This window comes from Streptomyces sp. Y1 (genome assembly GCF_041053115.1).
Lineage (GTDB): Bacteria > Actinomycetota > Actinomycetes > Streptomycetales > Streptomycetaceae > Kitasatospora > Kitasatospora rubellomurina.
Map to the genome: position 1 here is coordinate 3698448 of NZ_CP163445.1, position 228806 is coordinate 3927253.

General features: G+C 73.0%; 199 protein-coding genes, 4 tRNA genes, 2 pseudogenes and 1 riboswitch (1 of these 206 only partly in view). Of the genes and pseudogenes, 96 read left to right on the plus strand and 109 right to left on the minus strand.

What is annotated here, in order from left to right; translation table 11 throughout:
- From AB2U05_RS15600 to AB2U05_RS15645, 10 genes are all read right to left on the minus strand, one after another.
- Positions 1-8361, minus strand: the 5' portion of a protein-coding gene (locus tag AB2U05_RS15600) for an amino acid adenylation domain-containing protein (RefSeq protein ID WP_369183496.1). It extends 3258 nt beyond the left edge of the window; 8361 of the gene's 11619 nt are visible here — the first part of the coding sequence; it begins with the start codon at positions 8359-8361; its stop codon lies beyond the left edge, outside the window.
- A gap of 48 nt (positions 8362-8409) precedes the next feature.
- Positions 8410-9432: an HAD family hydrolase gene (locus AB2U05_RS15605; RefSeq protein ID WP_045702643.1), complete on the minus strand. Its 1023-nt coding sequence runs from the start codon at positions 9430-9432 to the stop codon at positions 8410-8412.
- Positions 9429-10622 (minus strand): acyl-CoA dehydrogenase family protein, encoded by a 1194-nt coding sequence (locus tag AB2U05_RS15610; RefSeq protein ID WP_369183497.1) that lies wholly within the window; start codon positions 10620-10622, stop codon positions 9429-9431. The genes AB2U05_RS15605 and AB2U05_RS15610 overlap by 4 nt, the downstream gene beginning before the upstream one ends.
- Entirely contained in the window at positions 10619-10873 is a 255-nt protein-coding gene (locus tag AB2U05_RS15615; RefSeq protein ID WP_045702639.1) for a phosphopantetheine-binding protein, read from the minus strand. The genes AB2U05_RS15610 and AB2U05_RS15615 overlap by 4 nt, the downstream gene beginning before the upstream one ends.
- A 40-nt stretch (positions 10874-10913) precedes the next feature.
- Positions 10914-11765, minus strand: a complete 852-nt coding sequence (locus AB2U05_RS15620; RefSeq protein WP_045702637.1) for a 3-hydroxyacyl-CoA dehydrogenase family protein — start codon at positions 11763-11765, stop codon at positions 10914-10916.
- Positions 11766-11785: 20 nt separating this feature from the next.
- Positions 11786-13900 carry an FkbM family methyltransferase gene (locus tag AB2U05_RS15625; RefSeq protein ID WP_369183498.1) on the minus strand — a complete coding sequence of 705 codons (2115 nt, stop codon included), beginning with the start codon at positions 13898-13900 and terminating at the stop codon, positions 11786-11788.
- Positions 13901-14151: 251 nt separating this feature from the next.
- On the minus strand, positions 14152-14277 hold the full coding sequence (locus AB2U05_RS15630; protein WP_267884074.1) for a hypothetical protein: 126 nt from the start codon (positions 14275-14277) through the stop codon (positions 14152-14154).
- Positions 14274-14963 (minus strand): hypothetical protein, encoded by a 690-nt coding sequence (locus AB2U05_RS15635; protein ID WP_157882239.1) that lies wholly within the window; start codon positions 14961-14963, stop codon positions 14274-14276. Before AB2U05_RS15635 ends, AB2U05_RS15630 begins: the two co-directional genes overlap by 4 nt.
- Entirely contained in the window at positions 14936-15865 is a 930-nt protein-coding gene (locus AB2U05_RS15640) for a hypothetical protein (protein WP_045702636.1), read from the minus strand. The genes AB2U05_RS15635 and AB2U05_RS15640 overlap by 28 nt, the downstream gene beginning before the upstream one ends.
- A 147-nt stretch (positions 15866-16012) precedes the next feature.
- Positions 16013-16366, minus strand: a complete 354-nt coding sequence (locus tag AB2U05_RS15645) for a hypothetical protein (RefSeq protein ID WP_369183499.1) — start codon at positions 16364-16366, stop codon at positions 16013-16015.
- Positions 16367-16556: 190 nt separating this feature from the next.
- Here AB2U05_RS15645 and AB2U05_RS15650 point away from each other — a divergent pair, with 190 nt between their 5' ends.
- The 3 genes from AB2U05_RS15650 to AB2U05_RS15660 all read left to right on the plus strand — a co-directional run bounded on the left by AB2U05_RS15650 (position 16557) and on the right by AB2U05_RS15660 (position 18297).
- Entirely contained in the window at positions 16557-17408 is an 852-nt protein-coding gene (locus tag AB2U05_RS15650; RefSeq protein ID WP_045702634.1) for a helix-turn-helix transcriptional regulator, read from the plus strand.
- A gap of 13 nt (positions 17409-17421) precedes the next feature.
- Entirely contained in the window at positions 17422-17619 is a 198-nt protein-coding gene (locus AB2U05_RS15655; RefSeq protein ID WP_045702632.1) for a DUF397 domain-containing protein, read from the plus strand.
- 108 nt (positions 17620-17727) lie between these two features.
- Positions 17728-18297: an HD domain-containing protein gene (locus AB2U05_RS15660; protein ID WP_045702630.1), complete on the plus strand. Its 570-nt coding sequence runs from the start codon at positions 17728-17730 to the stop codon at positions 18295-18297.
- Here the strand turns inward: AB2U05_RS15660 and AB2U05_RS15665 are convergent.
- Both AB2U05_RS15665 and AB2U05_RS15670 read right to left on the minus strand, forming a co-directional pair.
- The gene (locus AB2U05_RS15665; RefSeq protein WP_369183500.1) at positions 18279-18746 is read right to left on the minus strand and encodes an NUDIX hydrolase; all 468 of its coding nucleotides are present in this window, start codon (positions 18744-18746) and stop codon (positions 18279-18281) included. The two genes, AB2U05_RS15660 and AB2U05_RS15665, sit on opposite strands and share 19 nt — an antisense overlap.
- Positions 18733-19506: an XRE family transcriptional regulator gene (locus AB2U05_RS15670; RefSeq protein WP_369183501.1), complete on the minus strand. Its 774-nt coding sequence runs from the start codon at positions 19504-19506 to the stop codon at positions 18733-18735. The genes AB2U05_RS15665 and AB2U05_RS15670 overlap by 14 nt, the downstream gene beginning before the upstream one ends.
- A gap of 96 nt (positions 19507-19602) precedes the next feature.
- Here AB2U05_RS15670 and AB2U05_RS15675 point away from each other — a divergent pair, with 96 nt between their 5' ends.
- The 5 genes from AB2U05_RS15675 to AB2U05_RS15695 all read left to right on the plus strand — a co-directional run bounded on the left by AB2U05_RS15675 (position 19603) and on the right by AB2U05_RS15695 (position 24146).
- Positions 19603-20298 (plus strand): HAD family hydrolase, encoded by a 696-nt coding sequence (locus tag AB2U05_RS15675; protein ID WP_369183502.1) that lies wholly within the window; start codon positions 19603-19605, stop codon positions 20296-20298.
- Positions 20299-20379: 81 nt separating this feature from the next.
- A complete protein-coding gene (locus AB2U05_RS15680; RefSeq protein ID WP_369183503.1) occupies positions 20380-21282 on the plus strand; it encodes a phosphotransferase in 903 nt (300 codons plus the stop codon).
- Positions 21239-22312, plus strand: a complete 1074-nt coding sequence (locus AB2U05_RS15685; RefSeq protein ID WP_369183504.1) for a hypothetical protein — start codon at positions 21239-21241, stop codon at positions 22310-22312. The genes AB2U05_RS15680 and AB2U05_RS15685 overlap by 44 nt, the downstream gene beginning before the upstream one ends.
- Before the next feature lie 13 nt (positions 22313-22325).
- Entirely contained in the window at positions 22326-23000 is a 675-nt protein-coding gene (locus AB2U05_RS15690; protein WP_369183505.1) for a histidine phosphatase family protein, read from the plus strand.
- Between the two features lie 9 nt (positions 23001-23009).
- The gene (locus tag AB2U05_RS15695; RefSeq protein WP_369183506.1) at positions 23010-24146 is read left to right on the plus strand and encodes a hypothetical protein; all 1137 of its coding nucleotides are present in this window, start codon (positions 23010-23012) and stop codon (positions 24144-24146) included.
- 189 nt (positions 24147-24335) lie between these two features.
- Here the strand turns inward: AB2U05_RS15695 and AB2U05_RS15700 are convergent, their stop codons facing one another.
- The 3 genes from AB2U05_RS15700 to AB2U05_RS15710 form a co-directional block, all read right to left on the minus strand.
- A complete protein-coding gene (locus AB2U05_RS15700) occupies positions 24336-25073 on the minus strand; it encodes a ricin-type beta-trefoil lectin domain protein (RefSeq protein WP_369183507.1) in 738 nt (245 codons plus the stop codon).
- 390 nt (positions 25074-25463) lie between these two features.
- Complete coding sequence (locus AB2U05_RS15705; protein WP_369183508.1) at positions 25464-26807, minus strand: DHA2 family efflux MFS transporter permease subunit; 1344 nt, start codon at positions 26805-26807, stop codon at positions 25464-25466.
- A 5-nt stretch (positions 26808-26812) separates the two neighbouring features.
- Positions 26813-27418 (minus strand): NADPH-dependent FMN reductase, encoded by a 606-nt coding sequence (locus AB2U05_RS15710; RefSeq protein WP_369183509.1) that lies wholly within the window; start codon positions 27416-27418, stop codon positions 26813-26815.
- A 111-nt stretch (positions 27419-27529) separates the two neighbouring features.
- Here AB2U05_RS15710 and AB2U05_RS15715 point away from each other — a divergent pair, with 111 nt between their 5' ends.
- Entirely contained in the window at positions 27530-28219 is a 690-nt protein-coding gene (locus AB2U05_RS15715) for a TetR/AcrR family transcriptional regulator C-terminal domain-containing protein (protein ID WP_045710508.1), read from the plus strand.
- A gap of 57 nt (positions 28220-28276) precedes the next feature.
- Here AB2U05_RS15715 and AB2U05_RS15720 read toward each other — a convergent pair whose 3' ends face one another.
- Positions 28277-31405, minus strand: coding sequence for a BTAD domain-containing putative transcriptional regulator (locus tag AB2U05_RS15720; protein WP_369183510.1), 3129 nt, complete (start codon positions 31403-31405; stop codon positions 28277-28279).
- A gap of 537 nt (positions 31406-31942) precedes the next feature.
- Between AB2U05_RS15720 and AB2U05_RS15725 the strand changes: the two genes are divergently transcribed.
- From AB2U05_RS15725 to AB2U05_RS15765, 9 genes are all read left to right on the plus strand, one after another.
- Positions 31943-33253 carry a hypothetical protein gene (locus tag AB2U05_RS15725; protein ID WP_052707747.1) on the plus strand — a complete coding sequence of 437 codons (1311 nt, stop codon included), beginning with the start codon at positions 31943-31945 and terminating at the stop codon, positions 33251-33253.
- Between the two features lie 61 nt (positions 33254-33314).
- Positions 33315-34166 (plus strand): hypothetical protein, encoded by an 852-nt coding sequence (locus AB2U05_RS15730; protein ID WP_045704402.1) that lies wholly within the window; start codon positions 33315-33317, stop codon positions 34164-34166.
- A gap of 56 nt (positions 34167-34222) precedes the next feature.
- Positions 34223-34507: a phosphopantetheine-binding protein gene (locus tag AB2U05_RS15735; protein ID WP_045704404.1), complete on the plus strand. Its 285-nt coding sequence runs from the start codon at positions 34223-34225 to the stop codon at positions 34505-34507.
- The gene (locus tag AB2U05_RS15740; protein ID WP_369183511.1) at positions 34504-38877 is read left to right on the plus strand and encodes an amino acid adenylation domain-containing protein; all 4374 of its coding nucleotides are present in this window, start codon (positions 34504-34506) and stop codon (positions 38875-38877) included. Before AB2U05_RS15735 ends, AB2U05_RS15740 begins: the two co-directional genes overlap by 4 nt.
- A gap of 5 nt (positions 38878-38882) precedes the next feature.
- Positions 38883-40145 (plus strand): hypothetical protein, encoded by a 1263-nt coding sequence (locus tag AB2U05_RS15745; protein ID WP_369183512.1) that lies wholly within the window; start codon positions 38883-38885, stop codon positions 40143-40145.
- Positions 40146-40172: 27 nt separating this feature from the next.
- Positions 40173-41243 carry a methyltransferase gene (locus tag AB2U05_RS15750; protein WP_045704410.1) on the plus strand — a complete coding sequence of 357 codons (1071 nt, stop codon included), beginning with the start codon at positions 40173-40175 and terminating at the stop codon, positions 41241-41243.
- Complete coding sequence (locus AB2U05_RS15755) at positions 41243-42559, plus strand: MFS transporter (RefSeq protein WP_369183513.1); 1317 nt, start codon at positions 41243-41245, stop codon at positions 42557-42559. Before AB2U05_RS15750 ends, AB2U05_RS15755 begins: the two co-directional genes overlap by 1 nt.
- A gap of 22 nt (positions 42560-42581) precedes the next feature.
- Complete coding sequence (locus AB2U05_RS15760; RefSeq protein WP_369183514.1) at positions 42582-43307, plus strand: GNAT family N-acetyltransferase; 726 nt, start codon at positions 42582-42584, stop codon at positions 43305-43307.
- A 35-nt stretch (positions 43308-43342) separates the two neighbouring features.
- A complete protein-coding gene (locus AB2U05_RS15765) occupies positions 43343-44608 on the plus strand; it encodes a hypothetical protein (RefSeq protein WP_369183515.1) in 1266 nt (421 codons plus the stop codon).
- 51 nt (positions 44609-44659) lie between these two features.
- Here AB2U05_RS15765 and AB2U05_RS15770 read toward each other — a convergent pair whose 3' ends face one another.
- A complete protein-coding gene (locus AB2U05_RS15770) occupies positions 44660-45652 on the minus strand; it encodes a response regulator transcription factor (RefSeq protein WP_052706645.1) in 993 nt (330 codons plus the stop codon).
- A 181-nt stretch (positions 45653-45833) separates the two neighbouring features.
- Here AB2U05_RS15770 and AB2U05_RS15775 point away from each other — a divergent pair, with 181 nt between their 5' ends.
- Genes AB2U05_RS15775 through AB2U05_RS15810 form a run of 8 tightly spaced genes read left to right on the plus strand, consistent with a single transcriptional unit; the run spans position 45834 to position 54466 of the window.
- Complete coding sequence (locus AB2U05_RS15775) at positions 45834-46229, plus strand: cupin domain-containing protein (protein WP_369183516.1); 396 nt, start codon at positions 45834-45836, stop codon at positions 46227-46229.
- Positions 46226-47263, plus strand: coding sequence for a histidinol-phosphate transaminase (locus tag AB2U05_RS15780; RefSeq protein WP_369183517.1), 1038 nt, complete (start codon positions 46226-46228; stop codon positions 47261-47263). Before AB2U05_RS15775 ends, AB2U05_RS15780 begins: the two co-directional genes overlap by 4 nt.
- A gap of 52 nt (positions 47264-47315) precedes the next feature.
- A complete protein-coding gene (locus tag AB2U05_RS15785; RefSeq protein ID WP_244178788.1) occupies positions 47316-47999 on the plus strand; it encodes a GNAT family N-acetyltransferase in 684 nt (227 codons plus the stop codon).
- 60 nt (positions 48000-48059) lie between these two features.
- Positions 48060-49466: a KamA family radical SAM protein gene (locus tag AB2U05_RS15790; RefSeq protein WP_045696950.1), complete on the plus strand. Its 1407-nt coding sequence runs from the start codon at positions 48060-48062 to the stop codon at positions 49464-49466.
- Positions 49463-50533 carry an L-erythro-3,5-diaminohexanoate dehydrogenase gene (locus AB2U05_RS15795; RefSeq protein ID WP_369183518.1) on the plus strand — a complete coding sequence of 357 codons (1071 nt, stop codon included), beginning with the start codon at positions 49463-49465 and terminating at the stop codon, positions 50531-50533. The genes AB2U05_RS15790 and AB2U05_RS15795 overlap by 4 nt, the downstream gene beginning before the upstream one ends.
- Complete coding sequence (locus AB2U05_RS15800; protein ID WP_369183519.1) at positions 50533-52104, plus strand: lysine 5,6-aminomutase subunit alpha; 1572 nt, start codon at positions 50533-50535, stop codon at positions 52102-52104. Before AB2U05_RS15795 ends, AB2U05_RS15800 begins: the two co-directional genes overlap by 1 nt.
- Positions 52101-52892: an OAM dimerization domain-containing protein gene (locus AB2U05_RS15805; RefSeq protein WP_369183520.1), complete on the plus strand. Its 792-nt coding sequence runs from the start codon at positions 52101-52103 to the stop codon at positions 52890-52892. The genes AB2U05_RS15800 and AB2U05_RS15805 overlap by 4 nt, the downstream gene beginning before the upstream one ends.
- Positions 52889-54466 carry an amino acid adenylation domain-containing protein gene (locus tag AB2U05_RS15810; RefSeq protein WP_369183521.1) on the plus strand — a complete coding sequence of 526 codons (1578 nt, stop codon included), beginning with the start codon at positions 52889-52891 and terminating at the stop codon, positions 54464-54466. Before AB2U05_RS15805 ends, AB2U05_RS15810 begins: the two co-directional genes overlap by 4 nt.
- Before the next feature lie 395 nt (positions 54467-54861).
- On the opposite strand, the gene AB2U05_RS15815 is transcribed toward AB2U05_RS15810, so the two are convergent.
- On the minus strand, positions 54862-55215 hold the full coding sequence (locus AB2U05_RS15815; protein WP_369183522.1) for an isochorismatase family protein: 354 nt from the start codon (positions 55213-55215) through the stop codon (positions 54862-54864).
- 147 nt (positions 55216-55362) lie between these two features.
- Between AB2U05_RS15815 and AB2U05_RS15820 the strand changes: the two genes are divergently transcribed.
- Positions 55363-55779: a hypothetical protein gene (locus AB2U05_RS15820; RefSeq protein WP_369183523.1), complete on the plus strand. Its 417-nt coding sequence runs from the start codon at positions 55363-55365 to the stop codon at positions 55777-55779.
- Here the strand turns inward: AB2U05_RS15820 and AB2U05_RS15825 are convergent.
- Both AB2U05_RS15825 and AB2U05_RS15830 read right to left on the minus strand, forming a co-directional pair.
- Positions 55703-56515, minus strand: coding sequence for a pyrroline-5-carboxylate reductase family protein (locus AB2U05_RS15825; RefSeq protein WP_369183524.1), 813 nt, complete (start codon positions 56513-56515; stop codon positions 55703-55705). The two genes, AB2U05_RS15820 and AB2U05_RS15825, sit on opposite strands and share 77 nt — an antisense overlap.
- 51 nt (positions 56516-56566) lie before the next feature.
- Positions 56567-56722, minus strand: coding sequence for a hypothetical protein (locus AB2U05_RS15830; RefSeq protein ID WP_157882114.1), 156 nt, complete (start codon positions 56720-56722; stop codon positions 56567-56569).
- A 158-nt stretch (positions 56723-56880) separates the two neighbouring features.
- Here AB2U05_RS15830 and AB2U05_RS15835 point away from each other — a divergent pair, with 158 nt between their 5' ends.
- Entirely contained in the window at positions 56881-57729 is an 849-nt protein-coding gene (locus AB2U05_RS15835; RefSeq protein ID WP_045697059.1) for an HAD family hydrolase, read from the plus strand.
- Between the two features lie 38 nt (positions 57730-57767).
- Here AB2U05_RS15835 and AB2U05_RS15840 read toward each other — a convergent pair whose 3' ends face one another.
- The 9 genes from AB2U05_RS15840 to AB2U05_RS15880 form a co-directional block, all read right to left on the minus strand.
- Positions 57768-58061: a hypothetical protein gene (locus tag AB2U05_RS15840; RefSeq protein ID WP_369183525.1), complete on the minus strand. Its 294-nt coding sequence runs from the start codon at positions 58059-58061 to the stop codon at positions 57768-57770.
- 283 nt (positions 58062-58344) lie between these two features.
- Entirely contained in the window at positions 58345-60168 is a 1824-nt protein-coding gene (locus AB2U05_RS15845) for a GAF domain-containing protein (RefSeq protein WP_369183526.1), read from the minus strand.
- 41 nt (positions 60169-60209) lie between these two features.
- Entirely contained in the window at positions 60210-63707 is a 3498-nt protein-coding gene (gene cydD, locus AB2U05_RS15850) for a thiol reductant ABC exporter subunit CydD (protein WP_369183527.1), read from the minus strand.
- Position 63708: 1 nt separating this feature from the next.
- Positions 63709-64710, minus strand: a complete 1002-nt coding sequence (cydB, locus tag AB2U05_RS15855) for a cytochrome d ubiquinol oxidase subunit II (protein ID WP_369183528.1) — start codon at positions 64708-64710, stop codon at positions 63709-63711.
- Positions 64711-64734: 24 nt separating this feature from the next.
- Positions 64735-66279 (minus strand): cytochrome ubiquinol oxidase subunit I, encoded by a 1545-nt coding sequence (locus AB2U05_RS15860; protein ID WP_045696962.1) that lies wholly within the window; start codon positions 66277-66279, stop codon positions 64735-64737.
- A gap of 323 nt (positions 66280-66602) precedes the next feature.
- Positions 66603-67214 (minus strand): Uma2 family endonuclease, encoded by a 612-nt coding sequence (locus AB2U05_RS15865; protein WP_045696963.1) that lies wholly within the window; start codon positions 67212-67214, stop codon positions 66603-66605.
- A 137-nt stretch (positions 67215-67351) separates the two neighbouring features.
- Entirely contained in the window at positions 67352-68929 is a 1578-nt protein-coding gene (locus AB2U05_RS15870) for a sensor histidine kinase (protein ID WP_369183529.1), read from the minus strand.
- An 11-nt stretch (positions 68930-68940) separates the two neighbouring features.
- Positions 68941-69741: a response regulator transcription factor gene (locus tag AB2U05_RS15875; RefSeq protein ID WP_244178791.1), complete on the minus strand. Its 801-nt coding sequence runs from the start codon at positions 69739-69741 to the stop codon at positions 68941-68943.
- 232 nt (positions 69742-69973) lie between these two features.
- Positions 69974-70447, minus strand: a complete 474-nt coding sequence (locus AB2U05_RS15880) for a carboxymuconolactone decarboxylase family protein (RefSeq protein WP_045696969.1) — start codon at positions 70445-70447, stop codon at positions 69974-69976.
- A gap of 176 nt (positions 70448-70623) precedes the next feature.
- Here AB2U05_RS15880 and AB2U05_RS15885 point away from each other — a divergent pair, with 176 nt between their 5' ends.
- Together AB2U05_RS15885 and AB2U05_RS15890 are read left to right on the plus strand one after the other, a co-directional pair.
- Positions 70624-71496, plus strand: coding sequence for a phosphotransferase family protein (locus AB2U05_RS15885; RefSeq protein WP_369183530.1), 873 nt, complete (start codon positions 70624-70626; stop codon positions 71494-71496).
- A gap of 78 nt (positions 71497-71574) precedes the next feature.
- Positions 71575-72237, plus strand: coding sequence for a DUF6304 family protein (locus tag AB2U05_RS15890; RefSeq protein WP_369183531.1), 663 nt, complete (start codon positions 71575-71577; stop codon positions 72235-72237).
- Between the two features lie 15 nt (positions 72238-72252).
- Here AB2U05_RS15890 and AB2U05_RS15895 read toward each other — a convergent pair whose 3' ends face one another.
- The 4 genes from AB2U05_RS15895 to AB2U05_RS15910 form a co-directional block, all read right to left on the minus strand.
- Positions 72253-72615, minus strand: coding sequence for a hypothetical protein (locus tag AB2U05_RS15895; protein ID WP_369183532.1), 363 nt, complete (start codon positions 72613-72615; stop codon positions 72253-72255).
- A 108-nt stretch (positions 72616-72723) separates the two neighbouring features.
- Positions 72724-73494 (minus strand): MerR family transcriptional regulator, encoded by a 771-nt coding sequence (locus AB2U05_RS15900; protein WP_045708917.1) that lies wholly within the window; start codon positions 73492-73494, stop codon positions 72724-72726.
- A gap of 22 nt (positions 73495-73516) precedes the next feature.
- On the minus strand, positions 73517-74350 hold the full coding sequence (locus tag AB2U05_RS15905) for an alpha/beta fold hydrolase (protein ID WP_369183533.1): 834 nt from the start codon (positions 74348-74350) through the stop codon (positions 73517-73519).
- A 59-nt stretch (positions 74351-74409) separates the two neighbouring features.
- Positions 74410-74532: a hypothetical protein gene (locus AB2U05_RS15910; protein WP_369183534.1), complete on the minus strand. Its 123-nt coding sequence runs from the start codon at positions 74530-74532 to the stop codon at positions 74410-74412.
- A gap of 257 nt (positions 74533-74789) precedes the next feature.
- Between AB2U05_RS15910 and AB2U05_RS15915 the strand changes: the two genes are divergently transcribed.
- Complete coding sequence (locus tag AB2U05_RS15915; RefSeq protein WP_369183535.1) at positions 74790-75455, plus strand: DUF4097 family beta strand repeat-containing protein; 666 nt, start codon at positions 74790-74792, stop codon at positions 75453-75455.
- Between the two features lie 40 nt (positions 75456-75495).
- The gene (locus AB2U05_RS15920) at positions 75496-76566 is read left to right on the plus strand and encodes a serine hydrolase (RefSeq protein WP_045708919.1); all 1071 of its coding nucleotides are present in this window, start codon (positions 75496-75498) and stop codon (positions 76564-76566) included.
- 39 nt (positions 76567-76605) lie between these two features.
- Here AB2U05_RS15920 and AB2U05_RS15925 read toward each other — a convergent pair whose 3' ends face one another.
- A complete protein-coding gene (locus tag AB2U05_RS15925; RefSeq protein WP_369183536.1) occupies positions 76606-77115 on the minus strand; it encodes an N-acetyltransferase family protein in 510 nt (169 codons plus the stop codon).
- Between the two features lie 104 nt (positions 77116-77219).
- Between AB2U05_RS15925 and AB2U05_RS15930 the strand changes: the two genes are divergently transcribed.
- Positions 77220-77702, plus strand: a complete 483-nt coding sequence (locus tag AB2U05_RS15930; RefSeq protein WP_369183537.1) for a hypothetical protein — start codon at positions 77220-77222, stop codon at positions 77700-77702.
- A gap of 5 nt (positions 77703-77707) precedes the next feature.
- On the opposite strand, the gene AB2U05_RS15935 is transcribed toward AB2U05_RS15930, so the two are convergent.
- From AB2U05_RS15935 to AB2U05_RS15975, 9 genes are all read right to left on the minus strand, one after another.
- The gene (locus AB2U05_RS15935; RefSeq protein WP_369183538.1) at positions 77708-78832 is read right to left on the minus strand and encodes a methyltransferase domain-containing protein; all 1125 of its coding nucleotides are present in this window, start codon (positions 78830-78832) and stop codon (positions 77708-77710) included.
- Complete coding sequence (gene tgmB / locus AB2U05_RS15940; RefSeq protein ID WP_369183539.1) at positions 78829-79803, minus strand: ATP-grasp ribosomal peptide maturase; 975 nt, start codon at positions 79801-79803, stop codon at positions 78829-78831. Before tgmB ends, AB2U05_RS15935 begins: the two co-directional genes overlap by 4 nt.
- Position 79804: 1 nt before the next feature.
- Positions 79805-80143 carry a hypothetical protein gene (locus AB2U05_RS15945; RefSeq protein WP_369183540.1) on the minus strand — a complete coding sequence of 113 codons (339 nt, stop codon included), beginning with the start codon at positions 80141-80143 and terminating at the stop codon, positions 79805-79807.
- Positions 80144-80305: 162 nt separating this feature from the next.
- A complete protein-coding gene (locus tag AB2U05_RS15950) occupies positions 80306-80911 on the minus strand; it encodes a DUF5753 domain-containing protein (protein WP_045708923.1) in 606 nt (201 codons plus the stop codon).
- A 39-nt stretch (positions 80912-80950) separates the two neighbouring features.
- Positions 80951-81766, minus strand: a complete 816-nt coding sequence (locus AB2U05_RS15955) for a helix-turn-helix transcriptional regulator (protein WP_045708924.1) — start codon at positions 81764-81766, stop codon at positions 80951-80953.
- Positions 81763-82290 carry a DUF6879 family protein gene (locus AB2U05_RS15960; RefSeq protein ID WP_045708925.1) on the minus strand — a complete coding sequence of 176 codons (528 nt, stop codon included), beginning with the start codon at positions 82288-82290 and terminating at the stop codon, positions 81763-81765. The genes AB2U05_RS15955 and AB2U05_RS15960 overlap by 4 nt, the downstream gene beginning before the upstream one ends.
- Entirely contained in the window at positions 82274-82465 is a 192-nt protein-coding gene (locus tag AB2U05_RS15965; RefSeq protein WP_369183541.1) for a hypothetical protein, read from the minus strand. The genes AB2U05_RS15960 and AB2U05_RS15965 overlap by 17 nt, the downstream gene beginning before the upstream one ends.
- A 162-nt stretch (positions 82466-82627) precedes the next feature.
- Positions 82628-82828 carry a DUF397 domain-containing protein gene (locus tag AB2U05_RS15970; RefSeq protein ID WP_045708927.1) on the minus strand — a complete coding sequence of 67 codons (201 nt, stop codon included), beginning with the start codon at positions 82826-82828 and terminating at the stop codon, positions 82628-82630.
- 9 nt (positions 82829-82837) lie between these two features.
- Positions 82838-83680: a helix-turn-helix domain-containing protein gene (locus AB2U05_RS15975; RefSeq protein WP_369183542.1), complete on the minus strand. Its 843-nt coding sequence runs from the start codon at positions 83678-83680 to the stop codon at positions 82838-82840.
- 268 nt (positions 83681-83948) lie between these two features.
- On the opposite strand from AB2U05_RS15975, the gene AB2U05_RS15980 reads away from it, so the two are divergent.
- The 3 genes from AB2U05_RS15980 to AB2U05_RS15990 are packed head-to-tail and all read left to right on the plus strand — an operon-like array spanning position 83949 to position 84687.
- Positions 83949-84311 (plus strand): ATP-binding protein, encoded by a 363-nt coding sequence (locus AB2U05_RS15980; protein WP_369183543.1) that lies wholly within the window; start codon positions 83949-83951, stop codon positions 84309-84311.
- Positions 84308-84565 carry a hypothetical protein gene (locus AB2U05_RS15985; RefSeq protein ID WP_045708930.1) on the plus strand — a complete coding sequence of 86 codons (258 nt, stop codon included), beginning with the start codon at positions 84308-84310 and terminating at the stop codon, positions 84563-84565. Before AB2U05_RS15980 ends, AB2U05_RS15985 begins: the two co-directional genes overlap by 4 nt.
- Positions 84562-84687: a hypothetical protein gene (locus tag AB2U05_RS15990; protein ID WP_369183544.1), complete on the plus strand. Its 126-nt coding sequence runs from the start codon at positions 84562-84564 to the stop codon at positions 84685-84687. The genes AB2U05_RS15985 and AB2U05_RS15990 overlap by 4 nt, the downstream gene beginning before the upstream one ends.
- Positions 84688-84750: 63 nt before the next feature.
- Here AB2U05_RS15990 and AB2U05_RS15995 read toward each other — a convergent pair whose 3' ends face one another.
- The 5 genes from AB2U05_RS15995 to hisC form a co-directional block, all read right to left on the minus strand.
- Complete coding sequence (locus tag AB2U05_RS15995; RefSeq protein ID WP_369183545.1) at positions 84751-85368, minus strand: DUF5666 domain-containing protein; 618 nt, start codon at positions 85366-85368, stop codon at positions 84751-84753.
- 31 nt (positions 85369-85399) lie between these two features.
- A complete protein-coding gene (locus AB2U05_RS16000) occupies positions 85400-86617 on the minus strand; it encodes an ABC transporter permease (protein ID WP_369183546.1) in 1218 nt (405 codons plus the stop codon).
- On the minus strand, positions 86614-87417 hold the full coding sequence (locus tag AB2U05_RS16005; protein WP_045696977.1) for an ABC transporter ATP-binding protein: 804 nt from the start codon (positions 87415-87417) through the stop codon (positions 86614-86616). The genes AB2U05_RS16000 and AB2U05_RS16005 overlap by 4 nt, the downstream gene beginning before the upstream one ends.
- A 2-nt stretch (positions 87418-87419) precedes the next feature.
- Positions 87420-88814 (minus strand): efflux RND transporter periplasmic adaptor subunit, encoded by a 1395-nt coding sequence (locus AB2U05_RS16010; protein WP_369183547.1) that lies wholly within the window; start codon positions 88812-88814, stop codon positions 87420-87422.
- Positions 88815-89107: 293 nt separating this feature from the next.
- The gene (gene hisC / locus AB2U05_RS16015; RefSeq protein ID WP_045708933.1) at positions 89108-90193 is read right to left on the minus strand and encodes a histidinol-phosphate transaminase; all 1086 of its coding nucleotides are present in this window, start codon (positions 90191-90193) and stop codon (positions 89108-89110) included.
- 348 nt (positions 90194-90541) lie between these two features.
- Here hisC and AB2U05_RS16020 point away from each other — a divergent pair, with 348 nt between their 5' ends.
- The 4 genes from AB2U05_RS16020 to AB2U05_RS16035 all read left to right on the plus strand — a co-directional run bounded on the left by AB2U05_RS16020 (position 90542) and on the right by AB2U05_RS16035 (position 95744).
- Positions 90542-91699: a LacI family DNA-binding transcriptional regulator gene (locus AB2U05_RS16020; RefSeq protein WP_078859964.1), complete on the plus strand. Its 1158-nt coding sequence runs from the start codon at positions 90542-90544 to the stop codon at positions 91697-91699.
- Positions 91700-91812: 113 nt separating this feature from the next.
- Entirely contained in the window at positions 91813-93198 is a 1386-nt protein-coding gene (locus AB2U05_RS16025; RefSeq protein ID WP_369183548.1) for a metallophosphoesterase, read from the plus strand.
- A 223-nt stretch (positions 93199-93421) separates the two neighbouring features.
- The gene (locus tag AB2U05_RS16030) at positions 93422-94282 is read left to right on the plus strand and encodes a hypothetical protein (RefSeq protein WP_369183549.1); all 861 of its coding nucleotides are present in this window, start codon (positions 93422-93424) and stop codon (positions 94280-94282) included.
- A 103-nt stretch (positions 94283-94385) separates the two neighbouring features.
- Positions 94386-95744, plus strand: a complete 1359-nt coding sequence (locus AB2U05_RS16035) for a hypothetical protein (protein WP_369183550.1) — start codon at positions 94386-94388, stop codon at positions 95742-95744.
- 8 nt (positions 95745-95752) lie between these two features.
- Here AB2U05_RS16035 and AB2U05_RS16040 read toward each other — a convergent pair whose 3' ends face one another.
- Positions 95753-96652: a LysR family transcriptional regulator gene (locus tag AB2U05_RS16040; RefSeq protein WP_045696987.1), complete on the minus strand. Its 900-nt coding sequence runs from the start codon at positions 96650-96652 to the stop codon at positions 95753-95755.
- Between the two features lie 129 nt (positions 96653-96781).
- Between AB2U05_RS16040 and AB2U05_RS16045 the strand changes: the two genes are divergently transcribed.
- Positions 96782-97171 carry a VOC family protein gene (locus AB2U05_RS16045; RefSeq protein ID WP_045697076.1) on the plus strand — a complete coding sequence of 130 codons (390 nt, stop codon included), beginning with the start codon at positions 96782-96784 and terminating at the stop codon, positions 97169-97171.
- A gap of 32 nt (positions 97172-97203) precedes the next feature.
- Here the strand turns inward: AB2U05_RS16045 and AB2U05_RS16050 are convergent, their stop codons facing one another.
- Positions 97204-98172: an aldo/keto reductase gene (locus tag AB2U05_RS16050; RefSeq protein ID WP_369183551.1), complete on the minus strand. Its 969-nt coding sequence runs from the start codon at positions 98170-98172 to the stop codon at positions 97204-97206.
- Between the two features lie 11 nt (positions 98173-98183).
- A complete protein-coding gene (locus AB2U05_RS16055; RefSeq protein WP_369183552.1) occupies positions 98184-98789 on the minus strand; it encodes an NADPH-dependent FMN reductase in 606 nt (201 codons plus the stop codon).
- A gap of 102 nt (positions 98790-98891) precedes the next feature.
- Between AB2U05_RS16055 and AB2U05_RS16060 the strand changes: the two genes are divergently transcribed.
- The gene (locus AB2U05_RS16060) at positions 98892-99728 is read left to right on the plus strand and encodes a helix-turn-helix domain-containing protein (RefSeq protein WP_045696993.1); all 837 of its coding nucleotides are present in this window, start codon (positions 98892-98894) and stop codon (positions 99726-99728) included.
- A 173-nt stretch (positions 99729-99901) separates the two neighbouring features.
- Here AB2U05_RS16060 and thiC read toward each other — a convergent pair whose 3' ends face one another.
- From thiC to AB2U05_RS16080, 4 genes are all read right to left on the minus strand, one after another.
- Positions 99902-101731, minus strand: a complete 1830-nt coding sequence (thiC, locus tag AB2U05_RS16065) for a phosphomethylpyrimidine synthase ThiC (RefSeq protein ID WP_369183553.1) — start codon at positions 101729-101731, stop codon at positions 99902-99904.
- Positions 101726-101861, minus strand: a riboswitch (TPP riboswitch). Its footprint overlaps the gene before it by 6 nt.
- 137 nt (positions 101862-101998) lie before the next feature.
- Positions 101999-102199 carry a DUF5326 family protein gene (locus AB2U05_RS16070; RefSeq protein ID WP_045697000.1) on the minus strand — a complete coding sequence of 67 codons (201 nt, stop codon included), beginning with the start codon at positions 102197-102199 and terminating at the stop codon, positions 101999-102001.
- Positions 102200-102378: 179 nt separating this feature from the next.
- Positions 102379-103047 (minus strand): thiaminase II, encoded by a 669-nt coding sequence (gene tenA / locus AB2U05_RS16075; protein ID WP_369183554.1) that lies wholly within the window; start codon positions 103045-103047, stop codon positions 102379-102381.
- A gap of 40 nt (positions 103048-103087) precedes the next feature.
- Complete coding sequence (locus AB2U05_RS16080) at positions 103088-103405, minus strand: cupin domain-containing protein (RefSeq protein ID WP_045697004.1); 318 nt, start codon at positions 103403-103405, stop codon at positions 103088-103090.
- A 115-nt stretch (positions 103406-103520) separates the two neighbouring features.
- On the opposite strand from AB2U05_RS16080, the gene AB2U05_RS16085 reads away from it, so the two are divergent.
- Positions 103521-103901, plus strand: coding sequence for a phage holin family protein (locus tag AB2U05_RS16085; RefSeq protein WP_045697006.1), 381 nt, complete (start codon positions 103521-103523; stop codon positions 103899-103901).
- Between the two features lie 80 nt (positions 103902-103981).
- Here the strand turns inward: AB2U05_RS16085 and AB2U05_RS16090 are convergent, their stop codons facing one another.
- On the minus strand, positions 103982-104413 hold the full coding sequence (locus tag AB2U05_RS16090; protein WP_369183555.1) for an SsgA family sporulation/cell division regulator: 432 nt from the start codon (positions 104411-104413) through the stop codon (positions 103982-103984).
- Between the two features lie 144 nt (positions 104414-104557).
- Between AB2U05_RS16090 and AB2U05_RS16095 the strand changes: the two genes are divergently transcribed.
- Positions 104558-105127: an NUDIX domain-containing protein gene (locus AB2U05_RS16095; RefSeq protein WP_045697010.1), complete on the plus strand. Its 570-nt coding sequence runs from the start codon at positions 104558-104560 to the stop codon at positions 105125-105127.
- Between the two features lie 94 nt (positions 105128-105221).
- Here AB2U05_RS16095 and AB2U05_RS16100 read toward each other — a convergent pair whose 3' ends face one another.
- The 4 genes from AB2U05_RS16100 to pdhA (AB2U05_RS16115) all read right to left on the minus strand — a co-directional run bounded on the left by AB2U05_RS16100 (position 105222) and on the right by pdhA (AB2U05_RS16115) (position 110627).
- The gene (locus tag AB2U05_RS16100; protein ID WP_369183556.1) at positions 105222-106856 is read right to left on the minus strand and encodes a globin domain-containing protein; all 1635 of its coding nucleotides are present in this window, start codon (positions 106854-106856) and stop codon (positions 105222-105224) included.
- A 290-nt stretch (positions 106857-107146) separates the two neighbouring features.
- A complete protein-coding gene (locus AB2U05_RS16105; protein ID WP_369183557.1) occupies positions 107147-108487 on the minus strand; it encodes a dihydrolipoamide acetyltransferase family protein in 1341 nt (446 codons plus the stop codon).
- A 5-nt stretch (positions 108488-108492) separates the two neighbouring features.
- Positions 108493-109488, minus strand: coding sequence for an alpha-ketoacid dehydrogenase subunit beta (locus AB2U05_RS16110; RefSeq protein WP_045697012.1), 996 nt, complete (start codon positions 109486-109488; stop codon positions 108493-108495).
- Positions 109488-110627 (minus strand): pyruvate dehydrogenase (acetyl-transferring) E1 component subunit alpha, encoded by a 1140-nt coding sequence (gene pdhA, locus AB2U05_RS16115; protein WP_045697084.1) that lies wholly within the window; start codon positions 110625-110627, stop codon positions 109488-109490. Before pdhA (AB2U05_RS16115) ends, AB2U05_RS16110 begins: the two co-directional genes overlap by 1 nt.
- 163 nt (positions 110628-110790) lie before the next feature.
- Between pdhA (AB2U05_RS16115) and AB2U05_RS16120 the strand changes: the two genes are divergently transcribed.
- Entirely contained in the window at positions 110791-111237 is a 447-nt protein-coding gene (locus AB2U05_RS16120; RefSeq protein WP_078859968.1) for an Lrp/AsnC family transcriptional regulator, read from the plus strand.
- A gap of 9 nt (positions 111238-111246) precedes the next feature.
- On the opposite strand, the gene AB2U05_RS16125 is transcribed toward AB2U05_RS16120, so the two are convergent.
- Positions 111247-111831: a TetR/AcrR family transcriptional regulator gene (locus AB2U05_RS16125; protein ID WP_045697015.1), complete on the minus strand. Its 585-nt coding sequence runs from the start codon at positions 111829-111831 to the stop codon at positions 111247-111249.
- Positions 111832-111947: 116 nt separating this feature from the next.
- Here AB2U05_RS16125 and AB2U05_RS16130 point away from each other — a divergent pair, with 116 nt between their 5' ends.
- The 3 genes from AB2U05_RS16130 (at position 111948) to AB2U05_RS16140 (ending at position 116745) form a co-directional block, all read left to right on the plus strand.
- The gene (locus AB2U05_RS16130; protein WP_244178793.1) at positions 111948-113216 is read left to right on the plus strand and encodes a glycosyltransferase family 39 protein; all 1269 of its coding nucleotides are present in this window, start codon (positions 111948-111950) and stop codon (positions 113214-113216) included.
- A gap of 182 nt (positions 113217-113398) precedes the next feature.
- Positions 113399-115099 carry a phenylacetic acid degradation protein PaaN gene (gene paaN, locus AB2U05_RS16135; RefSeq protein ID WP_045697017.1) on the plus strand — a complete coding sequence of 567 codons (1701 nt, stop codon included), beginning with the start codon at positions 113399-113401 and terminating at the stop codon, positions 115097-115099.
- A gap of 149 nt (positions 115100-115248) precedes the next feature.
- A complete protein-coding gene (locus AB2U05_RS16140) occupies positions 115249-116745 on the plus strand; it encodes an FAD-dependent monooxygenase (RefSeq protein WP_369183558.1) in 1497 nt (498 codons plus the stop codon).
- 116 nt (positions 116746-116861) lie between these two features.
- Here the strand turns inward: AB2U05_RS16140 and AB2U05_RS16145 are convergent, their stop codons facing one another.
- Positions 116862-117428 (minus strand): CGNR zinc finger domain-containing protein, encoded by a 567-nt coding sequence (locus AB2U05_RS16145; protein WP_369183559.1) that lies wholly within the window; start codon positions 117426-117428, stop codon positions 116862-116864.
- Positions 117429-117686: 258 nt separating this feature from the next.
- Between AB2U05_RS16145 and AB2U05_RS16150 the strand changes: the two genes are divergently transcribed.
- The 5 genes from AB2U05_RS16150 to AB2U05_RS16170 all read left to right on the plus strand — a co-directional run bounded on the left by AB2U05_RS16150 (position 117687) and on the right by AB2U05_RS16170 (position 124403).
- Positions 117687-119840, plus strand: a complete 2154-nt coding sequence (locus AB2U05_RS16150; protein ID WP_045697023.1) for a protease pro-enzyme activation domain-containing protein — start codon at positions 117687-117689, stop codon at positions 119838-119840.
- Positions 119841-120137: 297 nt separating this feature from the next.
- A complete protein-coding gene (locus tag AB2U05_RS16155) occupies positions 120138-121199 on the plus strand; it encodes an XRE family transcriptional regulator (RefSeq protein ID WP_369183560.1) in 1062 nt (353 codons plus the stop codon).
- A gap of 183 nt (positions 121200-121382) precedes the next feature.
- Positions 121383-121856, plus strand: a complete 474-nt coding sequence (locus tag AB2U05_RS16160; protein ID WP_045697026.1) for a VOC family protein — start codon at positions 121383-121385, stop codon at positions 121854-121856.
- 69 nt (positions 121857-121925) lie between these two features.
- Positions 121926-122837 (plus strand): pyridoxamine 5'-phosphate oxidase family protein, encoded by a 912-nt coding sequence (locus AB2U05_RS16165; RefSeq protein WP_369183561.1) that lies wholly within the window; start codon positions 121926-121928, stop codon positions 122835-122837.
- A gap of 216 nt (positions 122838-123053) precedes the next feature.
- Positions 123054-124403 carry a peptidoglycan-binding protein gene (locus tag AB2U05_RS16170; RefSeq protein ID WP_369183562.1) on the plus strand — a complete coding sequence of 450 codons (1350 nt, stop codon included), beginning with the start codon at positions 123054-123056 and terminating at the stop codon, positions 124401-124403.
- A gap of 32 nt (positions 124404-124435) precedes the next feature.
- Here the strand turns inward: AB2U05_RS16170 and AB2U05_RS16175 are convergent, their stop codons facing one another.
- The 5 genes from AB2U05_RS16175 to AB2U05_RS16195 form a co-directional block, all read right to left on the minus strand.
- Entirely contained in the window at positions 124436-125209 is a 774-nt protein-coding gene (locus AB2U05_RS16175) for an RNA methyltransferase (protein ID WP_045697032.1), read from the minus strand.
- An 82-nt stretch (positions 125210-125291) separates the two neighbouring features.
- Entirely contained in the window at positions 125292-127403 is a 2112-nt protein-coding gene (locus AB2U05_RS16180) for an FUSC family protein (protein WP_369183563.1), read from the minus strand.
- 9 nt (positions 127404-127412) lie between these two features.
- Entirely contained in the window at positions 127413-128576 is a 1164-nt protein-coding gene (locus AB2U05_RS16185; RefSeq protein WP_369185959.1) for an HTTM domain-containing protein, read from the minus strand.
- Between the two features lie 119 nt (positions 128577-128695).
- A complete protein-coding gene (locus AB2U05_RS16190) occupies positions 128696-129400 on the minus strand; it encodes a DUF5819 family protein (protein WP_369183564.1) in 705 nt (234 codons plus the stop codon).
- A 19-nt stretch (positions 129401-129419) separates the two neighbouring features.
- Positions 129420-130631, minus strand: a complete 1212-nt coding sequence (locus AB2U05_RS16195; RefSeq protein WP_063773508.1) for a rhodanese-like domain-containing protein — start codon at positions 130629-130631, stop codon at positions 129420-129422.
- Positions 130632-130910: 279 nt separating this feature from the next.
- Between AB2U05_RS16195 and AB2U05_RS16200 the strand changes: the two genes are divergently transcribed.
- Complete coding sequence (locus tag AB2U05_RS16200) at positions 130911-133673, plus strand: SpoIIE family protein phosphatase (protein WP_369183565.1); 2763 nt, start codon at positions 130911-130913, stop codon at positions 133671-133673.
- Positions 133674-133728: 55 nt separating this feature from the next.
- Here AB2U05_RS16200 and AB2U05_RS16205 read toward each other — a convergent pair whose 3' ends face one another.
- Together AB2U05_RS16205 and AB2U05_RS16210 are read right to left on the minus strand one after the other, a co-directional pair.
- Positions 133729-134433, minus strand: coding sequence for a hypothetical protein (locus tag AB2U05_RS16205; RefSeq protein WP_157882116.1), 705 nt, complete (start codon positions 134431-134433; stop codon positions 133729-133731).
- 302 nt (positions 134434-134735) lie between these two features.
- Entirely contained in the window at positions 134736-136451 is a 1716-nt protein-coding gene (locus tag AB2U05_RS16210) for a phosphatidylglycerol lysyltransferase domain-containing protein (protein WP_341846008.1), read from the minus strand.
- A gap of 446 nt (positions 136452-136897) precedes the next feature.
- Between AB2U05_RS16210 and AB2U05_RS16215 the strand changes: the two genes are divergently transcribed.
- Together AB2U05_RS16215 and AB2U05_RS16220 are read left to right on the plus strand one after the other, a co-directional pair.
- Complete coding sequence (locus AB2U05_RS16215; protein WP_244178796.1) at positions 136898-137548, plus strand: response regulator transcription factor; 651 nt, start codon at positions 136898-136900, stop codon at positions 137546-137548.
- A gap of 7 nt (positions 137549-137555) precedes the next feature.
- Positions 137556-138704: a sensor histidine kinase gene (locus AB2U05_RS16220; RefSeq protein WP_045697037.1), complete on the plus strand. Its 1149-nt coding sequence runs from the start codon at positions 137556-137558 to the stop codon at positions 138702-138704.
- Between the two features lie 76 nt (positions 138705-138780).
- On the opposite strand, the gene AB2U05_RS16225 is transcribed toward AB2U05_RS16220, so the two are convergent.
- Positions 138781-138864, minus strand: a tRNA-Leu gene (locus tag AB2U05_RS16225).
- 406 nt (positions 138865-139270) lie between these two features.
- Here AB2U05_RS16225 and AB2U05_RS16230 point away from each other — a divergent pair.
- The 6 genes from AB2U05_RS16230 (at position 139271) to pknB (ending at position 147786) form a co-directional block, all read left to right on the plus strand.
- Entirely contained in the window at positions 139271-140143 is an 873-nt protein-coding gene (locus AB2U05_RS16230) for an FhaA domain-containing protein (RefSeq protein WP_369183566.1), read from the plus strand.
- Positions 140144-140189: 46 nt separating this feature from the next.
- Positions 140190-140732, plus strand: coding sequence for an FHA domain-containing protein (locus tag AB2U05_RS16235; protein ID WP_369183567.1), 543 nt, complete (start codon positions 140190-140192; stop codon positions 140730-140732).
- Between the two features lie 53 nt (positions 140733-140785).
- Positions 140786-142444, plus strand: coding sequence for a PP2C family serine/threonine-protein phosphatase (locus AB2U05_RS16240; RefSeq protein WP_369183568.1), 1659 nt, complete (start codon positions 140786-140788; stop codon positions 142442-142444).
- 148 nt (positions 142445-142592) lie between these two features.
- Positions 142593-143969 (plus strand): FtsW/RodA/SpoVE family cell cycle protein, encoded by a 1377-nt coding sequence (locus tag AB2U05_RS16245; protein WP_045698708.1) that lies wholly within the window; start codon positions 142593-142595, stop codon positions 143967-143969.
- A complete protein-coding gene (locus AB2U05_RS16250; protein WP_045698607.1) occupies positions 143966-145417 on the plus strand; it encodes a penicillin-binding protein 2 in 1452 nt (483 codons plus the stop codon). Before AB2U05_RS16245 ends, AB2U05_RS16250 begins: the two co-directional genes overlap by 4 nt.
- Positions 145418-145677: 260 nt before the next feature.
- Positions 145678-147786 (plus strand): Stk1 family PASTA domain-containing Ser/Thr kinase, encoded by a 2109-nt coding sequence (gene pknB, locus AB2U05_RS16255; RefSeq protein ID WP_045698609.1) that lies wholly within the window; start codon positions 145678-145680, stop codon positions 147784-147786.
- A gap of 106 nt (positions 147787-147892) precedes the next feature.
- Here pknB and AB2U05_RS16260 read toward each other — a convergent pair whose 3' ends face one another.
- The 5 genes from AB2U05_RS16260 to AB2U05_RS16280 form a co-directional block, all read right to left on the minus strand.
- Positions 147893-148699 (minus strand): class E sortase, encoded by an 807-nt coding sequence (locus AB2U05_RS16260; RefSeq protein WP_369183569.1) that lies wholly within the window; start codon positions 148697-148699, stop codon positions 147893-147895.
- Between the two features lie 36 nt (positions 148700-148735).
- On the minus strand, positions 148736-149851 hold the full coding sequence (locus tag AB2U05_RS16265) for a class E sortase (RefSeq protein ID WP_369183570.1): 1116 nt from the start codon (positions 149849-149851) through the stop codon (positions 148736-148738).
- 5 nt (positions 149852-149856) lie between these two features.
- Complete coding sequence (locus AB2U05_RS16270) at positions 149857-150522, minus strand: aminodeoxychorismate/anthranilate synthase component II (RefSeq protein ID WP_045698611.1); 666 nt, start codon at positions 150520-150522, stop codon at positions 149857-149859.
- Positions 150523-150577: 55 nt separating this feature from the next.
- Complete coding sequence (locus AB2U05_RS16275) at positions 150578-150757, minus strand: hypothetical protein (RefSeq protein ID WP_045698613.1); 180 nt, start codon at positions 150755-150757, stop codon at positions 150578-150580.
- Positions 150758-150826: 69 nt separating this feature from the next.
- Complete coding sequence (locus AB2U05_RS16280) at positions 150827-151591, minus strand: DUF881 domain-containing protein (protein WP_244178853.1); 765 nt, start codon at positions 151589-151591, stop codon at positions 150827-150829.
- Positions 151592-151760: 169 nt separating this feature from the next.
- Between AB2U05_RS16280 and crgA the strand changes: the two genes are divergently transcribed.
- Entirely contained in the window at positions 151761-152012 is a 252-nt protein-coding gene (crgA, locus tag AB2U05_RS16285) for a cell division protein CrgA (protein ID WP_045698615.1), read from the plus strand.
- 334 nt (positions 152013-152346) lie between these two features.
- Here crgA and AB2U05_RS16290 read toward each other — a convergent pair whose 3' ends face one another.
- Positions 152347-153234: a rhomboid family intramembrane serine protease gene (locus AB2U05_RS16290; RefSeq protein WP_045698617.1), complete on the minus strand. Its 888-nt coding sequence runs from the start codon at positions 153232-153234 to the stop codon at positions 152347-152349.
- Between the two features lie 175 nt (positions 153235-153409).
- Between AB2U05_RS16290 and AB2U05_RS16295 the strand changes: the two genes are divergently transcribed.
- Positions 153410-154129 (plus strand): DUF5324 family protein, encoded by a 720-nt coding sequence (locus tag AB2U05_RS16295; protein WP_045710580.1) that lies wholly within the window; start codon positions 153410-153412, stop codon positions 154127-154129.
- Positions 154130-154210: 81 nt separating this feature from the next.
- Here the strand turns inward: AB2U05_RS16295 and AB2U05_RS16300 are convergent.
- From AB2U05_RS16300 to dnaA, 13 genes are all read right to left on the minus strand, one after another.
- Positions 154211-154283, minus strand: a tRNA-Ala gene (locus AB2U05_RS16300).
- Positions 154284-154451: 168 nt separating this feature from the next.
- Positions 154452-154580, minus strand: a complete 129-nt coding sequence (locus AB2U05_RS16305) for a DLW-39 family protein (RefSeq protein WP_014137031.1) — start codon at positions 154578-154580, stop codon at positions 154452-154454.
- Between the two features lie 298 nt (positions 154581-154878).
- A tRNA-Ile gene (locus AB2U05_RS16310) sits at positions 154879-154952 on the minus strand.
- Between the two features lie 104 nt (positions 154953-155056).
- Positions 155057-155133 (minus strand) — tRNA-Ile (locus AB2U05_RS16315).
- A gap of 16 nt (positions 155134-155149) precedes the next feature.
- Positions 155150-156535 (minus strand): class I SAM-dependent methyltransferase, encoded by a 1386-nt coding sequence (locus AB2U05_RS16320; protein ID WP_369183571.1) that lies wholly within the window; start codon positions 156533-156535, stop codon positions 155150-155152.
- A gap of 262 nt (positions 156536-156797) precedes the next feature.
- Entirely contained in the window at positions 156798-157529 is a 732-nt protein-coding gene (locus tag AB2U05_RS16325) for a DUF3566 domain-containing protein (RefSeq protein WP_045698745.1), read from the minus strand.
- A gap of 145 nt (positions 157530-157674) precedes the next feature.
- Complete coding sequence (gene gyrA / locus AB2U05_RS16330; RefSeq protein ID WP_045698747.1) at positions 157675-160212, minus strand: DNA gyrase subunit A; 2538 nt, start codon at positions 160210-160212, stop codon at positions 157675-157677.
- 133 nt (positions 160213-160345) lie between these two features.
- Positions 160346-162367: a DNA topoisomerase (ATP-hydrolyzing) subunit B gene (gyrB, locus tag AB2U05_RS16335; protein WP_045698749.1), complete on the minus strand. Its 2022-nt coding sequence runs from the start codon at positions 162365-162367 to the stop codon at positions 160346-160348.
- Between the two features lie 256 nt (positions 162368-162623).
- On the minus strand, positions 162624-163160 hold the full coding sequence (locus AB2U05_RS16340; RefSeq protein WP_369183572.1) for a DUF721 domain-containing protein: 537 nt from the start codon (positions 163158-163160) through the stop codon (positions 162624-162626).
- A gap of 149 nt (positions 163161-163309) precedes the next feature.
- A complete protein-coding gene (gene recF / locus AB2U05_RS16345; protein ID WP_369183573.1) occupies positions 163310-164446 on the minus strand; it encodes a DNA replication/repair protein RecF in 1137 nt (378 codons plus the stop codon).
- Between the two features lie 57 nt (positions 164447-164503).
- On the minus strand, positions 164504-165379 hold the full coding sequence (gene gnd / locus AB2U05_RS16350; protein ID WP_045698681.1) for a phosphogluconate dehydrogenase (NAD(+)-dependent, decarboxylating): 876 nt from the start codon (positions 165377-165379) through the stop codon (positions 164504-164506).
- Positions 165380-165567: 188 nt separating this feature from the next.
- Entirely contained in the window at positions 165568-166698 is a 1131-nt protein-coding gene (gene dnaN, locus AB2U05_RS16355) for a DNA polymerase III subunit beta (protein WP_045698683.1), read from the minus strand.
- A 947-nt stretch (positions 166699-167645) separates the two neighbouring features.
- Complete coding sequence (gene dnaA, locus AB2U05_RS16360) at positions 167646-169466, minus strand: chromosomal replication initiator protein DnaA (RefSeq protein ID WP_045698685.1); 1821 nt, start codon at positions 169464-169466, stop codon at positions 167646-167648.
- A 355-nt stretch (positions 169467-169821) separates the two neighbouring features.
- On the opposite strand from dnaA, the gene rpmH reads away from it, so the two are divergent.
- From rpmH to AB2U05_RS16405, 9 genes are all read left to right on the plus strand, one after another.
- Positions 169822-169959 carry a 50S ribosomal protein L34 gene (rpmH, locus tag AB2U05_RS16365; protein WP_030059672.1) on the plus strand — a complete coding sequence of 46 codons (138 nt, stop codon included), beginning with the start codon at positions 169822-169824 and terminating at the stop codon, positions 169957-169959.
- A gap of 19 nt (positions 169960-169978) precedes the next feature.
- Positions 169979-170407, plus strand: coding sequence for a ribonuclease P protein component (rnpA, locus tag AB2U05_RS16370; protein ID WP_045698687.1), 429 nt, complete (start codon positions 169979-169981; stop codon positions 170405-170407).
- On the plus strand, positions 170404-170724 hold the full coding sequence (gene yidD, locus AB2U05_RS16375) for a membrane protein insertion efficiency factor YidD (protein ID WP_045698688.1): 321 nt from the start codon (positions 170404-170406) through the stop codon (positions 170722-170724). Before rnpA ends, yidD begins: the two co-directional genes overlap by 4 nt.
- A complete protein-coding gene (gene yidC, locus AB2U05_RS16380; protein ID WP_369183574.1) occupies positions 170721-171866 on the plus strand; it encodes a membrane protein insertase YidC in 1146 nt (381 codons plus the stop codon). The genes yidD and yidC overlap by 4 nt, the downstream gene beginning before the upstream one ends.
- Positions 171867-171948: 82 nt before the next feature.
- Positions 171949-172479 (plus strand): R3H domain-containing nucleic acid-binding protein, encoded by a 531-nt coding sequence (locus AB2U05_RS16385; protein WP_045698693.1) that lies wholly within the window; start codon positions 171949-171951, stop codon positions 172477-172479.
- Between the two features lie 181 nt (positions 172480-172660).
- Positions 172661-173500, plus strand: coding sequence for a 16S rRNA (guanine(527)-N(7))-methyltransferase RsmG (gene rsmG, locus AB2U05_RS16390; RefSeq protein WP_369183575.1), 840 nt, complete (start codon positions 172661-172663; stop codon positions 173498-173500).
- A gap of 263 nt (positions 173501-173763) precedes the next feature.
- Positions 173764-174744: a ParA family protein gene (locus AB2U05_RS16395; protein ID WP_107073016.1), complete on the plus strand. Its 981-nt coding sequence runs from the start codon at positions 173764-173766 to the stop codon at positions 174742-174744.
- Positions 174741-175829: a ParB/RepB/Spo0J family partition protein gene (locus AB2U05_RS16400; RefSeq protein WP_045698695.1), complete on the plus strand. Its 1089-nt coding sequence runs from the start codon at positions 174741-174743 to the stop codon at positions 175827-175829. The genes AB2U05_RS16395 and AB2U05_RS16400 overlap by 4 nt, the downstream gene beginning before the upstream one ends.
- Positions 175830-175962: 133 nt before the next feature.
- The gene (locus tag AB2U05_RS16405; protein WP_045698698.1) at positions 175963-176580 is read left to right on the plus strand and encodes a GNAT family N-acetyltransferase; all 618 of its coding nucleotides are present in this window, start codon (positions 175963-175965) and stop codon (positions 176578-176580) included.
- A 112-nt stretch (positions 176581-176692) separates the two neighbouring features.
- Here AB2U05_RS16405 and trxA read toward each other — a convergent pair whose 3' ends face one another.
- The 7 genes from trxA to AB2U05_RS16440 form a co-directional block, all read right to left on the minus strand.
- Positions 176693-177019 (minus strand): thioredoxin, encoded by a 327-nt coding sequence (gene trxA, locus AB2U05_RS16410; protein WP_045698700.1) that lies wholly within the window; start codon positions 177017-177019, stop codon positions 176693-176695.
- A 147-nt stretch (positions 177020-177166) separates the two neighbouring features.
- Positions 177167-178132: a thioredoxin-disulfide reductase gene (trxB, locus tag AB2U05_RS16415; RefSeq protein ID WP_045698702.1), complete on the minus strand. Its 966-nt coding sequence runs from the start codon at positions 178130-178132 to the stop codon at positions 177167-177169.
- A gap of 190 nt (positions 178133-178322) precedes the next feature.
- Complete coding sequence (locus tag AB2U05_RS16420) at positions 178323-179291, minus strand: zf-HC2 domain-containing protein (RefSeq protein ID WP_369183576.1); 969 nt, start codon at positions 179289-179291, stop codon at positions 178323-178325.
- A complete protein-coding gene (gene sigM, locus AB2U05_RS16425) occupies positions 179288-180007 on the minus strand; it encodes an RNA polymerase sigma factor SigM (protein ID WP_369183577.1) in 720 nt (239 codons plus the stop codon). Before sigM ends, AB2U05_RS16420 begins: the two co-directional genes overlap by 4 nt.
- Positions 180008-180047: 40 nt before the next feature.
- Complete coding sequence (locus AB2U05_RS16430; protein WP_369183578.1) at positions 180048-182054, minus strand: protein kinase family protein; 2007 nt, start codon at positions 182052-182054, stop codon at positions 180048-180050.
- A gap of 295 nt (positions 182055-182349) precedes the next feature.
- The gene (murJ, locus tag AB2U05_RS16435; RefSeq protein WP_369183579.1) at positions 182350-184893 is read right to left on the minus strand and encodes a murein biosynthesis integral membrane protein MurJ; all 2544 of its coding nucleotides are present in this window, start codon (positions 184891-184893) and stop codon (positions 182350-182352) included.
- A 57-nt stretch (positions 184894-184950) separates the two neighbouring features.
- Positions 184951-187443, minus strand: a complete 2493-nt coding sequence (locus tag AB2U05_RS16440; RefSeq protein ID WP_052706377.1) for a DUF6049 family protein — start codon at positions 187441-187443, stop codon at positions 184951-184953.
- Between the two features lie 344 nt (positions 187444-187787).
- Here AB2U05_RS16440 and AB2U05_RS16445 point away from each other — a divergent pair, with 344 nt between their 5' ends.
- Entirely contained in the window at positions 187788-189215 is a 1428-nt protein-coding gene (locus AB2U05_RS16445) for a CCA tRNA nucleotidyltransferase (RefSeq protein WP_045704944.1), read from the plus strand.
- Between the two features lie 89 nt (positions 189216-189304).
- Here AB2U05_RS16445 and AB2U05_RS16450 read toward each other — a convergent pair whose 3' ends face one another.
- The 5 genes from AB2U05_RS16450 to AB2U05_RS16470 all read right to left on the minus strand — a co-directional run bounded on the left by AB2U05_RS16450 (position 189305) and on the right by AB2U05_RS16470 (position 194540).
- Complete coding sequence (locus tag AB2U05_RS16450) at positions 189305-190354, minus strand: hypothetical protein (RefSeq protein WP_157882282.1); 1050 nt, start codon at positions 190352-190354, stop codon at positions 189305-189307.
- A gap of 34 nt (positions 190355-190388) precedes the next feature.
- Positions 190389-191030, minus strand: coding sequence for a hypothetical protein (locus AB2U05_RS16455; RefSeq protein WP_369183580.1), 642 nt, complete (start codon positions 191028-191030; stop codon positions 190389-190391).
- Between the two features lie 134 nt (positions 191031-191164).
- Positions 191165-192505, minus strand: coding sequence for an MFS transporter (locus AB2U05_RS16460; protein ID WP_244179082.1), 1341 nt, complete (start codon positions 192503-192505; stop codon positions 191165-191167).
- A gap of 136 nt (positions 192506-192641) precedes the next feature.
- Complete coding sequence (locus tag AB2U05_RS16465; RefSeq protein WP_045692711.1) at positions 192642-193724, minus strand: inositol-3-phosphate synthase; 1083 nt, start codon at positions 193722-193724, stop codon at positions 192642-192644.
- Between the two features lie 129 nt (positions 193725-193853).
- Positions 193854-194540, minus strand: coding sequence for a PadR family transcriptional regulator (locus AB2U05_RS16470; RefSeq protein WP_045692710.1), 687 nt, complete (start codon positions 194538-194540; stop codon positions 193854-193856).
- A gap of 355 nt (positions 194541-194895) precedes the next feature.
- Here AB2U05_RS16470 and AB2U05_RS16475 point away from each other — a divergent pair, with 355 nt between their 5' ends.
- A complete protein-coding gene (locus AB2U05_RS16475; protein WP_045692709.1) occupies positions 194896-197502 on the plus strand; it encodes a transglycosylase domain-containing protein in 2607 nt (868 codons plus the stop codon).
- 157 nt (positions 197503-197659) lie between these two features.
- Positions 197660-199243, plus strand: coding sequence for a glycosyltransferase family 87 protein (locus AB2U05_RS16480; RefSeq protein ID WP_045709337.1), 1584 nt, complete (start codon positions 197660-197662; stop codon positions 199241-199243).
- Positions 199244-199254: 11 nt separating this feature from the next.
- On the opposite strand, the gene AB2U05_RS16485 is transcribed toward AB2U05_RS16480, so the two are convergent.
- The 3 genes from AB2U05_RS16485 to AB2U05_RS16495 form a co-directional block, all read right to left on the minus strand.
- Entirely contained in the window at positions 199255-200289 is a 1035-nt protein-coding gene (locus AB2U05_RS16485) for an alanine racemase (RefSeq protein ID WP_369183581.1), read from the minus strand.
- 43 nt (positions 200290-200332) lie between these two features.
- The gene (locus AB2U05_RS16490) at positions 200333-201451 is read right to left on the minus strand and encodes a peptidoglycan bridge formation glycyltransferase FemA/FemB family protein (protein WP_045692706.1); all 1119 of its coding nucleotides are present in this window, start codon (positions 201449-201451) and stop codon (positions 200333-200335) included.
- 216 nt (positions 201452-201667) lie between these two features.
- Positions 201668-201967 carry a membrane protein gene (locus AB2U05_RS16495; protein ID WP_045692705.1) on the minus strand — a complete coding sequence of 100 codons (300 nt, stop codon included), beginning with the start codon at positions 201965-201967 and terminating at the stop codon, positions 201668-201670.
- 318 nt (positions 201968-202285) lie between these two features.
- On the opposite strand from AB2U05_RS16495, the gene rpsF reads away from it, so the two are divergent.
- The 4 genes from rpsF (at position 202286) to rplI (ending at position 204045) form a co-directional block, all read left to right on the plus strand.
- A complete protein-coding gene (rpsF, locus tag AB2U05_RS16500; RefSeq protein ID WP_030278276.1) occupies positions 202286-202576 on the plus strand; it encodes a 30S ribosomal protein S6 in 291 nt (96 codons plus the stop codon).
- Between the two features lie 97 nt (positions 202577-202673).
- Positions 202674-203267 carry a single-stranded DNA-binding protein gene (locus AB2U05_RS16505; protein WP_045692704.1) on the plus strand — a complete coding sequence of 198 codons (594 nt, stop codon included), beginning with the start codon at positions 202674-202676 and terminating at the stop codon, positions 203265-203267.
- A 77-nt stretch (positions 203268-203344) separates the two neighbouring features.
- Positions 203345-203581, plus strand: a complete 237-nt coding sequence (rpsR, locus tag AB2U05_RS16510) for a 30S ribosomal protein S18 (protein WP_030059640.1) — start codon at positions 203345-203347, stop codon at positions 203579-203581.
- 17 nt (positions 203582-203598) lie between these two features.
- Positions 203599-204045: a 50S ribosomal protein L9 gene (gene rplI / locus AB2U05_RS16515; RefSeq protein WP_045692703.1), complete on the plus strand. Its 447-nt coding sequence runs from the start codon at positions 203599-203601 to the stop codon at positions 204043-204045.
- Between the two features lie 97 nt (positions 204046-204142).
- On the opposite strand, the gene AB2U05_RS16520 is transcribed toward rplI, so the two are convergent.
- Positions 204143-205501: an MATE family efflux transporter gene (locus AB2U05_RS16520; protein WP_369183582.1), complete on the minus strand. Its 1359-nt coding sequence runs from the start codon at positions 205499-205501 to the stop codon at positions 204143-204145.
- A gap of 554 nt (positions 205502-206055) precedes the next feature.
- Between AB2U05_RS16520 and dnaB the strand changes: the two genes are divergently transcribed.
- Entirely contained in the window at positions 206056-207513 is a 1458-nt protein-coding gene (gene dnaB, locus AB2U05_RS16525; RefSeq protein WP_045692747.1) for a replicative DNA helicase, read from the plus strand.
- 21 nt (positions 207514-207534) lie between these two features.
- Here the strand turns inward: dnaB and manA are convergent, their stop codons facing one another.
- On the minus strand, positions 207535-208725 hold the full coding sequence (manA, locus tag AB2U05_RS16530; RefSeq protein WP_369183583.1) for a mannose-6-phosphate isomerase, class I: 1191 nt from the start codon (positions 208723-208725) through the stop codon (positions 207535-207537).
- Positions 208726-209086: 361 nt separating this feature from the next.
- On the opposite strand from manA, the gene AB2U05_RS16535 reads away from it, so the two are divergent.
- From AB2U05_RS16535 to AB2U05_RS16585, 11 genes and pseudogenes are all read left to right on the plus strand, one after another.
- Positions 209087-209854 carry a polyprenol monophosphomannose synthase gene (locus AB2U05_RS16535; RefSeq protein WP_045692700.1) on the plus strand — a complete coding sequence of 256 codons (768 nt, stop codon included), beginning with the start codon at positions 209087-209089 and terminating at the stop codon, positions 209852-209854.
- A gap of 233 nt (positions 209855-210087) precedes the next feature.
- Positions 210088-211065, plus strand: a complete 978-nt coding sequence (locus AB2U05_RS16540; RefSeq protein WP_052707139.1) for an MBL fold metallo-hydrolase — start codon at positions 210088-210090, stop codon at positions 211063-211065.
- A gap of 20 nt (positions 211066-211085) precedes the next feature.
- Positions 211086-211661: pseudogene (locus AB2U05_RS16545) on the plus strand (molybdenum cofactor guanylyltransferase); the annotation flags it as partial.
- A 139-nt stretch (positions 211662-211800) separates the two neighbouring features.
- Positions 211801-212082, plus strand: a pseudogene (locus AB2U05_RS16550) (DUF6457 domain-containing protein); the annotation flags it as partial.
- 20 nt (positions 212083-212102) lie between these two features.
- The gene (locus AB2U05_RS16555; protein ID WP_369185960.1) at positions 212103-213287 is read left to right on the plus strand and encodes a molybdopterin molybdotransferase MoeA; all 1185 of its coding nucleotides are present in this window, start codon (positions 212103-212105) and stop codon (positions 213285-213287) included.
- Positions 213288-213309: 22 nt separating this feature from the next.
- Entirely contained in the window at positions 213310-214368 is a 1059-nt protein-coding gene (locus AB2U05_RS16560; protein WP_369183584.1) for a TrkA family potassium uptake protein, read from the plus strand.
- Between the two features lie 36 nt (positions 214369-214404).
- Positions 214405-215385, plus strand: coding sequence for an NAD(P)H-quinone oxidoreductase (locus AB2U05_RS16565; protein ID WP_045692699.1), 981 nt, complete (start codon positions 214405-214407; stop codon positions 215383-215385).
- A 170-nt stretch (positions 215386-215555) separates the two neighbouring features.
- Positions 215556-216275 (plus strand): hypothetical protein, encoded by a 720-nt coding sequence (locus AB2U05_RS16570; RefSeq protein ID WP_369183585.1) that lies wholly within the window; start codon positions 215556-215558, stop codon positions 216273-216275.
- Between the two features lie 198 nt (positions 216276-216473).
- The gene (locus tag AB2U05_RS16575) at positions 216474-217085 is read left to right on the plus strand and encodes a bacterial proteasome activator family protein (RefSeq protein WP_208615401.1); all 612 of its coding nucleotides are present in this window, start codon (positions 216474-216476) and stop codon (positions 217083-217085) included.
- Positions 217086-217320: 235 nt separating this feature from the next.
- Positions 217321-218718 (plus strand): protein kinase, encoded by a 1398-nt coding sequence (locus tag AB2U05_RS16580; RefSeq protein WP_063773451.1) that lies wholly within the window; start codon positions 217321-217323, stop codon positions 218716-218718.
- Positions 218719-218830: 112 nt separating this feature from the next.
- A complete protein-coding gene (locus AB2U05_RS16585; RefSeq protein WP_369183586.1) occupies positions 218831-220489 on the plus strand; it encodes a protein kinase in 1659 nt (552 codons plus the stop codon).
- Between the two features lie 4 nt (positions 220490-220493).
- Here AB2U05_RS16585 and AB2U05_RS16590 read toward each other — a convergent pair whose 3' ends face one another.
- Together AB2U05_RS16590 and AB2U05_RS16595 are read right to left on the minus strand one after the other, a co-directional pair.
- Positions 220494-221612, minus strand: a complete 1119-nt coding sequence (locus AB2U05_RS16590; RefSeq protein WP_369183587.1) for a phosphotransferase — start codon at positions 221610-221612, stop codon at positions 220494-220496.
- A 65-nt stretch (positions 221613-221677) separates the two neighbouring features.
- Positions 221678-222337 (minus strand): response regulator, encoded by a 660-nt coding sequence (locus AB2U05_RS16595; protein ID WP_369183588.1) that lies wholly within the window; start codon positions 222335-222337, stop codon positions 221678-221680.
- Positions 222338-222758: 421 nt separating this feature from the next.
- Between AB2U05_RS16595 and pdhA (AB2U05_RS16600) the strand changes: the two genes are divergently transcribed.
- The 3 genes from pdhA (AB2U05_RS16600) to AB2U05_RS16610 are packed head-to-tail and all read left to right on the plus strand — an operon-like array spanning position 222759 to position 226348.
- Positions 222759-223919 (plus strand): pyruvate dehydrogenase (acetyl-transferring) E1 component subunit alpha, encoded by a 1161-nt coding sequence (gene pdhA, locus AB2U05_RS16600; protein WP_369183589.1) that lies wholly within the window; start codon positions 222759-222761, stop codon positions 223917-223919.
- Positions 223916-224893 (plus strand): alpha-ketoacid dehydrogenase subunit beta, encoded by a 978-nt coding sequence (locus AB2U05_RS16605; RefSeq protein WP_107072851.1) that lies wholly within the window; start codon positions 223916-223918, stop codon positions 224891-224893. Before pdhA (AB2U05_RS16600) ends, AB2U05_RS16605 begins: the two co-directional genes overlap by 4 nt.
- A gap of 15 nt (positions 224894-224908) precedes the next feature.
- Entirely contained in the window at positions 224909-226348 is a 1440-nt protein-coding gene (locus tag AB2U05_RS16610; RefSeq protein WP_369183590.1) for a dihydrolipoamide acetyltransferase family protein, read from the plus strand.
- Between the two features lie 81 nt (positions 226349-226429).
- On the opposite strand, the gene AB2U05_RS16615 is transcribed toward AB2U05_RS16610, so the two are convergent.
- The gene (locus tag AB2U05_RS16615; protein ID WP_369183591.1) at positions 226430-227329 is read right to left on the minus strand and encodes a hypothetical protein; all 900 of its coding nucleotides are present in this window, start codon (positions 227327-227329) and stop codon (positions 226430-226432) included.
- Between the two features lie 278 nt (positions 227330-227607).
- Here AB2U05_RS16615 and AB2U05_RS16620 point away from each other — a divergent pair, with 278 nt between their 5' ends.
- Positions 227608-228756 (plus strand): benzoate/H(+) symporter BenE family transporter, encoded by a 1149-nt coding sequence (locus tag AB2U05_RS16620; protein ID WP_369183592.1) that lies wholly within the window; start codon positions 227608-227610, stop codon positions 228754-228756.
- Positions 228757-228806 lie beyond the last annotated feature (50 nt).

Consider the following 228806-nt stretch of genomic DNA (forward strand, 5'->3'; position numbering starts at 1 on the left):
GACGGCGGTCGAGCCGGCGGTGTTGACGGCGGCCAGCGAGATCCGGCCGTCGTGGCGGGCGAGGTGGCCGAGCACCTCGTCGACGGGCAGTTCGACGACGGCCATCTCGCCGCGCCCGGCGCAGCCGAGCAGGGCCCGGCTGCGCAGGGCGACGACCCGGGCGCCCTCGTCGAGGGTGAGCGCCCCGGCGACGACGGCGGCGGCCACCTCGCCCTGGCTGTGGCCGACCACGGCGGCGGGCTCCAGGCCGCGTTCGCGCCAGGCGGCGGCCAGGCCGACGTACATGGCGTACATCGCGGGCTGGACGACGTCGAGGCGGTCCAGCGGCAGGGTGGCGGCCGCGCCGGTGCCGGCCAGCAGCTCGGCGACCGTCCAGTCCAGGTACGGGGCGAAGGCGCGGTCGCAGGCCTCGACGACGGCCCGGAACGCCGGGCTGCGGTCGAGCAGTTCGCGGCCCATGGCGGGCCACTGGCTGCCCTGGCCGGGGAAGACGAACACGGCCTTGCCGGGCCGGCCGGCCTCGCCCTGGCTGAGCAGCCGGTGCGGGCGGCCTTCGGCGAGCGCGGTGAGGGCGTCGACGAGCTCGGCGTGGTCGCCGGCCAGGACGGAGGCGCGGGCCGCGAAGTGGGTGCGGCGGGTGGCGGCGGGCCCGGCCACGGCGGCCGGGGTGAGCTCCGGGCGCTCGGCCAGGTGCTCGGCCCAGCGGCGGGCCTGGGCGCGCAGCGCGGTCTCGTCGCGGGCGGACAGCACGACCGGGCGCACCCCCTCGGCGGGGGCGGCCTCGGCGGGCCCGGCGGGGCCCTGCTCCAGCACCAGGTGGGCGTTGGTGCCGCCGATGCCGAAGGAGGAGACCCCGGCCCGGCGCGGGCCGGCCTCGCCGGACCACTCGCGCAGTTCGGTGGTGACCGCGAACAGGCTGTCGTCCAGGCCGAGTTCGGGGTTGGGCCGGGTGTAGTGCAGGCTCGGCACGAGTTCGCCGTGGTGCAGCATCAGCACGGCCTTGATCAGGCCGGCGATGCCCGCGGTGGCGTCGGCGTGGCCGATGTTGCTCTTGACCGAGCCGAGCGCGCAGGGCTCGGTGCGCTCGGCGGCGCCGAAGACCTGCTGGAGCGCCTGGACCTCGATCGGGTCGCCGAGCGCGGTGGCGGTGCCGTGCGCCTCGACGTAGCCGATGGTGTCCGGGGTGACGCCGGCGGCGGCCTGCGCCTCGGCGATCACCCGGGCCTGGCCGGCCACGCTGGGGGCGGTGAAGCCGACCTTGTCGGCGCCGTCGTTGTTGACGGCGCTGCCGCGGATCACGGCGTACACGGTGTCCCCGGCGGCGACGGCGTCGGAGAGCCGGCGCAGCACCAGCATGCCGACGCCGTTGCCGGGGACGGTGCCGCCGCCCTCGGCGTCGAAGGCGCGGCAGGCGCCGTCCGGGGAGGCGACCAGGCCCGGCTGGTAGAGGTAGCCGGACTTGAGCGGGAAGGTCAGCGAGGCGGCGCCGACCAGGGCGGCGTCGGACTCGCCGCGCAGCAGGCTCTCGCGGGCGAGGTGGGCGGCGACCAGGCCGGTGGAGCAGGCGGTCTGCACGGTGAGCGCCGGGCCGCGCAGGTCCAGCTTGTGGGCGACCCGGGTGGCCAGGTAGTCGTTCTTGCCGCCGATCATCGCCCGGTAGAAGGCGGACATGTCCTCGGCGTCGGCGCCCTGGTAGCCGCCGAAGCCGGAGCCGCCGAAGACGGCGATCCGGCCGTCGAAGCCGCGCGGCGTCAGGCCGGCGTGCTCCAGCGCCTCCCAGGCGCACTCCAGGAAGAGCCGGTGCTGCGGGTCCATCGCCTCGGCCTCGGCCGGGGAGCAGTCGAAGAACGCGGCGTCGAACAGGTCGGCGCCGTCCACGTACCCCTTGGCGCGGACGTAGTCGGGGCGGGCCAGCAGCTGCTCGGGCACGCCGGCCTCGCGCAGCTCCTGCTCGGTGAAGTGGCTGATCGACTCGACGCCGGCGCGCAGGTTGGCCCAGAACGCGGCCAGGTCGGGCGCGCCGGGCAGCCGGCAGGACAGGCCGACGACGGCGACGGCGTCCTCGTCGGTGCGCACCGCGGTGCGCACCTCGGGGGCGGTCGCGGTGGTCTCGCCGGTCAGGTGGGCGGCGAGCCGGCGGACCGTCGGGTGGTGGAACACGGCGGACAGCGGGAACTCCCGGCCGAGCGCCGCGCACAGCTCGCGGTGCGCCCCCAGGGCGGTCATCGAGGTGCCGCCGAGGTCGAAGAAGCCGCGGTCGGGGTCGACCTCGGCGACGTTCAGCGCCCGGGCCCAGGCGGCGGCGACCAGCGCCTGCACGTCCTGGCCCGCGTCGGCGACCGGGGTGACGACGGCCGAGGGGGCCGGCAGCCGCAGCAGGGCGTTGCGGTCCACCTTGCCGTTGGGCGTGTGCGGCAGCTCGGACACGCGGACCAGCCGGCCGGGCACCGCGTGGGCGGGCAGCCGCTCGGCGAGGTGGGCGGCGAGCTGCGGCTCGGCCTGCTCGGCGCCCTCGGCGGGCACCCAGTAGAGGGTGAGCCGGGGGTCGTTCTCGGTGTCCTCGCGCACCACGGCGCTGCACTCGACGACGGCCGGGTGCTCGCCGGCCACGGTGTCGACCTCGCCGAGCTCGATCCGGTGGCCGCGCAGCTTGACCTGCGCGTCGATCCGGCCGCAGAACTCCAGGCTGCCGTCCGCCCGGTAGCGCACCAGGTCGCCGGTGCGGTACATCCTGGCCCCGGGCTCGGTGGCGTACGGGTCGGCGGTGAAGCGCTCGGCGGTCAGCTCGGGGCGGGCGTGGTAGCCGCGGGCGACGCCGTGGCCGCCGATCCACAGCTCGCCGCGGGTGCCGCGCGGGACGCGCCGGCCGGAGCGGTCGAGCACGTGGAAGCGGGTGTTGAGCACGGGCGTGCCGAGCGAGACCTCGCCGCGCTCCAGCGCCGCGGCGTCGAGCGTCCAGGTGGCGGACCAGACGGTGGTCTCGGTCGGGCCGTACATGTTGACGACCTCGCCCGGACAGAGCGCGGCCAGCTTGCGGGCCAGGCCGCGGTCCAGCGCCTCGCCGCCGACCAGCATCCGGCGCAGCCCGCCGATCAGGGCGCGGCCCTCGGCGTCGGCGAGCAGCATCCGGGCGTAGGACGGGGTGCACTGCAGGTGGGTGGGACCGAGGCCGCGGTGGGCGGCCCAGTCGGCGGTGCGGCCGGCGGCGACCACGACGCGGTAGCCCCGGGTGAGGGTCCACAGCAGTTCGAGGGTGGAGATGTCGAAGGAGAGGCTGGTGACGGCGAGCCAGGTGTCGCCGGGGCCGCCGCCGATCCGCTCGTCCATCGCGCGGCAGAAGTTGGCGAACTGGGCGTGCTCGATCTGCACGCCCTTGGGGCGGCCGGTCGAGCCGGAGGTGTAGATCAGGTAGGCGAGGTCCCCGGCGGCCGGGCCCTCGAACTCCCCGTCCCCGTCCGTGGATTCCATGCCCAGGACGGTGAGCCCCTCGCTCCAGCGCTCGACGGGCGTGTCGGAGAGGACGACGGTCAGGCCGCTGTCCTCGACCATGTGGTCCAGGTGGGCGGCCGGGTAGTTCGGGTCCAGCGAGAGGTACGCCCCGCCGGCCGTCCAGACCGCCAGTACGGCGACCACCAGATCGGTGCCGCGCGGCAGGTGGATGCCGACCGGCAGGCCGGGGCCGACCCCGGCGGCGCGCAGCCGGACGGCCAGCGCGCGGGCGCGGCGCAGCAGTTCGGCGTAGCTCAGCTCGGCGCCGCCGGCCAGGACGGCGACGGCGTCGGGGGTGCGCTCGGCCTGGCGCAGGATCAGCTCGTACGCGGTCGGCCGGGCCGGACCGGCCGGCTCGACGGTGCCGCTGAGCTCCTCCAGCCAGGCCGCCTCGGCCGCACCGAGCGCGTCGAGCTCGGCGAGCCCGGCCTCCGGGCGGCGGGCGAACTCGGCGAGCAGCTGCCCGTACGCGGCCGCCAGCCGTTCGGCGCCGGCCCGGTCGAGCACGTGCGGCAGGTACTCCAGCTCGGCGCGCAGCCCGTCCCCGTGGGGGGCGAGGGTGAGGCCCAGCTCGAACTTGGCGGCGCCGCGCACGTTCCCGGCCGGGCTGCCGGTGGTCGGCAGCCGCCAGGCGTCCGCACCCTCGCCCACGGTGGGCAGTTCGGCGCTGCCGTAGTTGAACACGGCGCGGAACAGCGGGTTCTCGTCGCCGGTGCGCTGGCCACCGGTGCGCTGGCCGCCGGCGGCCTGGACCAGCCGGGTCAGCGGGACGCCCTGGTGCTCGGCGACGGCGTTGACCTTCTCGCCCATGCCGGTCAGCAGGCCGCTGACGGTGGGCTCGCCGGTGAGGTCGCAGCGCAGCGGCAGGGTGTTCACCAGGAAGCCCACCACGCCCTCGGTGCCTGGCAGTTGGCGGTTGGCCCAGACCGTGCCGAGGGTGAGGTCGGACTGGTCGCAGGTGCGGGCGAGCAGCGCCGCGAAGGCGGTGACCAGCACGGTGTACGGGGTCACCGAGCTGCGGGCGGCCAGTGCCTCGACCTCGGCGCGCAGCTCGGCGGGCAGGGTGAAGTAGTGGGTGTCGCCGCCCGGCTGCTGGTCGTCGGCGTTCTCGGGGCCGGGCGGGAACTCCAGGCGGGGCGCACCGGCGAGTTCGGCGGCGAAGTGGCGCAGCCCCTCGTCGAAGCGGCCCTCCAGGGCGGCGGCGGCCTCCCAGGCGGCGAAGTCGCCGAGGTGGTGCTCGACGGGGGCGGCGGGCAGGTCGGTGCCGTCCGCGAACGCCCGGTAGGCGTCGTGCAGTTCGTGCAGCAGCACGGTCAGCGACCAGCCGTCGACCACCGCGTGGTGCACGGTGAGGCAGATCAGCTGCTCGCCGCCGGGCAGGGTGAGCACCCGGCAGCGGGCGAGCGAGGGGCCGTCGAGGTCGAACGGGGTGAGCTCCTCGGCGCGGGCGACGGCCTCGGCGTCCTCCGCGTCCTCCCAGCGCACCGGGATGGAATCCACCTCGGAGACGGCCTGGACGAGTTCGCCGTCGCGCATCCGCAGGGCGGTGCGCAGCGCCTCGTGCCGGCCGGTGAGGTGGGCGAGCGCCCGCTCGAAGGCCGTCCGGTCCAGCGGGTTGGCGACGCGCAGCTTGAGCGCCACGTGGTACTGGGCGGTGCCGGGGGTGAGCTGCTCCAGGAACCAGAGCCGGCGCTGGCCCTCGGTGGCCGGGTGCTCGTCGCGCCGCTCGGCGCGCGTCAGCCGGGCGCCGGCCGCGACGGCGGGCAGCTCGCCGAGCGCGTGCTCCAGCAGGTAGCCGGTGACGGCGCGGGCGTTCGGGTGGTGCAGGGTCAGGTTGGCGGGCAGCGCGGCACCGGTGAGCTCGGTCAGCCGGTTGCGCAGCCGCAGCGCCATCAGCGAGTCCATGCCGAGGTCGCGGAAGCGGCGCTCGGCGTCCACCGGCTCGTCGGTGCCGAGCAGGGCGGCCACCTCGCGGCGGACGGCCTCCTCCAGCGGCCGGGCCCGGTCCTCGGCGGGCAGCCCGGCCAGCCGGGCGCGCAGCCCGTCCGGCTGCGTGGACGGCTGGGTGGACGGCTGGGTGGACGGTTCCACGGCGGGCCGGGCGGGCGCGGAGCCGCGCAGGGCGGCGGCCGGGGCCTGGGCCTCCACCCAGTAGCGGCGGCGCTGGAAGGCGTAGGTGGGCAGCTCGACGGCCCGGCCGGCCGGGCGGTGGCCGAGCACGGCGGCCCAGTCGACGGGGTGGCCGTGGCTGTGCAGCGCGGCGAGCTGCTGGAGCAGCTGGTCGGTGCCGCCGCGGCCGCGCTGCAGGGTGCCGACGACCACGCCGTCGTTCGCGGCGGTGGCGCCGGTCAGCGGGATGCCGAGCACCGGGTGCGGGCTGACCTCGACGAACACGCCGAAGCCGTCCGCGGTCAGGGCGCGCAGCGCGAGGTCGAGGCGGACGGTGTCGCGCAGGTTGCGGCACCAGTAGGCCGCGTCCAGGCTCTCGCCGGGCAGCACGGTGCCGGTGACGGTCGAGTAGAACGGCACCGCGGCGGGGCGCGGGCGCAGCCCGGCCAGCTGCTCGGCGAGGCCGGGCAGGATCGGGTCCATGTGGCGGCTGTGGCCGGCCGCGTCGGAGGGGATGCGCCGGCAGTACACGTCGCCGTCCGCCATCGCGGCGAGCAGCGCCTCGATCGCCTCGGCGTCGCCGGAGACGACGGTGGAGGTCTCGGTGTTGATCACGGCGATGGACAGCGCGCCGCCGTACGGCTCGATCAGCGCGGCGGCCTGCTCGGCGGGCAGCTCGACCAGGGCCATGCCGCCCTTGCCGCTGCACTCGCGCAGCAGCGCCCGGCTGCGCAGCGCGACCAGCCTGGCGCCGTCCTGGAGCGAGAGCGCACCGGCCACGACGGCGGCGGGCACCTCGCCCTGGCTGCTGCCGACCACGGCGGCGGGCCGCACGCCGAGCGCGCGCCAGGTCTCGGCGAGGCCGATCATGACGGCGAACAGGGCGGGCTGCAGGACGTCGATCCGCTCGAAGTCGGGCAGGTCGGCGCCCTCGCCGGCCAGCAGCGCGCGCACCGACCAGCCGGTGTGCGGGCGCAGCGCGGCGTCGCACTCCTCGACGGCGGCGCGGAACACGGCGGACTCGTCGAGCAGGGTGCGGCCCATCTCGCGCCACTGGCTGCCCTGGCCGGGGAAGACGAAGACGGCCCGGCCGCGCGCGGCGGCCCGGCCCTGGACGAGCTCGCGCGGGGCGGCGCCCTCGGCGAGGGCGCGCAGTCCCAGGGCCGCCTCGGCGGCGGAGCCGGCGGTGACGGCGGCGCGGTGTTCCAGGTGGGTGCGGTGCAGGGCGGCGGTGCGGGCCAGGTCGAGCAGCGGGGTGGCGGGGTGCTCGGTGAGCCAGTCGGCCCAGCGGGCGGCCTGGGCGCGCAGCGCCTGCGGGGTCTGCGCGGACAGCAGCACGGGGTAGCCGGCGGCCGGGACGGCGTCGGCGCCCTCGGCCGGGGCCTCGTCGAGCGGGGCCTCTTCGAGGACCAGGTGGGCGTTGGTGCCGCTGATGCCGAAGGAGGAGACGCCGGCCCGGCGCGGGCGCTCGCCGCGCGGCCAGTCGGCGGCCTCGCCGAGCAGCTCGATGCCGCTGCCCTCCCAGGCGATGTGCGGGCTGGGCTGCTCGACGTGCAGGGTCTTCGGCAGCCGCTCGTGCTGCAGCGCGAGCACCATCTTGATCACGCCGACCACGCCGGCCGCGGCCTGCGAGTGGCCGATGTTGGACTTGCCGGAGCCCAGGCGCAGCGGCCGCGCGGCGTCCCGGCCGGGGCCGAAGACCTCGGCGAGCGCGCCGGCCTCGATCGGGTCGCCGAGCCGGGTGCCGGTGCCGTGCGCCTCGATCGCGTCGACGTCGGCGGGGGTGAGCCGGGCGGCGGCCAGCGCCTCGCGGATCACCCGCTGCTGGGCCGGGCCGTTGGGGGCGGTCAGGCCCTGGCTGCGGCCGTCCTGGTTGGTGGCGGAGCCGCGGATGACGGCGAGGATGCGGTCGCCGTCGCGGCGGGCGGCGGAGAGGGTCTTGAGCAGCACCATGCCGGCGCCCTCGGCCCAGCCGCCGCCGTCCGCGCCGGCGCCGAAGCTCTTGCTGCGCCCGTCCGGGGACATCGCGCGCAGCCGGCTGGACTCGACGAACAGCACCGGGGTGTTCATCACGGTGACGCCGCCGGCCAGGGCCTGGTCGCACTCGCCGCTGCGCAGCGCGGCGCAGGCCAGGTGGACGGCGACCAGCGAGGACGAGCAGGCGGTGTCGACGGTGACGGCCGGGCCCTGCAGGCCCAGCGTGTAGGAGACGCGCCCGGAGATGACGCTGCTGGAGATGCCGGTGCCCTGGTAGCCGTCCAGCGCCTCCAGCCCGGCCCGGGTGGTGGCGTAGTCGGAGCGCATCGCGCCGAGGTAGACGCCGGTGCGGCTGGTGCCGAGCGGGCCGGGGCGCTGCCCGGCCCGCTCCAGCGCCTCCCAGGCGGTCTCCAGGACGAGCCGCTGCTGCGGCTCCATGGCGAGTGCCTCGCGGGGCGAGACGCCGAACAGCTCGGCGTCGAACTCCTCGATGCCGTCGAGGAATCCGCCCTGGTCGGCGTAGCTCTTGCCGGCCGCCTCCGGGTCGGGGTCGTACAGGTCGAGGTCCGCCCAGCGCTCGGGCAGCGGGCCGATCAGGTCCTGCCCGGCGGCCAGCGCCTCCCAGTACCGCTCGGGGGTGGCGATGCCGCCGGGGAGCCGGCAGGCCATCGAGACGATCGCGATCGGCTCGGACCGGCTGTGCTCCAACTCCTGGTTGCGCTGCTGAAGTTGCAGGACGGCCGCCATGGCGCGGCGGAGCCGGTCCTCGTTCGCGTTCTCGTTCATCTCTGAGCCATCCGTCTCGTGTCCCCTGTGCCCCTCGCGGGCGGCGCGTCAGCCCTTGACCAGGACGGTCATGTACGGCGGGTCGTCCTGGACCCGCGAGTAGTCGTTCTCCAGCACGGAAACCCCGTCGCGCTGCTCCAGCTCGCGGAACCCGGAGAACTTGTAGGTGATGTACATCGTCCGGTTGCGGTCGGTCGGGACGAACTCGGCCCGCAGCCGCACGCCGGCCGAATGCGCCTGCCGGATCAGGTGGTTGAGCAGGACGGCGCCGACGCCGCGGGCCATCACCCGGCAGGACATCAGCAGCAGCTTGACCGTCCACGCCTCGGCGCCGCGCTCGACGAGGGCGAGGCCGATGGTGCCGTAGCCGCCGTAGACGTCCTCCAGCTCGGCGACCAGCAGGTCGTGGTCGGGCGAGCTGCGGAAGGCGTCCAACTCCTCGTAGGAGTAGGTGTATCCGGTGGCGTTGAGCTGGTTGGTGCGGACGGTCAGCTCCTCGGCCCGCTGGAGGTCGTCCTCCTGGGCGGGCGCGATGGTGAACCGCATGGCGAGCTTGGCCAGGAACTCCTCGGAGGTGCCCCGGTGGCCCTGCTCGGCCTGCTTGCGCTGCTCGTCCGCCTGGTACAGGTGGCGCCGGGCGCGCGAGTCGGCGGTGACGAACCGCGGGTTCATCCGGGGCAGTTCGGGGATCGAAGCGGCCTCGGCGGCGTCGATGCAGAGCACCTGGGGGTGCGCGAAGGCGACCTCGTCCCGCTCGAAGGGCTGGTCGTCGACGAAGGCCAGGGTGTCGATGCCGATGTTCAGCCGGCGGGCGATCTCGGCGACCGCCTCGGACTTGCTGCCCCAGCCGATCTGCGGGTGCAGGAAGTACTCGGCGACGCCGAGCTCGACCAGCTTGGCCCAGGCGGCGTCGTGGTCGTTGCGGCTGGCGACCGAGTGCAGGATGCCGCGCTCGTCGAGGGTGCGGATCACGTCCAGCACGGCCGGGCGGACGGTGACCTCGCCGTCCTCCAACAGGATCCCGTCCCACAGGGTGTGGTCGAGGTCCCACACCACGCACTTCACCGTCATCGGTCTCTCCTCACTGCGTCGGCCGTCGCCGCGTCCGCGTGCGGGCGGCGGGCCCGGGCGGACTCCTGGAACGCGTACTCGGCCAGGCCGGTCTGGTGGAGCTGGGTGCTGCCCTCGATGACCTCCATGACCTTGGCGTCGCCGAGCAGGCGCTGCGCCGGGTAGTCGGGGCCGCAGCCGTTGGCGCCGTGGATCTGCACGGTGTCCGAGGCGGCCCGGACGGCGGCGGTGGAGGCGAAGTACTTGGCCGTCGAGGCGGCGGCCAGGGCGCCGGGGTCGCGGGCGTCGCGCAGCCGGCCGGCCTCCAGGCAGAGCAGCCGGGCGGCCTGCCGGTCGGCGTACATCGTGCTGACCATCCGGCGGACCAGCTGGTGCTCCTTGATCGGCGCGCCGAAGGCCTCGCGGCGCCCGGCGTAGTCGACGGAGGCGGCCAGGCAGGCGTCGAGGATGCCGACGCTGCCCCAGGCGACGGTGTAGCGGCCGAGGTCCAGGGCCGCGCCGGCCACGTGCGAGACCCCGAGGCCGGGGCGGCCGAGCAGGTTCTCGCCGGGGACGGCGCAGCCGTCGAACCACACGTCGGCGGTCATCGAGGCGCGGATGCCGATCAGGTCGGTGATCAGCGCGGTGCGCAGGCCCGGGGTGCCGCGCTCCACGAGGACGGCGGTCGGGCCCTCGGCGGAGCGGCCGACCACCAGGAGGAGGTCGGCCGTCTCGCCGTAGGTGATCCACTTCTTGTGGCCGTCCAGCCGCCAGCCCTCGCCCTCGCGGGTGAGGGCGGTGGCGACGGCGGCCATGTCGCTGCCGGCGCCGGGTTCGGAGACGGCCAGCGCGGCGGTGAGCTCGCCGGTGGCGAGCCGGGGCAGCCAGCGCTCGCGCTGCTCCCGGCTGCCCCAGCGCCCGATCGCGTGCGCGACCATGGTGTGCACGGTCAGCAGGCTGCGGATCGAGGAGCAGGCGCGGCCCAGTTCGCCGGCCAGCAGGCCGAGTTGGACGGCGTCGCGGCCGAGGCCGCCGTACTCGGCGGGGATGGCGAGGCCCATCCAGCCGGTGTCGGCGAGCGCCTTGACGACGGCCGGCTCGGTGCGCTGGGCGCGGTGGGCCGGGTCGGCGTGCGGGGCGATCTCGGCGTCGGCGAAGGCCCGGAACTCCTCCAGGGCGCTTCGCTGGTCGTCGGTCAGCAGGCCGTTCACGACGCGGCGGTGGCGGCCAGCTTGCGGCCGACGAACGCCTCCAGGGCGCCGATCGAGCGGAAGTTGTCGAGCTCCAGGTCCTCGTTCTCGACGACCACGTCGAACTCGTGCTCGACGAAGGTGACCAGCTGCATCGCGAACATCGAGCTGACGAAGCCCAGCGCGAAGAGGTCGTCGTCGTCCTTGAGGTCCGTCACCGGGAAGAAGCCGGAGAGGTAGTGGGCGATCCGGGCCTTGGCGTCGGTGGCCATGGTTGCGGGTCCTGTCCTGTCGTGTGGCGGGGAGGGTTTGTCAGTGGTAGCTGTGGAAGCCCTGGCCGCTCTTGCGGCCGAGCAGGCCCGCGGCGACCATCTTCTTGAGCAGGGGGGCGGGCCGGTACTTGTCGTCGTTGAAGCTCTCGTAGAGCACCTCGACGGACTTGAGGATGGTGTCCAGGCCGATCAGGTCGGCGGTGGCCAGCGGGCCCATCTTGTGGTCGAAGCAGGTGCGGAAGATCCGGTCGATGTCCTCCGCGTTCGCGACGCCGTCCTGCACCAGGAAGACCGCCTCGTTGATGGTGAGCATCAGGACGCGGTTGGAGACGAAGCCGGGGACGTCCTCGACGACGATGCGCTCCTTGCCCATCCCGGCCAGGAAGCGGGTCGCGGTGTCGATGGTCTCCGGCGTGGTGTGGTAGCCGCGGATCACCTCGACCATCGGCTTCATCGGCACCGGGTTCATGAAGTGCATGCCGACGACCCGCTCGGGCCGGCCGGTGACCGAGCCGACCCGGGTGATCGAGATCGCCGAGGTGTTCACCGCGAAGACCACCTCGGGGCGGCAGATCGCGTCGATCCGGCGGTAGACCTCCTCCTTGACCGCCCAGTCCTCGGTGGTGTTCTCGACCACGAAGTCGGCGTCGGCCAGGCGCTGGTAGTCGAGGGTGAACTCGATCCGGCCCAGCACCTCCGCCGGGTCGACCCTGCTGCCCGGGTTGAGCAGCCGGAACGACCGCAGGCTGGTGCGCAGTTCGGCCCGGGCGCGGTCCAGCACCGCCTCGGAGACGTCCACCAGGACGACCCGGTGGCCGGTCTGCGCGAGGTTCTGCGCGACCCCGACGCCCATGACACCGGCGCCCACGACGCCGACGGTCGCGAATTCCATCTCTGCTTCCATGTCTGCTCCTAGCGGCTCTCGCCACGCGTGGCGTAGATGTTGAAGATGTCGGTGCCGCGGTACAGCTCGTCCTGCTCGGCGAGCACGGTGAAGCCGTGGCCGGTCAGCAGCTCGGTCAGCCGGGCCACGCGGCCGTCGCCGTCGTGCGCCTCCAGCACCATCTGCCGGATCTTCGGCCAGTCCTCGTCGGCGATGCCGGCGATGACCTGGTGCTCGCTCTTCTGCACGTCGATCTTGATCAGGTCGATCCGCTCGATGCCCTGCTCGCGGATCACCGCGCTCAGCGGGCGCAGCGTCGCCGTGAACGGGATCGCCTCGAAGCGGACGTCCATCAGCTCCTCGGCGTACGCGCCGAGCTGGTCGATCTCGTCGGCGGCGCCGGCCTCGCGCTGGTTGGCGATGATCGTGCGCAGGTTGTGCTTCTCCTCGGCCTCGTCCGGGTGGAACGAGGACATGCCGGAGCTGCGCGGGTAGAAGGTGAACTCGGCGGTGCCCTCGGCGTCCGAGGCGCCCGCGTTGATCAGCGTGGCGTTCACGCCGTGGTCGGCGACGTTGCGGCTGAGCAGCTCGAACATCGGCGGCGCCGGCTCGAAGGTGTAGACCTTGACGTCCTTGGCCTCGTAGTGCGCGAACAGCGTGAACAGGCCGATGTTGCCGCCGACGTCGACCACCGTGGCGCCGTCGGTGATGGTGATGCCGTGCTTGGCGTAGGTGCGGTGGTCGAAGATGTCCTCGTAGAAGTGCCTGGTCTCGGCCTCGTTCTGGTGCGTGACCCAGAGGCCGTTCGGCAGCTGGAAGCGCGGGCGCTCGGCGCTGCCGGTCTCCGAGGACGCGGCGTCGACGGCGAGTTCGGTGCCGCTGCGGCGGGCGTCGATGACGGCGGCGAGCTTGGCGACGGTCGGCGTCTCGTACACCTGGCGGAGCGTCAGCTCGACGTCGAAGGCGCGCGAGACGCGCAGCAGCAGGCGGGTGGCGAGCAGCGAGTTGCCGCCGGTCTCGAAGAAGCTGACGTCGACCGGGATCTCGTCGACCGGCAGCAGCTTGGCCCAGATCTCGGTCAGCGTGCGCTCGGTGCCGGACAGTCCGGCGTCGGGGGCTTCGGTCCTCTCCTCGCCGGCCAGCTTCGCCTGCGCCCGGCGCAGCACCTCGGCGTCGTCCCGGCGCTCCAGCGGGTGCCGCATCGAGGCGACCACACCGGCCGAACCGCCCCGGACGGCGGCGGCCAGGCTGCTCAGGGTCTGGCCGGGGCCGGCCTCCAGCAGCTGCCGCCCGTCGCCCAGCTCGCGCAGGCCGTCCGCGAACCGCACCGGGCTGACCAGGTGCTCGGCCCAGTAGCCCGGGTCGGTGGCCTGCGCGTCGGTGATCCAGGTGCCGGTCACGTTGGAGACGTACGGGATCGTCGGCGCGTTCAGCGTGAGCCCGGCGGCCAGCGCGGTGACCTGCTCGACCAGCGGGCGCATCATCGCGGAGTGGAAGGCGTGCGTGGAACGCACCGGACGGGTGACCACGCCCTCGGCGCGCAGCCGGTCGTGCAGCTGCTGGACGTCCTCGGCGGGGCCGGCGACCACGCAGAACTCGGGGCCGTTGACGGCCGACAGCGACAGCCGCTCGCCGAGCAGGCCCGCCAGCTCCTCCTCCGGCAGCATCACGGCGAGCATCCGGCCGGCCGGCGAGGCCTCGATCAGCTTGGCGCGGCGGGCGACCAGGGTGAGCGAGTCCTCCAGCGACAGCACGCCGGCCAGGCAGGCGGCCACGTACTCGCCGAGGCTGTAGCCGATCATCGCCTCGGGCTCGACGCCCCAGGACGCCCACAGCTTGGCCAGCGCGTACTCGACGGCGAACAGCGCGGGCTGGGCCACCTCGGTGCGGTTCAGCCGCTGCTCCTGCGCGCTCTCCTCGCGCTCGTCGCGGCCGAGCATCCGGCGCAGGTCGAGGCCCTCGGCGGGCTTCTGCTCGGCCGGCTCCGCACTGAAGAGGACGGTGAGCAGATCGAGCCCGAGCTCGGGCTCCAGCAGCTCGACACAGCGGTCCAGCTCGGCCCGGAACACCGGGAACTCGCGGTAGAGGTCCCGGCCCATGTCGAGGTAATGGTCACCGAGGCCGGGAAACATGAAGACGGTCATGCCACTCCTTGCACAAGGAAGCGAAAGGTGCGATCCGCGGAGGGGGGATCACTCGGCTCGAAAAGAAGTTCCGGAGCCCCGGTTGGGCACACTTCACCAACCCTGGGAGAAGCTTCTTGGCTGGGCCGGAATTTGTCAAGACCGGTTTTCGGGAGTTTTTGAAGGGGGGGTTGATAAAGAGAAAAACGCCTCCGGCCGACCATCTCCTGATTTCTCTGGAGACAGTCGGCAGAAGGCGTTTCTTAAGGTGTTCAGCCGAGGGTGTCGAGGACGTCCTGCGGGTGGTAGTGCACCCGGCCGCAGACCTTGTAGCGGCGCCAGGAGTGCTTGTTGGCGAGCCAGTAGACGGTGCCGCTGGGCACCTTCCAGAGCGTCACGATGTCACCGACGCGGAAGCCCTCCTCGGCCGGCGCAGACTGCTCCATTGTTCCGTGGCCCATGTGTGCTCCTTGGTGTGAGTGCAGCGGATCTGCGAGCCGGTCCGGGAGTCCTGCGGGCGCAGGACGGCCTCCAGCTCGCCCGGGCAGCCGTCCTCCGGGCAGCGCGAGACGGTGATCCGGCGGGTCGGCACGGCGGTTTCCAGCCGCTGCAGCCGGGCGAACGCCCGGAACAGCTCGGCGGTGAATTCACCGACCGCCTCGTGCCGGTCGATCCAGTTCTGGTGACGCAGCAGGAATTCCGCCATCGCGGGCACCGTACGGGCCGGTGCGGAAACCTCGCGCTCGTCGACGATCAATTGCGACCAGGCGGCCAGGAATCCCCGGACGTCGGCCCGGGCGTCGACCGCGGCGCCGTTCAGCGGAATTCCGATGTTGCGGCCGCCGGAAACCCTTTCGACCTGCTTCGCCTGGGCGTTCAGCAGCCGGTCGCTCTCCCGGTACAGCCGCGGGAGGCGGCCGAGCTGGTGGTGCACCCGGTTGCGGCAGGGGCGGCACAGCAGGGTCCCGGCGTCGGCCGGGCGCGGCTGCGGCTCACCGCCCTCGGGGTCGCGCCCGCAGCCGGCGGCGACGCAGCGGCGGATCGTGCCGGCGGTGGTCAGTTCATCCCGGGTGTCGGTGCGCACAGCTGTCCTCCCTTCGAGCCGAGCAGTCCGTGCCGGACGACGCCGAGGCCCCGCACCAGCGCGATCTCGTACAGCCGGCTGGCGAGCGCGACCTCCAGGCCGGGCACGCCGCGCAGGTCCACCAGGACGCTCTCACCGGCGAACTCCCAACCCGCGCGCGGCCGGCACAGTTGCTCGCCGAGCGCCATCGGCTCGGGCGCGACCCGGTAGCCGGCCCGGACCGGCACGGCAGTCCGCTCCCTGGCCGCCGACAGATCGTCGACCAGGATCCGGCCGACCGCGCGGGTCAACGACTCGGCCGGCTGCTCGCCGGTGGCGTTGATCAGCACCGCTCCGCGGGCCAGCATCCCCAGCTCCACCTTCCGGTAGGTGGCCTCCGGCAACCCGGGGGCGAGCACCACCAGATCGGTACCGAGCAGCGCCCGTTCGAGTTCGACGGGCCGGGACAGCATCAGCCCCCGGTCGGCGGCGTGCGCGGTCAGCTTCGGCGTCGGCCAGCCCTGCTCGCCGTGCGACGGCCAGAGCGCGACCTCGCCGAGGTTCACCACGTGGTTGACCAGCGCGGTCAGCAACCCGGCGACCGGGGCTCCGGTGCCGATCACCGCCGCGGTGGCCACCCGGGCCGCCAGCAACTCCCTGGCGGCCAGGGCGGCCATCGCGGCCACCGCCAGCGAGCGCAGCACGGCACGCGGCAGCAGGCAGACCCCACCCACCCGCTCGTCGTGCAGCATCACCCGCTCCGGATGCTCGGTCGCCGCCAGCCGGCTCCCCCGCCGTGCGTCCGGCTGGTCGGCTCCGAGCGCGCTGCGCCGCAGCGCGTCGGCGGCCAGCGCCACCAGGTCGGCGTCGCCGAAGGCGACGAGACAGTCCCGCTCGTCGATCTCCACCGTCGCGTACCCCATCGGACCTGCCCCCTGTCGCCGTGCCTGTTCCCCCGCAGGACACACCATTCCGGGAGCAGCTATCCGGGCCCTATCAGGCCCCCGAAGGAGCCACGGATAGCGATCCGATGGCGCGACGACAGCACAGGGCGGTAGCGACGGCCGACGTCAGGCCGCTTCGCCCCGGTCCAACGCGGCGCCACCCGGCTCCGCGAGCCAGACCACCCGCGCACTGACCCCCGGCCACCGCCCGAAGTGCCGGAGGACGCGCTCGGCCGACGCGAGGGTCATCCGCGTCCACCCGTCGACCCCGATCACGTGCGCGCGCCCGTTCTCGTCGGCGAGCCCCCAGGCCACCACCCACCCATCGGCGTCCTCACGCCCCTCGCCACACACCTGGACGACGGCGAACAGCCGGGGCGCACTGTCGAGCACGAGCCCGCACAGCTCCTGCTCGAACGGCGGGGCGACCGGCATCCGAGCCGTGTTCGGACGAGGGTTTTGCGACGGCGCAGCAGTCATGGAAATCTCCTACGTGAACGGGAGTTGGACGCCGCGCTGCCGCCACCACGGGCAGCGATCGTCCCTGACGCAGAATCAAAAGTAGCCAGTCGGTAGTATGTAGTCCACCGCCTCTGAGGAATTCGTATCATCACCCACTCCCAAGGGTGACGGTCGACTACGTCGGCGGTCGAGAGCGAGGAGTCAGCGGATGCCGCCCAGCAAGACCCCGCCGAGCATCCGGCAGCGGCGACTCGGCGCCGAGCTGCGCCGGTTGCGCGAGCAGGCAGGGCTGTCGGTCACGCGAGCCGGGGAGCTGCACGGCACCCCGCAGTCCCGGATCAGCAACATCGAATCCGGCGGATACCCGGTGAGCGCGGACCGGGTGCGGACCTTGGCCCGTCTCTACGGCTGCGTGGATGACACCTTGATCGACGCGCTGACCCGCATGACGGGCGGCCGCACCCGTGGCTGGTGGGAGGAGTACCGCGAGATCCTCCCGGCCGGAGCCCTCGACCTGGCCGAACTCGAGCACCACGCGCAATCGATGCGGATCGCTTCAGCCATTCACGTCCCGGGACTCCTCCAGACCCCGGAACACGCTCGCGCACTCTTCCGAGATGTCGTCCCACCCCTCTCGCCGCCGGAAGTGGAACATCTCGTCTCCCACCGCATCAAGCGACAGGGAGTGCTCTACGGCGAACAACCGATCCCGCTGTCCGCCGTCGTCCACGAGGCCGCCTTGCGCATGGGCTTCGGCGGTCCGAAGGTCGCCCGGGAGCAGTTGGAACACCTGGTGACCATGAGCGAGCAACCTCACATCGACCTGAGGGTGATCCCGTTCGGCACCGGCAGCTACCCCAGTTCCGGGGCCGGGATCGTGTACTTCAACGCCGAGGTTGCACGATTGGACAGTGTCCAGGTTGATGGAGACAGGTCCGAGTTCATCGACACCGAGCCGCAGTTGATCAAATATCGAGCTGTGATGGATCGGTTGGCGACAAGTGCGCTCGAGCCTGATGCATCCCGCGACCTCATCCGCCGTATCGCCCAGAGCGCCTAAGAGAGGACCGACCATGGCCGTTCACGACTGGCAGAAGTCCTCATTCAGCGGCGACGCCGCCAACTGCATATACGTCTCAGCACTCACCGACTGCACCCTCAGGATCCGCGAGAGCGATGACCCCGACGTCATCCTCACCACCACGCCCGCCTCACTCCGCGCCCTCCTACGCGGCATCCAGGCAGGCGAATTCGACCATCTGGCCCAGTAGTTCACGCCCTCAACGCTTCGGGCCCGCCGCGAAGGTTCGCGGCGGGCCCGGGGCAGCCGATCTGGCTGCTGCGCGCGTACAGGTACTCAGCACGGGAACCATGAGCCCATGAGCGAAGAGCCGACCTCATGGGCACGAACGCTGGCGATGAACCAGCTTGCCGAGTCGCTGCCACGACGCTGGTCACACACTCAGGGCGTGGCAGAGCGAGCGGTCCGCCTCGAACGAGTTCTCGGCCATCAGACCCGACTCCTCACCTGTGCCGCTCTGCTCCACGATGTCGGCTACGCACCGGGAGTGGCGACAACAGGGTTCCACCCACTCGATGGTGCGCGGTTCCTCCGTGACGTCCATGGGGCCGATGACCAGCTCACGCGGTTGGTGGCGAACCACTCGTTCGCGCTGCTCGAAGCCGAGGAGCGCGGTCTCCGAGAAGTGCTGGAGGTCGAGTTCCCGCTGCTGGAGGACCAGCGATTGGTCGACTCTCTGGTGTGGTGCGACATGACGACGACACCCGCCGGTAGCCCGACCACCGCCGAGGCACGCGTTGCGGAGATCCTCAGCCGTTACGGGGCGGAGAGCGTGGTGGGGCGGTTCATCGGTCGGGCGTCGCCGGGGATCTTCGCGGCGGTTGAACGGGTGGAGGCGTCGCTGGCGGCTCAGTCGAGGCGGGGGTAGGTGCCGGCGAGGTAGTCGCCGATCTGCTGGCGCATGCTGGGGTGGATGTCGTACTGGCCGAGGTCGGCGGGCTGAACGAAGCGGACGCCATCGGCCTCGTCGTTGATCGTGGGCTCGCCGCCGACCGGGCGGCCGATGTAGGTGTTCTCGTACTGCTGGCGGATCTCGCCATCGGTGTAGGCGACGATGTGGTTCGGGTTGGTGTAGACGCCGAGGAAGCCGGTGATCTCGGCCTGGATGCCGGTCTCCTCCAGGCACTCGCGCACCGCGCACTCGGCGGCGGTCTCGCCGATGTCCTGGGCGCCGCCGGGCAACGCCCACTGTCCCGTGTCCCGGCGGCGCTGCAACAGGATGGCACCGGAGTCGTCGACGACGAGCAAATTGCTTGCAGGGATGAGGGTGTTGGCCTTGGGGGCGTTGGGGTCGTTGTAGTACTCAGTCCTGCCCATCTGCGGCGGTCCCCTCCTGGCCGGGCATCCAGGGCCGCGCGTGGGCCCAGACTGCTTCGAAGCTCTGAGCGTAGTTGTCGAACCAGCCGGTGGTGTCCACTCGCTTGAGGTGGAGCAGGGGGTTGGCACTGGCCGGCTGGCCGAAGATGTGCGGGTTGACCAGGAGGTTGTCGTCATAGCGGAAGAGGGAGTTGTACAGGGTGGTGTCGTGAAGCCTCACCTCGCAGCCCTCTTCTGGGAGTAGACAGCGGTAGTAGGTGAGGGAGGCTCGGATCTTGGCCGCGAGGGTGTCGCCGATGCCCTCCTCGCGGCCTCTGGTCGCGGCCGCACGCCCGCTCGGATCTCCGAAGCACAGCCGCACTCGAACGCCACGGCCGGCCCGTTCGGCCAACATCTTGGCGACGTGCGGATTGGATTGGGCGAAGAACGTCCCGGAGAAGACGAGCACGTCGATCCGCTGCCGGGCCTCCTGCAGCAGGGTCAGCCAGGTCTCGCGAGGCACGCTGGCCCGGTTCTGGTGGGTACCGATGAGCTCGGTGCCCAACCCTCCGGTCCCCCGTGCTGCACGGGGCTGCGGGTCCGGCCAGAGGAAGCTCTCCTCCACCCGCAGGAGCCGGGCGGCACGGAAGCGGTGCCTCGGGTGGGGCAAGCGTCCGCCGAGCCAGCGACCAACGGTCTTGGGGTCCACTTCGCAGGCTTCGGCGAGCGCCTTTGGCTCCACGCCTCGCTGAGCGAGTACGGAGTGAAGTCGCTCGTTCACGGAGGCCATACAAGCCGAGCGGGGCCGGGCCGCGCAAGGACGTTGTGGGACGTATCGCCCGAGCTGACAAACCAACACGGTGCTTACGCTGGCGGCATGCAGCTCATCGTCCTGTGGGACATCGACCACACCCTCATCGAGAACGCCGGGGTGAGCAAGGAGATCTACGCTGCCGCATTCGCCTCGTTGACCGGTACCCCACCAACCGTTCGAGCATCAACAGAAGGCCGTACGGACCGCTTGATCATGCGCGACATGTTCCGCAGACACGATCTCCCGGAACCCGACTGGCCGATCACCGAAGCCGCCCTCGCCCGGGCCGGCCAGGAACACTTCGGCGAACTACGTCGACGCGGATCGGCACTTCCGGGCGTGCGCGACGCCCTCAAGGCCACTTCCTCCCAGGCCGGTTGGGTCTCATCGGTACTGACCGGCAACATCGCGGCGAATGCCCGCGTGAAGCTGTCGGCTTTCGATCTCGATCCGCTGCTGGATCTCGGCGTCGGCGCTTATGGCGCCGACGCCGAGCAGCGTGCCGACCTGGTAGCCGCCGCACGCCGGCGTGTTCACCGCCGCCGCGGACTGCCCAGCGGCACACCGGTCGTCCTGATCGGCGACACGCCACGGGACGTCGAGGCAGCCCTCACCACCGGCTGCGGGATCATCGCGGTGGCTTCCGGCATCCACGACCGGGCCGAGCTGGAGGCAGCGGGTGCTCCCGTGGTCCTCCCGGACCTGTCGGACACGGCGGACCTCCTTGCTCTGCTGGAAAGCGTCCCAGGACGTCCCTGAGCCGTCCACGTACGCGGTGACGCGGTCCTCGAATGCTGCGACACGATCCTCTCAAACTCGGCGCCACGGAAGGACGGATGGATGAGCGACTGGGAGTTCGTGAAGGACAGAACCGCCACCCAAGGCGCGGTGTGGCGGTCGGCCGATGGCCTGCTCTACAAGCGGACCGGTGGCGAGGACCTGCGGGCAGAGACCGAGTTTCAGCAGCTGGCCGCCAGCCTCGGCTATCCCGTCCCGGAGATCGTCGACAGCGGGCCCGAGGACGAAGGCTACTTCGCCATCGAGCGAGCCATCGGCAAGACCTCGCTCCACGAGGAAGCCCTGGCCGACGCGAAGCGGGACGGTCAGGTCAGCTACCAGGTCATCAGTACGGCAGCTGCCGTTGCGTCGAAGCTCCTGCAGGCCCAGGCGAGGCACCCCCTCCCCGCCATGCCGTGGTTCGAGAGGGCCGCCTTCTCGGCCGAGGTCTTCGAGGAGAACCCGGACTTCGACACCCCGCGCGTCCACGAGGCGGTCAAGCACGCCCTCGACCGGTTGGCCCAACTACCGGTGGTGCACGGGCACCTGGACTACGGCCTGCCCAACGTCCTGCGGGCCGGGGTCATCGACTGGCAGCACCACGGACCGGCCCCGCTCGGCTACGACGTCTACCCCGCACTCGACATCGTGGCCTTCAAGGGCGGCGGCAAGGGCTACACGATCAGCCCGGAACAGCGCGCCGCCTACACCGCCACGCTCGACGGGACCACCGCGTCCCTGATCGGGAAGCGGGTGAGCGAGCACCTGGGCGACTTCCTGCTCGTCAAGTGCTTCTTCTTCCTCGCCCTCATGCGGCCCACCGACCCCACGCGGCAGGACAAGCACATCAAGTGGCAGTACCGCCGCACCCTGTTCACGATGGGACTTGATCAGTATGAGTCGGGCAACACGATCGACACCGGTGCCTTCCCCACTCTGGAACGGTTCACCGCTGAACACCGGTAGGCCGGTCCCCACCGTCCGCGACCGCGACTACCTGATGGACCACCACGGAGTCGTCTTCAAGGTCATCGGCGACAGCCACCCCGGCAGCCACTATCTCGGCTACGTCAAGTACCACCCCGACGAGAAGGGCGACCGGCGGCTGTTCGGCCGGACCTACCGGCAGAACAGCGTCGTGTCGAAGTCGTTCGGCATCCTGGCCGGCAGGCCGGAGTGCTACGTCTACTCCGATGCCCTCGGCTGCGTCATCACCGGCATCCCGCGTGAGGACGTGGCCGTCCACTACTCCTGCCGACAGGCGCTCGCCGCCATCCACGAGGAGCCCGACGCGGTCGCCGACAACCCTGCGGGCAAGGACCTCCTGGTGATCACCGAGTGGATCACCGCGCACGACGCCCAGGGCCCGATCGGCGTCACCGGCTCCTTCCTCGTCGGCTGCTTCAACGAGCGCTCGGACATCGACCTCGTCTGCTACGGGCCGGAGGGCTACGAGGCCGCCCAGGAGCTGTTCCAGCAGACCGACATGATCCGGCCGTACGACGGAGACGACCTCACCCGGCTGTACATCCGCAGGGCCAAGTACATGGAAGGCAGTTCCTTCGACGCCCTCATCAAGCAGGAGCGCCGCAAGCTCCAGGGGCTGACCGCAGGGGCCGGCGCGCACATCAACTGCGAACCCATCCGCTCCGACCGCGACAGGACCTTCGCCCGCATCTGTTCCAAGGAGATCGGCGAAATCTCCCTCCTCGCGAAGATCACCGACCACTCCGAGGGTCTCACCACCCCGGCCGTGTACGGGATCAAGGTCAGGACCATCCTCAGCTCGACCATCGACGAGGCCGACTCCTTCGCCCGCCGGATCACCCACATGCGCTCGTACCTCGGCGCCTACACCGGTGCGTTCCGATCCGGCGACACCGTGCACCTGTCCGGCAAGCTCGTCCACACCCAGGACGGCGACCACAGCGGCTTCGGCATCGAACTCACCCCCTGGACCGTCAGCGGCTCCTACGTCGCCAACCTCGCCGGATAGGAGCCGCCGAACCATGACCCTGCTCGTCATCCGGCACGCCGAGTCCGTCGAGAACGCCGACAAGTACAGCGGCTTCTACCAGGACCCCCGCCCCTACAGCGGACCCGCCGCGCACACCATCTCCCGCACCATCGTCGGCCTGACCCCCCGCGGCTTCCGGCAGGCGCAGTGGCTGGCCGGCGTTCTGCCGGAGCTCGCCGGCCCCGAACCACACGTCTACACCTCGACCTACCGCAGGGCGATCGACACCGCCGCGATTGCCCTGCCCGACCTCCCCAACGGGTGGCCCCAGCAGACCGCGCTCCTGGACGAGCAGCACTACGGCGACGCCACCTACATGACCAAGCGCGAGCTGTTCGACAGCTACCCCGAGCTCGCCGAGGACCGCCGCCTGCGCAAGCACATCTGGACCGCGCCGGGCGGCGGCGAGTCGCTCGCCGAGGGCGTACTCAAGCGGGCCTCCGAGTTCGCCGCCCTCGCCCAGGCCGAACTGCAGGAGTCCCGCGCCGTCGTCGCCTTCACTCACCAGACCGCCGCAGTGGCGCTCCGATCCCTGCTCGAAGCCTGCACCCTGCCAGAGATCCTCGCCGAGGAGCGGAAGGGCAAGATGCCCAACGCCGCGATCCTCCACTACGAACTGCGAGACGGCCGGTTCACCCGGACGGGAACCACCACCCCGCCGATCTAGGAGGAGCCCGTGCGACACCTGTTCCTCAACGGGCCCGTCCAGAACGGACCCTTCACCTTCGCCACCCGCCCCGGCAAGGCCGTGGGCATCCGCCTCGCCGCCGCCCTCAACGCCATCCTGGGCTTACCGCCCGCACCCCACCTGTGGAACACCGTCACCCTCGCCGGAGACCTCCGCCACCGCCAGGCCGAGGACCCGATGATCCCCCGCCAGCGGTTCGAGGCCGACCTGATCGCCGACAAGTACACGTCCGGACAGCCCCCGGTGGGCGGCATACTGACCGACACCGACGCGGAGGTCTCCAACCTCGCGCTGGAGATGATCGAGAACAACCTCCGCGCCGGCACCCTCGCCATCAGCCGCGAGACCGTCCCCACCTGCCAGGCCTGCGGTCACATGACCGGCAGCGGCGGCCACCCCTGCAACGCCTGTGGCAGCACCGACACCGAAGACCGCACCGGCCTCCACCTCGTCACCGAACTCGCGAAGGACCGCCCCGTCCTTGACCGCTCCGACATCCACGCAAGCCACCGCCAGCAGCCCAAGCATCTCCAGCACACCGCCGCCAACGTCGCCCAGCGCCTGATCCTCTCCCGAACCCGCGACCACGGCATCGACCTCTCGCCGCTCGGCCTCAACGGGCTCGTCCTCGACCCACGGGTCGGCATCCACGCCACCGTCCTCGCCGCAGCCCGGCTGCACAAAGCGGACACGGCCGTCATGACCATCACCGAGAACGCGGCCAACCACATCGCCGCCCACGGCCAGCACTTCCGCCAACACGACGGCATCCGGCTTCAGTACACCCTGCACGGCCACCTCCCGTACGACCACGCGGCAAGCCTGCAACCGCTGTACGAGGCCTACCGAGCCGCCCAGGAGATCAAAGATGGCTTCGACGAGTGGTTCCTCCCGCTCCTCTCCCTGAGGGCCAAGACCGGCACCCGGCTGGACCAACTTCCCGCATTCTTCAAGCACTACATGCGGGCACACCTGGCTCAACCCGCTGAGGCCGACGAATCCCTCCTCGACGCCGTACGACATTCGATCTCTGTCGGCGGCACCGAATGGATCACGGACAAGCAGGCGCTGGCCAACGTGATGGCCACTCACAGAAGAGTGTCGGCCGTCACTGCAGAAATCTGAGATGCCGCCCCGACTCTTCCGGGCGCCCGCTCGAGTCGAGCGGGCGCCCGGAACCCGCTTCCTGTTCGTCCGGCCGTTGGCAGGACCGGGTGGGGGGGTGGGGGGTGGGGGGCTGGCCTCAGCCCCGAGCGCATCGCGGCAGGCCTGGCCGTCCTGGCCCGTGGCGCGCTCGGGTGGGCCGGTGCGGGATCACGCGGGGACGTGCCAGAGCTGGTTGGCCGTGTTGTTGAAGTCCCAGATCTGCGCGAGCGCGCCGTTGGCGGTGTCGAAGCCCCGGACGTCCAGGGCGCGGCCGGACTTCACGTTGATGATCGCGCCGTCGGCCCGGACCTGCCACTGCTGGCTGGCCGCGCCGTTGCACTCCCAGATCTGCACCGGCGTGCCGTTGTCGGTCCGCCCGCCGTCGGTGTCCAGGCACAGGCCGACTGCGCGGATGGTCCCGTCCGAGGCGATCCGCCACGACTGGTTGACGTTGCCGAGGCAGTCCCACATCTGGACGGGCGTGCCGTTGACGCTGGTACCCATGCGCACGTCCAGGCACTTGTTCATGAAGCCGGTGATCTGGCCGGTCGGCCCGCCCGCCGGCGCGGGGCCGAACTGGATGTACACCGAATTCACCTGGTCCGCGCCGCAGCTGGCCCAGGTGGTGGTGTTGCCGGTGACCCACCCGCCGGTGGTGCCCGCTATGACGTACGGACCGCCCGGGCCGCCCGTGTTGTAGTTCAGACAGGTGATCACCATGTGCCAGGTCTGCATCGGGTCGATGCCCGAACAGGTGCCGTTGAAGTACCCCTGGGGATTGCCCTGCACGTAACACGGTCCGGCGGCCTGCGCGGCGGCGGCCGGCGCGGCCTCGGCGGCGGGCGCCGTGAGCGCGGCGGCTGCCGCGAGCAGCGCGGTGGCGAGCAGGGAGGCGGTACGACGCATCGCGAAGGTCCTTCCGGAGACGGCGAGCCGACCGGCCCGCACGCGAAGAAATTGTGACGATCATGGGCCAGTTGTGCAGGCTGCGCGGATTCTTCAGGCACCGCGCGTCCATGGTCAACAAGGCAGGGGGAGATCACGCCACCGGTACGTCCACGGATGGATGGCGTACGACGCGGGGCGGGGACGGCCGGGGCAGGCCGGGCGGGCCGCCGATCCGGCCGGAAATGGTCGAAGTTGATCAGTAGCGGACAACAGACGACAAGGTCGGCGCCCGAGCAGACCAATTCGGCCATCCAGCCCCGCAGTTCACGCCTTCAACGCTTCGGGCCCGCCGCGAAGGTTCGCGGCGGGCCCGAAGAACTGGCGCCTGGGAGGGCATCCGGCCCCGGCTCACCCGCGCCGGGCCAGGAGGCCGGCCGGGAGGAGGGCCAGGGCGAGGACGGCGGCCGCGACCGCGTAGGCGGTGCGGAAGCCGGACGGGTCGGTGCCGGCTGTGCTCAGGACGACGGAGATCAGGGCGGTGCCGATCGAGGCCCAGAGTTGGGAGTTGATGCTCAGCGCGGTGCTGGCGGCGGCGATCCGGGCCTTGGGCAGGTGCCGGCCGGCGGTGGTCATGGTCGGCATCAGCACCATCCCGGAGCCGACGCCCATCACCATCGCCGCGCCGACCACCCGCCAGGCCGGGACGCCGGTTTCGCCCACCTGCAGGGCGGTGAGCGCCATGCCGAGCGCTCCGAGCGCCACGCCGGGCGGGATCAGCCGCCGCGGGCCGATGGCGTCGATGCGCCGCGAGGCGATCTGCATCGACACCCCGACCGCCAGCCCGACCGGTGCGCCGAGCAGGCCCGCCGCCATCGCGCCCTGGCCGCGCACCTGCTGCCAGTAGACCGGCGCGAGGAGCATCGAGCCGAAGTAGCCGCAGGTGAACAGCGCGAGCGTGGCGATCGATGCCGCGAAGGTCCGGTCGCGCAACAGCCGCAGGTCCAGCAGCGGCTGACGGACGGCCAGGGACCGTCGCGTCCAGCCGGCGATCAGCAGCACGCCACCGGCGACGGGCAGCCACGCGGTGCGCTCACCGGCGAGCCCGAAGAGCAGCAGCGCCAACCCGGGCGAGAGCATCAGCAGGCCCGGCAGGTCCAGCTTGGGCGCCTCGGCGGCCTCCGAGCCCGGCGCGTCCGGCCGCAGGAGCCGCCACGCCAACGCCAGGGCCAGCAGCCCCACCGGCAGATTGATCAGGAACATCCAGCGCCAGGAGACGGTGTCGAGCAGCCAGCCGCCGAGCACCGGGCCCGCCACCGGCCCGACCAGGACGGGCAGGCCGAGCAGTGCCATCGCCCGCCCCATTCCGGCCCGGTCGGCGGCGCGCATCACCATCGCCATGCCAACCGGCATCAGCAGGCCCCCGCCGAGGCCCTGCAGGGCGCGGAAGGCGATCAGGCTGCCGACGTCCCAGGCGCAGGCGGCCAGCAGCGAGCCGAGCGTGAAGAGGGCGAGCGCGAGCAGGTAGGTGCGCTTGGCGCCGATCCGCGCCATCGCCCAGGCGGCGGTCGGGATGACGGCCGCCAGCGCCAGGGTGTAGGCGGTGGTGGCCCACTGGATGGTGGCGATCGGGGCGTGGAAGACCTCGGTGAGCCGCCGCAGCGCGACGTTGACGATCGTCATGTCGAGCACCGAGAGCAGCGACCCGGTGACCACCACGGCCACCGTCCGCCCCACCGTGGACTGCGGCGCCACGGCGCTCACACCCCGTACGGGCGCTCGGCCCGGGCGCTGCGCAGGGTCCGCGCCCACCAGTCGAGCTGGCCGAGCATGCCCTTGGCGGCGCCCTCGCTGACGGCCCGGTCCAGCGGCGCGCCATCGGCGCCGAGGCCGGACCAGGGGCCGTGCAGGCTGACCGAGTCGCGCATGGTGACACCGTGCAACTCGGCGAAGACCAGCCGGAGTTGTTCGACGGCGCGCAGGCCGCCGCCGAGCCCGCCGTAGGAGACGAAGCCGACCGGCTTGGCCTGCCACTCCTCGCGGTGCCAGTCGATCAGGTTCTTCAGCGCGGCCGGGAAGCTGTGGTTGTACTCGGGGGTGACGACGACGAAGGCGTCGGCCGCGGCCAGTCGCGGGCTGACCTCGGCCAGCGCGGCCTTCGCCCGCTCGGAGGGCGCGCTGCCCCAGCCGGGCATCGCGAGCGGCAGGTCGACCTCGGCGAGGTCGACGACCTCGAACTCCATGCCTTCGCCCAGGCCTTCGGCGACGCCGAGGAACCAGTCCGCGACCTTCGGGCCGATCCGCCCCTCGCGGATGCTGCTCACGATCACGGCAACGCGCAGCTTCTCACTGATGGCAACAGACATGACTGGTCCCCTCCTCGGACGATCGGCCGGTGGATCGGCCGCTCCTCCGGTAAAGTACAACGAGCGTTGTAAGAATTGCAACGCCCGTTGTAATTTTCGAGAGGGGTCCGAGTGAGCAGCAGCAGCAACGAGGCCTGGCTGGAGCAGTCCCGCCGCGAGGTCCCGCCGCGGAAGCTGGCCAAACAGATCGCGATCGCGAGCGCCTCCTGCGGCGTCTTCGGCCGCGAGGGCTACACCCGCGCCTCGGTCGACGCGCTGGCCGCGGCGGCCGGCGTCTCCACCCGGACGCTCTACAACCACTTCCCGGGCGGCAAGGCCGAGTTGTTCCGCACGGTGGTGGCCTGGACCTCGGGCGAGGTCCGGGACGCCCAGATCGCCCGGATGAACGGCCTGTTGGACCCGGAGCGCCCGCCCCGGCCGGCGGACCTGGAGCGCGACCTGGTCGCCCTGGCGCGCGGCTTCGTGGCGCTGATGGCCGAGCACCCGGACCACTTCGCGCTGGTCCGCCACATCCACGCCGAGGCCGACCACGTGCCGGAGGAGGTGCTGCGGACCTGGAAGGAGGCCGGTCCGGGCCCGGTGGGCCGCGCCCTCGCCGAGGCGATGACCGCCCTGGCGGAGGCCGGGCTGCTCGACCTGCACGGGGACGCGGCGCTGGCGGGCGCCCACTTCATGGCGCTGACCTCGCACTCGATCGTGCAGCTCACCCACTACGGGGTGCTGAAGCTGCCGGCCGAGGAGACCGAGCGGCAGATCACCGGCGGTGTGGCGGCCTTCCTGCGGGCGTACCGGGCCGCCTGACGGCCGCAACCCCGACAAAGGCGCCCGCTCCGGCCGAGCGGGCGCCCGGAGAAGGCGTCAGGCGAGTTCGCCGCGGAGCATGATCCGGCGGCCGAAGAGCTCGTCCTTGAGGCGGTCCGCCTCGGGGGCCGCGACGTCGGCCAGCAGGGCCTGGGTGGCGGCGAGTTCGGCGAGGGCGGCGTCGGCGTCGCCCCCGGCGCCGTGGACGTCGGCGAGGACGAAGCGGGTCTTGCCCTGCCACAGCGCCGAGCCCAGGTCGTCGAAGATCGCGGCGGCGGCCTCCAGGTGGGTGCGGGCGGCGGGGAGCGAGCCGGCGCCGAGGGCGATGGAGCCGAGCGAGTACAGCGACTGCGCCTCGACGGTGCGTTCGCCGACCTGGCGGGCCAGGGTGACGGCCTGTAGGAAGACGGCCTCGGCCTGCCCGGTGCGGCCCTCGCCCCAGTGGACGAGGCCGAGCCCGTAGAGGGCGTGCGACTCGCCGATCCGGTCGTTGGACTTCCTGACCAGGCGGAGCACCCAGTTGAAGGCCTGGTTGGCCAGCTCCAGGGTGTCGCTCTTCAGGTACAGCTCGCCGAGCCGGTAGATCACCTGGGCCTCGACGCGCAGGCAGCCGGTCTCCCGGCAGATCGCCAGCGCCGAGTTGAGCATCTCGCGGGCGGTGTCGTACTCGCCGGCGTCCATCCGGACCTTGGCGACGCTGCACAGCACGTGCGCCTCGCCGATCTTGTCGCCGAGCTCGCGCAGGTCGGCGAGGACGGTGGTGTACTTGTCCATCATCGCCTCGTGGTCGCCGCGCAGCCGGTCGACGAAGGCCATGTTGCGCAGCACCAGCGCCCAGCCGTGCCGTTCGCCCTCCTCGGCGAAGTCGTCGAGGGCGGGCAGGAAGCAGGCGTCGGCCTCGGCGAGGCGCTTCTGGAACATGTGCAGGGTGCCGAGCGAGTAGCGCATGGCGGCGCGGCCGCGCCGGTTGCCGGTGGCCTCGGCGAGCCGCAGGGCGGCCTCCGAGGTCTCCCGCCAGTCGTCGAAGTAGCCCTTGGTCTCGAACAGGGTGACGGAGGTGAGGGCGAGGTCCCAGCAGAGTTCGTCGAGGCCGAGGTCGGCGGCCTGGTTGACGGCGGCGACCAGGGCCCGGCGCTCGGTCTCCCACCAGGCCATCGGGTTCTTCAGCAGGTCGGCGAGCTCGTCCTCGGGCAGCCGCCAGCGTTCGCCGGTGCCGTGCAGCACGGTGTAGTCGCCGCCGTACTCGCGCCGGTGGCACTCCTCGGCGAGGGACATCCAGGCGGCGAGCACCCGGCGCAGCGCGGCGTCGGCGTGCTCGGCCGGGTCGGCCTCGGCGAGGCGTTCGCGGGCGTAGATCTTGATCAGGTCGTGGAAGCGGTAGCGCGGCGCGTCCTCGCCGGGGAAGGTGAGGACGTCGAGCAGCTGGGCGTCGACGAGTTCCTCGACGATGTCCTCGGCGTCGGGCAGGTCGACGTCGAGCAGGGCGGCGGCCGTCCAGCCGGCGAAGTCGCTGGCGCGGGGCAGCGCGAAGAGCCGGAACAGCCGCTGGGCGTCGGGGCCGAGGGCACCGTAGGCGAGCGCGATGTTGGAGCGCAACTCCAGCCCGCCGTGGGCGAGTTCGTCGAGCCGGCCGGCCTCGGAGCGGAGCCGCTGGACGAGCCGGTTGATCCGCCAGTGCGGGCGGCAGGCGAGCCGGGCGCCGGCGATCCGCAGGGCCAGCGGCAGGCCGGCGCAGAAGTTGGCGAGTTCGACGGCCGCGGGCAGTTCCTTGGCGACCCGCTCGTGGCCGGCGATCCGGGACAGCAGCTCGACGGACAGGTCCTCGGTGAACAGGTCGAGGTTGACCCGGTGGATGCCGGGCAGGCCGCTGAGGCGGGAGCGGCTGGTGACGATGACGGCGCAGCTGGCGCTGCCGGGCAGCAGGTCGCGCAGCAGCCGTTCGTCCGGGACGTCGTCGAGCACGACGAGCACCCGCTGGCCGGCGAGCCGGCTGCGGTAGAGGGCCTTGCGCTCCTCCAGGTCGTCGGGCACCGAGTGGCTGGCCACGCCGAGGGCGCGCAGGAAGCGGCCGAGCACGTGCCCGGAGCCGTCCCCGCCGGAGCCGTGGAGGTCGGCGTAGAGCTGTCCGTCCGGAAATGCGGCGTGCAATTCGTGGGCCACACGAACGGCCAGGCTGGACTTTCCGATCCCCCCCTTGCCGGTGATGCCGACGACGCGCACCGGACAGCTGCCGGAGTTCTCCTGGACCGGCGCCTGGAGATAGTCCCGGATTTCCTCGACGTGTTCCTGACGGCCCGTGAAATCGGCGGTGTCGGTGGGCAATTGGTGCGGAGGCGGAACCGCGGCCTCCACCGGCGGAACCTCCGGTTCGTCGCCGTCGGAAACGGGCTCGGCGGAGCGCTGGGCGGGCACCGAGGGGACGACGGCGGCGGTGGGCGCCTCCAGCCGCGGGTCGCCGTTGAGAATGGCCATTTCCAGTTCCTGGAGCTCGCGGCCGGGCTCGATGCCCAGCTCGCTGACCAGGACGGCGCGCATCCGGCGGAAGACGTCCAGGGCGTCGGCCTGCCGGCCGGCCCGGTACAGCGCGAGCATCAGCGAGCCGTACAGCCGCTCGCGCAGCGGCTCCTGGGCGATCAGTTCGAACAGCGGGCCGATGATCTTGTCGTGTCGGCCCAGCTCCAGCTCCAGCCGGTAGGCCTCCTCGGTGACGGCCAGCCGCTGCTCGTTCAGCACGGTGGCGGCGCGTTGTGCCAGGTCACTGGGGATGCCCATGAGGGCGGGGCCGCGCCACAGGCCGAGCGCCTCGGCGAAGCCCTCGGCGGCCTGGGCGGTGCGGCCGTGGTCGGCGTGCACCCGGGCGGTCTCGCCGAGCCGGGCGAAGCGGTCGATGTCCAGCTCGCCGGCGGCGGTGGCCAGCAGGTAGCCGGAGGGGCGGGTGACGATGAGGTCGGCCCGGCCGGCGTCGGCGAGCACCCGGCGCAGGGCGGAGATGCAGATCTGGATCTGCGACCGGGCGGTGGCCGGCGGCAGCTCCCCCCAGACCGCGTCGACGAGCTGGTCATTCGGGGTGACCCGGTTCGCATTCAGCGCCAGCATCGCGAGGACCACCTGCTGACGCGGCCCCCCGATCGACACCTGCTGGCCGCCGTCGACGATCTCCAGCGGCCCGAGCAGCCGAATTTCCATGCATTTCCCCCGTCACATCGAAAGTTGCGCCCAGCAGCCCCGATGGACATTATCCGCATGGCTCCGTCACGCCTCGATCATGCGTTCCACATTTGTGATCTGCCTCACAACCGGAGGGTAGGAGTCCGCTTCTCCCGGGCACCCTGCGCAGTCGAACCGGCGGAAAACGGCCGTGGTGACGGTGCGTGAACACCCCAGGCAGAACCACCCCCGGACGGGCTCCGCGCACGGCGCACTTGCTGCCGTGCAGTTTGCTGCCATCGGGCGCCGATGGATTCGGCCCGCCCCGACCAGCAGAGTTCCTGGCATCAGCCGATCGGCACCCGCCCCGGCCCGATCAGCCCCCGCCCCCGGCCCGGCCGCACCGCGCCGAGGCCCGGATCGGCACCCACTCCCGCGACCGCCGGTATGTCGGCCGTGCCCCGAACATGCCCCGAACCAGAGAGCCGAGTTGCCCATGCGCATCGCCCCGCGACCGATCGCGTTCGCGACCCCCCGCCCGACCGCCACCGTGGTGTCCGGCGACACCGGCTGGGAGTGAGCGGCGCCCACCGGGAGGCCGCCACGCCCACCGCGCCGGCCGCAGCCGCCGCCGCGGCCGCCCTCGGCGAGGAGCTCGCCGACTGGTGCCGCACCGGCACCGAGCGGACCTTCCCGTACACCGCCCTGCTCGCCCACCTGCGCTCCGTGGGCAAGCACTTCCTCGCACCCGACCTGCTCGACCGGCTCGCCGCCTGCCGCACCCGCCACCGGGCCGACCTGCTCGCCGCCGGCCCCGAGGAGGCCCCCGGCAGCTTCCTCGGCCGCTTCCTCGACGTCGTCCTGGACAAGTACGACGACCACTACGACTACCCCAGCTACACCGCGCTGGAGCTGCTGCGCCGCCCGCCCAGCGGCGACTGGCGCAAGCTCCGCTACCGGCGCGACCGACTCGTCCTGCTGCTGCTCGCCGACCTGGTCGACTTCGAGCAGCGGGCCCTGGACGGCCACCCCGAGCACCCGGTCGAGATGCTGCCGGACGCCCGGGTGCTGGACAAGCGCCGGCGCCTCGCCGTCCGGGTCATGGAGCCGGCCGCACTGCGGGTGCTCGCCCCGGGCACCGTCGACCCGGGTACGGTCGCCGCCACCCCCGGCCGCACCGCGCCCACCCTGCTCGCCGACGCCGTCCGGGACACCCTGAGCGACGAGGAGCGGCTGACCCTGGCCGCCAGCGTCCAGCCGGTGTACGTGCTGCACGACGAGTACCTGTTCCTGCGGGTGCTGCAGTCCTTCGAGGCCACCTTCACCTTCATGTCCGGCGCGCTGGCCTGCGCCGTACGCCAGCTGCACGGCGAGGAGCCCGGCGAGGCGGCCCCGGCGGTCGCCGCCGTCGCGGACGTGCTGAAGGAGTCGCTGCCGCTGTTCTCGCTGCTGGCCACGATGCAGCCGGAGTCGTTCCGGATCTTCCGCCAGTTCACCGACGGCGCCAGCGCCATCCAGTCCGAGGGCTACAAGACCTTCGAGTCGTTCTGCTCGACCCCGCTGCGGGCCCGGCTCGACTCCGCCGCCTTCACCTCGGTGCCCCGGGTGCGCGCGGCCGTGCTGGAGGGCCGCGAGACCGTCCAGGGCACCTGGCACGACGTCGCCGACAGCGGCTGGCTCAAGGAGGCCGACGCCACCGCGGTGCGCGCCGCCGCGACCCAGCTGGAGTCCGTCCACCAGCGCTGGAAGCAGACCCACTACCGGCTGGCCGTCCGCATGATCGGCGAACGCACCGGCACCGGCGCCACCGAGGGCGTGCCCTACCTGGAGGCGGTCATCGCCAACCGGCTGTTCCCCTCGCTGGTCCGCGAGACCACCGCCGCCTGACGGCCGCCGTCACCCGACGCCCGCAGCACGGCACCCCACCCCGACCCGGAGACACCCACCGATGAGCAAGCGATCCGCCACCGGACGGCCCGGCGCCGCCCGGCAGTCCATGAACCCGGAGGAGGACGAGCGGCTGCTCGTCTACGAGTACGACCGGGGGAGCAACTACGAGGAGGACACCCGGCTCACCACCGCGCTCTCCGCGCTGCTGCCCGAGAACGAGCTCGTCCACCCGGACCAGCGGCTGTTCCAGACCGTGCACCTGATCACCGAGTTCGCCTGGTGCGAGATGCACTTCGAGATGCGCCGGGCGATCGACCTGATGCGGGCCGGCGACCAGCTGATGGCCGCCCAGGTGCTGGAGCGGGCGGCCGACGTCGGCGACATCCCGCTGACCGTGCTCACCGTGCTCGTCGAGCACCTGCCGCAGCGCAGCCTGCTGGCGATGCGCGCGACCTTCCCGGAGAACACCACCGGGCTGGACTCCCCGGGCGCCCGCAACCTGCGTCGCGCCGCCGTGCCGCTGTGGCAGGAGTTCATGGACGCGCTGCACCGCGCCGGCCTGACCACCGAGGACCTGATCGAGGCCCAGGGCCGGCTCGCCGCGCCCGCCGAGGAGGACCGCGCGGCGGCCGAACTCGCCCTCGTCCGCAAGGCGATGCTCCGGCTGGACGGCGCCGTCGTGTACTGGAAGCAGCGCCACCTGCGGATGGTCTGGAGCCAGCTCGGCGGCCACCCCGAGTCCCGGCACGGCATCGACGAGGCCGAGTGCCCCGGCATGCCGACCAGCCTGCGCGGCCAGTCGATCAGCGCCCTGCGCGCCATGTCCGAGCGGACGCTCTTCCCCGCGCTGTGGGACTCCGTGGACGCCACCTACCGCAAGACCGTGCCGGTCGGGGGGACGTCCTGGTGAACCCCTGGCGACCGCTCCCCGACCACCTCCTCCGTGCGGAAGGAACCCGCCCCGCCATGACCGCCACCCCTGAAGCCACCCCGCTCCTCGGCACCGTCCGCGACGCCTGGGCCTCCGTGCTCGGCCACCAGGACTTCGGCGACGACGAGAACTTCAACCGCGTCGGCGGCCACTCCGGCGCCGCGCTGCGGATCAGCAAGATCCTGCGCACCGCGCTGGGCCGGCCCGTCCCGATCAAGCTGCTGTTCGCGCACCCGACCGTCCGCGGCCAGGCCGAGGCGCTGGCCGCCTCCGACACCGACACCGCGACCGCCGCCGTCCCGGTCGGGGCCCGGGCATGACCGCGTCCGTCGCCCAGCTGGAGATCTGGCTCGCCGACCAGGTCGAGCCGGACTCCGGCCGCTACAACATCCCGCTGGCCCTGGAGTTCGACGGCCCGGTCGACCCGGCCGCGCTGCGCGGCGCCCTCGCCGACCTGCTGCTGCGCCACCCGGCGCTGGCCAGCCGGTTCGAGGCGCAGGGCGGCGAGCTGCGGGTGCTGCCCGAGCCGGGCGCCGTCGTCCCGCTCGGCGTCGTCGCCCAGCCCGGCCCGTACGAGCGCGAGGCGGCGCTACGGGAGGGCGCCGCCTCCGCCGCCCGCCCGCTCGACCCGGGGACGGCGCCGCTGCTGCGCGCCGACCTGTTCGCCCACCCGGACGGCGCCCTGCTGGTGCTGACCGTCCACCACATCGTCGCGGACGGCGACTCGATGGGCGTGCTCACCCAGGACCTGCTGACCGGCTACCGGGCGCACCTGGAGGGCACCGCGGTCCACCCGGCCCCCGCCCTGGCCACCCCGCCCGCCGCCGGCGAGGGCTGCCCGCACTGGGACGCCCTGGTCGGCGACGACCCGGTGGTGCTCGCCCCGCTGCCCGACCTGGTCCGCCCGGACGGCGGCGCCGCCGGCGAGCCCGGCTGGACCGAGCGCCGGCTGCCCGCCGAGCGGCTGGCCGCCGTCCGCGAGGTCGCCGTCCGCACCGGCACCTCCAGCGCGACCGTGCTGCTCACCGCCTGGACGCTGCTGCTGCACGCGTGGTCCGGCGAGTCCGAGGGCGTGCTCGGCATGCCCTTCGCCGGGCGCGACGGGGCCGGCGCCGAGCACGCGGTCGGCCTGTTCACCCGCGTCCTGCCGGTGCGCAGCGACTACCTGCCCGAGCGCGGCTTCGACGCCCAGGCGGCCCTGCTGGGCGGGCAGTTGCTCGACTCGATGGAGGCGCTGGCCGACCACGGCGCCCCGGCCGGCGGGCCCGGCTACGCCACCGTCTTCCTGCACCACCCGGCCGGGCGCCGCGCGTGGCGGCTGCCCTCCGTGACCGTCCGCCAGTTCGACCTGGAGGGCGGCGCCGCCAAGTACGACCTCGGCCTCGCCGCGGTCGAGCTGGACGAGGGCGCGGGCGAGGAGCTGCTGCTGCGCATCGACCACGACTGCGCGCTGTACACCCCGGCCACCGCCGACCTGATGCTGGACCAGCTGGACCGGCTGCTGGCCGCCGTCTGCCGCGCCGACGCGCCCTGCCTGGACCTGCTGGCCGGCCTCGCCGTCAGCACCGGCCGCACCGGCGCCACCGACCGGGCCGACGACGCCGCCACCACCGTGCCCGGGCTGGTCCTCGCCCAGGCCGAGCGGGCCCCCGACGCGACCGCCGTGATCCACCGCGACCGGTCCGTCAGCTACCGCGAACTCACCTCCGACGCCGCCCGGTTGGCGCACTGGCTGCGCACCCAGGGGGTGCGCACCGACGACCTGGTCGCCCTGCTGCTGCGCCCCGGCATCCCGACCGTCACCGCGATGCTCGCCGTCGCCCTGGCCGGCGCCGCCTACCTGCCGCTGGACCCGGCCTACCCGGACGCCCAGCTCGCCCTGGTGCTCGACGACGCCCGCCCCGCGCTGGTGCTGACCGAGCCCGGCGAGCAGGACCGGGTGCGCGCCACCGGCCGGCCGGTGCACGCCGTGCCGGACGCCGTCCGCGCGGCCCGCTGCCTGCCCGCCGTCCCGCCGGTCACCTCGGCCGGACCGGACACCCTGTTCAACGTGCTGTACACCTCCGGCTCGACCGGCCGGCCGAAGGGCGTGCTGCTGCACCACGGCGGCGTGCTGCGGATGATGCACCGCCCCGACTTCGTGCCGCTCGGCCCGGACGACACCGTCTCGCACCTGTCGCCGCTCAACTTCGACGGCGCCACCTACGAGATCTGGGGCGCGCTCACGCACGGCGCCCGACTGGCCGTCCTGGACAAGGAGCTGGTCCTCGCCCCCACCGAACTGCGCGCGGCCGTACGGGAGTTCTCCGTCACCACGCTGCTGGTCACCACCCCGCTGCTGAACCGGATCATCGAGGACGCGCCGGACCTGCTGCAGTCGCTGCGCCGGGTGTACTTCGGCGGCGAGCTGATCTCCGTCCCGCACATCCGCAAGGCGCTGCGCTGGTGCCGCCCCGGCACCCTGCTGCACAGCTACGGGCCGACCGAGAACTCCTTCACCTCCTCCTGGCACCCGATCACCGAGGTGCCCGAGGGCGCCCGCACCCTGCCGATCGGCGGCCCGGTGCCGCACACCCGGCTGCACGTGGTGCTGGAGGGCACCCTGACGCCCGCCCCGCCGTACGTGCCCGGCGAGCTGCTGCTCGGCGGCGCCGGCGTGGCCCGCGGCTACCTGGGCGACCCGCTGCGCACCGCCGAGCGCTTCGTCCCCGACCCCTTCCACAGTGACGGCGGCCGGCTCTACCGCACCGGCGACCGGGTCCGGTGGGCCGCGGACGGCCAGTTGGAGTTCATCGGCCGGGCCGACAACCAGGTGAAGATCCGCAGCCAGCGGGTCGAGCTCGGCGAGGTCGAGGCCGCGCTGCGCGCCCAGCCCGAGGTGCGGGCCGGGTTCGTCACCGCCCGGATCAACGGGCGCGGCGAGAAGGAGATCGTCGGCTACGCGGTGCTCGAACGCCCCACCACCGTCGAGGAGTTGCTCGGCCGGCTCGCCGCCGTGCTGCCCCGCTTCGCCGTCCCCTCGCACCTGCTGCTGCTGGACGAGCTGCCGCTCACCCCGAACGGCAAGATCGACCGCCGCCGGCTGCCCGCCCCCGGCGCCGCCCCGGCCGCCCCGGCGCCCGCCGCCGTGCCGGCCCTCGGCGAGCGGCGGCAGCCGGACGACGACGCGCTGACCGCCGTCACCCGGGTCTGGCAGGAGCTGCTGGACGGCCGCCCGTTCGGCCCGGACAGCAACTTCTTCGACGTCGGCGGGCACTCGCTGATCCTGGTCAAGCTGCGCGACGGCCTGTACCGGGCCACCGGCGTCAAGCCCGGCGTCGCCGACCTGCTGCGGCACACCACGCCGCGCGCCCAGGCCCGGCTGCTCGGCGGCGGCGAGGCCGCCGCCGCACCGCGGCCGGCCGCGAGGCCCCGTCGGCGCACCGACGACGACGCGATCGCCGTCATCGGCATGGGCGCCCGCTTCGCCGGCGCCCCCGACCTCGCCGCCTACTGGGACAACCTGCGGGCCGGCCGGGACTGCTTCAGCCAGGGCCCCGGCCCGGTCGTCACCGAACTCCCGGACGGCACCCGCAAGGTGGCCCGCTGGGGCATGATGGCGGACGGCCTCGGCTTCGACGCCGAACTGCTCGGCTTCGCCCCCGAGGACGTCAAGCACGGCGACCCGCAGCAGGGCGTCCTGCACGAGGTGCTGTGGTCGGCCGTCGAGGACGCCTCGCTGCGGCTGAGCGACATCGCGCACGGCACCAGCCTGTACGTCGGCTGCCCGCGGTTCGTCCAGAACGACGGCGAGGCCCGGGTCGACGACGTGGTCAACTCCGACCCGACCTTCGTCGCCTCCCGCTTCGCCTACCTGCACGACCTGTGGGGCGAGGCCCTGCTGCTCGACACCGCCTGCTCCACGGGCCTGTACGCCGTCCACCTGGCCGCCCGCTCGCTGCTGCGCGGCGAGAGCGACTACGCGCTGGCCGGGGCCGTCTCGCTGGCCGAGTCGGACGGCGGCTACACCTACCGCCCCGGCTTCCTGTACGCCGAGGACGGCTTCTGCCGGCCCTTCGACCAGCGGGCCACCGGCACCGTGGGCGGCTTCGGCGCCGGCGCGGTGCTGCTGCGCCGGCTCGCCGACGCCGAACGCGACGGCGACCCGGTGTACGCGGTGATCCCCGGCAGCGCCGTCAACAACGACGGCGTCGCCCGGGTCGGCTACTCGGCGCCCGGCGTCGAGGGCCAGGCCCGGGTGATCCGGGACGCCCTCGCCGCGGCCGGGCTGACCGGCGAGGACGTCGGCTACCTGGAGGCGCACGGCACCGGCACCCGGCTCGGCGACGCCATCGAGGCCACCGCCCTCGGCGAGGCCCTGGGCACCGGCGGCCCGCAGGTCGCGATCGGCTCCGTCAAGGCCTCGATCGGGCACTGCAACACCGCCGCCGGCATCGCCGGGCTGATCAAGGCGGTGCTCGCGGTGCACCACGGCTACCTGCCCGCGACCCCGGGCGTCACCGAGCCGATCGAGGAACTGACCCGGCACGGCGAGCGCTTCGCCCTGCTCACCGAGGGCCGCCCGTGGCCGCAGGACCGTCCGCGCACCGCGGGCGTCAGCTCCTTCGGCGTCGGCGGCACCAACGCCCACGTCCTGGTGCGCCAGCACCAGAGCGCCCCGAGCTCACCGAGCGCCCCGGAAAGGGTGTGACACCGATGACCTTGCCCGACGCGCCCCGCGTGCTCGCGCTCTCCGCCCGCGACCGGCTCGCGCTCACCGAGGCCTGCCGCCGGCTCGCCGAACGGCTGGAACGCGAACCCGCCCTCGACCCGGACGACGTGGCCGCCACACTGCACCTGGGCCGGGAGCGGTTCGCCGCCCGGCACGCCGTCCACGGGCGCACCACCGCCGAGTTGGCCGCCGCCCTGCGGGCCGGGGCACCGGCGGACGCACCGCAGGCGGCTCCGGCCGTCGAACTGCACCTCGGCGCGCTCACCGAGCCCCTCCCCGGCGCGCCCGAACTGCCGCAGGTCACCGAGGCCCTGGCGCTCGCCGAGCAGCTCGGCGCCTCGCCCGCCGGACGGGCGGTGGCCGTGCAGTACGGGCTGGCCGCCTGGCTGATCGCCCGCGGCGTGGTGCCCCGGGAGATCCACGGCGAGGGCACCGGCGCGCTCGCCGCCGACGCCCTGCTCGGCCGCACCGCGCTGGCCGACGCGCTGCGCGCCGACGTCGACCGCCCCGGTGGCGCCGGCGAAGCCGCCCTGGTCGTCGACCTCACCGACCCCGGGACGGGCGCCACCGAACGGCTGCGCGTCACCCCCGAGGACGGCGCCCCGTTCTCCGAGCTGCTCGCCGGACTGCTCGCCGAGCTGTGGCGGCGCGGCCTGGACGTCGACACCACCCTCGGCCGCCCCGGCCGCAAGGTCCGGCTGCCCGGCTACCCGTTCCGCCGCACCACCGCCGACGAGCAGCCCGCCGCGGCCGCCCGGGGCCTGCGCCCGCTCACCCCGCACGAGCAGCGCTGGCTCTTCCACGACCTGGTGCGCTCCTCCAGCTCGGCCGAACACAACGCCCGCGCCGTCGCCGTCCGGCCCGGCCCGGCACCCGAACCCGCCGCCGTGGCCGCCGCGTTCACCGCACTGCAGCAGCGGCACCCGAAGCTGCGCACCGTCTTCACCCAGCAGGGCGGCCGCTGGTTCGCCCGCACCGACGCCGCCCCCACCGGGCTCACCGCGCCCGTCCCCGGCCGCCCGGCCGAGGCGGTCGCCGCCGGACCGTTCGAGCTGCGCGACGCCCCGCTGGTGCGCTGCGTCCTCGACACCGGCGAGCGCGACGGGACCGACTGGACCCTCGCCCTGGCCGCCTACGAGCCGGTGGCCGGCCGCGAGGCCGTCGAGGCCCTGCTCACCGAACTGCTCACCGAACTGCTCACCGAGCTCCCCGATCTCCGCGACGCACCCCACCCCGTCGCCGCCTGAAAACAACTCACTCAAAAGGAAAGAGACATGACGATCATTCAGGACTACCCGACCACCCCTGCGATCCCGGCCGACTGGCACGGCGCCGCCCCCGCCCCGATCGGCGTCGACCAGGCCTTCAACGGCTTCGTCGCGGCCGGCATCGTCAACGCCCTGGACCGCCTCGGCGCCTTCGACCGGCTGCTCGCCGACGGCGCCCTCGACGTCCCGCGCTTCGTCGCCGCCGCCGGCCCCGGCGCCCGCGAGCGCGTCATCCGCGAGGTGCTGCGCTGTGCCGCCACCTGCGGCTGGGTCCGGCTGCTGAACGACGGCGACACCGTCGTCCTCACCCCGGCCGGCGAGGAGATCGCCCGGATGCGCGGCTACTTCACCTGGGGCGTCGGCGGCTACCACGACATCATCGGCCGCGCCCACCTGCTCGCCAACGGCGAGGGCACCTTCGGCGTCGACGTGCTGCGCGACGAGGCCATGGTCGCCCTCGGCTCCGGCCAGAACGACCGCAACTTCATGGTCGGCACCCTCGACGACGTGCTCGCCGAGGTCGACTTCGGCACCATCGCCGACCTGGGCTCCGGCATCTCCGCCCGGGTCAGCCGGGTCGTCGGCGGGCGCCCCGGCACCCGCGGCCTGGGCCTGGACATCAGCGGCCCGGCCACCGACCTGGCCCAGCGCACCATCGCCGACGCCGGCCTCACCGACCGCGTCCAGGCCATCCGCACCGACGTGCTGGACGTCTGCCACCGCGAGGCGCACCGCGACGCCCTCGCCGAGGTCGACACCGTGATGAGCTTCTTCCTGCTGCACGACCTGCTCGCCGACGAGACCACCCGCCCGCAGATCTTCACCCGCCTGCGCGAGGCCTTCCCGGCCGCCCGCACCTTCGTCCTCGGCGACACCATGCTGCGCCCGGACTCCGAGCACGCCACCACCCTGCCGGTCTTCTCGCTCGGCTTCGAGCTGGCGCACGCCCTGATGGGCGTCCCGCTGCACACCAAGGAGACCTACGAGGAGCTGTTCGCCGGCGCCGGTCTGCGCCCGCGCAAGATCGTCCCGTTCGGCACCCCGCACTCCTGGCTGTACGTGCTGGACGCCGAGTGATGACCAACCCCCTCGCCCTCTACCGGGAGTTCTCCCCGCGCACCCGGGCCGTCCTCGCCGTCAACGCCGTCAACTCCTTCGGCGGCGGCCTGGTCCTGCCCTTCCTCTGGATCTACCTGCAGCAGGTCCGCGGCCTGCCCGCCTGGGTGCCCGCCGTGACCCTCGCCGTCCAGGCCGCCACCGCCGTCGCCGGCGGCCTGGCCTGGGGCGCGCTGCTCGACCGGCTGGCGCAGCGCACCGTCGTCTCGCTGGTGATGCTGATCGCCGGCCTCGGCACCGCGCTGTACGCCTTCGCCACCGGCCCCGCCCCGGCGCTGGCCGCCGCCGTGGTCTACGGCCTCGGCATCAGCGGCGTCGGCACCGTGCTGCGCTTCCTGTACGCGGGCGCCGCCTCGGCCCGCGAGCGCGGCCTGGCCTTCTCCGCCGACTACGCGGTGTTCAACGCGATGACCGGCCTCGGCGTGCTGGTCGGCGGCCTGGTCGCGGCCGGCGCGGGCGCCGGGCGGTTCACCGCCCTGTACCTCGCGGACGGCCTGACCTTCCTGGTCGCCGCCGCCGCACTGCGGCTGCTGCTGCCCCGGGCCGCCGGCGAGGACGACGGCCCGGACGAGGACGCGAAGCCGTCCGGCGGCTACCGCGAGGTGTTCCGGGCCCGCCACCTCGGCGTGCTGCTCGGCACCCTGACGATGTGCTCGCTGGTCAGCTACGGCCAGTTCCGCTCCGGCCTGCCCGGCTACCTCACCGGCAACGGCGCGCTCGGCCCCGAGGGCCTGTCCGGCGCCTTCGCGCTCAACATCGTGGTCGCCGTGCTGGCCCAGATCCTGCTCGGCGAGCAGGTCCAGCGGCTGCGCCGCAGCACCGTGCTGGCCGTCAGCGGCGCCTGCTGGGCCGTCGCCTGGGCGCTGGTCGCGGTCGCCGGGCTCGGGCACGGCGGCGGCGCGCTCGCCACCGCGCTGGCCGGGGTGGTGCTGCTCTCGCTCGGCGAGGCACTGGTCTTCCCGGTGCTGACCGCGCTGCTCAACGACCTCGCCGAGGACCACGTCCGCGGCCGGGTCAACGCCCTGCTGTCGGTCGCCGTCTCCACCGGCTCGGTGGCCGGCCCGGCCCTGGCCGGCGCCACCCTGCCCTGGGCCCGCGGCCTGCCGCTGATGGCCGTGCTGATCGCCGGCTGCCTGGCCGTGGCGGCGGTGTCCGTCCGGCTGCGCGCCGTACTGCGCCCGGCCCTCGACCGCCCGAGTGCCGAACCGGGCGCCGAACCGGCCCCGGAGCCGGCCGCCGAACCCGCCCTCCTCGCCGCCGCCCCGGCCGCGGGCTGACCCCCGAACCCTGGAACTCGTCATGCGCAACTGGCCGCTGCACGGCCTCTCCGTCCGCACCTCCCGGATCGAGCTGCGGTACCCCACCGCCGACGACCTCGACCAGCTCGCCGACCAGGCCGCCGCCGGCGTCCACGCCCCCGGCTTCATGCCGTTCTTCTCCCAGTGGACGGACGGCGACCGGGAGACCGTCACCCGCCGGGTGCTGCAACGGCACTGGCGGGCGATGGCCGAATGGACCCCGGAGGACTGGACGCTCTACCTGGTCGTGGTGCACGACGGCGAGGTCGTCGGCTCGCAGAGCCTCGGCGCGATCGACTTCGGCACCACCCGCGAGGTGCTGCTCACCTCCTGGCTCGGGCTGCGCCACCAGGGCTCCGGCCTCGGCGGCCACGCCCGCGCCGCCAGCCTGGAACTGGCCTTCACCGGCCTCGGCGCCGACCAGGCGCTGTCCGTCGTCCGGCAGGGCAACGACGCCTCCCAGGCGGTCTGCCGCAAGTTCGGCTTCGTCCACGACGGCAGCCAGACCAACGCCGTGCGCGGCGAGCGGGCGGTCAGCGACCGCTACCGGCTCACCCGGGAGCGCTGGGCCGAGCACCGCGCCATCGAGGCCGAGGTGCACGGCGTCGAACCGGCCCGCCACCTGTTCGACACCACCGCCACCCGCACCGCCACCACCACCCCGGCCCTGGCCACCCTGCTCTCCGGCATCCGCCCCGCCCCGGAGGCCGACCAGGCCGTCGCCTGAACCGTCCGCCCGCCCAACCCGAAGGACCAACCACCGTGGCAGACCGACCCGTCATCGCCGTCGTCTACGACCTGGGCGCGGTGAGCCCGCTCACCATCGTCGACCACCTGGAACCGCTCGGCGACGTGCTCATGGCGCTGCGCCGGTCCGAGCACACCGAGCTCAACCGCGCGCTGATCGAGGAACTGGCCACGGTCGTCGACCTCGACCCGGACCACGACGTCGCCGCCGAGGAGCTGCGCCGCCACCGCCCCGACGCGCTGCTCACCTTCAGCGAGACCTGCCTCGGCGACGCCGCCGAACTCGCCGAGCGGCTCGGCCTGCCGTTCCACTCGGTCGAGACGGTCGGGCTGCTGCGCGACAAGTACGCGATGCGCGCCCGGCTGCGCGAGCACGGCGTGGACGCCGTCCGCTCCGCCCGGCTGGAGGGCCCCGCCGACTGGCCGGCCGCGCTGGCCGAGGTCGGCCTGCCCGCCGTGCTCAAGCCCGCCACCGGGCAGGGCAGCCGGGACACCCACCTGATCACCGAGGAGGCCGCGGGCGCCCGCCTCGCCGAGGAACTGCTGACCGGGCCGGACGCCGGCCCGATGGTGCTGGAGGAGTACCTGCGCGGCCGGGACTGCGGCCCCTTCGGGGACTACGTCTCGGTGGAGAGCGCCGTGGTCGACGGCGAGGCCACCCACTGGCAGGTCACCGGCAAGTACCCGCTGCTGCCGCCGTTCCGCGAGCCCGGGCAGTACTGGCCCGCGCCGATCGACGAGGCCGAGCGGGCGGCCGCGCTCGCCCTGACCACGCAGGTCATCGCGGCCCTGGGCATCCGCACCGGCATCACCCACACCGAGCTCAAGCTCACCGCCGAGGGCCCCCGGCTGATCGAGCTCAACGGCCGGCTCGGCGGCTACCAGTCCTGGCTCGCCGAACTGGCCGGCGGCCTCGACCCGATGGAGCTGGCCGGCCGGATCGCGCTCGGCGAGAAGGTGGAGGTGGGCCACGCGCCCACCGACCGGGTGTACTTCGTCCGTTCCGTCCAGACCCCGCGCGAGGGCGGCCTGCTGAAGGCCGTGCACGGCCTGCGGGAGGTGCTGGACCTGCCCGGCGTCGAGGGCGCGACGGTGATGAGCCGGCCCGGCGAGCAGCTGCCGCCGACCGTGTCGACCGCCGAGCTGGTCTCCGTCACCGGCATCGTCGAGGACCACGCCGCGATGCTGGCCGTCGTCGAGCAGGCGCTCGGCAGGCTCACCTTCACCATCGAGGGGCCGGACGGCGAGCGGACCCTGACCTCCGCCGAGTGCGAGGTCTGACCCCCCGCCTCCGGGACCGGGCGGCGGCCGACCCCGCCGCCCTCCGGTGCCTCAGCGGTCGATCAGCGCGAAGCGGGAGGCGAACACCCCCGCCTGGAAGCGGCTGTCCACTCCCCAGTCCCGCATCAGCTCGGCGATGTGCCGCCGGCAGGTCCGCACCGACATGTTCATCCGGTGCGCGATCGCCTCGTCCTTGTGCCCGGCCGCGAGCAGCCGGACGATCCCGCGCTTGACCTCGTCGCCGCTGTCCCCGTAGCCGAAGCCGGTGTGGGTGAACGGGCGGGCCTGGCTCCACTCCCGCTCCATCGTGCGGTACAGGTACTCCACCACCACCGGCTCGCGGATCACCATCGCGCCCGGCTCGCCGTCCTGGGTGCGGTCGGGCAGGAAGGCGATCCGCCGGTCGAAGATGATCAGCCGGTCGATCACCTCGCCGACGGTGCGGATCTCCGAGCCGGCCTCCGACATCCTCGTGAAGTGCATCTGCACCACCGGGCTGGCCAGCACCACGTGCGGGTACAGCGCGCGCATCCGCACGCCCCGGTCCAGCAGCTGCAGGTCGCGCGGGCGGCTGTCGACCAGCGTCTCCTCGCTCAGCGCGGTCGGCTGGCTGACGAACACCTCCTCCGAGCAGGCCCGGGACACCTCGCTGAGCATGCTGCGGACCTGCTCCACGTCGTGCAGCAGCTCGATCGCCACGCCCCGGCCGCGGTCCCGCCGGGCCTCGAAGTAGGTGGACTGCAGCGGCAGCAGCATCGCCCTGGTCCGCTCGGCGCGCATCCGCCGCTCGTGGATCTCCTGCTCCAGCGGGCCCACCAGCTCGGCCACCGCCGCCTCCGGGCTGGCCGGCACCCAGCGGCCGGGCCCCGTCCCGTGCAGCAGCCGCAGCTCCAGCAGCGCCGCCAGGGCGGCGTCGAAGCGCTCCGGCGGGAGTCCGTCGCGCCGGTCGGCGGCGATCAGCACGCCGTCGCGCAGCGCCTGTTCGTACAGGACGGTCGCGTCGGGCGTCAGTTCGGCGGCGCCGCCGGTCTCCGGGTCGGTCATGGTGCTCCCCCCGCGGTCACTTGCTGCCAGGCAAGTTTATGACAGCGTCCGGACATCGATCCGGGCCCCGGGATCGGCCAGGCTTCTCGCATCCCCAGTCGAGCAGCCCGTTCGGGCAGCAGCGTCGGTCGCCCCGTCGACCGCATCGCCGACCGCCCGCCGAACGCCCCGGAGTGGAGCCTTGCAGACCGCCTCGCACACCGCCCTGCAGACCGTCGAAGTCCGTACGGACATCCCGCAGTTCCTGCCGGTGGCCGGCCACCACGTGCCGGCCCCGTTCTACCTGACCGCCGACATGTTCGGCGGCCTGCCGTTCCAGCTGGCCGGCGGCTCGATCGACCACCTGGTCGGCAAGCCGGTCGCCGACCCGCACCGGCACGAGGTCGCCGAGATCTACTTCCTGGTCTCGCCGAACCCGGGCGGCGCGAAGATCGACGTCACCGTGGAGGGCGAGCGCCACGAGCTGAGCTCCCCGGCGATGCTGCACGTCCCGGCCGGCGCCGAGCACCAGTTCCTCACCAAGGAGGCCGAGCCGGGCAGCTACTGCTTCGGCATCCTGCTGGGCGACAAGGCGTGACCACCGCCCCGGCCCCCGCCCCGGCCGCGGCCCCGGCCCGCCTGCACCTGAGCGAGAACCCGTACGGCGCCAGCCCGCTCGCCCTCGCCGCCGCCCGCGACGCCATCGACCTGACCGAGATCTACCCGGACCCGGCCCGGCAGAGCCCGACCGCCGCCCTCGCCGCGCACCTCGGCGTGGCCGAGGAGCAGATCGCCGTCGCCAACGGCAGCGACGAGCTCGTCCTGCTCACCGCCCTCGCCCTCGGCGACGTCACCCGGCCCGGCGTCACCACCGCCGGCACCTTCCCCGGCTACCGGATCTGCCTGGAGACCGCCCGGCGCGGCTGCACCGAGATCCCGCTCGCGGGTACGGAGACCGACGCCGAGCGCTTCGCCGAGGCGCTGGCCGGCGCCGGCATCGGCTACCTGTGCAACCCGCACAACCCGACCGGCGCCCTGCTCTCCCGCGAGCGCTTCGACCTGCTGGTCGCCGCCGCCGAGCGCACCGGCACCCCGCTGGTGGTCGACGAGGCCTACCTGGAGTTCACCCCGGCCGGCACCCCGCAGCTGCGCGACTACCTGGACCGCGGCGCCCCGGTGGTCTCGCTGCGCACCTTCTCCAAGGCGTACGGGCTGGCCGCGCTGCGGATCGGCTACGCGGTCGGCCGGGCCGACCTGATCGCCCGGCTGCGCGAGGCCCAGGGCACCATGCCGTTCAGCGTCAACCGGGCCGCCCAGGCCGGCGCCGTCGCCGCGCTCACCGACCCCGAGCACCTGGCGCGGGCCGTGCGCCGCAATGCCGAGCGGCGCGAGCGCTTCCGCGCCGACCTCGCCGCCCGGGGCCGCCGCTCGCTGCCCTCCGTCACCAACTTCGTCGCCGTCGCCGTGCCCGACTCCGCGGCCGCCGAGCACGTGCTCGCCGAGCGGTACGGGATCCTCGTCCGCGACGCCGGCCGGTTCGGCCTGCCCGGCTACCTGCGGGTCTCGCTCGGCCCCGACGAGCAGCTGGACCGGCTGCTCGACGCGCTCGACGCGCTCGCCCCCGTGCGCTGAGCCTCCGTTGGGCCGCACCACACCCTCCCCCGTACCCGTAGGAGCACCCCTGATGACCCACGTCGTGATCGTCAACCACGAGGAGCAGTACGCCGTCTGGCCGCGCCGGGCCGAGCTGCCGGCCGGCTGGCGGGCGACCGACTGGACCGGCGACGAGCGCGGCTGCCTGGAGCGCGTCGCCGAGGGCTGGACGGACCTGCGCCCCGCCTCGGTGCGCGAGGCCGTCGCCGAGGACGCCGCCCGCCCGGCCGTCCAGCTGCTGACCGCCGGCCCGGTCCAGCTGCGCGAGGTGCTGCCGGCCGAGGCCGAGCAGCTGCGCGACGGCGGCACCGCCGGGCTCGACTGGCTCGGCGGCACGCCCGGCGACGGCACCCGGGTCGCCGCGAAGATGCTGGCCGGCGCCGCGGCGGCCGGCCTGCTGCGGCCCGGCTGGGGCATGTACCTGCTGGTGCGCAGCGAGGACGCGGTCGCGGTCGGCGGCATGGGCTTCCACGGCGCCCCGGACGGCGGGCAGGTGGAGATCGGCTTCGACCTGGTCGAGCCGGCCCGCGGCCACGGCTACGCGACCCTCGCGCTCAGCGAACTCGCCTGCTGGGCGCTGGCCCAGGACGGCGTCGACCGGGTGATCGCCACCACCACCCCGGACAACCGCGCCTCCCAGCGCGTCATGGAGCGGGCCGCCTTCACCCGCATGCCCGACGCCGACGGCCTGTTCGTCTACCAGCTCACCCACTGACCACCCGACCCACCGCCCCGGGGGAACGTCCGCCCGCCGGTGGCCTTAAGGAGGAGCACCATGGCGTACGCCGCCCCCACCCTGGCCCCCACCGCCCTCGAACCGCTGCCGCAGCCGTACGAGTACCGGCGGCGCGAGGCCGTCGAGCCCGACTGGACCCGCTTCCCCGGCTGGCGCGACGTCACCGCCGCCCAGTGGCGGGACCCGCAGTGGCAGCGCGCGCACTGCGTCAAGAGCGTCCGGCAGCTGCGCGAGCTGGTCGGCCCCGGCCTGGACGAGGCGTTCTACGCCGACGTCGAGGCCGACCAGCGCGACCACGCGACCATGTCGCTGCTGCTCACCCCGCAGGTGCTGAACACCATCGGCCCGGACGGCCCGCCGGAGACCGGCACCTGGTACCGCGACCCGGTGCGCCGCTACATGCTGCCGGTCGCCTCCGACCGCCGGCCCACCCTGCCCAGCCACCCGCTGGCCTCCCGGGACTCGCTGCACGAGGCCGAGATGTGGGCGGTCGAGGGCCTGACCCACCGCTACCCGACCAAGGTGCTGGCCGAGCTCGTCACCACCTGCCCCCAGTACTGCGGCCACTGCACCCGGATGGACCTGGTCGGCAACAACACCCCGCAGATCGCCAAGTACCGCTTCGTGCTGCGGCCCGCCGACCGGCTGGACCGGATGATCGACTACCTGCGGGCCACCCCGACCGTGCGCGACGTGGTGGTCTCCGGCGGGGACGTCGCCAACGTGCCCTGGCCGCGCCTGCGTTCCTTCGTCGACCGGCTGCTGGACATCGAGTCCGTCCGCGACATCCGGCTCGCCAGCAAGGGCCTGATCGGCCTGCCGCAGCACTGGATGGCACCCGAACTCCTCGACGGCATGGCAGAGTTGGCCGCCAAGGCGCGCGGCCGCGGGGTCTCCCTGGCGATGCACACCCACGCCAACGTGGCCCAGCAGGTCACCCCGCTGGTCGCCGAGGCCTCCCGCGCGCTGATGGACGCCGGCCTGCGCGACGTCCGCAACCAGGGCGTGCTGCTGGACGGCGTCAACGCCAGCCCGGAGGCGCTGCTCGACCTGTGCTTCGGCCTGCTCGACAACGCCGGCATCATGCCCTACTACTTCTACCTCTGCGACATGATCCCCGGCGCCGAGCACTGGCGCCTCCCGCTCGCCGAGGCGCAGCGCCTGCAGCACGCGATCATGGGCTACCTGCCCGGCTTCGCCACCCCGCGCATCGTCTGCGACGTGCCGTACGTCGGCAAGCGCTGGGTGCACCAGGTCGACTCCTACGACCGCGAGCGCGGCATCTCCTCCTGGCGCAAGAACTACCGCACCTCCGTCGAGCACGACGACCCGGAGGCGCTGGACCGCACCTACCACTACTACGACCCGGTGCACACCCTGCCCGAGGCCGGCCGCCGCTGGTGGAGCACGCCCGAGGCCCTGGCGCTCACCGGGGGTGCGGCATGACCTCGTCCATGAACCTGTCGATGGGACTGCACCGGGTGCTGGAGCCCGCCGGGGTGCTGCCGCAGGCCGCCTGGCGGCTCGACCCGGATCCGGCGATCGCCGCCGACGAGGTGCTGGTCTGCGTCGAGGTGCTGAACCTGGACGCCGCCTCCTACCGCCAGCTGCACGACAAGCACCACGGCGACGGCCCGGCGATCCGCGACGAGGTCTGCGCGATCATCGACGAGCGCGGCAAGATGCACAACCCGGTCACCGGCTCCGGCGGCATGCTGATCGGCCGCGTCCAGGCGGTCGGCCCGGACTCGCCGCTCGGCCTGCGCCCCGGCGACCGGATCGCCACCCTGGTCTCGCTCAGCCTCACCCCGCTGGCCGTCTACGACGGGCTGCTCGGCTGGGACGGCCTCAGCGAGCGCATCCCCGCCTCGGGCCACGCCGTCCTCTTCGGCCGCTCCATCGCCGCCGTCCTGCCGCCCGACCTGCCGGACGAGCTGGCGCTGTCCGTCCTGGACGTGTGCGGCGCCCCCGCGCTCACCGAGCGGGTCGTCCGCGCCGAACTGCTGCCCGCGCCCACCGTGCTGGTGCTCGGCGCCGCCGGGAAGTCCGGCTCGCTGTCGCTGGCCGCCGCCCGCCGGGCCGGCGCCGGACGGCTGATCGGCGTGGTGCCGAACGAGGCCGAGCGGCGCGCCCTGGAGGAGTCCGGGCTGGCCGACCTGGCGCTGCTCGGCGACGCCCGCGACCCGCTGGGCCTGGCCGCCCTCCTGGACGCGCACGGCGGACCGGCCGACGTCACCGTGGTCTGCACCGACGTGCCCGGCTGCGAACACCCGGCGATCCTGGCCACCCGCGACGGCGGCACCGTCGTCTACTTCTCGATGGCCACCTCCTTCCCGGCCGCCGCGCTCGGCGCCGAGGGGCTGGCCCGCGACGTCACCATGCTGATCGGCAACGGCTACCAGCCCGGGCACGCCGCCCTCGCGCTCGACCTGATCCGGCAGGAGCCGGGCGTGCGGGCGCTGTTCGACCACCGGCTCGGCGCCGCCGAGCCCGCGCTCGCCGGGAGCCTGTGATGACCACCGCCGTCCGTACCCCCGGCAAGCTCGGCCTCGACCCGGCCCTCGTCCGCCGCGCCCGCGAACTCGCCGCCCGGGCCGGCCGCCCGGTCGTCGACCTCGCCCGCTCGCACACCACCGTCGCCGTCGAGCGCGCCACCCTGCGCCTGGCCGGCCTGAACGGCGCCGACCCCGAGGGCATCCCGTGGGCGAACCGGCTGGTCGACGCCGTCCGCGACCAGGTCGGCCTGGAGCACGGCGTGTGCCTGCCGGTCTGGGAGGCGCTGCGCAGCGGCGAGTACCGCGACCTGACCGACCTGGCCGCCCGCGCCGCCACCCGCACCGTGCCGTTCCGCGTCCCCGAGGGCGACGCCGCCGTACGGTCCGAGGCGGCGGCCCGGACGGCGGTCGGCCGGGGCATCGCCCGGATCGACGAACGGCGCCGCGAACGCGAGGAGTTGGTGCGCCGCTGGGGCAACCCGAAGGGCCCCTGGATCTACCTGATCGTCGCCACCGGCGACATCCACGAGGACATCCGGCAGGCCCAGGCCGCCGCCCAGGGCGGCGCCGACGTGATCGCCGTGATCCGCTCCACCGGGCAGTCCCTGCTCGACTACGTCCCGGACGGCGCCACCCGCGAGGGCTACGCGGGCACCTACGCCACCCAGGAGAACTTCCGGCTGATGCGCGCCGCGCTGGACGAGACCTCGGCCGAGCTCGGCCGCTACGTCCGGCTCACCAACTACGCCTCCGGGCTGTGCATGCCGGAGATCGCCGCGCTGGCCGGCCTGGAACGCCTCGACATGATGCTCAACGACTCCATGTACGGCATCCTGTTCCGCGACATCAACCCGGTCCGCACCTTCGTCGACCAGCGCTTCTCCCGCCAGCTGCACGCCCGGGCCGGCATCGTCATCAACACCGGCGAGGACAACTACCTCACCACCGCCGACGCCGTCGACGCCGCCCACACCGTCACCGCGAGCCAGCTGCTCAACGAGTACTTCGCCAAGGAGGCCGGCCTCGCGGACGGCCAGCTCGGCCTCGGCCACGCCTTCGAGATCGACCCGGCGGTGCCCGACTCGTTCCGGCTGGAGCTCGCCCACGCCCTGCTCGCCCGCGAACTCTTCCCGGACGCCCCGCTCAAGTGGATGCCGCCCACCCGGCACATGACCGGCGACGTCTTCCACGGCTACCTGCTCAACGGCTTCTTCAACCTGGCCGGCGCGCTCACCGAACAGAGCATCCTGCTGGTCGGCATGATGACCGAGGCCGTCGTCACCCCCTTCCTCTCCGACCGCGACCTCGCGCTGCGCAACATCCGCTACGTGCTGGACGCGGCCGGCGGCCTCGCGGAGGACTTCCACCCCGCCCCGGACGGCCTGATCGCCCGCCGCGCCGGCCAGGTCCTCGGCGAGGCGATCGACCTGCTCGCCGACATCCGCGAACGCGGCCTGCTGGACGCCATCGCCGCCGGCACCTTCGGCGGCATGCGGCGCACGGCCGAGGGCGGCCGCGGCGCGGACGGCGTGGTGGCGCGGGCCGCCGGCTACCGCAACCCCGCCATCGACCTCCTGGAGACCACGTGATCACGGCCCCGGACCTGGACCTCGACCTCCCGACGCTGCCCCGCACCGCCACCACCGTCCGCCCGTACGGCGACACCACCGACGACGGCATGGTCCAGGTCTCCTTCACCCTGCCCTTCCCGCACGGCCCGCTCGCCGACGGCGCCGCGCTGCAGCTCGCCCGGAAGATGGGCATCGACCGGCCGCTGCTCGTCCACTCCAAGCCGATCGGGCGGGACTTCAGCTTCTTCGTCGTCTACGGGCCGGTCGTGCACGAGGTCGACCTCGACGAGATCGAGGTCGTCGAGCGGGAGTACCCGCTGCTGACCGCCAAGGAGGCCAACAGCGCCGTCAGCGAACGGCTCGGCCGAAAGCTCGTGGTGCTCGGCGCCTGCATCGGCACCGACGCGCACACCGTCGGCATCGACGCCATCCTCAACATCAAGGGGTTCGCGGGCGAGAAGGGCCTGGAGTACTACAAGGAGCTGAAGGTCCTCAACCTGGGCGCGCAGGTCAGCGTCCCGGAGCTGGTCCGCCGGGCCCGCGTCGAGGGGGCGGACGCCGTCCTGGTCTCCCAGGTGGTCACCCAGCGGGACGCGCACCTCACCAACGTCAAGGAACTCGCGGCCGAACTGCGCGCCGAGTTCGCCGAGCACGAGCGACCGCTGCTGGTCGTCGGCGGGCCCCGCTTCGACCCGGGCACCGCCGCCGAGTTGGGCGCCGACCGCGTCTTCGGCCGGGGCACGACGCCCTCCGACGTCGCCAGCTACCTGGTGCACGCGCTCACGGGGGCGGAGCTCACGGGATGAGCTTCCGACCGTCCGACTTCCTCAGCGACCCGCACCTGCTGGTCTACCTCGCCGACCCGTTCCTGCTGCACCCCCAACTCCCGTACCCGGAGCCACCGATGCCCACCGCCGCCGCCGACCGCCTGGACACCCGCTTCGCCGACACCGCCGCCCGCCACCCGGGCCGCACCGCCGTGTCCGACACCTCCGGCACTCTGACGTACCGTCAACTCGACACCCTGGCGTCCGAGGTGGCGGATTCCCTCGGCGGCCGCGTCTCCCCGGGCCAGCTCGTCGCCCTGCGCGCCGACCGCACCCGGCACGCCCCCGGCGGCATCCTCGGCATCCTCCGCTCCGGCGCCGCCTACCTGCCCGTCGACCCCGGCTACCCGGAGGCCCGGCAGCAGCACCTGCTCAACGACTCGGGGGCCCAACTGGTGCTCACCGACGCCCCGTTGCTCCCGGGCGAGGAGCCCGTCGCGACGGTCGGCCCCTTCACCCTCGCCACCCGCCCGGGCGTCACCCCGAAGACCACCCCTGCGGACACCGCGTACGCCATCTACACCTCCGGCTCGACGGGCCTGCCCAAGGGCTGCCTGGTCAGCCACGCGCACGTCCTGGAACTGATGGACGGCGCGGCGCCGCTGTTCGACCTCGGCCCGGACGAGGTGTGGACGATCTTCCACTCGTGGAGCTTCGACTTCAGCGTCTGGGAGCTGTGGGGCCCGCTGCTGTACGGCGGGCAGGCGGTGGTCGTCGACCGCGAGAGCGCCGCCGACCCGGAAGCCTTCGCCCAGCTCCTCGCGGACCGTCAGGTGACCTTCCTCAACCAGGTCCCCTCCGCCTTCGGCAACCTGGTCACCGAAGCCGTAGCTGCCGGGCTCACCCTGCCTTCCCTCCGCCACATCGTCTTCGGCGGCGAAGCCCTCGTCCCCGACGACGTCCGCCGCTTCTGGCAGGCCGGCCTCGGCCCCAACGCCCGCCTGGTCAACATGTACGGCATCACCGAAACCACCGTGCACGTGACGTTCTGCCCCCTCACCCCCGACCTGCTGGACGGCGCCCGCCCGGGTCGCACCCCCATCGGCCGCCCCCTGCCCCACCTCGCCATCTCCCTCCGCGACGCCGAGGGCACGCCCGTCCCGGTCGGCCAGCCCGGCGAACTCTGGGTCTCCGGCGCCTCCGTGAGCCACGGCTACCTCGAACGCCCCGAGCTCAACGCCGCCCGCTTCGTCGACGGCCACTACCGCAGCGGCGACTGGGCCGTCGAAGAGCCGGACGGCACCTACTCCTACCTCGGCCGCCAAGACGGCCAGGTCAAGCTGCGAGGCTTCCGCATAGAACTCGGAGAAATCGAAGCCGCCCTCCGAGCCATCCCCGGAGTGACCAGCGCCGCCTGTACCGTCACCCCCGACGCCCAGTCCCTGAGCGCCTACGTCGTCGCCGACCCGGACGAGGTGCCCACCAGGGTCATCCGCACCCACCTCGCCGACCACCTCCCGGCCCACATGCTCCCCCAGTCCATCCACCACCTCCGCCAGCTCCCGCTGACCCCTCACGGCAAACTCGACCGCACCGCCCTCCTCGCGGCCTGACCCGGTTGCGCAGGAAGTCGGCCAGCCCGACTTCCTGCGCACCCAGCCGCGCGCCTTCCGCGGCCCCTTCGTCAGTCGGCCAGCCCTTCGCCGTACGGGGGTTCGGCAAAGGACTCGGCGAAGACCACCTTCAGCTGGTCCTCCAGCTCGCCTGTCTGCTCGCCGTCCAGGAGTCGGATCACGCTTCCACCCCGTCTCGCAGGCGTCGAACGCGGCCGTCCGAGAGCGCTCGGACGGCCGCGTCCAGGCGGTTCCGCTGGCGGACTCGCAGGCTGTCGGCGACTTCCGACGCCGGGAGGAGTGCCGGTGGGCGCAGGCCTCACGTCGAATCCTCCTTGTGACAGCGGGACGATGCGATGCCAGCAAGCGACCACTCCGACAACGGCGCCCATGGCTCAAATCCCGCCGAACTCGCCCAGCTGGACGGCAGGAACCCAGCAACTGGGGATGTCAGCCGTCTTGATGATCTGGCCGGGCCCGATGAACCGGCTGGCCACCAGGATGCCCGCCTCGTGGGCTGCCTGGCCCGCATGGCTGGCAACGGCATCCTCCAGCAGCCACGGTGTGAGGTCCCGCTCGAACGCATCGACGGCCGTCTTCAGCACGCAACTCTCCGTGGCGATGCCGCAGATGTACAGATCCGTCCCGCCGTGGCCTTCCGAGCGTGCGGTGACGGGTCCCGGGTGATGCCCGTGATGATCCGGGCCGACTCCGCTTCCACGTCGGGGCGGGGGCTGGCGATGGTGCACCGGCTCACGCGCGGGCAGTGGGGCGTCTCACCACTCCCGCTCGGGAAGGTCGTCCACGCCGATCTCCCGATCGTCGAGCGGTGAAGCCCCTCCCACCCGAGGACTCCGAGGACACGCCCGATCGACCCCGTCCAATTCCTCATGCTGATGCGCAACCAGCGCCGCGATCTCCGCATCTTCCGGGACGTGGTCCGCGACGACCACGTCCCGGACGAATCGACCACCGCCCTGTCCCCGCACCGGATCACCGGCGACAGCTGGGAGGCCCGCTTCGCCCTCGGCCTGTGCCTGCCCGACGTCTGGACCGCCTGGGACGCCGACGCCGACCGCCTCTGGGTCGCCACCACCGACGCCCGCTCCTGGGCTGCCGTCGACCGGAACCGCGACCGCTTCGCCGTCCACCAGTACGGCCCGCGCCGTCTCTGGGACGAGGTCGAGGCCGCCTACCTCTGGTGGGAGGACCAGGGCTGCCCCGGCCCAGCCGGGGTCAGCGGAAGGCGGGGGCCGGGCGGGAGCGTTCGTTGGCCGCCGTTGCCCGGAACGCGGCGTGCCATGCCGTGGTGAGGCCGTCGCGGGCGGCGGTGAGGGCGGCGGCGGTGTTGCCGCCGGGGACGGCGACGCGCTGGACGACGTCGTCCAGGCCCGCGCCCTCGGCGAGCAGCCGGCCCGCGGCCTGCAGGCTCTGCGCGACGAGCTGTTCCGCCAGCTCCCGCGGCAGCGGGGCGCCGCGCTCCTGCTGCGCGTCCACCATCGCCCGGGCGGCGGCGGCCAGGAGCGCCGGACCGCAGGAGGCCAGGTCGGTGGCCGCCCGGCCCTGGGCCTCCTCGATCACGAACGGGGTCGAGAAGGCCCGCAGCAGGGCCAGCAGGTCCCTCGTGCCCTGCTCCGTCAGACGCGCACCGGGCACCAGGAGCGTCGCGCCGGCACCGGCCTCGTTGCCCGCGCTCGGGATCAGCTTGGCCACCGGGCCGTCGACGGCCTCCGCCAGCGCCCGCAGCGGCAGGCCGTTGTTGATGGCGACCACCACGTGCCGGGGGCCGAGCCCCGGGCGCAGGTCGTCGAGGACGGACGGCAGGTCCGCGTTGCCCACGCACAGGACGATCACGTCGGCGCGACCGGGCAGGTCCGGCAACGGCAGGACCGTCGCACCGGGCACGGCGGCCCGCAGTCGCGTGACGCTCGCCGGGGAACGCCCGGCCGCGAAGACCCCCTCGGGCCCGACCGCCTTGCTGAAACCGGCCGCCAGGGTCAGCCCCATGCGACCCAGACCGACCACGCCCACCGCCCGAAACCCGCTCACGGCCACCAGCATCGCAGACCCGCGTCGGGCCCCGGACGGACCGCGGGCGGCCTACGGGTGCGGGCGGGTCCGCTGCGGCGGGAGGAGCGGGGCGGGGGCGCGGCGGGCGAGGTCGGCGAGGGTGTGGAAGAGGATGTCGCCGAGGAGCACCGGGTCGCGCGAGGTGTCCCGCGCCGGGGTCTCGACGGGGTCGGTGGGGGTGGGCACGGTTCTCTCTGCCGATGTGGTGGCCACGGCCGGTTCCTGCCCGTCGCCGCCGGTGCGGACACGCGTCAACCCCGCCGATCGGCTGGAAAACGACGCCCGCGACCGGGAAGAAGGCCGAAAGACGGCCGGGTGCCGCGGTCGTGACCGGGCCGCCGCCGATGGGCGAAGATGGTCCGGTGACCGAGCCCCTCGCCCCCGCCCCCCGCCTGATCGCCACCGACCTGGACGGCACCCTGCTCTGCGCCGGCGGCACCGTGAGCGACCGCACCGCCGCCGCGCTGGCCGCGGCCGAGGCGGCCGGGGTGCAGGTGGTGTTCGTGACCGGCCGCCCGCCGCGCTGGATGCAGCAGGTGAGCCCGCACATCGGCGGCCACGGGGTGGCGATCTGCTCCAACGGCGGCGCCGTGGTGGACGTGCGGCGCGGCGAGCTGCTGGAGTCGTTCCCGCTGGCGGCCGGGACGGCGCTGGCGGTGGTGGACGTGCTGCGGGCGAAGCTGCCCGGCACCGCGTTCGCCTTCGAGTACCCGGCCGGTTTCGCCCGCGAGCCCGAGTACGCGGTGCCGATGTGGGGCGAGGAGACCGACCACCCGATCGGCTCGGCCGAGGAGCTGCTGGGCCCGGACGGCCGGGTCCGCGGCCTGTTCAAGCTGCTCGCCAAGCACCCGGACCTCGACCCGGACGTGCTGCTGGACGAGGCCCGGGCGGCGGCCGGGCACCTGGCCGAGATCACCCGCTCGGCGCCGATCCCGCTGCTGGAGATCAGCGCGCCGGGCGTCACCAAGGCGAGCACGCTGGCCCGCTGGTGCGCCGGGCACGGGATCGACCGGAGCGAGGTGGTGGCCTTCGGCGACATGCCGAACGACCTGGAGATGCTGGCCTGGGCGGGCACCGCCTACGCCGTCGCCAACGCGCACCCGGAGGTGCTGGCGGCGGTGGCCCGGCACACCGTGAGCAACGACCAGGACGGCGTCGCCGCCGTCCTGGAGCGCCTCCTCGAACTCGCCTAGCCGCACTCGCCTACCCGACCTCGCCTACTCGAACTCGCCTAGCCGGAGCGCCCGTTGCCGCAGTCCGGGCTCCGCGGCTCGCGCGACGGCTGCTTGCCGAGCAGCACCACGAACCGCCGGAACGCGCTCTGGCAGGTGGCGTACCGCTCGTAGGCGCGGCTGGACCGCACCTCGGGGAGGGCGCGGGTGCCGGGGACGACCCAGATCCAGCCGAGGCCGTCCCGGACGTGGGTGATCCGCGCGGTGAGTTCGGAGGCCCCGGCGCGCAGGCCCTCGAAGCCGCGCTCGGCCTCCCCCGGTGTGTCGAACTGGGCGGCGGTGACCGCGACCACCCGCCCGTTCGGTGCTTTCAGCTGCCAGCGGTACCGCCCGTCCGGAGCGCGCTCGGTCCGGAACCCGCCATGACGTGCCCCTGCTGCCGTGCGACCGCGGCCGGAAGCGTCCACTGCCCCTCCGTCCGGTTTCCCCGCCGATTGACCTCCGGGACGGTGACAAGCTATGTGTGCACACGGAATCAGCGAAAGCCCGGACGGTTCACAACTTGCGCTGTTGGCCGGGAAGTTCTCCCCCGTTCAGCTTCCACCGGCCGACCGTCAGGAGTCACCGCCGGAGAGGTCACAGCCGGGCCGTCCAGCGCACCCGGGTGCCCCTGCGGTGCGGCCCCGGCTCGTGCCAGGCGTCGCCGCCCAGGGCCTCGGCGCGCCGGGTGAGGTTGAGCAGTCCGCTGCGCCGCCCGCCGGCCGGGATGCCGACCCCGTCGTCGGTGACGGTGAGCAGCACGCCGGGGCGCCCGTCGCGGACCGGCGACTCCGGGTCGCCGCCGACCGGCCGGCCGTCGCCGCCGAGGTGGACGGTGGCGTCGATCTCGACGCCGACCCGGGAGGCCCGCGCGTGCCGGGCGGTGTTGGACAGCATCTCCCGTAGTGCGGCGAGCAGTTGACGGCCGGTGTTCTCGCCGACCAGGCTCTCGACCGGCCCGACGAAGCTGACCGAGGGCTTGAAGCCGAGGGCCGCCGCGGCCTGGCTGGCCTCGCGCAGCACCCGGGTGCGCAGGGTGTCGGGGGCGTCGCCGTGGTTGTCGTGCTGGAGGGCGTAGATGGTGGTGCGGACCTCCTGGATGGTGGCGTCGAGCTCGTCGACGGCCTTGCCGATGCCGACCTTCACCTCCGGGACGACGGACCGCCGGGCGGCGCTCTCCAGCATCATCCCGGTGGCGAACAGCCGTTGGATGACGAGGTCGTGCAGGTCGCGGGCGATGCGGTCGCGGTCCTGGAAGACGGCGAGCCGCTGCTGGTCGCGCTGGCCCTCGGCGAGCCGCAGGGCGAGGGCGGCCTGGGAGGCGAAGGCCTCGGCGAGCTGCTTCTCGGAGTCGGTGAACGGCACGGCGCCGCACGGGCGCCAGACGCACAGCCCGCCGAGCACCCGCCCGGCCGCGACCATCGGCACGGCCATGGACGGGCCGAAGGAGCGGGCGTGCCGCATCACCACGGTGGGGTCGCTGGACATGTCGTCGAGGTAGACGCTCTCCCCGGCGAGCAGGCGGGCGGCGAAGCTGTCCTTGGGCAGCAGCTCGCCGCGGACGAACTCGGCCACCTCGCCGGAGGCGTGCGCGACCCGCATCTGCCCGTCGCCGTCGCCGGACCCCTCCGGGCCGGTGGGCAACAGGATCATGCCGAGCGCGGCGTCGGCCAACTCCCTTACCTGCTCGGCGGCGACGGTCAGCGCGGTCTCGGCCTGCGCGGCGGAGAGCAGCGCGGTGGTGACGGCGGCGGCGCCGGCGATCCAGCGTTCGCGGCGCCGGCCCTCCTCGTAGAGCCGGGAGTTCTCGATGGCGACGCCGGCCGCGGCGGCGAGCGCGTGCACCACCTGTTCGTCCTCGGGGGTGAAGGCGCCGCCGCCCTTCTTCTCGGTGAGGTAGAGGTTGCCGAACACCTCGGCGCGGACCCGGATCGGCACGCCGAGGAAGGTCCGCATCCCGGGGTGGTGCGGCGGGAAGCCGGTGGAGCGCGGGTCGGCGCCGAGGTCGGGCAGCCGCAGCGGCTCGGGGCGGTCGATGAGGGCGCCCAGGACGCCGCGGCCGGCGGGCAGTTCGCCGATCGCGGCGGCGGTCTCGTCGTCGACGCCGACGTGGATGAAGTCGGCGAGGCCGGTGCCGCCGGGGGCGATCACGCCGAGGGCCGCGTAGCGGGCGTCGACGAGTTCGGCGGCGCCGGTGGCGATCCGGTGCAGGGTGGCGTGCAGGTCGAGTCCGGCGCCGATGGAGACCACGGCTTCCAGCAGCCGCTGCATCCGGTCGGTGACGGCGGCGGCGGACTGCAGACGCTCGGAGACCTCGGTGACCAGGGTGTCCAGGCCGAGCGAGGCGATCTCCGGCACCCGGTGGGGGGCCGGCTCGGGGACGGCGGCGGGGTCCGGCGTGGGGTCCGGCGTGGGGTCCATGAAGAAAGCCTAGTTTGTGCGGTTTTCGGCAGACCGTTTCTTCAACGGACGGCCGACATGACGGGTTCCAGCAACCCGTCCGCCTCCCGCTCGCGCCGCCGCATCGCGTGCAGCCGCCCGTCCGGGTCGGCGACCAGCTCGGACCAGCGGCCGCGCTCGACGACCCGTCCGCCGTCCAGCACCAGCACCTCGTCCACGGTGCCGTCGTCCAGCCCGGCCAGCCGGTGGGTGATCAGCACGGTGGTGCGGCCCGCGGTGGCGGCGAGCAGGTCGGCGGTGAGGGCGTCGGCGGTGGGCAGGTCGAGGTGTTCGGCGGGCTCGTCCAGGACGAGGACGGGGAAGTCCGCGAGCAGCGCCCGGGCCAGGGCGAGCCGCTGGCGCTGGCCCCCGGAGAGCCGGGCGCCGTGCTCGCCGACCATGGTGTCCAGCCCGGCCGGCAGCCGGTCGGTCCAGTCCAGCAGCCGGGCGGCGGCGAGCGCGGCGCGCAGCTGCTCCTCGTCGGCGTCGGGGCGGGCGAGCCGCAGGTTCTCGCGCAGCGAGCTGTCGAAGACGTGGGCGTCCTGCGCGCACAGGCCGATCACCCGGCGGACGTCCTCCCCGGCGAGCGCGCGGCTGTCCACAGCCTGTGGACAGCCGGCGGCGAAGGTGACGCTGCCCGCGCCGGGCTCCAGGAAGCGCAGCAGCGCCTGGGCGAGGGTGGTCTTGCCGGAGCCGGACGGGCCGACGACGGCGATCCGGCGGCCTGGCGCCAGGTCGAGGTCGATCCCGGTGAGCGCGTCCACGGCCTGCCCGGGGTGCCGGACGGTCAGCCCGCGCACCGCGACGGGCAGCGGCTGCGCGGGCAGCGCGGCCGCGTCCACGGGCTCGACGACCGGTTCCGGCGCGGACAGCACCTCGTCCAGCCGCGCCCGGGCGGCCCGGCCCCGCTGCCGGGCCTGGACGGCGAGCGGCATCCCGGTGACCGCCTCGAAGGCGGCCAGCGGGGCGAGCACCACCAGGGCCAGGCAGACCGGCGCCAGCGCGCCGTCCCGCACCCCCTGGACGCCGACCGCGGCGGCGGCCGTCACGGTCAGCCCGGTGAGCAGCGCGACCAGCCCGGTGCCGAGCGCGGTGGTCGCGGCCGAGCGGGCGGCCAGCCCGGTCAGCGCGGCGTCGGCGGCCCGGGCGGCGGCCAGTCGGCGCGGCAGCGCGCCGGCCACGGTGAGCTCGGCGGTGCCGGTGAACACGTCCACCACGCCGGCGGCCAGCCGGCCCCGGGCGGGAGCCTGCCGCCGCTCGGCACCGGCCGACCAGCGGGCGGCCAGCGCGGGCACCAGGACGCCCGCGAGCAGCAGCCCCAGGCCGAGGACCAGCCCGGCGGCGGGCAGGAAGGCGCCGAGCGCGACGGCCGAGGCCAGCCCGACGACGCCCGCGACGGCGGCGGGCAGCCGCCAGCGCAGGTGGTGGTCCTGGACGGCGTCCACGTCGGCGACCAGCCGGGAGAGCAGGTCGCCGCGCCGGAAGGCGGGCAGGCCGGCCGGGGCGAGCACGGTGAGCCGCCGGTACACGGCGGCGCGCAGGGTGCCGAGGGTGCGCAGCACGGCGTCGTGCGAGACCAGCCGCTCGGCGTAGCGGAAGACGCTGCGGCCGATGCCGAAGGCGCGCACCGAGGTGACGGCCATCATCAGGTAGAGCACCGGGGGCATCTGGGAGGCCCGGGAGATCAGGTAGCCGGAGGTGGCCATCAGGGCGACGGCGCTGCCGAGGGCGAGCGCGCCGAGCAGCACGGACAGCGCGAACCGCGGCGTGGCCCCGGTCTCCTCCGCCGACTCCTCGGGCACGGCCGGGGCGGCGGTCGGCCGCCCGCCGTGTGCGAGCACCCGAACCGCGGGAGGAGCCTCCGCGGCCGCCGGCCCCGCCAGCCGTACCCGCTCGTCCGCGACGGCCAGCAGCGCCGGCCGGTGGGCGACCACCAGCACGGTGCGCGCCGGGTCCTCGGCGAGCGCCCGCACCGCCTCGACCACGGCCGCCTCGGAGGCGCCGTCCAGGTGCGCGGTGGGCTCGTCGAGCAGCACCAGCGGCCGGTCGTCGGCGAGCAGCACCCGGGCGAGCGCGAGCCGCTGCCGCTGCCCGGCGGAGAGCCCGGCGCCGTCCTCCCCGAGCCGCGCGTCCAGGTCGGTGACGAAGTCGAGGGCGTGCGCGGCCCGCAGCGCCGTCCACAGCTGTTCGTCGCTCGCCTCCGGCCGGAGCAGCCGCAGGTTGTCGGCGACCGTGCCGGCGAACAGGTGCGGGTGCTGCGGCACCCAGGCGATCTGCCGCCGCCAGCTCGCCGGGTCCAGCTCGGCGAGGTCGTACGTCCGGCCGTCCGCCCCGGTGATCCGGACGGTGCCGGCGTCGGCGGCGGTGAGCCCGAGCAGGACGGCCAGCAGGGTGGACTTCCCGGCGCCGCTCGGCCCGGTGAGGGCGGTGGTGGCGCCCGGACGCAGCGTCAGCGAGGCGCCGTCCAGTGCGGGCTCGGTGCGGCCGGGGTGCCGGACGACCAGGCCCTCGGCGGCGATCGCGGCGCCGGCCAGGGCGGGCGCCGGGCGGGTGCCGGCGGCGGGCAGCGGCGTCTCCAGCACCTGGAAGATCCGGTCGGCGGCGGTCAGGCCCTCGACGCTGGAGTGGTAGAGCGCGCCGACCTGCCGGATCGGGACGTACACCTCGGGGGCGAGGATCAGCACGACCAGCCCGGTCTCCAGGTCGAGGGTGCCGTCGACCAGCCGGAAGCCGATGGTGACGGCGACCAGCGCGACGGACAGGGTGGAGAGCAGTTCCAGGGCGAAGGAGGAGATGAAGGCGATCCGCAGGGTGCGCAGGGTGGCGCGGCGGTAGTCGGCGGTGATCCGGGCGATGGTGGCGGCCTGGGCGCGGGCCCGGTTGAACACCTTGAGGGTGGGCAGGCCGGCGACCACGTCGAGGAAGTGGTGCGAGAGCCGGGCCAGGCTGTCCCACTGCCGGTCCATCCGGGCTTGGGTGGCCAGGCCGATGAGGGCCATGAACAGCGGGATCAGCGGCAGCGTCCCGGCGATGATCGCGGCCGAGGTGAGGTCGGCGCCGACGATCCGCAGCAGCACGATCGCCGGGACGGCGACGGCGAGCGCCAACTGCGGCAGGTAGCGGGCGAAGTAGTCGTCGAGGGCGTCGACGCCGCGGGTGGCGAGGGTGGTGAGCTCGCCGGTGCGCCGGCCCGCCAGGTAGGCCGGGCCGAGCGCGGTGGCGTGGTCGAGCAGCCGGCGCCGCAGGGTGGACTTCACCCGGGCGACGGACCGGTGCGCGGTGAGTTCGGTGAGCCAGCCGACCAGCCCCCGCCCGCCCGCGGTGAGTGCGAGCAGCATCAGCGGCGTGGTCAACTCGCCGATTCCGTCGCCGCGTTGGAAGGCGCGGACGACGATCTCGGCGATCAGGCTCGCCTGGGCGACCACCAGGGCCGCGCCCGCCGCGCCGAGCAGTACGGATCCGGCGAGGAAGGCCCTGGTGGTGCGGGCGTAGCCGAGGAGGCGGGGGTCGACGGGCTTCATGTCAGTGCCCGGCCGGGATGTGCTGGACGCCGATCCGCTTGCGGAACACCCAGTACGTCCAGCCCTGGTAGAGCAGCACCAGCGGGGTGAACACGGCCGCGACGATGGTCATCAGCTTCAGCGTGTACGGCGCCGAGGCGGAGTTGGAGACGGTGAGGCTCCAGGCGTCGTTCAGGCTGGACGGCATGACGTTCGGGAAGAGCGCCAGGAAAAGCATCGCGACGGCGGCCACGACGGTCGCCCCGGAGAGGACGAACGCCCATCCCTCGCGCCCGAGTTGGTTGGCCACCAGGGCGCCGAGCAGGGCCAGCACGACGACGACCAGCGCCACCAGGCTCCGCCCGTTCCCGCTGTCGGCCTGCGTCCAGGTCAGGAACGCCAGCGCCAGCACGGCGGTGGCCAGCCCGGCCCCCAGCGCCGCCCGGCGGGCCCGCTCGCGGATCTCGCCGACCGTCTTGAGCGCCGCGAACACCGCGCCGTGGAAGGTGAACAGGGCGAGGGTGACCAGGCCGCCGAGCAGCGCGTACGGGTTGAGCAGGTCCCAGAACGTGCCGACGTAGTTCTTCTGCGCGTCGATGTCCACGCCGCGCACGATGTTGGCGAAGGCCACGCCCCACAGGAAGGCCGGGAGCAGCGAGGTCCAGAAGATGGCCTCCTCCCAGTTGCGCTGCCAGCGGGCGCCGTCCCGCTTGGCCCGGTACTCGAAGGCCACGCCGCGCACGATCAGGCAGACCAGGATGACCAGCAGCGGGATGTAGAAGCCGCTGAACAGCGTCGCGTACCAGTCCGGGAAGGCGGCGAAGGTGGCGCCGCCGGCCGTCAGCAGCCAGACCTCGTTGCCGTCCCAGACCGGGCCGATGGTGTTGATCAGCACCCGGCGCTCGGCGGTGTCGCGGGCGAGCGGCTTGGTGAGGATGCCGATCCCGAAGTCGAAGCCCTCCAGGAAGAAGTAGCCGATCCACAGGACCGCGATCAGCACGAACCAGACGTCGTGGAGTTGCATGTCAGATCCTCAGTTCCGGCGGGGTCAGTACGCGAAGGCGAGCGGCTTGTCGGCGTCCTCGTCCGCGGCCGGGCCGCGCAGGGACGGGTCCTCGGCCGGCGGGCGCTCGGTCGTCACCGGCCCGGCCTTGGCGTACTTGACCAGCAGCCGGACCTCGATCACGGCGAGGACCGCGTACAGCGTGGTGAAGGTGACCAGCGCGCCGATCTGGGTGCCGACGCTCACGTTGGGGGAGACGGCGCTGGCGGTCGTCATCAGGCCGAACACGGCCCAGGGCTGACGGCCCATCTCGGTGAAGATCCAGCCGAAGCTGTTGGCGATCAGCGGGAAGCCCATGGTCAGGATGCCGATCCGCCAGCTCCACTTCGTGAGCAGCGGGCCCAGTTCCCGTTTCGGCGTGAGCATCAGCCGGGGCACCTCGGTGTCGCCGGTGCGGAACTCGGGCCGCAGGAACAGCTTGCGCCGGGTGGTCCAGAGGCCGATCAGGGCGGCGACGAAGGACGTCATCCCGAAGCCGATCATGAAGCGGAAGCCCCAGTAGGTGACGAAGACGCTCGGGATGTAGTCCTTCGGGTTCCCGCCGTGCGCGGCGGCCTCGGCGGCGGCCGTGTCGTTGATGCCGGGGACGGCGGAGCTGAAGTCGTTGTGGGCGAGGAAGGACAGTATCCCGGGGACCTCCAGCTCGACCGAGTTGTGGCCCTTGCTGACGTCGCCGACCGCGAAGATCGAGAACGGCGCGGGCGACCGGGTGTCCCACAGCGCCTCGGCGGCGGCCATCTTCATCGGCTGCTGCTCGAACATGACCTTGCCCAGGGTGTCGCCGCTGAGCGCGGTGCCCAGTCCGAAGACCACCGCGAGCACCAGGCCGAGCCGCAGCGAGGTGCGCATCACGGCGGTCTTCTTCGGGTCGGCGGTCTCCGGCCTGCGCTTGGCCTTCCAGAGGTGGAAGGAGGAGATGCCGACCACGAAGGCCGCGCCGGTGAGGAAGGCGGCGGTCAGGGTGTGGAAGACCACGACGAGGGTGGTGTTCTGGAACAGCACCTCGGCGATGTCGGTGAGCTGCGCCTTCCCGGTGGCCGGGTCGATCGCGTAGCCGGCCGGGTGCTGCATCCAGGAATTGGCGGCGAGGATGAAGTAGGAGGAGAGCACGGTGCCCAGCGCCACCATCCAGATGCAGGCGCAGTGCAGCTTCTTCGGCAGCTTGTCCCAGCCGAAGATCCACAGCCCGATGAAGGTGGACTCGAAGAAGAAGGCGATCAGCGCCTCCATCGCGAGCGGGGCGCCGAACACGTCGCCGACGAAGCGGGAGTAGTCGGACCAGTTCATGCCGAACTGGAACTCCTGCACGATGCCGGTGACCACGCCCATCGCGATGTTGATGAGGAAGAGCTTTCCCCAGAACTTCGTGGCGTGGAAGTACTTCTCCTTGTTCGTCCGCACCCAGGCGGTCTCCAGCCCGGCCACGATCGCGGCCAGGCTGATGGTGAGCGGGACGAAGAGGAAGTGGTAGACGGTCGTGATGCCGAATTGCCATCGCGCGATGGTTTCGTGAGCGATTGCCAGTTCCACGTCGCCCTCTCCAACCGGCCCCGTGGGCCATTTCCGGACAGACTTCACCTAAAGCCGCAGACCATCGCGGAGCCGCACAAGCTTGTCCGCTTGTGAACGTGAACACGTTCACAAGCCCCAGTATCCATCATCCTTACGCAGGAACCGCAGGTGGGGTGGGGTTGACGCGGCGTACCGGAACGTCACACTCCGCACAGTCTGCGCCCGCCCGCACGGCCCCGACAACGCACCCCCACGTCGCCCCCTTGTCCGAACCGTCCCTTGACAGCACCACGCCCCGCTCGCATCGACGAGCGGGGCGTGGTAGCGGAGGCCAGGACGAGTCAGTCGCGCCGCTCGCCGGTGATCTCGGGACCGATCGCGAAACCCTTGGCGGGGCCCTCGGGGATCACGGCCTCCTTGCCGTACGGGACCCGGGTCGAGGAGGCGTAGGCACGGCGCTGGGTGTCGGGGCCGGTGAGGATCGTGACGGCCCCGCCGTCGTCGTAGTCGTCGATGATCACGTAGACCGGGATGCCGGCGGCGGCGTAGGCGCGGTGCTTGAGGACGTGGTCGCGCTTCCTGGCCTCGGCCCCCGGCGAGACGGTTTCGACGACCAGGGCGACACCGGAGGCCAGCAACCCCACACCCTCGGGGTGCTCGATCTCATCGATTTCATCGGGCGCCACGAACACGTCCGGAATCAGCACCTTGAGACCAGCGATGACGTTGCCGTCCTGTGCGGGCCCGTAGCCAGTGCCATGCAAGTGGTCGTAAAGGGCCCTGCCGAGCCGTCGATTGATGCCGAAGTGGCGGTTCCCGCCGGTGGGTGACAACGTGATCGTCCCCTCGATGATCTCCGCGCGGAAGCCCTCGGGCACATCCATGGACTTCCATGTCTGCCACAGCATCTGGTCCAGGTTCACGACGGTCTCCTCGACGACGAGCACGCTCATTGGGACACCTCTTTCCCGTCCAGTGTGATCAGCCTGCGCGGGGCTGCACAAGCAACGGCAGCACGGTCGCACGCGACCGAGGGGCTGACCGAGTGAACGGCGACGAGTTCACTCGATCGTGGGGTTTAGCGGACGCGTCAGGCGTTCGTGGGGAGTTCGACGCGGAAGGTGGCGCCCTGGCCCGGGGAGGTGGTCAGGGTGAGGGCGCCGCCGTGGGCGCGGGTGAGGGCGGTGGCGATGGCGAGGCCGAGGCCGGCGCCGCCGCCGTTGTCGCGGCTGCGCGAGGCGTCGACGCGGTAGAAGCGGTCGAAGGCCCGGCGGGCCTGGTCCTCGGTGAGGCCGGGCCCGGAGTCGGCGACCTCCAGCAGGCAGACGCCGTCCGGGCCGGCGCCGACGCCGATCCGCACGGGGGTGCCGGCCGGGGTGTGCTTGACCGCGTTGCCGACCAGGTTGGTGACGACCTGCCGCAGCCGCGCCTCGTCGCCGAGGACGGGCGCCGCGCCGGGCGCGCCGGTGCCGTCCGGGCCGGTGAGCGCGACGGGCCGGCTCGGATCGAGGGCGGTGAGGTCGTGCAGGGCGTCCGCGGCGAGGGTGCGCAGGTCCATCGGGGCGAGGTCGAGCGGGCGTTCCTCGTCGAGCCGGGCGAGCACCAGCAGGTCCTCGACCAGGCCGCCCATCCGGACGGCCTCGCTCTCGATCCGGGTCATCGTCCGGCGGACGTCCTCGTCGGTGGGCAGCGCGCCCATCCGGTACAGCTCGGCGAAGCCGCGGATCCCGGCGAGCGGGGTGCGCAGCTCGTGCGAGGCGTCGGCGACGAACCGCCGCATCCGGGCCTCGGACTCGGCGCGGGCGGCGAAGGCCGTCTCGATCTGGTCGAGCATGCCGTTGAGCGCGACGGACATCCGCCCGACCTCGGTGCCGGGCGGCAGCTCCGGCATCCGGTGCGACAGTTCACCCGACGCGATCCGCGCCGCGCCCGCCTCGATCCGGCGCAGCGGCCGCAGTCCGGTCCGGACGGCGAAGAAGCCGAGCGCGGTGATCAGCGCCAGCACCGAGCCGCCGATGGCCAGGAAGGAGGTGCGCAGGCCGCCGAGGGTGGCGTCGATGTCCTCGCGGGAGACGGCCACCATCACGTACGTCGGCGCGTTCGCCGGGGAGGCGAACGGGCCCTGACCGGCGGGCTGGTCCTTCCCCGGCGGCGCCTTCTCGGTCGGCTGTTTGTCGGCCGGCTGCTTGTCGGTCGGCTGCTTGTCGGTCGGCTGGCGCGGGGCCTGGAGCGGCAGCACCAGCACCCGCCAGCTGTGGTGGCTCCGGGCCTGGTCGGGCAGGTCGAAGGGGACGTCGGCGACGGTCCGGCGGGGGTCGAGGCCGGCGAGCTGCGGCGCCGGGTCGGTGTCGGAGACCGGCTGGCGCATCGTGCCCTGCACCTTGCCGTCCGAGGACAGGTACTGCACCAGGTACTGGCTGGGCAGGCTGAGCCGCTTGCCGGTGACGGCGGGCCGCCCGGGCGCGGGCGGCACCGGCAGGTTGGGGGGCCGGCGGGACAGCAGCGGCCCGTACCGCTGGAGTTGCTCGTCGAGCTGCTCGACCAGCTGCACCCGGACGGCGCCGAGCACCACGGCGTCGCTGACCACCAGCCCGGTGGTGACCAGCACCAGGGCGAGCACCAGCAGCCGGGCGCGCAGGGACAGCCGGGAGGTGAAGCGGGCGAGCACGGGTCGGACCGTCAGTGCTGCGCGGGGCGGCGCAGCGCGTAGCCGATGCCGCGCACGGTGTGGATCAGCTTGGGGCCGTGGGCGGGGCCGGAGTCGAGCTTGCGGCGCAGGTAGGAGATGTACGACTCGACGATGGAGAGGTCGCCGCCGAAGTCGTAGGCCCAGACGTGGTCGAGGATCTGCGACTTGGAGACCACCCGGCCGACGTTGGACATCAGGTAGTGCAGCAGCTTGAACTCGGTCGGGGAGAGCGCGACGGGCGTGCCGGCGCGGGTGACCTCGTGGGCGATCGGGTCGAGGGCGAGGTCGGCGACGACCAGCCGGCCGTCCTCGGCGGGGCCGCCGGAGCGGCGCAGGATGGCCCTGATCCGGGCGATCAGTTCTTCCAGGCTGAACGGCTTGGTGACGTAGTCGTCGGCGCCGGCGGCGAGGCCCTGCACCTTGTCTCCCACGCCGTCCTTGGCGGTGAGGAACAGCACCGGCAGGTGATCGCCGGGGTGGCCGTGCCCGTGGCCGTGCCCGGTGCCGCCGATCCGGCCGCGACTGGTGCGCTCGCGCAGCCGCTCGACGACGGTGAAGCCGTCGAGGTCGGGCAGCATCACGTCGAGCACGACGAGGTCGGGCCGCTCGACGGCGATGAGGTCGAGCGCCTCGGTGCCGCTGGCCGCGGAGGCGACCCGGAAGCCGGAGAAGCGCAGCGAGGCGGAGAGCAGTTCGCGGATGTTCGGTTCGTCGTCGACGATGAGCAGGAACGCCTCGCCCTGGCTCCCGGCCACCGCGGAGCCGCTTGGTGTGGTGACAGTGCCTTGCACGGGGGTTTCGCCTCCCGGTCGGACGATGACGTTCATGATGAGGCTAGCCCCCGGAGGCTATGCGGCATGGATGAATGTTGGATTAACACCTTATCGGTCGGTTTTTCGACGATGCGCCTGCGGGGACCGGTTCGGTGGTGTGCGCACCGGATCTCCCCACCCGGAACCGGCGGTGGCCGGGGAGTCCCCTGTCCTCCCCGGCCACCGCGGCCTGTCCCCGCCGCTCAGCCGCTCACCGGAACTGCCCGACCTGGTAGCCGCCCGCGGGCTGGCGGGTGAGGACGTTGCCCCGGTTGAAGGCGTTGATCAGCGAGATCAGGCAGACCAGCGCCGCCAGCTGCTCCTCGTCGTAGTGCTTCGCGGCGTTCTCCCACACCTCGTCGGCGACCCCGGCGCCGTCCGCGAGCCGGGTGCCGTGCTCGGCCAGCTCCAGGGCGGCGCGCTCGGCGTCGGTGAACACCGTCGCCTCCCGCCAGGCCGCGACCAGGTTCAGCCGGGTCGGCTCCTCGCCCTCGTGCACGGCGTCCTTGAAGTGCATGTCGACGCAGAAGCCGCAGCCGTTGATCTGGCTGACGCGCAGCAGCACCAGCTCCTGCGTCGCGACCGGCAGCGTCGACTCCTCCCGCAGCAGGCGGCTCGCCGCGCTGAGGTGCTTGAAGACCTTGGACATGATCGGGCTGGTGTAGGGGCTGAGTCGGGCTTCCATCGCGTACTCCCGGGGTCGGTGTTTCTCAGTTGCTGCGTTGCTGCCGCTTCCGGCGTTGCTGCCCAGGAGGACGGGACAGCGCACCCGACTGTGACAGGCCCCCGGTGTGACCTGCGCCACCCGCCCGCCGCCCGGGCGCCGGGCTAGCCTGCAGAACGGGGTGAGGGAGGGGCGCCATGGCGGACTCGGCGACGACCGCGGCAGCGGCCGCCTCCCGCGCCCTGCTCCTGCGGGCGTGCGCGCGGGTCGGCCTCCCGGCCGCAGGCGCCGAGCCGATCCGGCACGGCGAGAACGCGCTGTGGCGACTGCCGGGCGGCGTCGTCGCCCGCATCGGCCGGGCCGGGCAACTGGCGGCCGCCGGGCGCGAGTTGACCGTCGCCCGCTGGCTGCAAGCGCGCGGCGTCCCGGCCGTCCGACCGCTCGACACCGTCGACCAGCCGTGCGCCGTCGACGACCAGCCGGTCACCTTCTGGCACGAACTCCCGCCGCACGCCGCCGGAACGCCGGCCGACCTCGCGCCGCTCCTGCTCCGGCTCCACCGGCTCCCGGCCCCCTGGCCGCCGCTGGCCCCGCTCGACCCGTTCGTCCGCCTGCCCCAGCGCCTTGACGGAGCGTCAACCCTGCGACCGTCCGACCGCCGCTGGCTCCGCGAACGCCTCGCCGCCCTCCGCACCGCCTGGGCCGACCTCCCGCCCGGCCTGCCGACCGCCGTCGTCCACGGCGACGCCTGGGGCGGCAACGTCGCCGTCACCGCCGACACGGCCTACCTGCTCGACTTCGAACGCACCGCGCTCGGCCCACCCGAATGGGACCTCACCGCCGTCGCCGTCGAACGCGACACCTTCGGCTCGCCGTCCTACCCCGCCTTCTGCGCCGCCTACGGCACCGACGTCACCGCCTGGCCCGGCTACCCCACCCTGCGCGACATCCGCGAACTGCGCCTCACCCTGTTCGCCTTCCAGCACGCCGCCCCCGAAGCCCACCACCGCCTCGCCTGCCTCCGCGGCGAGCGGGGCCCCCGCCCCTGGCACTGGACGGCCGTTCCCTGACGCCTCCCGCCCTTTCCTCGTCCCCTTCCCCTTCCCGACGCGGTGCGGTCTGCGGGACCATCCCTGCGGAGGTGGGCGATGATCCCGCAGTCATTCCCCGGCAGCTTCACCGACGACCAGGGCACGGAGAAGCTCACCTGGCGGTTCGTACCGGCGGCCACCAGGTGGGGGCCGAGCTACGAGGTCCGCGCCACGATCCGCGGCGCCGACGTCCGAGGGTCGGACTTCGACGTCCTGAAGCCGGTCGACGGGCACGCCGCCGCCGCGGCCGGGCTCCGGCTCGACGCTTACGGCCACCTGGAGACCTGCGTCCTCTCCGGCGACCTCCCCTGCACCGTGGAGCGCCCCGGAGGTCACCCGCTGTCGACGATCCGGTTCACCCTCGACCTGCGCGAGGACGCGTCGGCGCCGTCCGAAACCCCGCTCCGGCTGTCGATCGCGATCGGGGGGAAGACCGTCGAGACGGAGGCCGAGGACTTCGAGAACGGCCTGCTCGAACTGGCGGCCGCCCTGCCGGACGGCCTGCGGCTGCGCAGCTGCGTCACCTGCCTCCTCTCCGACTACTCGCCGGCCGGGAAGGGCCTCATGGGAATCCGCTGCCACCGCGGTGCCAGGGAGCAGTACCTCGCGGTCACGCGCAAGGCCGAGTACTGGCCGGTACCGCTGACGGAGCTCGTCCCGGAGACGTACCTGTGCGGGGAGTTCGAGCCGCGCGTCCCCGGAACCGGCTACCGGGGCTGACGCTCCCGGCGGCCCTCAGCGCCTGCGCACGATCACCGCGACGGCGGCCAGCGGCAGCGCGGAGAGCCCCTGGAGGACGGCGTACCAGGCGGGGCAGAGCCCGGGGACGAGGTCCACGCCGATGATGGCGATCGGCATGACGGTGGCCAGGGTCCGGAGCCGGTCGGTGGAGCGGCCCTCTAGGCGGTGGAGGTACGGGGCGGCCGCGAGGAAGAGGGCGGCGCGGATCCACATGAACGGCGTGGTCCCGTGGCCGAGGGCCGCCAGCACGGCGACCGTCCCGAGCACGATGGCGCTGATCGCACCGAACAGGACGGTGCACTTCTTCACGGTGGCCCGGGCGTCGAAGCGGGTGCTCGCGGTCGCGGTCGTCGGCATGGTCGTTCTCCTCGGTCTCGTGCTGACGACAACAACGCTACGGAGCAGGGGAGATGGACGACACGGGTCCAGCCCCACACCCGGGGTGGGTCCAGCCCCACACCTCGCTCACGGCGCCTCGACCCCGGCGGCCCGCAGCTTCTCCTGGATGAGCGCGGTGAGCCTGGTCCACCCCGGCCGGGCGTCCTCGCCGTGGTGGGTGAGGAGTTCCTGCCGCGTGGTCCCGTCCTCGCGGCTCTGCAGGCCGTCGAGGGTGGGGAGGAGGCTCGGGTCGGCGATGAAGTGGGCCGCGACCTCCTCCGCGAGGGGTTCGATGCGCGGGTCGTCGGCGGCCCAGTTGCCCGCGCTCCAGGTGAGTTTGACCATCGCGACGTGCCGGGGGTCGTCGAGGCCGTGCTCGATCTGGGCGAGGTAGTCGTCGAACCCCTCCGGCATGAGCGCGCGGACCAGGACGAGCCCTTCGCCCGCCGTGGTGATGTCCTCGGCGGAGAAGCCGAGTCCGGGCATCCGGTCGAGGATGGCGCGGGCCCGGGGCGGCAGCAGCACCCGGGTGCCGTCCGCGAGTTGGCGCAGGGTCTCGCGTCGGGCGACGAGTTCCTCGATCTTCGCCGTCAGGCCCTGCTCGACGTCGACGAGGGAGGCGGCGAAGTGCTCGGGGTCGCCGTCGAGGATGGGCCGGATCCCGGCGAGCGGGACTCCGGCGCCGGCGAGGGTGCGGACCTGGACGAGCCGGAGCAGGTCGGCGGAGCCGTAGCGCCGGTAGCCGGAGGTGTCGCGGCGGGGCTCGTCGACCAGGCCGTTGTTCTGGTAGTGCCGGATGGTCTTCACGGTGACGCCGACGAACGCCGCGGCCTGGCTGATGGTGACTCCGTCTGTCATTCCGTCAGTTGATATCACCGCCCTAACGCCCGGCAACCTCGGGCCCGGCGACCTCGCGCACGGCGGCCGCGATCGCCCGGAAGTCCTTGCGCACGATGGTGGTGTGCTTGCTGCCGACCGTCGAGCTGACCCGCACGTTCGAGTTGCGGGCGAGGATCGGGTCGAGGGTGGCGCGCATCGCGGCCAGCCCCTCCTCGGTGCCACCGAGGCTGGCGCCGGTGGCGACGACGAACCGCATCGGGAAGGTGACCAGGTCGAAGACCGGCTCGCTCTCGGCGACGATCTCGTTGAGCTCGATGTTGATCTCGGCGTGCGCGTCGGCGCTCATCCGGGCCGCCATGCCCAGCGGGCGGACCAGCGGCATGATCCAGCCGAACTGCCGGAACATCTTCCGGATCTGCTCCTTGCCCGCCTCCCGGCCGCCCTCGACGGTGGCGAGGTAGTCCCACGGGTAGCCGCCGTCGACCATGACGGCTCCGGCGAGCCGGCCCGGGTTCCGGGTGGACCAGTGCAGCGCGAGCGCCGCGCCGTAGGACCAGCCGACGATGATCGGGTTCTCGGCACCGGTGGCGGCGAGGACGGCGTCGATGTCGCGCAGGCACGCCTCGAAGGAGTAGTCCGCCGAGCGCTTCGACTTGCCGCGGGCCCGCTCGTCGAAGGTGATGTGCCGGTAGCCGGGCCCGAGTTCGGCGATGACGTGCCGCCAGTTCTTCCGGGTGGCGTACGAGCCGTTGAGGTAGACCACGGGCCGCCCGGTGCCGCCGGTGTCGGTGACGGCCAGCTCCGTGTCCTCGACGCGGATCATGGTGGTGGGAACGGTCTTCTTCTGGGCCGCGTTCGCGGCGGTGTTCTTCATGCCCTCAGCGTGCGGGTTGACCTTGGGTCAAGGTCAACCCCGGCTTCCGGAACGGTTCTTCAGGCGGCCTGGGCGAGCTCACGGACGACGTCGGCGACGGCGAGCGAGTCCTTGCGCAGGATCTTGGTGTGGTTGCTGGCGACCCTGGCGCCGACCTGGATGTTCTCCTTGCTCGCGAGCACCTGGTCCCGTGCACACGCGCACACGTGCGCGCGAGGGGCAGCGGCGCGTTCAGCTACAACCCATTGCAACGAAAAGCCCGCCTCGTTGCGTTAGGCTTCACCATCACCGCAACGATTTCCATGCCCTGACCTGCGGCTATTGAATTTTGATGCATCATCACTGTTGCCCGACCCGCGAACGCAACGTAGCTTTTCCCCTGTCAGAAACGACGGGCCGAACGAAAGAAGCCCGCCGAACACCACAGGGAGAACCCACCATGCGCACCTTCGCCACCACCGCCCCGATCGCCGCCGTCATCGACGTCCCCTCCGCCCACATCCGGTTCATCGCCGCCGACCGCGCCGACACCACCGTCGAGGTCCGCCCCGCGAACGCCGCCAAGTCCCCCGACGTGAAGGCCGCCGAGCAGCTGCAGGTCGGCTACGACAACGGCGTCCTGCGGATCGAGGCCCCCGCCGCGAACAACAGCCTGCTGGGCAACGCGGGCACCACCGAGATCACCGTCCAGCTGCCGGCCGGCTCGACCGTCGAGGGCAAGGCCGCCGACGCCGAGCTCCGGGGCGTCGGGCGCCTGGGCGACGTCTCCTTCGAGGCCGCCCGCGCCACCGTCAAGCTCGACGAGAGCGGTTCCACCCGCCTCACCCTCCAGGCCGGTGACGTCACCCTCGGCCGCCTGACCGGCCCCGCCCAGCTCACCACCCAGCAGGGCGACCTCACCGTCACCGAGGCCGCCCAGGGCCCGATCGTCCTGCACACCGAGTCCGGCAACATCACCGTCACCACCGCCCACGGCGTCTCCGCGACCCTCGACGCCGGCACCGCCTACGGCCGCGTCTCCAACGCGCTGGTGAACACCGGCACCGCCGCCGTGGCCATCCGCGCCACCACCTCCTACGGCGACATCACCGCCCGCAGCCTCTGAACACCAACCCCCTGCCACTACCCCGGAAGAAGGAACGACCATGAGTGAGCGCCCCGAACTGCAGAAGGCCGTCCAGGAGTTCGTCGACGCCGGCTTCGCCGGTATGCAGATGCGGGTGAACGACGAGCGGGGCGAGTGGGTCGGCAGCGCCGGCGTGCGCAAGCTGGGCGAGAGCGCCGAGCCGTCGACGGACGGACGGTTCTGGGTGGGCAGCTCCACCAAGACCTTCGTCGCGGCCCTGGTGCTGCAGCTGGTGGCGGACGGCGCCATCGGGCTGGACACCCAAGTGGCCGACCACCTGCCCGAGTTCGAGTTGGACGAGCGGATCACCGTACGGATGCTGCTGCAGCACACCAGCGGGCTGTACAGCTACACCGGCGAGCTCGAAGCCGATGGCACGTTCGTGCCGGGGCTGCCCGGGACCGGCAAGCCGTGGGTGGACAACCGACTCCACGACTACCGGCCGGAGGAACTCGTACGGTTCGCCCTGTCGAAGCCCGCGCGCTTCGAGCCGGGGACCGACCAGAGCTACTCCAACACCAACTACACGCTGGCCGTGCTGCTGATCGAGAAGGTCGGCGGACGCCCGTACGCCGAGGAGATGGAGCGGCGGATCCTGCGGCCGCTCGGGCTGCGGGACACCGTGGTGCCGGGAAGCTCGCCGGAGCTCCCCGAGCCGCACGCCCACGGCTACTACCGCTACCAGGACGGCGACGAGTGGAAGGTCGTCGACGTCACCCGGCAGAACCTCTCGATCCTCGTCGGCGCCGGGGACCTGATCTCGACCACCCGCGACCTGCACACGTTCTTCTCCGCGCTGCTGGGCGGCAGGCTCCTGCCCGCCCCGCTGCTGGCCGAGATGCTCGAACCGCACGGAGCGCTCAACTACGGCCTCGGCCTGTTCGTCCAGGAACTGGACCCGGAGACCGGCGCCACCGTCGTCCACCACAACGGCGGCGCCCCCGGCGGCTACGGCGCCCTGATGATCAGCACCCCGGACGGCAGCAGGACCCTGACCGCCGGCCTGACGACGGGCGACTCCGAGAAGGACCCGGCCCAGGAGTTCCCGAAGGCCTTCGACCGCCTCATCAAGGCCGTGTTCTGCGGGTGAAGCGCAGGAAGTCGGCCGGTCCGACTTCCTGCGCACGGATCAGGCGAGCGTGCGCTGCATCAGCACGGTGTCGACCCAGCGCTCGTGCTTGAACCCGACCGCCGCCAGCCGGCCCGCCTCGGCGAAGCCGAAGCGCCGGTGCAGCGCGGCGGAGGCGTCGACCCCGGAGTCGGCGATGACGGCGATCACCTGCCGCACGTCGGTCTCGGCGCAGGCCGCCAGGAGCGCCTCCAGCAGCGCGCCACCCAGCCCCCGCCCGGTGTGGGCGGGGGAGAGATAGATCGAGTTCTCGACCGTGTGCCGGTAGGCGGGCTTGGCCTTCCAGGGGGCCACGTACGCGTAGCCCGCGACCTCACCGCCCAGCTCGGCGACCACGAACGGCAGCCCTCGGGCAGCGAGATCGTCGAGCCGCTGCTGCCAGAACGACAGCTCTGGAGGCTGCTCGTCGAAGGTGACGACGGTGTGGCGGACGTAGTGGGCGTAGATCCCGGCAACGGCCTCCAGATCGGCGGCGACCACCGGGCGGATCACTGGCTCCATGGCTGTCATGCCAGTCGAGTGTAGGGGGGAGGGAATCGCCGGAGCCCGCTATATTGAACGCGTTCAAATGCATGCGAGGGGGGAGCGTCATGCGAAACCGCGTTGTTCTTCTGGTGGCACTGTCGGGACTCGCCGTGGTCGGCCTCGGCCTGGCGGCGGTGATCTGGTCGGCACTGTCATCGTCGTCCGACTGCCGGGATCCACGGCAGGACTGCGAGAACTCCGAGACCGACCTCCCGCTCGCCGAAGCACTCCAGCACTTCTCGCTCGACGTCCCGTGTGGGACGAAGGACCTGCGCTACGCCTACTCCGTCGCCTGGAACGACGGCTTCCAGACGCTCGGACTGCGCACAACGACGACCGCCGAATGCCTGGACACGTTCATCGCCCAGATCGCACCGTCCACAACACGTCTGCTCAAGCCCAGCGACCCCGGATTCCCGACCGGCACCTACCCGAACGGCCCGTACGGCCCTGTACGGCCTGATCACGCCTACCGCGTCATCACGGCCCATCGCCCCACCCGGGACGTGACGATCCTCGTCGACACGAGCGCGTCGGCTCCCGTCGTCGACGCCTTCATCACAGGAGCCTGAGGAATTCAGAACTCCCAACGGTCCGATGTGCCGTCCGGGGCGGTGTACCGCACGAACTGCCCCTCCGGCCGGGCCTCGACCGTGAACCACTCCCGGCGGGGCCGGTTCCGAGCGAGCCAGGTCCGATGAGCCGCCTCGACGGTCTGCCAGAGGTCGCGGGGGCCGGCGAGCGCGACGGTGGACGAGCCGTCGAGGTGGTCCTGCAACCGGGCCGCCGAGCCATCGGCGGGGTCGTAGAGGTTTCCGCCGTCGCGGACGAGCCGCGGCCCCAGGTGAAGGCCCGCCCAGAAGGCGAATCCGGGATCGTCCAGCACCCGGGCACCGATCTCGGTCATCCGCTGGCGACTCGCCTCCGGCTCCGGCACCTGCGGGCAGGTGCCTTCGCCGGACCGCAGGGGCATGAAGGCGGCCGGGCGGTGGAGGAACCGCCCGGCCGCACGCCCGGCCGCCAGCTTGGTCAACCGGGCCACCGCACCGCCCATCGGAGCGACGATGAGACCACCCGGAGCGCACTGGTCGAGCCAGGCCTGGGGGAGTCGGCGAACGGAGCAGGTGGCGATGATCCGGTCGTACGGCGCACCGCTCGGGTGTCCGGCGGCTCCGTCCGCCCGGACGACGGTCGGCTCGAAGCCGGCCTGGTGCAGCCGACTGCGGGCCGCGGCCACCAGCTGGTCGGTGCGGTCGACCGTGGTGACGCCGACCGCTCCCGCGAGGTGGCAGAGCAGGGCGGCGTTGTAGCCCGTCCCGGTCCCGATCTCCAACACCCGGTCCCCGGGCCGGACATCGAGCGCGTCGAGCATGTCGGCCATCAGGCTCGGCAGCGTGGACGAGGAGGTCGCCACCCCGCGCTGCCCATGGGTTCCGGCGTCCTCCGCGTGCACGCCATCCACCTCGGTGACGAGCACCTGGTCCGCGTACACCTCCCGGAGCCAGCCCTCATCCGCCGCACGCCAAGACCGGTGAAGCCCGCCCTCCTCCCGGTAGAACACCGGCACGAACGGATGCCGGGGCACGTTCAGGAACGCCTCGACCACCCGAGAGGACAATACGGTGCTCCCCCGGTCGACCTCCGAGGCCAAGGCGACCCGCGCGCGCAGGAGTTGGGCTTCGTCGAAGAGGGCGCTCGTCATGCCGGCCCAGCTCCTTCCAGGTAGTCACAGATGGCAGCAGTGATGGGCAGCCCGGTTGCCTGCTCGATGAACCCGTACTGCCCGTTGGGGTTCACCTCAAGGAACGTCCAGTCACCCGAGGGGGAGACGACGAAGTCGAACGCGCCGTAGGGGAGGGCGAGTCGGTCGAGCATGCGGCGGATCGCAGTTGCCACGGCGGCCGGCGGCTCGCAGACCCGGTAGGTCAGGCTGTCGTAGTCGCTGCGCCAATCGACCTTTGCTTCCACCGAGTTCGCGTGGATCTCGGCAGCGAACAGCTGTCCGTCGACGGCGGTGAGCCGCACCTCGTGGGCCTTGGGCACCCATTCCTGGAACAGGTGCGCCGTGGTAGAGATCGACGGATCACCGGTGTCGTCAGCGGTCAGGACACTCGCGTAGACGGCGACCGAGCGACCGTCCAGCGTCCCGCGAATCGGTGTGAAGGGCTTGTACACCACGGAAGTTCCGACGCTCTCCGTGAACCTCCGCGCCGCTTCCGGGCTGTTGGTGATCAGCGTTCGTGGGACTCGCAGCCCTGACTCGGCTGCCACACGGAGCTGGAACGGCTTGTACTCCGCGTCGGCCGCACGACCGGGCGGTGGCAGCCAGCGGCACGGCAGCGCCGACAGCAGGCCGCCGAACCCACGCCGCGCTTCGGCGGAGGCCACACTCCGGGCCTCCGCCGACATGGCTTCCGGGAACTCCGGTGCGGTCGGTCGACGGTAGTAGACCGACCGCACGGCCGAAAGGTCCAGCGAGCGTCGGTCCGTGGCCAGTGTCCCGCCCCAACCGGCCGCCTCGTCGAGGCTGGCCACCAGGGCCAGCCTCGACGGGAACCACGCCGTGTCCGCCCGGAAGACGGGGGTGCCGCGCCGATTCAGCTCCTCGATCACGAGATCGGCGGTGGGATCGAACGCCCCCGTGAGCACGAGGACGGCATCGGCGGTCGCCATCTCAGTCGTTGCTGCTTCCCGGGTCGTCCGGCGCGTCCATCTGCCCGGTGGGCTCCGTCGGGCCGTAGGTCTTGGGCGGGGTGCTGGTCATGTAGACGCCGGGCGGGAGCCCCTCGTAGGTGCAGGTCTGCGTCTCGTCGTCGTAGTCGATGTCGGCGGGCAGGATGCCCCCGGCCCCGGTGACCGGCACCAGGAACCGGAAGGCGAACGGGCTCCCCGGCCCGCGCTCGCCGTCCAGTTCGGGCAGGGGCGTCGCCCCGGCCGCGCCCATGGACAGTCGAGACTCCACCCGGTCGAAGGCCGGAACGGCCTTCGACCGGGTCAGAACGGTGGTGGACATGTGTACCTCCGTGATGGTTCGCCACATCGAATCGCAGGCCGAGTACGGCCTGACCGATCGGGCGAGGACCAACGTAGAGGGAGCCAGGGAGTGTTAGGAGCCGATTTCCTGTTCCCTCAAAACTCCGCTTCGTGAGCTGTAGCCCCGTCACGCTTTCCGGAGCTACCCCGTCCATTCCGTCAGCTTGATTCGAGCGTCTTCACCCCAGAGCGAATACCCCTCGAAGGTTCGGAAGTCATTCAGATATTCCTGAATATCATCGGGGTCGCGAAAGACCAGTGCGCCGGTGGTGACTTCCACGGTGGCCAGGGTTTCGTCGTAGACCGTGAAAACGTTCAGCGGCGCCCTCGGCAGATGACCTTCCATCGGAATGACACCGAGCCGTACGTTCGGCATGCGGGACACCGAAGCCAGATGGTCGAGCTGGGCCGCCATGTCGCCTGCCGGCAGGAGCGGCCAGCGGCAGGCCTGCTCGGTAAGGACGAAGGTGAAGTGCTTGGCCGTGTCGCGAAGAACAGCCTGTCGCTCCAGCTTCTTGGCGATGATCTTCGAGTGGTCGCCCGCGAACGAGGCAACGCTTGCCCTCACGTACGCGGGCGTCGCGAGCAAGCCCGTGATCATGGTCGGCAGGAAGTAGCGGAACTCCGTGGAGTCCCGCTCAAGGGCCGCCAGCTCCACCTGCTTCCTGTCCAGACCCTTTCGGCGCACGGCCTTGCCGTCCTGCCATTCCGCGCTCGTCGCACGTGTCGAGTCAGGCCCATGATTCATGCAGCCCCCCTGAAGTCAATGGCACAATTGGATTTCCTACTACCGCAAGAAGTCATCCCGAATGACCTCGATCGTGCGGCGCATATCGTCACCGGAGAGAGCAGAAGCCGCGAATCCTTCGAACTTTCGGACGTAAAGTTCAACATCACGAGGATCAGTGACGGAAACCTCGGCATGGACGGTTTCGACCGTCACCATGCGGCCGTCCCGGATGACGAAGGAGTGCGACGGCACGTCCGACTGCCGGGCCGCCAGCGGTACGACCCGGATATCGACATGGGGAAGTCGAGAGACGGAGAGGATTCGGTCGAGCTGCCCCGCCATCATGGCGTCCGGCACGAGACGCCAACGAAGGACGGGTTCGATGATGACGAACTGAAACGTCTTGCTCGTGTCATAGAGAGATTGTTGCCTTGCGATCCGCGCCGCAACGGTCCGGTCCAACTGCTCCGCTCCGATTCCCTTTCGCCCGAATACGGCTCGAATGTATTCGGGCGTCTGAAGCATTCCGGGCACAAGCGAAGGCTGGAAGACCCGGACTACGTTCGTGGCGTCATCCAGGGCTTTGATCTGCTGCTGCTTCCGGTGGTACCCGAGGCGTCGAATCAGGCGCCAGGCCGTTGTCTCCGTGGCCTCGGCCCGCGCAGCCGCCATGTACTCGGCCTTGACCTCGTCGGAGACGCCAATGGCTGTGAGGATGCGTTCCACGTCAACGACGGTGGGTGACACCTTGCCGGTCTCGATCTTGCTCAACTTGCTCGGAGACATGACAGCGCCACGGGCCACGGCCTTGGCTTCCTTCCCAGAAGCCTGCCGAAGTTCCCGCAGCGCTGCCCCGAGCTGTGTCCTGTTCACTCGCCGTGCTCGGCCCACCATTCCGCGAACGGGACGGCGTTCGCCATCGCGAGGTCACGGTAGGCCTTGAATTCGGCGATCCGGCTGCCGGTGTGGAATTTGGAGCCGAGGTATTTCCCCTGGCCGTCATAGCTCATCTCGGCGGCGGTCGCGTCGTCGAAGAGCCAGAAATCCGGGGCAGCCTGAACGGGGTTGGCCCGGCCGGTGGTGTCGAGGATGAAGAACTCCTCACCGGCCGCCATGTTCCGCTGGTACGCCCAGCCAAGCTCGAACCGGAGGTAGTCCGTGAGCGGGCGGGAAAGGACGTGCACCCGGTACATGCGCTTGCCGGCCCGGGCAGCGTCGCCCACGGTCGTGACCCAGCCGGAGGTCTTGAAGCCCTCCGGCTGTTCCTGCCCCGCGAGGAAGGCGTGATAGGCGTCCACACCGCCGGACTGGCTGTAGTCGTCGAGCGTTTCCAGCCGGAACGCCTCCCGCTCGAACTCCGAGAACCAGTCTCCGAGGGTCCTAGATGAGGTTGTCACGGATGGCCTTTCGGATGAGTTCGACAGGAACCTCGACCAGCTTCTCGTGAGCCGGAAGCTGAAGGTCGTGCTCGGTCAAGTACTCACCCTGGACGGCGAGGGTGCCCCGGTCCGTCAGGTAGAGCGTCGGGCATTCGCCTTCGTCGCAGGAACCCACAAGCTGCGTCAGCTTCACGATGTCTCCTCGCTCGCTCGGTCTCCCGACGATGCTCCCGAGTCGAACCGGGCGGAGGCAAGAGGCACGTGTTTCCGATACTGGAAACCGGCCCAACTTCGAACATCCACCCGAAGGTTCGGCGGCCCCTTGCAAGGAGCAAGGGGCCGCCGGAACAGTTCGCTAGGCGCTGGTGGTCAGGTGGTCGAACTCGCCGGCCCGCGCGCCTTGGAGCAGTGCAGCGAACGTGAGTGGAGCCATGCGGACGACGACCTCGCCCTCGTCGGACTCGCGAAGTTCGAGCACACCAGCGATGGCCCGGACCTCAACACACGCGTTGCTGGAACCTGAGTAACTGGACTTCTGCCAAGCGGGGCTACCCATGATTGCCCTCTACTCCTTCTTGATGGATCGAATGAAGTCTCGTGATTCGTCCTCCGCGAGCGCTACAGATGCCATCCTGCCGAGGATCTCGCGATAACTTGCCAGGTCAGCGGGTGCATCAAAGAGCGGGCACCCGAAGCTGATGTCGATCTGCACAGTGTCCAGTTCAGGCACCGGGCCATCGATGTAGACGAAGTTCTCGCTGGGGCCGGGCAGCGATTCGATCTTGAACGGCACAACTCGCACCGAGATGCCTGAGCTTTCGGAGTGATCGATGAGGGCGCCGAGCTGATCGGCAAGCGCCTCCGGTCCACTGAACTGCATGCGGAGGGCGGCTTCGTGGATGAACGCCGTGTATGGCGTGGCACCACCCTGAACGATCTGCTGCCGCTGCAATCGGAAGGCCAACCGGAGATCGATCTCGGATCGTGGCAACGGTGGAACCGCACGTGCGAAGACCGAAGCGGCGTAAGCGGGGGTCTGCAGAAGACCAGGCAGGAAGGTGATCGAGTAGGTCGAGACCCGCTCAGCATGTGCTTCGATCGCTGCCACGTCGAGCAGGTCGGCAGGTAGGCGCTCCCGGTACTCCTCCCACCAGCCCGTCTCCCGCTCCCGGGCCATGCCGACGAGAGCATCGATCAAGGGTTCGTTGCCACACATGCAGGCTGTCGCGATCTCGCGCAGGCGCTCCTCGCTGACTGCCGATTTTCCGTTCTCCATCTGGGTCACCAGGGCAGGCGTCACCCCGAGCAGCCGGGCGAGGTGGCTGCCTCCGAAGCCGGCTTGCTCTCGCATCCTCCGCAGTTCGGCACCCAGACGGCGCTGACGGAGGGTTGGGGTTCGAAGGGCCATGGCGTCCTCTCTACAGGTACGTAACCCAGTGTGCCGTGCTCACCGGCGTCCCACTTGAGGGGGAACCTTCCCCGAAGCGAATTAACTTTAAGGGCCGGTGCGCTATCGTCATTGTCAGATCGATCCAACGGATCGTCAGTAATGCCTGTTCACAGGGCAGTAGGCGCCTGATGCCCTCACGCGCACCGCAGAGCAACCGGCATCTCGGCCTGGCTCACGGTGACGATCCTTCTCCCCCTCTCCACGTCACTTCCTTCCGGAGGTTTCCGTGCGTACCCTCAACTCCCCCTCCCTCGCCCTCTCCCGGCAGTCCCTGCGTACCGGGCTGACTAGGGCCGGGTGGGACTCCGGGTCCATCATCAGCGCCGAACTCGCGCTCGCCGAGCTGATCGTCAACGCGTGGCGGCACGCCGCGACCGTCTCCCCCGTGGTCTTCTTCTCGCTCGTGGACAGGACCCTCCGGGTCGATGTCTCGGACGAGAGCCCGATCCTCCCCACCCGGCGCGCGCTGCGCGACCTCGCCGAGTCCGGGCGGGGGCTCCACCTCGTGCAGGGCCTCACCCGGGCCTGGGGTGTCGACCCGCAGGAGCGCGGCAAGTCGGTCTGGTTCACGCTGGACTGCGCCGCGTGAGCCGCCGGCCCATCACCCCCGACGACCCCCGCATGCACGACTACACCCCCGACCACATCACCGTCCTTCTCCGGGAGTTGCGCAAGCGCGGCACCCCCCACGGCCTCCTCTGGGGCTCCGCCACCCCGTCCGACACCACCATCGACGGCCGCGTCCTCGTCGACTTCGGGCACTCGCCCGTGAGCACCCTCCTCAACCTCCTCCACCTCCTCCGCGACCTCGACCGGGACCAGCCGTGGGAGCAGCCCCGGTGAACTTCTTCGTCGGCGCGATCCTCGTCGCGCTGCTCGCCCTCGCGATCGCCACCGTCGTCCTCGGGGTCATCGCCACGCTGAAGATGCCTCCCAAGCCGGAAAACGGAGACGAGCAGCGCTGAGAACACGCGAAGGCCCTCGCCCGTCCCAGGGCGAGGGCCTCGCGGGCGTCCGTCGGCTCCGGGTCAGCCGCCGGACGGGTTCCGGTTGCCTCCTCCGAAGCCACCGCCTCCGAAGCCGCCGCCGAAGCCGCCCGTCGCGGCGCCTTCGACGAGCTGGCTGGCGGTGTAGCCACCGTTGGCGTCGGGGGTGCCGACGACGGTCACGCTCTGGCCGGGCAGCAGGTCCGCGACCTTGCCGTCCTTGTTGAGCTGGACCTTCGTCGCGTCGCCGGTGGTGACCTTGATGGTGTTGCCGTTCGAATCGGTGAGGTACACGGTCGAGCCGTCCACCGCCTTGACGGTGCCGCGCGCGAACCCGGGCTGGGAACCGCCCTGGCCCTGGCCCTGGCCCTGGCCCTGACCCTGGCCCTGCCCGCCGCGCCGCCCGCCGCCCTGGCCGTAGCCGCCTGCCGCCGGGCCGGCGGCAGGGGCAGCAGCCCGAGCGGAGGACTTCCCGCCCGACCCGCCCTGCCCCTGCTGGTACCAGACCCCGCCCGCGAACGCCCCGGTGGCGATCACGCCGCCCGCCAGCACCAGGCTCAGCCACGGCAGCTTCCGGCGCGGCGGCGCCGCCAGCTCCGCGCTCACGTCCCGGGCGTCCGGCGGCGTGGCGAGGAGTGCGACCTGATCATCGTGATTCATCGAGCTCATCGAACTCATCGAGACAGTGCTCCTACTCGTGCCGGAGGGCGTCGATCGGCCGCAGCGAGGCGGCCCGGTTGGCGGGGTAGCTGCCGAAGAACAGCCCGATGGCGACGGCGATCCCGAACGCACCGAGCACCGATTCGGGGATCACCACCGGCTTGATGCCGACGATGCTGAAGTGCGAGCCGGCGATCCCGGCCGCCACGCCCAGCCCCGCGCCGATCACCGACAGCAGCGTCGACTCGGTGAGGAACTGCCCGAGGATCACCGCCCGGGGCGCACCCAGCGCCTTGCGGATGCCGATCTCACGCGTCCGCTCCGTCACCGTCACCAGCATGATGTTGGTGATCCCGATCCCGCCGACCAGCAGCGAGATCGCCGCGACCGCGCCCAGCAGCACGGTGAACGTCTTCGTCGTGCTCTCCCGGGCCGTCAGCAGCGACGCCTGGTTGGTGATCCGGAAGTCCGCCTTGGCCGGGTCGGCGATCGCGTGCGTCCCGAGCAGCACCCGGGTGATCTCGGACTGCGCCGCCGTCGTCGTGTCCGCCGACGAGGCCTGCACCAGGATCTGGTTGACCGCCCCGAAGCCGGTGAACGCGTTCTGCACGGTCGGCAGCGGCGCGATCACCACGTCGTCGGGGTCGGTGAACCCGCTGCCGCCCTTGGCCTGGAGCACGCCCACCACCGTGAACGGAGTCCCGCCGAGCACGATCTTCTTCCCGACCGGGTCCTCGGCGTCGAACAGCTGCTTGGCCGTCGTCGCGCCGAGCACCGCGACCTTGCGCGAGCCGAGCACGTCGTCGTCGGTGAAGTAGTCGCCGTGCGCGACCTTCTGGTTGGCGGTCTCGAAGTACGCCGGGTACGTCCCGACGACCGACCCGGGGCTGTACGAGATGTTCCCGTACAGCGCCGTCGCGCTCGTCGTCACCACGGGCGCCACCGACCGGATCGCCGCCGAGTCGCCGTCGCTCGCCAGCGCCTTCGCATCGGCCACGGTCAGCTTCTTCACCGAGCCCGAGGCCACCGAACGCGCGCCGCCGAAGGCCGAACCGGCACTGACCGTCAGCGAGTTGGTCCCGAGCGAGGTGATCGAGTCCTTCACCGCCTGGGACGAGCCGTTGCCCACCGCCAGCAGCAGGATCACCGAGGCCACACCGATCAGCACCCCCAGCATGGTGAGCGCCGAGCGCACCTTGTTGGCGATCAGGCCGCCGGCCGCGAAGCGGAGCGTCTGCCAGAGGATCACGCCATCACCCCCGCCGGGGACAGGACGGGCGGGGGCCCGTCCACCGGCGCCTGCCGGACGTCGCTCACGATCTGCCCGTCGACCAGCCGCAGCACCCGCTTGGCGTGCCGCGCGACCTCGTCCTCGTGGGTGATCAGCACGACCGTACGGCCGGTGGCGTTGAGCCCGTCGATCAGGGCCAGCACCTCCTCCGTGGAGCGGCTGTCCAGGTTCCCGGTCGGCTCGTCGGCGAGCAGCAGCGCGGGCGCCGTGACCAGCGCGCGGGCCACCGCGACGCGCTGCTGCTGGCCGCCGGAGAGCTGGTTGGGCTTGTGCCCGGCGCGCTCGCCGAGCCCGACCAGCGACAGCGCGGCCATCGCCCGCCGCCGGCGCTCGGCGGCGCGCACGCCCGCGTAGGCGAGCGGCAGTTCGACCTGGGCGAGGGCGGTGGTGCGGGGCACCAGGTTGAAGGACTGGAAGACGAAGCCGATCTTGCGGTTGCGGACCAGCGAGAGCTGCTGCTCGTCGAGGTGGCCGACGTCGATGCCGTCCAGCAGGTAGCGGCCGGAGGTCGGGACGTCCAGGCAGCCGAGGATGTTCATCAGGGTGGACTTGCCGGAGCCCGAACTGCCCATCACCGCGACGTAGTCGCCCTGCTCGATGTCCAGGCTGACACCCTCCGGCTCGTCGGTCCCGGGCCGGGACGGGCCGCGCAGGGCGTGCACGGTGGCGTCGCCGTGCCCGTACGACTTGGTGAGCCGGCTGATCCGGATCACCGGCACGGGGTGCGCGGGGACGCGCTTGTCGATGACGTGACGCATGCTCAGCCCTTGCCGCCCCGGCCGGAGCCACCGGCGCCGCCACCGCCGGAGCCGCCCGGGATGCCCACGGCACCGCCGTTGCCGCCCCGACCGCCCTGGCCGCCACCGAAGCCCGGGAAGGAGGCGTTCGGGAAGCCGTTGCCGCCGCTGGTGCTGGGGAGTTCGACCTTGTCGCCCTCCTTGAGCCCGGAGACGACCTGCACGGTGCTGTCGCCCTCGACGCCGACCCCGACGGTGACCCGCTCGGTGCTGCCGTCCGGGTGGACCACGGTCGCGGTCCGGCTGGCGCCCGTCCCGGACAGCGCCGAGGTCGGCAGCGAGAGCGCGTTGTCCGCCTCGCCGGTGATCACCTGGACGGTCGCGCTGAGGCCGGTGCGCAGCGTGCCGGTGTCGCCGCCGATCTGCAGCGTGGCCGCGTACTGGACGGCGGAGCCGCCCGCCGCGCCGCCGCCCGAGCCGCCGGACGGCAGCGAACTGACGGACAGGACGGTCGCGTTGAGCTTGGTGTCGGACTGCGCGTTCAGGGTGACGGAGGCCGCCTCGCCCTTCTTCAGCTTGAGCGAGTCCAGTTCGGAGAAGTTGGCGGTGACCTGCATCCCGGTCGGGTTGGTCAGCACGATGAAGCCGCTGGGCGAGCCGGAAACCGCGCTCGCACCGGCCGACTTGGACGAGGAGGACGACGCGGCCGAGGAGCCGGAGCCGGTGGCCCCGACCGTGTCCCCGACCTTCGCCGAGACCGAGGCGACCGTGCCGTCCGTGGTCGCGGTCAGGGTGGTGCCGGCCAGCGCGTTCTGGGCGTTGGTGAGGTTGGTCTGCGCGGTGGCGACCTGCTGCTGGGCCTGCGCGACGGCCGCGTCGTCGACCTTGGTGGTGGTGATGGTGGTGGTCTGCGGGGCGGGCGCGCTGCTCCCGCCCGCCCCGCGACCGCCCCCGCCCGCGGCCGCACCCGAGGGTGCCGGCGACGCGGCGGAGGCCTGGGGCAGCGGCTCGGTGGTCGTCGTGGTGACCCCGGCCTGCGCCTTGGTGAGGTTGGCGTTGGCCGTGGTGAGGGCCGCCTGGGCGGCGTCCACCTGCTGCTGGGCCGCCGTGGTGTCGACGGTCGCCAGCACCTGCCCCTTCTTGACCGCGTCACCCACCGCGACCTTGACGGCCGTGAGCCGACCGCCGGTGGCGAAGTCCTGGGCCGCGTCGCTGGGCGAGACCAGGGTGCCGGTTCCGGAGACGGTGGCCAGGACCGTCCCCTTGGAGACGGTCGCGGTCCGGGGCGCGGACTTGGCCGCGGCCGTCCCACCGCTGCCGTTGACCGCCGTGTACGCGAGGACGGCGCCGCCCAGCAGGGCCACGCCGAGCGCGGAGTTGACGAGGACGGCGCCTCGCCGCCGTGGGAGCACCTTCATGGCGGACAGCTTCGCCGGGTGCTCTTGCACGGTCCTGGGCGCCGGCTGGGAGAAGTCTGACCGACAGGATCCGGGCATTCCGCCCGAACCACCTCCGTCGCGCGGGCGCCTTGGCCGGGGCCTGGGCAGCCCTTGGCCGAACTCCCAGGCTCCTCCCAGCGATCCCCGCCCATCCGGGAGCACATCCTCATCCGCCCGCCGGCAGAAGCCCGGCCCCGGCCCGCCCGAACACGCCGCAGGGGCGCACCCCCAACGGAGCGCGCCCCTGCGGAACGGAAAGCAGCCAGCAGGCCTCAGCCGCTGATCTCCTTGCGGAACGCCTCCGCCACCGACAGGAAGATCGAGTTGCCCTCGGCCTCCCCGATCGACACCCGCACGCCCTCCGGGAACGGCCGGACGATCACGCCGGCCTCGCCGCACCGCGCCGCGAAGTCCGCCGAGTGCTCGCCGAGCCCGAGCCACACGAAGTTGGCCTGCGAGTCCGGGATCTCCCAGCCCTGCGCCCGCAGCCCGGCGACGACCCGGCCGCGCTCCTCGACCAGCGCCTCGACGCGCTCCAGCAGCGCCTCCTCGCTGCGCAGCGAGGCGACGGCGGCGTTCTGCGCGAGCTGGGTGACGCCGAACGGCACCGCGGTCTTGCGCAGCGCGGCGGCCACCGGCTCGTGCGCGACGGCGAAGCCGACCCGCAGGCCCGCGAGGCCGTACGCCTTCGAGAAGGTGCGCAGCACGCACACGTTCGGACGGTCCCGGTACAGGTCGATGCCGTTGGGCACCTCGGCGTCCCGGATGAACTCGATGTACGCCTCGTCGATGACGACCAGGACGTCGCCGGGGACGGCGTCCAGGAAGCGCTCCAGCTCGGCGCGGTGGATCACGTTGCCGGTCGGGTTGTTGGGGTTGCAGACGAAGACCAGCCGGGTCTTCTCGTTGATCGCCGCGAGCATCGCGTCGAGGTCGTGGTCGCCACCGGCCGTCAGCGGCACCATGACCGGCGTCGCGCCGGCGACCTGGGTGATGATCGGGTAGGCCTCGAAGGAGCGCCAGGCGAAGATCACCTCGTCGCCCGGGCCGGCGGTGGCGAGGATGAGCGACTGCGCGACGCCGACCGAGCCGGTGCCGGTGGCGATGTGCTCGACGGGCACGCCGAAGCGCTCGGACAGCACCCGCGCCAGCTCGCTCACGCCCATGTCGGGGTAGCGGTTGAAGGAGCCGGCCGCCGCGACGGCCGCCTCGAGCACGCCGGGGAGCGGCTCGTACGGGTTCTCGTTCGAGGACAGCTTGTAGGCGTCGGCGCCGGCGGGCTTGCCGGGCTTGTAGGTGGGGATGCCGTCGAGGGTCGGCCGCAGCCGCGGGCCCTGCGCTGACGTACCACTGCTCACGGTCGTACTCCTTCGTGTCTCTCCGGTCGCGTCATTCGTTCCGCCCGCCGTGGCACGGTCGGGGTCGCCGCTGTGCCGCGGGCTCCGGAACACGCTCCGGACCACCCCGGTCGGGTGCTTTGCACGATACCGACCGCCCTCACCCGTAGGAGTGAGATGCCCGGTCGGCTTACAGGTGCAGATCAGCCATTCTGCCCGGTTCCTTCGGCACATGTCAGAGGTAAGAGCCCTGGTTGTGGGCGGGTATCGAAGGGGCGCACCCCGGCTCACTAGCGGAGAAACGTATCTTCGAGTGCCCCCGATGCGCCGGTCACAGACCCTTGTCAGGAGCCATACGATCGGTCCGCCATGACAGCAGCAGCCAACCAGAGCGGTCGGCGTCCCACCACCTCACGGCGTCTGGAGCGGGCCGGCATCCGGGATGTGGCAGCAGCCGCCGGAGTGTCGATCACCACCGTCTCCGATGCGCTGAACGGAAAGGGCCGCCTGCCCGACGAGACCCGCAGCCGGGTGCGCGAGGTCGCCGAGCGCCTCGGCTACCGCCCCTCGGCGGCCGCCCGCACCCTGCGCACCGGGCGGTCCGGCCTGATCGGGCTGACCGTCACGACCTACGGCGAAGAGCCCTTCACCTTCACCGAGTTCGCGTACTTCGCCGAGATGGCCCGGGCCGCCACCAGCGCCGCCCTGGGCCGCGGCTACGCGCTGGTGGTGCTGCCCGCCTCCTCCCGGCACGACGTCTGGGGCAACATCGCCCTGGACGGCACGGTCGTGATCGACCCGCCCGACCAGGACCCGCTGGTCAGCGAGCTGTACCGGTCCGGCGTCCCGGTGGTGAGCGACGGCAAGCCGGGCAACTGCCCGGTCACCGCCTGGGTCGACAACGACCACGAGGCCGCCGTGCTCGGCATCCTGGACCACCTCTCCGAGGCCGGCGCCCGCCGGATCGGCCTGCTCACCGGCACCAGCACCGACACCTACACCCGGCTCTCCACCGAGGCCTACCTGGGCTGGTGCGCCAAGGTCGGCCAGGAGCCGGTGTACGAGGCGTACCCGGCGCACGACCCGGCCGCGGGCGCCGTCGCCGCCGACCGGCTGCTCGCCCGCCCCGACCGGCCGGACGCCGTCTACGGCCTGTTCGACCCCAACGGCACCGACCTGCTGGCCGCCGCCCGCCGCTACGGCCTGCGGGTGCCGGACGACCTGCTGCTGGTCTGCTGCAGCGAGAGCGACGTCTACGCGGCCACCGAACCGCCGATCACCACGCTCTCGTTGAAGCCGCGCCGGATCGGCACCACCGTCGTCAACCTGCTCATCGACGCGATCGAGGGCGTCGACTCGGGCACCGGCGTGGACATCGCCCGGCTCTTCCCGCCGCGCTTCCGCACCGCCGGGACCGGCCCGCCGCCGGGCACCCTGATGCCCACCGAACTGATCGTCCGCGCGTCCTCCCAGCGCCGGAGTCCGCGCACCACCGTCAGCCCTCCCCGGCCCCCCGGCGAGGTCTAGACCATAACGAGTCGGGACAAAACGGACCTAGCGGGACGCCCGGCTGACGCTCCGGAGGATTGGATACCCACCAGGTGACGACGCCGGGAGAGTGGTCTTCCTATGATGGGCGAATGACACCCGAGGACCGCTTCCCCGGGCCTGAACACCCCGCCTCAGGCCCCCGCCACCAGCCGGACCTCGATGTGCTGCCGTACGGCACCTACTACGAGCCGGACCACGCCGCCGGCCACGGGTACGACGCCCAGGGCGGTCCGGGCGGTCCGGGCGGGGCCGGCGCTCCCGGCACGTACGAGTCGTACGACGCGGAGACCTACAGCGGCTACGGCGGCGCCCGCTACCTCGAACAGCACTGGCCCGCCGACGGGCACGGCCAGGGCCACACCGTCCACGCCCAGTCGCACGCCGTCGCCTTCTCCGACCACGGTCAGCACCGCGGCTACGACGAGGGGTACGACGAGGGCTACGAGCCCACCCTCCCGGACCAGCCCTCCCCCGCCCTCCAGCTCCCCGCCGAGCAGCCCGAACACCCCGCCCCGGCCGAGCACCCCGGCCCGGCCGAGCACCCGGGAACGGCCGAGCACTCCGGCCCGACCGACCGCGACGACCCGCCGACCATCGAGCTCGGCCCGCCGCTGCAGGACCCCGCCGCGCCCACCTACCCGTACCCGGCCCCCGGCCCCGACGAGCCCCCGGGCCCGGTGTACGTCGTCGGCGACGTCCACGGCTACCTGGAGGAGCTCCGCGCCGAGCTGCGCCACCAGGGCATCATCGACGCGGACGGCCACTGGTCCGCCGGCCGCGCCCGGCTCTGGTTCCTCGGCGACTTCACCGACCGCGGCCCGGACGGCATCGGCGTCATCGACCTCGTCATGCAGCTCGCCGCCGAGGCCGCCGCCGCCGGCGGCTACTGCCGCGCCCTGATGGGCAACCACGAGCTCCTCTTCCTGGGCGCCGCCAAGTACGGCGACGAGCCGGTGCAGTCCACCGCCGGCACCGCCTCCTTCCTCGCCGCCTGGCGGCTCAACGGCGGCCAGCAGAACGACCTCGACCGCCTGGAGGCGCACCACATCAGCTGGCTGTCCCGGCTGCCGGCCATCGCGCTGGAGGACGACCACCTGCTGCTGCACTCCGACACCACCGCGTACCTGGAGTACGGCGAGTCCATCCCGGACGTCAACGACGCCGTGCACACCCTGCTGCTGGACAGCGGCGTCGACGAGTGGTGGGACTGCTTCCGCCGCTTCACCAAGCGCTTCGCCTTCCGCGGCGACGCCGGGCCGATGGCCGTCCACGAGCTCCTCGGCACCTACGGCGGCAGCCGGATCGTGCACGGGCACAGCCCCATCCCGTACCTCACCGGCGCGGTGCACAACGACGACGGGCAGCCGCCCCACATCCCCGGGCCGTACGTGTACGCGGACGACCTGGCCGTCGCCATGGACGGCGGCGTCACCATGGAGGGGCGCCTGCTGATCGCCCGACTCCCCGTCAACTGACGGCCGCCCTCGAACGGTTGTTCCCGGCGCCCGGGCCGCCGCACGCGCGCGGCCCGGGGCGCGAAATTCCGGAAACCGACTGTCAGCCCGGCCACGGCCGCCCCTACCATGAGGCACGTCACACCCGGCCCGCCCGTCCAGGGCCCGCCTCCGTGCCCGCACCGGCGCCCCGGGGCCCCCGCGCCTCCCGACGCCGGCCGGGGTCTGCCCGAACGGGGTCCCCATGTCCAACCCCCCGCCACTGCTCGCCGAGGACCGCCCCGACTACGAGCGCCTACTCGGCGAAGCCCTGCGCGACCGCACCGTCCTCACCGCCCTGCGCGCCCCCGGCGCCCTCACCACCGCCCAGCTCCGCGTCCTCGCCCTGCGCGACGCCGACCGGATAGCCGCCGCGGCGGCCACCGAGTACGCCCACTACACCGCGCTGCGCGACAGCCTGCACCACACGCCCCCGCCGGAGGCCGGCACCGAGCCCACCGCCCCCGGCCTGCTCGCCCAGCTGCGCACCGGAGGCGGCGGCGCCGGGCTGTTCCCCGTCCTCACCGTGCTCACCCCGATCCTCGCCTGGGCCGCCGGCATCGCCCTGCTGCTGCTCGGCTGCCTGCTGCGCGCCGCCGACTCCACGCTCGCCCTCGGCCGCTCCCTCGCCACCGCCGGCTGGGTCGCCCTCGCCGCGGGCGTCGCCGCGATGGCGGTGGGCGTCACCGGGCTGGTGTTCACCGCCCTGCGCGACGGCGCCGCCGCCCCGGCCGGCACCGACCGCGAGCTCCTCGCCGAACTGGCGGACGCCCGCCGGGAATGGCGCACCGCGCTGCGCGACCGCGGCCTGCTCCCGTACCTGCACGCCGCCCTGCCGGCCGTCCCCGGCGGACCGGGCGGCGACGGCGGCGACGGCGCGGACGGCGGGGGCGACGCGGACGCCCGGCCGGCGCCGCACTTCAGCAGCCCCGGGTACGAATCGCCGTCCTTCACCGGCCCGGACGCGACCGGGCGGGACTTCACCGGGCCGGACTTCACCGGCCCGAGCTTCACCGGCCCGTCCTTCACCAGCCCGGACTTCACGGGGCCCGACGAGGTCGGTTGAATCTCCTCCCCGGCATCAAGATCTCTCCAAAGATCGGATTAAATGTGCGGTAGCCATGGGGGGCCGCCGAAGGGTCGCGTCCCGACCTTTCCACGGAGGCCACATGACGGGCACAACCGCACGCCCCGAAAGCACCGAGAGCGAGCCGATACCGCTACCACCGCTCGCCAGACCGGCGGTCCGGATCGCGCTCGCCGTCGGCATCGGAGCGGTCGCGCTGCTCGTGCGGTACCTCATGCTGCACTGGCAGTCGCTGGACTTCGGGTACTTCCTGCACCGGTGGTACCGGACCATCGAGCACAAGGGCGGCTTCCGCGCCCTCAAGGACACCGGCTTCGCGGACTACAACGTCCCCTACCTGTACCTGCTGGCCGCGCTCACCTACCTCCCGGGATCGGCGCTCGTCGGGATCAAGGCGATCTCCATCGCCTTCGACCTGCTCCAGGCCTTCTTCGTGTTCCGGATCGTCGCGCTGCGCTACCCCCGCCGCGACGCCTGGCAGCCGTTCGCGGCCGCGCTGCTCTCCCTGCTGCTGCCGACCGTCGCGGTGAACAGCGGATGGTGGGCCCAGGCCGACGCGATCTACACCTCCTTCGTGCTGGGCGCCGTCTACTTCGTGCTCACCCGCCACCCGTGGTGGGCCTGCTCGATGCTCGGCCTCGCCCTCGCGTTCAAGCTCCAGACCGTCTTCGTCTTCCCGTTCCTGCTGGTCATGCTCGTCACCCGGCGCGTGCTGTGGCGCAGCCTGCTCGCCGTCCCGGCGGTCTTCCTGGCCCTGGACGTCCCCGCGTTCCTGGTCGGCGCCGACCCCGGCAAGCTGCTCACCGTCTACACCCGGCAGGCCGACTCGTACGCGCAGAAGCTCGCGCTCGACGCGCCCTCGGTGTACCAGTTCGTCAAGACGCCGGCCGACCCGCACCAGGTCGAGGCGATGCGCGGCACGGGCGTCCTGATCGCCGGCGCCGTGGTGTGCGCCCTGATCGCGCTGGCCCTGTTCTCCCGCACCGGGCGGCGGGCCCTGCGCAGCGGCGCCGCCCGGCCCACCCTCACCCAGAACCAGGTCCTGCTGACCGCCCTCTCCTCGGCGATCACGGTGCCGTTCCTGCTGCCGGCCATGCACGACCGCTACTTCTACCTCGCGGACGTGCTCAGCCTGGTCGCGGCCTTCTACCTGCCGCGCCGGCTCTGGTTCGCCCCGATCCTGGTGCAGACGGCGTCCTTCGCCAGCTACCTGCCGTTCCTGCGGCCGAAGACGTACGCGTCGATGCTGGCCGAGGAGTACCAGTGGTCCACGCCCGTGTGGCAGCTGGTGGCCGCCACGATGGGCGTCGCCGCCGTCGCCGTCCTGGTCGTGACCGCCCTGGAGTACCGCCACCGGAGCACCGGCCGGGGCCCCTTGGGCCCGGTCCGCTCCTCCGACGACGCGCCGCGCGAGCCGGAACCGCAGCTGCTGTCCTCCTGAGCCCCGGCTCAGGGCGTCGTCCGGGCCGCGGCGGCCGCCTCCGCCGCGGCCCGGACGAACTCCCGCACCCGCGCCGTCCCGTTGCCCGGCAGCCAGACCGGGCCGCGCTCGATCGGCGGCGCGTCGTGGATCGGCACGTACGCGACATCCGGGCGCGGGTAGTAGCGGCGGGAGTGCTCGCCGACCGGGAGCACTCCCCGGCCCAGCGCCACCAGGCTGAGCATCTCGGAGAACGTCCGCCCGGCCGGGCCCTTCGGCACCGGCCGGCCGGACGGGGTGCGGTCCGGGGTGCGGTCGCGCTTGAAGCCGACCGAGGTCTGCGCCGGGTACTGCACCACGGGGTGGTCGGCCAGCACCTCCAGCGACACCGACTCCCGCCCGGCCAGCGGGTGGTCCGCCGCCACCGCCAGCACCCGCCGCTCGGTGAGCAGCACCGGCCCGCACTCCATCCCGCCGAAGGGGTACGAGGCGATCAAAACGTCCACCGTGCCGTCCAGCAGGCTCGCCCGGGAGTCGGTCAGCTGCACCTCGCGCACGTCCACCCGGCAGTCCGGGTGCCGCGCGCCGAACAGCGCCACCGCGCGCAGCAGCACCGGCGCCGTCTGCTCACCGAGGAACGCCACCCGCAGCCCGCCCGACACCCCCCGGCTGGCGTCCACCGCCCGGCGCACCGCCGCCTCCATCGCGGCCACCACCGGCGTCAGGTCCTCCACCAGCCGCGCCCCCACCGGCGTGAGCCGCACCGAGCGGCTGGTGCGCTCGAACAGCGGCCCGCCGATCCGGCGTTCCAGCTGCTTCACCAGCTGGCTGACCCGCCCGGTGGTCAGGTGCAGCCGCTCGGCCGTCCGGCCGAAGTGCAACTCCTCGGCCAGGGCCAGGAAGACCTCGATCTCCAACCGTTCCAGCATCCGCCGCCCCCTCGACCGTTGAATCCAGCTCAACGATCGTACGGTGATCCACCGTTGAAGCCCGCCCCGGGACGGAGCATCGTGGAACCCGTCACCGCACCGCCCCCCTCACCCGTGGAGCCGGCCACCATGCGCGTCATCGCCCTCGACCACCTCGTCCTCAACGTCGCCGACATCGAGCGGTCCCTGGACTTCTACACCGGCCTGCTCGGCCTGGAGCCCGTCCGGGTCGACGAGTGGCGGGCCGGCCAGGTCTCCTTCCCCTCCGTCCGGGTCAACGCCGGCACCATCATCGACCTGTTCCACCGCCCCCGGCACGAGTCCAACGTCGACCACATCTGCCTCACCGTCGAACCCCTCGACTGGCAGGAGGTCGTCGACTCGGGCGTCTTCACCGTCCTCGACGGCCCCGGCCCCCGCTACGGCGCCCGCGGCACCGCCACCTCCCTGTACGTCCAGGACCCGGACGGCAACACCGTCGAACTCCGCTGGTACCCCCAGGACGTGCCGAGCGCCTGAGGCGCCACGGCTCGGGCAGCCGCGCCCCCGGCTCAGAAGCCGGTCGGGCGGCGGGGTGTGTAGCCGGCCTCCAGGGCCCCGGTCTCGTCGGCGTCGAGGCGGACGGCGAGGGCGGCGGCCGCGTCGTCCAGGTGGGCGGGCCGCGTCGCGCCGATGACGGGGGCGGCGACGACCGGGTTGCCGAGCACCCAGGCCAGGGCCACCCGTGCCATCGGCAGGCCGCGCCGGGCCGCGACCCGCTGGACGGCGTCGACGATCGGACGGTCGACGCCCTCGAAGAAGCGCCGCCCGACCGGATCGCTCGCCGAGCGCTCGGTGCCCTGCCCGTACGGACGGGCCAGGCGCCCCGAGGCGAGCGGGCACCAGGGCAGGCTGGCGACGCCCTGGTCCGCGAGCAGCGGGAACATCTCCCGCTCGTCCTCGCGCTGCACCAGGCTGTACTGGTTCTGCATCGACACGAAGCCCGGCCCGCCCAGCCGCCGCGCGGCGTCCTGCAGCTTCGCGAACTGCCACGCCCACATGGAGGAGGCGCCGAGGTGGCGGACCTTCCCCGCCGCCACCGCCTCCTGCAGGGCCGCCACCGTCTCCTCCACCGGGGTGCCCGGGTCGAACCGGTGGATCTGGTAGAGGTCGATGTAGTCGGTGCCGAGGCGTCGCAGCGAGGCGTCCACCTGGTCGAGCACCGCCCGCCGGGACAGCCCCGAGCCGCCCGGGCCGTCGTGCATCGGGAGGCCGACCTTGGTGGCGACGACCACGTCCTCGCGCCGGGTGTACCTCCGGACGGCGCGGCCGACGATCTCCTCCGAGGTGCCGCCGCCGTACACGTTGGCGGTGTCCCACAGCGTGATGCCCAGCTCGACGGCCCTGCGGAACAGCGGCGCCGCGGCCTCCTCGCCGAGGGACCAGGGGTTGTGCCCGTGCGCCGGATCGCCGAACCCCATGCAGCCGAGCGCGATCCGGCTGACCGTCAGATCCGTGCCGCCGAGCTTCCCGTACTCCATCGCCGCCGCCCTCACGCCGGGTACGGCGCGACGGCCCTGGCGTTCTTCAACGCACCCGCCCACCAAGCGAGTTGGTCGAGCAGGGTCCTGGCGTAGCCGGCCGCCGCGGGGTCCAGCGGGCTGCCGTCCCGCCAGGCGGTGAAGTAGTTCGGGAAGGCCAGGCCGTCCCGGATGGTCACCGCGTGCAGCTCGGTCAGCACGTTCTCCAGGTGCAGCACCGCGTGCCGGCCGCCGGCCGCGCCGCCGTAGCTGACGAAGGCCACCGGCTTGGCCGTCCACTGGGTGAAGTGCCAGTCGATGGCGGCCTTCAGCGAGGCCGGGTAGCTGTGGTTGTACTCGGGGGTGACGATCAGGAAGGCGTCCGCGCCCTCCAGGGCCTCGGTCAGCCGCGCCATCCCGGCCGGGCGGGGGTAGCCGTCGCCCGCGAACTTCGGCGAGGACGCCGGCAGGGCCAGCGGCAGCTCCACCTCCGCGAGGTCGACCACCTCCACCTCGAACGCGTCGTGGGCGGCGGCCTGTTCGGCCACCCACGAGGACACCACCGGGCCGAACCGGCCGTCCCGGACGCTTCCGACGATGATCACCAGCTTGTGCGTGTCGTGCTCCGTGTTCTCCATGGCCACCACTCTTCGCCCGGCCCGCCGCCGCAGCCAGGCCGCACTCAGGCTGTCCCCCGCAGGGCCAGGCTGAGCTCCGCCGCGCGCCGTACGCTGCTGCCCATGGGGACACCACTGGGGGACTTCGTCCGGGCCAAGCGCGACAGCATCCAGCCGGAGGCGCTGGGCCTGCCCGACCACGGCCGCCGCCGCTCACCCGGCCTGCGGCGCTCCGACCTCGCCGCCCGGGCCGGCATCAGCGTCGAGTACCTGACCCGCATCGAACAGGGCCGCGACCGCAACCCCTCGACGCCGATCGTCAACGCCCTCGCGGACGCCCTCAGTCTCGCCCCCGCCGAACGCACCCACCTGCGCTACCTCGCCAAGATCACCGGCGGCGAGTGCGCCGGCCGCACCCGGCCCGCACCCCCGCGCCGCGACGTCCGCCCGACCGTCCTCGCGACGCTGCGCCTGCTCGAACCCGGCATCGCCGCCGTCACCAACCGGCTCGGCGACGTCCTCGCCCGCACCAGCGGCTACGAACTCACCCTCGGCGCCGCCGGTCTGCTCGACACCGACGCCCCGAACCTCACCCGCTACGTCTTCACCGACCCGGCCGCCCGGACGCTCTTCCCCGACTGGGACGACGTCGCCGACGAGCAGGCCTTCGACCTCTGGCTCGGCCCGTCCGTCGAGAACTCCGAGTGGCTCACCACCGAGCTCGCCCCCGTCGCCGGCCCCGACTTCACCGCCCGCCTCAACCGGCACACCGTCCCGCGCCGCGGCGTCCTGCGCCTCGACCACCCCTCGGGCGACCGGCTCAGGCTCCACCGCGAGACCATGGAACTCGCCGCCGAAGCCCAGCAGTTGACCGTCTACCTGCCGGCCGACGAGGCGACCGAGCAGGCCCTCGACCGGCTCCGCCACCCCGCCCCGCAGCGGCTGCGCGCCATCTCCTGACGCCCCCACGCGAACCGCGGCGGCCGAGGCGGCCGAGGCGGCCGGGACAGCCTTGGGCAGGCCGGTAGTCCGGGCAGCAGCGGACGGAAACACGTGAATTCCCGATATCCCCGGCCCGGGAACGCCGGAGCGCCGCCCCGATCGCCTCGGGGCGGCGCTCCGTCATCGGACCGTCAGTCGGCCAGCGGCAGGTAGACGCGGTTGCCCTGCGCGGCGAACTCCTCCGACTTGGCCTGCATGCCGGCCAGCGCCTCGGCGTCGAAGTCGGTGGTGACGGCGGTGGAGCCGTCGCCGTGCTCGTCACGGATCTTCTGGGAGATCTTCATCGAGCAGAACTTCGGACCGCACATCGAGCAGAAGTGCGCGGTCTTGGCGGGCTGGGCCGGGAGGGTCTCGTCGTGGAAGTCGCGGGCGGTCTCCGGGTCGAGGGCCAGGTTGAACTGGTCCTCCCAGCGGAACTCGAAGCGGGCGTCGGAGAGCGCGTCGTCCCAGGCCTGGGCGCCGGGGTGGCCCTTGGCGAGGTCGGCGGCGTGGGCGGCGATCTTGTAGGTGATCACGCCGGTCTTGACGTCGTCGCGGTTGGGCAGGCCCAGGTGCTCCTTGGGCGTGACGTAGCAGAGCATCGCGGTGCCCCACCAGGCGATCATCGCGGCGCCGATGCCCGAGGTGATGTGGTCGTAGCCGGGGGCGACGTCGGTGGCGAGGGGGCCGAGGGTGTAGAACGGCGCCTCGTCGCAGATCTCCTTCTGGAGGTCGATGTTCTCCTTGATCTTGTTCATCGGGACGTGGCCCGGGCCCTCGATCATCACCTGGACGTCGCGCTCGCGGGCGATCCGGCCGAGCTCGCCGAGGGTCTTCAGCTCGGCGAACTGGGCCTCGTCGTTGGCGTCCGCGATGGAGCCGGGGCGCAGGCCGTCACCGAGCGAGAAGGTGACGTCGTACGCGGCGAGGATGTCGCAGAGCTCCTCGAAGTTGGTGTAGAGGAAGTTCTCCCGGTGGTGCGCGAGGCACCAGGCGGCCATGATCGAGCCGCCGCGCGAGACGATGCCGGTCTTGCGGCGCGCGGTGAGCGGGACGTACCGGAGCAGCACGCCGGCGTGGACGGTCATGTAGTCGACGCCCTGCTCGCACTGCTCGATGACGGTGTCCCGGTACACCTCCCAGCTCAGCTCCTCGGCCCGGCCGTCGACCTTCTCCAGGGCCTGGTAGAGCGGCACGGTGCCGATCGGCACGGGGGAGTTGCGCAGGATCCACTCGCGGGTGGTGTGGATGTTGCGGCCGGTGGAGAGGTCCATGACGGTGTCGGCGCCCCAGCGGGTCGCCCAGGTCATCTTCTCCACCTCCTCCTCGATCGAGGAGGTGACGGCGGAGTTGCCGATGTTGGCGTTGATCTTCACCAGGAAGTTGGTGCCGATGACGGCCGGCTCCACCTCGGGGTGGTTCACGTTGACCGGGATGACGGCGCGGCCGCGGGCCACCTCGGCGCGCACGAACTCCGGCTCAAGACCCTCCCGGAGCGCCACGAACTCCATCTCGGGAGTCACCACGCCCCGCTTGGCGTAGGCGAGTTGGGTGACGGCGGCACCGCCGCGGCCGCGCAGCGGGCGGCGCGGGCGGCCGGGGAAGACGGCGTCGAGGTTGCGCAGGTCGCCGCCGCGCGGCGAGGTGTGCTTGATGCCGTCGTCCTCGGGGCGCGGCTCGCGGCCGTCGTACTCCTCGACGTCGCCGCGCTGGCGGATCCAGGCGTCGCGCAGCGGCGGGAGGCCGCGCCGCACGTCGGGCTGGTAGGCGGGGTCGGTGTACGGGCCGGAGGTGTCGTACAGCGGGACGGTCTTGCCGTCGGTGAGGTGCACCTCGCGGTACGGGACGCGCAGGTCGGGCCGGGATCCTTCGCGGTAGGCCTTGTGCCACGCCGGGGTGGGGTAGCCGGTGCGCTCGCTGCTGGGGGCGCCGGCGGCGGACTGGGCCTGGGCAGACTGCGGCTGTGCTTCGAACGTGGTCATCTGACCTCTACTCCCTACGCCGGCATTACCCGGTCAGGTTCCTGCGGTCGACGCAGCCTGCGGTCCGTCCGTCGACGGCTCCGGTCAGCGTCCTCTCAGCCCGGTGCTCCGAGCTCCCGCGTCCGCAGGCGGGTTGCCTGCGCATGACGCCCAACACCGTAGCGAGCCGATCGCCGCAGGTCCAGACGGCCACCGGGGAAATGCCCGAGGCCCGGCCACCCCGCGACGGGGGTGCCGGGCCTCGACGGCGCGTGCTGGGCCGGCGGCTCAGCTCCTGGCCGCCTTCTTCACCAGGATCACCACGGCGGCGGCGATGCCGACCACCACCAGCAGCTTGATGACGATGCTCAGCAGGGCGCCGACCACACCGAAGACGAAGCCCACGATGTTCCACGCCAGCACCAGGACCAGCACCGGGATGACGATGTTGCGCACCCAGGAGGGCAGCGACTTCCAGAGCTCAGCCATGTCGGTTCCTTTTCTCCCCTCGGGCCGGCTGCCGTCCGGTGCCGCATCCCGCTTGCTTTCGGTACTTCGATCGTACGGGGGCGGGTGGGCCCGAACGAGGCCCAACGGCCCGGAGAGAACCCCGAGATCACCCCGATCCCGACCCCCGGGGAAACCCCCGAGAGCCAGGCTCCCGCAGGTCAGACCGGCCAGCGCTCGCCGCGCCAGGCGGCGTCCCAGAACATCCACTCGTAGCGCGAGGTGGTGGTGAAGTGCTCGACCACCTTGCGGCGTTCGGCCGGGGAGAGCTCCGCGCCGAGCCGGTCGGTGAGCGCCAGCACCCGCCGCACCACGGACTGGAAGGCCTCGTCGCCGTAGGTGGCGATCCACTGGGCGTACAGCGGGTCGGGCGAGCCCTGGGCGAGCAGCGCCTCGCCGACCCGGGCGTAGATCCAGTAGCAGGGCAGCACCGCGCCGAGCGCCTCGGCGAAGGAGCCGCCGTACACGGTGGCGAGCAGGTAGCTGGTGTAGGCCCGGGTGGTGGGCAGCACCGGCTCGGCGGCGGCCCGTTCGGCGCTGTCGCCGAAGGCGGTCAGGAACGCGGCGTGCATGCCCTGCTCGGCGGCGAGCGCGCCGACCGCGTCGTCGGCGAAGGCCCGGACGTCCTCCTCGCCGGGCGCCTTGGCGGCGCAGACGGCGAGCGCGCGGGCGTAGTCGCGCAGGTAGTGCGAGTCCTGGACGACGAAGTGGCGGAACGCCGCGCGCGGCAGGGTGCCGTCGGTGAGGCCGCCGAGGAAGGGGTGGGCGAGGATCTCGGCGTAGATCGGCTCGATGGCCGTCCAGAGTTCTTCGGTGAGGCTTCGGGTCATGCGAACGACCCTATGCAACGCCCCCGTGCGCGTGCGGTGCTCAGTCCTCGGGCGGCGAGAAGACCACCAGCACCCGCAGTTCCTCGGTGATGTGGTGGAAGCGGTGCGGGGTGCCGGCCGGGACGTACACGACGGTGCCGCGCCCGACCGTCGCGGTCTCGGCGCCGACGGTCAGCTCGGCGCGGCCGCTGATCACCTGGTAGATCTCGTCCTGTTCGTGGGCGGTCTGGGTGTCGGTGTCGCCGGGGGAGAGCGCGTACAGCCCGGCGGACATCCGCGGCTCGCGCAGGAAGCGCAGGTACGCCCCGTCGTTGGCCGAGCGTTCGGCGTCCAGTTCGTCCAGTCGGAACAGCTTCACCGCCGCACCCCTCCACTCGGTCCCGTCCGTCCACCTTCCGGATCAGGGGCATTCAACACCAACTCGTCCGCCGGGAGCTTCCCAGCGGCCGGGGCGCCTGCCACGCTTGGGCGGTATGAAGGGTTTCGTCATCAAGACACTGATCAACGCGGCGGCCATCTGGGTCGCCGCCTGGATCGTCAGCGGTATCCAACTCGCCCAGGGCAAGGCCGACTGGCAGCACAAGGCGCTCACGGTGCTCGGCGTGGCCGTGGTGTTCGGCGTCATCAACTGGCTGATCAAGCCGGTGGTGAAGCTGTTCTCCTTCCCGCTGTTCATCCTGACGCTGGGGCTGATCACCTTCGTGATCAACGCCCTGATGCTGCTGCTGACCTCGTGGGCCTCCACCAAGCTCGAACTGGACTTCCACGTCAAGGGCTTCGGGGCCGCGCTGATCGGCTCGCTGATCATCAGCCTGGTCTCCTGGGGCCTGCACCTGGCCCTGGACGACGACTGACGGAACCGGCGGCCGTGCGCGCGAGCGCGAGGGGCCCGTGCCCGGGTGGTCCACCCGGGTCCGGGCCCCTCCCCGTGCGCTCACCCCGGGTGCCCCGGGCCGCCGAGGATGTCCGCGAGCTCGGCGTCGAGTTGCCGCCCGGTGCTCTCCCGCCCGATCGGCACCAGCCGGTCGGTGCGCGCCAGGAAGGCGAGCAGCGGCGCGACGCGGGCCCGCAGCACCGCCTCGCCGCCGGGCGAGCGCAGCGTGACGCGCACCTCCGGCGACCGCTCCTCCTCGACCGGCTCGATGAGCACGTCGCCCTCGCCGGCGGGCCCGCCGAGCCCGTCCAGCAGCAGCTCGCGGGCGAACACCCAGGTGACCGGCGGATCGCCGGGCAGGTGGAAGGTGAACCGGACGGCGTATGGGTCGCCCGGGTCGTAGGCCAGCTCCACCACGAGGCCGAGGGCCAGTTCGGGGGAGAGCGCGAGGCCCATCACCAGGTGCTCCTGGACCGTCGTGCTGTGCTGCATGGCGCCAGCCCCTCTCGCTTTCGTCCGGTGGCTGCCCATGGCAGCACAGCGGAGCCCCGAACGGACGCACCCGCCCGGGTCGGCGTTTCGACCCCGCGCCCGCGCGGGAGACTCCGGCACAACGCTCACGCCCCGGAGGTGGCCATGGGCCCCGACGACCGCACTCCGCCGCTTCCCCCGCTCCCGCGCACGGCGCCGCCGCGCCCGGTGGTCAAGCGCACCGCCCGCGCGATCCTGCTGGAGCTGGACCCGGACGATCCGCACGGCCCCGCCTCGATCGTGCTGATCCGGCGCGTCCGGCCGGGCTCGCCGCACCCGTACTGGATCACCCCCGGCGGCGGTGTGGAGCCGGGCGACCGGACGGTGGTGGACGCGCTGCACCGCGAGGTGGCGGAGGAACTGGGCGGCAAGGTGGTCGACGTGGTGCCCGCCTTCGTCGACACCATCAGCCACACCCACCACGACGACGGGACGCTGCTGCACCCGCACGGGGTCAAGGTGCAGCACTTCTTCGTCTGCCGGCTGGCCTCGATGGACCTCAGCCGGCGGCACGGGCCCGAGGTGGACGACCCGAACGGCGAGTACGAGGTGGTCCGGCTGCCGTTCACCCGCGAGGGCGTGACCTCGGTCAACGTCGTCCCGCCCCGGCTGCGGGCGTACCTGGCGGCGAACATCGAGGGCGTCCGGGCTCTGCTCGCCCCCGACCTGGGCTGACGGAACCCGGGCCGACCGAACCCGGGCTGACGGACCCGGTCCGGGCCGGTGTCGCGGTCCGGGCCCGTTCATCGGGCCCGGCCGGCTCTGCCGCTCATCCGGCGGCCAGCTCGCCGACCAGGTCGTGCCGGATCCGCTCGGCCGGCACCCCCGCCCGCAGCAGCACCCCGACACCCCGGCGGACCATCGCGGGCGGCCCGCTGAGCACCGCCTCCCGGCCCGTCCACGGGCCGAACCGGCCGACCACCTCGGGCAGTTCACCGGTCAGCACGCCCTCGGCCGGCCCGCTGCCGGACAGCACCGGGCGCACCGCCAGCCAGGGGTGACGGGCCGCCAGCTCGCGCAGCCCGTCCAGCTCGTACAGCTCGGCGGCGCCGCGGGCGCCGTAGAACACCTCGACGCTGCGGCCGCGCCCGCCGTACTCGACGGCCTCCTCGACCAGGGCGCGGATCGGGGCGATGCCGGTGCCGCCGGCCAGGCAGAGCAGGTCGGCGCCGAGCGCGTGGTCGACGGTCATCGCACCGGCCGCCGGGCCCAGCCGCAGGACGTCCCCGGGCGCGGCCCGGTGCACCAGCGCGTTGCTCACCCAGCCCGCCGGGACGGCCTTGACGTGGAAGGTCAGCAGCCCGTCCGGGCGGGGTGCGGTGGCGAAGGAGTAGTGCCGCCAGACCCTCGGCCACCAGGGCGTCTCCAGGCTGCAGTACTGCCCGGCCCGGTACCGGTACGCCTGGTCGGGGCGGACGGTGATCACCGCGACGTCCCGGGTGCGGCGCTCGTGCCGGACGACCTCGCCCTGCCACCAGGGCGGCGAGGTGCGGGCGGCCTCCTCGGCGGCCTCGATCATGATCGTGGAGATCAGCCGGTAGACGCGGCGCCAGGCCAGCTCGGTGTCGGCGTCCCAGCGGGCGCCCGCGTACCGGGCCAGCGCCTGCACCAGGCACTCCCCGACCGGGGGGTAGTGGCCGGTCAGCGTGCCGTAGCGGCGGTGGCCGCGGCCGAGCTCGCCGAGCCGGGTGCGCAGCGCCACCGGATCCTCGGCGCCGCGGGCGGCGGCCAGCAGGGCGCGGAACAGGCGGTCGCGCTGGACGTCCATGGCGGCCGGGAAGAGCGAGCGGACCTCGGGGTGGTGCAGGAAGAGCAGCGCGTAGAAGTGCGCGGTGGCCCGGTCGGCGACGGGCTCGACGACGGCGAGGCTGGCCCGGATCAGCTCGATGTCCCGTGGCGTGGGAGGGAGTTCGGCGGCGGAGAGGTCCGGCTGGGCGGCCGGCGGCACGGACAGCGGGGCAGGCTGCGGCGCGGGCGGCAGCGCGGGAACGGCCGGCCGGTGTGCCCAGGCCTCGCTCCAACTGTCGCCGGGGCCCGCCCAGTTGAGGCCGGGCGCGTCGGCGAACAGCGGCTGGAAGGCGGGCGCGACGCCGGTGGTCGTCGCGAACGGCTCCGGGTGGCCGGGGTGCGGATGACCGGGCTCCGGATAGCTGGGCGCGGGCACGGCCGGCGGCTGGGCCGGCCGGGCCGGGATCACCGGGTGGACGGCCTGCGGCAGCGCCGCGGCGCCGTCCGCCGGCGGCAGGTCCGGCGGGTCCAGCGGCATCGGCTGCCGGGCCGGCTGCGCCGCCACGGGCTCGGGCGGCAGCTCCGGCAACTCCGGCAACTCCGCCAGGCCCGGGACGGCGGCGACCCCCGCCGAACCGTGCCCGGTGCGGATCAGAAGTGTTCGGCGGGACTTCACCGCCGCGTTTCGAGTACCCAAGAGAATCGTTTCGCCTCCGGCCGCACTGCGCCACCACCTGGCTGGATCCCTACTGGCGCCTAGGCAGCGTGGCATGCCCGAAGTACTCATCCGACAAATCGCGCGAAGCCCGGACACCCGGCCCGGGAACGCGCTACTCTCACTCGATCTGCGATTGCCCTGAGTGGGCCCCGGTCCACTCAGGGCAACCCGGCCCTGGTCACGGCCGCGGCCCGGCCCTGGTCACGGCCGCGACGGTCACGGCCGCGACGGTCACGGCCGCGGCCCGGTCACAGCTGCCGCAGCAGCATCCCCGGCCGCTCCACGCAGTCCGCGACGAACCGCAGGAAGCCGCCCGCCGTCCCGCCGTCGCAGACCCGGTGGTCGAAGGTGAACGACAGCTGGGTGACCTCGCGCACCGCCAACTGCCCCTCGTGCACCCAGGGCTTGGCGACGATCCGGCCGACGCCGAGCATCGCCGCCTCCGGGTGGTTGAGGATCGGCGTCGAGCCGTCCACACCGAACACCCCGTAGTTGTTCAGGGTGAAGGTGCCGCCGGTCAGTTCGGCCAACGAGAGCGAGCCGTCGCGCGCCGCCTCGGTCAACCTGCCGAGCTCGGAGCCGAGTTGCTCGGTGCCGAGGGTGTGCGCGTCCCGCACCACCGGTACGACCAGCCCGCGCTCGCCCTGCGCCGCGAAGCCCAGGTGCACCGCCGAGTGCCGGATGATGCCCGAACCGTCCTCCGTCACACTGGAGTTGAGCTCCGGGAAGCGCGCCAGCGCGACCGTGCAGATCCGCGCCAGCAGCGCCAGCACGCTCACCTTCGGGCCCGGCGTAGCGTTCAACTGCCGCCGCAGCGCCATCAGTTCGGTGGCGTCCGCGTCCACCCAGCAGGTCGCGGCCGGGATCTCCCGGTGGCTGCGGCTCAGCTTCTCGGCCACCGCCTTGCGCAGCCCGCGCAGCGGGACGACGCCCTCCTGCGGCGCGGCGGCGACGGAGGCCGCCGGAGCGGCCACCTTCGCCGCGACCGCCCGTTCGACGTCCGCGCGCATGATCAGCCCGTCCGGCCCGCTGCCCGCGACGGCGCCCAGGTCGATGCCCTGCTCCCGGGCCAGCCGCCGCACCAGCGGCGAGATCACCGGCACCACCACGGAAGCGGCCGGCGCGACGGGAGCCGCAGCAACGGGAGCCGGCGCGACCGCGACCGGGGCGCCCGCGACCGGGGCGACCGCGGCCGGAGCGGCAGGCACGCCCACCCGGCGCCGCCGTCCGCCCTTGGACTCGGCGACGCCGTACCCGACCAGCGGCCGCTCCACCTCCGCGGCCAGCTGAGCGGCCACCTGAGCGGCCCGCTCGGCGGGCTCCTCGGGCGCGGCCCCGCCGGGCGACGCCACCGCGACCGTCACCAGCGGCGCGCCCACGGCGATCTCCTCGCCGACCTCGCCGTACCGCGCGGTCACCACCCCGCCGTACGGGCAGGGCACCTCCACCACGGCCTTGGCCGTCTCGACCTCCACCACCGGCTGGTCGACCGCGATCACCTCGCCGACCTCGACCATCCAGCGCACCACCTCGGCCCCGGTGAGACCCTCACCGAGGTCGGGCAGTCGGAACTCCCGCACGACGGGCATCACGCTCAGTCCTCCCACTGCAGCCGGGCGACCGCGTCCAGGATCCGGTCCACCCCGGGCAGGTGGTGGTGCTCCAGCATCGGCGGCGGGTACGGGATGTCGAAGCCGGTGACCCGCAGCACGGGCGCGGCCAGGTGGTGGAAGCAGCGCTCGGTGACCCGGGCGGCGATCTCCGCGCCGGTGCCGCCGAAGCCGCTGGCCTCGTGCACGACCACGGCCCGGCCGAGCGAGCGCACCACCCGGGTGACGGTCTCGTCGTCGAACGGGACGAGCGTGCGCAGGTCCAGCACCGCGAGGTCCCAGCCCTCGGCCTTCGCCGCCTCGGCCGCCTCCAGGCAGACCGGCAGCGAGGGGCCGTAGGTGATGAGCACCGCCGAGGTGCCGGTGCGCCGCAGCACGGCCCTGCCGATCGGCTCGACCGGCGCCGCCGGGTCGAACTCGGCCTTGCCCCAGTAGAGCCGCTTGGGCTCCAGGAAGACCACCGGGTCGTCGGAGGCGATCGAGGCGCGCAGCAGCCCGTACGCGTCGGCGACGGTGCCGGGGGTGACCACGTGCAGGCCGGGGGTGCTGGTGTAGTACGCCTCGGAGGCGTCGCTGTGGTGCTCGACGCCGCCGATGCCGCCGCCGTACGGGACGCGGACGGTGATCGGCAGCGGGAGGCGGCCGGCGGTGCGGTTGCGCATCTTGGCGACGTGCGAGAACAGCTGCTCCAGCGCCGGGTAGGCGAAGGCGTCGAACTGCATCTCGACGACCGGGCGCAGCCCGTACATCGCCATGCCGATCGCGGTGCCGAGGATGCCGGCCTCGGCGAGCGGGGTGTCCAGGCAGCGGTCCGGGCCGAACTCGGCGGTCAGCCCGTCGGTGATCCGGAAGACGCCGCCGAGCGCGCCGACGTCCTCGCCGAGCACGTGTACCGCCGGGTCCTCGCGCATGGCGTCCCGCAGCGCGGAGTTGAGCGCCTGCGCCATGGAGGCGGTACGGGAAGAAACAGCGGTCGACATCAGTGCTGCACCTCGGCCTCGGCGGCCAGCTCGGCGGACAACTGGGCGGCTTGCTCGCGCAGTTGGGGGGTCGGCTCGGCGTAGACGTGGGCGAACAGCGCCATCGGGTCGAGCTCCGGGTCGGCGTGGAACTCGGCCCGCATCCGGGCCGCCAGCGCCTCCGCCTCGTCCGCCGCGAGCCGGACCAGCTCGTCGTCGAGGATGCCGAGTCCGCGCAGCGCCCGCTCCATCTGCAGGATCGGGTCGTGGTCCTGCCAGGCGGCCACCTCGGGCTCGGTGCGGTAGCGGGTGGCGTCGTCGGCGTTGGTGTGCGCCTCGACCCGGTAGGTCAGCGCCTCGACCAGGGTGGGGCCGCCGCCGCTGCGGGCCCGCTCGACGGCCTCGGTGAGCACGGAGTGCACGGCCGGCGCGTCGTTGCCGTCCACCAGCCGGCCCGGCATGCCGTAGCCGACCGCCTTGTGCGCCAGGGTCGGCGCGGCGGACTGCGCGGTGAGCGGGACGGAGATCGCGTAGCCGTTGTTCTGCACCAGGAAGACCACCGGGGCCCGCAGCACGGCGGCGAAGTTCAGCGCCTCGTGGAAGTCGCCCTCGCTGGTGCCGCCGTCGCCGAGCATGGCCAGCGCGACCACCGGGTCGCCGCCCAGCCGGGCGGCGTGCGCCAGGCCGACCGCGTGCGGGGCCTGGGTGGCGAGCGGGGTGCAGAGCGGGGCGGTGCGGGTGGCGCGCGGGTCGTAGCCGGTGTGGGCGTTGCCGCGCAGCAGGGTGAGCGCTTCCAGCGGGTCGACGCCCCGGGAGACCACCGCGAGGGTGTCGCGGTAGCTGGGGAACAGCCAGTCCTGCTCGTCGAGCACCAGCGCGGCGGCGACCTGGCAGGCCTCCTGGCCGGTGGAGGCCGGGTAGACGGCGAGGCGGCCCTGCTTGGTCAGGGTGGTGGCCTGCTGGTTGTAGCGGCGGCCGACCACCAGGCGGCGGTACAGCTCGCGGAGCAGGGCCGGGTCGTGCTTCTCCAGCGCGGGGGTGCCGAGCACGCGGACGGGGGAGTCGTCCGGGAGGAAGGGGGCCGGGTCGGTGCGCGGGGCGGTCGCCCCGGGCAGCCAGCCGGGCACGCCCGTCTGGTGTCTGTGGTCGAGAACGGTCATCTCGGGCACCTCCATGGGTGGCGGGGGCTCCCTACCGATTGTTCGGTCGTCTGTTCATCTTGACCAGAAGCGTGACAAGGTGGTGGACATTCGGCCTGAGCGGCGGTCGACTGGTGGCAGTACGTCCAAACGGTGAGGGTGGGGGGTCATGTCGGCTGAACAGATGTCCAGACTCGATCGGGTCGACCGGTCGATCCTGCGGCTGCTGCAGCAGGACGGTCGCGCCTCCATCCGCTCGGTGGCCGAGCGGGTGCACGTGTCCCGGGCGAACGCCTACGCCCGGATCTCCAGGATGGTCGAGGACGGCGTCATCCGCGGCTTCACCGCCAGGGTGGACCACGAACGGGCCGGTCAGGGCGCGTCCGCGTACATCACCCTGAAGATCGTCCAGAACTCCTGGCGGACGGTGCGCGAGCAGCTGCTGGAGCTGCCCGGGGTGGCGCACATCGCCCTGGTCGGCGGGGACTTCGACGTCCTGCTGCTGGTGCACACCGCCGACAACCACGCGCTGCGGGAGCTGGTGCTCAACCGCATCCAGTCCATCCCGCAGGTGCTCGGCACACGAACCATGCTGGTGTTCGAGGAGACCGACCAGGTGCCGCCGGACTGAGCGCCCCGGTCAGCGCGCCCGCAGCCCGTCGAAGGCCAGGTGCACCACCGCGTCCGGCACGCCGTCCGTCGCCTTCAGGCCCGGGCGGTACCACTCCACGATCGAGTTGATCATCCCGAACAGCAGCCGGGTGGCCAGCCGCGGCTCCACGTCCGAGCGCAACGCCCCGTCCGCGACGGCCGCCCGCACCAGCGCGGCCACCTGGTGGTCGAACTCCCGCCGCCGCTCCAGCGCCCACAGCTCGGTGGCCGTGTTGCCGCGCACCCGCAGCAGCAGCGTCACGTACGGCAGCTCCGCCAGCAGCACCTCGGCGGTGCGCCGCACCACGTGCTCCAGCCGCTCCACCGCCGGGCCCTCGACCGCGCCCGGCTCGGCCAGGATCGCGAACAGGGCGTCCAGCGCCCGCCCGACCGCCAGCCGCAGCAGCTCCTCCTTGCCGCGCACGTGGTGGTAGATCGACGACTTGGAGATCCCGGCCGCCCGGGACAGGTCCTCCATCGAGGTCCCGTCGTAACCGCGCTCGTTGAACACGTCGACGGTCACCGCGAGCAGTGACTCCACGGTGTAGGCGGTGCGCGTGGTGTGATCGGCCATCCTCCGAGTATCCCCGGCCGCCCCGACCGGGACGCGATCGGGCCCCGTCCGATCCGCGGGACAGGCCCTAGAATCGCCGGACGATCGTCCACGTCCAGCGGCTGGAGCCACGGCTGATGAACGCAATACCGGCAGTCGCCTCCGACGTGCCCGAGCAGCGCAGCGGGGCGCCGGACGGCGTCTCCGGCGGCTGGCAGGCGCGCGCCCGAGCGCTGGTGATCCGGTTCGGCCCGGCCGTGTGGTGCTACACGCTGCTCAAACTGGTCGGCTTCACCGTCTTCATGAAGCTGCTCTCCTTCGCCGGCGACTACGCCAAGAAGCCGGCCCGGTTCGGCGGCGGCGCCAACCCCTGGGACGTGCTGGCCAGCTGGGACGGCTGGTGGTACCAGCAGGTGGCGCAGTTCGGCTACCACCCGGCCCTGGTCCCGATCCCGGGCGCCACCGGCGGGTTCATGGTCGAGCAGAACTCGGCGGCCTTCTTCCCGCTCTACCCCGGCCTGATGCGGATGACCTCGGAGGTCACCGGCCTCGGCCTGTACGGCGCCGGGATGCTGGTGTCGGTGGTGGCCTCGCTGTTCGCCGCGGCCGGGATCTTCGCCGTGGTGGAGAAGCTGTCCGGGGACGCCCGGGCGGGCGTGATCGCGGCCGGGATCTGGGCGATCGCACCGGGCTCGGGCGCCGAGTGGGCGGTCTACTCGGACTCCACCTTCGTCGCGCTGGCCGCCTGGGCCTGCTACCTCACGATGACCAAGCGGTGGATCGCCGCCGGGGCCGTCACCCTGGTCGCCGGGCTGAACCGGCCGACCGCCGCGGCGCTGATCGGCGCGGTGGGCCTGGCCGCGCTGGTCGAGCTGTGGCGGCGGGAGAGCGGCGTGCTGCGCCCGCTGGCGGCGATGCTGCTGGCCCCGCTCGGCCTGCTCGGCTACGTCGCCTGGGTGGGCTGGCGGACGGGCGAGTGGGGCGGCTACTTCCGGCTGCAGCACGACGCCTGGCTGCACTACTTCGACTGGGGCGAGGGCACCTGGCACGCGATCCGCGGCGTGCTGCTGGGCCGCGGCGACTACCCGTTCGCGTTCGCGGTGCCGGACCTGCTGGCCACCCTGATCGTGTTCACCCTGCCGATGCTGATCGTGCTGCTGATCCGGCTGCGCCCGCCGCTGGTGCTGGTCGCCTACACGCTGGCGACGATCGTCTCGGTGCTGGGCAGCCTCGGCATCTTCGGCAACGTCTCGCGCTACCTGCTGCCGGCGTTCCCGCTGTTCGTCCCGCTCGCGATCGGGATGCGCAAGCTGAGCTGGCCGGTGCTGGCGACGGTGCTGGGCAGCGGCGCGATCGCCTCCGGCTGGTACGCCGGGTACGTGATCTTCGAGCTCGGCGTGCCGTAGACCGCGCACGGACCCGAACCGGGGGCGCGTCCGTACGGGACGCGCCCCCGCGTGCTTCCGCCCCGCGCCCGCCCCGCGCCCGTCCCGCGCGCATCGGATCGGGATCGCCACACCCCCTTTCGCCGACCGATCGTTCGGTTACTCTGTGAGGTGTCCCGTCCTCCCCTCTGAGGAGCGCACAGATGTCCGCAGCGGTCACCCACCCCCTCGTCGCCGAGCTGGTCGAACGCCACCAGGCCACCCTGGACGCCGCGCTCGACGCGGCCGCCAAGCGCGACTACTGGTCCCCGTACCCCGAGTTCCCGAAGGCCTACGGCGAGAGCGGCCCGGCCGACGGCAAGGCCGCCTTCGACGCCGTGCTCGGCAAGCCCTTCGCCCTGCCGGGCCACCCCACCGACGGCGACCAGGTCGGCGGCGAGGCCTCCCCGTACGGCATCGAGCTGGGCATCACCTACCCGCACGCCGGGCCGGACGAGCTGATCGCCGCGATGCGCGCCGCGCAGCCCGGCTGGGCCGCCGCCTCCCCGCTGGAGCGCGCCGCCGTCTGCCTGGAGATCCTGCACCGGATCAACGCCCGCTCCCACGAGTTCGCCCAGGCCGTCATGCACACCACCGGCCAGGCCTACGGCATGGCCTTCCAGGCCGGCGGCCCGCACGCCCAGGACCGCGGGCTGGAGGCCGTCACCTACGCGTACGCCGAGCAGACCCGGCTGCCGAAGCGGGCCGACTGGACGAAGCCGCAGGGCAAGCGCGACCCGCTGGTGCTGAGCAAGGAGTTCACCGTCGTCCCGCGCGGCCTCGCGCTGCTGATCGGCTGCAACACCTTCCCGACCTGGAACGGCTTCCCCGGCCTGTTCGCCTCGCTGGCCACCGGCAACCCGGTGCTGGTCAAGCCGCACCCCCGGGCCGTCCTGCCGCTGGCGCTGACCGTCGCGATCGCCCGCGAGGTGCTCACCGAGGCCGGCTTCGACCCCAACCTGGTCTGCCTGGCCGCCGAGCACGAGGGCGGCACCGTCGCCCAGGCCCTGGCCGTCCGGCCCGAGATCAAGATGATCGACTACACCGGCTCCACCGCCTTCGGCGACTGGCTGGAGGAGCACGCCCGGCAGGCCCAGGTCTACACGGAGAAGGCCGGCGTCAACGCGGTGGTGATCGACTCCACCGACGACTACCGGGGCATGCTCGGCAACCTGGCCTTCGCGCTCTCCCTCTACAGCGGCCAGATGTGCACCACCCCGCAGAACCTGCTGATCCCGCGCGGCGGCATCGCCACCGAGCAGGGCGACAAGTCCTTCGACGAGGTCGTCGCCGACCTCGGCGCCGCCATCACGGGCCTGCTCTCCGACGACGCCCGCGCCGCCGGCATCCTCGGCGCCGTGGTCAACCCCGGCGTGCTGCAGCGCTCGGCCGCCGCGGCGAGCGGCGAGTACGGCGAACTCGCGCTCGCCCCGCGCACGGTGACCTCGCCGGAGTTCCCCGGCGCGACCGTGCGCACCCCCGCGCTGGTCAAGCTCGACGCCGACAAGCCGGACGACCGGGCGGTCTTCCGCACCGAGTGCTTCGGCCCGGTGACCTTCGCGATCGCCGTCGAATCCACCCCCGCCGCCGTCGAGTTGCTGCGCACCACGGTCCGCGACAAGGGCGCCATGACGGCCACCGGCTACACCACCTCGCCCGAGGTGGAGGGCCTGCTGGTCGAGGCCGCGCTGGACGCGGGCGTCTCGCTCTCGCTCAACCTCACCGGCGGCGTCTACCCCAACCAGACCGCCGCCTTCTCCGACCTGCACGGCACCGGCGCCAACCCGGCCGCCAACGCGGCCTACTGCGACGGCGCGTTCGTCGCCAACCGGTTCCGCACGGTGCAGATCCGCCGCCCCCAGTAGGGCGGGCCCGGCGCCCGGGGCCCCGGCGGTCACACCGACCGCCGGGGCCCCGGTGGTTCACAGCCCCGACCGCGCCCGCGATGATGGAGGCTGGGAGAACGCCGCGCGGGGCGGCGTCCAACCACCCTCAGAACCACGGGAGCTGACAGATGGCCGAGAATCCGACGATCGAAACCGACGTCCTGGTCGTCGGTGCCGGGCCGGCCGGCCTGCTGCTGGCCGGCGACCTCGCCGCCGCCGGGATCGGCGTCACCCTCCTGGAGAAGCGCGCCACCGAGTCCAACCTCACCCGGGCCTTCGCCGTGCACGCCCGCAGCCTGGAGATGCTGGACGCCCGCGGCCTCGCCGAGGACCTCATCGCCACCGGCCGCCCGCTCTCCGAGCTCAGGATGTTCGACCGCCTCGCGGTCGAGCTCCACCGGCTGCCGACCCGCTTCCCCTTCGTCCTGATCACCCCGCAGTACAACGTCGAACGGCTGCTGCACGAGCGCGCGGAGAAGGCCGGCGCGACGATCCTGCGCGGCACCGAGGTCACCGGCCTGCGCCAGGACGCGGACGGCGTCACCCTGGAGACGGCCGGCGGCGCCGCGTACCGCGCCCGGTACGCGGTCGGCACCGACGGCGTCCACTCCACCGTCCGCGACCTGCTCGGCCTCCCGTTCCCCGGCGAGTCGGTGGTCGACTCGGTGCTGCTCGCCGACGTCCGGCTGGAGCGCGAGCCCGAGGGCACCATCACCGTGGGCGCCAACGAGTCCGGCTTCGCCTTCCTGGCCCCCTTCGGCGACGGCTGGTACCGGGTCATCGCCTGGGACCGCCACCACAAGGTGCCGGACGGCACCGCCCCCTCGATCGAGCAGATCTCCGCCATCGCCACGGCCGCCATCGGCGAGGACTACGGCCTGCACGACGCCCGCTGGACGTCCACCTTCCACAGCGACGAGCGCCAGGTGCCCAACTACCGCTCCGGCCGGGTCTTCCTCGCCGGCGACGCCGCGCACTGCCACTCCCCGGCCGGCGGCCAGGGCATGAACACCGGCCTCCAGGACGCCGCCAACCTCTCCTGGAAGCTCGCCGCCGTCCTCCGGGGCCGGGCCACCGACGCGCTGCTCGACACCTACCAGACCGAGCGGCACCCGGTCGGGCGGATGGTCCTGCGCAGCTCCGGCGCGCTGATCCGGCTCGCCCTCGCCGAATCCGTCCCCACCCGCGCCCTGCGCGGCGCGCTCGGCGCGATCAGCAGCCACCTCGACCCGGTCGCCGAGCGCGGCGCCCGGATGGTCTCCGGGATCGGCATCTCCTACCCGGCGCCCAAGGACACCCACCCGCAGACCGGCAAGCGCGTCCCCGACCTGCGGCTGACCGCGCTGAGCCGCCCCGCCGAGGACGCCCCCGCCGCCCCCGAGCGGCTCTACGAGGCGCTGCGCGCCGGGAAGTTCGTGCTGGTCAGCAATGACGAGCTGGCCGCCACCGCGCCCTGGGCGGACCGCCTGGTGTTCGCCGCGCCGGCCGATCCGCACGGCAAGCTGCGCGACACCGTCCTGCTGATCCGCCCGGACGGCTACGTCGCCTGGGCCGGCGTCGACCCCGGTCAGAACGAGCTCCGCACCGCCCTCACCGGCTGGCTCGGCGCCCCCGCCACCGCCTGACGGGCCGTCCGGCCGCTCCCACCGCCCGCACGCTCCGTCCTCACCCTCCGCGTCCGCCCGGGCGCGGAGGGTTCGTGCGCGACGCAGGAGACCCACCGACCGGATCCGGTCGTCGGTTAACCCCGCGCCTTCACGTAGTGCCGGGCGGCCTTCGCCCGATTCCCGCACACCGCCATCCGGCACCAGCGGCGCCGCCCGTTCTGCGAGGCGTCGAAGAAATGCAGAATGCACGCCTCGTGCGCGCACTGCTTCACCCGGTTCGCGCCCTGCCCGAGCAGCGCCAGGAAGTCGTCCGCCGCCAGCCAGGGCGCCAGCCACTGCGGCCCGTCGACCTCGATCCGCTCCTCGGCCCCGCCCGGCCCGGCCGACCGCCGGATCCGGCCGTGGGCCAGCACCGCGTCCAGCCCGTCCCGCGCCGCCGACCCCAACTCGCCCTGCTCACGGGCGTCCTGGGCGGCGCGGTCGATCGCCTCACGGGCCTGCCGGATCGCCGCCAGCCCGGCCTCGTCGGCCGTGCAGCGCCCCCCGAGCCCGGCCGAGGAGATCCAGATGCCGTAGCCTTCGACGCCGTCCAGCAGGTCGTTGACGGGCAGGCCGGCCCAGCGGGTGTTGAGCAGGTCGAGCGCGAGCGGTTCGCCGATCAGCGGCCGGGGATCCCTCGGGTCCGGCGTCACGTCAGTCATCCTTCTCCCTCGGTTCGAGCCGATTCTACGGCCGCGCCCCCGCCGGTGAATTGGTATGGACCGTCCCGAGAATTCCAGCCATTCACTGTATGAACGACCGGCATTTCGCGGCATCCACACTTGACTGTTTTTTAGCAACGAATTGCTTGATCATGGGCCACCTCGCACACCGGTTCTGACATGTTCTAGCCAGCGTTCACGACCCCGGAACGCCTGGCCCCTTGCCGGCCCCCACAGCCGGCTGGAGGAGGAGATCCGTTGCGCCCCCGTTCTCTCGCCCTCGCCGCGGCGATAGCCGTCCTGCCGCTGACCGCCGTCTCGCTCGGCGTCTCCACCGCGCAGGCCGCGCCCGCTCCCCGCGTCGCCCTGACGAACACCGTGAACCCGGCGGTGGCCCACTCGGAGAAGAAGGGTGACGTCCCGGCCGAGCAGCAGATCTCGGTCGCCGTCAGCCTCAAGCTGCGCAACGCCGCCGAGCTCGACCGCTTCCTCGGCGCGGTCACCACGCCCGGCTCCCCCGAGTACGGCAAGTTCCTGACGCCGGAGCAGTTCACCGAGCGCTTCGGCCCGACCCAGCAGGACGTCGCCCAGGTCAAGGCCTACCTGGCCGCCCAGGGCCTCACCGTCACCGAGGTCAGCGCCAACCGCCAGGTCGTCAGCGCCCACGGCACCACCGCCCAGGTCTCGCAGGCCTTCGGGACCCACGAGAGCGCCTACGTGGACCCGCAGCTGCAGCGCACCTTCTTCGCCAACGACGCCGCCGCCTCGATCCCGGCCGAGCTGGCCTCGGTGATCCAGGGCGTCAGCGGCCTGGACAACCACGCGGTCCGCAAGAACCGCATCGCCAAGCCGAGCGCGATCACCCCGAACGCCGCCACCGCCAGCCCGAGCGGCATGAGCCCGGCCCAGTACACCGGCGCCTACAACCTGAACAAGACCGGCGCGGACGGCACCGGCGTGACCGTCGCCCTGTGGGAGTTCGACGGCTACCAGTCGTCCAACCTGACCACCTACGACTCGCAGTTCGGCCTGACCGGCCCGGCCGTCAGCACCGTCTCGGTGGACGGCGCCAGCTACGACTCCGCCCCCGGCCAGGGCCAGGGCGAGGTGGAGCTGGACAGCGAGATCGTCCGCGGCGCGGCGCCCAAGGCCACCCAGCTGGTCTACGAGGCCCCGAACAGCGACCAGGGCGAGATCGACATGGCCAACAAGATCGTGGCCGACAACAAGGCCTCGGTCATCTCGATCTCCTGGGGCTCCTGCGAGCCCGACACCACCGCCGCCTCGATGACGGCCGTGGACAACGCCTTCAAGCAGGCCGCCGCCCAGGGCATCTCGATCTTCTCCGCCTCCGGCGACGACGGCTCCCGCGACTGCACCCGCTCGACCAGCGGCTCGACCGTCAAGGCCGTCGACTTCCCGGCGTCCAGCCCGCACCAGACCGGTGTCGGCGGCACCAACCTCAAGGTCACCAGCGGCAACGGCTACTCCTCGGAGAGCGCCTGGAGCACCGCCGGCGGCGGCGTCTCCACCGTGTTCAGCAAGCCGTCCTGGCAGACCGGCACCGGCGTCAGCGGCACCATGCGCACCGTCCCGGACGTCGCCTCCAACGCCGACCCGGCGAGCGGCTTCTCGATCTACACCGCCGGTGGCTGGCAGGTCTACGGCGGCACCAGCGCGGCCGCCCCGCTGTGGTCCGGCTACGCCGCCCAGTTCAACCAGAAGGCCAAGGCCGCCGGGCAGCCGGTCCTCGGCGAGGCGAGCCCGCGCCTGTACTCGGTCGCCAACAGCACCAGCTACGGCAGCACGTTCCACGACGTGACCTCCGGCTCGAACCAGGACTTCCCCGCGAAGACCGGCTACGACCAGGTCACCGGCTGGGGCTCCCCGGTCGCCGACGCCCTGACCACCGCCCTGCTCGGCGGCAGCACCACCCCGCCGAACCCGGGCGGCGGCTGCACCGCCACCCAGCTGATCAACAACGGCGGCTTCGAGACCGGCACCGCCTCGCCGTGGACGGCCTCCTCCGGCGTCGTCGACAACAGCTCCTCCCAGGCGGCCCACTCGGGCAGCTGGAAGGCCTGGCTGAACGGTTACGGCAGCGCCCACACCGACACCCTGTCGCAGACCGTCACGGTCCCGACCGGCTGCGCCTCCGCCACCCTCACCTTCTGGCTGCACATCGACACCGCCGAGACCGGCAGCACCGCGTACGACAAGCTGACCCTGCAGGCCAACAGCACCACGCTGAAGACCTGGTCGAACGTGAACGCGGCCGCCGGCTACGTCCAGCAGACGGTGGACCTGACCTCCTTCGCCGGCCAGACCGTGACCCTCAAGTTCACCGGCACCGAGGACAGCTCGCAGCAGACCAGCTTCGTGATCGACGACGTCGCGCTGAACGTCAAGTGACCACGGGCCGGTAGCGCCGGCCGCAGCACCACCGAGACCCCCGCCGGGGCGGAGCCACAGGGCCCGCCCCGGCGGTGTCCGTTCCGCTCCGCGCCGGCCGGGTTCCCGCCGTGTTTCCGGACTGTTTCAAGATCGCTAACTGTGCGGTTCACCTGTCGTGACCACTGTCATACGCACGACTGATGACGTAGCCTCTCGACCGTGCATAGGGTTCCCCAAACCTCGGTGAAGCCGCCGGCGACGCGACCCGGCGTCGGCCCGGTCCGACCGAGCTCAGTTGGTGGGGAGGGTCACCGCATGGCCGCACAGCAGCCTCAGGATTCCGCGCGGCTCCGGCTGGTCGGTTCGCACCCGGAGCGCCCCGGCCCGTCCGCGCCCGCCCAGCCGGCCCCGGCGGCCGACCGGGCACCCGCCCCGACACCCGGGCCGGCGCCCGTCCCGGCGCCCGCGCCCGGACGGCCCGCGCCGGCCGGCGGCTTCGCGGACACCCTGCACCTGGCCATCGAGGCCAGCGGCCTCAGCCTGGACCGGATCCGCGCGGCCCTCGCCCAACGCGGCGTCAGGGTCAGCGTCACGACGCTGAGTTACTGGCGGCGCGGCCGCAGCCAGCCCGAACGGGCCAGCTCACTGCGCGCCGTCCACCTGCTGGAGGAACTGCTCGGCCTGCCGCACAGCGCGCTCTCCGCGCTGCTCGGCCCGCCGCGCCCGCGCGGCCGCTGGGCCGCCGCCGCCAACACCTGCCACCTCGGGCTGGAGGACGTCTGGCCGGGGGAGCAGGAGCTCGCCTCGATCTTCGCCGAGCTGGACGCCCCGCCGGCCGGCGAGCTGGAGCGCCTGAGCATCCACGACTCCTACTACGTGGACGCCGAGCGGCGCGGCAACCTGCTGCGGATGCGCCAGGTGGTGCGCGCCACGGTCGGCGGCGTCGGCCGCTGCCTGGTCGTGCACAAGGCCGACGAGGAGGCCACCGGCTGCCCGGAGATCACCTCGGTCCGGCACGGCCGGCTCGGCCGGGTCCGCCGCCGCCCCGAGGAGGGGCTGACCGTCGCCGAGCTGATGCTGGACCGCCCGCTGGGGCTCGGCGACAGCACGGTCTTCGAGTACGAGGTGGAGATCCCGCCCGGCGGCCCGACCCTGGAGTACAGCCGCCGCTTCGCCACCCCGGTGCGCGAGTACGTGCTGCAGGTGCACTTCGACCCGGCGTCCGTCCCGGCGCACTGCGAGCGGTACGACCGCGAGCCGGGCGCCGACGTCGACCACCGCCGCGAGCAGCTGTGGATCGGCGCCTCCGCCAGCGCCCACGTCCTGGCCCCGGACCAGCAGCCGGGCCACATCGGCATCCGCTGGGAGTGGTCCTAGCCCCTCCGGCCCCACCCCGTCAGCCCCGCCCGGCCCCGTGCCCGGCGGGGCTTCCTTCTGCCCCGGACACCTAACCCCTTCACGCACTCATACCGGTTGACGCCTCATCACCTAACCCCTACTCTCATTCATACCGGTTAGGCAGTCGCCGCCGGAGCCACCGCCCTCCAGGAGTGATCAGGCATGTCCGCCACCGTCACCAAGCTCCGCACCCTGCAGACCGGCCACGTCGGCCTGAACGTCACCGACCTGGCCCGCTCGATCGACTTCTACCGCGCCGTCCTCGGCCTCGACATCGCCCACGAGGGCACCGAGGCCGACCGCCGCTTCGCCCTCCTCGGCCGCGACGGCCGCCTGGTCGTCACGCTCTGGCAGCAGAGCGAGGGCACCTTCTCCACCGCCACCCCCGGCCTGCACCACCTCTCCTTCGAGGTCGAGAGCCTCGACGAGGTCCGCGCCACCGAGGCCCTGCTGCGCGAGCTGGGCGCCGAGTTCGCCTACGACGGCGTCGTCCCGCACGGCGAGGGCTCCGCCTCCGGCGGCATCTTCTTCACCGACCCGGACGGCATCCGGCTGGAGATCTACACCCGCACCGGCGTGGACGCGACGGGCGCCGCCGCCCCCACCGCCGACGCCCCGACCTGCGGCTTCTTCTAGACCGCGGCTGGACCACGGCCGGACCACGACATCCGTCGGCCATCGAGGCGAGCCACGGGGGAGCACACCATGACGACCGTCAGCACGCCCTACCACTCCGGTGAACGGGCCGCCCAGACCCGGGCCGGCCTCACCGCGCGGGCCGACCACGCCGGCCGCGCCATCCGCGCCACCATCCCGGCCGTCGCCGCCCGCTTCCTGGCCGAGCGGCGCACCCTGGTCCTCGGCGCCGCCGACCGGGACGGCCGGATCTGGGCCACCCAGCTGGCCGGCCCGGCCGGCTTCCTGCGGGCGCCGGACGAACGGACGATGGCCGTCGCCGCGCACCCGGCCGAGGCCGACCCGCTGGCCGAGGCGCTGACCCGCCCGGCCCGGGTCGGCACCATCGCGCTGGACGCGGCCGGCCGCCGCCGGATGCGGCTCAACGGCCACTCCCGGCCGGACGGGCGGGGCGGGCTGGCGGTCACCGCCGAGGAGGTGGTCTCCAACTGCCCGAAGTACATCCAGCGCCGCACCCCGCTGGACCGCCCGGAGGCCGGCCCGCCCCGCACCCTCGCCGCCGGCACCACGCTGACCACCGCGCAGCAGCTGACGGCCGTCACCGCGGACACCTTCTTCATCGCCACCACCGGCCCGGACGGCAGCGTCGACGCCTCGCACCGCGGCGGCCTGCCCGGCTTCCTCCAGGCCGTCGCCCCGGACCGGCTGCGCTGGCCGGAGTACCCGGGCAACAGCATGTTCCTGACCCTCGGCAACCTCGAGGTGGACCCGCGCGCCGGCCTGCTGCTGCCCGACTGGGAGACCGGCGGGGCGCTGCTGGTCACCGGCGAGGCCCGCACCGACTGGTCCGAGGAGGCCCGCGGCGCCGCCCCGGGCGCCGAGCGGATGGTCGAACTCGCCGTCACCGGCGTGGTCGAGCTCGCCGACGCCACCCCGCTGACCTGGACCGATCCCGAGTACTCGCCGGCCAACCCGCGCTGACCCCGCGCACAGCTCCGTACCGGCACTAACCGCTCCGCCGGTCCCGCGCCACGCCCGGGAGCCAACTGGTCGTCACCCCTCCGGCTCAATCCGCCGCGCCGCACCCCGCCCGCTTTGGGACTTTGGTCCCGGTGGCACGCGGAGCCGGCCCGGGCAGGCCACTCCTGTCACGCCGTCAGGCCGTGACCAGGAAGGACCGCAGGAAAGAGGCGGAGCATGACCCTGACCGACCTGTCCCCGCTGCCGGAGTTCGACGAGATCGAGCCGGGCGAGGACTGCACGTGCGGCGGCTGCGGCGCCCGCCGCCTGGCCCGGCTGCACGCCGCCCCCGTCCACGAGGGCGGCCACGCGGCGGCCCGCAGCCTGCGCCGCCGGGCCGCCGTCCTGGTGGCCGCGGTGGGCACCGCGATAGCCGGCGGCACCGCGGCCGCCGGATCCGCCGCCGCGGCGCCCGCCCCCACCCCCGGCCCGGGCGGCAGCAGCACCGCCCAGCCCCCGGCGTCCCCGCAGGGCGAGGTCAGCGGCCTGTACGGCGAGGACCAGGAGGCCCGCGGCGCCGCCGTCCCGGTCACCCGCGCGCAGATCATCCAGCGCGCACAGAGCTGGGTCGACCAGCGGGTGCCGTACAGCATGGGCCGCTACTGGTCGGACGGCTACCGCCAGGACTGCTCCGGCTTCGTCTCGATGGCCTGGGGCCTCGACAGCAGCCAGACCACCTGGACCCTGCCCGACTTCGCCGAGCGGATCGGGAAGAACGACCTCCAGCCCGGCGACGTGCTGATCTACAACAACCCGGCCAACCCGCAGGCCGGCTCGCACGTCACGCTCTTCGGCGGCTGGACGGACTCCTCCCGCACCCGCTACCTCGCCTACGAGCAGACCTCCCCCGGCACCAAGAAGCGCGACACCCCGTACGCGTACTGGAACAACTCCGCCGGCTACGTCCCGTACCGCTACACCGGCCTGTCCGGCGGCAGCAGCGACGGCGGCGGCACCTCCGCGGACGCCTTCCCCGGCGCGGACAAGTTCGGCCCCGGCGCGAACAACGCCTACGTCACCAGGCTCGGCCGGATGCTGGTGCAGCGCGGCGGCGCCCGCTTCTACTCCGAGGGCCCCGGCCCGCGCTGGGGCGAGGCCGACCGCAGGGCGACCCAGGCCTTCCAGCTCGCCCAGGGCTGGCGCGGCGCCGAGGCGGACGGCATCCCCGGCAAGGACACCTGGGCCTACCTGGTCAACGGCAAGGGCCGCGACATCGACGCCGCCGGCGTCCCGTCGCCCCCGCCGCCCCCGCCCGGCACCGCCACCGGCACCGGCACCGCCACCGGCACCCCCGCCTACCCCGGCCGGGAGGCCTTCGGGCCCGGGCAGGACAACGACTCCGTCCGGCAGCTCGGCGAGCAGCTGGTCCGCAAGGGCTACGGCGGCGCGTACGGCGTCGGCCCCGGCCCGCGGTGGAGCGAGAGCGACCGCCGCAACGTCCAGGCCTTCCAGCAGGCCCAGGGCTGGACGAATGCGGACGCCGACGGCTACCCGGGCCCGGAGACCTGGCGCCGGCTCTTCTCCTGACCGCCCCCGCTCCGCGGCTGCCCCGCTCCGCCTCAGCGCCCGTCCGGCCCCGCGCCGGGCGGGCGCCCCGCCATCCAGTGGAACAGCCCCATCCCGACGCTGGTCGCCAGGTTGAAGCTGGACACCCCCGGGCGCATCGGCACCGCGACCAGCTGGTCCGCCCGTGCCCGGAGCTCCGCCGAGACGCCGTGCCGCTCGGTGCCGAAGGCCAGCAGCGCGTCGTCCGGGAACGGCACCTCCCGGATGTCCGCGCCCTCCGGGTCCAGCACGTACAGCGGGCCGTCCGGCAGCTCCGGCAGGCTCAGCCGCTCGACGGCGGTGGCGAAGTGCAGGCCCGCGCTGCCGCGCAGCACGGTCGGGTGCCACGGGTCCAGCTCGCCGGTGGTCACCACCCCGGTCGCACCGAAGCCGGCCGCCAGCCGGATCACCGCCCCGACGTTGCCCAGGTTCCGCGGGTTCTCCAGCAGCACCACCGGCGCCCGCCGCGGCCGGCGCGCCAGCGCCTCCCGGTTCGCACCGGCGGACGGCCGCCGCACCTGCGCGATCACCCCGGTCGGATGCAGCCGCGGCACCAGCGAGCGCAGCACCGGCTCCGGCAGTTCCACCGCCAGCTCGTCCAGCGCCGGCCCGACGTCCGCCGCCAGCTCCTCGGCCAGCGCCGCCAGCGCCGCCCGGTCCGAGGTCAGCACCCGCCGCACGTCCCCGCCGAACCGCAGCGCGTGCTTCAGCGCGTGGAACCCGTCCAGCACCACCACCCCGGGCTCCCGCTCCGCCGCCCGCCAGGCCCGCTCCACCTCGTCGTCCATGGCAATCATGCTGTCACCCCGCCAGTGCCCTACTCACTGCGGCGTCCGGCGGCAGCGATCACCGACCCGCACCCACCCCGCCTCACACCCCCTTCGCACTCCCCCGCAACGCCCGCTCCAGGTCCCGCAGCGCCTGCCCCAGCAGCCGCGTCCCCGCCCGCACCACGTCCCGCTCCACCCCCGGCGCCCCCGCCGCCAGCCGTTCCTCCAGCCGCGCCTGCGCGTCCCGCACCGCACCGAACTCCACCGGCCGCCCGGTGAGCAGCGCCCCCGCCGCGAGCGCGGTGGCGAGCCGCAGTTCCTCCGCGTACTCCGCCGTCCCGGGCACCGGCTCCGCGTCCGCCGCCGGCAGGTGCGCCTCCAGCAGCACCGCGACCCGCCCGAGGTGTCCGACCGCGGCCCGGGCCCGGTCGACCTGGCGCCTGGTCACGCCGGCGAGCCCGGTCTCGTGCCGCCCGGGTTCGGCGTCGGCCCGCTGGATCGCCTGGAGCAGTTCGGAGCGCGCCTCCCGCGAGTCGAGCAGCGCGGACCGCACGGTCCGCCCGCGCGGCCGGTCCGGCGTCTCGTAGCAGGCGACGACGGCGGCCGCGTACCGCCCGGCGGCGGCCAGCCACTCGGCGAGCCGTTCGCCGAGCCGGGCGGTCTGCCAGGTGGGGAACAGCGCGTACGTCAGCAGGGCCACGGTTCCGCCGAGCAGCGTCAGCCCGACCCGTTCGAAGGCGGTGACCAGCGGGTCCCCGGCCTGCAGCCCGAGCAGGAACACCACGTACGAGGAGATCCCGACGGTCATCAGCGCGTACCCGGTCTTCAGCGTCAGGTACGCCGCGCCGATGCACAGCACCGCGAGCGCGGCGAGCACCCAGTGCCCGGGGTGGGCGAGCTGCACGACCAGCGTCGAGACGGCGACGCCGACGACCGTCCCGGCGAGCCGGGCGACGCCGCGGCTGTAGGTCTGCGCGAAGTCGGGCCGCATCACCATGGCGGCGGTGAGCGGCGCCCAGTAGCCGTGGTGGAAGCCGGCCAGCCGGGCGAGCAGGTAGGCGACGGTGACGACCCCGGCGAGCCGGACGGCGTGCTGGAAGATCGCCGAGCGCGGCCGGAGCTGGCGCCGGACGGCCCGCAGCGCGACGGGCAGCATCCGGGAGAGCGGGGGCTTGTGCAGGGCCCCGCCGGCGCCGACCACCGGGGTGGTGATGGTGTCCTCGTCGCCGCGGTCGAGCGCGTCCGCGGCCTTGCGCAGCAGTCCGCCGAGCCGCCGCGCGGAGTGCCGGGCGGCGCCCTGCAGCCGTGGCCCGTCCTCCGCGCCGACGACGGTGAGCGAGGGCGCGGAGCGGGGCAGCCGGAGCGGGTCGCCGGTGCGGACGGCCCGGGCGAGGGCGTCCATGACCTCGGCGGCGGCCGCCAGCACCTCCCGGGCCCGGTCGCGCCCGGGCCCTTCCTCGGGGGCGCCGACCTTGGGGTCCGCGAGCGCGGCGAGGGTGGGGCGGATGCGTTCGGCGATGCCGCGCAGGCCGCGCAGCTCGGGCGGCCGGTGGCGGTCCTGCCAGGGGGTGAGGGCGGCGGCGTGCCGGGCGGTCATGAACGGCGCCGGGTCCACGTGCGCGGTCGGATCCTGCCGCAACCGCCGCGCGTAGTCGGCGAGTTCGGCATAGGTGTCGGCGAGGGCGGACCGCTGGGCGGTCCAACTGCCGATCGGCCACAGGGTGATGACGACGGCCTGGGTGACGCCGCCGAGGGCGGCGACGAGTCCGTGGCCGAGCGCGGCCGCGGCGCTGACCGGGAGTTGGACGACGACCAGCATCACCGAGACGGTGTTGGCGGCGACCACCCCGGCGGTCGGCCCGATCGCCCAGGCCAGCCCGGCGCCGAAGGCCCACACCGCGAGCAGCGCCGGGAACAGCCCGTACACGCCGGCGGCCAGGTAGCCGAGGAAGGTGCTGGTGCCGAGCCCGAGTCCGGCCGCGACGGCGAGGCTGGCCCGGGGCCGGAAGCTGCGCTGGAAGGTGGCCGTCCCGGCGATGAAGGCGCCCATCGCGGCCGAGGTGGCGAGCGCGGGCCCGCCGAGCGCCAGCGTGGGGAAGAGCACCAGGGCGACGGCGACCGCGCCGCGCAGCGCCCGCTTGGGGTCGGTGAGCGCCCGGTCGAGGGTGAGCCCGGTCCGCGCGGTGTCACGAAGTGCGGCGAACCAGGACATAGCGACATCCTAGGTCGCGGCATCCCCCGCTGGACGCCACCGGCGCAGCCGGTCCGCCCGTGCGGCCAGCCAGAGCAGCACGCCGGTCGGCAGGAACACCGAGTCCGCCGCGATCATCGCGAGCGAGAACACCGGCAGCCCGAGCACCACCGCGATCCCCAGGTGCTCGGCCATCATCAGCGCCAGCAGCGCGTTCTTGACCCGCCGGTTGAGCAGCGTGAACGGGAAGGCGACCTGCAGGATCACCGTCCCGTACGAGATCAGGAACACCGGCAGCAGTGCCGAGCCGACCAGCCCGGACAGCCAGGGCCAGGGGGCGAAGTAGTCGAGGTGCAGCGGGTAGTACAGCGCGGTGCCGTCCTGCCAGCGCGAGCCCTGCACCTTGTACCAGCCGGCCGTGGCGTAGATCAGCACCACCTCGGCGGCGATCACCGCCATCGCGCAGTTGTGCACCATGTTCGCCAGCGCGTCGAGCACCGCCCGGATCTCGCCGTCCGGCCGCAGCCGCCCGAGCGCCCACCACAGCCCGGCCACCGTCCACAGCCCCCAGAACAGCGGCGACCACCCGACGTACGGGAAGCTCGTCGCCGTCCAGGTCAGCGCGTCACCGGCGGAGCCGCCGAACTGAGCGGCCGCCAGCAGCGCGCCGAGGACGGCCCACAGCACCACCCCGCCCCGGCCCGCCGGTCGCCGCGCGTCCAGCGACCAGACCTGCGCGCAGCGGGTGAAGACGAGGTAGACCGCCATCAGGTGGACGACGTTGTCGCCGCCGTCGCCGAGGAACACGTCGCGGTTCTGCAGCGACAGCACGGTGACCAGGAACAGCACCGCACTGGCCCTGGTCCGCCAGCCGAGCAGCACCGCCAGGGCGGCCAACACCGCCAGGTGGTAGACGAGTTCGAACCAGAGCCGGCCGCCGAACCAGGGCAGCACGGTGAACGCCCCGTTCTCGGCGAGCAGCCGTTCGGCCAGGGGCATCGACCAGGGGGAGAGGTCGCCGTACAGCACCCGGCGGTGCGGCCACTCGCGCAGCAGGTAGGCGAGCCAGACCAGCCCGAAGCCGATCCGCACCGCCGCGGCCTGGTGCGGGCCGAGGGCCCGACCGGTGAACGCCGCGAGCGCCTGCCAGACCGCCCGGCCCGCCCGTTCCCGTACCCCCGGCGCGGGCGGCACCGGGGCCGACCGCGCGACGGCAGGCGCGGCGGCGGGCACGCCGACACCGGGTTCGGGGCCCTGGCGGGGGATGCCGTCCAGCAGCCGCGGCTGCTCCGCCACCCGACGCGCCGGTTCGCTCACCCGAGCCCCCGGTAGTCCTCGTCGGCCACCGGCCACCACGGCAGCTCCCGCACCTTCGGCGCGGGCGGCTCGGCCTCGCCGCTCCAGGCGGGCGGCGCGACGGTGGTCGCGGTCATCCGGAACTCGATCTCCAGCACCCGTTCGCCGTCCACCTCGCGGCCGATCCGCTGCAGCGCGATCCGCTTGAGGTACTGCTCGGCGAGTTTGCCGCGGGTGCCGGTCGGCCGTTCGTCCTGCGGGTCGTGCGAGCCGTCGTAGAAGTCCCACGCGCGGCGCAGCAGGTTCTGGTCGACGTGGCTGGGCGCCGGGTTGCCCCGGATCGCGGCGATGTCCTGCGCGGTCAGCCCGGTCCAGTCGCGGGTGCGGGTGGTGCCGCCGTCCGCGACGGTGCGCACCCGGGCGTCCACGGTGATGTTCTGCTGCAGCGGGTTGGGCGCGAACAGCTTCCAGTTCTGCTCGAACTCGGGGTAGACCACGCCGTCGATCTGGTCGCGGTACTGCCGGGACAGCGTGTTGGCGGGCGCGACGTGCAGGAACACGGCGGCGAGGAAGAGCCCGGTGCCGGCCGTCAGCACGGCGGCGGCCAGGCCCAGCACCAGCTGCGCGGGCGCCGACCAGACCCGGTCCCGGGCCGGGTGGTCCCCCGCCGGGTGGTCCGCAGTCGGGCGGTCCCCCGCCGCCCGGTCCGTCGTCTCCGTCATGCCCTCCCCCGGCCGACCGCTACAGGACGAAGGCCGGCTGCCCGGTGCTGCTCACCATCGGACGGCCCGCGCCCTCCCAGGCGTACATCCCGCCGTCGACGTTCACGGCCTCCCGGCCCTGCTGCACCAGGTACTGGACGACCTGGGCGGAGCGGCCGCCGACCCGGCACAGCACGTACAGCTTCTCGTCCGGCAGCTCGCCGATCCGGGCGACGACCTGGCCGATCGGGATGTGCAGCGCGCCCTCGACGTGGCCGGCGTCCCACTCGTCCTGCTCGCGCACGTCCAGCAGGGCGGCGTCGGCGGGCACGGCGGCGGCGTCAGTGGCGGGGATCTGCGCGAACATCGTCTGGTTCTCCTGGGTCTCGGTCGACTCGGTGCCATTGTCGCCCACCGCGCCCGCCCGGCCGGACGGGTCGCCGGACGGCCCCAGCAGCCGCTCCAGCTCGGCCTGCCGCTCGGCCGCCTTGGCCAGCAGCTCCTCGGCGAGCTGTTCCAGCAGACCGTCCGGGTCCTGCGGGGCGAGGGCGAGCAGCTGGCCCATCGGGGTCTGCTCCAGCCGGACCTGCTCGGTGGCGGTCTCGGTGATCTTGGCGGTGAGCCAGTCCAGCCGGCGGCGCAGCCAGTCGAGCCGGTCGGGGGAGTCGACGGCGGGCGCGGCCTCGGGCGCGGTGGACCACTCGGCGGCCAGCCCGGCCAGCGCGGCGGCGTCGCCGTACGCGTAGGCCTCGTTGACCCGGGCCAGGAAGGCCGCCCGGCGCTGCTGCTCGCCGGGGTCGGTGGTCAGGTCGGGGTGGGCGCGGCGGACGAGGTCGCGGTAGATCCGCTGGGCGTCCTTGCCGGGGCGGACCCGGGCGGGCGCGGCGGGCGGCGGCGGTACGGCGTCCGCGTCCTGCCCGGACTTCTCCCGCACCTCCCGCACGGAGTCGAACAGCGCGTCCAGGTCCGGCAGTTCCTCGACCTGCCGACGCGCCTCGGCGGCCCGCCGCCGGTCCTCGGGCCGGCCGGTGCGGGCCGCGACGGCCTCGGCGACGAGCGCGTCCAGCTCGTCCAGCCGGGCGTAGAGCGGGCCGAGCAGCTGGTGGTGGATCAGCGCGAAGTTGTCGATCTCGACGCGCAGCGTCTGCACGTCGACGTCCATGGTCAGCCAGGCGAGTTCGGCGGCGGCGACCCGCTCCTCCAGCTCCGACTGCTCCGGATCCGTCCAGCGGGCGGGGCTCTGCGCGCTCACTCTTCGCCTCTGTCTCGTCCGGCCGGCTGCGTCCTGCCGGGCGCCCGCTCGGGCGGCCCGGCCTGCCACCCTACCCTCGCCCCCGGCAGCGCCGTCCGGGTGAACCCGGGGTGCGCACCGGCGCGCGCGGTACGACACGCAACCGATACTGATGAATCTCCCCGTTTCGGTGTCGAGCCCGGCCCGGTCCGTGCTTCGCTGGTATCCGCACAGCGTGCCTTCCTCCGGAGTGACGGGCCGCCTCCAGGCGTGGCGGCCAGGCGGGAGCAGACCGAATCCATGGTGGCCGAGTCCAACTCCACACCGCGTCCGGCGGGCGCCGAGACCGTGCCGGGTGACCACCCGACCGGCGTGGCCGCCCTGGTCCGGCTCGCCCTCGTCCTGGTCGACCGCGCCGGGCGGATCACCCAGTGGAGTCGGACCGCCGAGGAGCTGTTCGGGCACCGCGCCGAGGTCGTCCACGACCGCCCGGCCGCCGGCCTGCTGCCCGCCGCCGAGCCGGCCGCCGCCCCCGGGCACCCCGCCGGCCCGGCCGGCCGCCGCCGCGACGCCCTGGACACGCTGGCCGCACTGACCGCCCACGGCGGCCCCTGGGCCGGCCGGATCCCGGTCGTCGACCGCGAGGAGCACGTCCGCGACGTGTTCTGGTGGGCCTACCCGCTGGGCCACCCGGCGGGCGACCCGTCCGGCGGCCTGCTCGCCCTCGCCGCCGACGCCCGGCCGCTGCGCACGGCCGGCCCGCGGCTGGCGCTCGGCGAGCGGCTGCTGCCGTTCGCCGCGACCCCGTCCGCCCGGGGCGGCTTCCACCGGCTCACGGCCGTCCTCACCGCGCCCGGCGCCTCCCCGATGCACGCGCAGTTCGCCCGGCTGCTGCCGCCCGCCCCCGCCGAGCGCCGAGCGCTGCTGCTCGACGTGCTGGACGCCGCCGGCCTGCCCGCCCTGCGGCTGGACGCCGCCACCGTGCTGCCGGTGCTGCCCGCCGAGGCCCAGGGCGGCACGGCGCACGCGGCCACCGCGATCGGCCGCCGCTACCCGACGCCGCAGCAGCGCGCCGCCCGGATCGGCCCGCCGGCCCCGCCCGAGCCCTCGGCCGGCCGCCGGCCGCCCGGCTCGCTGCCCGCCCAGCGCCCGGCCGCCGAACCGCACGCCGCGTCGCCCACGGCACCGCAGGCCGCACCGACCACCGCACCGACCGCACCGACCGCAGGTCCAGACACCCGAGGAGGAGCCGCCATCGAGCCGGCCGCCGCCACCCCGCCCGCCCCCGGCCACCCGGCCGTCCCCGCACCCGCGGCCCCGGCGGCCCCGTCCGTCCCGGCCGCCCCCGCGTGCCCGGAGAACCCGCCGGCCGGCCGGCTCGGCCCGTTCCTCACCAACGGGCAGGCCGGCGAGCAGCTGGCCCTGCTGAACGAGGTCGGCGGCAAGGTCGGCACCACCCTGGACCTCGGTTTCACCGCCCGCGAGCTGTGCCAGGTGCTCGTCCCCCGGGTCGCCGACTTCGCCTGCGTGGACCTGGTGGACGGGCTGATCTCGGACTCCGAGCTGCCGGTCGCCCGCCCGGACGACGACACGATCCTGCGCCGGGTCGCCCTGGTCTGCAACGAGACCGGCGGCGTCTGGGACCACGTGCTCGCCGAGGGCTCGCTGGTCAGCATGCCCCGGCGCACCCCGCCCGGGATGGCCCTGCAGCTGAACCAGCCGGTGCTGGTCCCGGCGGTCAGTGCGGACGTCGCGGTGGACTACGCGAGCGCGCTCGGCGACGCCCGGCTGGCCCCGGTGGTCTCCGGCCGCTCGATGCTGGTCGTCCCGCTGTCCGCCCGGGGCACCGTGCTGGGCATCCTCAAACTGCTCCGGCTGCCGGACCGCGACCCGTTCGACGAGAGCGACGCCGCCACCCTCAAGGAGCTGGCCGTCCGGGCCGCGCTGTCGCTGGACAACGCCCGGCTGCACCGCGCCGAGGCCCGGGTCGCCACCACCCTGCAGCGCTCGATGATGCCGACCCGCCCGCCGCAGATCCCCGGCGTGCAGATCGCCCACCGCTACCTGCCCGGCGATCCGAAGGCCGAGGTCGGCGGCGACTGGTTCGACGCGATCCAGCTGCCGGGCAGCCGGGTCGCCCTGGTGGTCGGCGACGTGATGGGCCACGGCCTGCACTCGGCCGCCGCGATGGGCCGCTTCCGCACCGCCATGCAGACCCTGGCCGCCCTCGACCTCCCGCCCGGCCAGCTGCTGCGCCACCTGGACAACCTGGCCCACAAGCTCGGCGACGACCACCTCGCCACCTGCCTGTACGCGGTCTACGACCCGATCAACCGGACCTGCGAGCTGGCCAGCGCCGGCCACGTCCCGCCGGTGCTGGTGCACCCGGACGGCCGCGGCGAGCTGCTGGAGATCCCGGCCGGCGCGCCGATCGGCGTCGGCGGGGTGCCGTTCGTCGCCAAGACCATCGACGTCTCGGACGGCTCGATGCTGGTGCTGTGCACGGACGGCCTGGTGGAGGTCCGGGGCGGGGACATAGGAGCCGGCCTGGCGGCGCTGTGCGGGAACCTGATCGACCCCCGGCAGAGCCCCGAGCAGGCCTGCGACGTGGTGCTGAAGCGGCTGCACTCGGACGACCGGAAGGACGACGTCGCCCTGCTGGTGGCCCGCTTCGACGGGGTCGCCCCGTCCGAGGTGGCCACCTGGGACCTCGTCGTGGACCAGCGCGAGGTGCGCCGGGCCCGTTCGCTGGTCCGCGAGCAGCTGGCCGCCTGGCACCTGGAGGCGCTCAGCGACACCACCGAGCTGCTGGTCAGCGAGCTGGTCACGAACGCCGTCCGGGTGGCCCGGGACCGCGTCCAGCTCCAGCTGATCCGGGTGGACAAGCTGCTGGTCGAGGTCAGCGACGACAACCACAACCTGCCCTCGCTGGAGCCGGCCGAGCAGCTCGGCGAGACCGGCCGCGGCCTCACCCTGGTCACCAAGCTCGCCGAACGCTGGGGCACCGCCCGCAAGGCGGTGGGCAAGGTCGTCTGGTTCGAACTGCCCCTCCCGCACGCCTGACGGCCGGGTGCGGACAGCGTCCGACACCCGGCCGACAGCGCAGCGACAGGCCCCCTCAGGGAATGACGGCCCCGGCCGGGCGGCGCGCCTCCGCGACCTCCCGGGAGGCGGCGGTGGCCACCGAGGTGGCGGCCCCGACCCCGGCCAGCACCCGGGGCCAGAAGTCCCCGAACACCTCCACCGAGACGGCGATCAGCAGCGCGGTGATCACCGCGACGACGTGCTCCAGGCCGGCCAGGTTCGGCAGCACGACGGCCTCGCCGACCATCAGCACCACCACCAGGCCGGCGGTGAACCAGGCCCGGCAGCGGAACGCGATGCAGATCGCCAGCGCCACCACCGCCGCGGACGGCCCGGTGTCCCGCACGTAGGCGACCCACTTCGGGAAGCCGAACACGTGGCCCGGCCCGACCGCCACCCCGACCCGGGCGAACAGCGTGCCCGCCAGGGTGCAGGCGTAGGCGACCACCAGGGTCATCCGCCGGCCGAGCACGATCTCCGCGATCGCGAAGACCACGAACACCTGGGCCAGCGCCCCCCAGACCGGCAGGTCCAGCGCCGGCACGTACAGCGACAACGGCGTCCGCAGCAGGGAGACCTCCAGCGGCAGGGCCGCCTTCACCACCCCGATGTGGTTCACGAAGCGCTCGCCGCCCGGCAGGTGCTGGACGATGCTGAACAGCAGGATCAGAAACGTCGCCGCGGTCGCCAGCGGCACGGCGGCGAACTTCTTGCGCACCACGCCGTCCCGGACCGCCACGAACAACGTTCCCCACTCGGCGACAGCGGCCGATCTGGCGTACGCCAGCGGCCCCTTTCGCACGCCCCCCGCGTGGGTCCTGTCCATCACAACCGTTTCTCTCGAAGTCCCCGAAATTTTTTCTCGGCTATCCCAACATTAGAAGGCCGTTAACAAATCCACATCGGCTCGGAAGGGGATCGGCGTCATCCTCTGGGGGGAGAGCCGCCTCCCGGCCGCACCCCCATCCGGCCGAGAACACCCCCTCCGGCCGGTTCCGGAGGCCCCCGCCCCCGGGCCCCCCTCCGCCCCCCGGCGGAGGGCTACCCCTTCCCGTCCCGTGCCGCCACCGGGACCCGGGGCGCCACCACGGCGGCCCCCGCGTGCCGGCGACGGAACAGGGCGGGCAGGCTCGGCGCGACGATGAAGCCCTCGGCCCGCGCGCTCGCGATGCCGATCCGCGGGATCTCGCTGCTCTTCTCGAACAGCAGGTAGCGCGGCTCCCAGATCGGCCGGTACTTGGCGTTCGCGCGGTACAGCGACTCGATCTGCCACCAGCGCGAGAAGAAGCCCAGGACGGAACGCCACAGCCGCAGCACCGGCCCGGCGCCGAGCTTCGAGCCGCGCTCGAAGACCGAACGGAACATCGCGAAGTTCAGCGACACCCGCTTCAGCCCCACCGCGTCGGCGCGCTGCAGCATCTCGATCACCATGAACTCCATCAGGCCGTTCTCGGTGTCCCGGGCCCGGCGCATCAGGTCCAGCGAGAGCCCGTCCGGGCCCCACGGGACGAAGCTCAGCAGCGCCTTCAGCTCGCCGTCCCCGTCGTGGCACTCCAGCATCACGCAGCGGCCGTCGCCCGGGTCGCCGAGCCGGCCCAGCGCCATCGAGAAGCCGCGCTCGGTCGCCCCGTCGCGCCACTCGTCGGCCTTCGCCACCAGCTGCTCCATCTCCGCCTCGGAGATGTCCTCGTGCCGGCGGATCCGCACCGTGTACCCGGCCCGCTTGACCCGGTTGTACGCCTGGCGGACCACCCGCATCGCCCGGCCGTCCAGCGAGAACTCGTCCAGCTCGACGATCGCCTCGTCGCCCAGCTCCAGCGCGTCCAGCCCGTGCCGGGCGTAGATCACCCCGGCCTCCTCGGAGGCGCCCATCACGGCCGGCGCCCAGGCGTGCTCGCGGGCCTCCGCGAGCCAGGCGTCGATCGCGCCCGGCCAGGCCTCCGGGTCGCCGATCGGGTCGCCCGAGGCGAGCGACACCCCGCCGATCACCCGGTAGGTGACCGCGGCCTTGCCGCTGGGGGAGAAGATCACCGCCTTGTCCCGGCGCAGCGCGAAGTAGCCGAGCGAGTCCCGCTCGCCCTGCTTGTCCAGCAGCGCCCGCAGCTTCCCCTCGTCCTCGGCGGTCAGCAGCTCCTTGCCGCGCGGGCTGCGGAAGGCCACGTACAGCACCAGCAGGAAGAGCACCGCGCCCATCGCGTTGATCGCCGCGTCGACCCAGGTGGGCGCGGAGATCACCGAGCGCAGGTGCTGGGTCGGCGTGATGGTGATCATCCGGCCGACCGAGTACCGGAAGAGGTCCCAGAAGCCCGCGCCGGTCAGCGCGTTCGTCGACCAGACCAGCAGCGCGCCGACACCGCCGCCGAACGCCAGCCCGCCGACGAAGGTGGCCGCCGCGGTCTTCGGGTTGGAGCGGTCGCCCTTGGAGGTGAACTCCTTCCGCCCGACCCACAGCGCCAGCACGAACGCGCAGGTCAGCACCGTCGAGATGTAGTTGAGCGGGTGGTGGTTGAACCGCTCCCCGGGCACCACCATGGCGAGCACGTACAGCACCGCGAACAGGCTGCCGAGCGCCGCGTTGAAGATCCACGCGGCCCGCTTGCGGCGCCGCATCGCGACCGCGAGGAAGATCGACAGCACCGCGGCCGCCAGGCCGGAGGTCATCAGGTAGGGGGTGAAGTACTCACCCTCGTTGTGCTCGCTGACCTGGTTGCGCCACGGCACCAGCAGCACCGTCGAGATGTTCAGCAGCGCCAGCAGCCGGAGGTACCAGACGCAGGCCGAGGCGGCCCGCGGGCTCCAGCGGTCGAGTGCACCGGGGTGCCGGGGCTCCTGGGGCGGCGCGGACGGCTCCGACTTCACAGTGGACGACACAGCTCAATTCCAAACGATCAGGTGGTGGGGCGCATCCGCACACGGCCCGGCTCCGGGCGCCCGCACGGCCCGGTGGTCTGACCGGCCGCCCGCGCGGACCGCCCACGGGGAGCAGGCCGACGAAGAGGCAGCCAAATCCATGGTTCCGCACCGGACGTGAGAATTACGTGAACCGGGTAGCGGATTCCCACCCCCGCCGAACGGCGGGGGTGGGACCCCGCCACGCGTTCGGCACGCCCCCGCTCCTACCCCTACCCTCGGAACGACCCACGCGGACCGCCCCGGCCGGCCGCCCGAACCGAGGAGGCACCATCACCACCACCCGCGTGCTCATCGTCGACGACGAGATCCTGGTCCGCTCCGGCCTCGGCCTCATCGTGGGCTCCGCCCCCGACCTCGAAGTGGTCGGCGACTGCTCCGGCGGCCAGGCCGAGGAGCACGTCCAGCGGCTGCGCCCGCACGTGGTGCTGCTCGACATCCGGATGCCGGACCTCGACGGCATCTCGGTGCTGCGCCGGCTGCGCGCCCTGCCCGACCCGCCCGCGGTGGCGATGCTCACCACCTTCGACACCGACGAGTACATCGGCACCGCCCTGCGCGCCGGCGCCTCCGGCTTCCTGCTCAAGGACACCGCCCCCGAGCAGCTGGTGCACGCCGTCCGGGTGCTCGCGGCCGGCGGCAACATCCTCTCCCCGACCGTCACCCGCACCGTGATCGGCGGCTACGTGGACGGCGGCGGCCCGGACGCCGAGGCGACGGCGCTGGCCCGCACCCTCACCGGCCGGGAACTCGACGTGCTCGCCCTGCTCGGCGAGGGCCTGTCCAACGCCGAGATCGCCGACCGGCTCTTCCTCGGCACCGGAACGGTCAAGGACCACATCAGCGCGATCCTCGGCAAGCTGGGCGCCGCCAACCGGGTCCAGGCCGCCGTGGTCGCGCACCGGGCCGGACTGGTCCGGCCCAAGCCCAACGACGGGGCATGACGGCCGCATGACGGCCGCCGACCAGCTGCCCTCCCGCCGGCTGCCGGCCTGGTGCACCTCGACCTGGCTGATGCTGACGCTGCCCGTCCTCTACTCCCTGCTGGACGCCGCCCTGGTGGCCCGGGACGCCACCTGGTGGCAGCTCACGCTCTCCACCCTGGCCGCCGTCGCCCTGCTGTTCCGGCGCCGCTTCCCGGTCACCGTGCTGCTGCTCACCATGCCGGGCAGCTGGGTGGAGGACATCTGGCTGGCCCCGATCACCGCCGTCTACACGGTGGCCGCCGAGCGGCCCAACCCCCGGCTGGTCTTCCCCTGCGCCGCCCTCTTCACCCTGGTCGAGTACTTCCACTGGCCGCTGCCCGACCAGCTCTTCGACCTGAGCCGCGCCGCCGCGCTGGACGCCATCCAGGCCGTCATGCTGGCCGCCGGACCGGCCGCCACCGGCCTGCTCTCCCGCACCCGCCACGAGCTGGCCGCCCGCCTGGACGAGCTGACCCGCGGCCAGGAGCGGGAGAGCCGGCTGCTCGCCGAGCGGGTGCTGATCAGCGAGCGCGGCCGGCTCGCCCGCGAGATGCACGACGTGGTCTCGCACCAGGTCAGCCTGATCAGCATCCAGGCCGGCGCGCTGCAGGTCAGCACCGCCGACCCGGCCGCCGCCTCCACCGCCCGCACCATCCGCGAACTGTCCGTGCGCACCCTCGACGAGCTGCGCCAGATGGTCGGGGTGCTGCGCGGCACCGGCGGCCCGCTGCAGGACGCCCCGCTCGCCCCGCAGCCCCGGCTGGCCGACCTGCCCCGGCTGATCGAGCAGAGCGGGCTGGCCGCCGACGCCGAGCTGAACCCCGGCGACCGCCCGTGGCCGGAGGCCGTCGAGCGGGCCGCGTACCGGACCGTCCAGGAGGCGCTCACCAACATCACCAAGTACGCCCCCGACGCGGTGGTGCACGTGAAGGTCCGGGCGAAGGGCCGCCGGCTGCGGGTCGAGGTCCGCAACGAGGCACCCCCGGTGCACCCCGCCGAGACGCTGCCCGGCGGCGGCCACGGCCTGGTCGGCCTGCGCGAGCGCGCCCAGCTGCTGGGCGGCACCCTCACCGCCGGCCCGACCCAGGACGGCGGCTTCGAGGTCCGCGCCGAACTCCCGGCCACCCGCTCCTGAGCACCGGAGCACGCCGCGAGGCGGAAACGGGGAACAAAAAAGCCCCGCAGATCCGTAGATCTGCGGGGCTTCGCTGTGCGCGAGGGGGGAGTTGAACCCCCACGCCCTTTCGGGCACTGGAACCTGAATCCAGCGCGTCTGCCTATTCCGCCACCCGCGCATGGGTGTTGTCTTCGTTGCCGACCGATCCGCGGATCCGCTCGGTACCGTAAGGCCTTCGCGTTTCCCCGGTCCGGCCTCCCTTCCGACGTGGAAAACAGTAGCACGGCCCCGGGGCCGACTCCGAATCCGTATTCCGGCGGAACGGACCGCACCCGAACGGATGCACGACGAACGCGTGCGCGACGGGTGGGCGACCGCTCCGGCGGGCACACCTGGCGTGCCGGGCCGGACATGCGTCACCCTGTGTGTCCGAGCCCACCCCCGGGCACCACGCGGTCCGGGAACCGTACGGAAGGGCCCGGCGTGGATACGATCAGTACGGAAGTACCGCAAGTAGGCGCGACCGGATCCCCGGCGGGAGTCGGTCGGCAGGCAGGCGCACGGACCCTGGAAGGGGGTGCCCCATGGGGATGCTGAAGAAGTTCGAGCAGCGGCTGGAGGGTCTCGTCAACGGCACCTTCGCCAAGGTGTTCAAGTCCGAGGTCCAACCCGTGGAGATCGCCGGGGCGCTGCAGCGCGAGTGCGACAACAACGCGAGCATCTGGAACCGCGACCGCACCGTCGTGCCGAACGACTTCATCGTCGAGCTCAGCCCGCACGACCACGAGCGGCTCAGCCCGTACTCCGGGCAGCTCGGCACCGAGCTGGCCGGGATGGTCCGCGAGTACGCGGAGGCCCAGCGGTACTCCTTCATGGGCCCGCTCCAGGTGAACCTGGAGAAGGCGGACGACCTCGACACCGGGCTGTACCGGGTGCGCAGCCGCACCCTCGCCGCCGAGGAGCCCCAGCAGTACGCCCCGCCGCCGGCGCAGCCCGGCTACGACCGCCCCCCGGCCGCCCCGGCCCCCGGCGCACCGTGGCAGCAGCAGGGCGCCGGCCAGTTCGGCACGCCCCCGCCGCCCGCCGCGCCCCCCGCCATGCCCCCGGCCCCGCCGACGCCGCCGGCGCCCGCGGGCGGCAACGTCCGGGCCTTCCCCGGCGCCGGCCACGGCACCTCCGTCCGCCGCTGGATCGAGGTGAACGGCGCCCGGCACCAGATCTCCGGCTCGGCCTGCGTGCTCGGCCGCTCGACCGAGGCGGACGTGCGGATCGACGACCCCGGGGTCTCCCGCAAGCACGCCGAGATCCGCCCCGGCACCCCTTCGATGGTGCTCGACCTGGGTTCCACCAACGGCATCGTGGTGGACGGACAGCACACCCAGCGCGCTACGCTCCGCGACGGCTCCCGCATCGTCGTGGGTTCCACCACCATCGTCTACCGGCAGGTCGAAGGGTAGTGTCCGAGTTGTTCGCGCGCCTCGCTCCCGGACTGACGGGGCGGCCATGTCAGAGCTGACCCTCACGGTCATGCGGCTGGGCTTCCTGGCCGTGCTGTGGCTGTTCGTGATCGTCGCGATCCAGGTGATCCGCAGCGACCTCTTCGGCACCAAGGTGAACCCCAGGCCCGCCCGCCGCGGCCGGGACGCCGGGACGCCCGCGCCCGCCGCGGCCCCCGCGCCGGCGCGCGGACCCCAGCCCCCGGCCGGCGGCCCCGCCGGCGGCCAGCCGCAGGGCGGCGGCCGGCGCCGCGGCGGCCCCACCCAGCTGGTCGTGGTCGCCGGTTCGCTGGCCGGCACCACCGTCGCGCTGCAGGGCCAGACCATCACGCTCGGCCGCGCGCACGACTCCACCATCGTGCTGGACGACGACTACGCGTCCTCCCGGCATGCCAGGATCTACCAGGATCAGACTGGGCAGTGGACGGTCGAGGATCTAGGCTCCACCAACGGCACCTATCTGGACCGGCAGCGCCTGACGGCGCCGACCCCGCTCCAGCCGGGCACGCCGATCCGTATCGGCAGGACCGTCATCGAACTGCGGAAGTAGTAGCGCATGAGGGCAAGCATCCCGTCCATGACCCAGAGGGGGGCACAGGTCGCATGACCCTGGTGCTGCGCTTCGCCGCCGGCTCCCACAAGGGACTGATCCGGGAGGGGAACGAGGACTCCGGCTACGCCGGGCCGCGGCTGCTGGCCGTGGCCGACGGCATGGGCGGCGCCGCGGCCGGCGAGGTCGCGTCCTCCGAGGTGCTCGGCTCGATCGTCCGCCTGGACGAGGACGTGCCGGGCGCCGACCTGCTGACCCTGCTGGGCGACGCCGTCCAGGGCGCCAACGACCGCCTCCGGCAGATGGTCGAGGAGGACCCCCAGCTGGAGGGCATGGGCTGCACGCTCACCGCCATGCTGTGGACGGGCCAGCGGATGGGCCTGGTGCACGTCGGCGACTCCCGCGCCTACCTGCTGCGCGACGGTTCGCTGGCGCAGATCACCCAGGACCACACCTGGGTGCAGCGCCTGGTCGACGAGGGCCGGATCACGCCCGAGGAGGCCGAGACCCACCCCCAGCGCTCGCTGCTGATGCGGGCCCTGGACGGCCGCGGCCAGGTCGAGCCCGACCTGTCGATCCGCGAGGTCCGGGCCGGCGACCGCTACCTGATCTGCTCGGACGGCCTGTCCGGCCCGGTCAGCCACCAGACCCTCCAGGACACCCTGGGCAGCTACTACTCGCCCGAGCAGACCGTGCAGGAGCTGATCCAGCTCGCCCTGCGCGGCGGCGGCCCGGACAACATCACCTGCATCGTCGCGGACGTCATCGACGTCGGCGCCACCGACACCATGAGCGGCCAGTTCAACGACGTCCCGGTGGTGGTCGGCGCGGTGGCCGACACCCCGCCGTCCTCGGCCGCCACCGACCGCTCGATCGCCGACACCCCGGCCGGCCGGGCGGCCGGCCTCGGGCGCAACCCGCAGGGCGCCTTCGGCCCGGCCGAGGGCTACGACGGCGCCTACGGCCCCCCGCAGGGCGACTTCGGGCCCGCCGCCGGCTACGACGGCGAGTACGGCGAGCAGGACCCGTCCGAGCCCCCGGTGTACGGCGCCGAGGAGTTCGACGAGGAGCGCCCGCCGAAGCGCAAGCGCCGCGGCCTGACCGTCTCGCTGGCCGTCCTGGTCACCCTCGGCCTGCTCGGCGGCGCCGGGTACTTCGGCTACCAGTGGACCCAGGACCAGTACTACATCGGCGAGGACGGCGACCACGTCGCGGTCTACCAGGGCATCAACCAGAACCTGGCCGGCCTGAACCTGCACTCGCTGCACGAGTCGTACGGCGACATCAAGCTCTCCTGGCTGCCGCAGAACGAGCGCGACCACGTGAACAGCACCATCTCCTTCGACAGCCTGGACAGCGCCAAGAACACCGTCCAGGACCTCAAGACCTGGGTGCAGCTCTGCGAGAAGGCCTCCAAGGCGCCGGCGCAGGGCCAGGCCCCGCAGGGCGCCCCGACTGCGCAGGGCACCCCGACTCAGGCCGCCCACGCCTCGTTCGTGACCGCCACGCCCCCGTCCGGCGAGAACAAGTCCCGCACCCCCTCGGCCGCCCCCAACCCGGGCACGTCGGCCCCGGGCGCCACCGGTGCCCCGGCGCCGAGCACGGCCCCGCCGGCCACCACCGCGCCGACCGAGGCCCAGCCGCAGCCCCAGCAGCAGCCGCAGCTGAGCGACGACGAGCTGACCAAGGCCAAGTCCTGCCCGAAGCCGTGACGTCCGCGAACCGACCCGGGCCGCGCAGCGGGCCCGCCGGCCGTCAGGGAGCGGTCACCACGTGAGCAGCTACCACCTGAGCGAGAACACCGGCCGGCGCCGGGCAGCGGCCGGCCGGGCCGCCCCCCGGCGCCGGGCCACCACCACCATCTCGCCGCAGGGCACGCCGAACCGGCGCAACACGGAGCTGGCGCTGCTGGTCTTCGCCGTCCTGCTGCCGATGCTCGCGTACGCCAACGTCGGCCTCGCGATGGACGCCGCGCTGCCCGCCGGCATGCTCGGCTACGGGCTCGGCATGGGCGCGCTGGCGCTGGTCGCGCACCTGCTGGTGCGCCGCTTCGCGCCGTACGCGGACCCGCTGATGCTGCCCATCGCCACCCTGCTGAACGGGCTCGGCGTGGTGATGATCTGGCGGCTGGACAAGGCCGGGAAGCTGCTCAGCGCCAACTTCCCGGCGGCCCGCAACCAGTTGATGTGGTCGGCCCTCGGGGTGGCACTGTTCATCGCCGTCATGGTCTTCCTGAAGGACCACCGGGTGCTGCAGCGCTACACCTACATCTCGATGGTGGCGGCGCTGGTCCTGCTCGCCGCGCCGGCCTTCTTCCCGGCCCGGGCGGAGGACTTCGGCGCCAAGATCTGGATCCGGCTGGGCGGCTTCTCCATCCAGCCCGGCGAGTTCGCCAAGATCGTCCTGACCGTCTTCTTCGCCGGCTACCTGATGGTCAAGCGGGACGCCCTGGCGCTGGCCAGCCGCCGCTTCATGGGCCTGTACCTGCCGCGCGGCCGCGACCTCGGCCCGATCGTGGTGATCTGGCTGCTCAGCCTGCTGATCCTGGTCTTCGAGAACGACCTCGGCACGTCCTTCCTGTTCTTCGGCCTGTTCGTGGTGATGCTCTACGTCGCCACCGAGCGGACCAGCTGGATCCTGTTCGGCCTGCTGATGTCGATCGGCGGCGCGGTCGCGGTGGCGATGACCACCAGCCACGTGAAGATCCGCATCAACGCCTGGCTCGACCCGATGGCCGCCTTCGGCGCCCACCCGCCGAAGGGCGCCACCGAGCAGATCGGCCAGTCGCTGATGGCCCTCGGCTCCGGCGGGGTGACCGGCTCCGGCCTCGGCCAGGGCCGCTCCTGGCTGATCAACTTCGCCGCCAAGAGCGACTTCATCCTGGGCTCCTTCGGCGAGGAGCTGGGACTCACCGGCCTGATGGCGATCTTCCTGCTGTACGGGCTGCTGGTGCAGCGCGGTCTGCGCACCGCGCTCGCCGCCCGCGACCCGTTCGGCAAGCTGTTCGCGGTCGGCCTGGCCTCGGCGATGGCCCTGCAGGTCTTCGTCGTGGCCGGCGGGGTCACCGGGCTGATCCCGCTGACCGGTATGACCATGCCGTTCCTGGCGCAGGGCGGGTCGTCCGTGGTCGCCAACTGGGCGCTGGTCGCGATCCTGCTGAAGATCAGCGACAGCGCCCGCCGCCCCGGGGCCGAGCCGGCCCCCGTCACCGAGGGCCAGGGAGGACCCGTCCGATGAACAAGCCGATCCGCCGGGTCTCGATCTTCTGCCTGGTCCTGATCCTCGCCCTGATGGTGCGCACCAACTGGGTGCAGGGCGTCCAGGCCGACTCCTGGGCGAGCAACAAGAACAACAAGCGCGCGATCTACGACCGTTACGCCCACCCGCGCGGCAACATCATCGTCAGCGGCCAGCCGGTGACGAAGTCGGACTTCGTGAACGGCCTGCGCTACAAGTACAAGCGCTCCTGGGTCGACGGCCCGATGTGGGCCCCGGTGACCGGCTACTCCTCCCAGGCCTACGGCTCCAACGGGCTGGAGAACCTGGAGGACGGCGTCCTCTCCGGCACCGACGACCGGCTGTTCTTCCGCAACACCCTGGACATGCTGACCGGCGAGCAGAAGCGCGGCGGCGACGTCGTCACGACCATCAACGGCAAGGTCCAGAAGGCCGCCTACGACGCGATGGCCGGCAAGAAGGGCGCGGTGGTCGCGCTCGACCCGAAGACCGGCGCGATCCTGGCGCTGGTCTCCACCCCGTCCTACGACCCGGGGACGATCGCGGGCAACGAGGACGGCGACGCCTGGAAGGCGCTCAACGCCGACCCCAACAAGCCGATGGACAACCGGGCGCTGAAGTACACCTATCCGCCCGGCTCGACGTTCAAGCTGGTCACCGCGACCGCCGCGTTCGAGAACGGCGTGTTCCAGAACGTCGACGACGCCACCGACACCCCGGACCCGTACGTCCTGCCGGGCACCCAGACCCAGCTGAAGAACGAGAGCCCGAACGAGCGCTGCGAGAACGCCACGCTGAAGTCCGCAATGGACCAGTCCTGCAACACCGTCTACGCCAAGATCGGCGCGGACCTGGGCAAGGAGAAGATGCGGGCGCAGGCCGAGAAGTTCGGCTTCAACAGCACCGTCGACACCCCGGTCCGGGCCGAGAAGAGCGTCTTCCCGAGCAGCGCCGGCGCGGACGGCACCGCGATGGACTCGATCGGCCAGCACGACACCCGGGCCACCCCGCTGCAGATGGCCATGGTCGCCGCCGCGATCGCCAACAACGGCAGCCTGATGCAGCCCTACCTGGTCGACTCCGAGCGCTCGGCCTCGCTGACCACCATCTCCAAGCACAGCGAGAAGCAGTTCTCCCAGGCCATGAGCCCGGCCACCGCGTCCAAGATGCAGGACCTGATGGTCTCGGTGGTGCAGAACGGCACCGGCAAGAACGCCCAGATCCCCGGCCTGCAGGTCGGCGGCAAGACCGGCACCGCCCAGCACGGCGAGAACAACGCCGGTCTGCCGTTCGCCTGGTTCGTCTCCTGGGCCAAGACCACGGACGGCCAGTCGGTCGCGGTCGCCGTGGTGGTCGAGGACGGCTCCGACAACCGCGACGGCATCAGCGGCGGGCGGCTCGCCGCCCCGATCGCCAAGGCGGTGATGCAGTCCGCGCTCGGCAAGTGACCGCCGGTGTCGGGAGTGAGGGGAATGTCACGATCGGAAGGCCCGTCCGGATACCGGTCTGATATCGGCCGACCGCCGACTCCGGTTGGACGTGGTGCGACCGGTAGCGTATCCGCCAGCAGCGGGTGTGCCCGTTGCCGCCCGCGAGGCGGCGCACGGCCCGGCCGGAGAACCGGCCGAGTGCCGCGCGGCGTCACCCAGAGCGTGCGGGGACACCTACGTCACAACCTCACCGGCGGGTGAGGGAGAGGGCCGGAACTATGGAAGAGCCTCGTCGCCTCGGCGGCAGGTACGAGCTCGGCGGCGTCCTCGGGCGCGGCGGCATGGCCGAGGTGTACCTCGCCCATGACACCCGACTCGGCCGCTCCGTCGCAGTGAAGACGCTCCGGGCCGACATGGCCCGTGACCCGTCGTTCCAAGCCCGCTTCCGCCGCGAGGCACAGTCGGCGGCATCGCTCAACCACCCCGCGATCGTCGCCGTGTACGACACCGGCGAGGACTACATCGACGGCATCTCCATCCCGTACATCGTGATGGAGTACGTCGAGGGGTCGACGCTGCGCGAGCTGCTGCACTCCGGCCGCCGGCTGCTGCCCGAGCGGGCGCTGGAGATGACCATCGGCATCCTGCAGGCCCTGGAGTACTCGCACCGGGCCGGCATCGTGCACCGCGACATCAAGCCGGCCAACGTGATGCTGACCCGGCAGGGCAACGTCAAGGTCATGGACTTCGGCATCGCCCGCGCGATGGGCGACACCGGGATGACCATGACGCAGACCTCGGCCGTCATCGGCACCGCCCAGTACCTCTCCCCCGAGCAGGCCCGCGGCGACCAGGTCGACGCCCGCTCCGACCTGTACTCCACCGGCTGCCTGCTCTACGAGCTGCTGACCGTCCGCCCGCCGTTCGTCGGCGACTCCCCGGTCGCGGTGGCCTACCAGCACGTCCGGGAGGAGCCGCAGCCGCCGTCCGTCTTCGACCCCGAGGTGCGCCCCGAGGTCGACGCGATCGTGCTCAAGGCGCTCGCCAAGGACCGCGACTACCGCTACCAGAGCGCCGACGAGATGCGCGACGACATCGAGCGCTTCCTCGACGGCCTGCCGGTGGCCGCCGCCCAGCAGGCCGCCGCGTACGGCATGGGCTACGGCTACGACCAGAACGGCTACCCGCAGCAGCACGACCCGTACGGCCAGACCAACGTGCTGCCGCAGCAGCCCGGCGGCGGCCCGACCACCGTGCTGCCGCAGGCCTCCGGCCAGGGCGGCTACGGCCAGCCGGGCGGCTACCAGGACGACGGCTACGGCCAGACCTACGCGGGCGGCCCGGGCGGCGGCAACGACGGCTACGACGACGGGGGCCGTGCCGGCCGCCGCGGCGCGGACCAGCCGAAGAAGAGCAACACCTCCTGGATCGTGCTGGCGGTCGCCGCCGTGCTCGTCCTGGTCGGCACCTTCTTCGTCGCCCAGGCGATGTTCAGCAACGACGGCAAGAAGGACGCCGCGAAGGTCGCCGCGCCGAACCTGGTCGGCAAGAGCCTCGCGGACGCCAGGACCGCCGCCACGGCGGCCGGCTCCAAGCTGACGGTGACGGAGGGCGAGAAGGTCGCCTGCCCGGACGCCAACGTCAAGAAGGACCAGGTCTGCACCCAGAACCCGACGGCCGGCACCCAGGTCGCCGAGAACACCGCCATCACGGTGCAGCTGTCCTCCGGCCCGGCCAAGACCCAGGTCCCGACTGTCACCGGCAAGCCCAAGGACCAGGCCACGAAGGCCCTGAGTGACGCCGGCTTCACCAACGTCACCACCGAGTACAAGGACGACGACAACGCCGCGCAGGACACCGTCACCGCCCAGGACCCGGCGGCCGGTTCCAACGCCGACCCGAGCGCCCCGATCAAGCTGACCATCTCGCAGGGCAAGGCCAAGCAGACCGTGCCGAACGTGGTCGGCTCGCAGAAGGACGACGCGGTCAACCAGCTGCAGGGCCAGGGCTTCCAGGTGGACGCGTCGAAGACCACGCCGACCACCGACCAGACCAAGGTCAACACCGTCGCCTCGCAGTCGGTCGCGCCGAACACCAAGGCCGCGGCCGGCACCAAGATCAGCCTGACGATCTACAAGGCGCAGGACAAGCCCCAGGTCCCGCCGCTGCAGAACCAGAAGCTGTCGGACGCCGCCGCCGCGCTGGCCAAGGTCGGCCTGCTGTACACCGTGGTCGCCGGCCCGCAGGACCCGAACGCGGTGATCGTGCAGAGCAACCCCCCGGCCGGCACCCAGATGGACCCGAACTCCCAGGTGCAGCTGGTCACCCGCCCGGCCGATCCGGCCAAAGGGGGGGACCCCTTCCCGCCCACCAAAGGAAACCCCTAAGCCCTTCTTCCCTTTCTTCTGAGGGGGGACCGGTGACCGGGAACGCCCGAGGGCCCGTCGCGACCGTCGCGACGGGCCCTCGGGCGTTCCCGCGGTCCGCGACCGCTCAGGAGTGCCGCAGCTCGGGCGGCGGGGTGCGCTTGGCGTCCACGTCGTCCACCCGCACCAGGCTGCCCCAGACGGCCATCCGGTACCGCGAGGTGTAGACCGGCGTGCAGGTGGTCAGGGTGATGTACCGGCCGGGCGCGGCGTAGCCGGAGCGGGCCGGGACGGGCGCGACGATGCCGGTGTCGTACTTGGACGTCTCCGACAGCGTGCTGTCGACCTTGTAGACGTACCACTTGTCCTTGGTCTCGACGACGATCGAGTCGCCCTTGTGGACGGCGTCCAGGTCGTGGAACTTGGCGCCGTGGCCGTCCCGGTGCGCGGCCAGCGCGAAGTTGCCGCTCGGGTCCCAGGGCATCGCGGCCTTGTACGGCTGCTCGTAGACGCCCGCGACGCCCTCGTCCAGCACCTCGGTGGAGGTGCCCATCCGGATCAGCACCTGGTAGCCGTCGCCCATCGCCGGGACGTGCAGGAAGCCGACGTCGTCCCCGGCCGCGAACCGCGGCGGCCCGCCGGGGGAGGGCGTCGCCCCGGGGACGGACGACGAGCCGCCGCCCGGGCTCGCCCAGGCGTCGCGCAGCCGGTCCGAGGCGGCCGAGGCCGAGCGGTCGGCCTGCACGTTGGTCCACCACAGCGAGTAGGTCACGAACAGGCCGAGGACCAGGCCCAGGGTGATCAGCAGTTCGCCGAACACGCCGAGCGCGGCCAGCGCCAGGCCGCGCCGCCGGGCGGGCCGCGGCGCCTCCTCGGGCGGGGGGAAGGCCTCCCGGCCCGCCCCGGCCGGTTCCGCGGTCCCGTCGTCCTGCATCAGCGGTCCTCCCCCTCGTCCCGAGCGGCCGAGCGGCTACCCGCCCGTGATCGCGGCCGGCTTGCCCTGGCTGCGCGGCCGTTCGTCGATCATCTTCCCAAAGACGATGAGACGGAACTTGGAGGTGAACTCCGGTGTGCAGGTGGTCAACGTGATGTACCGGCCGGGGCCGGTGTACCCGGAACCGTTCGGCACCGGCTTGATCACGCTGACGTTGCTGGGGGAGGTCTCCGGGATGCCGCTGGTGATCTCGTAGGTGTAGTAGGCGTTCGCGGTCTCCACCACGACCTTGTCGCCCTTTTCGAGCTTGTTGATGTACCGGAACGGCTCGCCGTGGGTGTTGCGGTGCGCGGCCAGCGCGAAGTTGCCCGCCTTGTCGGCCGGCATCGCGGTGCCGGTGTAGTGCCCGACCAGCCCGTTGTCGAGCACCGCGGACTTCGAAGTCCCTTCCGCGATCGGGAACTTGAGCCCCAGTTTGGGCAGGTAGATGATGGCGAAGCCCTTGCCCGGGGCGAACACCTCGGGCTTGTTCGGGTCCGGCGCCGGCTGCCCCGGTGCGGCGGGGCCCTGGGCCGCGTCGAACTGCTGCTCCAGCTGGTCGCGGGCGCTGCTCGCGGCCTCGTCCGCCTGCACGTTCGTCCACCAGAGCTGGTACGCGACGAACAGCAGCATCACCAGGCCGAGCGTGATGCACAGCTCGCCGACGAACCGGGCGGCCACCACGACCACCGACTCCTTGGGCCGCGCCCGCCCCGCGGCGCGCCCGCGCGCCCGGCGCCGCCCGCCGCCCGAGCGCACGGCGGTGCGGCCCTGGGCGGCCCGTCTGCGCTCGGCCCGGCCGCCGGTGGGCGGGGCCGGCTCGGCGGCGGGCTCGGCGCTCTCCGCCGGCAGCCGCAGCTGGAGGGTGTGGTCGGGCAGCCAGGGGTACTCGGGGCCGCCCTCGGCGGGCTGCTCGGCCTGCTCGTACACCCCCCAGGCGTCCTCGGTCGCCGCCGGCCCGGCCGGCTGCGCGCCGTACGGGTCCTGCGCGTACTGGTGCCGGCCGTACTCGTTGCGGCCGTGCTGCCCGTGCTGCGCACCGCCGTGCACCGGGGCGGCGCCGTACGCGTCCGCCTCCGGCTGGTAACGCCCCTCCGGACGCAGCGCGGTCACGCCGCTCAGCCCCGGCCGATCACCGGGGCGAGCCCGGCCGACCGCTCGACGGCGCGGGCGTCGCCGCAGTCCGCGAGCCAGTTGGCGAGCATCCGGTGGCCGCCCTCGGTGAGCACCGACTCGGGGTGGAACTGCACGCCCTCGACGGGCAGTTCACGGTGCCTCAGGCCCATGATCACACCGCTCTCGACGGTCCGGGCGGTGACCAGCAGCTCGTCCGGCACGGTGGCCGGGTCGACCGCCAGCGAGTGGTAGCGGGTCGCGGTCAGCGGCGAGGGCAGGCCGGCGAACACCCCGCCGTCCTCGTGCTCGACCAGCGAGGTCTTGCCGTGCAGCAGCTCCGGCGCGCGGCCGACCACCGCGCCGTACGCGACCGCGATCGACTGCAGGCCGAGGCAGACGCCGAACACCGGCAGCCCGATCCGGGCGCAGTGGTGGACCATCTCGATGCAGACGCCCGCCTCCTCCGGCGACCCGGGGCCGGGCGAGAGCAGCACGCCGTCGAAGCCCTCCTCCCCCGCGCGGCGGACGGCGTGGTCGACGGTCACCTCGTCGTTGCGCACGACCTCGCAGGTGGCGCCGAGCTGGTACAGGTACTGGACCAGGTTGAAGACGAAGCTGTCGTAGTTGTCCACCACCAGGATGCGGGGCGGGGTCGACTGGGTGGTCATGCGCGCGTGGTCTCCGTGGGATGCGGTGCTGGGTGGAAGTGCGGGGCCCGCCGGTTCAGCCGGCCGCGGCGCCGTCGCCGCCGTCCACTGTGACGTCGCCGAAGGGGAGCAGCGGTTCCGCCCACGGGAAGACGTAGGTGAAGAGGAGGTAGACGATCCCCAGGATCAGGAGCAGCGAAATGACCGCCCGGACCAGGGTGTTCCCCGGCAGGTGGCGCCAGATGAAGGCGTACATGCTGCTCCCTCGAGGTAGCGGACTGGGGTCAAGAGTAGACCCGGGATCAACAGCCGCGAGGCCGGTCCGTTACGGCTGGCCACCCGTCGAGCGCAGCTCGGTGGTGCCGGAGTACCCGGGAAGGGTGAGCTCGCCGTTCTCCTGGACCTTCCAGCCCAGCCCGTAGGCCTGGACGTACTGGAGGTACTTGCGGATCGTCGGGTCGGCCTCGACGGCGGCGCTCAGCGCGTCCGTCCTCCCGACCGCCTTGATCACGTACGGGGGCGAGTAGACCCGGCCCTGGAGCAGCAGGGTGTTGCCGACGCAGCGGACGGCACTGGTGGAGATCAGCCGCTGGTCCATCACCTGGACGCCCTCGGCGCCGCCGCGCCACATCGCGTTGACCACGGCCTGGATGTCCTGCTGGTGGATGACCAGGTCGTTGACGTTGGGCTCGGCGACGCCGGGGATGCGCGCGGTGGCGTTCGGCGGGGCGTCGTTGAGGGTGACGGTCAGGCCCGCGCCCTGCAGCGGCTCCATGGCCGCGCCGAGCCGCAGGCCGTCCAGCTGGGCGGTGTCGGCGGGGCTGTGGGCCTGCTGGTCGGTGAGGTCCTGCGCCCGGGCCTGGAGGTCGGCCAGCTGGGCCTGCGCCTGCTGGTTCTGCGAGCTGCGCTGGCGGATCACGTCGCCGAGGCTGAGGAGGGAGTTGTCGGTGCGCAGGTCGGTGCCGCGGGCGGTCTGCGCGCTGACGTAGAAGAGCAGACCGGCGAGCGCGAAGACGGCGCAGGTCAGGGCACGTCCGACATTTCGGATGCCGGAGCGGCGGGTACCGGCCGGTCCAGGGGGAATCGACAAATTAGTCACCGTACCCTTATCTCCTCGGGACCCGCCGAGCCACTACGCTAACGGACGCCGGTGGCGTGTGCGGGAACGGTCCCCAGGACCCGCTCCCGCGGCCCCCGGCGACCGACTCACCCGCTGCACCTCTGCGCGGTCTCACAGCGCATCGACAGGAGATCCCCTCGTGCCGAAGTCTCGACTCCGCAAGAAGTCCGACTACACCCCGCCGGCGACGACGACCGCGGTGAAGATCAGCTCGGGCCGCGGCTGGGTAGCGCCGCTGATGCTGGCGCTGTTCCTGATCGGCCTGGTGTGGATCGTCACCTACTACGTGACCAGCGGTTCGTACCCGGTCGAGGGCTGGCGCAACTGGAACATCCTGGTCGGCTTCGGCTTCATCGCCGCCGGCTTCGGCGTCTCCACCCAGTGGAAGTGACGCTCCCCCCGCACTGAGGCTCCGCGGAGCCCGCACCGCCGCTTCGGAACGGCCCGACCCGGAGCGGCGGTTCGTCGTGCCCGAGCGCGGCCGGGAATCCGGTGCGCTTTTCCCATCGTCACACCATCGTGTTTATCCACATGGTTATCCACACTGGGGAAAAGTCTCCCCAGCCTGTGGATAACTTTCCCGGCCGCGGCTTTCCCCAGCCGTGCACAACCGCCGGTGCGCCTGAGAATCGCACAGCTGGACACGCGTAGAACAGCAGTCCACAGCCCGGTCGGCGCACAGCCTGTGCACAACCCCGCACCCGCTGTGGACAACCGTCCGGGCGTCACCCGCCGTACAGGCCCATCCCGGTCAGCAGCATCCCGGCCTCCACGGCCAGCGCCCCCGCCAGTGCCAGCCCCTGGACCAGGCCCCGGCGCTCGCGCGGGGCGTACATCAGACCGAACGCCACCAGCGCGCCCATCAGCAGCCCGCCGAGGTGCGCCCGCCAGTCGATGATGTCCGTGCGGGAGAAGGTGACCACCGCGTTGAAGACCAGCAGCGCCAGCACCGGGCCGAGCGGCCCCCTGGTCCGCAGCTGCAGCACGACCTGGGCGCCGATCAGGCCGAAGATCGCACCGGAGGCCCCCAGCGAGCCCAGCCAGTCGCCGTCCACCAGGAAGGCGAAGACGCTGCCGCCGAGGCCCGCGAGCAGGTAGAGCGCCAGGAAGCGCAGCCGGCCGAGCGCCTGCTCCAGCGCCGGGCCGAGGATCAGCAGGGCCAGCATGTTGGTGCCGATGTGCCACCACTCCAGGTGCAGGAAGGTGGCGGTCAACAGCCGGTACCACTGGTCCGGGCCCTCCGCGATGCCCTCCGGGCCGCCGCGCAGCGCCCCGACGCTGTACAGCGACCAGACCTGCCCCAGCTTCGGATTCAGCACGTACGCGGCCAGCACCCAGACCGCCAGGTTGACCCCGATCAGCAGCTTGGTGACCAGCGCGCCGTCCGCGGTCGGCGCCCCGCCGAACCGGGTCGTCGCCCGCCGGGCGCCGGCGTGCCCCGCGCCGACGCACTCCGGGCACTGGAAGCCCACCGCGGCCGGGACCATGCACTTCGGGCAGACCGGGCGCTCGCAGCGGGTGCAGGAGACGCCGGTCGCCGTCTCCGGGTGCCGGTGGCACCGGGGCAGCGCGGCCTCCGGGCCGGTCGCCGGGGTCCGATCCTCCGGACGCATCAGCCGTTCCCCTTCCCTGCCTGGGCGGCCAGCCTACTGCGGCGGCCCGGCCCCCGGGCGGGCTTCGGCCGTCGCGTACGGACCACTCCGGAGTGCCGGTGGACAAATCTGGATGCATGATCAGCATTCAGGTGGATATGTGCATAAAGGACGCCACCCAGGAGGAGAGGATCCCGTGACGCTCACGCACACGGCCCGCGAGACGGCCACCAGGACCAGGGACACCGCCGCCCAGTTCGCGGACGACGCCAGGCAGCGCCTCGGCCCCGCCCTGGACGCCCTCGGGCCGAAGGCCGGCCAGGCCGCCCACGCCCTCCGTGTCCAGTACGGCAAGCACCTCGCCCCACAGCTCGGCCACGCCTTCGCCGGGCTGCCGCCGGAGGCCCAGCAGAACGCCCTGAAGGCCTTCCACCGGGCCCAGGAGGCCGCCCTGGCGGCCCGGCTGTCCGCCGGCCGCGCCGCGGACCAGGCGCGCACCACGGTGGCGCCCCGGGTCCTGCAGGCCGTCGAGGACGCCCGGGCCGCCGTCGCCCCGGTCGCCCACGAGGCGCAGAGCCGGGGCGCCGCCGCACTGACCGCCCTGCAGGGCCACGTCAGCTCCGCCGAGATCAGCGACCTGGCCGCCCGCAACGCCCGCCGGCCGCAGTGCGGCCGCAGCCGGGCCGCCGGATTCGCCGTGGCGGGGGTGCTCGCGGTCGGCGGCCTGGTGGCCTGGCAGTGGTGGCGCCGGCACAGCAACCCGGAGTGGCTGGTCGAACCGCCGGCCCCGCAGGCACCCCGCCCGGCCGGCGCGCACGCCGCCACCGCCCCGGTGAACGGTGCCTCGGAGTCCGGGGCCGGCGCGGAGGCCGCCGCCCCGGAGCCGGACGGCGAGGAGCCGCCGAAGCCCGAGTGACCGGCCCGGCCCCGGCCCGGCCCCGGAACGACGAGAGCGGCTGACCCGGAGGTTTCCGGTTCAGCCGCTCATCGCGTGCTGTGGAGCATAGGAGACTCGAACTCCTGACATCTGCCTTGCAAAGGCAGCGCTCTACCAACTGAGCTAATGCCCCTCGACGGCACGGCGCGTGCCAACGGGCACTAGCGTACCGGGTTCCGGCGCGAATCCCCGCGCCGTCCCCTGCGGAAGAACCGGCCGGTCCGGTCGTTCGACCGGGCCGACCGGATCGGGAGGCGCGGTCCGCGCCTCCGAAGATCGTCGATCGTCAGATCGTCCGGGGTCAGCGACCGGCCGGAACCGGGTCGGTGGCCTCGGTCCACAGGTCCTGCTCGGCGCGGTCCGCCTGGACCTGACGGTAGACAAAGAAGCCGCCGAGGGCGACCAGGGCGACCAGGAGGAGCTTCTTCACCGCGGGACCTCGTCCTTCTTGCGTTGGTGGACTCAGGAGCCGGTGCTCCGGCCGGATCGACCGGGCCGACGAGTCCAGATGTGTTTCGAGCTCGAATGGGCGGCCGGATACCGGGCTGCCCTTGCGGCCGATGATACACACCGGTGTCCCAATCGTGACCAGCCACCGGGGAGGTCAATCCGGCGGCCCGGCCCGAGGATTGACGCCGTACCTCGTCAGAGCCGGTCCCGGTCCGCCGCGGGAACGCCGAAGGGCCCGGAACGGATCGCCGTGGATCGTTCCGGGCCCTTCGGGGCGGTGGGCCTAACAGGACTTGAACCTGTGGCCTCTTCCTTATCAGGGAAGCGCTCTAACCGTCTGAGCTATAGGCCCGCGCTGCACGAGAGAGCGTACCGGATGGTGCTCCGATCCGCGGAACCGCTCGCTCGTGATGAAGGCGGAAGGCCCCGGAGTGGATCACTCCGGGGCCTTCGCGGTGGTGGGCCTAACAGGACTTGAACCTGTGGCCTCTTCCTTATCAGGGAAGCGCTCTAACCGTCTGAGCTATAGGCCCTTGCCGCACTGAAAGATTAGCGGACCGACCGCCGATCCCCCAAATCCGTATCGGCCGAGGTCGCGGCGGGGACAGCGGCGGGGACACCGGCGGCCGGGCGCAGCAGCCACTCCTCCCGGGTCGACGGCAGGCCGGCCGGGCCCTCGGCGGTGGCGCGGACGGCGAGGATCTGGTTCACCCCGATCCGGTTCTGCTCGAAGGCGAGCGCGGAGGCGGCCATGTACAGCCGCCAGACCCGGGCCCGGCCGCGGCCGACCAGCCGGACCGCGTCCGTCCAGTGCGCCTCCAGGTTCGCCACCCACTCGCGCAGGGTCAGCCCGTAGTGCTCGCGCAGCGACTCGACGTCCCGCACCTCGAAGCCGGCCTCCTCCAGCCGGGACACGGTGGAACCGACCGGCGACAGTTCGCCGTCCGGGAAGACGTAGCGGTCGATGAAGGGGCTGGGGCGGTGCGGCTCACCGGGGTGGTCGGGGCGGCGGGCGATCTGGTGGTTGAGCAGCCGGCCGCCGGGCACCAGCAGCCGGTGCAGGCCCTCGGCGTAGACCCGGTACTGCTCGGACCCGACGTGCTCGGCCATCCCGATGCTGGAGACCGCGTCGAACGGGCCGTCGGTGATCTCCCGGTAGTCCTGCAGCCGGACCTCGACCCGGTCGGCCAGGCCGGCCTCCTCGATCCGGCGGCGGGCCAGCGCGACCTGCTCGGTGGAGATCGAGACGCCGACCGCGGTGACGCCGTAGTGCTCCGCCGCGTGCAGCAGCAGCGAGCCCCAGCCGCAGCCGACGTCGAGCAGGCGCATCCCGGGCCGCAGGCCGAGCTTGCGGCAGACGAGGTCGAGCTTGGCCTCCTGGGCGGCCTCCAGGCTCTTCGCCGCCGGCGTCCAGTAGGCGCACGAGTAGACCATCGAGGGGCCCAGCACGAGGCCGTAGAACCCGTTCCCGACGTCGTAGTGGTGGCTGATGGCGGCGCGGTCCCGGCCGCGGCTGTGCAGCCCGCCACGGGGCTTGCGGACCTCCTCCGGGGGCGGGGTGGGCTCGGGGCCCACCGCCCCGGCCCGCAGCGCGACGGCCAGCGCCCGGCGGCCGGCGGCGCCGAGCACGCCGCGCGGGCCGAGGTCCAGCGTGCGGATCTGCGGCAGGTCGGCGAACCGGCCGACCACCGACAGCAGCTCGTAGAGGTCGCCGCCGGGGGCGACGTCGAGGTCCCCCGCGACGTAGCCGCGGGCCAGGCCGAGCTCGCCCGGCTGCCAGAGCAGGCGGCGCAGCGCCCGGCGGTTGCGCAGCACGAGGGTGGGCGCCCCGGGCGGCCCGGCGGTGCTGCCGTCCCAGGCCTGCAGGCGCAGCGGGGCGGGAATCCCCAGTAGCCCGTCCAGGGCCTCGACCAGTTGACCTGCGAGCTTCGCCACCGCGTGCCTCCGTCCAGCCGTCCTGCGGAACGTCACCTCACCCGGTCGGGCGGACCGGGGGCGGCCTGCGGCACTCCCAGGAGCGGAACGGGCGGCGTCCAGCTTGTCCCACCGCGGCCGGCCCGCTTCCGGGCGGCGCGCCGCGGGCGGCCGGCTGTCACCCGAATGCCGACGGGCCCCGCAGGCTGCAACAGCCTGCGGGGCCCGGTGATTCCGCGCGCGGGCGGACGGTTGACCGGCGGTCAGATCACGGCGACCGGGGTCATTCCTCCTCGGCGAGGGTGAGCTCGATGCCGCCGGTGAAGCCGGCCGCGGCGTTGTAGATGAACGCCGAGAGGGTGGACAGCGCGGTCAGCAGGACGATGTCCACCACGGCGATCAGCGTGGTGAACAGCATGACCTTGCCGAAGCCGATGTAGTCCATCAGGTTGAGCGCGCTGGAGGCGTTCTCCGCGCCGCCGCCGGTGACGTCCTTCATGGTCTTGGTCAGCGAGTCGAAGACGCCGAGCGAGTCCAGCGTCATCCACAGCACCGCCGCGGCCACGATGATGATGATCCCGACCGCCACCGACAGCAGGAAGCTGACCTTCATCACGGACCACGGGTCGACCTTGGTCACCCGGAGGCGGGCCTTGCGGGTCCGGCCGAAGCCGCCGGCGGGCGCCGGGCTGCCGGCCGGGCGGCGGGCCGCCCCGGGCACCGGCGTGCCGCCGGGCGGGGTGTTGCCGCCGGTCCGGGTGCCCCGGGCCGGGGTCGGCTGCCCCTTGGTGTACGTGGTCGGCTGGGAGAAGCCGCCCGATCCGCCGGCCGGGCTGCTCGGCGGCGGCGGCGTCTGGCCGCCGTAGGTCTGGCCCGACCCGCCGACCGGTGGCATCAGCGAGGTGGACGCGGCCGAGTGCTCGGTCGGCGGCTGCGGCACGCCGTACGAACCCCCGCCCTGCGCGCCCGGACGGCCGCCGGAGGGTCCTCCCGCAGCACCCGTGGCTCCACTCACCTGGTCCTCCCGCACTTCCCACCAGGGCGGCGCCCTGGTCCGTCACTCGTCATCCAGCGCCCGGCGGGATTGCCCGGAACTGGTCGGCGCGCCGGCGCCGTCGCGCCCACTCTCTGGACGCGACGGCACCGGTCCGCGGTTCGGTTCAGACCTCGGCGTCGCCGCCGACCGCCGTCCCCGTTCCCTCGGCCGTCTCGGTGGACTCGGTGCCCGTCACCTCGTCCTCCGCCGTCTCCTCGTCCTCGGCCTCGGCGTTGCGGGCCATGCCGACGACCGCATCGCGCTTTCCGAGGTTGATCAGTTGGACGCCCATGGTGTCACGTCCGGTTTCACGAACCTCGGAAACCCTCGTGCGGATCACCCCACCCGAGAGGGTGATCGCCATGATCTCGTCGGTGTCGTCGACCACCAGTGCGCCGACCAGCGAGCCCCGGCCCTCCACGATCTTCGCCGCCTTGGTGCCGTAGCCGCCGCGTCCCTGGACACGGTACTCGTCCACCGCGGTCCGCTTGGCGTACCCGCCGTCCGTGGCGGTGAAGACGTACGTGCCCGGACGGACGACGTTCATCGAGAGCAGCTCGTCGTCCTCGCGGAACGCCATGCCCTTGACGCCGGAGGTGGCGCGGCCGGTGGGGCGCAGGGCGTCGTCGGTCGCGGTGAAGCGGATCGACTGGGCCTTCTTGGAGACCAGCAGCAGGTCGTCCTCGGAGGAGACCAGCTCGGCGCCGATCAGCTCGTCGTCCTGGCCCTCCTCGTCCTGGCGCAGGTTGATCGCGATCAGGCCGCCGGAGCGCGGGGAGTCGTAGTCCTTCAGCGGGGACTTCTTCACCAGGCCGGCCCGGGTGGCGAGGACCAGGTACGGCTTGTCCTCGTAGGTGCGCACGGCCATCACCTGGGCGATGTGCTCCTCCGGCTGGAAGGCCAGCAGGTTGGCGACGTGCTGGCCGCGGGCGTCGCGGCCGGCGTCCGGCAGCTCGTAGCCCTTGGCGCGGTAGACCCGGCCCTTGTTGGTGAAGAACAGGATCCAGTTGTGGGTCGTCGTCACGAAGAAGTGGTCGACGATGTCGTCCTGCTTGAGCTGGGCGCCGCGCACGCCCTTGCCGCCGCGCTTCTGCGAGCGGTAGAGGTCGGAGCGGGTCCGCTTGACGTAGCCGCCACGGGTGATCGTGACGACGATGTCCTCCTCGGCGATGAGGTCCTCGATGGAGAGGTCGCCGTCCGAGGGGATGAGGGTCGAGCGGCGCTCGTCGCCGTACTTCTCGACGATCGCGGCGAGCTCCTCGGAGATGATCTCCCGCTGACGGGTCGGCGAGGCGAGGATCGCGTTGTACTCGTCGATCTTGCGCTGCAGCTCGTCGTGCTCGTCCGTGATCCGCTGGCGCTCCAGGGCGGCCAGGCGGCGCAGCTGCATCTCCAGGATCGCGTTGGCCTGCAGCTCGTCGATGTCGAGCAGGCCCATCAGGCCGGTGCGGGCGGCGTCGGCGCTGGCCGAGGCCCGGATCAGCGCGATGACCTCGTCGATCAGGTCCAGGGCCTTGAGCAGGGCGCGCAGGATGTGGGCGCGCTCCTCGGCCTTGCGCAGGCGGAAGGTGGTGCGCCGGACGATGACCTCGACCTGGTGGTTGACCCAGTGCCGGATGAAGGCGTCGAGCGACAGGGTGCGCGGCACGCCGTCGACCAGGGCCAGCATGTTGGCGCCGAAGTTGGTCTGCAGCTCGGTGTGCTTGTACAGGTTGTTGAGCACGACCTTGGCGACCGCGTCGCGCTTGAGCACGACGACCAGGCGGGTGCCGGTGCGGGACGAGGACTCGTCGCGGACGTCGGCGATGCCGGCGATCTTGCCGTCCTTGACCAGGTCGGCGATCTTCAGCGCGAGGTTGTCCGGGTTGACCTGGTACGGCAGCTCGGTGATGACCAGGCACTGGCGGCCCTGGATCTCCTCGACCTCGACCACGGCGCGCATGGTGACCGAGCCGCGGCCGGTGCGGTAGTAGTCGTCGATCCCGCGGCGGCCGACGATCAGCGCGCCGGTGGGGAAGTCGGGGCCCTTGATCCGCTCGATCAGGGCCTCGAGCAGCTCCTCGTTGGAGGACTCCGGGTTCTCCAGGTACCAGAGCGCGCCGGAGGCGACCTCGCGGAGGTTGTGCGGCGGGATGTTGGTGGCCATGCCGACCGCGATGCCGGTGGCACCGTTGACCAGCAGGTTGGGGATGCGCGCGGGCAGGACGGTCGGCTCCTGCGAGCGGCCGTCGTAGTTGGGCGCGAAGTCGACGGTCTCCTCGTCGATGTCGCGCATCATCTCCATGGCCAGCGGCATCAGCTTGCACTCGGTGTAGCGCATGGCCGCGGCCGGGTCGTTGCCCGGGGAGCCGAAGTTGCCGTTGCCGTCCACCAGCGGCATCCGCAGCGACCACGGCTGGGCCAGGCGGACCACGGTGTCGTAGATCGAGGTGTCACCGTGCGGGTGGTAGTTGCCCATGACGTCGCCGACGACGCGGGCGCACTTGTAGTAGCCCTTCTCGGGGCGGTACCCGCCGTCGTACATCGCGTAGAGCACGCGGCGGTGCACCGGCTTGAGGCCGTCGCGGACCTCGGGCAGCGCACGGCTGACGATGACGCTCATCGCGTAGTCGAGGTACGAGCGCTGCATCTCGGTCTCGAGCTCGACCGGCTCGATCCGCATGGTCGCCTGGGCGGTGGCCTCGGCGGCCTCGGGGGTCTCGGGCTGTTCGCCGTCGGGACGGTTGTCGTCGACCACTGGTGGTCAGTTTCCTTTCACGCGGACTGGTACGTGCGGGGCCTGGGGTGCAGGCGCGTCACACGTCCAGGAAGCGGACGTCCTTGGCGTTGCGCTGGATGAAGGACCGGCGGGCCTCGACGTCCTCGCCCATCAGCACGGAGAACAGCTCGTCGGCGCGGGCGGCGTCCTCCAGGGTGACCTGGAGCAGCAGCCGGTGCTCGGCGTCCATGGTGGTGACCCGGAGCTCCTCGGCGTTCATCTCGCCGAGACCCTTGAAGCGCTGGATCGCGTCGTCCTTGGGGAGCCGGCGCCCGGCCTCGACCCCGGCGGCGATCAGCGCGTCGCGCTCGCGGTCGGAGTAGGCGTACTCGAAGTCGTCCTTGCCCCACTTGATCTTGTACAGCGGCGGCATGGCGAGGTAGACGTACCCGGACTCGACCAGCGGCCGCATGAAGCGGAACAGCAGGGTGAGCAGCAGGGTGCGGATGTGCTGACCGTCGACGTCGGCGTCGGCCATCAGCACGATCTTGTGGTACCGCAGCTTGGACTCGTCGTAGTCCTCCTGGATGCCGCAGCCGAAGGCCGAGATCAGCGCCTGGACCTCGGTGTTCTGCAGCACCTTGTCGATCCGGGCCTTCTCGACGTTCAGGATCTTGCCGCGGATCGGCAGGATGGCCTGGGTGCGCGGGTCGCGGCCCTGCTTGGCCGAGCCGCCGGCGGAGTCACCCTCGACGATGAAGATCTCGCACTCGGACGGGTCCTTGGACTGGCAGTCCGAGAGCTTGCCCGGCAGCGAGGCGGACTCCAGCAGGCCCTTGCGGCGGGTCAGGTCGCGGGCCTTGCGGGCGGCGACGCGCGCGGTGGCGGCCTGGATGGACTTGCGGATGATGTCCGCGGCCTCGTTGGGGTTGCGGTCCAGCCAGTCGTTGAGCTGCTCGTGGACGACCTTCTGGACGAAGGTCTTCGCCTCGGTGTTGCCGAGCTTGTCCTTGGTCTGGCCCTCGAACTGCGGCTCGCCGAGCTTGACCGAGATGATCGCGGTCAGGCCCTCGCGGATGTCCTCGCCGGAGAGGTTGTCGTCCTTCTCGCGGAGCAGCTTCTTGTCCCGCGCGTAGCGGTTGACCAGGCCGGTCAGCGCCGCGCGGAAGCCCTCCTCGTGGGTGCCGCCGCCGTGGGTGTGGATGGTGTTGGCGAAGCTGTAGACCCCCTCGGTGTAGGAGGAGTTCCACTGCATCGCGACCTCCACCGAGATCGCCTTGTCCTTGTCCTCCGCCTCGAAGTCGATGACCGAGGGGTGGACGACCTCGCCCTTGCGGGAGTTGAGGTGGGCGACGAAGTCGGCGATGCCGCCGTCGTACTTGTACGTGACGGTGAGCGGCTTGCCGTCCTCGTCCACGTGCTCGGGGCGCTCGTCGGTCAGCGAGATCTGCAGGCCCTTGTTGAGGAAGGCCATCTCCTGGAAGCGCCGGGAGAGCGTCTCGAAGGAGTAGACGGTGGTCTCGAAGATGTCCGGGTCGGCCCAGAAGGTGACGCTGGTACCGGTCCGGTCGGTGGCCTCGTTCTTGACCAGCGACGCGGTCGGCGCGCCCATCTTGTAGTCCTGCGTCCAGCGGTGGCCGTCGGTGTGGATCTCCACCGCGAGCCTGGTGGAGAGCGCGTTCACCACCGAGACGCCGACACCGTGCAGACCGCCGGAGACCGCGTACCCGCCGCCACCGAACTTGCCGCCCGCGTGCAGCACGGTGAGGACGACCTCGACGGCCGGCTTCTCCTGCCCGGGGACGATGCCGACCGGGATGCCACGTCCGTTGTCGACCACCCGCACGCCGCCGTCCGGCAGGATCGTGACGTCGATGGTGTCGGCGTGCCCGGCCATGGCCTCGTCGACGGAGTTGTCCACGACCTCCTGCACCAGGTGGTGCAGGCCGCGCTCACCGGTCGAGCCGATGTACATGCCGGGACGCTTGCGGACGGCGTCGAGGCCCTCCAGCACCTGGATGTTGCTGGCGTTGTAGGACTTCTCGCCCTGGACGGTCTGGTCTGGGGTCTGGCTGGGGTTGCCGGAATCGGCCACGAAGCGCCCTCTCTGGCACAGCACGGGCCGCAACCCCGCCCCCACGGGCGAGCGTGCGACCACGGCGTTTCGACTCGGTTGCCACTAGCAACAGTGTTTGCCCCTCAGTCTACCGGTAGGACTGACAGAGATGGGCGTTTGGCAGCCCTTGAAGGCAGATACGCCGCCCTGAATCCCCTCTGCACATGTCCCGATACTCGACCGGGGGGCCCAGAGCGCCTGGAAGGGCTGTCAGGGGTTCCGGAAGATCCGCATCCGTTCCGACCGCGGCCGGCGCCGGTCAGCCCCAGGTGTCGCCGGGCCCCTTGCTCCCCGGCGCGCGCAGCCGGCCGTAGCCGCGGACGGGCGCGGCCGGGCCGAGCACCTTGATGGTCCGGACCGTGCCGTGGCCCAGCTCGTGGTTCAGACGCGCCACCAACTGCCGCGCCAGCCAGCGCAGTTGGGTGGCCCAGGCGGTGGAGTCGCACTGCACGGTGAGCACCGCGGCGGCATCGTCGTAGGAGGAGGGGTGGCAGTGCGCCGCGATGTCCGGGCCGACGATCTGCGGCCAGCGGCCCATCACCCCGCCGACCGCCGCCGAGGACTCCCAGCCGCGCTCGGTCAGCAGCCGGTTCAGCGCCGCGCCCAGCGGGACGGGGTCGCGGCCGTCCGAGCGGGCGCCGCTGCGCAGGCCGTACCGCTTCGCCTCGCGCTTCTGCTGGACCTGCTCGCCGCGCTGCTTGGCCTGGGCGCGGGCCGCGCGCAGCGCCGAGCGGGCGAGGTCGGCGCCGGTCGGCTCGGGAGTTGGTCCGGGAGAGGTCTCCGCCGGCTCGCTCACGGCGATCTCCTTTCCCCAGCCTGTGGACAACGCTGAGCGATCCAGCGTACGGGAGCGCACGCGCGACGGGCCGCCGGGTGCGCCCGGCGGCGGGACTGCGGGGGAGGGGCGAGAGGGGGGAGGGGCGAGAGGGGGAGCCGGGGGCCGGCTCAGGCGTCGATGCGGCGGACGGCGCCGTCCGCGACCGCGAACCGGGCGCCGGCCAGCGCCTTGGGCACGTCCTCGGCGACGGCCGCGGTCACCAGCACCTGCTCGCCGTCCGCGACCAGCTCGGCCAGCCGGTCCCGGCGGGCGGCGTCCAGCTCGGCGAACACGTCGTCCAGGATCAGCACCGGCTCGCCGCCGTCCGCGCGCAGCAGCTCGTACGAGGCCAGCCGCAGCGCCAGCGCGAACGACCACGACTCGCCGTGGCTGGCGTAGCCCTTGGCGGGCAGCGGGCCGAGCTTGAGCACCAACTCGTCGCGGTGCGGGCCGACCAGGGTGAGGCCGCGCTCGACCTCCTGCTTGCGGGCGGACCGCAGGGCGTCGAGCAGCTGCTCCTCGGCCTGCTCGCGACTGGTCGGCAGCCCGGCGCCCTCGAAGGAGCTGCGGTACTCCAGGGTGGTCTCGCCGCCACCGGGGGCCAGCTGCCCGTACGCGGCTGACACCAGCGGCTGCAGGGCGGCCACCAGCTGGATCCGGAAGGCCGTCAACTCGGCTCCGGCGCGCGCCAGGTGGCCGTCCCAGACCTCCAGGGTGGACAGGTCGGCGCCCTTGCCGCCGCCCGCCCGGCGGGCCATCGCGGCGGTCTTCAGCAGGGCGTTGCGCTGCTTGAGCACCCGCTCGTAGTCCTGCCGGACCCCGGCCAGCCGGGGCGCCCGGGCGGTCAGCAGCTCGTCCAGGAAGCGGCGGCGCTCGCCCGGATCGCCCTTGACCAGGGTGAGGTCCTCGGGGGCGAACAGCACGGTGCGCAGCAGGCCCAGCACGTCGCGCGGGCGGACGTTGTCGGAGCGGTTGATCCGGGCCCGGTTGGCCTTGCCCGCGGTGAGCTCCAGCTCGACCAGGGTGGCGCGGCCGCGGTCCACCACCGAGGTGCGGATCACGGCCCGCTCGGCGCCCAGCCGGATCAGCGGGGCGTCGGTGGCGACCCGGTGGCTGCCCAGGGTGGCGACGTAGCCGATCGCCTCGACGAGGTTGGTCTTGCCCTGGCCGTTGGGCCCGACGAAGGCCGTCACGCCCGGGTCGAGGGGAACCTCGGCCCGGGCGTACGACCGGAAGTCGGCGAGCGACAGATGCGCGACGTGCATGGCTGTGGACTGCGCTCGCCTTCTATCAACAGGGCTGTGGAGGAAGCCCGGTGGGGATTACTTCGACTCGACCGCGTGGCCGCCGAACTGGTTGCGCAGCGCGGCGATCATCTTCATCTGCGGCGAGTCGTCCTGGCGGGAGGCGAACCGGGCGAACAGCGAGGCGGTGATCGCCGGCAGCGGCACGGCGTGGTCGATCGCGGCCTCGACGGTCCAGCGGCCCTCGCCGGAGTCGGCGGCCCAGCCGCGCAGCTTGGCCAGGTGCTCGTCGTCGTCCAGGGCGCGGACGGCGAGGTCCAGCAGCCAGGAGCGGATGACCGTGCCCTCCTGCCAGCTGCGGAAGACCTCGCGCACGTCGGTGACCTCGGGCGCGGCCTCCAGCAGCTCCCAGCCCTCGGCGAAGGCCTGCATCATCGCGTACTCGATGCCGTTGTGGACCATCTTGGCGAAGTGGCCGGCGCCGACCTTGCCGGCGTGCACGTTGCCGAACTCGCCCTCGGGCTTGAGCGCCTGGAAGATCGGCTGGACCTTGGCGACGTGCTCGGCGTCGCCGCCGTACATGAGGGCGTAGCCGTTCTCCAGGCCCCAGACGCCGCCGGAGACGCCGCAGTCGACGAAGCCGATGCCCTTGGCGGCCAGCGCCTCGGCGTGCTTGATGTCGTCGGTCCAGCGGGAGTTGCCGCCGTCGACCACCACGTCGCCGGGGGAGAGCAGCTCGGCGAGTTCGTCGACGGTCGCCTGGGTGGCGGCGCCGGCCGGAACCATCACCCAGACCACGCGCGGGCCCTGGAGCTTGGTGACGAGTTCCTGCAGGCTCTCGACGTCGGAGACGTCGGGGTTGCGGTCGTAGCCGATGACGGTGTGGCCGGCGCGGCGGATCCGCTCGCGCATGTTGCCGCCCATCTTGCCGAGACCGATGAGGCCGAGCTCCATGACCAAGTCCTTACCTGTGGTGACGTGCCTGCCGGCGGCGCCGTTGCCGCACGCCCCGAGCCTACGCTTCCGGCCGGGACGGGCTCTGCGCAGCCGGGCCGACCGGGGGAGACGTCCACAGGCTGTGCACAGCGGGTGTGCACAGCCTGTGGATCACGCCGGGGACCGGGATCAGCCGGCCCCGAGCATCAGCCGGAGAGGCGGACCGGCATGATCAGGTACTGGTACGCCTTGTCCTCCTCGGCGTCCACCGCGGCCTTGCCGCTGAGCAGGGCCGGCTTGGTCGGCGTGGTGAAGCTCAGCTGGGCGTAGGCGGAGTCGATGGCCTTGAGGCCCTCCTCCAGGTAGCCCGGGTTGAAGGCGATCGAGATGTCGTCGCCCTCCAGGTCCGCCTCGACCCGCTCGGTGGCCTGGGCGTCGTCGCCCGAGCCGGCCTCCAGGGTCAGCACGCCCTGCTCGAAGCTGAGCCTGACCGGGGTGTTGCGCTCGGCGACCAGCGAGACGCGCTTGAGCGCCTCCAGGAAGGGCTGGGTCTGGATCGCGGCGACCGCGCTGAACTCGGTCGGGAAGAGGCTGCGGAACTTGGGGAACTCGCCCTCCAGCAGCCGGGTGGTGGTCCGGCGGCCGGCGCCCTCGAAGCCGATCAGGCCCTCGCCCGCGCCGCCCGAGGAGAGCGCGATGGAGACGTTGTCGCCGCTGCCCAGGGACTTGGCGATGTCCTGCAGGGTCTTGGCGGGCACCAGGGCGACCGCGGAGATGTCCGACTGCTCGGGCTTCCACAGCAGCTCGCGGACGGCGAAGCGGTACCGGTCGGTGGCGGCCAGGGTGATCCGGTCGCCCTCGATCTCGACCCGGACGCCGGTGAGCACCGGCAGGGTGTCGTCCCGGCCGGCGGCCACGGCGGCCTGGCTGACCGCGGAGGCGAAGACGTCGCCGGAGACGGTGCCGGTGGCGGTCGGCATCTGGGGCAGCGCCGGGTACTCGTCCACCGGGAGGGTGGGGAGGGTGAACCGGGAGCTGCCGCAGACCACGCTGACCCGCTGGCCATCGGTGGAGATCTCCACCGGCCGGTTGGGGAGGTTGCGGGAGATGTCGTTCAGCAGGCGGCCGGAGACCAGGACGGTGCCGGCCTCCTCGATGTCCGCCTCCAGCTCGACCCGGGCCGAGACCTCGTAGTCGAAGCCGGACAGCGCCAGGCTGCCGTCCTGGGCCGTCAGCAGCAGGCCGGCCAGCACCGGCACCGGCGGCCGTGCCGGGAGGCTGCGGGCAGCCCAGGCCACCGCCTCCGCGAGGACGTCACGCTCCACCCGGAACTTCACCGGTAACCGCCTCCTGGATCGAGCGCTCCCGCTCGCACTCTGGTTCGTCTGATCTTGATCGTCGGATCGCCTGTCCGCCGAGCGATGCCACTCCGCTTCCAGTCCGCAGAGGACAGTCTGACGTACTCCACCGACAGACGGGGCAGACGGGCGGAAGCAAGCCGAACAAGTGTCGGGGCGCGGTTGTCCACAGATTTCGGGCCCACCCACTTGGAAAGCAGTTCCGAGCTCTATCTGTGTAGCGGTAGTAGTAGGGCCTGTGGAAACCGTGGATAACCCCGTTTCCGCAGGTCAGCGCCCGAATTTTGTCCACATCGGCTGTGGACGGCGGCTGTGGACGGACAGCCCGTGCTGTGGACGGCGGAGCGTTACCCACAGCCCACGCTCGGTATCCACAGGTTATCCCCAGGACTGTCCCCAGATCCGGGCCGGGTTATCCACGGCGGCCGGTCAATTTTTCGTGACGCCTTTCACACCAGGGTATGAACAGGGCCCCAAGGTTGTCGAACTGTGGACGCCGCTGTGGACAAGCTGGGGATAACCGCCCTCATCCTGGGGACAAGCGGTGGATAACCCGGACGGCCTACTGGCAGCCCGTCAATTGTCCACACCCTGTGGATAACCGTTGTGCACAAGTCCACAGGCACCTGACCTGCGCGGAAGAGCGTAGCGGTGGCCGAGCTGTGGACGAATTCTGGATAACTCCGGGAGCCCCGGCCTGTGGACGGTGTGGAAGGCCCCGTTCCTGTGGACAACGGCCTCGCGCTCCCCGGGTTTTCGAATCACCGGTCAGTTGTTCGGCGCGGGCTGTGGATCGGTGGCCGGTCCGTCGAGGCATCTCTGCCCGGCCGACGCGCCGCGCACACCTGGGAATGCGCGAAAAGGGCGTCAGGATCGCTCCTGACGCCCTCGCGTGGCGCTGCCCGCGGCCCTGCCGGGCCCCGCCGCTAGCTCTTGATGCGGTTGGTGAGTTCGGTGACCTGGTTGTAGATCGAGCGCCGCTCGGCCATCAGCGAGCGGATCTTGCGGTCCGCGTGCATCACCGTGGTGTGGTCGCGGCCGCCGAACTGCGCGCCGATCTTCGGCAGCGACAGGTCGGTCAGCTCCCGGCACAGGTACATCGCGATCTGACGCGCCGTCACCAGCACGCGGCTGCGCGACGATCCGCACAGGTCGTCGACGCCCAGGCCGAAGTACGCGGCGGTCTGCTGCATGATGACCTGCGCGGTGATCTCCGGGCCGGCGTCCTCGTCCCCGCCCGGGATCAGGTCCTTGAGGACGATCCCGGCCAACTCCAGGTCCACCGGCGCCCGGTTGAGGTTCGCGAAGGCGGTGACCCGGATCAGCGCGCCCTCCAACTCCCGGATGTTGCGGGTGATCCGGGACGCGATGAACTCCAACACGTCGGCGGGGGCGTTGAGTTGCTCCTGGATCGCCTTCTTGCGCAGGATCGCGATCCGGGTCTCCAGCTCCGGCGGGGTGACGTCGGTGATCAGCCCCCACTCGAAGCGGTTGCGCAGCCGGTCCTCCAGCGTGGTCAGCAGCTTGGGCGGCCGGTCCGAGGAGAGCACGATCTGCTTGTTCGCGTTGTGCAGGGTGTTGAAGGTGTGGAAGAACTCCTCCTGGGTGGACTCCTTGCTCGCCAGGAACTGGACGTCGTCCACGAGCAGGATGTCCATGTCCCGGTAGCGGCGGCGGAAGGTGTCCGCCTTGCCGTCCCGGATCGAGTTGATGAACTCGTTGGTGAACTCCTCCGACGACACGTAGCGCACCCGGGTGCCCGGGAAGAGGCTGCGCGAGTAGTGCCCGATGGCGTGCAGCAGGTGGGTCTTGCCCAGCCCGGACTCGCCGTAGATGAAGAGCGGGTTGTACGCCTTGGCCGGCGCCTCGGCGACGGCGACCGCCGCCGCGTGCGCGAAGCGGTTGCTGGCGCCGATGACGAAGGTGTCGAAGAGGTACTTCGGGTTCAGCCGGGCGGCCGGCTCGTCCTTGCGCGAGCCGCCGGCCGGGGGAGCGCCGGGCGGGGCGGGCACGCCGGGGACGCCGGGGCGCTCGGGGGCGCGCTCGGCGGGAGCCTTCTCGGCCGGGCGGCCGCCGGTCGGGCGGGAGCCGGGGGAGCGGCGGCCGGCGCCGGCGCGGGGCTGCTCGTTCGGGCCGGGGCCGTAGGCGCCGCCGAACAGGTCGCCCTGGGTGGTCGAGGGCGGGCTGGGGACGGGCCGCGGCGCCTGGCGGGGCGCGGCCTCCTCGTGGTCGCGGTACGGCGCCTGCTGCTCCTGGTAGCCGGGCCAGGACTGCGGGCCCGGCTGGCCGCCGTACGGCGCCGGGCGCTGCTCGTAGCCGCCGGTGTCGTAGCGGGGGCGCTCGTAGTCCTGCGGCTGCTCGTAGTCCGGCTCGTAGGGCTGCTGGTAGCCCTGGCCGCCGTAGCCGCCGGTGCCCTCCTCGGCCGGGCCGGGGTACGGCTCGACGGGCGGCTGCGGCGCGGGCGCGGGGGTGCTGGGCACGGCGTTGGCGTCGACCATCACGGCGATCCGCACCGGGCGGCTCAGCTCGCGGCTGAGGGCCTCGGTGAGCTGCGGCAGCAGCCGGCCCTCCAGCACCTGCTTGGCCCGCTCGTTGGGGGTCGCCAGCAGGGCGGTGTCGTGCATCATCCACATCGGCTGGGTGCGCTGCACCCACTGCTTGTCCATCTCCCCGACGTCCGGGTCGTTGACCAGCCGCTCGACGACCCTCGCCCAGACCGGGACGAGGTCGCTGTTGACATCAGCCACTGGTGCACGCTTTCCGATGAACAAACCAGACAAGTCCTGCAACGGTAGTCAGCGAACAGAGCCGGATCAAGTCGTTGTCCACAGGCTGTGGGCAACCCGGGGTGGGGAGGTCCGGTTTGACCCTCGGACCCCGTCCCGCGTACCGTAACCAGGTCGAGTTGTCGATGGCCGCTGCCGCATGTCCGCGGGTCCACCCGCTCCATAAGGCGCGCAGCACGGGCGCCGTGGATTGCCTGAAACCCCAGCCGAACTGGGGCGATGGGCCGGATTTCCGAAACATGGGGAGATCACGCGGACGCACGGTGACGGCCAAGCGACTCCCCGTCATCCTACGATTCACCTCAGGAGCCCCCGAGTGAGCAAGCGCACCTTCCAGCCGAACAACCGTCGTCGCGCGAAGACCCACGGCTTCCGGCTGCGTATGCGTACCCGCGCCGGCCGCGCCATCCTGGCCGCCCGCCGTGGCAAGGGCCGCGCCAGCCTGTCCGCCTGATCCACGCCAAGGGTCTGTTGTGCTGCCCTCCGAGAATCGGCTGCGGCGGCGCCAGGACTTCGCGACCGCGGTGAAACGCGGTCGCCGGGCCGGCCGGCCCCTGCTGGTCGTCCATCTCAGCAGAGAGGACGTCCAGTCCGGGCCGACCGACCGGACCAGCGACTCCCGCCCGCACGTCGCCGAGGGGACTCCTTCGGCGCGTGCGGGTTTCGTCGTGAGCAAGGCCGTCGGCCCGGCGGTCGTTCGCAACCTGGTCAAGCGCCGGTTGCGCCATCTCATCCGTGATCGTCTGTCCAGGCTGCCCGCCGGTAGCCTGATAGTGGTGCGCGCGCTGCCCCCGGCCGCGTCCGCCTCGTACCAGGACCTCGAACGGGATCTGGACGCGGCGCTCAAGCGGCTGCTGAGGGCGGAGCCCACCGCCGCGGCGCCGACGGGAGCAGGGCGATGAAGTACCTGCTGATGGGTCTGATCAGGGTCTACCAGTGGACGATCAGCCCACTGCTCGGTCCGGTCTGCCGCTACTACCCCTCCTGCTCGCACTACGGCTACGAGGCCGTGAAGGTGCACGGGGCGGTCAAGGGCGGCGGGCTGACCGTGTGGCGCATCCTGCGCTGCAACCCCTGGTCGCCTGGCGGGGTGGACCACGTACCGCCGCGCAAGCACCCGGTGTGGCACCGCCGGCTGCGCGATCTGCTGAGCCCCAAGAGCGGGACCGCCGAGCCGGAGCCGGTGGCGAAGCCCGATGCCAAGGAGTCTGACCGGTGACCTTCGGTTTTCTGAGTCCCCTCTACACGGCGGTGTCCTGGATCATCGTCCAGTTCCACTCGCTGTACAGCAACGTCTTTAGGTTCGATCCGGACGGTGGCTGGGCCTGGGGCCTGTCCATCGCCTCGATGGTCGTCGTCATCCGGATCTGCCTGATCCCGCTCTTCGTGAAGCAGATCAAGGCGACCCGGGCCATGCAGGCGATCCAGCCGAAGATGAAGGCCATCCAGGAGCGCTACAAGAACGACCGGCAGCGCCAGTCCGAAGAGATGATGAAGCTGTACAAGGAGGCGGGTACCAACCCGTTCTCCAGCTGCCTTCCCATCCTCGTGCAGGCCCCGTTCTTCACCGCCCTCTACGGCGTGCTGGCCCAGGTCGCCAAGGGCCACGACATCGGCGTCATCCACGGCGACCTGCTGCTGAGCGCCGGCAAGGCGCACATCTTCGGCGCCCCGCTCTCCGCGACCTTCGTCAGCAGCGGCGAGACCAGCGTCAAGATCGTCACCGCGGTGATGATCATCCTGATGTCGCTGTCGCAGTTCATCACCCAGCGCCAGCTGATGACCAAGAACGTCGACCTCACGGTCAAGACGCCGTTCATGCAGCAGCAGAAGATGCTGATGTACGTCTTCCCGGTCATGTTCGCCGTCATGGGCATCAACTTCCCGGTCGGTGTCCTGGTCTACTGGCTGACCACCAACGTCTGGTCGATGGGCCAGCAGCTGGTCGTCATCCACAACAACCCGACCCCGGGCAGCAAGGCCTTCCAGCACCGCCAGGAGCGGCTGAAGAAGGCCGGCCGGCTGCGTCCGGACGGTACGGAGATCAAGGGCGCGCTCTGGGGCATGCTGCCCCCGTCCAAGGCGGCCATCGAGGAGGCGGCCTCCGCCGCCGCGGTCGTCGAGGAGTCGGTCCGGGCGAGCCGTCAGCAGCCCCGCCGGCAGACCAAGGCCCAGCGCCAGCAGGGCGGTGCCGCGCAGGTGACCGAGGAGGCCCCGGCGGAGCCCGCCGAGGACGCCGCCCCGGCCGAGTCCGGTGCCGAGCCGGCCGCCAAGCAGACCGCGGCCAAGGCCGGCGGCCCCAAGCAGGGCACCAGGCAGCAGCCCAAGCGCGGCGGCCAGCGGCCGAAGAAGAAGTCCTGACCGGTCCCGGACCTGTCGTGACAGCGCGCAGAGCTTCGTTCCCGGCCCACCAGACTGGGCCCAACTCCGAAGGAGTCCATCAGTGACGGAAGGCACCACCTCCGCCGTCGAGACCGAGGCCGCCGCCGGCGCCGACGAGAGCCTCGTCGCGCGTCTGGAGCAGGAGGGCGACATCGCGGCGGACTACCTGGAGGGTCTGCTCGACATCGCGGACCTCGACGGTGACATCGACATGGACGTCGAGGGTGACCGCGCCCTGGTGTCCATCGTCAGCGACGGCAACGACCGCGCGCTGCAGCGCCTGGTCGGCCAGGACGGCGAGGTGCTGGAGGCCCTGCAGGAGCTGACCCGGTTGGCCGTGCACCGGGAGACCGGCGAGCGCAGCCGCCTCATGCTGGACATCGCCGGCTTCCGGGCCCGCAAGCGCACCGAGCTGGCCACGCTCGGCGCCAAGGCGGCGGAGCAGGCGAAGAGCTCCGGCGAGCAGGTCAAGCTGCGGCCGATGACGCCCTTCGAGCGCAAGGTCGTCCACGACGCGGTCGCGGCCGCCGGTCTGCGCAGTGAGTCCGAGGGCGAAGAGCCCCAGCGGTGCGTGGTCGTGCTGCCGGTCTGAGCCGGGCAGCTCGACACTCGGTCGCCTCGGCGGCCGATGGGCTTCACCGGACGCGACCCCGTCCGCCTCGTGCGGGCGGGGTCGTCGTCCCTTCGCGGGGCACGGCGTTCGGCGGGAGATGTTCCACGTGAAACAGTGCGATGAGCGGGTCGGTGGCGATCCGGGGATCGGAGAGGTCGAGATGGACACGGACAACGCGGCTGCCGGCCGGTCGGGGGCGGCTGACGTGAACCGGGCCGCCGAGGAGCGGACCATCGTGGAGCCCGAGCTGGACGTGCTGGCCGAGGCCCCGGCCGCCGCCCGGGAGGTGTTCGGCGACCGCTTCGACGCCGCCGTCCGCTACACCGAGCTGCTGGCCACCGCCGGGGTGCAGCGCGGACTGATCGGGCCCCGCGAGGTGCCCCGGCTGTGGGACCGCCACGTGCTCAACTGCGCGGTGCTGGCCGAGCTGCTGCCGAACGGCGCCACGCTGTGCGACGTCGGCTCCGGCGCCGGCCTGCCCGGCATCCCGGTGGCGCTGGCCCGCCCGGACGTCCAGGTGACCCTGCTGGAGCCGCTGCTGCGCCGCACCACCTTCCTGGAGGAGGTCGTCCGCGAGCTGGGGCTGGAGAACGTCACGGTGCTGCGCGGCCGCGCCGAGGAGATGATCGGCAAGCTCGCCGTGGACGTGGTGACCGCCCGCGCCGTGGCCCCGCTGGACCGGCTGGCCGGCTGGGGGATGCCGCTGCTGCGCCCGCACGGGCAGATGCTGGCGCTCAAGGGTGACAGCGCCGAGCAGGAGCTGGCGGACTCCCGGGCCGGGCTGGCCAAGCTCGGCGCGGTCGAGTCCTCGGTCATCTCGGTCGGCGAGGGCACCCTGGAGACCTCCACCCGGGTGATCCAGGTCAAGGCGGGGGAGAGCCCCGGCGGGGTGAAGGCGGCGACCCGGCGGGCCAAGGCGGCCCGGGCCGGGCGCAACGCCGGCACCCCCCGGACGGGCGGCGCGGGCGGCGGCCGGGGCGGGCGGCGCCGCAGCCGCTGAGGCCACGGCGCCGGCACGCCGGTACGCCGGGACAGGCATGATCCACGGGCGGACGGCCCTCCTGAACGGGAGGGGCGTCCGCCCGCGGTCGTTCCGGTGACGGGTCGGGCCGACCCCGGGTCATCGGAGTGTCGCAACGTCAGATTTCCGACATAGCGGGCATGGTGTTCCACGTGAAACGTCGCTCCTTGCTCTCCGGAATCTTGGCCCGCGGCCGGGCTGCGACTGTCGCCGCTCCGGTTCCACGTGAAACACTGGCGCCCATGCAGGACTCGGAGACCGTCGACCAGATCGACGACACGCCCATCGCGCGGGCTGCCCAGGCTGCGGTTCAGGCGATCGGCCGAGCGGGGGAGGGACTTCCCCGTCCCGCCAGCACCCGGGTGATGGTGGTCGCCAACCAGAAGGGCGGGGTGGGCAAGACCACCACCACCGTGAACATGGCCGCCTCGCTGGCGATGCACGGCCTGCGGGTGCTGGTCGTCGACCTCGACCCGCAGGGGAACGCCTCCACGGCCCTCGGCATCGACCACCACGCCGACGTGCCGTCCATCTACGACGTCCTGGTCGAGGGCAAGCCGATGGCCGACGTGGTCCAGCCGGTCCGGGACGTGGAGGGGCTGTTCTGCGTCCCCGCGACCATCGACCTGGCCGGCGCCGAGATCGAGCTGGTCTCGATGGTGGCCCGGGAGAGCCGGCTGCAGCGCGCCATCGCCGCCTACGAGCAGCCGCTGGACTACATCCTGATCGACTGCCCGCCCTCGCTGGGCCTGCTGACGGTCAACGCCCTGGTCGCCGGCCAGGAGGTGCTGATCCCGATCCAGTGCGAGTACTACGCGCTGGAGGGCCTCGGCCAGCTGCTGCGCAACGTCGAGCTGGTGCGCGCGCACCTCAACCCCACGCTGCACGTCTCGACCATCCTGCTCACCATGTACGACGCCCGGACGAGGCTGGCCGCCCAGGTCGCCGAGGAGGTCCGGACCCACTTCCAGCACGAGGTGCTGAGCACGGCGATCCCCCGCTCGGTGCGCATCTCGGAGGCACCCAGCTACGGCCAGACGGTGCTCACCTACGACCCGGGCTCGACCGGGGCGCTCTCCTACCTGGAGGCGGCCCGCGAGCTCGCGCAGCGCGCGGTGGGCCCGACCGGCTCGCTGGTGGGTCAGCAGCGGGACGGCAGCGGGACGACGGCGGTTCGGGGCACGGAGCCCCGGTGGCACGGCACGACGGAGGGTCAGCAGTGAGTGGTGGTCGCAGGGGTCTGGGACGAGGACTCGGGGCGTTGATCGGTCCCGCGGCCCCGGCTGACGGCGGCGCGGTGCGTCCCGCCGCCTCGCCCGCGCCGACCTCGGTGGTGGCGACCGGAGCGACGTCGCCGGCCTCGGTGCCGGTGCTGCCGGGCGGCCGGGGCACGGTGGCGGCCCGGGCGGCCGCGGGCAAGCGGGCCATCGAGCAGCCGCAGGCCGATCAGCCGGTGGCGGCTCCGGTGGCCGGTGCCTTCTTCGCCGAGCTGCCGCTGGACTCGATCACGCCCAACCCGCGGCAGCCGCGCGAGGTCTTCGACGAGGACAAGCTGGCCGAGCTGGTCGTCTCGATCAGGGAGGTGGGCCTGCTCCAGCCGGTCGTGGTGCGCCAGACCGGGCCGGACGGCTTCGAGCTGATCATGGGTGAGCGCCGCTGGCGCGCCTCCCGGGAGGCCGGCCTGACGCTGATCCCGGCGATCGTCCGGGCCACCGAGGACGACAAGCTGCTGCTGGACGCCCTGCTGGAGAACCTGCACCGGGCGGAGCTCAACGCGCTGGAGGAGGCGGCCGCCTACGAGCAGCTGCTGCACGACTTCTCCTGCACCCACGACGAGCTGGCCGACCGGATCGGCCGCTCGCGCACCCACGTCACCAACACCCTGCGGCTGCTGAAGCTCGCGCCGACCGTGCAGCGGCGGATCGCCGCCGGGACGCTCACGGCCGGCCACGCCAAGGCGCTGGCGGGCATCCCGGACGCGGAGCGCCAGGAGGAGCTGGCGAAGCGGATCATCGCGGAGGGGCTCTCGGTGCGCACCACCGAGGAGATCGTCAAGCTGATGGGCTCGGAGGCCAAGCCGAAGCGCCAGACGCCGAAGGCGGGCAAGCTGATCACCCCGGCCTTCAACGAGCTGGCCGACCGGCTCTCGGACCGCTTCGACACCCGGGTCAAGGTCGAGGTCTCGCAGCGCGGCGGCAAGCTGGGCAAGGGCAAGGTCGTGCTGGAGTTCGGTTCGGTGGACGACCTCAACCGGATCCTGGACAGCCTGGCGCCGGGCGAGGACGGGCTGCGGCTGTCGCAGGGCTGAGCCCGTCCCTCGGGCGTGACCGATGGGTGCATGATTCGCGTGAGCGGTTGTTTCACGTGGAACATGCACCCATCGGTGTTGGTGGGGGCATGCTCGACCTGCTCGACCGTGAAGTGGAGGAGGTGCACGGGGTATGGGACGCCGGGTCGTTCCGCTGACGCTGGACAACCTCGCGGATCTGCCGACGACCTGCCGCTCCTGCGTGTTCTGGGAGCTGGATCCGGTCAGCGGGAGGGCGGCGGTGGAGTCCGGCAAGCCCGAGGCGGAGAAGGAGGGGTGGATCTCCGCGGTGCTGCTGGAGTGGGGCTCGTGCGGCCGGATCGTCTACGTGGACGACCAGCCGGCCGGGTTCGTGCTGTACGCGCCGCCCGCGTACGTGCCCCGGTCGCAGTCCTTCCCGACCAGTCCGGTCTCCCCGGACGCCGTTCAGCTGATGATCAGTCGGGTGCTGCCCGGCTACCAGCGCCAGGGGCTGGGCCGGGTGCTGGTGCAGACGGTGGCCAAGGACCTGCTGGGGCGCGGGGTGCGGGCGATCGAGGCCTTCGGCTCGGTGGGCCGGGTGCCGACCAGCTGCGTGCTGCCGGCCGACCACCTGCTCGCGGTGGGCTTCAAGACCGTCCGGCCGCACCACCGCTACCCGCGGCTGCGGCTGGAGGCGCGGACCACGCTCTCCTGGCGCGGCGGTGCGGAGGGGGCGCTGGAGCGGCTGCTCGGCGCCGGGCGCAAGGAACCGGCCCTTCGGCCGTTCTGAGCCTCCGGTGCCCCGGGGGACGCGCCTCGGGAACGGGCCGGAGACGACGACGGCGGCGGGGCTCCCCTCGGACCGGGGGAGCCCCGCCGCCGTGCGGCAGGCGGTGGCGGACCTAGATCAGGCCGTCCAGCTCGCGGAGCAGAGCGGCCTTCGGCCGGGCACCGGTGATCTGCTTCACCGGCTGGCCGCCCTTGTACAGGATCAGCGTCGGGATCGAGATGACGTTGTACTCGGCAGCGGTCTTCTGGTTCGCGTCCACGTCGAGCTTCGCGACGGTCAGCTTGTCGCCGTGCTCGGCGGCGATCTCCTCCAGGACCGGGGCGACCTGGCGGCACGGGCCGCACCAGGTGGCCCAGAAGTCGACCAGGACGGGCTTGTCGCTCTCCAGGACATCGGCAGTGAACGTCGCGTCGGTGACGGTGGTGGTGGCGCCGGCCACGGGGACTCCTCGGGTAGGACGGAGGGGGTGCTGCCAGGACAACAACGGACGGGGGAGTTCTGTTTCTGCCTGGCCGGGGGAGGGGTGCCGGGGGTGCTCCGGGTGTTCCCCGTGGAACACCCCCGGGAGGCGCGAGGGGGCTGGGGCTCAGACCGCCACGACGGCGGCCTTGGCCTCCAGGTCGTCCAGCGCGGCGAGGTAGCGCTCGGCGTCCAGCGCGGCGGAGCAGCCGGTGCCGGAGGCGGTGATCGCCTGGCGGTAGGTGTGGTCCACGACGTCGCCGGCGGCGAAGACGCCCTCGATGTTGGTCCGGGTCGAGGGGGCGTCGACCTTGAGGTAGCCCTCCTCGTCGAGCTCCAGCTGGCCCTTGAACAGCTCGGTGCGCGGGTCGTGGCCGATCGCGATGAACAGGCCGGTGACGTCGAGCTCGCGGGTCTCGCCGGTCTGCGTGTCGCGCAGGGTGACGCCGCTCAGCTTCGGGTCGCCGTGGATGGCCTCGACCGCGCTGTTCCACTCGAAGCGGATCTTCGGGTCGGCGAAGGCGCGCTCCTGCATCGCCTTGGAGGCGCGCAGGGCGTCCCGGCGGTGGATGATCGTGACGGACTTGGCGAAGCGGGAGAGGAAGGTCGCCTCCTCCAGCGCGGTGTCACCGCCGCCGACCACCGCGATGTCCTGGTCGCGGAAGAAGAAGCCGTCGCAGGTGGCGCACCAGGACACCCCGCGGCCGGAGAGCTTGTCCTCGTTCGGCAGGTCCAGCTTGCGGTGCTGCGAGCCGGTGGTGACGATCACGGCGCGGGCCCTGTGCACGTTGCCCTCGGAGTCGGTGACGGTCTTGACGTCACCGGTGAGGTCGACGGCGACGATGTCGTCCGGGACCAGCTCGGCGCCGAACTTCTCGGCCTGCGCCCGCATGTTGTCCATCAGCTCGGGGCCCATGATGCCGTCCCGGAAGCCCGGGAAGTTCTCCACCTCGGTGGTGTTCATCAGCGCGCCACCGGCGGTGACGGCTCCCTCGAACACCAGCGGCTTGAGGGAGGCACGGGCCGTGTAGAGCGCTGCCGTGTACCCGGCCGGGCCGGAACCGATGATGATCACGTTACGGACGTCGCTCACTGCATCTCCTGGTTCGCATCGCGACCCGCGTTTGCTGCGGGGAGGGCGGTCCTGCTCCGCCGCCCGGGACAACGACTGACCAGTGTCCCGCATTCCCAGGCGGATCAGTACCAGGTGCCCGAAGTTCGGGAGCGTCGCGCCGCCCTGGTCGTCGATCGCATGGGCACGCCGCCCCACGGCCGGGGGTCCGTCAGCGGACCGGGACGGTCCGGTGCAGCAGGACCGGCCCGCAGTCGGCGGAGCGCAGGTAGACGTCGGCGTGCGCCGCGTCCCCGGGCACCGGGTAGACCAGCACGTCGACCGGGGCGCCCTGGTAGGTGCCCCGGTCGGTGGCCAGCGGGGTGCCGGCGGCGGGAGCCGGGCAGGCCGTCGCGGCGGATCCGGTGGCGGCGTGGGGGGCCGGGGCGGGCGAGCCCTGGGCCGGGGGTTCGGCGCCGCCGTCGGTGGGCTGCTCGGCGGTGGACCGGCCGGGCTCGGCCGGGCGCAGCCCCGGGGCGGTGGCCGAGCGGGTCAGCAGCTGCTGGATCTGCGCGGTGAGCCGGTCGTCCTGGTAGGCCGTACCGGCGGCACCGGACGACCGGGGGCTCTGCGCGGCGGCCACGTCCGGCCGGGGCGCGGCGGCGGTGGTGGACGCGCCGCGGCCGGTGTCGCCGGGGACGAGCCACAGGACCCCGCCCCAGGCGAGCGCGCCCAGCGCGGCGGCCGCGCCGGCCAGCAGGCCGAGCCGGCGCCGCCGCCGGGGGCGGCCGGGGCCGGTGGCCGCGCCGGAGCGGCCCGGCGGGGCGGCGGGCGGCGCCGAGGAGGCGGTCCGGGCGGGAGTCGGGGTGATGGCCCGGGGCTCCGCGGCAGGGGCCTCCTGGGGGGCCGTCCGGGCCTCGGCGGGGGCACGGGGGGCGGGTTCGGCGGCTGCCGCCGCCAGTGCGGCGTCCAGCCGGGCGGCGACGTCGGCGGGCATCGGCGGGGTCTCGACGTCACCGAGCAGCGCCTGGACCTCGGTCAGCGCCTCGACGGTCTCGCGGCACTCGGCGCAGCCGTCCAGGTGCCGGCGCAGCGCCTCGGCGGCCTCGGCGGGCTCGACCAGGCCCTCGGCCAGGTCGGCCAGCTCGTCGATCGACGGGTGGGCCCCGGCGGGTTCGGGGGAGGAGAGGGGGGCGCTCATCGCGGACTCGCGTCTCCTTCCAGAATCGTCCGGCCGGCGTTCGGGCCTGTCCCTGTGACGGTGCGGGGGCCGGTCGGGTTCCCCCGGGCACCGGATCGCGCCGGCGGTGTTCCACGTGGAACATCGGATCCGTCGCCCTGACTGCCCCGGTCCGCCGGTTCGCGCAGGTGCCGCACCAGCGGCAGCAGCCGGGCCCGGCCGCGGGCGCAGCGGCTCTTGACGGTGCCGACCGGGACGCCCAGCAGCTCGGCGGCCTCGGCGACCGGGTAGCCCTGCATGTCGACCAGGACCAGGGCGGCCCGCTGCTCGGCCGGCAGCTCGGCGAGCGCCGCGGTCAGCTCGCGCCGCACCTCGGCCCGGACCACCGGGGAGTCGGCCGGCTCGGCCGCGCCGACCAGGGTGTCCAGCCGCTGCGGGTCGTCGTCCAGCGGGGTGGTGCGGCGGGTGGCGCCGCGCCGGGCGCGGTCCAGGCAGGCGTTGACCACGATCCGGTGGAGCCAGGTGGTGACCGCCGAGCGGCCCTGGAAGCCGGCGGCGGCGCGGAAGGCGGAGACCAGGGCGTCCTGGAGGGCGTCGGCGGCCTCCTCGCGGTCGCCGAGGGTCCGCAGGGCGACGGCCCAGAGCCGGTCGCGGTGCCGGTTCACCAGCAGCCCGAAGGCCTCCGGGTCGCCGGCGACGTGCCGGGCGAGCAGCGTCGCGTCGTCGTCGTCCGCCACCCTTCGACCCCCTTGATCCTCCGTAGGCGCGGACCGTCCGTCAGCCGAAGACCTTGACCTCGGCGACGTGGCCGCGGAACTTTCCGTCGCCATCCTTCGGCAAAGCGGTCAGCCAGATCAAGACGTAACGCGTGGTGATCGGGCTGTCGAGGGTGTAGTCGACGCTGGGGCCGCTCTTCTTGCCGCCCCCGGCGACGGTGTAGGCGGTCAGCGGCGCCTTCTCCGGGTTGTCCCCCGCCTGGGCGGTGGGAACGCGCAGTTCGGCCGTGGTGGTGCCGACGAACTGGACGCTCACCGAGCTGACGGACTGCGGCGTGCCGAGGTCGACCAGCAGGCCGGTGCCGTCCCGGAAGCCGCCGAGCTGGTCGTCGTAGCCGAAGGTCGGCCAGTCCGTGCCGGGGTCGCCGTCGATGGCCTTGGGGAGGAGGTACACGGAGGCCGGGTCGGCCTTCGGGTTGTACGAGATGGCCGCCTTCGGCTGGATCGGCACCGGGGTGTGGGCGGTGGCCTTGGCGGCGGTCGGCGCGGAGCTGCTGGTCGAGGACTGCGGGGCGGCGACGGCCTGCCCGTTGTTGCGCAGGTGGTCGACGAACTGCCAGGAGGCGACGCCGATGGCGCCCAGGGCGACCGTCCAGGCCGTGGCCTTGACGACCCGCCGTAGCCGCCGCTTGGTGCGGCGGGTGCTGGTCGGGCGGGAGGAGGCGGGCAGCGGGGCGACCGCCGGGTCGGCGACCCGGGTGGGGTTGGGCGCGGTGGGCAGTGCGTGGGTGTTGTGCCGGGGCGGGGCCGGGAAGGCGGGCAGCTCCGGCTCGGGCTGGCGGATGCGCGGCATCCGGCCGATCTCCCGGGCGAGTTCCTCCGGGGTGGTGATCGGCTCGGCGTGGTGCGGCGGGTGGTCGAACAGGGCGCGCGCGGCCAGTTCGGACAGGCCCTTGTGGACCCCGGCGCGGATCTGGTCCGGCGCGGCGTTCTGCAGGCCCTTGGGCAGGCCCTTCAGGTCGTAGCGGTCCTCGGGGTAGGGCCAGCGGTGGGTGAGCGCGGCGAACAGCAGGGCGCCGATCGCCCGGGTGTCGGCGCGCTGGGCGTCCTCGGCGGTGTCGTCGGCGGGCAGGCCGCGCAGCGCGGCGTCGACGGCGATGCCGTTGATCCGGTACTGGCCGCTGTCGGTGCGCAGCACGCAGCGCGGGGTGAGCCGCAGGTGGGCCTGGCCGCGCCGGTGGGCGGCGGCCACCGCGTCGGTGACCTGGCGGACCATCTGGTACGCCTCGTGCGGCTCCATCGGGCCGTTCGCGAGCAGCCGGGCGAGGTCGGAGGCGTGCGGCAGCCACTCCCGGACGACGTAGGCCAGCTCGCCCTCCTGCACGGCGTCCAGCACCTGGACGAAGCGCGGGTCGCCGAGCAGGGCGGCGGACTTGGCGGCGGCCAGCACCTTGCGGGCCCGTTGGTGGCCGGAGGCCATCAGGTGGACGCCCACGGCCCGGCGGAGCTTCTCGTCGACGGCGCGCCAGCTGCTGAAGGTCTCGGTCTGGGAGATGCACTCCTCGAGCCGGTACCGGTGGCCGATCTTGTCGCCGCTGTGCCGCAGTGGGGCGGGCAGGGTGCGCGGGAGGGTGGCGGTGTCGCGCGGGTCGAGGGTGGGCTGCGGGTCGGTGGGGCGGCGCTCGGCGGCCGGGGCGGTGCCGGCGGGCTTCTTCCGGGGGGAGCCGGCGGCCAGTTCGGCGGCGATCTCCCGTGCCGAGAGCGGGGCGGTGATCTCCGCGGTCTCCTCGCCGGTGCCGGCCTCCGGCCCGGCGGCCGCGGCGCTCCCGGCGCCCTTGTCGGCGGCGCCCTTGTCGTCGGCGCTCTTCCCGCCGGCGCGCTTCGCACCGGTCTTCGGGGAAGCGTTCCCGGGGGCGGGTGAGGCGTCGTCCGGGGAGGCTGCGTCGGCGGCGCCCGGGGTGGTCTTCCCGCCCTCGTCGAGCTCGTCGATCGCCGCGGCCAGTGCGGCCTCGTCCGCCGCCTCGTCAGCTGCTGACGTGTCGACGACCGCCTTGGTGCCATCAGCCACCGTGGTCCTGCCTCCCCTTGTGTCGCCCCGGCCTGAGAGAGTCGCTGGAGCGCGCGGGTCGGTGTCCCGGTGCTCCAGGACAATTGTGCCCACTCTTCTCCACCGGGTACGACCGCTGAGGGGGCCGCTCGGTTGCGTACCGGTGGAGAGATGTGGTGCAGAACCGACACCGGGCCGTCACGGCGCCCGGGTCGGGGGCGGCGGCACAGCACTCGGCCGGACGGGCGGAGGAGCTGTTCGCTCCGGTTGACGCCCGGTCAAGGGCGCCCGCTCGTCCGGCCGGTCGGTACGGCGGTCAGCGGCCCAGGCGGCCGCGGACCATGCCCAGCATGGCGTTCAGCTCCTCGATCCGCAGGCGCTTCGCGATGAACGCGAAGACCAGCAGCTGGAGGCCGCCGCCCAGGACGACCGAGAGCACGCTGCCCGGCCAGCCGCCGAGCACCTGCTGGATCCCCAGGCTGACGCCGAGGCCGACCACGGCGGCCGGGACGCAGGCGGCCGCCAGCCGGCTGTACGTCCGGCCGATCCGCTTGCTGTCCAGCCCGCCGATCTTCTTCTTCAGCTTCGGCAGGGCCACCGTCACTCCGACGGCGTAGGCCAGGCCGTAGCCGAACGCGATCCCGATCACCGTCCACTCGGCGGGCAGCAGCACCCAGCACAGCAGGGCGAAGCCGGCCTGGCAGACCGCGACCCAGACGGTGTTGGTGAACGGCGTCCGGGTGTCCTCGTAGGCGTAGAAGCCACGCAGCATCACGTACTGGGCCGAGTACGGGATCAGGCCCAGCGCGAAGGCGGAGAGCATCAGGCCGACGTTGGTGGCGGCGTTCAGGACGGTCGCGTTGCCGCCGACCGCGTAGATCGAACGGCCGATCGCCGGGCCGAGCGCCAGGAACAGGAACGCGGCCGGGACGACCGCCACGGCGGTGGTGCGCAGGCCGTAGGAGATGTCGTCGCGGACCGCGCCGGCGTCCTCGTCGGCCGCCGCGCGGGACAGCCGGGGGAGCACCGCGCTCATGATCGACACGGTGATCACGGCCTGCGGGAGCTGCCAGATCAGCAGCGCGTTGGAGAACGCGGCCAGACCGACACCGCCGTGCCCGGCCGCCGCGGCGGCGTCACCGGCCTTGGTGGACAGCTGGGTGATCACCAGGTAGCCGGCCTGGTTGGCGAGCACGAAGAAGAAGGTCCACTTCGCCAGCCGGGCGGCCTTGCCGAGGCCGTGGCCGCGCCAGTCGAAACGCGGCCGGAAGCGGAAGTCGGCCGCCCGCAGGTACGGGATCATCGCCAGCGACTGGACGACCAGGCCGATCAGGGTGCCGATGCCGAGCAGCCGGACGCCCTCGGGCGAGATGGTCTCGGGGGTGACCTGGGTGCTGCCGAAGCCGCCGAACACCCAGATGTACGCACCGAAGGTGAAGATCACCACGATGTTGTTCAGGACCGGGGTCCACATCATCGCGCCGAACCGGCCCCGGGCGTTGAGGACCTGGCCCATCACCACGTGGATGCCCATGAAGAAGATGGTCGGCAGGCAGTACCGGGCCATCGCCACCGTCGTGTCGGCCCGCTCCGGGGTCGACATCATGTCGTGCGCGATCAGCTGGACCAGCACCGGCGCCCCGAGCACGGCCAGGAAGACCACGCCCGCGAGCCCGACCATCACCAGGGTGAGCAGCCGGTTCGCGTAGGCGGTGCCGCCGTCCTCGTCGTTCTTCATGCTGCGCACCAGCTGCGGCACGAAGACCGCGTTCAGCGCGCCGCCGCCGATCAGGATGTACAGCAGGGTCGGCAGGGTGTTCGCCGAGTTGTACGAGTCACCCATCACGCTGACGCCGATGGCCGCGGTGATCACCATGGTCCGGACGAAACCGGTGCCGCGGGAGACCAGCGTGCCGGCCGCCATGATCGCGCTGGAGTTCAGCAGGGACGCGACCTTGCCGCCGCCGGAGGCCGCGGCGGGCTCGGCGGCGGGCGGCGGCCCGGCGGCGCGCTCGGCGGCGCGCTCCTCGGCGAGGTCCGCCAGCGGCTCGACCGCCGGGGGCACCGCGACGGCGGCCACCTGCATGGTGGCCTCCTCCTCGGAGAGCGGCGGGTCGAACTCGATCGGCGGCACGAAGGGGTGCTGCGCGTTCGGGCCGCCGTGCGGCGGCTGCCCCGGATGCCCGCCCATCGGCGGCTGCCCCGGATGCCCGCCCATCGGCGGCTGTCCCGGATGCCCGCCCATCGGCGGGAGTGGCGCGGGCGGGGCGGCCGGGTACGGCGCCGGTCCGGCGGGCGGGGCCGCCGGGGCCATCGGCTGGGCTGGGGCCGGCTGCGGTGCCGGCGGCTGCGCGGCGGCCTGGGGCGGGTGGCCGCCGAACAGCGCGTCCACCCCGACGTACTCGGTGGTCTCGGTGTCCCAGGCCGAGTGCGCCGGCCCGGGCTCCCACGGCCCCCGCGGCCGCTCGGGGCCGCCCCACGCGCCGTCGCCGACCGGGGCCTGCTCCTGCTGCCAGCCGGGCTGCGCCGGGGCGTCCCAGCCGGGCTGCACCGGCGGCACCGGGGGCGAGAACGGGGCCGCGGCCCGGTAGGGCGTCGGCGGCACCGGCGTCGGGTAGCCGCCGCCCTGCGGGGGCAGCTGCGGCGGCACGTCGTACGCGGTGGCCGGCTGCTGCGGCGCGGCCGGCTGGCCGGCCCGCAGGCCGTAGGGGTCCTGACCGTCCGGCGGGCTCCCGTACGCCTCGGCCGCGTACGGGTCCTGGGCGTAGGTGTCGGCCACGTACCAGTCGCCGGAGGGCGACTCGGCGCCCGGCCGGCTCTCGGCGCGGCCCGGCGGCCGCTCCTCGCTGCGCCCGGTCATGTCACCTCTTCGCTGTCGTGGGGGAGGCCGGCCCGGCGTCGCGGGCGGTCGGCGGTATCAAGGACCAACCTTCTCATCACCGGCCGTCCGATCCCGGCCATCGGCGCCGCTGTCGCGCGGTGTCTGCGCGGGGGCGCGGTCCTCGCCGCCGTCGTCGCCGTCCTGGTCGCGGTCCTGGTCGGGGCCGGCGTCGGGGCCGTGGTTCCCGGCCGGCCCGGCCGCCCCGCCCGCCGCCGGGTCGTCGTCGACCGGCTGGTCGCCGTCCTCGTGCGGCTGCCCGCCGCGCCGCTTGCGCTGGCGGACGAACCGCAGCGCGGCCAGCAGCAGCAGGACGCCGGCGCCCGCGAAGACGTACAGCACGCCGTTGGTCACCGAGGTGACCTCCACGGTGAAGGTCTGCGGGTCGCCGTACGGCTGCGGGTTCGGGCCGGTGGTCATCAGCTGGGCGGTCACGGTGACCGGGCCGTTGTTGCGCGCCTCGGCGTTGAACCGGAGGGTGACGCTCTGCGAGGCGGGGAGGACCAGCTCCTCCTCCTTGCCCAGCCGCAGCCGGTTCGGCTGGGCCGAGGTGAGCACCAGCTTCAGGTTGGTGACCGTCTGGGTGAGGCCGTTGCGCACGCTGACCTGCAGCTGGCCGGTGTTCCCGGCCAGCGTGACCACGGTCTTCTTCGGCACCTGGACGGCGTTGGTGAGGTCCTTCAGGTACTTCTTGACGCCGTCGCGGTAGGTGTTGCCGGCCGGTGCGTCGGTGCGCCACTCGGTGGACAGCGAGCGGACCATCGCGGCGCTGAACGGCCCGCGCACCCGCTGCGGCAGGGTGAGCACCCGCATCAGGGTGTCCAGGTCGTGCTGGATCCCGTCGGTGGTGCTCAGGTCGGCGGCCGGCAGCTCGGTGGCCCGGGTCTGGGTGGGGTAGTCGGTGGCCGCCGGGACGGCGGTGTTGGCCTTCGGGTCGGGCGTGGCCTGGGCCAGCTCGTCCAGCCGGACCGGGGCCAGCCACTTGCCGGACGCCTGCTGCAGGGCGTTCGCCAGCACCTTGGCGGTGCCGACCGACAGCTCGCGCGGCGGCATGACCAGCAGGCCGCGCTGGTTCTGCGGCTGCTCGTGGGTGATCGCGAGGGTCTCGGCGAGGAAGCGCTGGGTGGACCGGGTCTGCGCCTGCGGGTCCTCGAGGTCGCCCTGGAACAGCGCGGAGACGGTGTCGTCGGCGACGACGGCGCTCTGCCCGTTGCCGATCGGGCGCACCGCGGTCGGGGTGTACGGGACGGAGTCCGGGTCGGGCATGCTCGTGCCGTCGACCAGCAGCAGGCTGCTGCCGGCCTGCTGGGCGATGCCGGCGATCTGCTGGTCGAGGTGGCCCTGGTACGGCCAGGCGACGTCCGAGCGGGTGTCGATGCCGAGCCGGCCCTCGACGGTCAGTCGGCCGGCGGTGGCCGCCTTGTTCAGCGCGGTGCCCATCCCGGCCAGGTCGGCGCCGTTGTGCGCGATCGAGGCGAGGTCCGGGTCGGCGTACGGCAGCGAGACCACCTGGGCGCCGTTCTTGCCGACGGCGGCCCGCAGCTTCTCCAGCCACGCGGTGGCGGCGGCCGAGCCGGTGCCCTGGACGGTGTTGTCGTCCCGGGCCGGCTTGCCGACCGACTCGGTGCCGGGCTTCTGCACCCGGTACGACTTGTTGGTCATCGCGAAGGCGGTGTCCAGCAGGTCCGGATCGATCATCCAGGTCAGCCCGGGCAGCTTGGCGCCGGTGTCGACCAGCTCGTACAGCCGCCCGCCCGGGGCGAACTCGGCGGCCAGGCTGTCGTTGCGCAGCACCGGGACGGTCTGGTCGTTCTCGGCGTACGTCTGCGCGGCCAGCACCGGCGCGTGCGTCAGCGGCCAGAGCGTGGTGACCTTCGTCGGCTGCGCCTCGACGCCGCCCGGGTTGTACGGCAGGAAGGTGCGGGCGATGCCCAGCGGCCGGTCCCGGGAGTTGTCGCCGGTCGAGCCCCAGGCGTCCACGGCGAGCTCGTACACGCCGCTCTCGGACAGCCCGAGGTCGCTCACCGCGACGCCCAGGGTGTACTGCTGGCTCTGGCCCGGGCCCAGCTCGGGCAGGGCGTACTGGGGGCTCTCCAGCTCGGCGCCGTCCCGCTCCATCGGCGTGCCGCGGCCGGCCACCATGGCCAGGTCGCCGCGCCGCTGCAGCGGCTTGCCGCTGTACGGCTTGCGGACGGCCGCGTGGGCGCCCTTGAGGACCGACTTGCCCGCGTTGGTGACGTGCCCGGTGATCGTCACGGTGCCGTTCGGCGCGGCCACCTGCGGAGTCATCGTCTCGATGGTCATCACCACCGGGTACTCGGCGGAGGCGCCGCTGTCGGAGGCCTGCCGGACGTCGCCGCCGGCGGTCAGCGCCACGGCCGGGGCGGCCGTGAACAGGGTCGCGGCGGCCGCACAGGCGGCGGCGAGGCGGCGGGCGGCGCGCCGCCCCCGGCCGGTTCGTTCGGCAGGGCGCTCGGCCCGTCCAGGCTGTCGGTGCGCCCCCAGGCCCGAGTGCCGTGCCGGCTCGCTCACTCGTTCCGCCCTCGCCGTTCTCGATCGCTCGCTGCTGATGCTGGTCGCCCGGCGCTGCCCGCCCGGCGTGATTCACTCGACGCTCTCCGCCGCGCTGCTGCCGGGAGGTTCCGCCGGCCGTGGCGACGCGTGACACCGCATCCCCTGTCCGGTGTCCGAGACTCGTCCACCGGCATGGTAACGATGCAGCCCGGCACGCAGTGTTGCGGGCTGTGGGGTGAGACGCTGGAAACGCGCGGGCGGTTGACCTGCCGGGGCACGTACCCTTGTGAGCCGTGTCCACTGCCAATGAGCCCACCGCGCGCACCGACCGTTCCAGCACCGCCGTCCAGGTCGTCCCAGGCCTGAGCGAGGCCCAGACGCTGGGGCTGCAAGAGCTGCTGCGGGTCTCACCGGTGGCCGACGAGATCGCCCGCCGGTTCCAGGCGGCCGGGCACCGGCTGGCGCTGGTCGGCGGCTCGGTGCGGGACGCGCTGCTCGGCCGGCTCGGCAACGACCTGGACTTCACCACCGACGCCCGCCCGCAGCAGGTGCTCAAGCTGGTCAAGGGCTGGGCCGACGCGGTCTGGGACGTCGGCATCGCCTTCGGCACCGTCGGCGCCCGCAAGGACACCCCCGAGGGGTCCTTCCTGATCGAGATCACGACCTACCGCTCCGAGGCGTACGACCGCACCTCCCGCAAGCCCGAGGTCAGCTACGGCGACACCATCGAGGAGGACCTGGTCCGCCGCGACTTCACGGTCAACGCGATGGCCGTCGACCTGCCCGGCCGCGGCTTCGTCGACCCGCACCACGGCCTGGACGACCTGGAGGCCCGGGTGCTGCGCACCCCCGCCACCCCCGAGGAGTCCTTCTCCGACGACCCGCTGCGGATGATGCGCGCCGCCCGTTTCGCCGCCCAGCTGGACTTCGACCCGGCGCCCGAGGTGGTCGCCGCGATGACGGCGATGGCCGAGCGGATCACCATCGTCTCGGCCGAGCGGATCCAGGCGGAGCTGAACAAGCTGCTGCTGTCCCGGTACCCGGTGAAGGGCCTGCGGCTGCTGGTCGACACCGGGCTGGCCGGGTTCGTGCTGCCCGAGCTGCCCGCGCTGCAGCTGGAGCGCGACGAGCACCACCGGCACAAGGACGTCTACGAGCACTCGCTGACCGTCCTGGAGCAGGCCATCGACCTGGAGCAGGACGGCCCGGACCTCACCCTGCGGCTGGCCGCGCTGCTGCACGACATCGGCAAGCCGCGCACCCGCCGCTTCGAGTCGGACGGCCGGGTCTCCTTCCACCACCACGAGGTGGTCGGCGCGAAGATGACCCGCAAGCGGATGCGCGAGCTCAAGTACTCCAAGGAGCTCACCGAGGACGTCTCGCGCCTCGTCGAGCTGCACCTGCGCTTCCACGGCTACGGCGGCGGAGAGTGGACCGACTCGGCGGTGCGCCGCTACGTCACCGACGCCGGCCCGCTGCTGGAGCGCCTGCACAAGCTGACCCGCTCGGACTGCACCACCCGCAACAAGAAGAAGGCCGCGACGCTGTCGCGCACCTACGACGGGCTGGAGCACCGGATCGCCGAGCTGAAGGAGCAGGAGGAGCTGGACGCAGTCCGCCCGGCGCTGGACGGCAACCAGATCATGGAGCTGCTCGCCCTGAAGCCCGGGCCGATGGTCGGCAAGGCGTACAAGCACATGCTCGAACTGCGCCTGGAGCACGGCCCGATGGAGCACGACGCGGCGGTCGCCGCGCTGCGCGAGTGGTGGGCCGGCCAGCAGCAGGGCTGACGGACCCGGGGCGCCGGGACGCGACGAGGGGGTGGCCCCGGCCGAGTGCCGGGGCCACCCCCTCGTCGCGTTCGTCGGTGCGGTCGGCCTCAGCTGATCTGCTTGAGGCAGAGCACGTAGTCCAGGGCCGGCCAGTTGGGGTGCTTGCTGGTGTACCAGCTGTCCGCCTTCGACTGCTTCTCGCAGACCTTCTCGTCGGAGGTGGCCGGGTACTTGTAGACCACCTTGTACTGGGCCTTCGGGTCGCTGCAGGGCAGCATCGTGACCTTCGGGTGGGTGTCGGTGGTCTCGCTGGTGCCGTTCTCGTTGCGCAGGCAGTCGCCGACCTTGGCGTCGTCCACGCTGTCCTTGGGCGTCGGGGTCGGGGTCGGGGTGAAGGTCGGCAGCGGCGGCGGGGTGTACGTCCAGGTCGGCGAGGGCAGCGGCTTCGGGGTGAAGGTGAACGGCGTCGTGGTCGGCGTCGTCACCGCGAACGGCGCGGGGTTGTCCTTGCCAGTCGGGCCGAGCGCGCCGGTGGCGGCCAGCACCACTGTGACGACCAGCGAGACCGGCAGGATCAGCATCGCGATGCTCGGCCGGCGGCCGAGCGGCACGCCCGGGTCGAGCTGCGGGCCGTGGGTGCCCGGGGCGGGCGGCGGCAGCTTGTTGATCTTGCTGTTGGAGAACAGGTTCATCAGCAGGGTGATCGGCGCCATGACCACCGACACCGGGCTCCACCAGCCCTGCACCAGGGTGCGGGAGGACATGTCGCGCACCGTCGCCGTTCCGCAGGTGCGGCAGAACGGGCCGGACATCCGCAGCATCCGGTAGGCCAGGATCAGGCCCTGGTGGCCGCGCACGGTGGTCTCCACGGCCGGCATGCCGCCGCAGAAGCGGCAGGCGGGGCCGTCCATCGGCGGGTAGCCGTAACCGTCGCCGCCGTAGCCGCCGGCCCCTCCGTAGCCGCCGCCGTAGTCGTAGCCGCCGGGCGGCTGGGCGCCGTACGGCGGCTGGGGCGGCGGCGGGGCGCTCGGGTAGCCGTACCCGGGCTGGCCCACGGGCGGGGGCGGCGGGGCGCCGTAGGGGTTTCCGGCGGAGTACGGGTTGCCGTCGGGCGGCGGCGGCGCGCCGTACGGCATCTGCGGCGGCGGAACGGACAAGGGGTCCCCCAGGAGAGCGGTGGTGACGAAGGGTTCAGGACGACTGCACCGGCGGTTTGCCGGTGCCGGTGCCGGGTGCGGCGGGAGTCATCGGGCCGAGGCAGAGCACGTACCGCTTCTTGTTCCAGCGGCGGCCGCTCTTGCCGGAGACGGCGAAGCTGGTCTGCGACGTCTGCCGGCAGCGGTTGACGTCGCCGGTGTTCTCGAACTTCGACACTACGCGGTAATTGGCGCTGGAATCAGAGCACTTGACGACTTTCTCGACGCGGCTGCCGCCCACGTGCACGCAGTCGCCGGGTTTGGCGCTGCTGACGCTGGGGCCGGCCACGAAGTAGGCGACGCCGAGCACGGCGCAGCCGCCCAGCGCGCCGAAGAGCCGCAGTTTGGTGCGGCCGCGCTTGGCGGGGGGAGCGGCGGGAGCCGGTGCCGGGTAGCCGGGCGGCGGCTGCTGGCCGTACGGCTGGGCCGGCTGGCCGTAGCCGGGCTGCCCGTGGGCGGGCTGGCCGTACGGCTGGGCGGGTTGCCCGTACCCGGCGGGCGGGCCGTACCCGGCGGGCGGGCCGTAGGCCGGCGGCGGCCCGAAGCCGGGCGGGCCGGGCGGGCCCGGCTGCGGCGGCACGGGCGACGGCGGCGCGTACCCGGGCGGCGGCCCGTACGGGCTGGGCGGTGTGCTCATCAGTTCGTCCCCCGAGACCGAGTGCTGTCGCTCCGACAGGTCTGAGTACCTTAGCGAGTCGGTCCGACGCCATTTGTCCCGAGGTCCCGCCGGTTTTCCGGCCGGTCGGGGCGCGGCGTCACCGCGCCACCGGGTCAGTGGCCGGCCGGGCCCGTTCCGGTCGGCGGGCGTCGGCGGGCGGCGCGCAGGTAGAGGACGGCGGTGAGCGCGTACACCGCGGCGACCCCGACCACCACCGCGACCGAGCGGCCGGACAGCGGCAGCACCAGCGCGGTGACCAGGGCGGCGGCCACGAAGGCCACGTTGAACAGCACGTCGTAGACGGCGAAGACCCGGCCGCGGTACTCGTCCTCGACCGACTCCTGCACCACCGTGTCGGCGCAGATCTTGGTGCCCTGGGTGACCACCCCGAGCAGCAGGGCCGCGATCAGGCAGGGCACCACGGTGAAGCTCAGGCCCAGCGCGGGCACGAAGACCACCGGTGCCACCAGGCAGGCCGTCATCCACCCGGCCAGGCCCAGCCGGCGGGTGCACCAGGGGCTGACCACCGCGGCGGCGAAGAACCCGGCGGCGGACAGGCCGACCGCCTGACCGAGGGTGGCGAGGCCGGCCGCGCTGTCGGTCGGGTCGTTGAAGGTGTACCGGGCGAGCATCACCACGACCACGATCAGCACGCCGTAGCAGAACCGGGCCGCGGTGACGGCGGCCAGCGCGTGCACGGCGGGCCGGCAGTCCCGCACCAGGTGGCGCACGGCGGCGCCGAGTTCGGCGGCGGCCCGTCCCAGCGCCTGGCCGAGCCCCGGGCGGTCGCCGTGCTGCTCGGGGCCGAGCAGGTCGCGGTCCATCCGGCGGGCGGCGAGCGCGGCCGAGAGGTAGAGCAGCGCGGCCACCGTGACCAGCGCGGCGTCCGCGCGCGGCCCGGGGGTCATCACCTGGTGCAGCAGGAAGCCCAGGCCCCCGCCGGAGGCGGCGGCGACGGTCCCCAGGGTGGGGGAGAGCGCGTTGGCGGTGACCAACTGCTCCTGCTCGACCACCCGGGGCAGGGCGGCGGACAGGCCGGCCAGGATGAACCGGTTGAGCGCCGTCACCAGCAGCGCGGAGGCGAAGAACAGCCAGGTCGGCGCCTCGGCCAGGAGCAGCGCGGCGGTGCCCAGGCCCAGCCCGAAGCGGGCCAGGTTGCCGACGTAGAGCACCTGGCGGCGGCGCCAGCGGTCCAGCAGCACCCCGGCGAACGGGCCGATCACCGAGAACGGCAGCAGCATCACGGCCAGCACCGAGGCGATGTCGGCGGGGGAGGACTGCTTCTCCGGGGAGAACACCACGTAGGCGGCGAGTGAGACCTGGAAGACCCCGTCCGAGAGCTGGGAGAGCACCCGGGCGGTCAGCAGCCGCCGGAAGTCGCGTCCCCGGAGCAGGTCGGCGAGCGTGGCGCGGTGCGCGGACTGGTGGGTGCTGCCGTTCTCGGTGATCGCCACCCGCCCAGGGTGCCACGGAACCGGGCGCTGTTTCACGTGAAACATCGGCAGGGAAAAGGTGAAGGGCTCACGATCCGGAGATCGTGAGCCCTTCGGTCACGCTAGAGCCGTCAGCTCAGCGCTCAGCGCTCAGCGCTCAGCGCTCGACCTCGCCGCGGATGAACTTCTCGACGTTCTCCTTGGCCTCGTCGTCGAAGTACTGCACCGGCGGGGACTTCATGAAGTACGAGGACGCCGACAGGATCGGGCCGCCGATGCCGCGGTCCTTGGCGATCTTCGCGGCGCGCACGGCGTCGATGATGACACCGGCCGAGTTCGGGGAGTCCCAGACCTCGAGCTTGTACTCCAGGTTCAGCGGGACGTCGCCGAAGGCCTTGCCCTCCAGGCGGACGTAGGCCCACTTGCGGTCGTCCAGCCAGGCCACGTAGTCCGAGGGGCCGATGTGGACGTTCTTGGCGCCCAGCTCGCGGTCGCGGATCTGCGAGGTGACGGCCTGGGTCTTGGAGATCTTCTTGGACTCCAGGCGCTCGCGCTCGAGCATGTTCTTGAAGTCCATGTTGCCGCCGACGTTCAGCTGCATGGTGCGCTCGAGGATGACACCGCGGTCCTCGAACAGCTTGGCCATCACGCGGTGCGTGATGGTGGCGCCGACCTGGGACTTGATGTCGTCACCGACGATCGGCACGCCGGCCTCGGTGAACTTGTCCGCCCACTCCTTGGTGCCCGCGATGAACACCGGCAGGGCGTTCACGAAGGCGACCTTGGCGTCGATGGCGCACTGGGCGTAGAACTTGGCCGCGGCCTCGGAGCCGACGGGCAGGTAGCAGACCAGGACGTCGACCTGCTGGTCCTTGAGGACCTGGACGACGTCGACCGGGGCCTCGTCGGACTCCTCGATGGTCTCCAGGTAGTACTTGCCCAGGCCGTCGAGGGTGTGGCCGCGCTGGACGGTGACGCCGGTCGGCGGCACGTCGCAGATCTTGATGGTGTTGTTCTCGCTGTTGCCGATGGCGTCGGCCAGGTCGAAGCCGACCTTCTTGGCGTCGACGTCGAAGGCGGCGACGAACTCCACGTCACGGACGTGGTAGTCACCGAACTGGACGTGCATCAGCCCGGGGACCTTGCCGGCCGGGTCGGCGTCCTTGTAGTACTCGACACCCTGCACCAGCGACGCGGCGCAGTTGCCCACGCCCACGATGGCTACGCGAACCGAACCCATTCCGGTTGCTCCCTCTGATCTCATGAGGACCGCCGGATGTGACGGCACTCGTCCTGCTTCTTCGAATGACTGCTTGTACGGGCGCGCGGGGCGCCCTCTCCTGCCGCGCGGCACGGGGCTGGCGCGGCGTCAGCGCTCCTCGGCGGAGCGCCCCGGGCGGTCGTACGGTGACCCGGGCGGGCCCGGGGGCCCGTCCTCCTGGCCACGGCCGTCCGAAGTCTTGGGGGTCCCGCCGTTGGCGGGGCCGGGCCGACCGGTGCGGTTGGCCCGCTCGGTCTCGATCAGCTCGTTGAGCCAGCGGACCTCGCGCTCCACCGATTCCAGTCCGTGCCGCTGCAGCTCGACGGTGTAGTCGTCGAACCGCTCGCGGGCCCGGGCCAGCGAGTTGCGCATCCGCTCCAGGCGCTCCTCCAGCCGGCTGCGGCGGCCCTCCAGGACGCGCATCCGGACGGCCCGGTCGGTCTGGCCGAAGAACGCGAAGTGGACGCCGAAGTGCTCGTCCTCCCAGGCGTCCGGGCCGGAGTCGGCGAGCAGTTCCTCGAAGCGCTGCTTCCCCTCGGCGGAGAGCCGGTAGACGATCTTGGACCGCTTGCCGTTGAGCGCGGTGGCCGGGACGTACTCGACGTCCGGGTTGTCCTCGACCAGGAAGCCCTGGGCGACCAGGCTCTTCAGGCAGGGGTAGAGCGTTCCGTAGGAGAGCGCGCGGAACGTTCCGAGCAGGATGTTGAGCCGCTTGCGCAGTTCGTAGCCGTGCATCGGGGCGTCGTGGAGCAGGCCGAGAACGGCGAATTCCAACACTCCTGAGCGTCTGCCCACTGGTGTCGTCCTCCTCCCTCTCGACCCTGGTCCGGCCGGCCATCGGAAACAGTATGCCGTTTCGATGTATCGGCTCGATATATCGAGAACAGTAAGCCTGGCCCCCGGAACCGGCAAGGGGGGCACGCGTGAATGTGATCACAAGCCGACGCGCGGGTGGGCTTGGCAACGGGCGTGTAATGATCTGACGCCGTTTTGCGGGTATTGGCGGCTGATGCCCGATTAGTTGTATTTCCAGGCTGCGTACGCTGTCGCGTGTGCACGAGGACCACCTCCGGGATCGGGTCGGTTTGCGGGCATTCGGACGTGAACCTGCCTTCAGGCTGGAATCGCCTGGCGAGGAGTGGCTGGAAAGATGAGCGAACGGCGGCGCAGGACGCCCAACCCGGGCGGCGAGGGTCAGCAGCCCCCGGGGAACAGCGGAGGCCGCCGGGGCGGACCGGGCCGCGACGAGCTGCGCTCGGACGGCATCCGCCCGCGCCCGCCGGGGATGCGGGAGACCGCGCAGCAACCCCGGATGACCAGGGCCGAGATGCGCAAGGCCGCGCAGAAGGGCGGCAAGGGCGGCGGCGGCCGTCGCGGCGCCGCCGCGGCCGAGGCAGCCGCCGGTCCGGGCAAGAAGCGCTTCATCGACTACCCGCGGTTCGGCAAGACCGGCGTCCGGCGCTGGCTGCCGTCCTGGAAGCAGTGGCTCAGCGGGTTCGTGCTGGTCTTCGGGTGCTTCGTGGGCCTGGTCTTCTACCTGTACCAGACCACCCAGATCCCCGACATGAACGCGCTGGTCCAGCAGCAGAACACCATCTACTACTGGGCCGACGGCTCCGAGATGACCCGCAAGGGCGAGCAGAACCGGCAGATCGTCGAGCTCAAGGACATCAGCCCCAACCTGCAGAACGCCGTGATCGCCGCGGAGAACCAGAGCTTCAAGACCGACAGCGGCATCGACCCCAAGGGCATGCTCCGCGCCGTCTACAACATGGCGAAGGGCGGCGAGACCCAGGGCGCCTCGACGATCACCCAGCAGTACGTGAAGAACGCCTACCTGAGCCAGGAACAGACCCTGAGCCGCAAGGTGCGGGAGTTCTTCATCACGCTGAAGATCAACCAGAAGCTCGACAAGGACGAGATCCTCAAGGGCTACCTGAACACCAGCTGGTTCGGCCGCGGCGCGAACGGCGCCCAGGCCGCCGCCCAGGCGTACTACGGGATCGACGCCAAGGACGTCAGCGTGTGCCAGAGCGCGATGCTGGCCGGCCTGCTGAAGGGCGCCGGGCTGTTCGACCCGACCAACCCGAACAACAAGCAGCGGGCGACGGAGCGGTGGAGCTGGATCCTCGACCAGATGGTCAAGACCAAGGCCATCACCCCGGAGGAGCGGGCCAAGTGCACCGCCTTCCCGGACCCGATCCCGCCGAAGCCGAGCTCCAAGATGAACGGTGAGATCAGCTACCTGGTCGACACCGCCAACCGGTACGTGATGGCCACCGACAAGTCGATCACCCAGCAGGTGATCGACAAGGGCGGCCTGAAGATCTACACCACCTTCGAGAAGGACAAGGTCGACGAGCTGAAGAAGGCCGTCGACGACGTCAAGGCCGAGAACCTCGACCCGAAGAAGCGCCCCGACAACGACACCTTCGTCCAGTTCGGCTCCGCCAGCATCCGCCCCGGCGACGGCGCGATCGTCGCCATCTACGGCGGCGACGGCGTGGAGAACGGCCACTTCGACAACAACGCCGAGGCCACCGGCGTGCAGGTCGGCTCGACCTTCAAGCCCTTCGTGCTGGCCGCCGCGATGCAGACCGGCGTGCAGACCGCGAAGGACGACAGCGGCAAGCCGAAGCGGATCAACGCCGACAGCCGCTACCTCTCCGACGACATGGCGGTGATCCGCAAGGCGGACGGCTCGCCGGTGATCGGCGACGACGGCAAGCCGTACCGGCAGAAGAACGAGGACACCGGCAAGCGCGGCTACGTCTCGCTGCGGCAGGCCATGCAGTGGTCGTACAACGTGCCCTTCGTCCAGCTCGGGCAGGACGTCGGCGGCCAGAACGTGGCCGACATCGCGGTGCAGATGGGCGTCAAGAAGGAGAGCCTGGCCGACCCGAACACCGCGACCTTCCCGATCGGCACCTCCACCATCAGCCCGATCCGGATGGCCACCGCCTACGGCACCCTCGCGGCCAGCGGCAAGGAGGCCGAGCCCTACTCGGTCACCAAGGTCGAGGTGGACGGCCGGGAGAAGCCGGGCTTCGGCAAGAAGGACACCAAGGTGGCGCTGGAACAGGCCGTCGCCGACAACGTCACCGACGTGCTGGTCAACGTGGCCGCGAAGGGTACCGGTACCAAGACCAACGGGCTGGGCCGCCCGGTGGCCGGCAAGACCGGTACCACCGACAAGAACAAGTCGGCCTGGTGGGTGGGCTACACCCCGCAGCTGGTGACCAGCGTCGCGATGTGGCGCGAGGACCCGAGCAAGCACCAGCGGGAGTCGCTCAACGGCACCGGCGGCAAGGAGTCCATCCACGGTGGTGACATCCCGACCGACGTCTTCACCCGGTACATGAAGGCCGCGCTCGCCAACGAGAAGAAGGTGGACTTCCCGACCCCGACGCCGGTCGGCAGCGAGGTGGACTCCTCGGGCGCGCCGTCCACGGCCACCGCGGCGCCGACCGCGACGGCCACCGACACGCCGTCCGCCCCGGCCCAGCCGCAGCCCAACCAGCCGCAGCAGCCGCAGCCGCCGCAGCCCACCCAGGGCGGGGGCTGCGTCCCCGGCGTGGACTGCCAGGGCCCGCAGCCGAGCAAGACGCACACCGCGAGCCCGCCGCCGACCGGTGGCGGCTGCATCCCGCTGGTCAACTGCCCGCCGGCACCGACCGACACCACCACACCGGGCGGTGGCGGGGGCGGTGGCGGCGGCAAGGGCACCGGCAAGCCGACACCCACCACGACTCCCTAGCGGTTCACCGGAACGTGTGACGGCGGTGGCGGTCCTCCTCGGAGGGCCGCCACCGCCGTTTCGGTACGCCGGCCGGGCCGGTCCGCCGCGATCCGGGCCTCGGACGGTTGCGGGGTCCTCCTCGTCCGCGCGCGGCCGGTGCGGCAGGATGTGCGGCATGACGTCGAGCGATCGTGACGAAACCGCCGGCCCGTACGGGCCCGGCGCCGCCGAAGGGCCCACCCCGGCAGCCGTCGCCACGGCCGCGCCGCCGGTCGAGACCGTGGTCGTCCCCGCCGACGAGGACCCGGTGGCGGCGGCCGGCAGCGAGGTGATCGGCGGCCCGCCCGGACGGCGGGCGCTGCTCGGCGTCTCCTGGTGGATCCCGGCCCGCTTCCTGGCGCTGGTGGTCATCGTGGTCTCGGTGCTCGGCATGGCGCAGAAGCTGCCCTGCTACGAGCAGGCCTGGTTCCAGCCGGGCTCGCCGCAGTACATCCACGCCTGCTACAGCGACGTCCCGCACCTGTTCTCCGGGCGCGGCTTCGCGGCCGGGCTGCACCCGTACGTGGACCGCATCCCGGGCAGCTCGGGGGACCTGCAGTACCTCGAGTACCCGGTGCTGACCGGCCTGTTCATGCAGGTCGCGGCCTGGCTGACGCCCGGCGGCGGGGACCAGCAGAGCCAGGAGCAGTGGTTCTGGGCGATCAACGCCGGAATGCTGATGGCCTGCGCGGTGATCGCCGTGGTCGCGCTCTCCCGCACCCACCGCCGCCGGCCGTGGGACGCCCTGATGTTCGCCATGGCGCCCGTCCTGCTGCTCAACGGCACCGTCAACTGGGACCTGCTCGCCGTCGCGCTGGCCGCCGTGGGGATGGCCTGGTGGTCCGGCTCCCGGCCGGGCTGGGCCGGCGTCTTCATCGGCCTGGCCACCGCGGCCAAGCTCTACCCGCTGCTGCTGATCGGCCCGCTGCTGGTGCTCTGCTGGCGGGCCGGGAAGTGGCGTGAGTTCGGCACGATGCTGGGCGGCGCGGTGGGCGCCTGGCTGGTGGTCAACCTGCCGATCATGCTGGTCAACTGGCAGGGCTGGTCGACCTTCTACGTGTTCAGCAAGCACCGCGGCGAGGACTACGGCTCGATCTGGCTGCTGCTGATGCGCTGGCGCGGCGCCGCGCTGGACGGCCTCGACCTGTACATCGCGGTGCTGATGGTGCTGGGCTGCCTGGCCATAGCGTGGCTCGGCCTCGCGGCGCCCCGCCGGCCGCGCTTCGCGCAGCTGGCCTTCCTGGTGGTCGCGCTGTTCATCCTGACCAACAAGGTGTACTCGCCGCAGTACTCGCTCTGGCTGCTGCCGCTCGCGGTGCTGGCCCGGCCGCGCTGGCGGGACTTCCTGATCTGGCAGGCCTGCGAGGTGCTGTACACCCTGGGCATCTGGTCCCACCTGGGCTTCGTGACCGGGCCCAAGCAGCATGGGATCGGCGAGCCCTGGTACAACTTCGCGCTCGTGCTGCACGTGCTGGGCACGCTCTACCTGGTCGCCCTGGTGGTGCGCGACGCCCTGCGGCCGGAGCGCGACCCGGTCCGCTGGGACGGCAGCGACGACCCCTCCGGCGGGGTGCTCGACCACGCCCCGGACGTGTCCGTCCTCGGCACCGCCCGGTACCTGCGCGAGCAGCAGGACTACGTCGGCGCCGGATACGCGCCGGCCGGCCCCGAGCAGTGGCTGAACGAGCCCGAACTGCCGGAGCCGGCCGAGAAGCCGTAGCCGGTCGAGACCTAGCGGTCCACCACGCGGTCGAAGTGCGTGGTGGTGTGCCGGACCTGGAGGCCGAGCTCCTCGCCGATCGCGGGGGGCGCGGTCTCCCCGTCCAGGAACAGCAGCGAGACCTGCATGTGCGGCGGCTCGGCGAACCACAGCTGCTTGCCGGCCCAGTGGAACGGCGACTTGGTCTTGTTGACCGTCGCCAGGCCGGCCCGGGCGATGCCCTTGGCGCGCGAGGCCATGCTCTGCACGTACTTGGGCGCCTCCAGGCCGATGCCGTGCGCGGTGCCGCCGGCGACCACCAGGATGTGGCCGTCGGACGGCGCCGGGTGCTGGCGGTAGCCGTAGCGGTCGCCCTTCTTCACCGGGGTGACGTCCAGGACGGTGGCCCGGACCTCCAGCGCCGCGTGGTCGCCCAGCCAGAGCCGGGTGCCGATCCGGGCCCGGAAGACGGTGTCCGGGTAGCGCTGGGCCAGCTGCTCCATGCCGGCCGCGCCGAGGTGGCTGACGAACACGGTGTGCACCGGCACGCCGGCCGCCCGGGCGGTGTCCACCCAGTGGGCGACCTCCTCGACCGGGCTGGAGCCGTCCGGCCGGTCCATCGGCAGGTGCAGCGCCAGGCCCTCGAAGGAGACGCCGTCCAGCTCGGCGGCGACGGACTTCAGGTCGGCCGCGCTCACGCCGTGCCGGCGCATGGTGGTCATGCACTCCACCACCACCCGGGCGCCGTGCAGCGCCCGCAGCGCGTCCAGGCTCGCCACCGTCCGGATCACCCGGGCGTGCGGCAGCGGCAGCACCTCCTCGCCGACCCGGTACGGGGTGAGCACGAGCAGCTCGCCGCCGTAGTACTCGGCGGCGTCGGCCGCCTCGTAGGCGGTGCCGACGGCCAGCACACCGGTGCCGAGCAGCGTCGCCTCCTCGGCCAGCCGGTGGTTGCCCAGGCCGTAGCCGTTCCCCTTGGCGACCGGCACCAGGCCGGGGAACTCGGCGAGGACGGAGCGCTGGTGGGCGCGCCAGCGGTCGGTTTCGAGGTAGAGCGACAGCGTCATCGGGTCAGCCTCCTGAGCGGCGGACGGGCAGCGCGGACCGGGGTCAGCGGCGGGACATGTAGAGGTCGAGGGCCTTGTGCAGCAGCTTGTTGAGCGGGAAGTCCCACTCGCCGAGGTACTCGGCCGCCTGGCCGCCGGTGCCGACCTTGAACTGGATCAGGCCGAACAGGTGGTCGTTCTCGTCCAGGGTGTCGCTGATGCCGCGCAGGTCGTACACGCCGCCGCCGAGGGCGTAGGCGTCGCGCATCATCCGCCACTGGATCGCGTTGGAGGGCTTGACCTCGCGCTTGTGGTTGGCCGAGGCGCCGTAGGAGTACCAGACGTGCTCGCCGACCACCAGCATCGTGGTCGAGGCCAGCGGCTCGCCCTCGTGGTAGGCGATGTACAGGCGCATCCGGTTCGGGTCCTCGGAGTTGAGGGCCTTCCACATCCGCTGGAAGTAGGCCAGCGGGCGCGGGGTGAACTTGTCGCGCTCGGCGGTGACCAGGTAGAGCTGGTGGAAGATCGGCAGCTCGTCGTAGCCGCCCTGGACGACCTCGACGCCGCTCTTCTCGGCCTTCTTGATGTTGCGGCGCCAGAGCTGGTTGAAGCCCTTCTGGATGTCGTCCAGCGAGCGGTTGGCCAGCGGCACCTGGTACACGTAGCGCGGCTGGACGTCGCCGAAGCCGGCGCCGCCGTCCTCGCCCTGCAGCCAGCCGCCCTTGCGCAGCCGGTCGGCCACCTCGAAGGCGCGCGCCTCGTACCAGTCGGCCTCGACGTCGCGCAGGCGCTTGGCCTGCTTGGCGGCGATGGCCTCCTTGATGGTCGGCGCGTTCCAGCGGCGGATCACCACCGGCGGGCCCATCTTGACCGAGAACGCGCCCTGCGACTTGAGGTGCGCCAGCATCGGGGAGAGCCAGCGGTCGAGGTCGCGGTCGAACCAGTCGATGACCGGGCCCTCGGGCAGGTAGGCGAGGTAGCGCTTGAGCTTGGGCAGCTGGCGGTAGAGCACCAGGCCGGCGCCGACGAGCTGGTTCTGGTCGTCGAACCAGCCGATCGACTCCGAACGCCACTCGGCCTTCACGTCACCCCAGGCCGGCACCTGCATGTGGCTGGCCGAGGCGCGGCTCCTGATGAAGGCGAGGTGCTCCTCGCGGGTGATCGTCCTCAGGCGCAGGCTCATTGCTCGGTGCTCCTCGTCGGTCGGGCTGCGGTGGGCCCCGTGTTTCTCGGGCTGACCCTATCGTCCGGGGCCCGGACGCCCGCCGCTGCGGGCGCGACGGCGCCCCCGTCGCGTACCTGTCTGCTTGCAGATACGCCACGGGGGCGCCGAGGGTTCCTGGACGGGCGGGGCGGGGGCTCCCCAGCCGGATGCCGCAGCCGGGCTCCGCAGCCCGGCTCAGCCGATCAGACCGCCGCGGGCGATGCCGAGGTAGAAGCCGACCGCGGAGGCGCCGAGCGTGATCATCAGGACGAACCGCTCGGCCGTGGTGACCGAGACGAACATCCCCCAGAACCCCGTGATGATCCCGGCCAGGCCGGTCCACGAGGTGAGCACGTGCAGGTTGTAGAAGAACGAGGTGGTGAAGGCGATCACGCCCATGACGGCGGTGAGCGCCACCAGGGTGTTCTCTCGGGGGTGCGGGTGGCCGTCGGTGTTCAGCGTGAGCGCGGGCATGCGGTGGACGGACTGGGCCATGAGTCCCACCTCCTGGCGTGGAGACGAACGGGCAGGAATCCCGTTCCGTCCAGATTGCGGCGGTTGCGCCGCTCTCACAACCCCTATGCGTTTTGTTCGGCCGTCCGGGTGCAGGTAGGCTGTGCCGTCTGCACTGGTGTAGTTGTGCCCCCCTTGTGCCCTTCCGGGGGCCGGTCCCCTCCGGGGGAGCGGGGCCCGACTGTCCGACCCGGCCGCTACCGTGGGCCGGTGTCGTCACCGCACCGGTGCCGACGCTACGCACAACCCTCCTGCCACGGAGAGACCGTGGCCGCTGAGTCCAAAGGAGGTGGGTTACTCATGCGTCACTACGAGCTGATGGTCATCCTCGACCCCTCGGTCGAGGAGCGCGCTGTCTCCCCCCTGATCGAGTCCTTCCTCGCCGTCGTCCGCAACGGCGGTGGCAAGGTCGAGAAGGTCGACACCTGGGGTCGCCGCCGTCTGGCCTACGAGATCAACAAGCAGTCCGAGGGCATCTACTCGGTCATCGACCTGAAGGCCACGCCTGAGGTCGTCAAGGAGCTCGACCGCCAGCTGGGCCTGAGCGAGTCGGTTCTGCGGACCAAGGTCCTGCGCCCGGACACCCACTGAGCAACCTCTGAGGCCTTCGGGTCTCGGGTAGCTCGCGTCCGCTGTTCCACGTGGAACATGCGGTGAACGGACATCTTCCCGAGAGGTCATCACCACCATGGCAGGCGAGACCGTCATCACCCTCGTCGGCAATCTCGTCGACGACCCGGAGCTGCGCTTCACCCCGTCGGGTGCGGCGGTCGCGAAGTTCCGCATCGCGTCCACCCCCCGCACCTTCGACCGTCAGACGAACGAGTGGAAGGACGGCGAGAGCCTCTTCCTCACGTGCAACGTCTGGCGGCAGCCGGCGGAGAACGTGGCCGAGTCGCTGCAGCGCGGCATGCGCGTCATCGTGCAGGGCCGACTGCGCCAGCGGTCTTACGAGACCAAGGAAGGCGAGAAGCGGACGGTCTTCGAGGTCGAGGTCGACGAGGTGGGCCCGAGCCTGCGCTCGGCGACCGCCAAGGTCACCCGGGCCAACCGGTCCGGCGGCCCCGGCGGCGGCTTCGGCGGCCAGCAGGGTGGTGGCCAGGGCAACTGGGGCGGCGGTGGCGGCCAGCAGGGTGGCGGCAACTGGGGTGGAAACTCCGGTGGCGGCCAGTCCGGCCCCTCCGACGACCCGTGGGCGTCCAGCGCCCCGTCCGGTGGAAACCAGGGCGGCGGCTGGGGTGCCCCGTCCGGTGGCGGCTTCTCGGAAGAGCCCCCGTTCTAGAGCTGACAGATTTCGTGCGGCCCGGCCGCCGGCGCCCCCGGGCGCCCGCCGGGCCGTGAAACCAAATGGAGCACACCATGGCGAAGCCGCCTGCTCGCAAGCCGAAGAAGAAGGTTTGCGTCTTCTGCAAGGACAAGGTCAACTACGTTGACTACAAGGACACGAACCTGCTGCGGAAGTACATCTCCGACCGCGGCAAGATCCGTGCCCGCCGGGTCACCGGCAACTGCACCCAGCACCAGCGTGACGTCGCCACGGCCGTGAAGAACAGCCGTGAGATGGCGCTGCTGCCCTACACCAGCACCGCGCGCTAAGAGAGGGTGACCGAGTAATGAAGATCATCCTCACTCACGAGGTGCCGGGTCTCGGCTCCGCCGGCGAGGTCGTCGAGGTCAAGGACGGCTACGCCCGCAACTACCTGGTCCCGCGTGGCTACGCCATCCGCTGGACCAAGGGTGGCCAGAAGGACGTCGACGCGATCCGTCGCGCCCGCAAGATCCACGCCATCCAGACGCTCGAGGCCGCCACCGAGGTCAAGGGCAAGCTCGAGGGCGTCCAGGTCAAGCTGGCCGTCCGCTCGGGCGACGCCGGTCGTCTGTTCGGCTCGGTGACCCAGGCCGACGTCGTCGAGGCCATCAAGGCCGCCGGCGGCCCGGCCGTGGACAAGCGCGCCGTCGCGATCGCCTCGCCGATCAAGACCGTGGGCACCCACAAGGTCTCGGTCAAGCTGCACTCGGACGTCGTGGCCAACCTCGACGTCGCCGTCGTGGCTGCCTGAGTTCCCTAGCAGTGGCCTGAGGGCCGGGCTCCTCCGGGAGTCCGGCCCTCGGTCGTTCCCGCCGCGCCTCAGGTGCGCACCGGTACCGCCGCGCACCTCAGGTGCGCACCGCTCCGGTGACCAGCCAGCTGCCGCCGCGGGCCCGCCGGACCAGGAACGCGGCGCGCACCAGCATGAACAGGTTCATCGCCCACCAGAGCCCGGCCAGCCCGGTGCCGGACGGCGGCACCGCGAGGGCCGCCGGGACGAACACCGCCAGGGTCGCGAGCGCCGCCCGGGCCAGGTACGGGCCGTCCCCGGCGCCCATCAGCACGCCGTCCAGCACGAAGACCAGACCGGCCACCGGCTGGGTCAGCGCGAGCAGCAGCAGAGCGGTGCTCAGCTGCCCCTGCACCGCCGGATCGGGCGTGAACAGCGGCACGTACAGCGGGCGGGCGAGCACCACCAGCAGGCCGAGCACCACCCCGGAGCCGACGCCCCACTCGACCATCCGGCGGGCGGCGGCCCTGGCACCCGGGACGTCCGAGGCGCCCAGGTAGCGGCCGATGATGGCCTGCCCGGCGATCGCGATGGCGTCCAGCGCGAAGGCCAGGAAGCTGAACAGCGTCATGGTGACCTGGTGCGCGGCGATCTGGTCGTCGCCGAGCCGGGCGGCCACCGCGGTGGCGATCATCAGCACCGCGCGCAGGCTGACCGTCCGCACCAGCAGCGGGCCGCCGGCCCTGGCGCCGGCCCGGATGCCCGTGGCGTCGGGCCGCAGCGTCGCCCCCTCGCGGCGGGCGCCGCGGACCACCACGACCAGGTAGACGGCGGCCATCCCGGTCTGCGCCAGCACCGTCCCCCAGGCCGAGCCGGCCACCCCGAGCCCGGCGCCGTACACCAGGCCGGCGTTCAGCCCGATGTTGGCGGTGAAGCCCGCGACGGCCACCAGCAGCGGAGTGCGGGTGTCCTGGAGGCCGCGCAGCACGCCGGTGGCGGCGAGCAGCAGCAGCATCGCCGGTATGCCCAGGGCGCTGATCCGCAGGTACGTTTCGGCGTACGGCGCGGCGGTCGGCGAGGCGCCCAGTGCCTCGGCCACCCGGGGGGCGAGCAGCGCGGTGAGCAGCGCCACCGGGACGGACAGGCCGAGCGCGAGCCAGAGGCCGTCGACGCCCTGCTGGACGGCGCCCCGGCGGTCCCCGGCGCCGATCCGGCGGGCCACCGCGGCGGTGGTGGCGTAGGCGAGGAAGACGAACATCCCGGCCGCGGTGGTGAGCGCGGCGGAGGCGACGCCGACCCCGGCGAGTTGGCGGGTGCCGAGGTGGCCGACGATCGCCGAGTCGGCCATCAGGAACAGCGGCTCGGCGACGAGGGCGCCGAAGGCGGGCACGGCGAGGGCGAGGATCTCCCGGTCGTGCCGGCGGCGGGAGGGCCCGGCGGGCGGTCCGGCGGTCGGTTCGGTGGGGACGGCGGTCATGGGCACCAGGGTACTCATCCACAGGTAATGACTGCTAGCCAGTTTCAGGCCTTACTCGAACTCCCGAGTGACGCAGCCGACGTGCTCGGTGCCCACAGCCGTCCGGGTGTGTGTGAAGAATTTCTCATGCACAGGCCCGGGAAGAAGGAATCCCAGGTCAGCCGGTTGACGGTGGATCGATGGTCGGTTTATCCACAGGGGCGTCCACAGGGGTGTCCACAGCTTTGCGGCACTTCTCCACAGCCCTGGGCCGCTCGTCCACACCCCCTGTGGATAACCGCCTTGGCGCTGGGGCTCCCGGCGCCTTAGCGTGGGCCCTCCGCCCGACACTCCCGCCCACCCCGGCGTCCGATTTGTCACTGCCGTGGCGTACAAAGAGGAGCGGCTCCGCTCCAGAACTCGCACCACTCGCTGATCGGGGAACACGCGTGACCGGCCCCCAGTACGACCCCCACGACGCCCCGCCGCCGGAGGAGGACTGGCAGCCCGCCGAGGACCCGTTCCCGGCCGGCGCCTTCGACGACGCACCCTTCCCGGACGGGCCGAGCGACCGGCTGCCGGTCTCCCGCAACCGCGGCGGTCAGGGCGGCGGCCGCGGCGACGGCCAGGGCGGCTTCCGCAAGGGCGGCGACTTCAAGAAGGGCGACCGCCGGGACCGCCGCGAGGACGAGGGCCAGGGCGGCGACGGCTTCGAGCGCGTGCCCCCGCAGGACCTGGCGGCCGAGCAGTCCGTCCTCGGCGGCATGCTGCTCTCCAAGGACGCCATCGCCGACGTCGTCGAGATCCTCAAGCCGGCCGACTACTACCGGCCCGCGCACGAGCTGGTCCACGGCGCGATCCTCGACCTCTACGCCCGCGGCGAGCCGGCCGACCCGATCACCGTCGCCGGCGAGCTGACCAAGCGCGGCGAGCTCCAGCGGGTCGGCGGGGCCGCCTACCTGCACACCCTGGTCAACTCCGTCCCGACCGCCGCCAACGCCGAGTACTACGCGCAGATCGTCCACGAGCGCGCCGTGCTGCGCCGCCTGGTCGAGGCCGGCACCCGGATCGCCGGCATGGGCTACGCGGCCGAGGGCGACGTCGACGAGATCGTCAACGCCGCCCAGGCGGAGATCTACGCCGTCACCGAGCAGCGCACCAACGAGGACTACGCGCCGCTCGCCGACATCATGGAGGGCGCCCTCGACGAGATCGAGGCGATCGGCTCCCGCAACGGCCAGATGTCCGGCGTGCCGACCGGCTTCGCCGACTTCGACCAGCTCACCAACGGCCTGCACCCCGGCCAGATGATCGTCATCGCGGCCCGACCCGCCATGGGCAAGTCCACCCTCGCGCTGGACTTCGCCCGGGCCTGCTCGATCCACCACAAGCTGCCGAGCGTGATCTTCTCGCTCGAAATGGGCCGCAACGAGATCGCCATGCGCCTGCTCTCCGCCGAGGCCCGGGTCGCGCTGCACCACATGCGCTCCGGCAACATGACGGACGACGACTGGACCAGGGTCGCCCGCCGGATGCCCGACGTCAGCGAGGCGCCGCTGTTCATCGACGACTCGCCGAACCTGTCGATGATGGAGATCCGCGCCAAGTGCCGCCGGCTCAAGCAGCGCAACGACATCAAGCTGATCGTCATCGACTACCTCCAGCTGATGCAGTCCGGCGGCTCCCGCCGGGCCGAGAACCGCCAGCAGGAGGTCTCGGACATGTCCCGTAACCTCAAGCTGCTGGCCAAGGAGCTGGAAGTCCCGGTCATCGCGCTCTCACAGCTGAACCGTGGCCCCGAGCAGCGCACCGACAAGCGGCCGATGGTCTCCGACCTGCGTGAATCCGGCTCGATCGAGCAGGACGCCGACATGGTCATCCTGCTGCACCGCGAGGACGCCTACGAGAAGGAGTCCCCGCGCGCGGGCGAGGCCGACCTGATCGTCGCCAAGCACCGAAACGGCCCCACCGCGACCATCACCGTCGCCTTCCAGGGCCACTACTCGCGCTTCGTCGACATGACCCGGGACTGACGGCCGCGGGCCCCGGCCCGGTCAGAGCGTCACGGTGGCGCGGAAGACGGTCGCCGCCGGGCCGGCGAGCCGGGTGGGGGCGCCGGTGGCGGGGAGGAACGCGGACTGGCCGCGGGCGAGGGTCAGGGCGGTGCCGTCCGCGGCGGTGAGGTGGGCGGTGCCCTCGGTGCAGAGCAGGATCTGCGGGGTGCGGCCGTCGATCTCGTACGCGGTGTCGGCCAGGGTGAAGCGGGAGAGCCGGAACTCGTCGATCGGGACGGGGTACAGCTCCTCGCCGGGGACGGCCCCGACCGGGCGCGGGTGCACCAGCTCGGGGGCGCAGGGCTCGAAGACGACGACCTTCAGCAGCTCGGGCACGTCGATGTGCTTGGGCGTGAGGCCCGCCCGCAGCACGTTGTCCGAGTTGGCCTGCAGCTCGACGCAGGCGCCGGACAGGTAGGCGTGCGGCACGCCGGCGCCCAGGTAGAGCGCCTCGCCGCTGTGCAGCCGGAAGTGGTTCAGCAGCATGCCGGCGATCACGCCGCGGTCCTCGGGGAAGTCCTTCGCGATCCGGGTGTACGGCGCGTACTCGCCCTCCGGGTCGGTGCGGCCCAGCGCCTCGACCGTCTCCCGGACGGTCCGCGCGGCGCCCTCCCCGTCCATGGTGAGCACGGCGGCCAGCGCGCCGCGCAGCGCCTCGGACTGGTCCTCGGCGGCCAGCAGCGCGATCACCGGGGCCAGCCCGGGCACCGCGAGGCCGGCCAGCAGACGGGCCGCGTCGGCGGGCCGGCGGAAGCCGCACAGGCCCTCGAACTCGCCCAGCGCGCAGACCATTTCGGGCTTGTGGTTGTCGTCCCGGTAGCTGCGCTCGGGGGCGTCCAGCGGGATGCCGAGGGCGTTCTCGGCGGCGAACCCGGCCCGGGCCTGGGAGATCGTCGGGTGGGCCTGGATGGACAGCGGGATCCCCGCCGCGAGGACCTTGAACAGGAACGGCAGGGCCGGGCCGAACTTGGCCACGCTCGCTGCGCCCAGCTCGCCCCGCGGGTCGGCGGCGATCAGCTCGTCCAGCCGGCGCGGGCCGGCGCCGCGGTCGACCCGGGACGGGTCGCCGGGGTGGGCGCCCATCCACAGCTCGGCCTGCGGTTCGCCGGTGGGCTCCACTCCGAGCAGCTCGGGCAGGGCCGTGAGCGACCCCCAGGCGTACGGGCGGACGGTGTTGACGAGCCTGTCCATGCGCGCGGTCCTACTCCTTCGCTGACTGCCTCCGCCGGGCTGGGCGGGCGGGTGCCGGATCGCCGGGGCGGGCCCCGGCGGCGCGGGCGGTACGGGCGGTACGGGCAAGCGCCAGGGCAAGGGCATCGACCCTAGCCGACCGGTGTCCCGGACGGGGAAACGGCGGGTGTCCGGTGGGAGTGCCGAGGACGGACCGGCGGTTCCCGGGGGCGCGGTAGTAGGATGCCAGGACGCGGAAGTCTCCGCCCCGCGCGACAGTTCCCCACCGCGGCGATCGCCGGGGGGTCGGCGGCGGAACCGCGTTCCAGACTGCGGGAGCCGGTGTCCTGGCACTCCCCGCCATCGGCCGAGAGGTTTGTACGTGACCGTGAACCAGCGGAGTTTTGCTGATCTCGGCAGGGTTCTGGTGATCATCCCGACCTACAACGAGGCGGAGAACGTCCAGCGGATCGTCGGCCGGGTCCGCGCCGCCGTGCCCGAAGCCCACGTGCTGGTCGCCGACGACAACAGCCCGGACGGCACCGGCGAGCTGGCCGACAAGCTGGCCGCCGACGACGGCCACGTGCACGTCCTGCACCGCAAGGGCAAGGAGGGCCTGGGCGCCGCCTACCTCGCGGGCTTCCGCTGGGGCATCGACGAGGGCTACGACGTCCTGGTCGAGATGGACGCGGACGGCTCGCACCAGCCCGAGGAACTGGACCGGCTGCTCGCCGCACTGCGCGGCGCCGACCTGGTGCTGGGCTCGCGCTGGGTGCCCGGCGGCCGGGTCGTGAACTGGCCGAAGTCCCGGCTGCTGCTCTCGCGCGGCGGCTCGACCTACTCGCGGCTGATGCTGGGCGTGCCGATCCGGGACGTCACCGGCGGCTACCGGGCCTTCCGCAAGGAGACCCTGCTGGGCCTGGGCATGGACGAGGTCGCCTCGGCCGGGTACTGCTTCCAGGTCGACCTGGCCTGGCGCACCGTGAAGGCCGGCTTCAAGGTGGCCGAGGTGCCGATCACCTTCGTCGAGCGCGAGCTGGGCGCCTCCAAGATGAGCCGCAACATCGTGGTCGAGGCGCTGTGGCGGGTGACGTCCTGGGGCGTCGCCGACCGGGTGGCCAAGCTGCGCGGGGGCGCGAAGCAGCGCTGATCCGATCGTGCGCGATCGTGCGAAGGGCCCGTCCACCGGTTTCCGGCGGACGGGCCCTTCCGCGTGCCGCGCCGTGCCGTGCCCGGGCCGAGGCCGGGTCGAGGCCGGGTCGAGGCCGCGACGGTGTGAGCCGACCGTCACGACCCGTCTGGCGCGCCTCGCTCGCGATCGGTCGCCGGTGCTCCCATGCTGTAGGGCGCAGCACGTCCGACCGCGAACAGAGGGAGCAGCCCGTGACGTCGTCCCCGCCCGAGGAGAGCGCCGACGCGGACGGGGTGGACGCCGAGCCCGCCGCGGCCGGCGCCGCCCCGGAGGCCGAGCGGCCCGCCCGGCCGCTGGAGGTCGCCGTCTTCACCGGCCCCGAGTCGGCCTTCTTCGCCACCTCCACGCTGATCCTCGGCGAGCACGCGGCGATCCTGGTGGACGCCCAGCTCACCCGCAGCGCCGGACGGGAACTGGCCGAATGGGTCGCCGGCAAGGGCCGGCGGCTGCTCGCCATCGTCGTCACCCACCAGCACCCCGACCACTACTTCGGCGCCGAGGAGGTGCTGAAGCTCTTCCCCGAGGCCCGGCTGCTGGCCGCGCCGGCGGTGGTCGAGGGCATCCGGCGCACCGCCGCCGCCAAGGTCGCCCAGTGGAAGCCGGTCTACGGCGACGACATCCCGGACCACCCGCTGGTCCCCGCCCCGCTGCTGCCGCAGCCGCTGATGCTCGACCGGCAGGTCATCCCGGTGCTGCTGCTCGGGCAGGGCGACTGCGGGAACTCCACCGTCGTCCACGTACCGAGCGTCCGCACGGTGATCGCCGGGGACTTCGCCTACAACGGCACCCACGTGTGGACGGCCGACACCACCCCCGCGCAGCGCACCACCTGGGGGCACAACCTCGACCGGATCGCCGACCTCGACGTGGACCGGGTGATCGCCGGGCACCGCGCCCCCGAGCAGGGCGACGACGCCGCCCGGGTGCTCGCCTTCACCGGCGAGTACCTGCGGGACTTCGACCGGCTGCTGGCCGAGCACCCGGACGACGCGGAGGCGTTGACCGCCGCGATGAACGAGCGGTACGGGGAGCTGACGCTGCCGACCGTCCTGGAGCTGGGCGCGGCGGCGGCGACCGCCGCCCGGGAGGACCAGGGGGACGAGGAGGGCCGGGAGGACACCGTGGACCCGGAGGACACCGTGGAGATCTCCCCGGAGGACCTCGCGTAGCCGGGCGGGATACTGGCCGCATGACGCCGTACGACGTGATCGTCCCGGCGGGCGGCGCCGCCCGCCGGCTCGGCGGGGCCGACAAGCCCGGCCTGACCGTGGGCGAGCGCAGCCTGCTCGACCGGGTGCTCGCCGCCTGCGCGGGCGCCCGCACCACCGTGGTGGTCGGCCCGGCCCGGCCGACCGGGCGGGCCGACGTCCGCTGGACCAGGGAGCAGCCGCCCGGCGGCGGGCCGGTCGCCGCCGTCGCGGCCGGGCTCGACCTGGTCACCGCCGACACCGTGCTGCTGCTCGCCGCCGACCTGCCCTTCCTGGACCGGCGGACGGTGGACCGGCTCGCCACCGCCCTCGACGAGGCCGGGGAGCACGCGGACGCCGCCGTCCTGGTCGACGCCGGCGGACGCGACCAGCCGCTCGCCGCCGCCTACCGCACCGCCCCGCTGCGCGCCGCCCTGGCCGCCCTCGGCGACCCGGCCGGGCTCCCGCTGCGCCGCCTCACCGGCGGGCTGGCCCGGGTGCTGGTGGCCGACACCGACAACGTCGCGTACGACTGCGACACCTGGGAGGACCTGGAGCAGGCCCGGGAACGGGACCGGCGGCAGGACTGAGACCCGGTCGGGGCCGGGGGGCGGTTCCGAGGAGCGGTTCCGAGGGGCGGTTCACGGCCCCGGCGCGGGCGCCGTGAGCGAATCGACGCGCACCGCACACGGGGCGAACACGTCGGGGAAACCACCGATCGGGCAGCATGGGCGCATGGAGCGCACGCTGGATGACTGGATCGCCGAGGTCAACGCCGACCTGGGCATCGACCTGGACGTGGACGTCCGGGGCCTGCTCGACGTGGCCCGGGTGGTCGCGCACGGAGTGGAGCGGCCCGCCGCGCCGCTGACCGCCTTCCTGATCGGCTACGCCGCCGCCCAGCAGGGCGGCGGGCCGGAGGCCGTCGCCGAGGCGGCCCGGCGGACGGTGGCGCTCGCCGAGCGGTGGACCGCCGCGGCCGGACCGGGCGAGCCGTGAGCACGGTCGGGCAGACCGCGATGGCCGCACCGCACGCGGGCCCCGGGGTGCTCGGCTGGCCGCAGGCCCGCGAGACCGCGCGGCGGGCCGGGCTGCGCCCGCTGCCCGCGCTCGGGCTGCCGCTGGCCGAGGCGCTGGGCCACACCCTCGCCGAGCCGCTCACCGCGCTGACCGACCTGCCCGCCTTCGACACCTCCGCGATGGACGGCTGGGCGGTCGCCGGGCCCGGCCCCTGGCGGGTGGCCGGGCGGGTGCTGGCCGGCCGCACCGAGGTGGCGCCGCTGGACGACGGGGCCGCCGTGGAGATCGCCACCGGTGCCCAACTGCCGCCCGGCGCCACGGCGGTGCTGCGCCGCGAGCACGGCCGCGTCGACGGCACGCTGCTGCACGCGTGCGGGCCGACGCCGCTGACCACCGGTCAGGACGTCCGGCCGCGCGGTCAGGAGTGCCGCCGGGGCGAGGAGTTGCTGCCGGCCGGCGTGCCGGTCGGCCCGGCCGTGCTCGGCCTCGCCGCCGCCTGCGGCCACGACCGGCTGTCGGTCCACCGCCGTCCGGTGGTCCAGCTGCTCGTCCTCGGCGACGAGTTGCTCGCTTCCGGGGTGCCCCGGCCGGGCCTGGTCCGGGACGCGCTCGGGCCGCTGCTGCCGCCCTGGCTGCGGGCCGCCGGGGCCGAGGTGGCCGAAGTCCGAGGCGTGCGGGACGACTTCGGGCTGCTCCGGGACGCGCTGCGGCACTCCGGGGCCGACGTGGTGGTCACCACCGGGGGCACCGCGGCCGGGCCGGTCGACTTCCTGCACCGGGCCCTGGCCGAGGCCGGCGCCCGGCTGCTGGTGGACGGCGTGGCCGTCCGGCCGGGGCACCCGATGCTGCTGGCCGAACTCCCCGGCGGGCGGCACCTGGTGGGCCTGCCCGGCAACCCGCTGGCCGCCGTGGCCGGCATGGTCACGCTCGCCCTGCCGCTGCTGCGCGCCCGCAGCGGGCGCGGTGCCGAGAGCCCCGCCGCGGCGCCGGCCGCCGTCGCGCTGCCCGGGCACCCGGCGGACACCCGGCTGCTGCCCGTCCGCCGCGGCGCCGAGGGCGTCCGCCCGCTCGCCTTCGACGGCCCGGCGATGCTGCGCGGCCTGGCCCGGGCCGAGGCGCTGGCCGTGGTGCCGCCCGGCGGCGCCGCGGCGGGGGAGACCGTCGAGCTGGTGGAGGCTCCGTGAGTGCGCGAAGCGGGGCGGGAGCATGAGTCGCCTGCGACGAGCGGCCGCCGGGCCGGGGACGGATCCGTGGGCGGACGCCGGGATCGTGCTGCCCGCGCGGCGCGCCGAGCCCGCCGTCCGGCAGGTCGGCTCGCGGCTGCTGCTGGCGCTCGCCGTCCTGGTCGCCACCAGTGTGATCGTCTACCTCGACCGGGCCGGCTACCACGACAACGCGGGCGGCGAACTCAGCTTCCTGGACGCGGCGTACTACGCCACCGTCACGCTCTCCACCACCGGGTACGGCGACATCACGCCGTACAGCGACAGCGCCCGGCTCATCAACATCCTCGTCATCACCCCGCTGCGGGTGCTGTTCCTGATCATCCTGGTCGGCACCACGCTGGAGGTGCTGACCGAACGGACCCGCCTGCAATGGCGGTTGAACCGCTGGAGGTCCACCGTGCGCGAGCACACCGTCGTCATCGGGTACGGGACGAAGGGGCGCAGCGCCGTCGACACCCTGCTCGGGCAGGGGGTGAAGAAGGAGGAGATCGTCGTCGTCGACCCGCAGCGCAAGGCGGTCGAGCAGGCCTCGCAGCAGGGCCTGGTCGGCGTGGTCGGCGACGCCACCCGCACCGACACCCTGGTCCGCGCGGCGCTGCCGGTGGCCGCCCGGGTGGTGGTCGCGCCCGAGCGGGACGACACGGCGGTGCTGATCACCCTGACGGCGCGCCAGTTGAACAAGACGGCCACCGTGGTGGCGGCCGTCCGGGAGGACGAGAACGCGCCGCTGCTGCGGCAGAGCGGTGCCGACGTGGTGGTCACCAGCTCCAGCTCGGCCGGGCGGCTGCTCGGCCTGTCGATGCTCAGCCCGCACGCCGGGGCGGTGATGGAGGACCTGCTGACGTACGGGCAGGGGCTGGACGTGGTGGAGCGGCCGGTCACCCGGGCCGAGGCCGGGCACGGCCCGCGCGACTGCGCGGACCTGGTGGTCGCGGTGGTGCGCGGGCGGCGGGTGCTCAACTACAACGAGCCGGAGGCGGCGGTGCTGCAGCTGACCGACCGGGTCATCGTCATCAGGGCGACCGGCGGCGGGGCCTGACGCGGGAACTGCCGTGCCGCGCAGTAGGTTCGGGGCATGCATGCGATGACGATTCCCGTACCCGGCGGTCCCGAGGCGCTCGTCTGGGCCGAGGTGCCCGACCCGGTGCCCGGCGAGGGCGAGGTCCTGGTCGAGGTGGCGGCCACCGCCGTCAACCGTGCCGACCTGCTCCAGCGGCAGGGCTTCTACAACCCGCCGCCCGGCGCCTCGCCGTACCCCGGGCTGGAGTGCGCGGGGCGGATCGTCGCGCTCGGGCCGGGGGTGTCCGGCTGGGCGGTCGGCGACGAGGTGTGCGCGCTGCTGGCCGGCGGCGGGTACGCGGAGTTGGTCCCGGTCCCGACCGGGCAGCTGCTGCCGATGCCGAAGGGTCTGGGCCCCGAGCAGGCCGCGGCGCTGCCGGAGGTGGCGTGCACGGTGTGGTCCAACGTCTTCCTGACCGCCCACCTGCGGCCCGGTGAGACGGTGCTGCTGCACGGTGGCGCCAGCGGGATCGGGACGATGGCGATCCAGCTGGCCAAGGCGGTCGGCGCGCGGGTCGTGGTCACGGCGGGCAGCCCGGAGAAGCTGGCCCGCTGCGTCGAGCTGGGTGCGGACGTCGCGATCGACTACCGCGAGCAGGACTTCGTCGAGGAGGTCCGCAAGGCCACCGGCGGGGCCGGGGCGGACGTCATCCTGGACATCATGGGCGCCAAGTACCTGCAGCGGAACGTCGAGGCGCTGGCGGTCAACGGACGGCTGGTGATCATCGGGCTGCAGGGCGGGGTGAAGGGCGAGCTCGACCTCAACCTGCTGCTGCGCAAGCGCGCCGCGGTGATCGCCACCAACCTGCGCGGGCGGCCGCTGGCGGAGAAGGCGGCGATCGTGGCGGCGGTGCGGGAGCACGTGTGGCCGCTGGTGGAGTCCGGGGTGGTGAAGCCGGTGGTGGACCGGGTGCTGCCGCTGGCCGAGGCCGGGGCCGGTCACCGGGTGCTGGAGGCGGGGGAGCAGGTCGGGAAGGTCGTGCTGCGACGGGCCTGAGGGCTGCTGTCCTGCGGGCCTGAGAGCCCGAGCGCCCGAGGGCCCTCCGGGCGGGGGCCCGGGCCGAGGTCCGACATGCCCTTGTTGTCGGATTGTGTGAGGCTGGTCGCGAGCTGTCCCGCCGCCGACCCGCCCCCGGGCGCGGTCGGCCGTCGGAAGGACCTCCGACCGTGGCCGCACCTTCTCGCGCGTTCCGCGCGCACGCGCTCCTCGGGCCGCTGCCCGTTCCGCCGCACCACCGTCGCAACCGCCGTGGCCGCCGCTCCCGCCCGGACTCCCGTCCGAGCCGGGCGCGGCGGCTCCTCACGGCCACCGTGCTGGGGGTGACGCTGCCGCTGGCCGTCGTCTCGATCGCGGCGGCCGCGCCCTCGCCGGGGGTGGTGTCCGCTCCCGCCCCGGCGCCCTCCGGCGGGTCCCCGTCCGGGGCGGCCGCTCCGACCGCACCGGGGCCGGCACCCGGGCCCGCTCGGACCCCGGCCGCCGCGCCGCCGCAGCACCCCGTGCGTCCGCACCCGGAGGGCGTCGACCCCCGGGTGCTCCGGCACCGGCCCGGCTCGATGCCCGAGCGGGCCGAGGCCGCCGCCGAGCAGGCTCCCGAACAGGTGCCGGAGCTGGCGCCCGAGCAGGCCGCCGATCAGGGCGTCGAGCAGGCGCCGGACCAGGCGGCGGAGGACGACCCGGGCGACCCGGACGCGGCTTCGCCCACCGGCGACCCGGCCTCGGAGAGCGTTCCGGTGGCCTCCGGCCAGACCGTCGCGGCCATTGCCGCGCCCGTCGTGCTGCCGGCCCGCTGGCAGGACGCGTCCACGGTGCAGCTGCCGCTGGGCGTCGGGCTGGGCCTGATCGGCTGCGGCGTGGGCCTGGTCGGGCTGCGGCTGCGGCGCGGCTAGCAATCGGTCCGCGGGCGGCGGCGCGGTCCTCCGGCCCGGGGTGTTCGACGGCCGCCGCGGTGCGGCCGCGCGGGATCTGAGTACCCGTACGGATTCCGGTCCGCGCCCGGTGGGCGTACCGTCGTGCGGGGTGGCGCAGGCCGGCGGGACGCACGGGGGCTTCCGCCCGACCAACCCCAGTGAGAGAGAATGTTGTTCATGACGAATCCGATGAACGAGCGCCCGTCCCAGGAGCCCTTCCGGGCCGCCGGCGGGCAGTCGCAGGACGGCCAGAAGGTGCTGATCGTCGGACCGGACGGGCTGCCCGTGGGCCAGGGGTTCGCCGCCGCGGACGACGGGGACGACGAGGGCGACCTGCCCCGCGAGCTCCCGGTGACCGAGATGGTCGAGCAGCCGGCCAAGGTCATGCGCATCGGCAGCATGATCAAGCAGCTGCTGGAGGAGGTTCGGATGGCGCCCCTCGACGAGGCGAGCCGGGCCCGGCTGAAGGACATCCACGCCAGCTCGATCAAGGAGCTGGAGCTCGGGCTGGCCCCCGAGCTGGTCGCCGAGCTGGAGCGGCTGTCGCTGCCGTTCACCGAGGACTCCATCCCGACCGAGGCCGAGCTGCGGATCGCCCAGGCCCAGCTGGTCGGCTGGCTGGAGGGCCTGTTCCACGGCATCCAGACCGCCCTGTTCGCGCAGCAGATGGCGGCCCGGGCGCAGCTGGAGCAGATGCGCCGGGCGCTGCCGCCCGGTCTGCACGGGGGCGAGGCGGACGAGGACGAGTCGGGCCAGGGCCGCGGCATCCGTTCCGGCCCGTACCTGTAGGCGCCACCGCCGCGGGCCGCCGACCCGCCACCGGGGGGTGGCGTACGGTGCCGGGCCGGGTGCGGCCCCCGGGGCCGTTCGACGTCGGCGCGAGCCGCTACTCTGACCCCTGTCGCAGGCCGAATCCGCCGCGACAGGGGTCTGCCGGGCCAGCGGGCCGGGCCCATCACGCACGGACGAGAGACCGAACGTCACGGTCGCGGCACCGCGCCGCGCCGAGGGGGAGCAGAGGACCATGAGCGAGCACGGCAACGCGGCGGTCGAGGGCTTCTCCCTGGGCAACGGCCGCTATGTGCTGCAGCGGCTGCTGGGCGAGGGCGGCATGGCCTCCGTGCACCTCGCCTACGACAGCGTGCTGGGCCGGCAGGTCGCGCTGAAGAGCATGCACAGCGACCTGGGCCGGGACGACTCGTTCAAGGAGCGGTTCCGCCGCGAGGCCCAGGCCGTGGCCCGGCTCGAGCACCCGAACATCGTCACGGTGTACGACAGCGGCGAGGACGTCGCCGCGGACGGCTCCAGCACGCCGTACATCGTCATGCAGCTGATCGACGGCAAGGGCCTGCGGGAGTCGATCAATGACGCGGTCGCCCAGCAGGGCGCGATGCCGACCGAGGAGGCCCTGCGGGTCACCGTCGGCGTGCTGAACGCGCTGGAGGCCTCGCACGACATGGGCCTGGTGCACCGCGACATCAAGCCCGGCAACGTCATGTTCGACCGCAAGGGCAACGTCAAGGTCATGGACTTCGGCATCGCCCGGGCGCTGGAGTCCGGCGTCACGTCGATGACGCAGACCGGCATGGTGGTCGGCACCCCGCAGTACCTCTCGCCCGAGCAGGCGCTCGGCAAGCCGGTGGACGCCCGCTCCGACCTGTACTCGGTCGGCGTGATGCTCTTCGAGATGCTCACCGGGCAGCTGGTCTTCGACGGCGACTCGGCCTTCTCGATCGCCTACAAGCACGTCCAGGAGGAGCCGTCCGCGCCCTCCGCGGTCAACCGGGCGGTCACCCCCGAGGTGGACGCCTACGTCGCCAAGGCGCTGCGCAAGGACCCGGCGCACCGGTTCCAGAGCGCGGCGGAGATGCGGGACGAGGCCGAGCGGCTGATCGAGGCCGCCAAGGGCGGCGGCAGCGGGCGCGGGCTGCAGGCCAGCACCCCGCTGGTGATCGGGGAGGGCCCGCGCTCGGCGCACGCCGCGCCGCACGCCCCGCAGACGCCGCAGCCGTTCCCGGGGCAGCAGTACCAGACCCCGCCGCCGGCGTACCAGACCCCGGCCCCGCAGGCGCCGCACACCCCGCAGCCGCAGTACCTGCAGCAGGGCGGGCAGCCGCGGCCGCAGTACCAGACCCCGCCGCCGGCGTACCAGACCCCGCGCCCGCAGTTCCCGCAGCCGGCGCACACCCCGCCGCCGCGGCCGATGCCGCCGTACCAGCAGCCGAAGCCCTCCGGCGGCGGCTGCTCGACGGCCGCGGTGGTGATCGCGATCATCGTCGGCGTGCTGGTGCTGGCCGGGATCATCATCGCGATCGTGGTCAACAAGGCGCAGGAGAAGACCGGCGGCAAGGTCGGGCACGCCGCTCCGCCGGCGGCCGTCCTGGTCCTGGACGCCCCGACTGACCGGAATGCCCTGATCTGACGGTCTCCGCCGGATTCGGGCGTGCTACGCACCCTCTCCGGAAGCGGTAGCGTTCGGGGATACGCAAGCGACAGGGCACCGCGATCCGAGCGAACGCCCGGGGCGAGGAGCGATGGCACAGACGCAGCAGCCGGACGACGGCGGTGCCCGGGCGGACGGTGGGACCGGCGGGACGCCGAGGTTCCCCCAGCCCGGGAGCGGCGGGCCGCAGACCCCGGGCCGCGGCACCTCCGCCCCGATAGGCACGGTCGGTGACGGCCGCTACCGGCTGACCCACCGGCTCGGCCGGGGCGGCATGGCCGAGGTGTTCGCCGCCGAGGACATCCGGCTGGGCCGCACGGTGGCGGTCAAGCTGCTGCGCGGCGACCTGGCCCAGGACGAGGTCGCCCGGCTGCGCTTCACCCGCGAGGCGCACGCCGTCGCGGCGCTCAACCACCACTCGATCGTCTCGGTCTACGACACCGGCGAGGAGTACGTCGGGGACGAGTCCACGCCGTACATCGTGATGGAGCTGGTCGAGGGCCGCACCGTCCGCGAGCTGCTGGTGGACGAGGAGGCGCCGCCGGTCGACCAGGCGCTGATCATCATCGCCGGGGTGCTGGAGGCGCTCGCCTACAGCCACCGGCACGGGATCGTCCACCGCGACATCAAGCCCGCCAACGTGATCATCACCAACACCGGCGCGGTCAAGGTGATGGACTTCGGCATCGCCCGGGCGCTGACCGGCGGGGCCACCACGATGACCCAGACCGGCATGGTCATGGGCACCCCGCAGTACCTCTCGCCCGAGCAGGCGCTCGGCAAGCCGGTCGACCACCGCTCCGACCTGTACGCGGCCGGCTGCATGCTCTACGAGCTGCTCGCGCTGCGCCCGCCGTTCACCGGCGACACCCCGCTCTCGGTGGTCTACCAGCACGTCCAGGACATGCCGGTGCCGCCCTCGCAGGCCAACGGCCGGGTGCCGGCCAACCTCGACCCGCTGGTGCTGCGCTCGCTCGCCAAGAACCCGGACGACCGCTTCCAGGACGCCGACGAGTTCCGCGCGCACGTCCAGCACGCGCTGCGCGAGATGCACGGCGCCGGCCCCGGCTGGGTCGGCGACACCGGTGCCACCCAGGTGTTGCGGCCCGCCGACGAGACCGCGGCCACCGCGGCCTTCGGCGCGCTCGGCGCCGGCGACCGGACCTCGGTGCTGCCCTACTCCACCCCGGGCGGCCCGCACACCCCGGCGACGCCGTACCTGGGGGCCGGCGGCGGCCCGTACGGCGGTGGCGGCGCCGGCGGCGGCGACCACGAGGACGACGGCCGGCGGCGGCGCGGGCCGTGGGCCTGGGTGGCCGGCGCGGCCGCCGTGCTGCTCGCGGCCGGGATCGGCATGGCGGCGGCGTTCGGCGGCGAGGACAAGGGCACGAACACGCCCACGCCCCCCGCCTCGGTGGTCAGCACGACCGAGTCCACCGCACCGACCCCGACCGGGTCGCAGAGCCAGCAGCCCACCACGCCCGCCACCAAGAAGTCGCAGCCGCCGACCGACAACGGCAGCTACGGCGGGACCGGCAGCGGCAACAACATGTCGCCGTCGCCGCGGCACACCCGGGAGCCGTCGCCGACCGCGACCGCCACCCACACGCCGACCGCCACCTCGTCGGCCACGGCCACGGGCGGGGCGACCTCGGCGCCGTCGACGCCGAGCGGGGGCGGCACAGCCTCCAACCCGCCGCCGCTGCCCACGGCGACGAGCAAGCCGACGCTCCCTGGGACCGGCAACTGACGGGTCAGTTGGCGAAGGCGTCCAGGACCTGCTCGTACTCCTGGCACCACCACGCCAGCTGGCCCGCCGAGGCGGGGTAGAGCGGGTCGGCCCGGTGGTCGGCCCGCTGGTAGCGCCACTGCAGCATCCAGAAGTCGTTCAGCCGCTCCCACCAGACCCGGTGGGCGGCGGCGGCCAGGTGCTCGGCGGTGGCGGCGCCGGTCGCCCGGTACGCCTGCGAGTAGCGGCGGACCCGGACCAGGTCGAGCACGCCGGACGCCCGGTCGTTGAACAGCAGGGTGGCGGCGCGGACGGCCTCCTCGGCGCGCGGCTGCGGGCCGAGCTTGTCCCAGTCCAGCACCGCCGCCACCGGTCCGCCGTCCCCGGCCGCGTCCCCGTCCGGGCCGGGGCCGTACAGCAGGTTGAGCCCGTGGAAGTCGCCGTGGGTCCAGCCGGTGGGCGGGGCGGCCTGCGGGGCCGGGCGGCGGTGGGCGTGTTCGGCGAGCAGTTCCAGCCGTTCCGTCAGACGGCGGTCGGCCAGGGCGTCCAGGTCGCCGTGCGGGCGGTGCTCGCGGGCGCGGCGGCGCAGGTCGCGGGCGAGGTCGGCGCTGTCGGCCGGGTCGGCGCTGCGGTAGCCGGCGGGCTGGTCGAGCGGGGTGCACACGTCGTCGAGGGCGCCGTGCAGGCGGCCGAGCAGCGTGCCGAGCGCGTCGCACCGCGCCGGGGTCAGCTCGGTGCCGTGCCGGTGCCGGCCGTCGACCCAGGGGAACAGGGCGAACAGCCGGCCGTCCAGGGCGGCCACCGTGGCGGAGCTCCCGGTGCGGCTCAGCGGGGGTGCGACGGGCAGCCCGAGGGCCTGCAGGTCGGCCATCGCCCGGTGGTGGGCGAGGATCTTCGGGCGGGCGGCGGTGGCGGCGTCGACGTAGCACTTGAGGAAGTACGGGCCGGACTCCGCGGTGATCCGGTACCCCCGGTTCAGCAGACCCTCGGCGACCGGCTCGGCGGTCAGCAGGCGACCCACCGGGTAGCGGTCCAGGACCTCGGCGAGTGCGGCGTGCGGGACGGGCGGGCTGAGGGTTCCCATCGGTGGGGCGGAGAGATCGGGACGGGCCGGGGCACAGGCGAGGGTCTGGCTGAAAGTCACAGCCAGAGGTTATGGCCACCCGGTTGGGGTCCTTGACAAACCGTCAGATCTGTGAAGCGGTCCGATCAGTGCTGGTGGTCGGCCTGCCGCCGGGCGACGAAGGCCGCTGCCTGGGTCCGCCGCTCCATGCCCATCTTGGCGAGCAGACTGGAGACGTAGTTCTTCACCGTCTTCTCGGCCAGGTGCAACTCGTTGCCGATCTGACGATTGGTCATCCCCTCGCCGATCAGGTCGAGGATCCGCCGCTCCTGCCGGGTGAGCCGGGCCAGCCGTTCGTCCTCCTTCTCGCCGCCGTCGCGCAGCCGGGCGAGCACCCGGCTGGTGGCGACCGGGTCGAGCAGCGAGCGGCCGGCCGCGACGTCCCGGACGGCGGTGATCAGGTCGGTGCCGCGGATCGCCTTCAGGACGTAGCCGGAGGCGCCCGCCATGATCGAGTCGAACAGCGCCTCGTCGTCCGAGAACGAGGTCAGCATGAGGCACTTGAGCTCCGGCATCCGGGACCGCACCTCGCGGCACACCTCGACCCCGTTGCCGTCCGGCAGCCGGACGTCCAGCACCGCGACGTCGGGGTGCACCGCCGGGATCCGGGACAGCGCCTCGGCGGCCGTGCCGGCCTCGCCGACCACCTCGATGTCGTCCTCGACCGAGAGGAGATCGTGTACGCCCCGCCGGACCACCTCGTGGTCGTCGAGCAGGAATACCCTGATATGTCCGTTCTGAGTCACGCCCAAAGCCTCCCATATCACCGTACGGCAGACCTATCGCCCGGTCCCCGGCACCGGCGGGATCCGGCCACACTCGACCGAAACCGATACCGAGAACCCCCTTACGTACGGGCGTCCGCCCGGATAGCGTGCGCTGGTGTCCTGAAGGCGCTCGAAATGAGAGCTGCGTCACGCCGACCGTCACCCCCACCCTTCCGACGGCGAGCCGAACGCGGCACCCTCGGGGTTGTGGACCCCGAACAAGTAGGACGTCCTAGCGCAAAAGCGCCGTGGGCGGACGCTGGGTAACGTTCTCGTGCGGGAGCGCCGTCGGATCAGGATCACCACCTGCCACGCAGTAGGTGCGCACACCCACGCGCGCCCCGCGAGGCGGTGACCGGACCGGTCACCGGCGACCCCGGGCGGCCGGACAGACCGAGGAGTGAACGTGACCGTCAAAAGCACGGCGAGGACCCGCAAGAAGGCGGCCCCCGCTGTCCCTGACACCCTCCGCGCCACGGGTACGGACGCCCAGCCGGAGCTCGTCCAGCTGCTCACGCCGGAAGGCGAGCGGGTCGAGCACCCGGAGTACCCCCTCACCGTGACCCCGGAGGAGCTGCGCTCCCTCTACCGCGACCTGGTGCTGGTGCGCCGGTTCGACGGGGAGGCCACCGCGCTCCAGCGCCAGGGCGAGCTCGGCCTGTGGGCCTCGCTGCTCGGCCAGGAGGCGGCCCAGGTCGGCTCCGGGCGCGCCATGCGCACCGGCGACTACGCGTTCCCCACGTACCGCGAGCACGGCGTGGCCTGGTGCCGCGACGTCGACCCGCTGAACCTGCTCGGCATGTTCCGCGGCGTGAACCACGGCGGCTGGGACCCGAACGAGAAGAACTTCCACCTGTACACCATCGTGATCGGCTCGCAGACCCTGCACGCCACCGGTTACGCGATGGGCATCACCAAGGACGGCGCCGACGACGCGGTGATCGCGTACTTCGGCGACGGTGCCTCCAGCCAGGGCGACGTCAACGAGGCCTTCACCTTCGCCTCGGTCTACAACGCCCCCGTGGTGTTCTTCTGCCAGAACAACCAGTGGGCGATCTCCGAGCCCACCACCACCCAGACCAAGATCCCGCTGTACCGCCGCGCCTCCGGCTTCGGCTTCCCGGGCGTGCGGGTCGACGGCAACGACGTGCTGGCCTGCCTCGCGGTCACCCGCTGGGCGCTCGACCACGCCCGCAGCGGCAACGGCCCGGTGCTGATCGAGGCCTTCACCTACCGGATGGGCGCGCACACCACCTCCGACGACCCCACCCGCTACCGGCTCGCCGAGGAGACCGAGGCCTGGAAGGCCAAGGACCCGATCCTGCGGCTGCGCACCCTCCTGGAGAAGGAGGGCCTGGCGGACGAGGAGTTCTTCGCCGCCGTCGACGCCGAGAGCGAGCAGTTGGGGCTGCGGGTGCGCGAGGGCGTGCGCAGCATGCCGGACCCGGACCCGACGCTGATCTTCGACCACGTGTACAGCGAACCGCACGCGCTGGTCGATGAGGAACGGGCCGAGTACGTCGAGTACGCGGCCTCCTTCGAGGCGGGGGAGAACCACTGATGGCCGGCCAGCTCAGCATCGCCAAGGCGCTCAACGGGGCGCTGCGCAAGTCGCTGGAGAACGACCCGAAGACCGTCCTGATGGGCGAGGACATCGGCAAGCTCGGCGGCGTCTTCCGGATCACCGACGGCCTGCAGAAGGACTTCGGCGAGGACCGGGTCATCGACAGCCCGCTCGCCGAGTCCGGCATCGTCGGCACCGCGATCGGCCTCGCGCTGCGCGGCTACCGCCCGGTCGTGGAGATCCAGTTCGACGGCTTCGTCTACCCGGCCTTCGACCAGATCGTCTCCCAGCTGGCCAAGATGCACGCCCGTGCGCTGGGCCACGTCAAGATGCCGGTCACCGTCCGCATCCCCTACGCGGGTGGAATCGGTGCGGTCGAGCACCACAGCGAGTCGCACGAGGCGTACTTCGCGCACACCGCCGGCCTGCGGGTGGTCAGCCCGTCCAACGCGCACGACGCGCACTGGATGCTGCGCCAGGCCATCGAGTCCGACGACCCGGTGATCTTCCTGGAGCCCAAGCGCCGCTACTGGGACAAGGGCGAGGTCGGCGACGCCGCCGACCTGGGCCTGCACGACGCCCGGATCGTCCGCGCCGGCACCGACGCGACGCTGATCGCGTACGGCCCGATGGTGAAGACCTGCCTGGAGGCCGCCGCGGCCGCCGAGGAGGACGGCCGCCGCCTGGAGGTCGTCGACCTGCGCTCGCTCTCCCCGGTGGACTTCCGCACCCTGGAGGAGTCGGTCAAGCGCACCGGCCGGGCGATCGTGGTGCACGAGGCGCCGGTCTTCCTGGGCATGGGCGCCGAGCTCGCCGCCCGGCTGACCGAGAAGTGCTTCTACCACCTGGAGGCACCGGTCCTGCGGGTCGGCGGCTACTACGCGCCGTACCCGCCGTCCCGCGTCGAGGAGGCCTTCCTCCCCGACCTTGACCGCGTGCTCGACGCCGTCGACCGCGCGCTCGCGTACTGATCCCGGGGAGCGCAGATGACCACCGCAGTTCGCTCGCTCCGCGAGTTCAAGATGCCCGACGTGGGCGAGGGCCTCACCGAGGCCGAGATCCTCAGCTGGTACGTCAAGCCCGGTGACACCGTCACCGACGGGCAGGTCGTGTGCGAGGTGGAGACCGCCAAGGCGGCGGTCGAGCTGCCGATCCCGTTCAACGGGGTCGTCGAGCAGCTCTTCTTCCCCGAGGGCGCGACGGTCGACGTCGGCACCGTGATCATCTCGGTCGCGGTCGCCGGCGAGGCGGGGGCCGCTCCGGCCGCTGCTCCGGCTGCTCCGGCCGCCGCACCCGCTGCCGCTGCCGCGCCCGCCGCACCGGCCGAGCCGGAGCGCCGGGAGGTGCTGGTCGGGTACGGCCCGCGCACCGGCGGCACCCAGCGCCGGGCCCGCCGCACCACGACGACCACGGTCGCCGCGGCGCCCGCCGCGCCGGTCGTGCCCGCCGCCCCGGCGGCGCCGGTCGCCCCGGTCGTTCCGGTGGCCGAAGTGCCGGTCGGCGAGCGGCCGTTGGCCAAGCCGCCGGTCCGCAAGCTGGCCAAGGACCTCGGCGTCGACCTCCGCGCGGTCACTCCGACCGGCGCGGGCGGCGTGATCACCCGCGAGGACCTGCACGCCTTCGCCGCGGCCCAGGCCGCGCCGGCGGCCGTGCCCGCTCCGGCCGTCGAGGCCGAGGCGGTCGCCGCGGTCGAGGCGCCGGTGGCGCTGCCGGTCTCCGCCGCCGGTGACGTCCGGGTGCCGATCAAGGGCGTCCGCAAGGCGACCGCGCAGGCGATGGTGGCCTCGGCCTTCACCGCCCCGCACGTCACCGAGTTCGTCCAGGTCGACGTGACCCGCACGATGAAGTTCGTCCGCCGGCTCAAGGAGAGCGGCGAGCTGGGCCGGGACGTCCGGGTCAGCCCGCTGCTGCTCGTCGCCAAGGCGCTGCTCACCGCGATCAAGCGGCACCCCGAGATCAACGCGCAGTGGGACGAGGCGGCCCAGGAGATCGTGGTCAAGGGCCAGGTGAACCTCGGCATCGCCGCGGCCACCCCGCGCGGCCTGATCGTCCCGAACATCAAGGACGCCGGGTCCAAGACCCTCGCGGGCCTGGCCGTCTCGCTCGGCGAGCTGGTCGAGACCGCCCGCCAGGGCAAGACCTCGCCGGCCGACATGCAGGGCGGCACCGTCACCATCACCAACGTCGGCGTCTTCGGCGTCGACACCGGCACCCCGATCCTCAACCCGGGCGAGGCCGCGATCCTCGCCTTCGGCGCGGTCCGGGAAATGCCGTGGGTGCACAAGGGCAAGGTCGTCCCGCGCCAGGTGACCACGCTGGCGCTCTCCTTCGACCACCGCCTGGTCGACGGCGAGCTCGGCTCCAAGGTGCTGGCCGACGTGGCCGGCCTGCTGGAGCAGCCGAAGCGGCTGATCACCTGGGGCTGACGGCCCCGGAGGAACGACCGAGGGGGCCCCGGTCCGCACCGCCGTGCGGACCGGGGCCCCTTCGTCGTACCCGGCCGCCGGCTACCGCTGGGGACGGAGCCGGCGGACGGCGATCAGGACGCCGGCGCCCAGGGCGAGCAGCACGGCGGAGGAGACGGCGAGGAAGGTGTTGTTCTCGGCGGCGCCGGTGTGCGCCAGCTCGGGGGTGCCCGCCGGCGCGGTGGTGGCCGGCGCGGCGGTCGGGGTGGCGGCCGGGGCCTTCGAGGGCTCTGCGGCCTTGGCGGGGGCCTTGTCGGCGGCGGGCTCGGCCGGAGCGGGCTTGGCGGGCTTCTTGGGGGCCTTCGGCCCGGCGTGCTCGGCGGGCGCGGTCCTGGGGTGGGTGACCTTCACGGTGCGGAAGTCCCAGGACTCCAGCGTGGCCTTGTCGTTCCGGGCGTCCGTCACCAGGTTCAGCGAGGTCAGGCCCTTCGGGGCGTCGGGGGAGAGGGAGACCCGGAACATGAAGTTGGCGGCCCGGCCGTTGGACAGGGGCTGCGCCAGCGAGTCGGTGTCGACGTCGATCCCGATGCAGTCCACGTCGAGGTCCAGCGACTTCCAGGCGCCGTGCTGCAGGACCTGGACGCGGAGGTCCTTGGTGCGCAGGGGGACGCCCTGGGTGGCGGACGCCAGGGCGAAGTTCGGCGCGGTCCTGGCGACGTCGGCCCCGGTGAAGTTGGCGATCGACAGGCCGAACTCGGTCCAGCTGCCGTCCGCGGCGATGCTGTTGGAGTCGAAGGTCCGGAAGTCCGCGGACGGGACGGTCGGCTTCTCGACCTTGTGCGGGGTGCCGTACCGGGCGTCGCCGCAGGCCCAGGCGCTGCCGGCGCCGAGGACCTGGACGCCGCCGGCGAGGACGACGGTGGTGGCGAGGGCGGCGAGGCCGCGGCGGGCGGAGCGGGCGCGGTCGTTCTTCGCGAAACGGGTGATAGCGGACGTGCGCATGACGTGACTCCCCAGGGTCATGTGACTGACGGTGTGTGGTGAAGACGACCGGCCCCGCTCCTCCTGAGCGGAAGCGCCCCCCGGCTCTGCCGGTCTCGCTCTCCGTGCCTTCACCCTGATGGACGTCCGTCCCCGCCGGGGGTTGCAGGTGGGTTGAAAAGTTTTTTCGGGAGTCTTCGAGCGGGCTTCGGGATACTGCCGGAATGACGGATGAACTGACGATCCGACCGAGGACGACGCCGGTCGGGAACGGGGAACGTCGGTCGCTGCGACGGGATGTGTCGGGGCCGGCCCTGCTGGCCGGGCTGGTGTGCGTCGCGGTGTCCTTCTCGGGGCCGCTGGTGGTGGTGCTCGCGGCGGCGAAGGCCGGGCGGCTGGACGAGGCGCACACCGCGTCCTGGATCTGGGCAGTGGCGATCGGCAGCGGGGTGAGCGGCTTCGTGCTGAGCTGGTGGACCCGGACGCCGGTGGTCACCGCCTGGTCCACCCCGGGCGCCGCGCTGCTGGTGACCAGCCTCGGCGACTACCCGTACCGGGAGGCGATCGGGGCGTTCCTGGTGAGCGCGGTGGTGGTGACGCTGTTCGGGGTCACCGGCTGGTTCGGCCGGCTGATCGCCGCCGTGCCGGTGGGGATCGTGAACGCGATGCTGGCCGGCATCCTGTTCTCCTTCGGCGCCGGGATCTTCGGCGCCGTGCACAGCGCGCCGGTGCTGGTGGTGGGCGCCTTCGCCGCCTTCCTGCTGGCCAAGCGCCTCGCGCCCCGGTACGCCGTCCCGGTCGCGCTGCTGGCCGGCGGGGTGCTGGCGGCGCTCACCGTCGGGCTCCCGCTGCACCTGGGCTCGGGCGGGCCCACCGTGCCGGTGTTCACGGTGCCGGCGTTCTCCGGCGCGGCCCTGGTCGGGCTGGCGCTGCCGCTCACGATCGTGGTGCTGGCCTCGCAGAACGCGCCGGGCCTCGGGGTGATGCGGGCCTTCGGCTACCGGGCGGACGACCGGCTGCTGATCGGCTCGACCGGCGCGATGTCGCTGCTGATGGCGCCGTTCGGCTCGCCCGGGGTGAACCTGGCGGCGATCACGGCGGCGATCTGCTCGGGCCCGGAGGCCCATCCGGACCCGAGCCGCCGGTACGTCGCGGGGATGTCCTCGGGTGCGGGGTACGTGCTGGTGGGCAGCTTCGGCGGGGTGCTGGTGAGCCTGTTCACCGGGCTGCCGAAGGAACTGGTCGCGGTGATCGCCGGGGTCGCGCTGCTCGCCTCGCTGCAGGGCAGCCTGGCGGCGGCGGTCGCGGAGGAGCGCGGGCGGGACGCGGCGGTGGTGACCTTCCTGGCGAGCGCCTCGGGGATGAGCCTGTTCGGCATCGGCTCGGCGTTCTGGGGGCTGCTCTTCGGGCTGGGGACGCACCTGGTGCTGGACTACCGGAGGAAGTGAGCGGGGGAGAGGTTGGTATGACTGGCAGGATCCGGATCGTTCGGCCAGGT

What these genes read in the sequence shown, in the direction of transcription:
- AB2U05_RS15605 (WP_045702643.1), bottom strand. Translation starts at nt 9,432, where the DNA reads ATGACGGTGAAGTGCGTGGTGTGGGACCTCGACCACACCCTGTGGGAC.
- AB2U05_RS15615 (WP_045702639.1), bottom strand. Translation starts at nt 10,873, where the DNA reads ATGGCCACCGACGCCAAGGCCCGGATCGCCCACTACCTCTCCGGCTTC.
- AB2U05_RS15620 (WP_045702637.1), bottom strand. Translation starts at nt 11,765, where the DNA reads ATGGAATTCGCGACCGTCGGCGTCGTGGGCGCCGGTGTCATGGGCGTC.
- AB2U05_RS15625 (WP_369183498.1), bottom strand. Translation starts at nt 13,900, where the DNA reads ATGACCGTCTTCATGTTTCCCGGCCTCGGTGACCATTACCTCGACATG.
- AB2U05_RS15640 (WP_045702636.1), bottom strand. Translation starts at nt 15,865, where the DNA reads ATGGGGTACGCGACGGTGGAGATCGACGAGCGGGACTGTCTCGTCGCC.
- AB2U05_RS15645 (WP_369183499.1), bottom strand. Translation starts at nt 16,366, where the DNA reads ATGACTGCTGCGCCGTCGCAAAACCCTCGTCCGAACACGGCTCGGATG.
- AB2U05_RS15650 (WP_045702634.1), top strand. Translation starts at nt 16,557, where the DNA reads ATGCCGCCCAGCAAGACCCCGCCGAGCATCCGGCAGCGGCGACTCGGC.
- AB2U05_RS15655 (WP_045702632.1), top strand. Translation starts at nt 17,422, where the DNA reads ATGGCCGTTCACGACTGGCAGAAGTCCTCATTCAGCGGCGACGCCGCC.
- AB2U05_RS15660 (WP_045702630.1), top strand. Translation starts at nt 17,728, where the DNA reads ATGAGCGAAGAGCCGACCTCATGGGCACGAACGCTGGCGATGAACCAG.
- AB2U05_RS15665 (WP_369183500.1), bottom strand. Translation starts at nt 18,746, where the DNA reads ATGGGCAGGACTGAGTACTACAACGACCCCAACGCCCCCAAGGCCAAC.
- AB2U05_RS15675 (WP_369183502.1), top strand. Translation starts at nt 19,603, where the DNA reads ATGCAGCTCATCGTCCTGTGGGACATCGACCACACCCTCATCGAGAAC.
- AB2U05_RS15680 (WP_369183503.1), top strand. Translation starts at nt 20,380, where the DNA reads ATGAGCGACTGGGAGTTCGTGAAGGACAGAACCGCCACCCAAGGCGCG.
- AB2U05_RS15690 (WP_369183505.1), top strand. Translation starts at nt 22,326, where the DNA reads ATGACCCTGCTCGTCATCCGGCACGCCGAGTCCGTCGAGAACGCCGAC.
- AB2U05_RS15700 (WP_369183507.1), bottom strand. Translation starts at nt 25,073, where the DNA reads ATGCGTCGTACCGCCTCCCTGCTCGCCACCGCGCTGCTCGCGGCAGCC.
- AB2U05_RS15710 (WP_369183509.1), bottom strand. Translation starts at nt 27,418, where the DNA reads ATGTCTGTTGCCATCAGTGAGAAGCTGCGCGTTGCCGTGATCGTGAGC.
- AB2U05_RS15720 (WP_369183510.1), bottom strand. Translation starts at nt 31,405, where the DNA reads ATGGAAATTCGGCTGCTCGGGCCGCTGGAGATCGTCGACGGCGGCCAG.
- AB2U05_RS15730 (WP_045704402.1), top strand. Translation starts at nt 33,315, where the DNA reads ATGAGCAAGCGATCCGCCACCGGACGGCCCGGCGCCGCCCGGCAGTCC.
- AB2U05_RS15735 (WP_045704404.1), top strand. Translation starts at nt 34,223, where the DNA reads ATGACCGCCACCCCTGAAGCCACCCCGCTCCTCGGCACCGTCCGCGAC.
- AB2U05_RS15740 (WP_369183511.1), top strand. Translation starts at nt 34,504, where the DNA reads ATGACCGCGTCCGTCGCCCAGCTGGAGATCTGGCTCGCCGACCAGGTC.
- AB2U05_RS15745 (WP_369183512.1), top strand. Translation starts at nt 38,883, where the DNA reads ATGACCTTGCCCGACGCGCCCCGCGTGCTCGCGCTCTCCGCCCGCGAC.
- AB2U05_RS15750 (WP_045704410.1), top strand. Translation starts at nt 40,173, where the DNA reads ATGACGATCATTCAGGACTACCCGACCACCCCTGCGATCCCGGCCGAC.
- AB2U05_RS15755 (WP_369183513.1), top strand. Translation starts at nt 41,243, where the DNA reads ATGACCAACCCCCTCGCCCTCTACCGGGAGTTCTCCCCGCGCACCCGG.
- AB2U05_RS15760 (WP_369183514.1), top strand. Translation starts at nt 42,582, where the DNA reads ATGCGCAACTGGCCGCTGCACGGCCTCTCCGTCCGCACCTCCCGGATC.
- AB2U05_RS15770 (WP_052706645.1), bottom strand. Translation starts at nt 45,652, where the DNA reads ATGACCGACCCGGAGACCGGCGGCGCCGCCGAACTGACGCCCGACGCG.
- AB2U05_RS15785 (WP_244178788.1), top strand. Translation starts at nt 47,316, where the DNA reads ATGACCCACGTCGTGATCGTCAACCACGAGGAGCAGTACGCCGTCTGG.
- AB2U05_RS15790 (WP_045696950.1), top strand. Translation starts at nt 48,060, where the DNA reads ATGGCGTACGCCGCCCCCACCCTGGCCCCCACCGCCCTCGAACCGCTG.
- AB2U05_RS15795 (WP_369183518.1), top strand. Translation starts at nt 49,463, where the DNA reads ATGACCTCGTCCATGAACCTGTCGATGGGACTGCACCGGGTGCTGGAG.
- AB2U05_RS15800 (WP_369183519.1), top strand. Translation starts at nt 50,533, where the DNA reads ATGACCACCGCCGTCCGTACCCCCGGCAAGCTCGGCCTCGACCCGGCC.
- AB2U05_RS15810 (WP_369183521.1), top strand. Translation starts at nt 52,889, where the DNA reads ATGAGCTTCCGACCGTCCGACTTCCTCAGCGACCCGCACCTGCTGGTC.
- AB2U05_RS15820 (WP_369183523.1), top strand. Translation starts at nt 55,363, where the DNA reads ATGCGCAACCAGCGCCGCGATCTCCGCATCTTCCGGGACGTGGTCCGC.
- AB2U05_RS15835 (WP_045697059.1), top strand. Translation starts at nt 56,881, where the DNA reads ATGGGCGAAGATGGTCCGGTGACCGAGCCCCTCGCCCCCGCCCCCCGC.
- AB2U05_RS15845 (WP_369183526.1), bottom strand. Translation starts at nt 60,168, where the DNA reads ATGGACCCCACGCCGGACCCCACGCCGGACCCCGCCGCCGTCCCCGAG.
- cydD (WP_369183527.1), bottom strand. Translation starts at nt 63,707, where the DNA reads ATGAAGCCCGTCGACCCCCGCCTCCTCGGCTACGCCCGCACCACCAGG.
- cydB (WP_369183528.1), bottom strand. Translation starts at nt 64,710, where the DNA reads ATGCAACTCCACGACGTCTGGTTCGTGCTGATCGCGGTCCTGTGGATC.
- AB2U05_RS15865 (WP_045696963.1), bottom strand. Translation starts at nt 67,214, where the DNA reads ATGAGCGTGCTCGTCGTCGAGGAGACCGTCGTGAACCTGGACCAGATG.
- AB2U05_RS15880 (WP_045696969.1), bottom strand. Translation starts at nt 70,447, where the DNA reads ATGGAAGCCCGACTCAGCCCCTACACCAGCCCGATCATGTCCAAGGTC.
- AB2U05_RS15885 (WP_369183530.1), top strand. Translation starts at nt 70,624, where the DNA reads ATGGCGGACTCGGCGACGACCGCGGCAGCGGCCGCCTCCCGCGCCCTG.
- AB2U05_RS15890 (WP_369183531.1), top strand. Translation starts at nt 71,575, where the DNA reads ATGATCCCGCAGTCATTCCCCGGCAGCTTCACCGACGACCAGGGCACG.
- AB2U05_RS15895 (WP_369183532.1), bottom strand. Translation starts at nt 72,615, where the DNA reads ATGCCGACGACCGCGACCGCGAGCACCCGCTTCGACGCCCGGGCCACC.
- AB2U05_RS15900 (WP_045708917.1), bottom strand. Translation starts at nt 73,494, where the DNA reads ATGACAGACGGAGTCACCATCAGCCAGGCCGCGGCGTTCGTCGGCGTC.
- AB2U05_RS15905 (WP_369183533.1), bottom strand. Translation starts at nt 74,350, where the DNA reads ATGAAGAACACCGCCGCGAACGCGGCCCAGAAGAAGACCGTTCCCACC.
- AB2U05_RS15915 (WP_369183535.1), top strand. Translation starts at nt 74,790, where the DNA reads ATGCGCACCTTCGCCACCACCGCCCCGATCGCCGCCGTCATCGACGTC.
- AB2U05_RS15920 (WP_045708919.1), top strand. Translation starts at nt 75,496, where the DNA reads ATGAGTGAGCGCCCCGAACTGCAGAAGGCCGTCCAGGAGTTCGTCGAC.
- AB2U05_RS15925 (WP_369183536.1), bottom strand. Translation starts at nt 77,115, where the DNA reads ATGACAGCCATGGAGCCAGTGATCCGCCCGGTGGTCGCCGCCGATCTG.
- AB2U05_RS15935 (WP_369183538.1), bottom strand. Translation starts at nt 78,832, where the DNA reads ATGACGAGCGCCCTCTTCGACGAAGCCCAACTCCTGCGCGCGCGGGTC.
- tgmB (WP_369183539.1), bottom strand. Translation starts at nt 79,803, where the DNA reads ATGGCGACCGCCGATGCCGTCCTCGTGCTCACGGGGGCGTTCGATCCC.
- AB2U05_RS15945 (WP_369183540.1), bottom strand. Translation starts at nt 80,143, where the DNA reads ATGTCCACCACCGTTCTGACCCGGTCGAAGGCCGTTCCGGCCTTCGAC.
- AB2U05_RS15950 (WP_045708923.1), bottom strand. Translation starts at nt 80,911, where the DNA reads ATGAATCATGGGCCTGACTCGACACGTGCGACGAGCGCGGAATGGCAG.
- AB2U05_RS15970 (WP_045708927.1), bottom strand. Translation starts at nt 82,828, where the DNA reads ATGGGTAGCCCCGCTTGGCAGAAGTCCAGTTACTCAGGTTCCAGCAAC.
- AB2U05_RS15975 (WP_369183542.1), bottom strand. Translation starts at nt 83,680, where the DNA reads ATGGCCCTTCGAACCCCAACCCTCCGTCAGCGCCGTCTGGGTGCCGAA.
- AB2U05_RS15995 (WP_369183545.1), bottom strand. Translation starts at nt 85,368, where the DNA reads ATGAATCACGATGATCAGGTCGCACTCCTCGCCACGCCGCCGGACGCC.
- AB2U05_RS16005 (WP_045696977.1), bottom strand. Translation starts at nt 87,417, where the DNA reads ATGCGTCACGTCATCGACAAGCGCGTCCCCGCGCACCCCGTGCCGGTG.
- AB2U05_RS16010 (WP_369183547.1), bottom strand. Translation starts at nt 88,814, where the DNA reads ATGAAGGTGCTCCCACGGCGGCGAGGCGCCGTCCTCGTCAACTCCGCG.
- AB2U05_RS16020 (WP_078859964.1), top strand. Translation starts at nt 90,542, where the DNA reads ATGACAGCAGCAGCCAACCAGAGCGGTCGGCGTCCCACCACCTCACGG.
- AB2U05_RS16025 (WP_369183548.1), top strand. Translation starts at nt 91,813, where the DNA reads ATGACACCCGAGGACCGCTTCCCCGGGCCTGAACACCCCGCCTCAGGC.
- AB2U05_RS16030 (WP_369183549.1), top strand. Translation starts at nt 93,422, where the DNA reads ATGTCCAACCCCCCGCCACTGCTCGCCGAGGACCGCCCCGACTACGAG.
- AB2U05_RS16035 (WP_369183550.1), top strand. Translation starts at nt 94,386, where the DNA reads ATGACGGGCACAACCGCACGCCCCGAAAGCACCGAGAGCGAGCCGATA.
- AB2U05_RS16040 (WP_045696987.1), bottom strand. Translation starts at nt 96,652, where the DNA reads ATGCTGGAACGGTTGGAGATCGAGGTCTTCCTGGCCCTGGCCGAGGAG.
- AB2U05_RS16045 (WP_045697076.1), top strand. Translation starts at nt 96,782, where the DNA reads ATGCGCGTCATCGCCCTCGACCACCTCGTCCTCAACGTCGCCGACATC.
- AB2U05_RS16050 (WP_369183551.1), bottom strand. Translation starts at nt 98,172, where the DNA reads ATGGAGTACGGGAAGCTCGGCGGCACGGATCTGACGGTCAGCCGGATC.
- AB2U05_RS16055 (WP_369183552.1), bottom strand. Translation starts at nt 98,789, where the DNA reads ATGGAGAACACGGAGCACGACACGCACAAGCTGGTGATCATCGTCGGA.
- AB2U05_RS16060 (WP_045696993.1), top strand. Translation starts at nt 98,892, where the DNA reads ATGGGGACACCACTGGGGGACTTCGTCCGGGCCAAGCGCGACAGCATC.
- thiC (WP_369183553.1), bottom strand. Translation starts at nt 101,731, where the DNA reads ATGACCACGTTCGAAGCACAGCCGCAGTCTGCCCAGGCCCAGTCCGCC.
- AB2U05_RS16070 (WP_045697000.1), bottom strand. Translation starts at nt 102,199, where the DNA reads ATGGCTGAGCTCTGGAAGTCGCTGCCCTCCTGGGTGCGCAACATCGTC.
- tenA (WP_369183554.1), bottom strand. Translation starts at nt 103,047, where the DNA reads ATGACCCGAAGCCTCACCGAAGAACTCTGGACGGCCATCGAGCCGATC.
- AB2U05_RS16085 (WP_045697006.1), top strand. Translation starts at nt 103,521, where the DNA reads ATGAAGGGTTTCGTCATCAAGACACTGATCAACGCGGCGGCCATCTGG.
- AB2U05_RS16090 (WP_369183555.1), bottom strand. Translation starts at nt 104,413, where the DNA reads ATGCAGCACAGCACGACGGTCCAGGAGCACCTGGTGATGGGCCTCGCG.
- AB2U05_RS16095 (WP_045697010.1), top strand. Translation starts at nt 104,558, where the DNA reads ATGGGCCCCGACGACCGCACTCCGCCGCTTCCCCCGCTCCCGCGCACG.
- AB2U05_RS16105 (WP_369183557.1), bottom strand. Translation starts at nt 108,487, where the DNA reads ATGCCCGTCGTGCGGGAGTTCCGACTGCCCGACCTCGGTGAGGGTCTC.
- AB2U05_RS16110 (WP_045697012.1), bottom strand. Translation starts at nt 109,488, where the DNA reads ATGTCGACCGCTGTTTCTTCCCGTACCGCCTCCATGGCGCAGGCGCTC.
- pdhA (WP_045697084.1), bottom strand. Translation starts at nt 110,627, where the DNA reads ATGACCGTTCTCGACCACAGACACCAGACGGGCGTGCCCGGCTGGCTG.
- AB2U05_RS16120 (WP_078859968.1), top strand. Translation starts at nt 110,791, where the DNA reads ATGTCCAGACTCGATCGGGTCGACCGGTCGATCCTGCGGCTGCTGCAG.
- AB2U05_RS16125 (WP_045697015.1), bottom strand. Translation starts at nt 111,831, where the DNA reads ATGGCCGATCACACCACGCGCACCGCCTACACCGTGGAGTCACTGCTC.
- AB2U05_RS16130 (WP_244178793.1), top strand. Translation starts at nt 111,948, where the DNA reads ATGAACGCAATACCGGCAGTCGCCTCCGACGTGCCCGAGCAGCGCAGC.
- paaN (WP_045697017.1), top strand. Translation starts at nt 113,399, where the DNA reads ATGTCCGCAGCGGTCACCCACCCCCTCGTCGCCGAGCTGGTCGAACGC.
- AB2U05_RS16140 (WP_369183558.1), top strand. Translation starts at nt 115,249, where the DNA reads ATGGCCGAGAATCCGACGATCGAAACCGACGTCCTGGTCGTCGGTGCC.
- AB2U05_RS16145 (WP_369183559.1), bottom strand. Translation starts at nt 117,428, where the DNA reads ATGACTGACGTGACGCCGGACCCGAGGGATCCCCGGCCGCTGATCGGC.
- AB2U05_RS16155 (WP_369183560.1), top strand. Translation starts at nt 120,138, where the DNA reads ATGGCCGCACAGCAGCCTCAGGATTCCGCGCGGCTCCGGCTGGTCGGT.
- AB2U05_RS16160 (WP_045697026.1), top strand. Translation starts at nt 121,383, where the DNA reads ATGTCCGCCACCGTCACCAAGCTCCGCACCCTGCAGACCGGCCACGTC.
- AB2U05_RS16165 (WP_369183561.1), top strand. Translation starts at nt 121,926, where the DNA reads ATGACGACCGTCAGCACGCCCTACCACTCCGGTGAACGGGCCGCCCAG.
- AB2U05_RS16170 (WP_369183562.1), top strand. Translation starts at nt 123,054, where the DNA reads ATGACCCTGACCGACCTGTCCCCGCTGCCGGAGTTCGACGAGATCGAG.
- AB2U05_RS16175 (WP_045697032.1), bottom strand. Translation starts at nt 125,209, where the DNA reads ATGGACGACGAGGTGGAGCGGGCCTGGCGGGCGGCGGAGCGGGAGCCC.
- AB2U05_RS16180 (WP_369183563.1), bottom strand. Translation starts at nt 127,403, where the DNA reads ATGTCCTGGTTCGCCGCACTTCGTGACACCGCGCGGACCGGGCTCACC.
- AB2U05_RS16190 (WP_369183564.1), bottom strand. Translation starts at nt 129,400, where the DNA reads ATGACGGAGACGACGGACCGGGCGGCGGGGGACCGCCCGACTGCGGAC.
- AB2U05_RS16200 (WP_369183565.1), top strand. Translation starts at nt 130,911, where the DNA reads ATGGTGGCCGAGTCCAACTCCACACCGCGTCCGGCGGGCGCCGAGACC.
- AB2U05_RS16220 (WP_045697037.1), top strand. Translation starts at nt 137,556, where the DNA reads ATGACGGCCGCCGACCAGCTGCCCTCCCGCCGGCTGCCGGCCTGGTGC.
- AB2U05_RS16230 (WP_369183566.1), top strand. Translation starts at nt 139,271, where the DNA reads ATGGGGATGCTGAAGAAGTTCGAGCAGCGGCTGGAGGGTCTCGTCAAC.
- AB2U05_RS16235 (WP_369183567.1), top strand. Translation starts at nt 140,190, where the DNA reads ATGTCAGAGCTGACCCTCACGGTCATGCGGCTGGGCTTCCTGGCCGTG.
- AB2U05_RS16240 (WP_369183568.1), top strand. Translation starts at nt 140,786, where the DNA reads ATGACCCTGGTGCTGCGCTTCGCCGCCGGCTCCCACAAGGGACTGATC.
- AB2U05_RS16250 (WP_045698607.1), top strand. Translation starts at nt 143,966, where the DNA reads ATGAACAAGCCGATCCGCCGGGTCTCGATCTTCTGCCTGGTCCTGATC.
- pknB (WP_045698609.1), top strand. Translation starts at nt 145,678, where the DNA reads ATGGAAGAGCCTCGTCGCCTCGGCGGCAGGTACGAGCTCGGCGGCGTC.
- AB2U05_RS16260 (WP_369183569.1), bottom strand. Translation starts at nt 148,699, where the DNA reads ATGCAGGACGACGGGACCGCGGAACCGGCCGGGGCGGGCCGGGAGGCC.
- AB2U05_RS16270 (WP_045698611.1), bottom strand. Translation starts at nt 150,522, where the DNA reads ATGACCACCCAGTCGACCCCGCCCCGCATCCTGGTGGTGGACAACTAC.
- AB2U05_RS16275 (WP_045698613.1), bottom strand. Translation starts at nt 150,757, where the DNA reads ATGTACGCCTTCATCTGGCGCCACCTGCCGGGGAACACCCTGGTCCGG.
- AB2U05_RS16290 (WP_045698617.1), bottom strand. Translation starts at nt 153,234, where the DNA reads ATGCGTCCGGAGGATCGGACCCCGGCGACCGGCCCGGAGGCCGCGCTG.
- gyrA (WP_045698747.1), bottom strand. Translation starts at nt 160,212, where the DNA reads ATGCGGATCGAGCCGGTCGAGCTCGAGACCGAGATGCAGCGCTCGTAC.
- recF (WP_369183573.1), bottom strand. Translation starts at nt 164,446, where the DNA reads ATGCACGTCGCGCATCTGTCGCTCGCCGACTTCCGGTCGTACGCCCGG.
- gnd (WP_045698681.1), bottom strand. Translation starts at nt 165,379, where the DNA reads ATGGAGCTCGGCCTCATCGGTCTCGGCAAGATGGGCGGCAACATGCGC.
- yidD (WP_045698688.1), top strand. Translation starts at nt 170,404, where the DNA reads ATGAAGTACCTGCTGATGGGTCTGATCAGGGTCTACCAGTGGACGATC.
- rsmG (WP_369183575.1), top strand. Translation starts at nt 172,661, where the DNA reads ATGGACACGGACAACGCGGCTGCCGGCCGGTCGGGGGCGGCTGACGTG.
- AB2U05_RS16395 (WP_107073016.1), top strand. Translation starts at nt 173,764, where the DNA reads ATGCAGGACTCGGAGACCGTCGACCAGATCGACGACACGCCCATCGCG.
- AB2U05_RS16405 (WP_045698698.1), top strand. Translation starts at nt 175,963, where the DNA reads ATGGGACGCCGGGTCGTTCCGCTGACGCTGGACAACCTCGCGGATCTG.
- AB2U05_RS16420 (WP_369183576.1), bottom strand. Translation starts at nt 179,291, where the DNA reads ATGAGCGCCCCCCTCTCCTCCCCCGAACCCGCCGGGGCCCACCCGTCG.
- murJ (WP_369183579.1), bottom strand. Translation starts at nt 184,893, where the DNA reads ATGACCGGGCGCAGCGAGGAGCGGCCGCCGGGCCGCGCCGAGAGCCGG.
- AB2U05_RS16455 (WP_369183580.1), bottom strand. Translation starts at nt 191,030, where the DNA reads ATGAGCACACCGCCCAGCCCGTACGGGCCGCCGCCCGGGTACGCGCCG.
- AB2U05_RS16465 (WP_045692711.1), bottom strand. Translation starts at nt 193,724, where the DNA reads ATGGGTTCGGTTCGCGTAGCCATCGTGGGCGTGGGCAACTGCGCCGCG.
- AB2U05_RS16475 (WP_045692709.1), top strand. Translation starts at nt 194,896, where the DNA reads ATGAGCGAACGGCGGCGCAGGACGCCCAACCCGGGCGGCGAGGGTCAG.
- AB2U05_RS16480 (WP_045709337.1), top strand. Translation starts at nt 197,660, where the DNA reads ATGACGTCGAGCGATCGTGACGAAACCGCCGGCCCGTACGGGCCCGGC.
- AB2U05_RS16485 (WP_369183581.1), bottom strand. Translation starts at nt 200,289, where the DNA reads ATGACGCTGTCGCTCTACCTCGAAACCGACCGCTGGCGCGCCCACCAG.
- AB2U05_RS16490 (WP_045692706.1), bottom strand. Translation starts at nt 201,451, where the DNA reads ATGAGCCTGCGCCTGAGGACGATCACCCGCGAGGAGCACCTCGCCTTC.
- AB2U05_RS16495 (WP_045692705.1), bottom strand. Translation starts at nt 201,967, where the DNA reads ATGGCCCAGTCCGTCCACCGCATGCCCGCGCTCACGCTGAACACCGAC.
- rpsF (WP_030278276.1), top strand. Translation starts at nt 202,286, where the DNA reads ATGCGTCACTACGAGCTGATGGTCATCCTCGACCCCTCGGTCGAGGAG.
- AB2U05_RS16505 (WP_045692704.1), top strand. Translation starts at nt 202,674, where the DNA reads ATGGCAGGCGAGACCGTCATCACCCTCGTCGGCAATCTCGTCGACGAC.
- rpsR (WP_030059640.1), top strand. Translation starts at nt 203,345, where the DNA reads ATGGCGAAGCCGCCTGCTCGCAAGCCGAAGAAGAAGGTTTGCGTCTTC.
- rplI (WP_045692703.1), top strand. Translation starts at nt 203,599, where the DNA reads ATGAAGATCATCCTCACTCACGAGGTGCCGGGTCTCGGCTCCGCCGGC.
- AB2U05_RS16520 (WP_369183582.1), bottom strand. Translation starts at nt 205,501, where the DNA reads ATGACCGCCGTCCCCACCGAACCGACCGCCGGACCGCCCGCCGGGCCC.
- manA (WP_369183583.1), bottom strand. Translation starts at nt 208,725, where the DNA reads ATGGACAGGCTCGTCAACACCGTCCGCCCGTACGCCTGGGGGTCGCTC.
- AB2U05_RS16555 (WP_369185960.1), top strand. Translation starts at nt 212,103, where the DNA reads ATGGCCGCACCGCACGCGGGCCCCGGGGTGCTCGGCTGGCCGCAGGCC.
- AB2U05_RS16560 (WP_369183584.1), top strand. Translation starts at nt 213,310, where the DNA reads ATGAGTCGCCTGCGACGAGCGGCCGCCGGGCCGGGGACGGATCCGTGG.
- AB2U05_RS16565 (WP_045692699.1), top strand. Translation starts at nt 214,405, where the DNA reads ATGCATGCGATGACGATTCCCGTACCCGGCGGTCCCGAGGCGCTCGTC.
- AB2U05_RS16575 (WP_208615401.1), top strand. Translation starts at nt 216,474, where the DNA reads ATGACGAATCCGATGAACGAGCGCCCGTCCCAGGAGCCCTTCCGGGCC.
- AB2U05_RS16580 (WP_063773451.1), top strand. Translation starts at nt 217,321, where the DNA reads ATGAGCGAGCACGGCAACGCGGCGGTCGAGGGCTTCTCCCTGGGCAAC.
- AB2U05_RS16585 (WP_369183586.1), top strand. Translation starts at nt 218,831, where the DNA reads ATGGCACAGACGCAGCAGCCGGACGACGGCGGTGCCCGGGCGGACGGT.
- AB2U05_RS16610 (WP_369183590.1), top strand. Translation starts at nt 224,909, where the DNA reads ATGACCACCGCAGTTCGCTCGCTCCGCGAGTTCAAGATGCCCGACGTG.
- AB2U05_RS16615 (WP_369183591.1), bottom strand. Translation starts at nt 227,329, where the DNA reads ATGCGCACGTCCGCTATCACCCGTTTCGCGAAGAACGACCGCGCCCGC.